Below are 164,733 nucleotides of genomic sequence, written 5' to 3' on the forward strand. Positions count from 1 at the left end.
CACCGCAGACCGGACACTCAAAATGCTCTCCCGCGATATAGCCATGTTCCCTGCACACTGAATATGTAGGTGACAATGTATAATATGGAAGCTCATAATTCTCTGCAATCTTGCGGACAAGGGTTGCAGCAGCTTTCCAGTCAGGCAGCTTCTCTCCCAGGAATGCATGGAACACAGTTCCTGAAGTATAAAGAGTCTGAAGCTGGTCCTGGATATCCAGGGCTTCAAAAATATCAGATGTAAATTCTACCGGAAGGTGGGAGCTGTTTGTGTAATACGGAGTATCCCCTTCTTTTCCTGCAGTCCTGATCTTGGGCCAGCGTTTCCTGTCATGCTTTGCCAGGCGGTATGTGGTTGATTCAGCCGGAGTGGCCTCCAGATTGTACAGATCGCCGTATTCCTCCTGATAGATAACAAGGCGTTCCCTCATGTGGTTGAGCACATCTTTTGCAAACTCCTGTGTCTCCTTGTTTGTCAGATCCTTCTCCAGCCATTTTGCATTCAGCCCCACTTCATTCATTCCGATCAGGCCGATCGTTGAAAAGTGGTTTTCAAAGCTGCCAAGATAACGTCTTGTATATGGATAAAGCCCTTCATCCAAAAGCTTGGAGATTACTGTTCGCTTGATCTTCAGGGAGCGCGCTGAAATATCCATCATGTGGTCAAGACGCCTGTAAAACTCTTCCTGAGTGTCTGACAGATATGCAATACGAGGAAGGTTGATAGTGACAACCCCCACACTACCCGTGCTCTCACCGGACCCGAAGAATCCTCCTGTCTTCTTGCGGAGTTCTCTTAAGTCAAGGCGCAGACGGCAACACATACTCCTGACATCGCTTGGCTGCATATCGCTGTTGATATAATTTGAAAAATAAGGTGTGCCGTATTTAGAAGTCATCTCAAAGAGAAGCCTGTTGTTCTCTGTGTCAGACCAGTCAAAATCCTTTGTGATAGAGTAAGTAGGTATAGGATACTGGAATCCGCGTCCGTTGGCATCACCCTCGATCATGATCTCAATAAATGCCTTATTGATCATATCCATTTCCTTCTTACAGTCTTTATAGCAGAAATCCATGGGCTTTCCTCCTACGATCGCAGGAAGCTCTGCCATGTCATCCGGCACTGTCCAGTCCAGAGTAATATTGGAGAACGGAGCCTGTGTTCCCCACCTGCTGGGCGTATTTACACCATAGATAAAGGATTCAACACATTTCTTCACTTCGGGATAAGTCAGTTTATCTGCCTTTGCAAACGGAGCCAGGTATGTGTCAAAGGAGGAGAACGCCTGGGCGCCTGCCCATTCATTCTGCATGATCCCCAGGAAATTGACCATCTGGTTACAGAGCACGGAGAGATGTTTTGCCGGAGCAGATGTGATCTTGCCCTCGATCCCTCCCAGGCCTTCTGTGATCAGCTGCCTTAAGGACCAGCCTGCGCAGTATCCTGTCAGCATAGACAGGTCATGCAGATGGATATCAGCATTCCTGTGTGCTTCGGCTATCTCTTCGTCATAGATCTCTGAGAGCCAGTAATTCGCAGTGACAGCGCCTGAATTGCTTAAGATAAGCCCTCCCACAGAATATGTGACTGTGGAGTTCTCCTTTACACGCCAGTCCTCCACCTTTACGTAGCTGTTTACAATGTCTTTATAGTCAAGGATCGTAGATTTCATATTCCTGATCTTTTCACGCTGCTTGCGGTACAAGATATAAGCTTTAGCCACTTCTGCGTATCCTGTCTGGACAAGTACATTCTCTACGCTGTCCTGGATACTTTCCACATCCACTGTGCCGTCTTTGATCTTTTCCTGGAAGTCCGCAGTCACCCGAAGGCTTAACAGGCTGACAATATCATCGTCGTACTGTTTCTGCACAGCATCAAATGCCTTTTCAATAGCACTGCTGATCTTCTGCAGATTAAACTCCGCAACCTCTCCATCTCTTTTTACAACTTTAAACATCCTAATTCTCCTTCCGAACGAATAAATAATTCCCCTATATCCTGGTAAACGAAGCTCTGCCGCTTATTTCACTCCTTGGGCAGACTCCGGATTTTCCCCCGCACCGGAAAAACCGATTACACCCATTGTAGCAAAGTTTCCCATATGCGTCAAGGCAAAAAAACACCATATCTATGTGCTGTTTTTTGTGCAATAACTAGATATAGTGTTTTTTTATTTTTCTTTTCGCATGTGGTATTCTTTAAAAACCAGCTCAATCGCTCTATTTTTCTACATAAATCCTTGTTTTTCACTCATTTATCCGGCAACAATATCTTGTCTCAAATCATATTCTACACTTCTGTCATTCCATATATTTCCATAGGGATGTATGCCCTGACATAAATCCCCTCAGGACGGTAATCCTCTTCCAGAAGCTGGCCGTATTTCCTGATCAGCTGGATACAGCCCGCCTTATCGTAAGGATATACCCTCTCGATCAGCACATTTCTCGCCTGAAGGATCTCTTCCAGCACACTCTTCAGCTCATCAAGTCCCGTTCCCTGCTTCGCAGAAATATTCAGGGTCTTATCTGCCTTAAAATCTCTCAAGCGCTCTTTTTCCTGTATCTTATCCTGTTTATTGAACAGGGTGATGACTGTCTTGTCTTTTACCCCCAGTTCAGACAGGGTATCGTAGACTACGTGCATCTGTTTCTCCATCTGGGGATTGGAAGCATCCACCACATGAAGGATGATATCTGCATATTTTGCTTCTTCCAGAGTACTGCGGAATGCCTCTATCAGATGATGGGGCAGCTTCCTGATGAACCCTACCGTGTCCGTCAGCAGCACTTCCTGTCCGCTCTCCAGCTTCAGTGTCCTTGTAGTGGGATCAAGCGTTGCAAACAGCTTATCTTCCTCCAGCACCCCGGCATCTGTCAGGGTATTTAAAAGCGTAGACTTTCCCGCATTCGTGTAGCCCACAATGGCAGCCACAGGCACATTGTTCCTGCTCCGCCTGCTCCTGATGACCTCCCTGTGGCGTTTTACTTCAGCCAGCTCTTTATTCAGCTGGGATATCCTGTCCTTTATCAGACGCCTGTCCATCTCCAGCTTTTTCTCTCCCGGCCCTCTTGTTCCTATACCGCCTCCAAGTCTGGAAAGCGAGCTGCGCAGGCCCACCAGCCTGGCCAGCCTGTACTTCAGCTGGGCCAGCTCCACCTGGATCTTTCCTTCACTGGTGGAAGCCCTGGCTGCAAATATATCCAGGATGATCAGGGTCCTGTCCATGACCTTCATATCCAGTTCCTGTTCCAGGTTGCGCAGCTGGGCAGGAGAAAGCTCATCATCACAGATGACTCCTGTGGCGTCCATAAGCTGCGCCAGCTCCTTCAGCTCAGCTATTTTTCCTTTTCCTATATATGTTCCCGGATGTATCTGCTCCCTGTTCTGGATCAGCTTTGCCACTGTCACAGCGCCTGCCGTGTCCGCCAGGTCCTTCAGCTCGTCCAGGGACTCCTCTGTGTCATCCTCATCCTGCATGCTGACGCCTACCAGGATGACACGTTCCTGCAGTTCGTCATTTTCATATAATTCTGCCATAAATTCCTCTTATTCTCCGATCCTTATATCTCTATCTTGTGGACAGGAAGTCATATTCCTTCTTCCCCTGCTCATCTCCGGGATACATCTGCACATAAGCCTCAGCCTTTACCTTAGCTGTGGAAAAGTCCTTCTTGTTCTCATATGCCACGATTTCGTTGAAATACAGCTCCTGTTTGCCCTTTTCTTCATCCAGGCCCAGTCCCTTGGCTATATCTGCCAGCGCTGCGTCATAATTCCCGTCACTCATTTCTGCCAGCGCCAGACCATTATATGCCTCCGGTGTCTCTCCATATGCATCAATGTACTGCTGGTACATTACTTTGGAGTGTGCCGTGTCACTCAGGGCCATATAGACCTTGCCCATGAGCAGCAGCGATGCAGCGTCCTTTTCCTCCACAGGCTTTACCAGCTCTCTCTGTGCCGCTTCGTAGTCCTCCAGATAATAGTATATCCTTCCTCTGTTATAATAATCCTTCGTCTCCGTCCCCTGGATGGCCAGGGCTTTCTGAAGGTATTCATCCCCATTGGCGGAGAGCTTCTGCTCCTCATAGCACATATAGATATTCAGAAAAAGGTCATAATCTTTAGGCGCAAGGGCGGCAGCTGCATCAAAATCAATCTTCGCTTTGTCCTGCTCCTGATTTGCCAGATAACTTGCCCCTCTTAAATAATAGGCGTCAGCCTCCCCTTTTATGCCCAGTATCTCATTGCAGGAAGCAGCGGCAGCCTCATAATCCCCCATCTTATACTGGGCGGTTGCCTTATAGTAGAGGATATCCTTTTTCGTATCCGGCATCTTGTCCGTAGTCCTCTTTAATGCCTCCTCAAATGACGCTGCAGCCATATCATACTGCCCCAGCCCCATATAAGCCATGCCGGCCCCGCGGTAGGCCATGAGCTTCTCATCCTCATCATCTTCTGAGAGGGCAGCCTGGAAATTCTCCAGCGCTTTGTCATAATACTGGTTTTCTATCTCTGACATTCCTGTTTCCACTCTGGTGGGCCCTTCATCCTTCTTCTGACAGCCGCCAAGGGCAAGACAGAGGGCAAGGAATAAAATAATGCTTTTTTTCTTCATCATATACCTCCATAGATCAAAATCGCCTGAAATACCCCTGCTGCGGGCATTCCAGGCATAGTATAACAGATTATGGGAGCAAAATACAGCTTTTTCAAATAGAATTATAAATCATAGTATTGCAAAAACTCGGCCGGATGAGGGATTTCCGCTATCCGCCGGGCCTCTTCCCTCTTCCTGCTGATCCAGATATGGATCAGCCTCTCCGGGAATACCTGGCCTTTCAGAAGATACTCATGGTCTTCCTCTAATGCATCCAGGGCCTCATCAAGAGTCTTGGGCAGTGATCTTATCTGCTGCCTCTGCTCTTTTGGCAGGTCATAGAGATTAAAATCATACGGCCCCCACCCGTTTGCCTGAGGATCTGTATCATTCTCGATCCCGTCAAGTCCTGCCATCAGGATAGCCGCATAAGCATAATATGGATTTGCAGTTGCATCCGGGCAGCGCAGCTCGAATCTCTTTGCCTCAGGCGCCTTCGCATATGCCGGTATCCTGATCACCGCACTTCTGTTGGAGGTAGCATATCCGATAGTCACAGGAGCCTCGAATCCCGGTACAAGACGTTTAAAGGAATTTGTCGAGGGGTTTGTGAATGCACACAGGGATGCTGCATGCTTCAGCAGACCTCCGATAAAATACAGCGCTGTGCGGCTCAGGCCTGAATAACCGTTTTCATCATAAAAAACAGGCTTTCCGTCCTTTTTCAGCAGCATATGTACATGCATCCCATTACCGGCCTCCTTATAGACCGGCTTGGGCATAAAGGTGGCAGTCTTTCCTGCCCGGGCAGCCATATTCTTCACTACATACTTGGTGATCATGGTCTTATCCGCCATATCAACCATTTCTCCCAGTTCCACCTCTATCTCCATCTGCCCTGCACCGCCTACCTCATGGTGGTGGTATTTTACCTTTACTCCCCACTCTTCCAGGGTCATGCACATCCTGCTGCGGAGATTATAATGAATATCCCCCGGGGCAGCGATATGGTAGCCTCCCTTTGAGGGGATCTGGTACCCTGTATTATAGCCGTCATCCCGTCCGCTGTTCCACTGGGCCTGTCTTGTCTCAACAGAATAAAAGCCTGCTTTTGGCTCAACCTGGAATCTGACCTCATCGAGTATATGGAACTCAAATTCCGGCCCTATCACCATCTCGTCCGCTATCCCTGTCTGCCTCATATATTCTGCGGCCCGCAGGCTCACATTCCTGGGGTACTGGTCAAATGGCCTGTTTTCCTTCTCCCCGATCATGCACACATCCCCTGTCATAGACAAGGTTGGGATCTCCACAAAGGGATCTATGAATGCAGTAGCCGGGTCCGGTATAAACACCATGTCGCTCTTCTCAACAGGCGCATACCCATAATTGGACCCGTCAAATCCAATCCCATACGTGAATATCTCCTCACTGAACCTGGCGGCCGGTATAGTAATATGACGCCATCTACCGTCCAGGTCGGTCATCTTAAAATCAATCATCTCAATTCCCTTGTCTCTGCACATCTGTAAAATTTCCCCGCTCTTGCCCATACTTTCCTCCGTATTCATATCCCATCCGCCCTGTCTGCCAGAATGCGGTGCGATGCTTTGTTAATCCAGTATAGCATACTGGCGGGAATTTTCATAGTAACTACTAAGGTTACTATTCACACGTCACAGTCCGAAAGGAAACAATTCCTTGCGCAGAAGAAATACAGCACAAATGAGATCATGCTAAGTCCTGCACATCTGGCAAACAGCAGAATGTCTGCGGCCTGCTCATAACTCTTTCCTGCCTGGAGCAGAAAGAGGAAGGCCTCTCTTTTTTCCTTAAACCACGCAGACCAGAAACCAAAGTCTGACCACTTTGTAGGGATAATGTCAGAAGGTATATGAAGTACTTTTGATATTGTAATAAACAAGACTGCCGCCACAATGATAAGCAGCAGTGCCCACACTGCCGGAAGCAGCCTTTTTCTCATTCTTATATTCATCAGCAGGCCTCTTACAAGCACAGCTGCAAGGCAGCCCGCCGTAACCACCGGCAGAATGATCACAAATATCTGAGCAATCTCAGCCAGAAGGGAGAGCTCCAGTATCCTGCCGCTCAGGCTGTGCCGCACCATAAACTCTTTAAGGCTGTCTTTTGCCCCCAGTGTGAGCATCTCTGCGCTCTCTGCCGTATCTTTGCCGGACCCCGGCGCATCACCGTATGCAGCGCCCTTCTCCTGACCGCCATTAAAGCCTCTCACCGCCAGGACAGGGGCATCTGCCTTTAAGATTCCCCTGACTGTATATTCTCTGTCCCGGCAGACCACTGTTTTTCCGGCTGCGTCAGAGCTTCCAAAGAGGGCTTCCGCAGCCTTCTCCGACAGCAGGCATCCCGACATGTCATCCTCATCTAATACACTGCCTGTTCCAAATATGAGCTGCAGGCTGCCCTGGGCCTTTATGAGGTTCAAACCAGTGCTGCGGATGCCTTCCTGCCCGGCCGCCGTCACATTGTGCTCTTCCTTCCACGCTGCAAAAAGTACAGTTTTATCCTGTTCCTGCTCTGTTTTTATGATCTCCCTTATTCTCTCTCCCGTAATTCCGTTATCCAGGATTGCCGTCACTGTATCTTTTGTATTTTTTCTCAGCTCTATGTAACTTCCTACCGCCATCCCATAGCAGAGAATCAGTACGATAAGCATGGCCATAGAAATAACGAGATATATCTTACTTCGCTCCCGTATCATTCAGCCTCACCCTGCTTCCTTCTGAGAGATTCTTGTCAGATCCTGTTATGATCTTCTGGTCACTGCTGATGCTTCCTTCCTCCAGCGCTGCATAAGACTCATTTTTATCCAGGATTTTAACTGCTACCTTTCTTACTGTCAGTTCAGTCCCCAGCACTGAATCAGTCTCCTGCAGGACATAGACAAATTTTTCTTTACTGTCCTCGTTGACAGCACTGATCGGCACACACAGAGGATATGCTTTAGAAATCTTCTCCACTTTGAATTCCGCAGCCTCACCGATCTCCAGGGCATCCGCCGGAAGGTTTACAGTCACATCCAGCATATCTTCCGATGCTTCACTCATACTCACCGACTCAACTTTCAGACCCGTTATGGGCTGTTTTCCCGCTCCTGACGGCTTCAGTGTCACCTCGTCATTGCGGGCAATATATTTTTCCTGTCCCGCAGGTATCTGGGCCGTAAATTTATTTCCTGCTGATGTATCCGCCATCAGCACTGCCATTCCATCTGGTGTCTTATCTCCTGTAGTCAGTGAAAGCTTTGTAATGATTCCGGCTATAGGCGCTTTTATCTGTCCGTTTTCTTTTTCCAGCCTCTCCAGCTTCGTGATCTCAAGCTCCAGAGCCTCCTGCTCCAGTGCGCTGATCTCTGCGCTGCTGTCACTGCCGTCCGGTGCACCCGCGCTCTCCAGGGAATGTGCTGCAGACGTGACGCTCTGTTTCTTTGAGAGGACAGCGGCGTCATATGCCTGCTGGCTGGACTGGACAGCTTCTATGAGCTGCTGCTCTTCCTGCCCTGCATTTGCCGCTTCCTGTTCCAGCTTCTCTTTTTCGTAAGCCGAAAGCGCTGCCTCTGCATTTTCCAGTGCTGTCCGGGCATCTGACACCTTTTGCTCTGCCGCATCCAGATCTGCCTGGTATGAATTTCTGACATCCTGTTCCGCCTGGGCGGGATCTGCTGCCGTGGTCTGTGAACTGCCTACCATGCTCAATGATGGTTTCCACAGCTTTGCCTGCGCCGACGTATTGTCCGGCTCCAGTGACGGCTGTTCTCCTGTCTCATATGACTGTTCCCGGGGCAGCGCATCTGCTGCTCTCTGAGCTTCGGCCTGGCGCTGCTGTTCTTCCTCCGCTGCCCTCTGGGCCTCAGACTGGCGCCGCTGTTCTTCCTCTGCCGCCTTCTGGGATTCGGACTGGCGCCGCTGCTCTTCCTCCGCTGCCTTCTGGGCCTCAGACTGGCGCCGCTGTTCTTCCTCCGCCGCCTTCTGGGCCTCGGACTGGCGGCGCTGTTCTTCCTCCGCTGCCTTCTGGGATTCGGACTGGCGCCGCTGTTCTTCCTCCGCTGCCTTTTGGGATTCGGACTGGCGCTGCTGCTCTTCCTCCGCCGCTTTCTGGGATTCGGACTGGCGCTGCTGTTCTTCCTCCGCCGCCTTCTGGGATTCGGACTGGCGCTGCTGTTCTTCCTCCGCCGCCTTCTGGGATTCGGACTGGCGCTGCTGTTCCTCCAGCGCCGCCTTCTCTGATTCTTCTTTTTTCTTCTGCTCCTCCGCCTCACTCATGTTTGCATTATTCTGGGCCTCTACTGCCTGCTTTACTTCCTGTTCTATCTCTTCCCTCAGTGCCATAAGTTCATCCTGGGCTGACTTGAGGGCTGCCGTCTTCTCCGCCACTGCCGTCTCCAGCTGTTTTCTTACAGTATCATCCGCCCCTGTATCTTTCCCCTGGCTCTTTCTGTATTCCTCCAGCTTCTGCTTTGCCGTCTCCAGGTTCTGGGCCGCCGCGTTAATATCCTGATTTCCCCGCTCTTCTGCCAATCCCAGATCCTGGGCTGCCTGGTTCTGTGAAATAGCTTTCTTCTGGGCGTCAGCTGCATTTCTGCTCTGGGTATCCTTAGCCTGCAGCTGCATCTTCTTCAGCTCCTGTTTCTTTTTTAGCAGCTGTTCCCGAATGTCTTCCATATTCAGATCAAACAGCGCTGCATTGGCCTCCACCTGACTCCCCACACTCACATAGATCGTATCCACTTTTATATCCGGCAAAGTGCTCACCGCCTCTTCTCTGCTCTGGACTACTTTTCCGCTGCCCGAAACACTGTGGTCCAGGGATATATTCTTAGGTATCTCTGCCTGTACATTTGCGATCCCCGCACTGTCAGCAGCCCTTGACAATATGGTAAATAACAGCATACAGGCCAGAAATCCCGCCAATATACTGACTAATTTTTTTCTGCTCATCTGTCATCCTCCTGTATCATTCCTTTACTGCCGCCGCTACGATTCCCTGTTCCAGATAGTCCTGCCCTGCCAGAAATACCAGCATGGCCGGCAGAAGTACCACTACCGAAGTGGTAAATGCTATTCCGGCCTCATTCAGCCCGATATTGGGCAGAAAAAGTGATAAAGGCCAGAGCGATTTTGTTTTTAAAAAGGTAAGGGGCTGCTCAATCAGGTTCCAGTATTCCAAAAATCCCAGTACCATTGCTGAGATGATCCCTGCTGAGCCTAAGGGGATACCCAGATAAAAGAAAATCTGAAAATTCCCGGCCCCGTCGATCCTGGCCGACTCAATGACTGCATCTGGCACGCTTTCAAAAAAACGGTACATGATAAAAACCGGAAATGTGGAAAATACCGCCGGAAGAATGATCCCCAGATGCGTATCGATCAAATGGAGCTTATCCAGGACAAGATAATTAGAAAGCATCATCACCTGAAACGGCATCATCATTAGCAGGATATACACCATAAAAAGGGCCTTTTTGAAGGGAAACCTGAATTTTGCAAATCCCCAGGCTGCAGGCACGCCCACCAGAAGCTGACCGGCCAGGATAGCTCCTGTCAGCTTTATGGAATTCCAGAACATTACAAAAAACTCCGGCGAGTCTATCAGCAGGTTTACATAGGCCTTTAACGTGGGATAGACAGGCAGCAGACGCCAGCTGACATAGCCGCCTGCTCCGCCCAATGCAGGGCCCAGGCGGTCTGTCAGTTCCACCGCCCCCATCAGTGAACCAGTCAAAAGGAACAGCACCGGATAACACGCTGTAAATCCAAGAATTCCGAGAAAAGATATAATGATGAAATGGATTATTTTTTTGCTTTTTCTCACACCCTCATCCTTCCTTTTCCCATGCTTTTTTCAAAAGTAAGATCAGTACAAAAATGACAAGCCCGTTTATCACAGATGCCGCGGCCATCTTATCCATGGACAGTTCCCTAAACCAGTTACTGAGCAGGTGCTGCAGCATATACATACTTTCATCGGGATAATCCCCGGCCACCAGATATGCTTCTCTGAATACCTTAAAGGAATTCAGCAATGACAGCACCGCTATTGTAAACATAGACGGCAGCAGATTTGGCAGTGTTATTTTCCAGAAACATTTCCACTCTCCAGCCCCGTCTACCCTCGCCGCCTCATAGATACTCTCAGATATCCCTGAGAGGCCTGCCATCCACAGCACCACATCATAACCCAAATTTCTCCAGATATAGCTGAAGACCAGGACCCAGAAGGCTGTTCCTCCGTTCATCCAGTCGCTGCCCGCCATTCCCAGCCTCTGAAGCATTCCGTTTAATATTCCCTGGTTGTCAAACAGGACCCTCCAAAGCAGGACTACAGATGCAACGGGAATAGCCATAGGCACAAGGAACGCGCTTTTGAGCAGGCTTCCTGCCTTTCCCTGCCTCTGCAGGAAAATAGCCAGCAGCAGCGATAACATGATCAGAAGAGGGATACATACAGCTGTAAAACGTGCCGTATTAGATGCCGCCAGCCTGAAAGCGGGAGTGGCAAATACTGCTCTGTAATTTTCTAAACCTGACCATTTCCCGCTGATGGACTCTGTGAACGACCTCCTCACCACATCTGCAAACGGGATCAGTACAAAGATTCCCGTCCCTATGAAACTGGGCAGGATAAATAATATCCCTGCCCACTCCTTTTTGCCGCCGTGTCCCTGTCTCTTTAAAACAGGAAAACAGCCTTTTATTTTCTTCATAGGCGTATCCGGCCGCTTCCTACTCAGAGAGGTAGAGGTTGACCTTCTGAACCACATTTTTTGCGGCATCCTTCGGGCTTATCCCCTCTTCAAGACATCTCTGTGCCTGTTCCAGTACCGCCTCTTTTACTACAGTGTCAGTGACTGCAGGTATTTTCAGTGATTCAGCCCATGTTTTCAGCGCCTGCCTCTTTTCTTCAGAAGGCAGCTCTATGCTGAGATTCAGATCCATTCCATCATCGCTCGAGATAGTTATCCCCTCACTTTTACCTTCCGGCGGCTCTTCAGCCAGGATCTTGTCAAAGGCCGCTCTGTTGACAGGAAAACCTTCTCCCTGAGAAACACTCTGTCCCTCTGTTCCCAGCATATATTCCAGAAGCCCCACGGCTTCTTCCCTGTGTGTGCTCTTACTGCTGACGCCGGCTACTGAAAGAGGTATAAATACATCGGCAGCCTGGCCGTTCATCTTGTTCTCAGACGTATTTCCGGCAGACGTATCCACTGATGTGAGATATGAATAATCATGAAGCCCATACAACATGCCAGGATTCAGCAGGGCTGACTTGGTCAGGAGTACCAGCGATTCAAGGCTGTTGGCAGTATCTGATGCCGTCCCCTGCATATTAGTTCCATATATGTTTCCGGAATTTATTTCTCTGTAATCCTTGTCCAGAGCATACATCTGTGAAAGTCCTTCAAAAAATTCCTGAAGCAATGCCTCGTCAAGGGTTCCGTCTTCTTTCTGCCAGGCTGGTGAACATACCCCCATAAGCCTCGCTGCCATTGACCTTGCATCCATAGTTCCCATCACGCTTGCTGCATCAGGATATTTCTCCTTAACCGCTGCCGCTGTCTCTATCAGACTTTTAAAGTCACTGATCTTGTCAACAGATTCTGTATATCCCTGTATCACAGGAATTGCAAACCTTGTGGGCACAGCATAGTAAGTACCATCCCCCGCAAACGCCCCCGCAATCTGTTCAAACATGCCGTCTTTTTCCTTTGCTTTTTCCACCACTTCACTGATGTCTGAAAGCAGCCCTTTTTCAATATAGGAATCTACCGGCATACCATCCAGGATCAGCACGTCCGGCCCTTTCCCGGCCAATATATCTGTAGCCAGCGTCCTCAGCGCATCCGAAGCTGTGACAGCATCTTCTCCCGTCATGCCCAGCTGGAGTGTCGCCAGAATGTTCGGATTATCCTTCTGGAATTTAGAGAGGATCTGCCTTAATTCATTGCTGTCTCTCAGACTGTAGATCTTCAGCTCAGTCTCCGGTACAGAAGGAGTGTCCGCAGAATATACATAATGCAGCAGCTTTGGATTCCCGTTTCCATCCTCACTTGCCAGCATAAAGCTGTCGTCATCCATGGCTGCCAGGCTGATCAGTCCCAGGCTGGGATCGGAGAGCGTTGTAAGAGCGCCGTTCACTACCTGGTCGCAGACATTGCCTCCCTGCTGCCAGCTGTAGATTCCATCTGAATCTGCATAAAAATGATATCCGTCTTTTCCCTGCTCAAATAAAATATTCCCGGCGCCGCCAAAGCCGCTCCCCGCAAAAGAATTATTCAGCAGGGCTTCCTTCAGCTTCTCATCCGTCTCTTTTGTCTTGCCGCTCTCTATCTCCACTGTCAGAACATCTGACTTTGTCTGCAGAAGCAGTTCTTCCCCCAGACAGGCCATTGAATAAACATGTTCTGCGCTGTCATAATTTTGTTTTACTTCTCCTGTGCCTGTGTCGAACAGATATACCTTGCCCGCATAGTCCAGTCCGGCAAGATCACCTGAACTTGTGTATACAAATTCATAAAGGGAATTTGACATTCCCTGCATAGCATCCTCTTCAAGTGTTTTACTCAGTGCGAGTGATATCTCCGATGCCTTTCCTTCTTTATCCAGTTTCCAGTAATGGTACTCCAGATCTTCTCCTGCTGAAATACCTGTCTGGCAAAACATTTCACCGTCAGGCGCTATAGCTATCTGCAGCACGCTTCCCTTTTCCAGTACTTCCATGGGCAAATCATAAACTTTCTCCCAGCTGCCGCCTGCGTCTTTTGTCTTCCAGGCAGACAGATTTGTTTCTGTCCGGACTGCTGTCCATATTCCTCCGTCTTCCGTCTTTTTCATATCATATATGCGGTTTGTACCTTCCGGAAGGCTTACCTCTTCTTCCAGATACCTTCCCATACTCCCGCTGCCTCCCGCGCTGCTCTTCCCGTCACCGGAGGTTTTTTCACTTTCCTGCTGTTTTGTATCGCTCTCACTGCCGCCGCTGCACCCTGCCAGGCCCGAGAGCGCCAGCGCTGCCGCCGCAGTCAGGCAAACAGTTCTGCTGATCAGGTTTTTGACAAATTTTCTCATAATAATTTCACCTCATTTTATTCTGCTCTTATTCCGCCAGGTAAATTGATATCTGGCTTTTAATTCTTTCTGCCGCTTCGTCCAGACCTGTCTCTTCTTTTAGGTACGCTGTTCTGCCTGGCGCAGCACAGGGTCATCATACAGTGAGTAGACCGTCAGTTCCTTCCCCTGGACAGTGTCAGCGCTCTCCGAGTAAACATAATTCTTCAGCAGGGGCTTCCCGTTTCCATCCATATACGAGACCAGGACGGATCCATCTTCTTTTGCAGCCATCCCTGTGAAATACAATTTCGGACTCCCTATTGACGTCATACTGCCGTCAATCAATTGTTCCGCTGTGGTACCGCCAAGCCTGTAGCTGTACAGCCCCTTCCTGCTGCAGTAAAATAATCCTTTCCCATCAGGTTGGGAGGCTATCAAAGAATTTCTGGCCCCTGATATTCCAGGCTGCTGCTTATTCTCTTTGACAAGACTGATAAGGACCTCATCTGTCTGAAGGCTGCTGCCCTTCTTATCATATAATTGGGCGCTGTTAACACTCTGCACCAGGATCTGCTCCCCAATACATGCAATCCCTGTCCTCTGTCCGTCATCCGCCGGAATAATATTTACTGACGTGTCTGCTGCCATATCTACCATCATAATGTTCTCTTCTACATCAACGGCCGCCACGTCCTTCTCTCCCGAAAACATAACAGATGTAATTACAGCCTGCCCCACTTCAACCGGGCCGCTTTCCCTGTCACCTGTCAGGATCTCCACATTTGCATTCTGTCCGTCCATGTATGCAGCGGCGATATCGCCCGTACTGCTCACAGCGGCGCAGGATATGCCGCCAGTGATTTTCCTGGCCTTTTCCTCACTTATTTCAGAACATGCCTGCCATGACCTTCCTCCATCGGCTGAATCATATACGCCGGTATCCGCTACCATTCTCACATTCTGCCCGCCTGTACCGGCCAGATCCATAATTCTTCCTATTTCATCAGGCAGGCTGCACTCTTCTTCCACATACCTCCCTTTTGTGGTTTCTGCTTCATTCGAGTCTTTATTATTCTGTCCCTCACCCCCACTGCATCCAGTCATTATACCAACGGCTGCCGCAAGCAGCCCGGCCAGCACCCATTTTTCTTTCATAGTCTTCCTCCCGCAACGGCTTCATCCTCACCCAGTTCCTGCATACATCAATCCGGCACATACTCAAGTCCGGGCACTGCTCTCTGATCATGGCTGTGAATATTTTCAAACCATTGTCATCATCTTATCACCCTTTCCTCTAAGTTTTCTCTAAAATCAAAAATTTCGGGCCAAAAAATAAATTTCAGAGATTTATCCAAATTCACACTTCATAAGATTCCTTATTTCTATGAACTTTTCCCCTATCCTGCGGACCGGAAAATCATGTATAATAGCTGCATTAGCTGTGAATCAAAAACCCCGCCGCAGGAAATGGGGCATCAAATCTGCAGCGACGCAGGCAATGGGCATCAAATTTGCAGCGCTGCAGGCAGCGGGGGCATCTAGGAGGAGGGTATTATGAGGGTACTGATTATTGAGGATGATGAAAAGCTCTGTGAGTCTTTAAGCTTTCAGTTAGAAAAAGAAAAGATAAATGTTGACGTCTGCCATGACGGCGAGGATGGCCTTCACTTCATTCGTGAACAGGCCCACGATGTGATACTTTTAGACAGGATGATACCTCTGATAGACGGGCTGCGGGTCCTGGGGACTATGAGGGCGGAACATATCAACACTCCCGTGATCCTGGTAACTGCCCTGGGAGAATTAAATGACAGGATAACGGGACTGGACTGCGGGGCTGACGACTATATCGTAAAACCATTCGCATTCCAGGAGCTGATGGCAAGGATCCGCAGCATCTGCCGCCGCCCCCGCACCTGGGAGAGCAGCAGCCAGCTGACTTTCGGGGATATCCTTTATGACGCCGCCAGCAATCAGCTCTTCAGATCTGGAAACTGCATATGCACGCTGTCTAAAAGGGAAGGGACTCTCCTGGAACTCTTTCTTCGCAATCCCGGCCAGATACTTCCCAGGAATACAATACTCACAAAGGTGTGGGGGCCTGATGCCGGAGTGGAGGATGGCAATCTTGACAATTATATACATTTTATAAGAAGACGCTTAAAACAGGCAGGAAGCACCCTGAGCCTGAAGACTGTCCGGGGCGTTGGCTACTGCCTGGAGGAAGGGGATGTTTAAAAAACTTCACAGGCAGATGACATTTTTCTGCACCCTTATCACCAGCCTGATCCTCATTTCCATGACATGTCTCTGCCTTCTGATCGCAGAGCGTAATACGAAGGAGAGGAGCTATATATCCTTTTCAGATAATCTGACTTCTATCTTCTCATATTTTGAAGAACAGAATGTGATCTCCCATCAGTGGCTTCTGCAGATGGAAAGCACATATCATCTGAAAATGCATATCCTGGACAATGGTAATCCTCTCTTTTCCCAGCGCCTGGGCAGCAGTGACGAGTATCCCCCAGAACTTTTTGAACAGGCCAGAGACATAGCTTACAGGAAATACGGGATCGACAGCAGTGACCTGTCCTACAGAGAGCTGTCCTATAACCATGCTGAATTCAAGATGCACGGAGAAGATTCCGGTGAATACTACGCCTCCGTTGCCCTCATACCAAAGAAAAACGGAGTCCTGAATGTCACAGCCCTCTATTCTCTGGACGCCCAGGAAAAAGAGCTGCGGCACCAGCGCCTGCTGTTTGCCTCCATAGACGTATTGGCCGTTCTGCTGCTGTTCCTCTTTTCCTGGCACTTCACCAAGAGGATGATAAAACCTATAAGAGAGAGCCGGGAAAGGCAGTCTCAGTTCATCGCCGCTGCTTCCCATGAGCTGCGCTCTCCGCTGACAGTCATCCTCTCCAGCCTCTCCGCTATGAAGATGGCTGATAAAGAGCAGGCCGAGGCCTTTTCTGACACAATACAGGCTGAGGGACAGCGTATGTCACGCCTGATCGGGGATATGTTAAGCCTTGCCAATGCTGACAACCGCAGCTGGAGCATACATGCTTCCAACGTGGAACCTGACACCCTGCTGCTGCAGACATATGAGAAATTCGAGAGCCTGGCCAGCCAAAAAGGGCTCAGGCTGTCTGTAAATATCCCGGATGAGGACTGCCCTGCATGTTCTATGGACGGGGAGCGTATTGCCCAGGTCCTCTCCATCCTTATAGATAATGCAATGAGCTATACTCCAAAAGGCGGGCAGATCACTCTCAGCCTGGCCCGCTCATGTTCAAAGCTCAGCTATACTGTGGCCGACAACGGACCCGGTATTCCAGATGACCAGAAGGAGGCTGTATTTGAGCGTTTCTACAGGACAGATAAGTCCCATAAAAGTAAATCTCATTTTGGACTTGGCCTATGTATTGCCCAGGAGATCGTCAAACTGCACAAGGGCAGGATACAGGTAAAGGACACGCCGGGCGGCGGCGCCACCTTCACAGTCGTACTGCCTGTTCAAAATACTTTCACAAATTGTTCAAGCACATAACACACTCTTGTCACAATTCTGCTTTATAGTATATATTGTACGAAAGGTACAAAGCAAGCAACACTGATAATATACTTTTTCATAATCCGCCAGCATCCTGCGAGGGTGCTGGCTCTCCCTCCGTTTAGGGGGTTTTTTTATACCATATCCAGAAAATCCGCCACATGTTTTTCCTTCGCCCTTTTTTCCAGGGCCATCACATAGCTTTTGATCTCAGGAGCTTCGAAATCCAGAAGCGGTATCTCTAAAAGCTTTCCCCCGTCCAGATATTCTTTTACAAAGCTTCGCGGCAGAAAGGTGTAGCCGATGCCGTCCAGCAGATACGGGAGCAGCTTTGTGCTCTTGTCTATCTCAAAGGGAAACGGATAGTTCTTCGGAAAAATCTCCCTGATAGATACGGCGCCCTCCTGGATCACAAAATCACAGTACAGATAATAGATGCCGCAGAGCTCTTCCCTTCTGATCCCCTTCTCAAACTCCCTGTTAGCCGCGCCGGTCACCAGCACCAGCTCATCCGTTTTAAAGAGCCTGCTGACGCACCCCTTTTTCTTTGATCCGAGAAAAGTAAAAATCACATCCAGAGTCCCGTCCTGCAGCATCCTGTAGAGCACATTTGAATGGTCCACGATCACTTTGACTGCTATCTGGGAATGGCTCTTCAGATATTCTGAAAGAACAGGCAGCATATGGCAGTCATAGACAGTATTCACTGACCCGATACGCAGGCTGCACGAATAATCCGGAAAATGCTGCAGCCCTGATACGGCGGAATTCTCCAGTTCCACTATACGCCGGGCATAAGACAGGAAATATTTCCCCTCCTCAGTCAGCTCCACCCCTCTTTTCTTTCTCACAAAAAGGACTTTTCCTATCTCCTTCTCCAGTTCCATGATCCTGTTAGTCACAGTAGACTGTGCCACAAAGCACTGGTCCGCAGTCTGCGTAAAATTTTTCAGCTCTGCCAGTACCAGAAATGTTTTCAGATTCTCAGTATCCATCTGTATTCTCCTTTTATCTCAGCCCCGCATCATTATTATATGACAATTTAAATTTTCGATTATATCAATCATTAATATTCATTATACAAATTATAAATTCGGTTCTATAATAAGTCAAGACAGACTGCCGCAGTCAAATTTTCGTAACAGTTCAGCCTTCCACTGTTCCGCGAGGTGTTTTCGTGCAAAATGCACGAAAATCCCAAGAGCTGCAGCGCCAAAATGCTGTTTACAGCATTTTGTGTGCATCGCGGAGCGTTGTTATAGGTCAGACGGCTGCCGAATGGCAGATGGCTGAACTGTAACAAATTTTCTGCCGGCGGAAAGTCCGGGATATGAATACCAAGGAGGCATTTTCATGCAGAAAATATATACAAAGGTAACTGATGAAATGAATTTTTATGAGGGAAACGATCCGACAGCCCTTGCAAAGGAGTACGGCACCCCTCTTTATGTCTATAATGAAAGGATTTTGCGCACCAGATGCCGGGAACTGAAGAATCTGGTGACTTACCCAAATTTCGTGGCTGATTTTTCAGCCAAGGCAAACAGCAATCTGGCTTTCCTGCAGATCGTAAGATCTGAAGGACTGGAAGTGGATGCCATGTCACCCGGTGAGATCTATATTGAAAAAGCTGCCGGCTTTAAATCTGATGAGATTTTCTATATCTGTAATAATGTATCAGAGGAGGAGATGCAGTACGCTGTCTCAGAAGGAGTACTTGTAAGTGTCGATTCCATAAGCCAGCTGGAACAGTACGGACGCCTGGCCCCAAATACCAGGGTAGCTGTCCGTTTTAACCCCGGAGTCGGAGCAGGCCATCATGACAAGGTAGTCACAGCGGGGAAAAAGACGAAGTTCGGCGTGGATCCGTCCTGTATTCCTCTTGTAAAAGAAATACTGAAAAAATATAACCTGACACTGGCAGGAATCAACCAGCATATCGGCTCCCTCTTTATGACAGGTGAGGCATTCCTCTCCAGCATCCACTCCCTGTTTGACATCGCTAGGCAGTTCCCTGATCTGGAGTTCATCGACCTGGGCGGCGGATTCGGCATCCCTTACCACAAAGAGACAGATGAAGCCCGTCTTGACCTGAAATCCCTGGGAACAGAGCTTGACAAGGAGCTCTATGCTTTTGCAGAAGAATATGGACGTCAGGTCAAGTTCCGCATAGAGCCGGGCCGCTATATCAGCGCCGAGTGCTGTGTACTTCTGGGCCAGGTCCATTCTGTCAAAGAAAACAGCGGGATCACTTATGCAGGATGTGACGTAGGCTTCAATGTCCTGGCAAGGCCTGTAATGTATGATTCTTACCACGGAATAGAGATCTACCGCAGTAACGATGCTGCTGCACAGAACGGGGCTGACAAGACTCACAGCACAGGGGACGGACATGATAACAACCTGCAGCCTGTGACAGTCGTGGGAAATATCTGCGAGAGTGGTGACATCCTGGCAAAAGACAGGATGCTGCCCCCCGTCATGGAAAAGGATATCCTGGGGATCCTTGATGCAGGCGCATACGGATTTACAATGAGCTCCAATTACAACAACCGCCTCCGCCCGGCAGAGGTACTCATCAGAGAAAGTGGTGAGGCAGTGCTCATAAGGGAGCGTGATACCTTAGAGGATTTGAAGAGGCATATGATTTCTATATAAATATAAAAAACACCATACCAAGGGATACCTCACATTTCCCGGTATGGTGTTTTTTGTAGCAGTAATATGAACCTCCTGAAAGACCGGAGGCTGGACGCAGAAGACCTGATCAGCCCGAGGTAAGAGAGGTGCTTTAAGAATGCCCCCGGTGCTCCCGATTTCACAATCTCTTCAAGAGTCCATCACATTTTTTTCACATTTTAAAGTTATATTATAAGTGTACCAAGGGTACAGCAAACATTAATAAATTTCTTTTCATAATCCGCCAGCACCGAAAGGTGCTGGCTCTCCCTCATTTATGAGGGCTTTTTTATTCTAAAATAAATTCAAGCTGGCAGTCAAATGGCTCCATCTCCACATGTTCCCTGCTGTATTCCTCAGCTTCCACACAGCCCATAGCCTTATAAAAGGCCTGGGTCTCCACCGCCGAATGTCCTGATATATACAGGCTCCGTGCGCCGTGTTCCTTCGCCCAGGCAGCTGCCAGACGAAACAGCTCCTTCCCGGCGCCCCTTCCTCTCATATCCTCTGACACATGGAGGCTGGGCAGATCCAGATACTGCCCCCTGGAACCCATAGGAGTACATTCCACAGCTGCAAAACCTTTGAGTTCTCGATCCAAAAAGGCTCCAAACATTATGCCGCCCGCTTCCACCGTCTCTCTCAGGCACTTCACCAATACAAGATAATCTTCCTCACTCCATTCATCAATGAACGGGCAATTTCTGATCACCCACTCTCCCTTCTCTTTCCTCCAGCAATCCGTTACGGCCTGCCGGCGTCTAAAATTTCTGAAAAGTTCTCTGTCTATCTCATTTATTTCTACTTTTCTGTAGTCCACGCTTACTCCTCCTGCTGTTTTTGACTGGGACAACTATCTCCATATACAAGAATACCCCGGATAATCTGTTTCTTCAAGCAGATTATCCGGGGTATTTCTTTTATTTTGTATGATCTGTTACTGGTCACGGAGTGAGCATTAACTATGATCTGTATTCCCCAGCGGTTTGATTTCTTTTCTGTAAATGTGCCTCAGGAATATGGTACATAATATCAGTGAAGCTACCTCCGCAATTGGGAAGGACCACCATACCGCGTGAAGCCCCCCTACTTTGGACAGGATATATGCTGACGGCAGAAGCACACAGAGCTGGCGGATCAGGGATACAAGCAGGCTCAGGAAGCCATGGCCCAGCGCCTGGCATACAGACGAAGTAATAATGCAAAACCCTGCAAACAGGAAGCTGATACAAATAATGCGAAGAGCAGGAACACCTATCTCAAGCATTGTATCTGAAGCGTTAAATATCTTCAATAAAAGGTCCGGTATTGTCATAAAGACTATACATCCCACAATCATAATGGACACCGCATATATGATACTCAGCTTCATAGTCTGCGTTATCCTCTTTTCCTTTCTGGCGCCGTAATTATACGCAATGATAGGAACCATCCCATTGTTCAATCCAAATACCGGCATGAAAATAAAGCTCTGAAGCTTAAAGTATACGCCAAATACTGCTGTGGCAGTGGAAGTAAATGCAATCAGTATCTTATTCATGCCAAAGGTCATGACAGAACCGATGGATGCCATAATGATAGACGGCACACCCACTCCGTATATCCTCCTGATAATATTTCCTGAAGGACGGAATCCCTTCAGATTGACTGAGATCTCATGATTCTTTTTAACATTGAAATAAACTGCAAGACAGGCCGCTATGATCTGCCCGATAATTGTAGCTGTTGCCGCTCCCGCGACTCCCATCTTCGGCATACCGAAAAGCCCGAAAATAAGGATAGGGTCCAGAATAATATTGATAATAGCCCCCAGTCCCTGAGTCAGCATTGTATAAAAGGTCTTTCCTGTAGACTGGAGAAGCTTCTCAAATATCAGCTGAGAATACAGTCCAAAGGAAAAGACACAGCAGATAGTCATATATTCTGTTCCATAATCTACAATTTCCTGGATATCTGTCTGCCAGGTAAAGAAAGTCCTGGACATCGTAAGTCCCAGCACAAGAAACAGCAGAAAACTCATCAGCGCCAGAAAAATACCATTCTTTGCCGTATCATCCGCCCTCTTATACTCTCTCTCACCCAGGCTCTTAGAGAGCAGCGCATTAATACCTACTCCAGTACCTGTCCCAACCGCGATCATCAGGTTCTGGACAGGAAACGCCAGAGACACTGCCGTCAGGGCATTTTCACTGATCTGTGCCACAAACATACTGTCCACAATATTGTACAGGGCCTGCACTAGCATAGAAATCATCATAGGCAGGGACATACTCAGCAGCAGCTTATTAACAGGCATAACGCCCATTTTATTTTCCTGTCTTACTGTGTTTTGTTCACTCATTTTTCCTTTTCCTCCTCTTCTTAAAAATACAAAGGAGTTTTAACCTCCCCGTCTTTCTTCCAAACATACTTTGATATAAAAGTCATATTTAGTTGGCATTACAACCATAACATTACTATTCTATAAGATAACATTTTAATTGTCAATTCTTAATTTTTCAATCCCGCTCTGGTTTATATCTTCTTGACTTTTCTGCTTTAAACCCCTATATTAGTAAATGTCAGCCGCCTGCTTCCTAATCACGCAGGCATAACGTTGCAATGCCAACTTTTATAATAATCAGCATTTATATAAAAAATATATAATAGGAGCATATCATTATGAACCAGTCCTGCCAGTCTGAAGTGATCAAGATGGTTTCTACGCTTCAAAGAAAAACTCAGATGTATCTGAATGAACAGACAAGGCACCTGGGCCTCACAGGCAGCCAGGCACCTTTTATTTTAATCACATGTGAAAATGGAGAGATGATCCAGAATAAATTCTGCGAATTGCTGGAAATGGACAAGAGCACTGTAGCCAAAATGCTGTCCAAGTTAGAGGCCGAGGGCTACATTACCCGGAAACCGGATACTGCCGACAGCCGGGCCATGATTGTCTATCCTACCCGGAAATCTTATGATATCTGCGCAGCACTGGAAGGCTTCGGCAATAACTGGGTAAATTATCTTACCAGTGACATGAGTGATATTGAATTTGCCGCATTTTTCAGCATGCTGGAAAAGATATCCGATAAGGCGGTGGATTTTTTCTCTGATGCCCCCATCTGAACCGGCTTTTTACCTGGAGCGTATTTAGAAAACGCTTTCCGTGAGACGGCACAGTTCAGTATCCAGTGTATCTAGTGAAGCTTATGCGTTACTGTTCATACGTCACCGTCCCGCGAGGTGTTTTCGTGCGCATTTTGCACGAAAATCCCGAGGGCTGCAGCGCGAAACGGCGCTTTTCGCCGTTTCTGTGCATCGCGAAGCGTGTTACTGGTCACGGAGTGAACAGTAACGCTTATGCTCCTTTATGATATGCTCCAGCAGGGCCTGGCAGCCTTCCAGTATATCATTATAAGTTTTATCAAAATCTCCCGTATACCAGGGATCGGCAATATCCCTGGGGGAATCTGAAAAGTCAAGAAGACGGTGTATTTTCTTCTTTGGGTCACTTCCCGCTATACGCCTCATATTTCTCAGATTCCACTCTTCCATACCTAACAGGTAGTCATATTTTTCATAATCTGCCTTTGTCATGCGGACGGCCCGCTTCCCCTCTGTGCTGATCCCATATTCAGCCAATTTTTTTCTTGTGCCATAGTGCACTGGATTGCCTGTTTCTTCCGAACTGGTGGCGGCAGAGGCTATCAGGAAATGCTTGGTAAGCCCTCTTTTATTTACCAGGTCGCGGAAGACGAATTCTGCCATGGGGGAACGGCAGATGTTGCCCAGACAGATAAATAGTACCTTAATCATAATTTTATATCCCTTCATAAGCCTTCAAAAGCCTGTAATTACTGGCCTTTCGACGTTTTCATAAATTTGTTTAAAAGCTTGATTAGTATCACTAAGCAAGCTTTTAAACATCACCATGACTATCTAATCCAATATCTATTTCTCTACTCCCCATTCTCCTGTAAAACTGGATGCTGCATAGAAAAAATTTCTTTTTGTCTTTCAATTTCTGCTTTCAACTGCTCTTTCGTAGGCAAATAAGTCAGATATTTTGACATAAACAATCGGTCGTTATCATGAAGCACAGAATATCTGGCAATATCCTCATCAGTTTCTGAACACAAGAGAATCCCAATGGTGAGATTATCTCCCTGCCCTCGCTTTAAATCATCATACATGCGCACATACATATCAATCTGTCCCACATCCTGATGCGTAATCTTCCCCATCTTTAAATCGATAAGTACGTAATACGAGCCACAAACGCAAATCCTCTACCCAATTCCATCAGAAAATCTCTAATATGTGAAATAATAGCAAATTCTAAATCTCCTTCTAAGTAAGTATCCTCATTTTTGAAGCCAAGGAACTCTGCAATCACTGGACTTTTGAATTCAAATTGACTTTTTTGAAATTCCGCCGTTTTCCGCCTCATTTCTTCAATTACAGCATTCTTTTTCAGGTTTTGAAGAAGTCCCTGATAATATTGCGTACTGATATTGCGATCTAAGGTTCTTGAACTCCAGTTCTCATCAACTGCCTCTTTCGTATACCAATATCGTGCATTTTCATCCGGGACACGAAGAAGACTCCGAATATGCGTCCAGTTAAGATTATGAACGCATGCGTTCACAATCTGCATCTGCCAATGCAGAAATTAAACCTTTACCGTACTCTGCACGTTCACTGCCGCCCAATTCCTGCTCTACAATTCGTTTTCCAATATTCCAATAAGTAAGCAGCATTGCCTTACTGGAGGCACTATAGGCTGCTTCTTGTCCAGAAGAAATAATACTTTTAATTTCTGTAATAACTGATTGGTATGGTGTCAAAAGTTTTTCCATCATATCACCTCGATTTTCCATAATAATTATATCTTAACTTGCTTTTCCTATCATATCAAGGCTCTTTCAAAAATGGTGCAGTAGTGGTGTAGTAAACGCCTTTCTTCTTCGTGGAACTATTGATTTTACTGGCTTTTTCGGGACTTTTCAAGATACTGCCGTGGCAGACGAACAGTATTTTGATCATTTTGTAAAATGCTCCTTAAATGCTTATATTTGCCCTGCTTTGCTCCAGCGGACCGATTATACACCTCCGTGCATTCCGTATTTCAGCTCCTTCGGATGGGCATGCATATATCAATTCTTCAGTTCATATCCCTTGTCAAATCCCTCACCCATTTATATTTCCTGTAATGAGCCAGAACCCATGGGATCTTCCCCACCTCATCCAGGCATGTACAGGCGTACACCACAAGCACCGGCCAGTCAAACAAAAATGTGCCTGCTGCCGCCAAGGGGACGGCGATGCCCCACATGGTGACCGCCAGGCTGTACAAATCAAACATGGTATCGCCGCCCGATGCGAAGATTCCATTGATCACAATAGTGTTGATGGCCCGCCCAATCATATACACCGCCATAATCACCATCATTCCGATCAGGTATTTCCGGGCCCCTTCTGTAAACCTGACAAAGTTCAGGACGACCGGAGTCACTGTCAGCATAACCAGAGTAGAAACCGCCCCGCAGAGAATTGCGAGCTTCAGCAGACGGTCGCCGTACTTCTTTCCCCTTTTCAGGTTACCGGCTCCCAGCTCATTTCCCACCAGGATCCCGCCGCCGCTGCCAAGGCCATTGCACAGGCAGCAGATCAGATCCCGCACCACCGCTGCTACGGAATTTGCCGCCGTTGCATCCGTTCCCAGATGCCCCATAAATGCAGAGTAGGAGGTGAAGCCAACGCCCCAGAACAGGCTGGCTCCCAGCAGCGGATACAGACATTTCCAAAAATCCGCGGCCAGCAGCTTGTTTCTTCGAAAAAGACGTCTCAGGTCCGGACGTATGTATCCCTTCCTGAAGGAACAGCGCATGCACCAGACCAGCTCAACAATCCGGGCAAGCAGCGTCGCCAGGGCGGCGCCCTGCACGCCCATTGCCGGAAGCCCAAACAGTCCAAAGATAAACACCGCGTTCAGGACAATATTGAGAATTACCGTGACAATGCTGACTCTTGCTGCCTGAGCCGCATGCCCGCTGATCTTCATCACCGCCAGATAGCACTGTGAGATGCCTGTCAGAAGATAAGACCATCCGGCTACCTTTAGATAATGTATGCCTGTCTCAATCAATTCCGCCTCATTATTTGTAAAAATCAGCATCAGATACCTCGGAAAAAATATGCAGCCAATAAAAAACAATATGGAAGCCACGCCGCAGTAACGGAGGCTGGTGCAGAAAATATCGCTGATGGTTCCTGTATCGCGCCTGCCCCAATACTGCGCTCCCAAAATTATGGCAGTTGATACGACCGAGGTCAGTACCATGTTCTGTATAAACTGGATCTGCGTTGCCAGAGATACCGCAGACATGGCATTTTGCGCAACGCTTCCCAGCATAATGGCGTCTGCTGCCGCCACGGAGGCAAGCATCAGATTTTGCAGTGCTATAGGCACCGTGAGCTGCAGCAGCTTCCTGTAAAATACCTTATCGGAAAATAATCTCTCTTTCATCCCCTACCTTCTCCTTGTTACATTTCCTCCCATTTTACCGCACCGGCGCCGTTCTGTCTACCCTAACACACTCAAATCCAGTTCGCGAAGCTGCTCCATTACCCCGTTCTTCCAGCTCTTAAGCTCTTCTTCCTGTATCCCGGCTGCATTACCGCAGAGCATGTCCAGAACCTTTCCTATCTCACGGTGCGGAAAGTAATACAAGCAGTCTGCAAGTTCTCCCTCCATATCATATTTTTTCAATGCGCTTTCCAGGATTTCTCTTGCCCTTCCGTCCTCATATAGAGTTGCCAGCATTGTCGTCTCGTTGTAGTTGTAGGCGGTGACTCCCACCGCAAGGAATTCCTGCCGCTCCACGATGTTATCTGAACTGTTTCCAACCAGCACCTGATACTTTCCCGCCTCGGCTACCCACTGCTGCAGCCTGGGGTCATAGCTTTCCAGATCATGCCTGGTGATGGTAAACCTGATCTCTGTCTCCTCTCCTGCCTTCAAAAATACCTTTTTAAAATTCTTTAATTCCTTTTCCGGCTTCAGCAGTGTGGATTTTGGGTCGCGGATATATAGCTGGACAACCTCTTTACCGTCAATCCTGGAGATATTTTTTACTCTCACAAAAGCCTGAAGCTCTTCGTCTCTGTCCATGTCCATGCGGTCTGAGGTAAGCTTTAGATCTGAAATGCTGAAAGTCGAATAGCTTAACCCAAAACCAAAGGAAAACAGCGGTTTTACTTTCTTTTTTTCATAATATCTGTAACCCACCAGAATTCCTTCCCCGTAGCAGACCTCCGCCGCACATCCGGGGAAATTTCCGAATGTGGGGCAGTCCCTGTAGTGCCTTGGAAATGTAAGGGGCAGCTTGCCCGAAGGATTTATATCCCCAAACAAAATTTGAGAGGCGACATTTCCTCCCTCCTGCCCCGGCAAAAATACGCAGAGCACAGCGTCTGCATCGTCAATATATTCCGTCATATCTACCGGGCCGCATATGTTCAGTACCACGACCACCTTTTTTCTTAATTCTCTGGCTTTGGAAAGCGTTTCCAGCAGAAGCTCCTTATCCTCCGGCTCAATATCCATCTGCGGCCTGTCATTGCCCTCCTGTCCCCAGGCGGAGACTGTTATTACCACCACATCCGACTCGGGGGCAATCCTCCCTATAGTCACATGGCTGTCCCCGATCCGTTCTCTTGTTACTGCCGCCATGCCGGTGGACTGATCTGTGTAAACCATGGCACTGCCCCCGCCGGATTCCAGAAATCTCTCGCTTCTTTCGCCTATAAAGCTGATATTCACACTATCCGCCAGAGGAAGTAAGCCATTGTTTTTCAGAAGAACGCACCCTTCTGCTGCCCCCTGGTATGCGGCCCTGCGGGAATATTCTCTGTTGATGCAGGTATTTCTTCTCCCTTTCATAACAGGCATATCCAGAAGCATTTCCAATATTTTAGTCACTGCCCGGTCAAGAGCCTCCACCGGTAATCTGCCGCTCTCTACCGCCTCCAGGATCGGCTGTGTGCTGCGCGGCCCCGGCATATCCAGATCATTTCCTGCGGCTATTCCCTCCGCCTGCTCATACACCGCGCCCCAGTCGGATATCACCAGGCCTTCATATCCCCACTCGTCCCGGAGAACATCCGTCAAAAGCCAGGAATTCATGGCACATGCTTTTCCGTTTATTTTATTGTATGCGTCCATCAGGCTTTTCACATTTGCATCCTGCACACAGGCTTTGAATCCCGGAAAATAAATTTCATATAAAGCGCGCACAGGAATTAACTCGTTGATATTCTGTCTGTGGGTTTCCTGATTATTTGCTGCAAAATGCTTTACATTTGCCGTCAGCCCCTCGTCCTGTATACCACGCACGAAGTTCGGCGCAAGCTTTGCCGTCAGGCAGGGGTCCTCTGAATATCCCTCAAAAATACGGCCGTTCAGAGGATCCCTGTGTATATTTACATTGGGGCTTCCCAGAACCATATCCACCTGGTATGCGTCCATCTCCTTAGCCACGGCGTTTCCGCACAGATATACGGTTTCCGGATCCCATGTAGCACCCAGCAATATCCCCGGGGGAAAACATCCCGGAAGCTGTCCTGAGGGGGTGATCTCTTTCATTTTTTCATCAATAATATGCCTTACCGTTTTCTCCCTCTCATCCAGCACGGCGCCCTTTTCCTCTTTTTCCAGGAGTTTCATGATCATCACGGAATTCGCGACGCCCCCCAGTGACTCCCGCATAGTCTCATCCTCCTCCCAGCTCGCCCGCTGGATAACATCGCCGTAATATTGAAAAAGATTGACGCCTGTTCCCCCGTCCAGCACTCTGCACGAGGGGATTCCGTATTTTTCAAGCGCCTGTGTGGTAAAGGAACTTCTGCCCGTTACAAGCACCGCCTTTTCCTCCGTGGTCATCTCTTTTAGCAGCGCTGGAATACTCTCCCTGTTTATAAGTTTTGCACTCATCTCTATCCTCCTTTTTAATATGAAAAGCCATTGCATCACATACCTCCATGTTCTGCAATGGCCTTCTTAAATCAGTTCTCAGGCTTTAATTTTAGCTAATATTTCTGCACTCTTTTTCTTATCTGCAAAGTATTTTGACACTGCATCCTTATTAGAAGATATTCCTATGAATACCAGAAGGAATAGTCCCTGTGCCACAGACTGCAGATTAGAATCCAGCCCCATTGCGATCAGTCCTGCGCTGACCATCTTCATCGTAAAGGTACCGATCACGATACCTACGACAAGATTACAGTTATTCACAAGATTCAGACCAATGAACACGCCCATAATTGCGTCAAACCCCAGCGACAGCGTGGACATATTCAGCGTGGGCGCAATACTCCCTCTCTGGCTGCTGGAAATAACCGCCGCCAGCCCCAGAAAAATCCCTTCAATGATGAAGTTCTTCAGCCTCGTCTTAGTCAGGCTTACGCCTATGCTCATGGCAATATCCTGCCCGTACCCCAGAGACCTTGTATTTGCTCCATTCTTGGTAAAGTTGAAAAGAATATAAAGTATTATGCCTGCAACCGCCAGCACCACGTAGCAGTAGGGCGACTTTGCCAGCAATGTGATATCCTTCGTCAGCTTCACGCCTGTTCCGCCAAACAGCTGCGTTGTCAGCATTTCATAGATCAATACCATACCCAGACCGCAGATCATAGACGGGATCTTCAAAAAATGGAATACAAAAAACGTAAGCAGGCACAGGGTCACAGCGCTCAGGATGCAGAATACAACCAGCCCGGCAACTCCCGTATTTGTGCTGAGGGCAATGTTTCCGCCAATAATCCCCGCCAGGGCAACAACTGCTCCCGGCGTGAAATCCCACACTCCCATAAGCTGGTTATGCATCAATGCCCATCCTACCAGGCAGTACAGTACAAACTGTCTTCCGATCGCCAGCATTCCCGGCAGGCTTCCGAACCTGCCCTTTGAAAAAACAAAGAATATCACATATACAGCAATGGGCAGGATGAGGCATTTTACAATATTTGAAAGCTTTTTACTCATTTATCTTTTCCACCCTTTCGATGGTGCGCTATTTCGCATGTCTTGTCTCTACGTCATCAAGGCTATAGGAATTCCACAGATCATACAGCTCCTGGTAGCTTGTATCCGGGTTGAATGATGTGGAAACCGCCTTGAGTTCCTCAATATAATACGGGAAATCGTCCATTATATATTTTTTGAATTCCTCGTATCCATCCGTTCCGACAATATTGATAAACTGTCCGACCAGGGAAACCTCTTCGCCGCCCATATCCAGACTGCCTCTTATAATGTCTGCCATCAAGATTGCAAGGAATATAACCTCAGGATGCTGTCCTCCGCCAATAAACAGCAGGGAGCCTTCCTCAAGATATGTGTCTGTCCCCTCCTGCACGTCCAGTGTGGCAAGCTTAACAGTCCCCGTCATCCCAACGGTGTCCAGGGCCGAGAGCACTGCGTCCAGATTGCCGCTGGAAGCGCCTGTCATGGCAATAGAGTCCATTTCCGGGTACATAGCCACAAAATTCTGGACCTGGTCAGAGTATTCCTGTGCCGCCGCAGTTCCGCCCCTGTATTCACCGATAACTGTCATATCGTCATATTCGGCCGCTTTATCCATAATGCCGTTCCAGCGAAGGTCATGGCACGGGTTTCCGGCTGCCACGCCCAAAACCACCATATTCCTGCATCCGTCCTCGTATAATGCCTCCACCATATTCTGGCCTGACTTATAATCGTCTACAGAGGAGGTTCCAAGCCAGTAGTCGCTTCCGTCAAGATTTGCCTGAATGTCCTCGTCGGTGATGGGAGAACCAAACTGCATCAGATATACCCCAGCCTCGTCGCAAAGCTTCATCATGGGAGAAGTGACCTGATACGCCAGAATCCCGTCCACACCAGCCTCTATCAGATCCTCCGCCAGGGAAATATGCTCTTCCTGGGTCGTGCCCGCAACCAGCGTTACGTTCATGCCAAATTCTTCTGCTATATAGTCAAAATATTCCTTATAGGCCGCTCCCAGCGTATCTGTGTATCCCCATCCGATGAACCCGATGCTGACCTGCTTTACATCCGCCGTGTCCTCCTTAGCCTGGGCAACAGAGGTTACACTGAATAACATTGCAAAACATAATAGTACCGCCATTAATTTTTTCATTTTTTTACTCATATTTTTCTCCTTTGCTTTTTAGTTAACTACCTGCCCCTTTCTGCGGGCAATCGTTACAAAAACAGTTGCGATAAAAATAATCCCCTTGATGCCGTCCACCAGATTCGGATCCGCCCCCAAAAGCACAAATCCGTTTTCAATTACCACGATGAGCAGAGCGCCGATGATCCCGCATCTGACGCGGGCCGCAGCTCCTCCCGTAAGCGGCATGCCGCCCAGGACTACCGCAATTAACACGTCCATTTCATAAGCCGCTCCTGCCTGGGGATTCACTCCCCCGGCGCGCACCATGGCGAACAGCCCGGCAATTCCCACCCCGATTCCGAGTATCACATACGCAAGCACAGAATATTTTTTTGCATTTACACCGCACAGGGTCGTCGCCGTTGCGTTTCCGCCGATTGCTTTTTCGTATCGTCCAATCTTTGTATATTTAAAAAGATATCCCACAACGGCTGCCGCGGCCACCAGAACAACGGCCTTCACTCCCCAGCTGTCCAGCCACGTATACTGGTTGGGCACTGTTATCAGTGCCTTGGAGGTTGCAACCTTCAAAATTCCACGGTAAATATACTGCAGGCTCAGGCCTGTGATAAATACCGGAATATTTCCATATACGGAAATACCACCGATCAGAATACCGCTGACAATCCCTGTTAAAATGACAAGAATCAGCGCCGGGACAAATCCTATGTTCCTCATGGACACCACGGCGATCAGCATACATATGCCCTCTAAACCGCCGATAGACAGGTCTATTCCGCCATGGGCATACACAAAGGTCGCGCAAATACCTGCAAGCATGATAAAAAAAGACTGGTTAAAAATGCTCTGCAGATTCGATGATGTCAGGTTTCTTCCTCCCGAAAGCACAGCAAAAGCTATAAATACAATCAGCAGTCCTGCCAGAGGAAGAAAATTCCTTACTTTTTCTGTCTTCATATCCTTCCTCCTCTAAAGCATACACTCAATAACCGAGTGCTCGTTTAATGTGTCGCTTCTTTCAAGAATGCCGGAAAGCTTTCCGTCACGGATAACTATAATGCGGTCGCTCATACCGATTAATTCGGGTATCTCCTCCGAGATCATAATGATCGATCTGCCCTCCTGCTTCAGCCGGTACATCAGCTTATACATAGCTACCTTTGTGCCGATGTCTATACCCCTGGTAGGACAGTCAAGAATTAAAATTTCCGCTTTATTTCCGATCCACTTTCCAAATACCACCTTCTGTTTATTGCCTCCGGAAAGGTTATCCACCGTCTGGGCCCCGTTCTCACATTTGATGCTCATCTCCTTAATCTGCTCATTGGTGAGCGCTTCCTCGTCCTTTGCTGACAAATAGACGCCTTTTTGCAGCTTATTCAGGGAGGGCAATGCGACGTTACTAGTAATAGAGCTGCTCAGGATCAGCGATTCAATGTCTCTGTTTTTAGATACATAGCCCATTTTCTTTGAAACGGCTGCCGCCGGACTTTTTATTTCTGTCCCGTCCTTGTAAATCACCTTTCCGGTCAGCAGCTTCACTGCGCCGTACACCGCCTTTCCCAGATCATGCATACCGCAGTCGCTCAATCCGCCGATTCCGAGGATTTCTCCTCTATGGAGTTCAAAGGAAAAGTCCTCGAGTATTTCCCCTGCCGACAGATGCTCCGCCTTCAAAACCACCTCCTCGCCAAAGCTGCCGTCCAGATCCGTGCGGTAGTATTCATCGCTGATTTCGCGTCCTATCATCAGGGAGCGCATCTTCGGTATACTCATCTCATCTTCGTTCAGGGTGGCGATCAGACGGCCATCCCGCAACACGGTGATGGCATTACAGTTGTCCATCAGCTCGTCCATGTCATGAGAGATAAACAATACTGCCCTGTTCTCCTTTGCCTGCTTTTTCATGAGTCTGTAAAGAACCTCGCGCCCCTTATGCGGCAGCGCTGTTGTGGTTTCGTCCACGATCAGCAGCTCCGGTTTTTCATAGAGCGCTCTGGCGATCTCCACAAGCTTTCTGTCCTCAAAGTTATAGCGCATGATCGAGTCGTCTGCCCTGATATGGGAGGCTCCTATTTCATCCAATATCTGCTGGGCCTCTTTTTTCATCGCCTTCTTGTCCAGAAACAGGCCTCTGCTGAAACGCTCCTCCTTACCTACAAATATATTAGCCATAACCGTAAGGTTCTGGATCGTCCCCGCCTCCTGCACCACCATGCTTATTCCGGCCTGTTGTGCTTCCAGCATGTCCGCTGGTTTGTGGGGCTTGCCAAGAAATTCGATATTTCCGGAATCATAAGGCAAAACTCCGGCTACGATAGAAGAAATCGTGGATTTTCCGGAGCCGTTTTCTCCTATCAGGCCGCGTATCTCTCCTCTGTTTACCACCAGGTCTACGTCAACAAGGGCTTTTGTTGGGCCAAAGCTTTTGCACATCTTTGTACATTTCAAGATTACTTCTTTTTCCATTTTTTCACCCTGTTCTTACTCTTATTAAACGACAAAAGCGTTCATTGCATTTAACAGACTCTCATAAAGCTTTTTCTTTTCTTCCTCCGGCAGATCCAACAGGCTTTCAACGGCCGCCTTCCAGTAGCCCTCCAGTGAATCTGTATCCTGGAACAGTACCTGAAGCTCTACCATCTCCCGCGTCAGGATGCCGTCCGGGATAAATTCCAGCATCTTATCAAGGGCGCCTGGTGTTGCAGCGATCACGCCCAACGGTGTATCTGCGCTGATGCCAAACGCATTCCAGCCTTCTGCCTGTATCTTCAGCTCAGCGGCAATATCCCTGGAGGAGGTTCCAATGTAAAGTGTATATTCGTCGGGCTGCACCACCCATTTTCCGGCTGCATCATCATAGCTTGCAAGTTCGGCTGCTGTTACCACAAACACCACCTGCCTTACCTCACCCGGCGCCACCTCAACCTTCCTGAAATCCTTCAGCTCCTTCGGAGGCTTCACAAGTGCGGGATTCTTTTCACCTATGTACAGCTGGACCACTTCCTTACCCGTCATATTTCCCGTGTTTTTAACATTGACCGTCACAGTGATCTTGTCGTCATCCCTGTCCTTGTTAAGAATATTTTTATCGGTTTTGGCACCCTCAATTTCAAATGTAGTGTAAGATAATCCGTAGCCGAAGGGATAACGGGGCTCTATGCCGCGGTAGTCGTAATATCTGTAGCCCACAAAGATTCCCTCTCCATACCAGACCTCCTTGTTTCTTCCGGGAAAATTACTGCAGCTGGGAACGTCGCGATAATGTTTTGGGAACGTAACCGGAAGCTTTCCGGATGGGCTGAACTCACCCAGCAGTGCGTCTGCAACAGCATGGCCGCCTTCCATACCGGGAATAAAAATGCAGAGCATGGCATCCACATCGTCCACATAATCGGATACATCAACCGGCCCGCACACATTGAGGATCACCACAGTTTTTTTATTCTTTGCCTTCGCTTCCCCCAGCGCCCTTTTGAGCATTATCCTGTCGCTGGCCGTAACATTCATCTCGGCGCGGTCGAAGCCTTCCTGCCCCACAATCCCAACCGTTATCACAACGGTATCCGTATTGTCCGTGATTTCTTCAAAGGACACCCTGTCACATCCGAGCTTCTGTACCATCGTTTCATAGAGGCTGGTGCTCTCGGAGGTTACCACATTCGCGCTTCCGCTTCCGGATTCCAGAAACTGTCTGCTTTTTTCACCGAAGAAGCAGACTCCCTTTTCCCTGTCAAGGGGGAGAGTTCCGCCCTCGTTTTTCAGAAGTACGATCGCCTCTTTTATGCTGTTATACGCAGCCCTTGCAGAACCTGCCCTGTCGATATGATTATACCGGCGTCCCTTCATGACAGGCATTTCCAATATAATATTCAGATACCTCCTGACAGAATCGTTTACCTTTTCTTCATCAAGCTCTCCTCTCTCTGCCGCCTCAAGAACGCCTTTTATCGAGCGCGGTCCCGGCATATCCATATCATTTCCGGCATTCCACGCCTTCACCTGATCGTATGCCGCCGTCCAGTCGCTGACAACAAAGCCGTCAAAGTCCCATTCCTTCTTAAGGACGTCAGTCAAAAGCCATTTATTCAGTGCACAATACTCGCCGTTAATGGCATTATAGGCGCTCATAACAGTCTTGCAGCCGCCCTCCTGTACACATGCCTTAAATCCCGGGAAATAAATTTCCTGCAGCGCTCTTTCCGGTATGTGCTCATTGACCGTGCGCCTGTCTGTCTCCTGATTATTGGCGGCAAAATGCTTCACATTGGCTATTATTCCTTCGTCCTGGATTCCCTTCACAAAGGCCGGAGCCAGCTTTGATACCAGACACGGATCCTCAGAGTACCCCTCAAACATACGGCCCCCCAGCGGATCTCTGTGAATATTTACATTAGGAGTACCCAGGAGAACATCTATGTTAAAATAATGTGCCTCTTTCCCCAGCGCTCGTCCGCTCTCATAAATGTTTTCCGGATCCCAGGTAGCGCCGAATACAACTCCCGGAGGAAAGCACCCCGGCAGTTCTCCGCCAGGTATGTACTCCTCCATCATCTTTCTCATTTCTGCAATATCCTCCAGCAGCTGCGGATTCTTTACATCCTTCTCTTTTTCCGGATTCAGCAGACAGTCGATGATGGTGGGCACCGGGGCAAAGATATTTCCAAATATTGCTTCGCCTCCGTCCGTGATATTCTTCAGCCTCCCATAAGCGTCCAGAACCATTTGCATGTAATTGGCCCCTGTTCCCCCGTCAAGATAGTACACTGAAGGGATTCCATACTTTTCAAGAGCCGGTCCCTTAAATTCCGATTCTCCTGTGAGCAGGGTCAGCTTTTCCTCAAGTGACATCTCATTGATGATTGTCTCAATAGAGCTTTTATCAGCCAGTCTCATAGTTTTCTCCTTTCTGTCTTATATTTGTTATAAGAATTATTTTATATTTTTTACCCGTAATAAGCACTGTTTATTTCCATGTGCCTCATAGGTAAATATGTTGTTTTCTATAATGACTAAAATACAAAAATGGGAAGATTTGGTTATATCTTCCCGTTTTCCCCTAATGCCAAAAAACACTCTATGCTTTTTTCATTCGATTCCCATGTGAAGATCCGCCTTCAGCTTTAGGCTGTCCAGCGTCTTTTTACAGCCGCACACAGATTAATTCGCCGTTATATAAATATCCCCTGCGTTTCCGCTATTTTTAATAATTTCAGGCTCTCCTCCCTTGAATAAAACTCCTGCATGTTTTCCAGATCTGTCGCCTTTTTTTCGATGTATCCGTCCGTCACAGCATGTGAATTTCTGTACTCGATGGGCGTATATCCAAGCTGCTTTTTATAGATATTATTCAAATATCTGTAATCAGAAAAGCCGCATTCCATGCATATGGTTGTAATACTCATAGATGTATGCTCTACCAGCCTCCTGGCCCGGTCAAAGCGGAGCAGCGCCACATACTGCTGGAATGACATGCCTATCATATCCTTAAAAAAATGGGAGAGATAGTTCAGGGAGAGATGCTCCTCCTCCGCAATATCAGTCAGGAGTATTTTATCCGTAAAATGCGCGTCAATATATGCCATAATGTGCTCCAGCCGGTTGCTCTTGTTATACCGCTCCGCCTTTTCCTTCTCCGTAATTATATGCCAGGGATAGTAATTGATCAAAATTCCCCAAAGTTCAAAAAGACTGCTCATACAAAAAAAATTATATCCCGGCGCGTTCAGAAAATAAAATTTGGCAAGATTTAAGATCGAGCCGCATAGCCTGGCCTTCTGCTCCCTCCCGTATTTATCCAGCGTCAGAATATTTTCTTCAAACTCCAGCAGTCTTATATCCGGATATATCTTGCGGCAGAAATTTCCGGATATCTGGATAGACAGCAGCACTGTATTTTCCGTTAAGCTGTGCAGCTCATGGGCCTGTCTCGGGTTAAACAGCACGATATCTCCCCTCCCCAGCGAGATATAGCCCTGACGCTCATATACTTTAAGGCTGCCGGCCAGAACCATACATATCTCAAATTCCTTATGCACATGCAGCCTTCGATACGTCATATTTACCAAGAAAATATTCAGATCCTCCAGCTGCAGATGCTTTACAATCTCATATTCCTGCTCCATGTTAGTCCCCTCCAAACGAATTCACTGTACCTGCCGTTCCATTTTGCACCTTATCATATCCACTCTTTTTTCGATAAATTATAACATCTATAGATTTTATTTTCAATCTCTATAGATGTAAGCATCTATGTATAATTTTGTTATTATATGGAAAGAAGTAAGGAGAAAATATATGAAAATAGGAGAACAAATTAAAAGCTTCCGCTTAAACAAGGGATACTCCGTAAACAGGCTGGCAAATGAGGCCGGTCTGTCCCAAAGCTATCTCCGGGACGTAGAGCTGTGCAAAAAAAATCCAACCGTTGAAACCCTTTCTTATATCTGTGACGCTTTAGAGATATCACTTGCCGATTTTTTCAACGAATACTGCCGTCAGGAGCCGACCGTCAGCTCTCTCGTGGAGGCAATTTACCGTCTTACCCCCACGCAGCGTCAGCTTCTGGAAGCATTTCTGCACTCAATTCTCACACCTGAATCCCCAAAAGAAATACATAAAAGGCAGGATATCCTGTGAACTGAGCAGCACACTACACAAAAAAGCACCAGCCGTTTCCGGCTGATGCTTTAAAGTAATTCAAAAACCACAATACGTTCTCTGGGGTTTTCCCCTGGAAAAAGGTCTATGCAGTCTATCTCATCCAAAAACATTAACTCTTCCACTGTCATCAGATAAGATATATATTCATCCTGAGGATAGTAAAAAAACAGCAGAAGTTCTCTCTGCTTTTCATAGTAGGATTCTCTTATTCTTCCCAGCACCTTTTTCAATATCTCAACAGAAAATGGATTGAAGAAATAAAACCTGTCGGCTTCCGCAGGAACTTTAAATGATACAGCATCTGCTTTTTCTAAGGATACCAAACCTGCGGACACCCCAGAAGTTTGATTTTCTGCAGCCCTTTCATAGATTCTTTCATCATACTCGACTCCAATAGATCTGCATCTGGTCTGATAGGATAAATAGAAATCCACTCTCCCCTTCCCACAGCCGTAATCAATAAGTACGTTGTTCTTCCCAATATAGCCGCTGTTTGAGAAGCGTTCCAGCACACAATAGGGTGTTGGCTCATATGGATAACGATACTGATCTGAAGCAGAATCATCTCTCCCCTGGGTTTTAATCTTCAGAAGCCTGTCCCATTCTTTTTCACTTTGATTCATTTTTATAAAATTCCCCTTCTGCTTTTTCCTTGCTCAGTGTATCTGATTCAATATGCGCTTATATTTCTGCACAAAGTTGTAACTGTGAAGGTACTGAACAGTTATATGCAAATATTTATTAAAATCGCCTTTGGCTATGATTGCGATTCAGGATTTGACCACCGTGCTTGGTATAATTTTGAACTTAAAAAGGATTATGGTTCAGACATAATCCTTTTAACACTATTTAATATAAACTAAACCCCGTCCACTCATTGTAATAATCTTTTCTTATTTTGATACTCATTAAAGGCATTCTGTATCTCTTGCTGTGCTTCCTTTCCCTTGCGAATTATCTCTTCTTTGTCATCTTTATTACGGCATCCTGTAATACAACCCAATGCCAATATCATAGCAGCAAGAAAAACATACATTTTATTTTTAATCTTCATAACCAATCCCTTCTTTCTCAACACTTTTTCCACTAATCTTATCGCCTCCAATAAGACCGCCCTGCGGCTGTTTTTCCTACACTGACCTTTTTCTCTCATCTACTGATTTCCAATTACCTTTTACTCCACAATCAGGTGCTTTCCGGAGCTTACCTCCTTCCATATTTCTCTAAAGTATAATGTGTTTACATCATAATTATAAGTTTCTTTTTATCGTTTCGTCAACCAGATCTATATTTTCTCATCCCTTATCCAAAAACTACAATATCGACTAGGCTCCAAGCCCCCTCCTCCGGATGAATGGATGCCATCCATGTTTCATAGCCGGTGAACTCCTCATGAGAATTAAACTGTGAAAAGAACATTCCCCAGCTTCACCGGAGTTTTCAGCTCGTCAAAAACATCAGGTTTCTTCACTTCTATACTATGTAAGTCTTCATAATAGTAAGTCTCCTCTACACCAACTGTTCAAAAGAAAGCTCTTCCGTCCCGCATTCTGCCCGGACGACCACATCGCAGGGAATTCCCTCTTTCCTTTCCGGAAGGATCACCCTGAAACGGTATTCGTTCCGCGCTATCTCATAACTCTGGTAAAAGGTCAGCTCCTCACCTGTCTCCAAAAGCGTTACCTTTTTTACCCGCTGCTGCAGATTGCACAGAAGAATTTCATAAGGGAAATCAGGGTAACGGAATACATGCAGATACAGGCAGTTTCCCCTGACCGTAATCTTTCCCCATCTGTTCTCATAGGGGAACCTGGGGGCGCACACTGTGGAATATATACTCTCCCCATTTTTCTCAAGCCAGGCGCCAATCTCGTCCAGAACGGCAATACTGCCCTCCGGTACGTTTCCCAGGCCATCCGGGCCAATGTTGAGAAGCAGGTTTCCACCTTTTTCCACCACGCTCACCAGCTTTTCAATAATCTCATCCGGTTTTTTCCAATGCTCATCCACTCGGGAATACCCCCAGGTATTATTCAGCGTCACAGGCGTCTCCCATGGCTTATTATATGGCAGCACCGGAATCTCATTGTCTGCCATCTCCCGGTAATCCCCCAGATCATAACCGATCCTCCCATTTATCAGGCAGTCCGGCTGCAGAGAGTTTACAACATCCCGGAGTTTTTCACACAGTTCAATTGGCATGGTATACGGGGTGTCAAACCACATCAGGCCCACTTTCCCATAATTTGTAAGAAGCTCTTTCACCTGCGGTATTGCCTTCTCATAAAAATATTTTGGAAAATCTTTTTCCTCATTTTTCTTAAAATCTAATTCATTTCCCCAGCCGTTCTCATCCTCCCAGTCCTGGTTTTGGGAATAATAAATGCCCAGCATAAGCCCCTGTTTTTCACACTCGGCTGCCAGATCTGCCAACGGGTCACGGTGATACGGCGTGTTCATAATATTGTATGGTGATACCTTTGACGCATACATGGCGAAACCATCCACATGCTTTGCTGTAAAAACAATATATTTCATTCCCCATTTTTTCGCGCGGCTGACGATATCCGCCGCGTCAAAATGGACCGGATTGAAGCGGTCTGCAAGCTTCCTGTACTCTTCCACCGGGATCCCTGCATTTTTCTGTATCCATTCGGCGCCGTATGGGATTTCTTTCCCCTCATGTACACCCTCCATCAAAGAGTAAAGGCCCCAATGAATAAACAGGCCATAATGCGCATCTAAAAACCATTTCATATCCTTCATCTTCTTCATATTCTTCTCCTTCTATTTCCCAACGGGATCATGTTCAATCATAAATGAAAAATAAATATCCTTATCCCCATAAAGCCGGTATGGCGGTTCCACATCAGATCCCCAGGCATCGATGCCGCCTATGCCCCGCACTCCTCCATAAATTGTCAGCACTGTCCTCACGGCGGGAGGCAGCTCCTCCTGATGATCTGCAAATTCCATCTGTTCCGGTGTGTAGGGCAGACAAGAAAACGCAAAAGGGGTTTTATCCGCCCAAAAACGAATGCTGAATTCATCCTTGTCCCCATCGTTGTATCTCAGTGTCCTGCTGCGCACAATCTCTACCCAATCCGTCTCCATATGCATGCCGCAGTCCTGCGGGGTGAGATATGGTGTCACGGGAAGCCCTATTATCTCGCAGATACCTTTTTTGCCCCCGCTCATCCTGTCCGGATATGTCTCTCCGGTCAGTCCCTGGTAAGTATATCTCACAGCCGGTGTTGGGAAGACAAAACGAACTCCGAAAACCGGCAGCTGAGGCAGGCCTTCTCTTCCGTGATACAGGCCCTCCACCCGGATCCTTCCGTCCGGAAATACTGTATACCGTATTTCCGCCTCTGTCTCCGGCATGGTAAGTGTATCATATACATAGGTTACGGTGACGGTTTCTGCCTCCTCACTGCCATTATATTGATTATTAAGGGGAGCCTTAAAGTCTGTCACGGGTTTTCCATCTGCGTCAATACTCATACCTTTACAGACAAGGAAGCTGTCCGCAAGAAGCCACATACCGGACTTTTTGTAAAATCCCCCTCCTCTGTCATTATCCGTCATAGCGCGCCAGAATGCGGGACGCGGCACATGGTAAAGCCATTCCCTCTCCCTGATCTTTAAAGATTCCATACCGCCCGCCTGATAAGAAAAAATATAGTCGAAATCCGTTCCCTGTACCCCAATGGACACATCTCCGAAAATGAGTTTAAGCTTCGTATTTTTCATAAAAATAGCACACCTCCTGCATTGCCGGCTTTTCCGTACCGTCCGCAAACATGATCCCGTCGGCTGAGAAGCTGTAATCTGACGGCCGGTCATCAAACTCTCCGCCGCACCGGATCACTTCCCTGCCGGTGACATTGTCCTTTATGATCAGAGCCTTGTCCATAAAGCTCCAGATAAATCCCCCTGCAAATGTATCAAAACGGTCAAAAAGTTCCATATATTCCTTCATCCCGCCTCCGGAATTTCCGATTCCATAAAGGTACTCACACAGAATAAAAGGTTTTGCCGGATTTTCTTCCATATATTTAGCTGCTGCTTCGGGAGAAGCGTACATGCGGCTTTCCAGGTCTGATATCTCTGTCTCATAGGCGCGGTTCCTGGTCACTCCCTCGTAATGGGTAAGCCTCCCGTCTTTCTTTTCCTTATAGTACCGGTCCATAGCTGCCAGAGCAGTCCCCGCGTATGCCTCATTTCCCAGGGACCAGAAGAGGATGGAGGGATGGTTTTTGAGAAGTTCATAATTATTCGCAGCTCGATCCAGCACTGCCTTCTCCCAAACTCTGCTGCAGCCGGGGATATTCCAGGATGGTTCTGTTTCCCCCAGCTTCTGCCAGCTTCCATGGCTCTCCAGATTTGTTTCTGCCATCACATAAATACCGTTTTCATCGCACATAGAATACCACTTCACCTGATTCGGATAATGGCTGGTACGCACCGCATTGATATGGTTTCTCTTTAAAACCTGCATATCCCTCTTCATATCCTCTTCGCAAATACATCTCCCGGTACGTCCGCTCCATTCATGTCGGTTCACCCCGCAGATTCTCAGGCGTTTTCCATTCAGAAGTAACTTTTTTCCCACTATATTAATCCTGCGAAATCCCAGCTTGCTGACCGCAAACTCTACAACTTCCCCATTCACGTCTGTTACTATCACCTGCAGCTCATACAGAACCGGTGTAAAGTGGCTCCAGGGACGTAATCCTGCGAGTTTTTCAAAAAAGACCTCTGTTTTTGATGATAAAGTACTCACTGCTTCTGCTAAAGTGTGATTCTCCGGATCCTTCAGCCTTATCTGCGTAAGAGCGCCTTGCAATTCACCCGAAGCCCTCAGACCGACACGCAGTGTACCGGTGGAGCCGTCCTCAAAAAGTACGGGCCGAAGCTCCATATCCTCCACATGTACGGACGGCTGTGCCAGAAGCCGGACACTGCGGAAAATACCAAAAAAGCGGAAATAATCCTGCCCCTCCAAAAAAGCAGCCGTTGACCATTTATATACCTCCACACAGAGGAGGTTGCCCTTGCCCCGGACATAAGGCGTCAGGTCAAACTCCGCCGGCGTATAGCTGTCTTCGGAGTACCCGATAAATTTTCCGTTCAACCAGACGTACATAGCCTGCTCAACTCCGTCAAACCGGAGAATAATCCGTTTTCCTCGCATACGTTCAGGCAGATCAAAGGTCTTTCGGTAAGACCCCACCGGATTATAGTCCGTCTCCACAAAAGAGCCGCAGCCCAGAGGCATATCTTCCAAAACATCCGCGGGCCGCCGGAAGCTGATGCCCTCCCATGGATACATCTTATTCATATAATGCACATGGTCATACCCTTCCAGCTCGATGTGAGCCGGCACTGGAATCGTCCCAAAGCTTTCCGCATCAAAATCTTCTCTGTAAAAGTCCACTGGCCGGAGCTTTGGCGCCCTGGAATAACAAAACTGCCATGATCCGTCCAGGGACTCTGCAAAAGATGAGTTCCCTTCCTCTGCCTCCGCCTCATCCAGAAAGCAGAGATGGTCACTGTGTGCCGGAAGTTTTCCCACCCGGAACACCTCTGCCTCATCCAGCCATTTTATGTCTGCTACTATTCCGCAGATTCCTGCCAGCCAGTAGAGCACGTAAGAATCAAAGCCATGATTACAGCTTGCCGTAGGCTTTTTATGCTCCCACAGCGTCCCTGTTTCCCTGGCCATGGGCAGGAAATAGCTTTTGATATTCTTAATCACTTCATCATAACAGTGGTTCTGGTACAAAAGCTCAATTCGCAGATACTGCCCGATAAATGTATTGGTAAATGCAATCTCCGGGTATGTATTATGCACTGCCCGTTCCGGGCCAAACTCACTTAAAAGTATCTGCCATAAAGCCTTATCTCTTTTTGTATCCGCAACACCTGTGAAAAAGGCATAATACTGGCAGACCTCCGTACATACATTACTGTTTACCAGTGTTTTTCCGTCACAGCGCATATTGTCGGTATAAAACCTGCCGTTAAAAGAATACTTCCGAATCACATTCCTGAGCTGCTCTGCCTTATTCCTAAGCTCTGATTTATGATAAAGCCTTCCGGCTGCCTGCAGCATTCTGGCATACAGCATATTTGTAGGAAAATTCACTCCGGTAACCAGATCCTTGTCATTTGCCCCGGACCACTCTACAAATACCCAGCCCTCCAGGTTTTCCAAAAGCCCCAGTTCATTTTCAAAACCGGAAAAATAATCCAACAGTGCATAAATCCTCTTTTCCGCCTGCTGTATAAGCTCTGCGTCCCCAGTCCGCTCCCAGTATTTTTCCAGTTCCAGCACATACCACATCGCCCAGTTGGGAATAAAATTTCCATCATTGTGATCCGCCGGATAACACATGGGAAGCATTCCCTTCGGAAGGTGAGCAAATGTGTCATTCACAACAAAGTTCTCTAAAAACACACGTTCGAGAATATTTTCTCCTGTCAGCACATGCTCCACGCTGGAAGTGAAGTAGCTGTCACAGAGCCATCCTCCCCGCTCTCTCGATGGGCAGTCCATAAATGTATCCAGAGAACAGGAACGGAAGCTTTCCAGGGCTGCCCTGCAGATAATTTCCAGCTCCCCATCCTCTGTCTTTATCTTGTTTTTCACAGGAGGATGCTTATATTCTATAAAGCTGCCCCTGCCTGCTACCGCAGCGCCCTCTGCCTTAATTTTTATGTATTTCATGGTATACGGCGCAAAGCTTGTCAGCAGGTAACGCCCCGGCTCTATATTATATGTAAAACAGTTGAAACTTCTCATCCTCTGAAAATCCAGTTTCCCGTCCACCAGGATCTCATCAAACTGTACCTCAATCCGGCTATTTCCAGAAGCCGTCACTTCAATCTGGAAAAATCCAGTGGCATTATACGGCAGCGCATACATACAGGTGCCTTCTCCCTCCTGAACTTCTTCAGGAAGTGTCTCGGCCTCCAGTCTTTCAAATAAAGGCATCCTCACCTCCCGGTATATATAAGTCTTGTCCGGCTGCACCTCTATTTTTTCTCTTTGGAATTCTTCCTCGTCCCTTACATAAAAGTGCCCCTTGATTCTGCTCAAAGTATAGGCCTCCGCAAAAGCCCTCTGGAAACTGTAGCGGGGTGCATCCTGCACACGCTGGCGCAGATCATAAACCGGAATTCCATCCTCACCGGTCCAGGCCTGCGCCTGCTCCCCCAATCTGATTTCCGCTGTCAGGAAAGAGGGCTGATCCAACGTATCATAGGTGTTTACGTTATAACCCACCACCTCAATCACAATCACATTTTCCTCTTTGCTAAGAAACCCTTCCAACGAATACTCATCCACCCGGTAATGGCCGTGGGGCGCTCTGGCCGGGCCAGCCGCCGTAAATACTCCGTTCACCCAAATCCGGTATATACTGGACGCCGCAAGAAAGAGTTTATAGCCCCCCCTGGGAAGGACTGTCCTGAATGCCAGCTCACAGTTCTTTTCCATGGCCCTGTCCTGCGCCCATACCGGCCGGGCCTTTTTAAACTGAAATATCCTCATCTTCTGATCACTTCCGTTTCTTCCTTATCATTCGTATATTTTTCCTGCCTCATCAAACAATGCATGAATATTTTCCGGAGGCACGTCCGCCATAACAGCCTCATGGCTCGGGGAAATCACAAGCCCTGTGGGGAAAATTCTCCGAAGCTCCCGTACTTTGGCGCGAACCTCTTCAGACGTGCCATTAACAAGCAGATCCTGGGTATCCACCCCCGCTTCGATGAGATCCGGTATGATATCCACAATAGAACCGCAGGAATGGTAGATTACTTTAAGCCCATAGCTGTGCGCCTGCTCCACCAGCTTTTTACATCCCGGAATCACAAAATTGCGCACCATCTCAGGAGATAACATCGGCCCCCTCTGGCTTCCCATATCGTTTCCAATGAGGACCGCATCCAGCTGTCCTTTGGTGGCTTCATAGAATATTTCATTCGCTTTCAGATAAAACTCTACGATTTTATTATCCACTGCCCTATAGACTTCCGGGTTGAGGATCATATTCATGAGAGCCGTCTCCATTCCAAAAGAAGCACAGGCATCCTGAAAATGGGCGGACCAGAGCATCCCTAACCGGGTCTTGTCTTTTGGGGCAGTCGCAGCACGGCGTCTGCATTCCTCCACATCAATGTATTTCTCCGGATTTGGCCACTCAAAGAAAGCCAGATCCTCAACTTCCTGTGCATCCTTGAAGCATCCGTCCGCAGTCAGCGTCCTGTCCCGGGCATCCACATTGCCGTCCATATACCAGTCAAAGGCAGCAAAGATAGCAGTTGCCGCAGGAGACTGATAGGGAACCTCAATGGCATAAAAATCATCCCCCACCGCAATCTTGAGCTCATGCATATTTATCACTCCATAGTATTCAAATAGAGCAGGCTGTGCATGTATATCCGGCATCCCGAGCCAAGCTGCCGGCCGGTCCACTTTCTCCCTGTTAACAGTTGCAAAAAAACGTTCTCGGCTGTTCATAATATTCCTCCTTAAATTTTTAATTATGAAACTGTTTTTAACTATAAGAGCATGATAGAGTTACAACTCCTTTATATTTCCAGTTTATACAGAAGATTTATCCCAGGGTCAATATATTATAAAGAATAGAGCTTCTTTAAATTTTTAGACACCCCATTATATTAAAAATAAACCGTTGACTTAAAAATTATCGCATATCATTTCCTAAAATTGGAATGTTCTCTGAAGAATCAATTCTTGCGCACTCCTGCTTTCTGTTGTTATGATTGACATAGCTTCTCAGTGATAACGAAACTACTAAAGAACAGGAGGTATGTTATGGATAACCGGCAAAAAAAATCTTCGGTCGTCATCCGCATCCGGAAAGAATTGAAAAAGAACTGGCAGCTATATGTGATCATTGGGCTTCCCCTTCTTTATCTGATTACTTTCCAGTTTGTCCCTTTGCTGGGAAATGTAATGGCATTCAAGAACTATCGTATTAAGGAGGGAATCTGGGGCAGCCCCTGGGCAGGATTTAAATACTTTGAACAGTTTTTTAACTCTCCCCAATTTAAGAGTATCCTTTCAAACACCCTGCTGCTCAGCTTTGGCCAGCTTATTCTGGGATTTCCGCTCCCGATTATTCTGGCCCTTGCCCTCAACGAAGCACTTAGCCCTAAATTTAAAAAGGTTGTCCAAACAGTCTCCTTCGCACCATATTTTATTTCTGTTGTTGTAATGGTGTCTCTGGTAAACCTGCTGCTGGATCCCCATGTAGGGCTGCTGGCGCACTGGCTTTCCAAAATAGGAATCGAAGGCAATCTCCTGGGAATGCCCAGCGCATTCCGTCCCATTTACATATTGTCCGGAATCTGGCAGACAACCGGATACAGCGCGATCATTTACATCGCCGCACTGTCCTCCATTGACCCCAGTCTGTATGAGGCAGCCTCGGTGGATGGCGCGACCCGCTTCCAGAGGATCCTGCATATCAATATCCCGGGAATCCTCCCTACAATAGTTGTTATGCTTATTCTGGAATCCGGAAAAATCATGAATATCGGTTTTGAAAAAGTATTTTTACTGCAAAACGACATGAATATGATAAGTTCAGAAATTATATCTACTTATGTATATAAAATCGGCATGGTGAAAGCTCAATACAGCTTTTCCACAGCAATCGGACTATTCAACTCGGCAATCAATGCCACCATCGTAGTTATAGTCAATAAGATTGCCAGAAAAGTTGGGGAAGGAGGTCTGTGGTAATATGCATATGACAGCTGCTGAAAACAAAAAGAAAAAAAGACGAAGGATTCATATAGGTATGCGCGACAAAGTATTTCTGACCGCTGTCCACATCTATCTGCTTGTGACCCTGCTCGTTATCCTTTACCCGCTGGTTTATGTGATAAGCGCCTCCCTCTCCTCTCCCCACGCGGTCATCTCAGGACAGGTCTGGCTGTTCCCTGTAGATTTTTCGCTGGAAGGGTATATCAGAGTATTCCAGAACAAGACCTTTTTGTCAGGACTGAAGAATTCCTTTATCCTGTTATTCTTTGGAACATTGGTCAATATTGTTATGACAGTCCTTGCCGCCTATCCGCTTTCCAGAAAAACCTTTGCGGCAAGAAGGCCGCTGATGTTTATATTTGTGTTCTTTATGATTTTTACCCCCGGCATCGTACCTCTGTATATAGTTGTAAAGGATTTAAATCTGATCAACTCTTACGGGGCATTAATCCTGCCAACAGCACTCAGCGCTTACTATGTGATCATTACCAGGACATTCTTTGAGAGCTCCATTCCGACAGCACTCTATGAGTCAGCCCACCTGGACGGAGCCTCAGAGTTCAAAATTCTGATAAAGATTGTTCTGCCGCTTTCAAAGCCAATCATTGCGGTATTGGCTTTGATGTATGGTGTCACACATTGGAACAGCTACTTTAATGCACTGCTCTTCATCGATAAGCAGGAAAACTTTCCACTGGCGCTGGTTCTTCGCCAGATCCTGATTCAGAACACTGTAGACATTACTTCCGTTGCAGACATGAAAACCATGCTGGAAATGGAAGGTATGAGAGATTTGCTGAAGTATTCCATGATTGTAATTTCCAGTATTCCTATTCTTATACTCTATCCGTTCGTACAGAAGTATTTTGTACAAGGTATGATGCTCGGAGCTGTGAAAGAATAGACTGAGAAATATTAAAACCCGGCCGGCTCACTTTTTGTATAAAACTGCTGCCAAATAGTTACTGGTCACGGAGTAAACAGTAATACCAGATATCCGCCCGGGTATTATATACAGCAAAGGAGGTGTCTTTACAATTATTGTCAGGCAGCTATTCACAAACATCACCATAATATTAACATTATTTACTAACAGGAGGACTCATATGAAGAGAAAAATTGCACTCATGCTTACAACAACGCTTGTAGCTACATCTTTTACCGGCCTTACTGCATTCGCCAACGAAGGAAGCAGTTCTATAGTTACAGAGGCAGGTACTTTTCCAATCGTGACAGAACCTACCACCATAAAGGTGTTCCTGGTTCAGCCAGCCAATGTTTCCAGTCTTGACGACAATGAGGTGACAAAGGCCATTGAAGAAAAAACAGGTATTGACCTGGAAATCATCACTGCAACACAAGACAATGCAAAGGAGAAAATGTCCATCCTTCTGGCCAGCGGTGATTATCCGGATATGTTCCTCGCCACTGGCGTTTCCCATCAGTTCACAAATGAAGAACTGATGCTTTACGGAAAAGAACAGGGGATTTTTATTCCTCTGAATGACTTGATTGATAAATACGGGGACAGCATCAAAAATGTAATCGAAACAGACCCTGACTATGCATCCGAAATCGTTGCTCCGGACGGAAATATTTACGGACTACCCTCCTGGGAGCTTGCCTACCACTGTACCTTCCCTTCTAAGTTATGGATCAACCAGCAGTGGCTCGATAATCTTGGGCTGGAGGCACCAAAGACCACAGATGAATTTTATGAAGTACTGAAAGCCTTCAAGGAACAGGACCCAAATGGAAACGGTATCGCAGACGAAATCCCGCTTACAGGCCTGAATTCCCATGTTTTCCTGATGAACCCGTTTATTTATACAAACAACTTGACTTATTTCTTTATCAATGAGGAAGGAAAAGTTGATTATGCCCCTATCCAGGACGAATGGAGGGAAGGTCTCCGTTTTATGAAAAAGCTCTATGATGAAGAACTTCTGGATTCCGGTGCATTTACCTCTTCCAGGGAGCAGATCACAACTCTCGGAACCAATCCGGACGCCGCGCTTCTAGGCGCAGTCACAGCCCTGCACCCCGGCCACTTTGTATCTATAAGTGACGATAAGCCCCGCCATACGGAATACACCGCGCTGGAACCCCTCACCGGACCAGAAGGCAAAAACTATGCTATGTATGACCTCACCGCATACGCAGGCGCAAGCTGTGTCATCACGGATGCCTGTGAAAACCCGGAAGCAGCATTCAGACTTGCTGATTACTTGGCAAGCGAAGAAGGCACCCTATTAACAACCACCGGCCTGGAGGGTGTTGGCTGGAGAAAGGCAGAAGACGGAGAGCTGAATATCCTTGGAGAGCCTGCAGACTACACACGTCTTGAGTATACACACGTCAGCGGAGAAGCTCATAACAAGAACTGGGGAAATGAAAACTTTCACTTCACAGGTTCCGAACTTAACGGCCTGCGGGGAAAATGGACATATGACCAGGATATCTATACCCTGAACGGATATGAAAGACGTCTGTTCCAGGAAACACAGAATAAGTATGAGGGACATCAGAATGAGCAGAAATCTTTCAGCGTATTTTTAGATCCGGAAGTTACCGACACTGCCTATCAGCTGAAGGTCAACCTGGAAGACTATGTAAACCAGAGCCTTGTGCGCTTTGTCACAGGGGATCTGGATATCGAAAAAGACTGGGATTCCTACATCCAGCAGATGAAGGATCTTCAGGTAGAAGAATATCTGGAAATTTATAACACAGCATATGAAGCAAAGTATGGCGGCTGATTCAAAATACCCCTGCGTTTTTGCTACAGAATATTAGTAACAAAACTTCCTATAGTAAATGTGGACCTGCTCACTATAGAGCAGGTCCACTCACATTCCTCTTTCCAAGTTTACTCTTTTTTCATATCATTCCTGAACTGATTTGGACTGGCGCCGTATCTTCTCTTCAAGGCATTGCGGAACACTGAGGAACTGTTATATCCGATAAGTTCCGCAATCTCATTGATGGTTTTTCCTGTTGTCCTTAAATATTCGATCCCCTTTTCCAGTCTCAGGTCTTCGATATAAGCAGAAAAATTGATTCCCATCTGTTTACTGAAAAACTGGGACAGATATGGTTCACTCAGTCCAAATGTATCTGCTGTCATTTTCAGCGATATGGACGAATCTGTATAGTTTTCCTGCAGCCAGGCCGCAATTTTCTGTGCCAGCGTGTTGGCAGATTCCTGCTTTTTCACTTTTACACTATCGCTTATCATTTCTGTACACTTCAAAATTGCCGCATAACGCTGTGATGTGGTAGAAAGCCTGTCTATGGCGATCACCTCGTCCCGGAACTTTTTGTCCGGATCCGCCTCCGGGGCGATCCTGCTGGCCGCTTCAAACAAAAGGCTCCTGAAATTATCCAGAAGATACTTTAAATGCGGCCGGGAAACATTCGTCTGGCTGACTGTTTTTTCCCACAACGTACTGACCCACTCTAAAGCTTCCTCCGTATTTCCCTGAAGTATCAGACCGATCAGCCTGCTTGCCTTTTCATAAGAAATCACTGAAACTTCATTGCTGATATTCAGCTCCCGATACCTGATATAATTCTGATCCGGCTCAAGGATTCCATATCGCAAGGCCTCCTGCGCCTGCTTATACGACCTACCGATATCCTCAATCTTCCCTGCAATAGTTCCCCCTGCTGCCTGTACTAAAAGATCTGTCCTGTCATTAAATTCCTGCAGGGCAGGCTTTATCCATACATCTATCTGGTCATACAGTTCCGGGCCGTTATCGGGAAGATTCCATATGATTTCAAGCCGGTTTAATGAGCTTTCATAAAACAGCACATGCTGTTTTATGCTCAGAATTGCCTGTTTGATGGCTGTTTTGCTCTGCTCTATTTCATAGAAATCCATCTCTTTTGTGACACTCTCAATATTAAAGATCATCACATAAAAATACGGATATTCAAAACTGATCCCCACCTGTTTACCAAGTTCCATGACAGGTTTTTTCATACCATTTCCCTGAAGCAGGCTGTTAATATAATCACGTTTCAAATAAGGAAGTGAATCTTCCAGCCGTTTGTTCTTATCCTGCTCCGCCGTGATCAGCTTCTTTGTCTGTTCAAACAGACTTGTCAGATTCATGGGCCTGTCGTATTCGCCCAGGCTTTCCTTCATCCGATTAAGTGAGTCCGTGATTGGCCTTCCGTATCTCAGTGAAAACCTGACTGAGAATCCAAGACCCATCAATATTGCCAATGCTCCTGCCAAAATGTAGATACTTTTGAGATTATCGACCTTTAGAAACACTTCCTTCTGCGGAAGGGCCACTATGTATTTCCACCCATTGTACCCTGACTGCTCCACAAAGGCAAACACCTTTTCCTCCCCTATGGTAAACTCATTACTCCCCTGAGAGATCTCCTCAATAGGAAAATTATATTTCCAGTCAGTAGCTGCCAGCAGAGAATTGTCTCTATTTAAAATTGCTGCAAATCCGCTCTCTGATTCTGAAAGAGGTATCAGCATGTCCATCAGCTTCTTTTCCCGGATAAGCATCATCGCAGACACATTGCTGCCATCTGATTTATAGGGGAAAACATTCCGGATACAAACAATCTTTCTCTCTTTTTCCTCATCGTTTTTGTCTGTCCCCCCGCCGATGAGCATTGTCCTGTAATAACCTGCATATGACACATTTTCCAGCATATCCAGCCACACGCCGTAGTCCATGCCTTCTATGCTGAAAAACCCCCTGTAAAAGAAATTGGAATCTGTATACACATCATCTGCACAGGCAATGATATCACTCCTGCCGAAATAAAAATAGATCTGATCGATCAGCTCATTTCTATATCTGTAGGCAGATAAAAAGTCTTTAAAATCACTGATGCTGCTGACACTGCTCCTGTCAGTCTTCAGACTTTCCACCATGCTCATTTTTTTGACTTCCGTCTGAAGCTGCAGCGTATTAAAAAAACTGTCGCTCTCCCGCAGATATGCGTCCACCGTCTTGCATGCCGACTGGAGCAGCGCCCTATTTTTATCCTCCAGCTCTCCATACACCAGATTTGACGCATAGAAATATGAATAGATAAAAATCACTGTGGGAATTAGCAATACAACAAAAAAGGATACAAAAAACTGCAGTAAAATACCATATTTTTTTATCATGTTTCCCTTCTCTTCTTTTTTACGTTCAAACTTCGGCTTCCTTTGTTAATATTAAGTATATTCCAATTTTAACCTATCCTCAAGGTATTTTGCGGTTATATATCGCAAAACACATGACATATTTTATAATTTTATAAAGAGTTTTCTTAAAAAAGAAAAAGGCACCAACCATTTCCGGTAAGTGCCTGCAGAGACTTAGAATCCGCTGTTTATATATAAATTTAAAATAATAAATACATTTCCGATTTATCAGTCTCCCGTCTTATAATGCGCCGACTATATTGTGTGGTGTGTATTCTTCCTCCAGATATGTAATTTCCGGCTGAGTCAGTTTTACATCTAAGCTGCCTGCTGCATCGTCAAAATATTCCGCCTTTGTGGCACCAATAATAGGCGCTGCAACACCTTTTGCAAACTGCCAGGCAAGTGCTGTCTGCGTCATCGTGACACCTTTTTTCTGTGCGAGTTCAGATACCCGCCTCACAATTTCCATATCTTTTTCCTGTGTCTTATCATATTTTCCTTTTGCTGTCACATCTGTCCTGCTCCTTGCCGTATCAGCAGACCAGCCGGGACGTGACAGCCTCCCGGCAGCCAGCGGACTGTACGGTGTTCTTGCCACATTCTGCTCATTGCAGATGGGGATCAGCTCGCGCTCGTCCTCACGGTAAAGCAGATTATAATGATTCTGCATTGATACAAACTTTGTCCAGCCATTTCGTTCTGCTGCGTACTGCATATTCATAAACTGATATCCATACATGGCAGAGGCGCCTAACGCGCGGACCTTGCCTGACTGGACAACCTTATGCAGTGCTTCCATGGTTTCCTCAATAGGTGTGCTGTAATCAAAACGGTGAATGATGAGCAGATCAATATAATCTGTGCCAAGGCGCTTCAATGAGCCATCCACCTCTTTCGGGATTGCCTCCTTTGAAAGTTTTCCTTCATTAAAATATACTTTTGTCGCAAGAACCACTTTGTCCCTGGATACATTCTTCTTAATAGCTCTACCCAGATATTCTTCACTTGTTCCCGCCGAATAGCAGTTTGCGGTGTCAAAGAAATTAATTCCCAGCTCCAGCGCATGTCTGATGATAACCTCACTCTCCTGCGGGTCCAGTGTCCATGCGTGCATCTTGCTGGCAGGGTCTCCAAAACTCATACATCCCACACACAGGCGGGATACCTCAATGTCTGTATTTCCTAACTTTGTAAATTCCATTTACAGCCACCTTTCAATCTCTTTTTCCGACCTCTGTACATTACCCCCGCGGATTGCCAGTCCTGCTTCCACTTTGGCTTTGGGGCAGAGCCTCCTGATATCCTTCTCACTGCTGCCCATACCGCTGCCTTCATGGGTACAGAACGGCCTGATCGTCTTCCCTGCAAAATCAAAGTGCTCCAGAAATGTAAACACACACATTGGCATTGTTCCCCAGTAATTGGGAAATCCCAGATATATGACATCATACTTGTCAATACTCTCCGGCCAGGTCCTGAGCTTTGGACGGGCATCACTCCTCTGGTCTGCCTGTGCCTGTGCGATACACTCATTATAATCCTTTGCGTAAGCCTGTTCAGGCTCTATCTTAAATAGATCAGCCCCTGTTAACCGCCCAATCATGCCTGCCGCCACCTCAGTATTTCCAATCTCAAGGTTTTTAATCTCTCCGTTCACATAGTTCTCATCTCCCCTTGAGAAGTACGCAATTAATTCTGCCATTTTAATTACCTCCTGCTGTTTTCCTTATTATTTTATATTTTATCTCCTGTTTCCTTGATTTGGAATCTCCCAGATGTTATGATAGTATTAACTTTAAGTTCAAGCGAAAGGAGGCAGCCCATGTATAACCATATGCTGGATACTTTTATAGCAGTCGCTGATTACGGCAGCTTTACAAAAGCCGCTGAATACCTGTATATCTCCCCTACTGCTGTTATGAAACAGATGAATGCCCTGGAAAACCATCTGGACATAAAATTGCTGGAACGCACCTCATCTGGTGTCCGTCTGACTGCGGCAGGTTCTCTCATTTACCAGGATGCCAAATTCATGATTGACTATTCCAAAAAATCCCTTGCAAGCGCCAAAGCCGCCATTCATGCAAATGACACGACCTTCTGCATTGGCACCTCCCTTTTGAATCCCGCAAAGCCCTTTATGGATCTGTGGTACCGTGTAAATAAAGATTTCCCGGAACATAAACTCCACCTTGTTCCTTTTGAGGATAACCATGAGGGGATTCTAAGCGAGATTGAACAATTAGGGGAAAAATTTGATTTTTTAATCGGTGTTTGCGATTCCAAAGAATGGCTCTCCCGCTGCAATTTTCTTGCTCTGGGAAGATACCGGAAAATGATCGCCGTATCCAGGGAACACCGCCTGGCCGGGAAAGAACGTGTTGAGATAGAAGATTTATATGGTGAGACATTGATGATGGTTGAGCGCGGAGATTCTGGCGTTAACGATTTTTTGAGGAATGATTTAGAACTGCATCATCCTCAGATTGTAATTGAGGACACTCCTAAATTCTATGACCTGTCTGTATTTAACCGATGTGCCGAAACAGGAAATGTTCTGCTTACCATAGAGTGCTGGCAGGAAGTCCATCCGGGGCTTGTGTCCATTCCTGTAAACTGGGACTATAGTATCCCCTATGGTCTACTGTACAGCTTTGATGCCCCGGAGGATGTCTGCAGGTTTGCTGAAACTGTAAGAAATATCATATAGCAGTTGCCAGAAAAGGGGCTAACGCGGGCAGCAGCTTTTACGGCTGTTCAAATTATCCTAAATGCCGTTTTGTGCTTGCTGCAGATTCCAGCTGCCAAACCCCATTTCCTGAGCAGCATGATATACGGGATAAATGACCTCCTCCAGACGGTTTGCGAACAGTTCTTTTGAAAGATCCTTACTATAAAGCTTTACCTGAATATCTAAATTGTTCACATGCTCTTTTAAACATTTTTCAAATTCTTTGTGCACCTGTTCATATTGCCAGGACAGACAATATCCCAGGTATTCAATCTTGCACAGTTTTGGAAAATAGGCATTCCATTCAGGAAGGTTATTGCTCTTGCTGCTGTTTATGCTCCTTGTGGTTGGGTGGAGATTCCATAACTCATCATGCGCCACATATGACCACGGTACAAAGTGGTCAATAGAGAGATTATGCTGTGTCAGCTCCGTATCTCCATATATATCGTGCAGAGGACTGACAGCAGCAATTGCCTTCCAGTATTTCTTTACCCGCTCTATTTTACGCTCCTGTGGGGGATACAGTTTACTTGCAATTCCTGGCACACTGGGATTTCTCTTCTGCAAATACAGAATCAGATTAAATTGTATCCACCCTTTAATGATTTCTTGATTTTTTGTGATATAATTGATCCACTCTGGCTGTACACGTATTTCACTCTGCATCCCCTGAATAGTGAGGAAATAATAGATCAGCCTCTTTTCCTGATTAATCCGGGCTGCCAGCTTTGGCTTTGGCAGCGCCCATGCCCTGCCTTTCATGGAGGGCATAAACGGAGCCTGCAGCCGGTACGGTACATTATAAGAAATAACATTTTTCTTATTTTTAAATTCTCCGTCTTCCAACTGTCCCAGATAAGCCAGAATCTTCTCTGGTTTTTCATTTGACTTTAAACCACTGGTTTTATATATGTAATTGACTAAGCCCTCCAAGGTGTCGCTGGGTCCCATATTCAGATGGTATTCAGAAACCATATACCAGGCCGAGACGATCATTCGGTTCAGCAGTTCATCATATGACATCCTGTCTTTACCAGCCAGAACCAACTCTACAATAGCCTGGAACCAAAAAATTTTATAGCTCTCGCTCATATTATCAAAAAGACGGGAAAAATGATTTATATCTAAATACTCCGATTCCGGTAATCTCATTGAAGTGTTCATAGACGCTCCTCCACATTGACATCAACATCGATTTACGCCATAATTCTATCATAAGACTATCTTAAAAACAATCTTGGTAAATGTACTTATCAATAACCTCATCTCTTCCCGCCCTAATCACCAATACCGCACCCAGTTCCTTTTTAGCCTCGTAAGCCCCTCCATATAGAAATAGTCCCCCCACAGTGTATATTCGTCAACACCGCTGTCGGACACTCCATTCTCTGGGGAACTCTTTGCATAAGTTCCATGCTGAAGGATCCCGCTTCCGGCATTTCCTTCCCTGTTCAGACAGGTGTCCGTGAGAGCTTTTAAAAGCTTTGACCCCATCTCCCGGTATTTATCTGCCTCTTTGTCTGGCAGATAAGCTGCCATCTCCAGCATACCGCAGGCAGCGATAGCGCCGCTTGAGGAATCTCTCGGCTCACTGCTTCCCTCCCTGAAATCAAAGTCCCAGTAAGGCACCAGATCTTCAGGAAGATGCTCAAGAAAGCAGTCTGTCACCTTCCTGAAAATATCCAGATACTCCTCTTTTCTTAAAACTCCGTAGCTTAAGGCTGACCCGTAGATTCCCCAGGCCTGCCCTCTTGCCCAGATGGAATCATTTCTGTTTCCCTGCTGGGTAGCTCCTCTTAATGCCTCGCCTGTTTCCGGGTCAAAATAGTAGGTATGATAAGTTGAATAGTCCTCCCGAAGCAGATATTTCATGGAAGTCTCAATATGTATAACCGCCTTCTCCCTGTATTTCTCCTCACCTGTCACCTGGGTTGCCCAGAAAAGAAGCGGTACATTTAAAAGGCAGTCTACAATAAGGCGGTAGTTCTCTGCTGCCCCAAGAAGCCCCCACGCCTGGAAAAATCCCCCTTTATCCTGGAATCTTCCCAGCAGGTTATCCGCAGCCATGAGGGCGGCCTCCTTACCCGTTTCATATTCCGCAAGCTTATAAGCCGCCACACAGGAAGGACTGTATAAAAAACCCATATCATGGTGGTCAACAACAATCCTTTTTTGGATCCTCTCCAGAAAATCATCTGCCTGTCTGAGCGCCTCTTGTTTAAAGACCACTTCCCCTGTTTCCTCATAAGATAACCAGAGCATTCCTGTATAGAACCCATTTGTCCAGTCATCATTTGCTGTTCTTGTATACAGGCCGTCCCGGCTGCATGCCCCGGGAAATCCCCCGTTGAAAAAGGGGAGATTCCTCCTGACCTGTGAAACTGCCAGCTCCAGCGCTTCCTGTATCTCTTCTGCCTCCATTGGACGGACAGCAGATAAACCATTTATTAATTCTTCTTGCTTCATCATTCTCTCCTGATTTTCCGGAAAATTATCCTTTCACGCCGCTGCTTGCCACACCCTCTATAAAGAATCTCTGACAGAACAGGAATGCTACCAGCACCGGGAGAAGCACAACAGTGGCCGCTGCCATCTGGGAGCCATAATCCTGGATCAGCCCTGATGCAAACAGCTTTACTCCCACAGAAAGCATCTGTTTATCCATGGTGGAGATATACAGGTACGGTCCCATGTAATCATTCCATGCCCATGTAAATGAAAACAGCGCCATAGTTGCAATAGCCGGCTTTGACAACGGGAAGATCACCTGCCAGTAAATCCTCAAATGTCCGCAGCCGTCAATCCTGGCCGCCTCACTGATAGACTCCGGTACGGAGATAAATGACTGCCGCAGAAGGAAGACAAAGTACACATCCACACAGCTTGGCAGAATAAGTGCCCACATAGTATCTAAGATGTGAAGATTTTTAAATATGATGTACCTTGGGAGGATCATGATATCGCTTGGGATCATCATCGCTGACAGCAGGATCAGAAAGATAGTGTCTCTTCCCTTGAAATTAATTTTTGAAAATCCATATGCTGTAAAGCTGACAAAAAATATCTTTATTAAAATGCACAGCCCTGTCATCACCACCGTGTTAACATACCATTTCTGAAAATTGTACATGCCGTTCTGAAACAGCCCGATAAAATTGTCAAAAGTAAAATGTTCCGGAATCAGGTGAAATGGGAACTGCATGACTTCTCCACTGACCTTAAAGGACGAAGAAATCATAAAAATGAACGGAAAGATACAGATCAGGCCGACCAGCAGCATAACAATGGTCAGTATCCACTTTCCTGCTTTACCTTTTTTTTCCATTCTTATCTCCTCCTTTAATAATTTACCCACTTCTTCTGCCCTCTCCATTGGATCAGGGTAATAATCATAACAATTATAAACATTACCATAGCCATGGCGCTTGCCAGGCTGGTATCATATTTCATGAATGCAGTGCGGACAATATTGACTGACATTACCGTGGTAGCCTGCCCCGGGCCTCCCTCTGTCAGCGCCTGGATAATTGTAAAGTTCTGCAGTGAGCCGATGATTGAGCTGATCAGCAGAAAGAAGGTAGTTGGCGATACAAGCGGAATGACCACATTCCTGACCCTCTGCCATTTAGTGGCGCCGTCAATCTGGGCCGCCTCCATCAGTTCCGTTGGTACTCCCTGCAGTGCACCCAGGTACACGACCATATTTAACCCAACGCCCTTCCAGACAGCTACCGTTGCCACAGTGGGGAGGGCCAGCTTTAAATCCATCAGCAGCAGCGGCGGATCAAAGCCCATAGACTTAAGCCCCTGGATAATCGGGCTGTTGCTTCCAAGAAGCACTTTAAAAATAACAGCCACTGCTACGATATTAGACACGTATGGCATAAATGCCATGGACCGGAGTGCATTTTTTGCAAAAACTCCCCTGTTCAAAATCATCGCCAGTGCAAATCCCACGATCATGATCAGCGGCACATACACAAGTGCATATTCAAATGTCCTGAAAAGGGAATCTACAATTTCCTTGCTCTGGAACATCTTGATAAAGTTATTCAGCCCTACAAATTTTAAATCATCCAGCCTGGTTATGTACTTAACATTTAAAAAGGACAGTCCTATAGCCATCAGGAACGGGATTCCTGTAAACACTATAAAGAAGATTAAGTATGGCATGATAAAAAGATAACCTGCACGGTTTTCTTTTTTCTGGGCTTTTGAAGTTTTCATTTTAACTTTTTTCTGACTCTTCATAGTAACCTCCATCTGTTTTTATGGAAATTTGGGTAAAAAACGGGAGTGTTACAACTCCTGCAACACTCCCCGTAAGTCCCTTCTTATTCAGCCTGTGCCTCTGCAATTGCATCGTCCGATCTGCTCTTGATAGATGCCATAGTATCTTCCAGGCTCTTTCCGCCCTGGCCGTACAACAGACATTCTTCTGTGATAATCTGGCTGATTACCGTGTCAGCAGTTCCTGTTATCTTTTCACTGATGTAATTGCGGTTGCTGTCGAACCAGCCTGCCATGAATTCATCAGCTGTGATCCCGTCATGCTCAAACATAGGAACGAGGGTTTCTTCAACGTAAGCTCTGGCTTCCTCTTCTGTCAGTTTCTTTGCTGGAACACGTCCATAGCCAAGTGTGTATTTGTTCTCTGCGATACATTTGATTGCTTCAAAAGCTGCTTCCTTATTGGAGCTGGTGCTCGGTACTGCGTAACACATATCAATGACCAGTGAAGAAGGTTCGCTTCCTTCCGGATAAGGCATCGGGAGGATTCCAGCCTGCCAGTCCCTGGGGTATTTTTCCAGTGTTGTCAGTGTGCTTGCAACCCATCCGCCGCATACGAACATTCCAATGTTATCATTAATCATAAATGCATTATATGGATAAGTACCTGAAGCTACTTCCACAGAGCTTGGCTGGATCTTCAGGTCATTTCCAAGAGAGAAGAACCACTTCATGCTTTCTGCATATGCAGGATCATCCAGGTTTGAAGTGCCGTCCTCTTTATATGCAGGCACTCCGGACTGGTTTGCATACATATAGCTATGTACTGCATCATTCCCGATAAAGGAACCCCAGATACCTTTATCTGTATCTGTGAGCTGCTGTGCTGTCTCCACATATTTTTCCCATGTCCATCCTTCTGCTTCCGGATAAGGTATTCCTGCATCATCGAAAACTTTCTTGTTGTAATATGTCAGCCAGATATCTCTCTCTGTAGGCAGCCCATAAGTCTTTCCATCATCATACTTCAGAGCGCTTCCGTCATAGACGGTTTCCATGTCGTAATCTACATTGGCAGCCAGTTCATCAAGCGGCTCCAGCACTCCTGCCCTGTAGAACTCCTCCAGCTGGATAGGCGTCCTGCCGATAATATCAATGTCATCTCCTGCCATCAGGCTTACAAGCACTTTGTCGATCTCGCCAGGTGCTGCTGTTGGGGAAATGAAAAATTCTACATTGATCCCTGTCTTCTCTTTGATCAGCTCCACCATAGCTTTTGTCTCTTCCCCTGAAGCAGCGTTGTCTGTCAGGGCCCATTTCAGGGTAACTCCGTCAAATGGCTTATCATCGCTGGCCTCTGCCTTCATACCTGCCATGGGGATTCCTGCAACCATAGCTGCAGCCATGATAACCGCCGTACTTTTTTTCATGCACTCTTTTACTTTCATTTTTGATCTCCCTTCGTATCTTTCATTTGATGTCTTTATTATAACTTTGCTTCCATAAATTTCCTATAGGCTGGATTTTGCCTTTATTGGTTATTTTATAACTGCGAAATCAGCTGCCGGGCATTTACGGCTTTTTCAGTTCCCCGTCCTCCCCCACCATGTCCCCGGTGAGTCTTGGCATCCTGATAACTGTAATGGTTCCCATACCTTTCTTGCTGTAGATTTTTATGGGATTCTGTATGCCAAAATACAGAGTAAGCCTGGCGGCTACACTGTTCAGGCCGATCCCTGTACTGCGCCGGTTCTTTTCGTCTTCCTGCTGGTGCTTCCGTCCATTGCGGATCTGGTCGCGGACCTGTGCCAGGCGTTCTCTGCCCATCCCCACTCCATTATCAATGACCCGGATCTCTATTTCCTCTCCCCGTTCTCTCATACAGAGGCGGATGATGAGCTTCCGCTCCAGCCCTTCTGCAGCATATAGAAATGAATTTTCCACCACCGGCTGCAGCAGTATCTTGAGAGAGTAGAGCTGTCTGGCTTTTGCCGCGTCAATTCTCAGATCAAACTCAAAATTTTCACCATGGCGGTCTTTCTGTATTTTTATATATGCCATCAGATGTTCTATTTCATGCTGCATAGGCACTATCACCTTGCCGCCGCTGATAGAGAGCCTGTACATCCTTCCAAGGGATGCTGCCAGACGCCCAATATCAGGCCGTCCGGCTTCGTTGGATTTCCACACGATATTTTCCAGCGTATTATAAAGGAAGTGAGGGTTGATCTGGCTCATCAAAACCTCCAGCTCCAGTTCCTTTTTATTTCTGTCAGCCTCCAGTTTTTCTACCACATGTACATTAATGCTTTTTAACATATCATTGTAGTAACGCATCATGTCTCCGATCTCATTTCTGGCTGTCACTTTGACATAGGCATTCAGATTTCCGCCGTAAACCTCAGTCATAGCCGTGCTCAGTTCATTGACCGGCCCGATAAGGCTGCGGTACAGATAGAGTATCATTGCACAGCACAGTGCCATGCAGGCGCCCAGCGCTAAAAAGATCCTGAGATACAGTGTATCTATCTCCTGCGTCATCACTTTTTCCGGTATCACGGCCACAGTCAGCCAATTATTGACCTCAGACTGGCGTACACAGACCTGATTGTTGTTCCACCGGAATTCATCAGCTTCCCTGCTCCTGATCATAGACCTGAGTTCCGGGTCAATCTGCTCCTTCCCCAGAGCCTCCGTGTCACTTGATGAAAGAAGCTCCCCCTCCCCCATCAGCACAAATATGTCCCCCTTTACCGAAGGAATATCGTCTTTATAGAGATTGTAAAGCTCCTCCTCACGCAGGCTGAATATATGGGTGCAGACATAGAAGCCCTTCCACACAGAATATACATTCCTGACCCCCATGACAATTTTGTCTTTCCTTATATCTCCGTAAGCATCGGAAGCAAAAAAATTGTCCTGAAGAGGATACCAGTAAAAACGCATCAGATGCTCTTTTTTGTTGACCCCCATCTCCTCCAGCTTGTCAATCACTTCCTGACCGTCATTGTTAACGTCGATAAAATTAAACAGGATACCCTTGTAAGTATAGATAGCTCCCAGCTTCTGGCGCTCCTGCAGCATATCATAGACAGAAAAAATCTGTTTGTAGAGCTTCAGTGTATCTGCCTTTTTAATGGCCCAGTCCTCCGGTTTGTATACCTTGTCTATGTAGCTCTCCAGCTGGTCATTAAAGGCGAAATTGTCCGACACATTATAAACATCACGTATAAGGGCATCGATATCATTTCCGATCCCCTCTACACGCGCCTTTAGCATCGCCCTGTATTCTTCTTTTAAGGTATTTCTGGTGTGGAGAAATAATACAGTGATTATGACAAATACCCCACCAAGGACCGCCAGGAAACCAACAAGCATCCTTTTCTTCAAATTCCATCTGTTATCTCTCATATTGTCCTCTTTTATATCAATTATACTTGGCGGTTTGGCAGCAGCCTCCTGTACTCATCAGGGCTCACTCCATATTTCTTCTTGAACACCTTTATATAATTTGACACGTCCGCCCAGCCTATATCCTGGGATATCTCATAGACCTTCCTGGACGGGTCCTGCAACAGTTCCAGACTGTGATTCAGCCTTTTTTCAGTTATATAGGTGCTGAAATTACATTCAAATTCATTTTTAAAGATTTTAGAGATATAAGCAGTGCTCTTTCTGACCTTTTCAGCCACATAATCCAGGGATATCCCATTTACCATATATTCCCGGTCCACGATCCCTCTGATACTCTCAGCCAGGTCCCTGGTCTTAGTGCTGCTGCTGTACTGGGCCTGGCATTCTTCCATAAACATGTCAAATACAAACAGCAAAAATGCCTCTTTTTCTTCCAGCTTCTCCCTTTCGAAGACATCTGTATATGTACATCCGTGCTCTTTCATGAGTTTTTCTGCCCGGACATTATACTTAAGCAGCTTCCGCGACACATAGAAAAGTATCTCAAGACTCATCTGGTTGATATAATCATAATTTTCCACCATATGGTTGCGAAAATAACTGAAAGTATTCTGTATCTCCAAAGCGAGATTTCCCCTCTCCTGATTCAGGATATATTTCAGTATTTTCTCCTCGTCAAATGCAAACTGATAGTAGTCAAACTCCGATTCCTGTATCTGCCTGTAAAATATCACTCTCTGCTTCTCTTCCAGAAAAATTCTCTGATAAGCGCTGCATTTAGCCTGTTCATAGCACTGGGGCAGCATCCTGAAATCCGGGTAAAAGCTGCTGATCCCGCAATTCAGTTCAAATCCTGTGCTATCCTGCACCTTGTCCGCCAGTCTTCTGGCGAAATCACGGATGGAGTCCTCCCCGCAGTCCTCGTCTATACGCAGTATTCCTGTTATCTTCTCTTCATAATTTAAAATAAACTGCCCGAAAATAGCTTCTTCTCCTTTCAGACGGTTCAGTTCCTCCAGGGCAGCCATCTGACCCTTATGGTATTTCTTCTTTTCCCTTATGTCCTCCCCCGAGAGATTTATGACCATTACCCCAATGAGGTCTGCCTGAGCCTGATAAAATTCCTGCTCCTCCGCCTCCTCATCATAACCGTACCCCCGGAGCAGTGAATTACACCTTCTTGTGAATTCTGCTTTTTCTTTCATTTCCCGTTCCTGATCCCGTTGGTCAAGGGCTTGTTTCACCTTCTGAAAGAGCTCTGCAAATTCATCCACATCTGTAGGTTTTAAAAGATACTCTGTCACACCGCTCCTTATAGCAGTCTGCAGATACTCAAAATCATTATAGCCGCTCAGGATAATGATCTTGATCTCCGGATGGTAGCGGTTTAGATGCTGCATCAATGCCACTCCATCCATCTTTGGCATCCTGATATCTGACAGCACCAGGTCTACCGGATGCTCTTTTATAAACTCCACTGCCTCTTCCCCGTTGTAACAGACACCTGCCACCTCAAATCCCCACTCATGCCATGGATTGCTGTTTGCTATCCCCTGGGCGATCGCTTTTTCATCTTCCACAATGATTAACTGGTACATTTTTTCTCCTCCCCTTAATTCGTATTTTCACTTTAAAATGAGACAGTTCTCCCATCTGGCCCGCACACCAGCAGCCTGCCAATTCCCATACACGGACCGGATTTCAAAAGCACCACATCGCCGCCTATATCCTGTTTTCTCATAATCACGTTGTAGCTTCTCGTTCCTTTTTGGATCCTCCATCCTTCTGCCTGTTCTATATTCAGCTGCTTCTGCGGTATGGGGGCTTCCACCCGGCATTCCAGGACCTGCAGCGTTTCCTCTCCTTTTGAAAATACAGCTCCCATGACAGTCATACCCTTGCCGGATGTCTCTGCCCTCAGACATTCATTGCTCTTATACTCATTATAATGTTTTGAGAGCCTGCTTTCAATTTTTTTCACACAAGATTTTCCATCGAACCAAATACGTCCGGCAGACTTTCTCCCCGTATACCTGAAAACTGTATCCTCTCTTTCAGCTCTGCCATCTTCCCCAAAATGAAAATACCTCTGATATGCGTGTTCCTCAGAAGACAGGGCTGTATCAATAAGAAAAATCAGCCCTTCCTCCAGTACCAGGATCTTACGGTTCATATAAATATTTTTTCCTCTCTGAAAATACCCCATATGGCCGCCTTCCAGAAGAGTATAGCCGTTCCTTTCTTTTGGGTTTATGCGGATTCCTTCCAGTACAGCGCCTGTCCCCCAGGAATCCAGAAATTCAATACTGCTCTCATCGTCTGCCAGAATCGTATTGTGGGCTCCTGCACTCTTAAACCAAACTCTGTCCTCTCCAAAGACATAATTATACCTCCCGGCATCTGTCAGAACATTTTCCCCGTTCCAGCAGAGGTCCAGATGCAGCCTGTCCTCATGTCCATGTCCGCCTCCCAGCGGACCATTTGAAAAATGAAGGTAATCACTCAATGGACCGCATCCACTGCGCAGAATATCATGTCCGCTTTCTTCTAAAGAATACAAATGCTGCTCTGATCTTTCTGTTCCTATCCGGGCATACTCGGCCACACCCTTCATGCCGAATTCCCAGCCCCCCTCATAATCCATCTGTTCAAAGGCTCCTGATTTGATAAGGCCAGCGCTTTTCTCCCTTCCGGCTTTATAAAGCAGATAGGAGGCATGTGTCATGATGTCCCTCATATCTGTATCGTCGCTGTCTCCGCTTTGCGGCTGGGTATAATCCGGCTTTTGCCAGGCCAGATCTGCCATGGCCATCTTTTCTACCGCATCAGCTATCTCTGCTGCATCCTTTATCTCCCCTGCTGCATCTCCCATCTCTTCCCCCGGCGCTTCTTCTGCCTTTTCCATCTCCCACAGTATATCCAGGTAACAGCTCAGGACTTCATTGTGGTACATGGGTGACTGCTCCCACTGTACCCCGTCAGGCAGGATCTGGCTTACTGCTTCCAGCTTCAGTCTCCTTAACGCCTCTTTACAGTAATCATGATTTCCCAGGGCCTTTCCAATCATATACAGCCCCTGGCTTTCTATCACCCCCCAGTTGCTGGTGATTTTAAATGGTGTAAATGAGTCCAGAAGATATTTTCCGTGCTCCTTAAGACTGTCTGTGTAAGCAGCCATGACTTCTTTTGTTATACTGGGGCTTCCCTGGAAATATCTCATGGCTTTAGTCCAGCAGTTTCCCCTTATGCCTGCTTCAAGAGTTCTCCATGTACTCGCCGCAGCCTCATGTGTTAACGGCGCATTCCTGATCCAGTCCAGGAGAAGCCGCACAAAACAGTCCGCATATTTCTCATCCCCCGTCATATGATATGCCTGGCCAAGACAGATAAAATACCGGTGCCGGTTCATCTGGTATATGAATTCCGGATCATTTCCCGGCATATACTCCCAGTCAACATCACTTTCGAAAGTCACCGGAGCATGAGTCTGCTCCATATCCCAGGGCAGATCAAACAAAAATGTATTTCTGCAGAGCTTATTTGCTGTCTCTATGATATGTGCCGACTCCAACGGCCAGTTCTTCAGCGCCCAGCTGCCGATGGAGCTAAATTCAGTCCGGACATTTACTTGATCAGTACAAATATTTTTTTCATTATGCTTCTTCATCTACTCTGCCTCCAAAAAGTAAGCATTTGAATTTGCATACTTTCCATTCACATCCTGGATCTGCACCCTTATGTAGCCCTCTGTTCCGCTTAACGCAAACCTGGCACAGCTGATTTCTTCTCCCGACAGCGCTGTCTTCTGCGGACAGTTCCTCCCGGCTGTTATGACATATATCCTCTTCACCGGAGAGGTTTCCACGATCAGTTCATCCTTCTCAATATAAAGCCTGTATATCTCCGGTCCCATGGTACTGTAAAAGTTTCCTTTTATTAAAGCCTCCATGATTGCCCCATGAGTCAGTTCCCGTGCTTTCACCATTATACAGCCCCCAAAAGAATCACAGAGAGGATCTCCAAACGGATACTGGTTATGATTGTCATCCGTGGCAAGGCACCTTAGCCCCATACCGCAGCGCAGCATTTCATCATAAGCCTGAGGATGATATCCATACATGCCATCCAGCTCACACCCATGATTATATATCTCCATTCCCCAAAGATGACGCAGGTCTTTATAATCCTCATAAGTCTGCATAGACCAGTATGGATGGTTATAGCACGCCAAAAAACCGGAATCCTTCATTCTTTCCAGATAGGCATTTATTCCCTCTTTGTCCTGATAACACACCTTGGGAAGCAGATTTTCAAGCTCATCTTCTGTGCGGCACTGGGGGCGGGTATCATAGAAGTTGATGTGGTACGTCTTATCTTCCGGCAGCAGCCTGTCTTTACTGCGCTCATTCAGGCTTACTTCCAGAGCCGGAAGCGTGATAAATTCCCCGTCATCCAGTTCCTGATGATTTCTGTATATTTCGTGGTCTGTAAATGCCAGAATCTGATATCCTCTCTCTTTATATGCTCTTTTACTCTGCTCCGGTGTCATTATACCGTCCGATACTATTGTGTGGCTGTGAAGATTTCCTTTGTAAAACTTCCCTGCTTCAGGCAATAACTCTTTATCTCTCATTTTCTTCTCTCCTTTTGTATGTAATGCAAAGATTTCCTTGTAAGAATTCCATAGCTGTTACAGTATAAGACAATATTCCTGAAATGCCTCAAGCTGTACTTCCCGCTCCGAACCATTGGCATGAACCATCAGACGTCTGCTCTTTTTCGGAAAGAATTCTATCCTTTTCACCTGTCCCTGTTCCCAGTTAAAATTTATAGAAAGCCTTCCCTTCAGGCACAGCCCGCTTACGGCTCCCTGATGCCACTGTATTGGAAGTGCAGGAAGCATATACAGCATTTCACCCTCTTCTATTACTAATGCCTCCATAAGCGCTGCGCAAAAACCAAAGTTTCCGTCGATCTGAAAAGGCGGATGCATATCCCAGAGATTATCTGCCACACTTTTCTTTAGAAAAAGCCTGAGATGCTCCCCGAATGCTTCCCCGTCAAACAGCCTTGCATAAAAACACATGATCCATATTCTGCTCCATCCTGTATGCCCCCCTCCGTGCTCCAGCCGGTATTCCAGGGTCTTTCTGGCCCCCTCCGATAACTCCTGATTCCCGGGGCTTATTTCATGTCCGGGATACAGACCGTAGAGCTGGGAAATATGGCGGTGGCCCGGTTCTGTCTCTTCATACTCCTCTTCCCATTCCAGTATCCTGCCGTCCCTTCCAAAACGGATTCCAGGCACATGCTCCAGGATCCCGGCAGCCTTGCAGGCCGCATCCTGCTCTCTCTCTGTTATTTTCTCCGTAGTCAGCTTACGTTTTACTGCCTCCAGATAATCGCCTGCAGCCTCCCGGAGGATCTGACAGTCCATGGAAGGCCCCATGGTGACTGCAGCTTCCTGCCCATCAGCCGTCCTGTAAGTATTTTCAGGAGACACAGAAGGGCCTGTCAGCCATCTTCCATCCTCACGTCTTTCAAGATAGTCATAGAAAAATTCTACTGTCTCCATCAGCATAGGAAGAACTGTCTTCTCTAATAATTCCTCTTCCTCATTATACAAATAAATATCATAAAGCTGTGCCGCCAGCCATGCTCCGCCCATTGGCCAGATACATGCAGAAGACCACAGTCCGTCAATGGCCGTATCTCCCCAGAGATTCGTATTATGATGGGCCACAAAACCACGGCAGCCATAGAGCAGCTTAGCTGTCCTTCTCCCATTTGAAAGCATTTTCTCTGCCAGGTTCACCAGCGGAGAGATACATTCCGATAAGCCTGCCCTGGCTGCCATCCAATAATTCATCTGCAGATTAATGTTTATAGTATAGGCACATTCCCAGGGAGGTATAAAGCTTCCGTTCCAGATTCCCTGCAGGTTCGCCGGAAGGGCACAATAATAAGAACTGGACAGGAGCAGATACCTTCCATAGGCAAACAGAAGCTCTGAAAGTTCAGCCGTGCTTCCATTTCGTAAAAGTTCATCCGCCGGAAGCTCCTGCCTTTTTTCATCCATGTTTAAAGAAAGTGACATTTTATTATATAAGGAGCGGTACTCTTTTTCATGCTTCAGTTTCTTTTCCTCATAAGTAAGAGATCCGGCCCTTTTCAGATTATCCTTACATTTTTCCATAGGATCACCGCCCTCATAATCTGTGGCGGCGGTGACATAAATAACTGCACTGGAAGCTCCATCCACTGCTGCAATATCTCCTGCCTCAGAAACTTTTCCATCCGTCTCCCCGATCTGTGCAGCCAGCACATAGCGTATACCCGTGCCGCCCGCCAAATACAATATCCCTTCCTCTGTTCTTCCTCCCCTTTCTTCAAAAGGCCGGCGGTTCAGATTCATCTGGAATGACAGCTCCTGCCGGCTGCAGGACAAATGGATGCATATAGTATTTGAAAAAAGATCCGCAAAACACTCTCTTCTAAAAAATGTCTCCCCTGCAAAATACTCCACACTTGACAGAGCTTTATCCAGATCCAGGTCCCTGCGGTAACAGCTGACTTTCCCTTTTTTCCGCCCATACCAGAAAGCCAGCCGCACCTCGCCTGCCGGCTGATAGGGATTAATATATTTAGGAATTCCTGTGAGGCTCATCCTTGCCAGACGCTGTGCCTCCTCTGCAGCTCCCTCCCTCAAAAGTCTCCTTATCTCTCCAAGCGCCTCACTCCCCTGAGGATTTTCCCTTCCTCTCCATTCTCCGTACCAGAGGGATTCCTCATTTATCAGCAGATTCTCCTCGTCTATTCCTCCCTGCTGTGTCATCCCCAGCCTTCCATTTCCCACCGGAAATCCCATCTGCCAATCCGCTGCCGGTTTCGTAAGATAAAAATGATGCCCCATATCATTCTCCTTTGCATCTTTCCCGTTTTCTTTTTACTTCCAGTGTATCATGTGGAGGTGGCTCAGGGTATCTTCAATTTTTTATTTTTAATGGGGATTTTTGTACTAATTCTAATAAAAAAGCATCATCTTAGACATTAAGTAAAAAACGCCCAAAATGATGCCCACTGCCTTTTTATCAAAGCCTTATACTATGTGACTACTGTAATATTTAACGGAATAGCCGCATATCCGTTTATTCATTATACTTTTCATTCATTCCTTTTGATGTTTCAACAGGATATTTTTTATCGTTTTTTATAATCTTGTCCTCCAGTATTTCTTTTAGATCAAGTCCATACATCTGGGCAAACCTGAGGAGAAAAAACAATACATCAGCCAGTTCTTCCCCCACATGTTCTCTCTTGGCCGGAGAGTCAAAGATAGCCCGCATCTGCTCATCAGACTTGAATCTGAAAATATCCAGGAGTTCATTAGCTTCCGTAGATATGCCTATAGCCAGATCTTTAGGATTATGATACTGATCCCAGTCACGAGCCTCACAAAAATCTCTTACCATTTTCATCAATTCCTGTACTGTATAATTTTCCATTATTTTATCCTCTCTCTCAAATAATCGGCCAGTTTCTGATCAACACAATATATATAGCATCCTCTCATTCCTCTTGTCATCAGAGTTCTATACGTGTTTTTTATTATCTCATCTGACAGCTGCTTTGCTTTTTCCGGATCTTCTTTATATAGTTTTTTTATTCCTTTCAGGGATTGATCTGAACGGGCTCGTTTTGTGTAATCTGTTATAATCCTGCCGTTCTCATATCTCATATCCTCGCCAATAATAACACCTACATAATCAAACTCCAGTCCCTGGGAAGTATGTATGCAGCCTGCTTCTGAAACAGAACCTTCATCAATTGCAAATGTTGTAGTATTTTCCAAATTCCAGCTAATCTCAAAATCTCCGATCTTAATATCATGTTCCTCTGTTTTATTCCTGTTAGCCTTCACCCATTCCCAACAGTAACCTGCCAGTATCCTGGCCCGGTTTGATATTCTGTTCTTTTCTATAATGATCTGGCGCATCTCTTCCGGAGAGTCTAAAATTTTTATATCGTAGTCAATTCCTTCCAAGTCGTAATTGGCTGTTTCCTGGATTTCCAGCACGTCATCCAGCCAAGCTAAATAACCATCCGACCCATTACACCTGAATTGTAAAACAAGTTTTTGTTCGTAGATCTGTGCCCCTTCTTCCCTGGCCCATTTTCGGATTTCCTCAACGCTTCCGATATCGCTTAGAGTAACACGCTGGTTTTCATCTATAAAAAATACGCTGCACTTAGCTGCACGAATAATTTCTTTAATCTGGTTCTCACCCTTATTATGAAACATTCCTGATTTTTGATTCAATCGGTGCGCCTCATCTACCAAGAGAGTATCCACAGTATTTTCCCGGGCGTCTACATACACACCCGAACCCTTAAACAAATTATCCACACTTGCCTTCTTTACAGATCCCTTTAATTTTTTCTGGTAGACGTTTCTGGGAGCACTGTTTTTAGAAACATACTGGCAATACTGGCTTTCACAAGTCAATTGGGCCAGCAGATTAACAGCCACTACCGTTTTTCCTGTTCCCGGTCCTCCCTTTACGATCATCACACGCTTCTTCCCGTCATGCTGTGACTGCTTGGATATATACAGGATCTCTTCGTAAACTACTTTCTGGTCATCAAGCATTACAAATTCTCGGTTTCCTTTCAGCATCTTTGCTATGGAATCCTGAAGACTTTTTGATGGCCTGATTTTCCCCTGGTCAATATCGTAAATCAACTGCCTGTCATCGCCTCTGACAATATCTTTCTTTATAAATCCCCGTAAATCCTTTACCTGACCGCGTGTAAATGCAGGGGCATCATCCAGATACTCTTTATATTGTAAAGCATCAATGACATCAGGTTCATGACGCCTGTAATTATGTAAATACGAACAAGGGTGCAGACAAATATTGTGAAGCTGAACCGACTGATTATAGTCCTGGATCATTGTTGCATAAGACCAGGCCTGGTATGAAGGATGAACTACATTCCTCATTGCATTTCCAGTATATGTCCTGACAAGAGCATCCCGGCTTTCTACAGCTTCCAGATGATCCCACTGTTTTAACTCAATGATGATAACATTTCCCTGGTTCTGCCTGTCATATCCTGAAATCAAAAAATCCACTCTCTTTGAGGTCTGAGGAATGTTGTATTCAATAGCCACACCAGCATCGGAGGGTATCTCCATGTCATTCAAAACCTTATACATGTATTCTAATGAATTTTCCCATGCACGGAACTCATTTATTGCTGTACGGCGGTTCATTTTTTTATATATATTTTCCTCAATTTCAACGGCAATCGTATCTTCTTCCACACTCTTTAAAAAGTCTGTCTTTATTCCATCGTATATAATCATTTTTCTGTCCAGTCTTTAAATTTATATCATATTTTATAGTTATTCATTTTTATGATAATACAGTTTTCTATATCTTACCACAGAATTACTTATTCCATCAAGTATACTAAAATGCAGCTGTCAGGTTAATTGCCTCCATACAGCCACCCTTTTAATCGCAATAAATTAATACTGGCACCATCCCAGGTATTTTGCAGTAAAATACCCGAAATGATGCCTATTTATCAATACTATTTAAAAACTGTTCAGTATCTGGCCAGTTACTCTATTTAACACTTTTTCTGTCCGCTATACTATTCCATGTAAACAATCTCTGCCTCTTCTTTTAACTGCGCAAGGCGTTCCTCCATCTTTACATTTGCCTGTTCTCCGTAAATGTCCTCCCTGAGTGCAGCTGCCAGTGCATCTGAAAGCTCCACAGGGCCGTCCGGTACATCCTTCAGATAATAGAGGATATGTACATGATCTCCAAATACATGAGGCTGGCTGTAATCTCCGCTCTTCTGCATATCATCCCCAAAGGCAGCCTCCACAAAAGCTTCCTCCCAGAAAACAGAGTCCTTATGTACCTGATATCCCGTCTCAAGAAAGCTTTCGTCATTAAATGAACTGTCCTCACCATAATCGGCAATCAGGGTTTCAAAAGATTCTCCCTCCTCTAATCGGGCATAGATTTCATCTGTTTTCTCTTTTACCGACTCCAGTTTTGCCTTCTCGTCATCCCCGTCTGCCGTTATCATGATCTGGAGAATGGCCCTGTATCCTGCCGGACGGTACCAGACCTCCTGCCCATTGGCCATTGCTGTCTCAAAGGACTCAACATCATTTTCATATGCCGTTTTACTTTCCTCAACACGCTGTTTATACGCTTCCTGCACTTCTTCATCAGTGATTTCCGGTTCATCCTTCATCAGCCACTGCTCGTATTTTTCTGAGGCCAGCGCATTGCGGTAATAATTCTGCATGTATTCCAGCGTATAGCCGTTTTCCTTCAGATAATTCTGCGCCCGCTCAGAAGCTGTCAGTTCTGTATCTTCCTGATCCCCGCCCGGCTGTGTATCGTAATTTTCATACTGTTCTGACAGATTCTCCCATGAAGCCTGTGCAGCCGCTTCAATAGCTGATTCTTCCTCATCCGATGTGTCATAGCAGCCTTGTGTTGTCATATCCTGTGTCAGCAGACAATCATCCACCAGCTCCTGCAGCGCTGAAGACCTTATGATCTCTGTGGTACTCTCATCAGAGGCTTCAATTCCATACAGAGCCATCCGGCTGCTGAGTGTACTGACCATATTTTCCAGTTCCGTCTGAAGTATCTCCTCGCCGTTCACTGTTGCCGCAGCTCTGTTCTCTTCAGCCGCTGTCTCAAATGCAGGGACAAGCAGCATAGCCAGTGTCAATATACAGCCAAGCATTTTTTTCATCATGTTCACTCCTGTTCCCTATAAAGCCGGATACCCGGCAGAAGGCACTATGCCGCACTGCCGGGTATCTGCTATACTCTTAATTAACCTGTTATTCTGTAATAGTAATTGTGCCTGTCTGGTCACCTACTTCGATAGTATACTCGCCTGCATCCAGAGTGAGTTCCATCTGTACTACGCGCCAGCTTCCGCCTTCAACTGTCATGATCTTTTCTGCAACTACTTCTCCGTTGGCTTTAGCCTGTACAGTAGTAAGACCATCTGCACCGTTATTGCGCAGCAGAGCGTATACGGAGAACGGTTCTCCTGCCTTTGTCTCATTGACAAGTGTAGTCTGAGTAGTCGTAGAAGAACCACTCTCAACTTCTTCTGTAAGCTGTACTGTTGGCAGAATCAGACAAGAATACTTGAAATCAGGATCCTGGCCATAGCTCATGCCAAACTGATAAGTTACAAGCGGGTCACCCCAGTTATTAGGTGATGCATGGTTCTCGTCATCTTCCATTGTAGCCTGTACCATCAGACGGACATAAGGAGATGCACCCTGGTCGCCGGCCAGATCCTTCCACTGGTCGTTGTCGCTTACTTCATCACGTGCAATTTCTTTTGTGATGATTCCGCCCGGTTCTTTTTCACCGAACAGCATATCAACGTAGATCCATGGAGATGTTCCGGTTACAAAACCGCCTTCTGTAGATCCATGGTCAGCTGCCTGGCTGTAGCTGAGATACAGAACAGCGTCTGCATTCTCCAGCGCATAAGCATTAGGTTTAGTAGTATTCATTGTAAGTACGATCGGTTTTCCGATATCCTGTGCGTCCTCAATGAAGAGCTCAGTAGCGTCATCAATCTTTCCATAATCACCAACGATTACGTCTGCTTCTTCCATACTGTCTACTACAGTAGCTCCCATGTCTGCGATATATTTCTTATATCCCTCAAGAGCTGTGGTGCTAGAACCGTCGATGTAGATCTTTGCATCTTTGCTCAGTGGCAGAATGTTATTGTCATTCTTCACTAATACAGCTGATTCTGTCTGAAGCCTCTCTGTCAGCTCCACTTCATAAGGATTGCGGGCTGCGCGCAGTTCTTCGTCATTTGTGATTTCTGTGGGATTTGCTGCCCATTCAGGGCTGGCACAAAGTTCAACAGCTGCATCAACGTCACAATAAGGATTCTCAAACAGACCCTTGTTAAACTTGAACCGAAGGATGCGGGTTGCTGCCTGGTCTACATTAGCTTTCTCCACTTCTCCGCTTTCCAGACCGTCAATGATAGCGCCCGGATAGTTGCCTGAAGGTGAAGACTCCCAATCAGAATAGTCATAGCTTATACTGCCTGAGCCAAACATATCAGTTCCGTTAGCCAGAGCTTCATTATACAGCCAGCCGATAGTCTGCTCACCCAGATCTACGCCCTCTGCTGTGATACCGCTCATACGTCCCGGGTTGTTCGGGCCTCCGCCCAATCCCCACCAGTCAGTGACTACAACGCCGTCAAAGCCAAGTGTATCACGGAGATAACTCATTGTCTCCTTGTCCCATTTTACATCAACAGTATTGGCAATACCAGTACCGCCGCAGTTTGTCATAACCCATTCAGATCCGGCAGACAATGCAGCTTCCCAGCCAACCATCCAGTTGTCGAAGTTCTGAGCTACAGAACGTGCTTTTCCAAAAGAAGAATCTCCGCCACGTCCGATCCAGTGCTTTGTACAGGAAGCCAGGCCGTTCTCTTCCAGGCCGCGGATCTCCTCGTGTACGATGCTGGCGATATGTTCAGGATTCTCTCCGTACTGTGCCCCGATTTCATTTGCATATGGCTCGAATGTAACATGAATGCCTACTGCTCTCATGGCCTTGCCATAATAGGAAGCCAGTTCATAAGCTAATTCCGGGTCATTGGCAGTTCCAAAACCTTCGTGTGATTTGTCAATGTATCCGCCAAACGCATTGTACTCACGGTCAGAGGTAAATACCATCGGCACGCCAAGACGCTCAGCCTCAGCACTTGCCTGCAGATTGTTCAGGGTATTTGTAATAGTGATAGGCGTCCCGTTCAGATTGAACAGCTGGCAGGTCAGATTATATTCCTGCACCATATGACGCGCATCCACCAACTGTGTGTTTACACAGAAAAGCAGACCCACTTCTTCTTCAGCATTCATCTGGCTGATCAGATCCGCAACACGCGTGTCGGTATCCTGGCGATAGTCTTCATAGACGTCCAGCTCACCGTTCTTATTCATGTCCTTAAATTTCAAGCCGTCTGCCTCAATGATCGGTGTAACTCCTTCCATATAAGTCAATTTGGCCTGACCTGTAGATTCATCAGCTTCAATTACTGAAAATTCGCAATTTCCCTGCAGGAATTCTTCCTCAGCTGCTGCTGCTTCAGATTCAGCTTCAGACTGGGCTGCCGATTCGGCCTGAGCCGCCTCATCCATAGTCTCTGCTGTCTCCGCAGCTGGCTGTTCTTCTGCCGCGTAAACGCCTGTCACACAGGTAAACGGCATCATAAGTGCTAATGCAGTGGATAATACTTTTTTCTTCATGTAAATCCCCTTTCCCTCTTTTAGATTTTTTGTAACTGTTCAGTAAATGCACAGACCTTCTGAATAGTTACGATTTTTTGGATTAATTACAACATTATATTGTGCTTTCCACACAGAAACCTCCTCTCTTATAAATTGTATTCGTCATATAAGCGTATTCACAGCTGCTTTCCAGCTGTATCAAGCATACCACAAAGCCAATGTTAATAAATTGTAAATTTAGACACCGAAGTCATGAACAATACGTCAATGGCGTATGCGTTTGTAAAATAGTACACCAATATATAGAAAATCACGTACTTTAATACATAAAGACACAGCAGAATGACTAAAATTTACCATTTTTTCAGAGAACCGGTAACAGCCAAAACGGAGCGCAGACCTGCTTTGGGGAGTTAGCTTATGGCAGAAACAAAACCCGGCAGGCAATACCTGACGGGTTTTGTATTTGATTTTTACAGAAAGCCTGGCTTATTCCGCCAGAGTCACTGAACCCCACTCGCTGGGATCTGTATTAATATTCTGTGTACCGCTCCAAGCCAGCTGAGGAATATATTCTGTACCCGGACACGGATAGCTGATGTCAGTAATAGCAAAGTTACAGGAAAGCGTATCGCCTGCCTTTGGAGCATATACTTCTATCTTGTCATTTGAAAAACAGCTCCAGGGAATCACTGCTTCCCAGATAAAGCCTGTAGCTGTCATACTTACTGCACACTCATATCCTTCCAGCACGCTCTCTCCGCCGTCCATACCCATGCTGACAAAACGCTGGCGGGCTTCCTTCGGTACCATAGAGCGGTCAATAGCTGTATCCCAGAATCCCTCATCCATTATAAAGTATACCAGGAAATCGTTTGTACCATACTCTGTACGCTCAGGATCTGCTGTCGGATCAGTGGATATGTAAAGCTTCAGGTTATCCTCCCCGTCGATGGGCAGCATCTCAATAGCACCCAGAGGGGTATCCTCAGTCACATCGGCTGCCATATAGAGGTTTTCTTCATCCCAGGCCAGGTAGTATTTTGCTGAACAGTCATTCTCTCCCTGCCAGAACACTGCATCCCTGATAATCTGCTCGGGATCCTTTACTACAGCAGGCGATTCCAGATTCCATTCATCCAGCTTGCCGTCAATAGTTACTTCTTCCGCCTTATAAGCTGTGATTTCAGGGCGGGATGCTTCCTCCGCCTGTACGGGGAGTGCAAATGTCAGTGCTGCCAGTGCACTGACGGACAGAGTTAATATCTTCTTCATAATGTTATACTCCTTTCATCAGCAGAGCATTATTCTGCCTGTTGTCTTGTTGTTATTATATTATCATAAAAAGCTCAATAAATATCAAGATAATCTTGCACATGAGTCTGGAAAATCCAACACGGCGTTACTATATGGAGCAATGGCTGCGAACAGTAATAGCCCGTCATCACTCCACATAGTTAAAGTCTATACCCTCTTCAGCCGTCATAGGCACATCCAGTGTATTTGCAGTCCACAGGCTCCCGTTCATTGTACCCAGCGCCTCTGCACTGTCGACGCCGCTGCCGGTAATCGTGTTCCCGATAAATCTGCTGCCTGCTATATCCCGAAGATAAAGCCCGCATGCCTCGTTGTCCTCAAAGGTGTTATCCAGGATTTCGAATGCCACATCGCCATAGCACATGACGCCCACCCAGTTTTTCCTCACCTGATTTCCGGAAAGAACCGTCGGTGTCCAGTCCAGGCGGATGCCGCATACAGTACAGCCCTCAGCTATACAGCCCGTCATCGCCACATCATTTTCCTTCTGCAGGTTATAGCCGTTCTCACAGTCCAGGGCCACACAATTCCACAATGCGTTTCGGCTTCCTCCCGCCATGAAATAGCCCTGCCCCGTTCCGCTGACTGTACATCCGGTCATTACACTGTCCTCCACATGGGAGAAGAAGAGTCCCTGGTCACAGTCTTTAGCTTCACAGTCAATAAGTGCGAAATTCCTGCAGGCCCGGATATCCAATCCATGATTGGTGCCCTCTGTACTGCAGGCGCGCAGCGTACCGCCCTCACACTTTGCCACATAAATGCCAAACACACCGCAGCGGTCCGCCTTACAATTTTCTATGGTGACGCTGTCATTGTAGGTCAGCACCATCCCCATGCTGCCATCTGAGACATCGGCATTTTTCACAATGACTTCCTTGCAGCCGCAGCAGATAACCTCTCCTGCATCCTCGGGCACATTCACCGTATCCTGGGATACTGCATAAAATAACGGTTTACCGTTGACCGTACAATTTTCTATGGTATGACTGGTAAAATAAGCCTCATCCTCTCCCACCTCAAACAGGCCGGTCAGTACCGGCAGCTCCCGGCTGCGCTCCGACAGAGGAGGTCCGGCAAGCGAAATGCCGCAGCCTTCAAAGGTACAGTTTAAAACCTTCATCCGGTAAATACCTCCGCACCACATGCCGCAGGAAGATGTACGCCACTCTTCATCTGCCAGGCTGATCCGGCAGTCCGTAAGCGTCATATCATCACCTATGGCATAGATCCCGGTCCGGCGCATCCTGATATCCAGTCCCTGCAGATTAACACCTGCAGCCTCCACCCGTATCGCCGCCTGAAATGCCGGGGCATCTATGACAGGGTGCGCTCCATCCGCCGGGCAGATCGTCACTGTCTTTGTCACCGTCACAGGAAAAACTTCCTCAGGTTCGGCGTAAACGCCGTCTGAAAGCTCGATCACATCGCCGTCAGAGCACTGTGCCAGCGCTTCCGTCAGGCTTAGTCCATCCGGAGACACTGTAATTGTTTCCGCTGAGGCTGGCAATACCCAAATATTAAAAAAGAGAAAAAATAAAAGTATAAGCGTCTTTTTCATGTCATATTTCTCCCATAAATCTCCCGGACAGGATACTTTCCTCCGAGAAAAAAGGAGGCGGGCAATCCCCGCCTCCTGCAAGCCAATCAGTTACAAATGCTGCTAAAATCATTCCACAACAATCGTCTCGCTCATGTCACCTACCGTAATTGTATGCTCTCCGGCTTCAAGTGTAACATCCATAGTAACAACACGGAACTGACCTTCAGCCAGGCCGATAACCTTTTCAGCCGCGACTGTTTCTCCGTCCATCACCTGAACGGTAATCAGCCCTGAACCACCCTTATTCTCTGCCACAAAGCTGATTTCAAAAGGTTCTCCGGCTTTTGGAGATACATTTACAGCAGAAACCTGTGTGCTGGTAGAACCCTCAGAAACCTCTACATCTACAGATTGTGCCATTTTCGGTACTGTCAAAAGGCTAAGCTGGATATCAGCAGGATTGGAATAGCTGATTCCGTAATCAGTAGTCACAATAACATCTCCCAGGTTGTTAGGCATATCAATAGAAGGATTCTGCTTAGCCATCATAGCCATATACAGACGGGTTGCATTGTCCACACCGATGTCATCCTGCAGCTCCCCCCATGAAATAGTCTTGGCGTCACTGTCATAGCCCAGTTCAAATAATGTCTTTCCGGCAGGCTCTTTCTCACCATAAAGCATTTCAACAGTAACAGAAGGTGTCACATAACGGTAGAAGGAACCAACAGAGGAACCATGGTCAGGTGTATTATTATAAGTCTGCATCAGCAGGGCGTTGGCATCCATAAACTGCTGTAATTCAGGCTCAGAAGAATTAGTGCCTTCAAATACAAGCACTACAGGCACGCCTGCATCCTGTGCATCCTCAATCATCAGCTCATATGTATCGTTAAAGCTGCTGACTTCAACAACACATACATCTGCTTCGCCCAGACTTTCCACAACAGCAGCTTTCTCTGCAAAAGCAGCCGTCAGCTTTTCCTTGCCGAGTTCTGAAGTAGAGTCAACAAATACCTTCTGATCTGCACTGAGCGGCAGGATTCCGTCATTTTTAAGAAGAATCGAAGATTCAACCATCAGCTGCTCTTCCATCTCGGTAATCTCCGGACGGCGGAGAGCATTAATATCCTCGTTGTTCATAGGAAGTGTATCTACAGAACCAGCTGCTGCATCTCCTAATACAACAAGAGCCTCTTCCCAATCCCTGTATGGATTTTCGAAAATACCAAGATCAAATTTATTTTTCAGGACACGTGCCACATGTACATCAAGATCTTCTTCCGCATATTTACCGGCTTCAATCTCAGCGATAATGGCATCCGGATGGTAACAGTTAGTCACTGCCTCATCTACATCGTTAATTTCAACTCCTGGAGTCATGCTGTAGCAGCTGAACATATCAATGCCGACGTCCAGAATCAAAGTATATCTTTCTCCAAGAGATAAAGTAGAGATATCTATTCCGTCTGTTGTCACTCCTGTCAGATTCATCACAGAGGAAGCAGACAGCGGCCAGTCAAGGCAGATAATGCCTTTATAACCCAAATCCTCACGCAGAAGTTTATAAGTCTCTTTGTCTGTATAACCCTGCAGGCCCGGTGTACGTCCTTCCGCATTATTTGTCATAACCCACTGAGTACCTGCATCAACAACAGCCTTCCAGCCTATCATCCAGCTGTCTATCAGGTCAGCGGGGGATTTTGCTTTAGCATAGCTGTTACGGCCGCCGCGGGCGATAAAGTGCTTGGAATGGCTGTTAAAACCATTGTCCTCATAGGCTTTTGTTTCCAGGGCTGACATCTTTGCGATATACTCCGGATCGTCGCCATAGAAGGAGCCAATCTCATTTCCATATCCGTGGAACACCTGATGATACCCCAGCGCCACTGACTCTTTGGCATACTCGCTGTACAGATTGTAGAGCAGATCTTCGTCACGGGCTACGCCGAAAGAGTAATGCGCAGCATCAATCATACCGCCCCAGGTATTATATGTACGGTCTCCGGAGAATACTACCGGGATTCCCAGTTCGGTGTCTTCTGCAATGGACTGGATCTTATTCAGCACATCCAGCTGGTCTTTTGGCATTCCAGTCATGGCGGCAATCATAGTAGTCTCATACATATTTTTGATCTGGTACGCCACAGGCGCATATACCACACCGTCTACAGTAATGTAGCTATCCGTGTCGTTATTCATCTGCTCACTGTCCGGCTTGATAAATGAAACCCCCGTCTGTCCGGTAGACAGATCATCAGATGAGAAGTCCGTCACGGTAATGCCGTTCTTGCCTCCAATACCTCCGAATGATAAAGTACCTGTCTTTTGCTGGAGACTCATCTTAGTCAGCAGATCGGCTGTACGTTCCTCTGAGTTCAGACGCCAGTCTTCGTAAGCATCCAGTTCACCATTTCCATTCATGTCTTTGAACCATTCTCCATCCACCTCAATAAACTTATCGGCGGACGCAGCGCTCAGACGCGGACGCTCATTCTCAGCTTCAATGTAAAAAAAGCCGGATGCGCTCTCCTTGATTGCCGAATCCTCGGCAAAGGCAGTCTGCCCCACCCCAGTCATTAATAAAGCGGGTACGAGCATCAAAGATAATTTAGGTCTTCTTTTCATATCCATTACTCCTTCCTTACTGCAGAAATCAAACTTTCTACATTAATAAATATACTTACATTGTACAAAAATAAAAACATAAGAAATATAAAAATCAAATGCTCAGTTCATGATTTTTGGAACCAATCAGCTATACCATAGAAATATCCGGCACAATTGACAAGAAAAATAAGTACTATGCTGAATTTTCTCATTTTCTATGCTATACTAATAAAAAATATGAAAAGGAGTGTGTACTCATGTATCGCGTACTGATTGTAGACGATGAATTCCCTGCCCTGCGGTTTGTAAGCTCCATAATTGAGCATTTTTCCCAGGCTTTCAAGGTTGTGGGGACGGTATCCAGCGGAGAACTGGCACTTAATTTTTTAAAAAAGCAGGCGGTAGATCTGCTGGTGACAGATATCAGTATGCACGGTATGAATGGCATTGAGCTTGCACAGACTGCACGTAAAATGCAGCCAAATATACATATTGTCATCATAAGCGGCTACGGTGAATTCGAGTACGCCCAGGGCGCAATCCAGGCCGGAGTAGACGAATATCTGCTCAAACCAATCAGCGTAACAAAAATGGCCGCCATACTGCAGTCTATCCAGGAAAAGCTCGAGACTGAAAACATGGATCTCTCAGCCTCCATTCTTCCGGCCCTTGCCTGCGGACAGCCCTGCAGCAAAGAGAATGTAGAGCGCCTCTATGGCAGAAACAGCTATCGCTTTGCCTATATACGCTGGGGAAATCTGGATATGGCACTGCCTAAGTCGTTAAGAGCAACTTCTCTGATTCTGCCTGCTAACGAAAATTTCTACGTGCTGCGTGGCCGGGATGACGATGAACGCATCCTGATTGCAGAAGACAGGGGCGTTGACGAATTCCTCTCTCAGCTGAGCGTATATATGACTATGTATGGCAATCTTTCCACCTGGTCCGCCGTGTATACACCTGTTCTCCGTCCAATAGAAGAACTCACAAGTTTTATAACTCCTGCTATCAATATGATCTATCAGAGGACGATTATAGGCAAACATCAGATCATGCAGTTCACCGGAGGGTCCACCCCAAAAATAATTAAACTGCCAGCCTCTGACCTTAAGCAGCTCACCTATTTTATATCTTTCGACAAAACACGTATGATCAAGGATTACTTCTCCTCACTGGCCCTCACCTGGGAACACGCAAATACACCACAGCGGCAGGTCTGGCATATGGGACATCAAATCATACACCAGATAGCTGCCGTATACCAGCCGGTCTGCAACCGTCTGGATGAAATTCTTCACGATTTCGACAATCTGATCCACTGCACCAATTCCTATGAAGATCTGATGGATGGAACTTATTCAATCCTGTTTGAAGACGGCGGAGCGCGTGACAGAAAAATGTCAACACAAGAGCTTTACGATTATGCCATATCATACATCCGGGAAAACTATGTACAGCCTCTGAGCATGCAAAGTGTCTGCGATGAAATCGGCATTTCCCAGACCTACTTAAGCCGCCTCTTCCGCAAGTACAGCAACACTACTTTCAATGCATTTCTGACTAAATGCCGCATGGAGGCCGCCATGCAGCTGCTTTTAGAAAAACCTGACCTGCTCCTGCGGGACGTGGCCGCCTGTGTAGGCTATGAAGATTCTTCCTATTTTACCAAGGTCTTCCGCCAATATACAGGAAAAACACCGTCTCAATGGACAACAGGAGAGTAAGAGCTGCAGTTTGGCCTTATACTGTTATTCATGCACTTCCATCATAGCCGTCAATGCGGCCCGGTCAAGCTTCAGACTGGCCGTATGCGGCATTTCATCCAGATGGACAAAAACATCCGGCAGCATATATCTGGCCAAACGAGTCTTCAGACCCTGTTTCAGCTGCTGATCTCTTAATTCTCCGGTAAAAAAGCACCAGATTTTTCCGGTTGGCTTATGAAAGAGCACGCAGCCATCCCGCCAGCCAGGTATACGGCGAAGCGCCGCCTCCACCTCTCCCAGTTCCATTCGGTAGCCCATGTGCTTAATCTGTGTGTCACGCCTTCCTGTGACCACCAGCTGGCCATCCTTCCTGAAATAACCAAGATCTCCTGCCCTGAAAAAGCGTTCATGCCATCCCCTGTCCATTGGGTCATCGATCCACGCCTCCTGTGTCCGTCCTGCATCCCGGTGATAGCCTGCAGCAATCCAGGGGCTTGAAACCAGCATCTCTCCGGGCACTCCATTATCAACCTCATTTCCCTTTTCATCCACAAACAAAATATGTACCTGTGAAAAGGGCCTGCCCACTGCCAAAGGCTCTCCCTGCCTTGGCTCTCCTTCTACTTTGCCAACCGCCACAGAAAACATCTCTGTAGAGCCATAAAAATGCCACCAATCCGCACCTGAAGCAGCCTGCATCCACACCTTGAGCGGCTCCCACGGCATGGATTCGCCCGACATGATGCCATAGCGCAATTCCGGCAGACAGTTCTTATCCAGAACACCCGCATTTGCTACCCCCACAAAACTGGATGGAGTCATTGTCAGTTCCGTTACATGGTGGCTGTTCAGGCATTCGATGAACTTTTTCGGAAAAGTCAGCACGCCTGAGGGCAGCAGATAAACGGTAGCTCCCAGGGCGATCGGCGGAAAAATGTCAATGATAGAATTTGCATAGAAAAATGGAGACTGATTGCCAAATACCACATTCTCATCCAGGCCATAGACCTCAATTGTTGCCTCTGTCCAGTGCAGATAGCTGAAATGTGTCTGGACAGAACCTTTGGGCACTCCCGTAGAACCGCTTGTATACAGTATGGACATGGCATCATAGACACTGGTACTTTTACGTATCTGTTTCAGCAGCTCATGGTCTGTTTCCGTCCGGACTGCATTGTCATAGCTCAGTACAGGAATTTCCACCTGTCCCAGCGCCTCCAGAGCCTTCTCCCCCTTTTCATCTGCCAGGATCATCTTAGGCTCCAGAAGGCCCAGCAGCTGGGCCAGGCGTTTTGGCGGCATGCTGATGTCCAGAGGCGCATAGGCGCCTCCTGCACAGAGCACCCCATACATGGCCGGAATATTGTTTATACTGCGGCTGTCCATTAAAAGCGCCACAGGAGAACACGGAAGCACTGACAGTGCAAGGGCTGTCCCTATCCGCCCGGCCTTATCTTCCAGCTCTGCGAATGTCATAGACTCCTGGTCGTCATAAAAAGCCACCCGGTCCGGCACACGCTTTACCGTTAATTCCAAATATTCTAACATATTAGATAACATATTCATCACATTCCTTTCATCCCTGATGATTTAAAATCAGGATACTTGTCGTACCAGTCTTTTGCACAGTTTTCATAGGATACATAGGCTGCATCACCGCGCCTGTCAGGCAGATCGTACCGTTCTTTCAGATCCTCCCCCAGTTTTCGTGAAAAAGTCATGCTGCCCTTTACGTTCAGATGCTGCCAGTCGGCAAAATCGGAAGAAAACCTCAGACCAAAACGCTCATCCAGAGTGTTATAATTAATCCCGCCAATCCCATATTCATCGGCAATGCTCCACAGTGCATTATAATACATATGGTCAACCGCATAATCAGGGTTCGGTATGCCAATCAGCATCAGCTCAATTTCCTCGTCCCGGCACATTTCAAAAATTTTCCGGGCGTATTCTTCTTCCCTGTCGTTCATGTTCCGCCGGACACTGTTTAAAACCAGAGAAGGACGCTGATGATGCTCAATCTCGTCCATCTCAATGTACCCTTTCCAGTCCACGCCGCGCCCGCCGTTATCCGGGGGAAATACAAAATCATTCAACTTTACCCGCTCATAATTGCTGTGTACCTCAGGAAGCCCCAGGATATAACCCATTGCCGCATCTTTTTCTACACAGGCCATAATGGCTCCCATACGGTTTTCCAGACCCCGGATACCGTAGGTAGAAAGGATCGTCCTCCCCCTCTTAGTATAATCCCTTTCATAGATAGAAGGTTTTGCATCCAGCAGGATCACTCTGGGATGCTGGGTCTTTAAAACCTCTTTGATGGTATAGTAGCTGACCCAGAAGGGCTGTTCCGCGCTGCAGAGATTGTAGGAAGCAATGCCAAATTCCGACCACAGCACATTTGTATTGATCCCTGCATAAGTAAGGCTGGTCCCCACCGCCAGCACATCCACGCTGTCCTCAGGCTGGCGGTACATGTTAATCATACTGCATATTCCAAAATCACTCTTCGGTGTCAGCACATAAGTAGCATAGCTCAGCATCAGGGCCGCTATCACCGCAAACCCTGCCAGCCGCAGCCAGAAAAAAACCAATACTCTGCGCCGGCTTTCTGTTTTTTCCTCCATAATGCCTTCTCCCTTCATTATGAAACTTTCTTGCCTCAATTATGATGCTGTCTCTCTCAAAACTGTGTATACATAAAGGCCGTGCTGTCATATCCCACACCATACATGCCAAATATGAGTATTGCCATCAAAAGCAAAAGAAGCACCGGCCAGCGCACCCAGATATGCGCCTTAGCGAGCCTGCCGCACAGGTCAATCCCCCGTTCACATAAGATATCCGTCAACAGTAATACAGCCATGGCAATACCGGCGATCACCCATTCCCGCACTGACATAATTGCCGTCATCTGTTCTGCAAAATGGGAGAAATCCCAGTTAACAAAGCTCTGCTTTAACAGAGACAGCCCTTGCCGGGGGCTGGACGTGAACGCAAAAAACTGCGCTGCCAGCACCAGCACCCAGGTACGAGCCATGCAAAACGCTTTTACGCCTGCTTTTTCTCCCTGGAGGTGAAAAGCACTGTTCATTTTTTTCCAAAGAGGCTGAAGCAGGATTGACGCAGCCATTACCAGGCCGAAATATGCCCCATAAACCAAAGCGTTCCAGTTGGCGCTGTGCCACATTCCAATCAGCACAAATATCAGAAGCGTTGCCAAAGCTGTAGGGATCACACGTCCGGTTTTCTTTCCAAATACCTTAGACGCCCTGCGTCCCAGGGCAATCCCGGCATGGGAGGTAGTCAGTGGATACATCAGATATGAACGGAACCATGCCCCCAATGTAATATGCCAGCGGCGCCAGTACTCTGCCACACTCTTTGAAAAAAACGGACGCCTGAAATTTTCAGGAAGCTCTATACCCAGCATTCTCGATATGCCGCGCGCTACATCCATGCCTCCGGAAAAGTCAGCATATAAGCGCAGCATGTAGAGAACTACGCCGCCCAAAACCATCCATCCCGGCATGGAACCTGTCTCTCCCAGAAGGGCTGCAGTGGTGGGGGCAAGCCGGTCTGCGATAACCATCTTCTTGAAATATCCCCACAGCATCAGCTGAAACCCTGATACGAACTGTACCGGTTCCAGCCGGTGTCCCGTCAGCAGCTGTTCCCCCAGCTCCTTCCAGGTGGAGATAGGTCCCTGGGCCAGTTGGGGGAAATAGCCCACGAACAGCCAGGCCTTCAGAGGATTCCGCTGAGCCTGGGCTTTTCCCCGGTAGATATCAATCAGCCAGCCGGCTGACTGGAATGTAAAATAGCTCAGCCCCAGCGGCACTGCCAGCTCCCACACGGGGATCATCTGTTTCCCCTTCGTCAGCCCGTTCATCCAGGCTGCCACGGCCGGTTCATACTTTATGAATACCATGGCGCCGATATCGATTATGAGAACGAATGCCAACAGCAATTTCTGCCGGGTTACACAGGCAGAAGCACGCTCCCCGGAGCCTTCATCACCACCCTTGCGCAGCTGCTTTTCACGCTGCTTCAGGGCAGACAGCGCAAGTCCGCCCAGCCAGGCGCAAAGCGCAATCACCGTCATATGCGCAGCACCTGCCCAGCCGGACATTGAAACAAAAACAGCGCTGCCTGCCAGCAGCGCCAGCCAGCGTAATTTTAACGGCAGCACATAATAGACTATCAATACCGCCATTATGAAAACCAGGAATTCAAATGACAGAATATTCATCTTCAACCTCCCGTCTGACCTGCAGGCGGTCTATTTTTCCGCTTCCTGTTCTGGGCAGGAATTCCCGCCTATGCCATTCATCCGGAATCATATACTTTGGCAGAATCTTTTTTATCTCCAGCCTTACTGTTTTTTCATCTGCACTGCCTGTATAGACTCCTACAATCCGTTCCCGTGATGCATCGTAATAGCAGCAGCCCAGCAAAACACCGGATAAGGAATTCAGCGCACACTCTACCTCGCCCAGCTCAATACGGTATCCGCTTCGTTTGATCTGCATATCACGCCGCCCAAGAAACATTAACTCTCCTCTTTCGTTTAATTCCCCCATATCGCCGGTCCTGTAGATTATCTCCGGAATCTGTGGCCGGAGCGGATTCTGCACAAAAGCCTCCGCCGTCTTTTCCGGTGCATTATAATAACCGGGAGACAAGCATGTTCCTCCAACACAGATTTCTCCGTCGATCAAAAGTATCCTGGTGTTGGCGCACGGGCGGCCCACAGGCAGATTATCTGTATCTGCAAAATCCCGGTCTACCCTGTACCAGGTACACACATCCGTAATTTCCGTAGGCCCGTACATATTCACATAATCCGCCTCAGGAAGAACCTTTTTCCACATATTCAGCGTGCGGCAGGGCATAACTTCACCACAGAAGAACACCCGGCAAAGCTGCGGCAGACATCCCGGCGTAAGCACACCGGAATTGGCAAGTGCAGTCAGAGCTGACGGAACCCAAAACACCGTATCGATTTTCTCCTGTTCCAGTGTTTTGATAAGCTTCTTAGGAAATAAAAAATCAACCCTGGGAGTCAGGTAAAGACTGCCCTTCATCCGCATAGTGGCATATATATCCAGTACCGAATTATCAAAGTAAAACGGAGCCTGACTGGCAAACCGGCAGCCAGAAGGCAGGCACAAAGCCTCACAGGCCCATTCTATGTAGTCAATCACACTGCGGTGGGTGATGGCCACACCCTTTGGAACACCTGTGGAGCCACTTGTAAACAACACATACAGCAGATCATTGTCAATATGCTCCTCAGACCTCTTAACAAGTACAGGCATATCAATCTGATGAGGAATATCATCTGTCACACAGACGGTGTTTTCCGGCATAAGCCTGAGTCCAGTTTCTTTAAAACGGCCGCCGCACAGTACCATGCCAGGCTGAAGAACAGAAACGATCATCTGCATTCTCGCTTCAGGAATAGATGAGTCCACAGGCGTATAGAAACAGTTTGCATATACAGCGCCCAGCATAGCCGCAATGCACAGAGGACTTTTTTCCATCAGAATAAGAACAGGTGACTGTGCCGGAAGGCGCCCGGCGATAAACGAACCTATCTCCCGCGCCCTCTTCTGAAATTCCCCCCAGGTTATCCCCATATCCGGCTGGTCAAAAGCTGCTGACTGCGGCGCCTCTTTAGCAGCTGCATCCAGCCAATCCAATACATTTCTCATTATCTCTCCATATGACAGCTGTGAATCAGTTCCAGCATAGCATCCACACTGTTAAAGTTCTCCGGCTCTATATCTCCGGTGGTAATATGTACGTCAAAGGTTTCATCAAGCGCGGCTATAATCTGCGTCAAATCAATTGAATCAATTATCCCGCCGCTTACCAGCTCTGTCTCGTCCTCAAAATCCACATCCTCCCGGATTTCGGACAATACTTCCAGCAATTCTTTCCTTTCATCCATATGGCTTCCTCCCACTATCTAACAAATTTTTTTAAATTTCCCGGTAGCCAGAAACCCCGCAGCTTGCTAGCCTGCTGCGGGGTATCTGATCTGCGCGCTGCTCGGGTCCGTGCTAAACGCGCGCCGCGGGTATATTTATTTATTTATTAATACGTTCCTGTGTCTTAGGATTGAACAGGTGCAGCTTTGCCATATTTGGCACGAGCAGCAGTTCCTTTTCCTTGGGAGCATTCTCTCCCGTATACTTAAACACGATCACCTTTTCGCCCACATGTACATAAATCAGATAGGCATCACCCAGCGGTTCAATGGAATCCACATGGGCCGGTATGGCATTTGCGCCATCCTTTGCCAGTTCAAAATCTGAAGGGCGGATGCCCAAATCGATTTTCTTTCCTTTATATGGCGCCAGGCATTCTTTAAAGCACTCTGGGATCTTCAGCCGGAATGCGCCCCCATCCAGTATCCCTTCATTGACATCGCATGGAAAAATATTGATCTGGGGTGTTCCCAAAAAGCCTGCGACAAACTCATTGACAGGATGATCGTACAGTTCGTTGGGCGTACCCTGCTGCATGATATGGCCGTCCTTCATCAGCACGATGTGATCCGCCATAGTCATAGCCTCAGTCTGGTCGTGAGTTACATAGATAGTTGTGATACCCAGCTGCTCCTGAATCTTTTTAAGTTCATAACGCACCTGGTCCCGCAGCTTCGCGTCCAGATTGCCTAAAGGCTCATCCAGCAGGAAAACCTGGGGATCACGCACCAGAGCGCGTCCCAGCGCCACCCTCTGGCGCTGTCCTCCTGATAACTCTGCCGGACGGCGGTCCAGCAGGTTTTCAATGGAGAGCATCTTTGCCATGTAATCAACACGTTTATCAATCTCCTCCTTAGCCGCTTTCTTTGTTTTAAGGGCAAAGGACATGTTCCCCCGCACGGTCATATTTGGATAAAGCGCATACTCCTGAAATACCATAGCAATATTGCGCTCCTGAGGCGGAACAAAAGTCTTATCTTTTTTCTTGCCGTTGACAGAAGTCATTACTTCATCACCAAAGCGTATCTCGCCGTTGGCCGGATGTAAAAGGCCTGCTATGCAGTGCATGGCTGTAGATTTACCGCAGCCGGAGGGGCCAAGAAATACACAAAATTCACCATCCTTTATGTCCAGGTTCAACCTGTCCAACACATAGGATTTTCCTTTATTGTAGGATACACTCATATCCTTAATCGTAATGGAAGCCATATGGTCACCTTTCCTCTCTTATTGAGTTTTTCTGGCTGCCCTCCACAGAACTGCGTTTTTGCAGAACTGTGAATGGCAGCGATTCCTGCGGTTATGCACCGAAGGATTCCACATCAATACCGAAACCGTACTCATATAGCGGTTCATCGATGTCTTTTGGCAGATCTTCCCTCTGCTCCAGCACCTGTTCCATTGTCTTAGGAATCTGGAACGGCAGCTTGCCGGTAATGGAAGTCTCTCCATAGAGTGCGTCCGCAACAGCCTCAGCCCCGCAGGTTACACCCGGACGGTAAACTAACAGCACACTGTCCGCTGCCTCTGCAACAGGTGTCATCACATAAGCGCGGTTCATAACAACTACAGCCACCACGTTTGCGCCTGCGGCTTTCAGGGCATTGACCAGGTCTGTCTGTTCCTTTGGAAACTCCAGTGTATCAGCTCCCCATTCAGGATCGTGTGTGCCGCTCTTTTCACCAACTACCGCCAGGGCAGTCACACCCGTCAGGTCCGCAGGTACATCTGCTGCTGTTTCAATATATGTCACATTGTCAGCTCCGGCCTTTTCCTGGATAGCATCTAAAATAGTTGTTCCCTGGATCTCAATCGGCTCTTTTGCCGTCCAGCCGCTGTTCAGCGCACGGATATCCTGAGCCAGGCTGCCGGCAACTACAACCTTCTGGCCTGCAAGTGCCTGGGCATTTTCATATTTCAGCATAGTAAAGGATCTTGAAGCAGCTTCCTTTGCTACCGCTTTGTGTTCATCGCTTCCCAGGACTTCTGCTGCCTTGTCTTCATCCACGTAAGGATTCTCAAAAATCCCCAGCTGGAATTTTGCAATGAGGATCCGGCGGCAGGCATCTGTCAGCCTCTCTTCGTCTACCTCTTCCACCAGCTGTTTGGTAGAGCGCACTCCTGCGCCTCCCAGAATGTCTGCACCTGCATTTGCTGCGCCTGTAAAGTTGAGGCCCCAGTCTGTCTGGATAATGCCTGTATAGCCTAATTCGCCTCTCAGCAGGTCTGTCATGACTGCTGAAGACTGGTCAGCTGAATTTTCAACTGCATCGCCCCCAAGATAGGGAACTGTAGAATAACCATAGGGCATCACTGCGGCAGCGCCTGCCTCTATAGCAGCCTTAAATCCTGCCAGGTGCAGTTCTTCTGAATCCTCCTGGATAGTCAGGGGAGTCCCGTCCACACCATCAGTCTGTGCGCCGGCACCCGGGAAATGCTTCACAGTAGCCATGACAGATTCGCCCGTCAGCTCACTTCCTCCCTGCAGACCAGTGACAGCAGCTGTGATCAAACTCTGTACCACCTCGCTGTCCTCGGAGTAGCACTCCTGGTTGCGGCCCCAGCGGGGATCCGTGATCAGATCAGCATCCGGTGAAAGCGCCATACGTACACCTACAGCCATCAGCTCTTCCTTTAATACAGTATTTAGTTTTGTTACCAGTTCAGGGTCATTTACAGCTCCCTGATTAATCTCATCCGGCAGGAAAGTCGCATCGCTTACAAAAGCCGCTCCGGCCTCGGTATCCATAGAAAAGATGATCGGAATACCCAGAGGGCTGGACTCAGACAGCTCCTGAATCTCATTGGTGCGCTTCGCAGCCTCGGCAGCATTGTCAAATATGTACTCATAAACCAGCGCAAACCCCACATTATTCTCGGTAAACCAGCTTTCTTTGCTGCTTACCAGGGTCAGATGCACCATCTGGGCTGCTTTCTGTGTTGCATCCATCTTGCTGAGAAGATCGTCGGCGCGCTCCTCAGCCGGCAGTCTCCAGTCCTCATAAGGATCTAACTGGCCGTTATCGTTCAAATCCTTAAACTGAAGTCCGTCTGCTTCAATAATGTTCTTTACACGCGCAGCCAATTCGGGCTGTGCGGCCGACTCCTCTGCCTGTACAGCAGGCATAGAGGATAATCCAAGCCCTGCGGCCATTGTCAGAGCAGTTACTATTTTAATAGAATGTTTCATTATTATACCCTCCGCAATTTTTCATCAGGATGCCGTCACAGCGCCGCTCATCTGTCCGGAAATCAGATATTTTCCCATAAAGATGTAGAGCACAAGCACCGGTAAGGCAAGGATCAGGGAACCCGCCATCTGCACATTAAACTCGGCTGCCATAGTACCTGCCAGCTCATTCAGCGCAATAGTAGCCGGCTTGGAATCGTAGCCTCCCAGCACCAGTGCAAAGAGCATCTCATTCCAGATAGATGTACACTGGAATACGAACACCGTAATAGTGGCAATCATGGTGTTAGGCAGCACAATCTTCCGGTAAATCTGCCACATCCCGTTGCCGTCAATCATTGCCTGGCGAATCAATGCATCAGGCACATCGGCGTAATAACTTCGCATCATAACCGTACACATGGGCATTCCGAATACCGTGTGTACCAGCACCAGCCCCCAAATATTATCGTAAAGATCCAGTGAATTAATTGTCTGCAGCAGCGGAATCAGGATTGCCTGGAAAGGCAGGTAAGTAGCTGCTACTAATGCGACAAAGAACACATTGTTAAGTTTGAATTTCCATTTGCTCAGTGCATAGGCACAGATAGAGCCTAAGAACACTGAACCCGCCGCTCCGAACAGTGTAACCATAAGGGAGGTGAGAAGCGGCTGCCCCAGTTCCTCCATAGCACTTGCGTACCCCTCCAGCGTCCATACAGAAGGTGGTGTAATAGGCGTGGAAGTCATTACCTCACTATTTGTCTTAAAGGAGGTCATTACAGTGCCCCAAAACGGCAGCATGTAGAATATCAGAAATCCAATCATAATAAGGTAATAAACAACATGCAGCGCCGTCATGTGCCATTTTGGCTTCACACGCACAGTCTGCGCCTCCTGGCCGGCTTTCGAGCGCTCAATACTCATATTACTCTGCATATCTTATTTCCTCCTGTTCGTCCAATAGGTCAGCGGCAGAATCAACACCAGCACCAATGCCAGTAAGAAACAGCTGATTGCCGCAGAATAGGCAAAGTTGTTGTTCTGAAATGCCTCGTTGTACATCCAGACAGGCAGCGTCCAGGCTGAAGATGTGGTATAACCCACCAGTGAGACGATGAAGTCGAAGGAACGCAGTGCATACATTGCAAGAATAGTTATGCAGCTTCCCATCGCACCTTTAAGCTGTGGGATGATAAGTTTCAAATAAATACTGGGCATATACGCGCCGTCCAGTTTGGCGGCGTTGATGATATTCGTGGGCACATTCTTGATAGCAGCCAGAAAGATAACAGCCACATAGCCGGAGAATTGCCACACCATCGCAATAATGATGGAGACCATTATCGTCGAATTTGACGAGGCCCACATCAGATTACCGTTTTTCATCGCACCTGCCACATCTACCCCGATTATACTTAAGAAGGAGTTCAGAACCCCGCCTGTGGGCCGGTACATGTATGCCCATACAGTACCGGTTACCACAAATGAAAGGGCAAATGGCAGCAAAATCAGTGTCCTGAATACGGATGTACCGCGCAGCCCCTGGTCCATCAGCAGGGCCAATCCCAGCCCTAACAGCAGACAGAGCGGAATCAGGCTGAACAGCAGCAGTGTATTCCTCAGGGACGGCCAGAAATCAGCACTGGCAAACATCTTGGCATAATTGCCGAATCCCCCCCAGCCGTAGCTGGCTTCCAGTGCGCCGTTTTCCCAGTCGGACACAGACACCCAAAGGTTCCAGCCGAGAGAGACATATACAAAGTAGATCAGCAGCGCCGCTGGAATACAGATCCAGATTAACGGATGCCGGGTAAGGAATTTACTGACGGGTGCTACCGTCTTTGGTGCAAACCGCTTCAGCAGCTGGTAACATATAATGACGGCCGCCAGCACGGCGCAAATTATCCAAAAACGCCCGTCAGAAAAAGTCATATACTTAAAATTCTCAAAAAATTCCAAGATCTGTTCCATAGGTGGAGCCTCCTATCGTTTACTCTTCGTAGCTCAGCCCCCAGCCATAATCATAGAGCGGGTTCTCCAGATCGAAGGAAACATCGCCCTCCTGACTGTTGACAGACTCCATGTCACGCGGAAACTGTATTGGTGTCTTACCAGTTGGATTGTTCAGGCCGTACAGAGTCTCCGCAATGGCGATACCGCCCTGGGCTCCCGGATAATAGGCCTCAAGAATCGCATTCGTGTTTTCATCACACCATGTTAAAATATAGGGACGGCCGCCTGTAACCACTGTAACGATTGGTTTTCCGCTGGCCTTTGCAGCTTCAAGTATCTCCTGCTGGCTTTCAACGATCTCCAGGGTATCGTATCCCCATGGCGGATCATGCTGGTAACTTGGTTCACCCACTGACACCACGATAACATCCGCGTCCTTAGCGAGTTCTGTAATCTTTTCTACATCCTCCGCCTCATAGATAACTTTCGTATTCTCTCCGGCGTAAGCTTCCAGCGCACCTGCAATAGTCAGCCCTTCCTGTGAGGAAGACCAGCCGCCTACAAGTGAATCCATATCGCCGGCACGCGGTCCACAGACAAGGATAGTCTGTTCAGCATCAGCATCCAGCGGGAGAATACCGTCATTTTTCAGCAGAGTCATAGCCTTTTCGGCTGCTTCTAAGTTTACCTTCTGGCTTTCTTCATTGCCTACAAAGGAAACTGCATAATCTACGTCACAGTAAGGATTTTCAAATACACCCATCTCAAATTTAGCCTTGACGATGCGTTTTGCAGCGGCTGTCAGGATTTCCTCATCAATCTTACCGTCGTTTGTAAACTCTTCCATCTGGTCAATAAGGCGGATAGATTCGCCGCCGATACCATCCACACGGCTCTGGGTAACACCAATCAGGATAGCCTCTTCATCAGAAACTTCTTCTCCTGTCATTGTGCCCAGTGCTTCCTGGATAGCCCAGATCATGCCCCAGTCAGTCTGGATAATGCCCTCAAATCCCATCTCATCTCTCAGCAGGTCCTGCAGAGTAGCAGCGGAACCGATTGCTGAATTTTCCATATCCAATGCCAGCGGTACGGAATAGTACGGCATAATAGAGGCCACGTTAACCTCCAGAGCGGCATAATAAGGTTTTAAATGAGTCTTCAGTGTCTCTTCGCTGGAGATGATCGGGGATGTGTCTTTTCCGTCCATCTGCGGGCCAGCGCCCGGGAAATGTTTCATACAAGCCACGATCGATCCGCTGTTCAGACCGTCAGAACCATTCTGGAAGGCAACTACCTGAGCTGTCACCATCTCAGTCACAAGGTCAGGATCCTCGCCGAATGTCTCCATTACACGTCCCCAGCGCGGTTCAGAAGCAATATCCGCTTCCGGTGAAAGGGTCATGCGCACGCCGATTGCAATATGCTCATCGCGGGAAATCTCAGACAACTTTGTCACCAGCTCTTTATCACGTGTGGCTGCAAGAGCCAGATTATGGCCTGTTACAGTAGCGCCCGACACATAGGACAGGCCGTGTACAGAGTCCATAGATACAAGTACCGGCACTCCCAGCCGGGAGCCTTCTGCATATTCCTGGATCATATTCATATTTGTTGCCGCAGATTCCACGCTGCTCAGCTCACGGATCAGCAGCATTCCAATGCCTTCCTGATTGCACCACTCTTCAAGATACGACGGAACCTTACCGTCCGAGCGGGGCAGATATGTAGGATGCTGCATCTGGGCAATTTTTTCACGGACTGTCATCTGGCTTACCAGATCCTCTGTACGTGTTTCGGCATCCTGGCGCCAGTCTTCATACACGTCCAGCTCTCCGTTACCGTTCAGGTCAATAAATTGGTAGCCGTCGGCCTCGATAATAGATTTTACATGAGGGTCAAGCACAGGCTGTTCGTAGCTCTCACCTTCAGCGAAGGCTGTGCCTGCCAGCAGGCTGCTTGTCATAGCGGCTGTTCCCAAAAGGGACAGGCCGCGTTTTATTAAACGATTAGTCAACAAGATTCCACTCTCCTTTCACACCAGCTTCTTTAAGTATATTTACAATTTTATTAGCGAAATACTCTGCATCGTAATCAGAAGAAGTCGCAAATTCCTGAATCTGAGTCTGCAGGCTTGTAGCCGCGCTCCATGGCAGTGCCGTGCCGTGGGTAAAGCTTGGGAATACCTTTGTATCTTCTGCCGTCAGTTCATTCTTAAATTTCAGAGTCAGTTCACCGTAGGTTTCATCAGGAGTGTCATTGTAAGGTGATATAGATTCCTTAAGCCCTGAAAATGATTTCTGCACCTCATTGGTAGATACGTTATAAGCCCAGCGCAGACCGCCCTCAACATCCGCGGAATCATTGCTGACTACAAAGCCGTCTACACACATACCAAACCAGCCGTCCGTCCCCGGGAATGTAAAGACGCCATAGTCCTCACCGTAAACCTGGCCCATAGAAGTCATCAGCGGCTGCATCCATGCTCCCATAATCTGCATTGCATATGTACCGGCAACCACCTGTCCTGAAGTCTCATACCAGTCACGGCTGGAATGGTCAGGAGCCACATAATTCATCATTTTTGCATAGGTAGAAAGTACATTCGTCACGTCTTCTACATTATAGTTTCCGTTGATGAAGTCTTCATAAATCTGCGGGTCTGTTCCCAGCATGATATCTTCAAAAACCTGGCAGGCCGGCCAGCCCTTGCGGTCGCCCAGATCCAGCGGATATTCCCCGTCCGGCATAGCAGCGGCAAGCTGGTCACAGATAGACCAGAATTCATCCCAGGTTATGTTCTCATGATCCGGTATTTCAATACCATATTTCTCAAACACATGAATATTGTAAAAAATAACATTTGATTTGTGGATACCGATCGGCACAATATATTTATTGCCGTCTGAAGCCGTACACAAGTCTTCCAGTCCCGGCAGCGCCCGCTCAGCGAGGTTTGCGTAATCCCACACCTGATTGAGATTCAGCAGCAAGTCTGAATTCAGATATGGTTCAATCTCCTGTCCGGGATGTGCCTGGAAGGTCTCCGGGCTCTTTCCTGCCTGCTGCAGAACCTTAACCTTCATTACCATTGCGCCTCCGGCGCCTCCGGGAATCGCATTTGATTTTGCCTTTATCTCACCGTAAGCATCCGAGAAGCCCTGGACAACGCTCTCAATTGCGTCCTTTTCTCCTCCTGCTGTCCACCAGTGGTATACATTGACCGTACCGTCTTCCTCGGTATTTTCCAATATCGCCGGGATATCCATATCATCGGCATTTAATTTTTCCCCTTTTGCTTCCACGCTGTTCATAGGGAAAGCGCTCAATGCCAGCATGCCTGTCAACGCCAGAGCGCAGAGTTTTCTAAGTCTCATTCACAGTCTCCTCCTAATTTTTTTTGCAGATAACTGTTCAGTACCTTCACAGTTACATTTGTAGTTCCCTTATTCTGTAAATGTCATACTTCCCCAAAGGCTGGGATTATTGTCCACATCATACATTTCCGGCTTGCGGTCCTTGCCTGTCAGGTCTGCTGATGACTGCATGCGCAGACTGTGAATTCCAGGGCAGGGCAGGTCAACATCCAGAATAGAAAAATCAAAGCCAACAGTCATACCTGCTTCAGGTTTCAGCTGTGCGATCTTATCATTGGAAAGGTTATGCAGAGGAATCTTGCTCTCCAGGATCCAACCGCCAATTTCCTTATCAGCCACGGCTACAGCTTCATAATCATCAAAAACAAGCTCATCGCCATATTCACCCTGTGTCTCGTAGCCCTGATTATCTGCAATCATGTCTCTGTCCACATAGTTAAAGAAATCATACTTGTCAGTACTCTGAACAATACGCCAGTCTGTTGCGCTGTACTCTGTTCGTTCCGGATCCGCCTCCGGGTCTGTGCTCAAAAACAAAATAATGGCATCCAGCTCGTCCAGCGGAAATCCCTCACGATAGACAAACGGATCTTTGTCATAGATAGTTGCCGCGATGTAGAGATTTTCTTCATCCCACATAGCGTAGATATCCATGGAACAGTCTTCCACACCGTCCCAGTGCTCAATCTGATCAATGATCTGGTTCTCAGAATCGATACGTAAAAACTTACTCGTATCCCATTCGCTTAAATCTCCGTCGATGACTACATCGGATGCCTTAGGTGCTTCCAGATTCTTATCAGAGTACGCGAGTGAGGTACTGCCTGCCCCCAGGGCCAAGGTTAACGCCATTAACAGGGAAATGCTTTTCTTCATAGTAATTTCTCCTCCTTTAATTATATAGGGCCTGATTACTCCCCTTTTGTTATTTTTATTATAGCGCAGTATGCCAAAGAGAACACGAAAAGATTTTACACATTTATTTGCATAAATCCAGCATGCCGCCGTAAAACATAAATATCCGGCACACCAAGCAGGAATATCAGACACAGTGCCATATTTATATCTCCCTCCCCTTATCACCGGACAGCTGCTGTGCTATAATGTGATAATAAAAAACACGATATGACAGGATGGTGAATGATATGAAGCTGAGTCTCAAAATGACACTTTTATTTTCCGTAATTATGGCAGCTGCGATTCTGATGCTTTCAGCCTACACTACACAAATCTCGCTGGACGGCGCCAGGAGTTATACACAGTCACGCTTCATGAATATGAGCGCTACCATCTCCAGGGATCTGGAACAGGAGATCCGCATGATGTCTCTCACATTGAACGAACTCACCGGCAACACATCGTTCATGGCTGCCCTCAACCAATTTGTGCGTGATGACAGCAAAGATCAGAAAGTGGGAAACGCAGCCCGCATGGCAGCCCTTCAGCAGCTCTATCAGTCGCCTCTGGTTGAGCGTTTTTACCGTGTCAGCTTTATTTCCCCAAATGGTTTGTACATCACCAGTCTGATTGATAAAGACCAGGAGCACTCCAGTACTTCCGAAAAACTATACCGTCTTTACAACTCATTGGGTGAGATACCTCCAGCGGGCACAGACATCCCTTATTACATATTGTCTCCCCAGTCAGACGAATTAAGTACCCGCCAGGATATGCTGGTATACGGAATCGTTCAGCAGGTTTATTACCGTGGAAATATGCTGGGCTATATCTCTATCTTAAATGAACAAAGCACTTTAAGCCACATTATGAATTTTGTTGACAACGTGGATGAGGTAGAAGTACAGGCCGTCTTTGATGACGGCTCTCTCCTGTTTTCCAGCACAGGCCAGGTATACCCTCTTCCTATGGATATGCAGACCGGAAGTATGCAGGAATGGACAGACCCTGAAAATAATACACAGCTGGAAGTGCTTCATACCAGAATAGAGTCACTCGGGTTAAACCTCTATATTATCCAGGACAGCCACTATGCTGCTCTGCGAAATAAAGATCTCCGAACTTCAATCATGCGGCGTGCCCTGTTAATTATGCTGCCTGCTATCGCACTTATCACCCTGATCGCCTTTGGTCTGACACGCTCCATCCGCCGTCTGACAAAAAAAGTCCGCCAGATGCCTGCTGAGAGTGTACTGCCGGGAAATCCGTCCACAACGCAGGCGCTTATGAATGTTGTTACTTCCTCCGGCGATTATGAGATCCACATATTGGAACAGACATATAACAGCATGATGCTCCGCCTGCGTGACAATACACTGCGTGAGCTGGCGCTGCGTGAGGGCGCCCTGCAGGCACAGCTCAGCGCCCTTCAGGCACAGATCAACCCACATTTTATATACAATACGCTCAATATCATATCTGCCAAATCCATGGAGAGCGGAAATTTTGATGTCATTGAGATCTGCGACCAGTTTGCCTCTATGCTCCGCTATGCCATGGATACACGCTCCCGCACGGCCACAATGCAGGATGAAATCGAAAATGTCCGCAATTACCTGACATTGGCTAAGGCACGCTACGAACAAAACCTGGAATACACGATTGACGTACCGGATGACCTGCAGGATATCAAAGTACCCAAGCTGACACTGCAGCCCATCGTAGAAAATGCACTGACTCATGGCTATGACGGCATAAATGTACTGCGTGTACTTACCATTACAGGAAAAATTTCGGGAGAAAACCTGCTTCTGGAAGTCCATGATAATGGCACAGGTTTTTCAGAAGAAATACTTCAGAATCTCCGCCAGCGTATAGATGATATAAATGCCGGCAAGGTCTCCACAGAGGAATCCAACGGGCACATAGGCCTGCTGAACACCTGTCTGCGGTTGTACTACTACAGTAAAGGTTCCATACAGATGTCCATCCGCAATGACAACGGTGCTGTAATTACGTTTTCATTGCCTGTTTCCCTGTAATCATATCTGTTATTTAACTGTTCAGTACCTTTACAGTACAGGAAACGAAGTTTCCTATGAAAGAACATTCAAACACCCAGAGGAAATAAAAACAGCAGGAACAGGACTGACTATCCGATCCCGTTCCTGCTGTTTCTATTTTTAATATCAGTTAGTGATAAACTCACCCTGGGGCCAGTTCAGCCACATCCATTCACTGACTGTATCACCCGCATCTTCCGTTGTCAGATGGATAAGATCACATTCCTGATCACTTATCTCAATATAAAATTCATTCGGGTGCTCCAGGTCATATCCTACAATATGCCAGCCAGACTGCATGAGCATATCTTTCGCCTCCTGATATGAGAGTCCGCAGTAGATCCCAAGCATGGCAACACTGTCATTTCCAACGCAGTTAACTGTGATTGGCACCCTGGGATTAGTCTCTGTAGCAGGCTTCCACTCTACAGACATTCCGCCCCCTTCACAACGTTTCGCATACATCCCCAGCTGCTGGGCCTCTGTCTCCTGAAGCTCCAGTATCTCTGTAAGAGACTGCAGTCCTTCTTCATACATATAATCGCTTAATTCCATTCTGTATATTTGATCCTCCGGCTCTTCATACACTTCCTCTGCCGTCTCAGGCCCGGTCTGTACTGCCTCTGTCTGTGCTGCTTCTGTCTGTACTGCCTCTGTCTGTACTGCCTCTGTCTGTTCAGGCGCTGCCGTCTCCGGCACATATGTCTCAGGTACCGGCTGCTCTGTGACGGGAGCTGCAGTCTCTGCCGTCTCCGGCACACTTGTTTCGGCAGTTTTCTGTGCTGATTCTTCAGTTTCCTTTAGTACAGTTTTTCCGGTTATCTTTGCTGCAGTACTCTCTGTTTCCCTGGAAACTGTTTCTTTCTCAGCTGCCTTTGAGCCCGCTCCCTGACATCCTGTAAATACAGATGACATAGATAACACAGCAGAAAAAACGACTGCAGCTAAAACCCCTGATTTTGTATTCCTCTTCTTCATAATCTCTCCCTCACCTTTCCTTTTTAATACATGTCCAATACACTTCTAACATGCTTTATAGCTACTCTATACCTTATCGTGCGCAGCACGCCTCAAAATCCTCTATTTACAGCAGTATATCACAATTCTGCCTGTAAAATAAACAGGCAAAAAATACTTAATGTTACAGTTCAGCCGTCTGCCATTCGGCAGCCGTCTGAACTATAACAACGCTCCGCGATGCACACAAAATGCTGTTTACAGCATTTTGGCGCTGCAACTCTCGGGATTTTCGTGCAAAATACGCACGAAAACACCTCGCGGAATGGTGGCGTGTGAACAGTAACTACTTAATTTCTCTGTAACGTCTTTTTTACTTTTTATATTTGACTTCCTGTCTGAATGAAAGTATAATATATTTTATTACATTTGTAAGATTTATCTCTTTTAATCACTTAAGCTGGCTTTATAAAAAAGCGGAGGAATAAATGACTGAAAAAAGACTGAAACATCCCTCTAAAAAAATGAATCTGGGAATAAAGATCTTTCTTATCATTACCGTTGTTATGGTTCTCTGCACCGTGTGTACAGCGTTTGTATGGTCACAATATAAGGCGCCTCAAATTATGGGGGCGGAAGTTCCGGCGGATGCATCAGATAATACCATTGAAAGTATAACAAGGAAATGGTTTGAAGAATGGTCGGATGGACATGAAGGCTGGAAAGTACCGCCGTCTTACCGCCTGAAGGACACGGAGATCATAAATCTGGATAGTCTGGAAGACGGCTATATTGAGGTCCACTACAGGGCCAGGATATCATGGTGGAGCCAAAAAGCCGTACAGAATCTGGAATTGATCAGTACAGACAGCAGGAATGTGTATGAAGGACAGTGGGTGCTGAAATGGCAGGAAGAAGACGGACTCTGGAAAATAACAGAAGTGCTGAGCCCGGTCCAATATCAGATACAGTCCCCTGAATTTCAGGAAGAAATAAATAAGCCTCAGACAGACCACTTTTCATACGATTCAAGCAAAAAGGAAGCTCCTTTTGTCAAAGATGGAGTTCTGTACGTGACTTATGACGGCGGCATGAATTTTATTGAGGTACCGGACGGATATGAACAGGTGCTTAAAACACCAAATGGAACGTATAACGAGTACCTGCCGGACGGTAGCTGCCTTGTGACCAGCTCTCTGACTGCTTTTGCAGGCTTTTCCGGTGGTAAAACAAAGCTTATTTACAGTACGGATGAAGGAAAAAGCTGGCAGGAAAGCATAATATATGAGGGCGGTTATTATGCAAATACATTTCTGTCAAAAACAGATAATTTCTGCTATGTTACCTTTGCAGTTGACAGGACAGGGGGCAGTGACTATTATGGGTCATTCCGTTCTTCTGATCTGACCGGGTGGGAATCCGTATCACTGCCTGACCCGCTTTTTTCTAATGCTTCCTGTGTCTGCTGGACAGATGATAATACAGGATACTATGCAGGCAGTTCCGACAGCTATTATATGACAAAGGACGCCGGAAAATCATACGAAATGTACAGCCTTCCCCATGACAATGACATTATCGCAAGCCTTGGCTATAATCCATATGACTGCATGGAAAGCATATATCAGGAGGAAGGGATAACATATATGGTCGTGGGACAGGGTGACGACGGCGACTACGCCAGAAATGGAACCCTCCTGAAAGCGCTCTTTAAATCTGAGGACGGCATCCATTTCTCATTTGTAAACGAAATAGAAGACAAAACTTCAGAGGCGGGATAAGAGGGAAGCCTGCTTCCCCCTACCTCTCCACCGCCTGCCACACCGCTGCGCTTCGAGGCTGCATCCGCATATTCTCCCATATGCCGCCCGGCTGCTCCTCCCCTGTGCAGGCATACAGCTGCCAGCCCCAGCCCTCTAAGAGCCCGGGCAGCACGATCTCCTGCTCCTCCCAGTAGACGTTAACAGCAAAATATACTATATCATCTTTTCCTTTTTCTCCATCATATCCCGCATACATCACACAAAGTACCTTTGTATCACTGCTGATATCACTCTTCCAGGGTTTCTGCGTGTGCACGCTTATCCGCGGGAATCCACATTTCGCAGGCTCAAGGTCACGTCTTACTGCCGGATGGGCCTTTCGGAAATAGATCATTCTCTTAAAGAACTCAAATAATTCCCTGTTTTTGTCTATAAAACCCCAGTCCAGCCAGGAGATTTCATTGTCCTGACAATAGGCATTATTATTTCCATACTGTGTATTTCCAAACTCGTCTCCCGCTAAAAACATAGGGGTCCCTCTGCTACACATAAGAACAGCGCAGGCATTTTTCATCAGCCGCAGCCTTAATCTGTTGATTTCCCCGTTTTCTGTCTCCCCCTCCGCGCCGCAGTTCCAGCTCAGGTTATTGTCCGAGCCGTCTGTATTGTTCCATCCATTATCCAGGTTATGCTTCTCACTATAGGCATAGAGGTCATAGAGCGTAAAACCGTCATGGCACGTCAGAAAATTTACAGAGGAATTATAGCCCTCATACCCTTCTCTGTACAGATCCGGCGAACCAGTTATCCTCTTTGCCGCCTCAGGGGCCATCCAGTAATCACCCTTCAGAAAACTCCTCATGTCATCCCTGTATCTGCCGTTCCACTCAGCCCACCTGTTCCATGCCGGAAAGTTACCTACCTGGTACAAGCCGCCTGCATCCCAGGCTTCCGCAATCAGCTTCACATTTCCAAGAATAGGGTCAAAAGCAAGGCGCTGAAGCAGCGGAGGATCCTTCATTGGGGAACCGTCCTCATTTCTGCCCAGGATACTGGCAAGATCAAACCTGAAGCCGTCCACCCTGTAAGCAGTTGTCCAATAGCGCAGGCACTCTACTATCATTTCCTGGACTACAGGATGATTACAGTTCATGGTGTTGCCGCAGCCGCTGAAATTATAGTAATGTCCATCAGGCGAAAGCATGTAATAAATGTTATTGTCAAAACCCTTGAAGGATATAAACGGTCCTTCCTCATTTCCCTCCGCTGTATGGTTAAATACTACATCCAGTATCACCTCTATCCCATTTGCATTGAGCTGTCTGATAAGGGTCTTCAGTTCCGTACCTTCGTGGTTATATTCTTCTGCAGCCGTATAGCTGGTATTTGGCGCAAAAAAGCTTACTGTATTATATCCCCAGTAATCCAGCAGATGCTTCCCATCCACATGGCGCTCTCCCATAGTCTCATCAAATTCAAAAATAGGCATCAGCTCTACTGCAGTAATTCCAAGCTCCTTCAGATAAGGAATCTTTTCCATCAGCCCCGAAAATGTTCCGGGATGCTTCACCCCGGATGACTCATGCCTGGTAAAGCCTCTCACATGAAGCTCATATATGATCAGATCACTTGCCGGCAGCAGTGGCTGGACTGTGTTTCCCCAGTCAAAATTATTTTTTACTACTCTGGCATGGTAGTTCTTATCTGCCCTCTTCTTTTCTCCCCATACACTCTGCCCTGTCACTGCTTTGGCATACATATCCAGAAGTGTATGATTTTTGTCAAATAAAAGCCCCTTTGGGGGATCCCAGGGCCCGTCAAGGCGGTAAGCATACTCAAACTCTGTGATATCCAGCCCGAACACGATCATAGAATATACATTTCCGATTTTATAATGTTCAGGAAATTTAAGCACTGCATAAGGTTCTTCCTCTTCCCTCCGGTACAAAAGCAGTTCACAGGCAGAGGCATACTTAGAATGCACAGTAAAATTAACTGCCCCGTTAAGTGCAGTGGCTCCATTTACATCATACATACCAGGACGCACTGGAAATCCCTCCACCACGTCAAGCGGTATCATCTGTTCATACGTATCCATTGTGACAAGCTCGCCTTTCTGTCCTGGCTGCTGCGTCTGGTCCATCTGCTTTATCTTCCTCATCTGCTGCATCCTCCTTCCCCTATCGCTTTTCATGATATCATATATCTTATCATGAAATCATATGCAAAACAAATAGCATCACGCTTAAATGCCGCTCCCACAACTCCGGCTTGCGGCCGGATATTTGGACAGCGGCATTTCCAGTATTCATCTTAATTTTATTATTTAGTAACTGTTCGGGGCTTTGACTTACATCTGCATTGTGTATTCATATCTGTAAGTGCCTGATCCTGTCTCCACAGTCTCCCCTCCTGGCAGTTTGATCCTGGCGGAAGTATTTGCAGGAATAACAGTCTCCACGCACATATTCTGTCCATTTCTCTTCCAGCTGACTGCGATTTTTCCATAGACAGACTGGTATACCGTTTCCGCAGAATCTATTCTTTCGTCCGGTACAGGTGCGATCAGGATTTTTTTATAGCCAGGTTCTAATTTGTCCAGTCCTCCTATTTTTCTATACATCCAGTCGCCCACGCAGCCAAAAGCATAGTGATTATAGGAAACTGAAGTATTTGTCCCATCGGGCAGAACAGCCTGCCATGCCTCCCACATTGTGGTGGCTCCCATCTTCACCTCATACAGCCAGGAAGGGCATTCCTCCTGAAACAACAGGTCGTAAGCAGCTTTTTCATATCCATTGTCACAAAGCACATCCAGAAGAAAGGGTACAGACAGAAATCCTGTATCCAGCTTACCTCCGTTTTCCTTTATCATTTCATCCAGCCTGGATGCAGCATTCCCCTTCAGCTGATCTGGTATAAGCCCCATCTGCAGCGCCAGCACATAGATTCCCTGCAGGTTCGTCTGGATGTATCCGTTTTCATCCACATATTCTTCTGTAAAAGCCGTTTTGACCTTCTCATTTAAAGTGCGGTAGTAGGCCTGATCCTCCTTTTTTCCCAGCGCTTCTGCGATTTTTATCATTAGTCCTGTGGAGTATACGTAGAAAATGGTGGGTACAATATCCATTGTCTTGAAGGCACTCTGTATCATATCCACATCCCCGGTTTCAAAGTTAAAGCTCACACTTGGAGTAAGCCAGTCTCCGAAATGGAAGTTTGTGTTCCACAGGTATTTCTGCCGCTCTCTTTCTTCTTCCGTCAGTTTCCCTTCCTTAAGCTTATTTTCCAGCTCTTCGGGAAGCTCATTTTCTGCTGTAAATCGGATATATTCCACCCACTTCTTCATCATATCATAATTCTCTTCCAGCACACTTTTATCCCCATAATTCTCATACAGCCTCCACGGGATAATGACAGCTGCATCTCCCCAGCCGGCAGAGCAATGTGTGTTTGAAGGCATTACGCCGTTGGGATGATAGGCCTTCAGATATGGAATAATATTGGGGATCTGTCCGTCCTCCCTCTGCTCTATCCTCATGTTGGCCAGCCAGCGTTTTAAGAATGCAATGACATCCATATTAAAGCAGGCAGTGGGGGCAAAAATCTGGGCGTCTCCTGTCCAGCCCGCCTTCTCCCTCTGAGGGCAGTCAGTGGGTATGGAAAGCATATTCCCCCTCTGGCTCCAATAGATATTGTGGGCCAGCTGGTTCAGGCGGCTGTCAGAACATGTAAATCGGCCTGTCCTCTCCATATCTGAATTGATTACAAGAATATCAAAATCATCCTCTGTCATTTCGCCCGGATAACCAGACACCCGGATATACCGGAATCCGTGAAAGGTGAATTCAGGCTCAAATACTTCTTCCCCTTCCCCCTTTAAAATATAGACATCCTGCTGGAGAATCAGTTTTCCTATAATGTTGCACTGGTAATTTCCTTCTCTGTCAATCGTTTCTGTATGGTCCAGTACAACCTTTGTCCCGGCAGCTCCTTTTACACGCATACGCACATGTCCGCAGACTACCTGTCCCACATCCAGCATTATCTCGCCTTTTGGTGAAGTCCATATTTTGACCGGCTTTAATACATCGCAGACCCTTACCGGGTCCCCGTACTGTGCCCGCAGATTCTCATAACCATATTCTGCAGCTGTGACATTCTTCCAGCCATCCGCCCCGAATCCCGGCATGCTAAAGTCTTTTTGCTCTTTTCCTGCGTCATGGCACTCTCCCACATAGATATCAGCATACTGGATATGTCCGGCAGATGCAGTACACTCTTCATCTGATACTACAACGGCCTTACTTCCATCCTCATATGTGATCTCCAGCTGAAACAATCCCCCTAGCATATCACCATACTGGCAGCTCTGTCCTGCAATCCCCACCTTGCCCACATACCACCCGTCTCCGATCACCATGCCCACTGCATTGCTGCCTGGCTGAAGAAGGGAAGAAATATCATAAGTCTGGTACTCCAGATAATCTCCATATGCAGTATTTCCCGGAGCTAATTGAATATCTGACACTCTCTGCCCATTGACCAGCATATAATAGACTCCATGGGCTGTGGCATATGCCCTGGCTGATCTGACCTGCTTTTCCAGTATAAACTCTTTTCTTACCATCTGAGCTGGCTGCATTTTTATATCCTTTGCCTCAATACTGCAAAATCCCATATCCATGGATGTCTGAGGCGGTTCATGATAGGCGGGTGTCTGGACCGGCTCTATCCATTTTGCCTTCCAGTCCTCCTTATTCATGAAGGCTGTCTCAAATTCCGCCTGTGCCGCTGCCATATTACCATGATTGTCCCAAACTGTAAGTTCCCAGACACAGACCGTCCCGGACTTTAAATTCTCCCCCTCATACCTGATAAATGCAGACCGCCCGCACTCACATCTTCCCGTATCCCAAAGGATGTGCCCGCCTGATTTTACGGTTATCTGATAAGCGCTCTGCAGTACATTTTTCTCATCGCTTTGCAGCTCCCAGCTAAAAAGCGGATTTTTGCTGTCTATTCCCAGCGGATTTTTCCGATGGTCACATTTCAAATTATTTACTATTAATCCCATATTACCTTCCTCTCTGCGGCATCCGGATGATGCCGCACCTGCTTGCGTGCGGATTCTGTATTATACCGTCCCTGCTTCCCTGCGGACTGCCCTCTTTCTTCTGTATTCCGCGATATTGCCTGCATTTCCCGAGATCCCCAGAACAGCCAGGAGGAATACTCCCAATACGATATTCTGCAGATTATCAGTCAGCCCTAATGCGATAAATCCGTTAAAAATGATGGATATCGTAAGCTCCCCTATAAAGATCATCAGCGGCATATTGTCCACCAGCTTTAACAGCTGCATTCCGATCAGTACACCCATCATAGGCTTGAACACCATGGACATACTCACCATGCCGATAGCTACTGTCACCTGGCCTGAATAGCAGCTCTGTACTACCGCGCCAAAGGCACAGAAAATACCACTGAGCGCAAATGCCGTAAACTTTAATTTGCCAGTATTCACACCCATATTCTTCAGCATCACTTCGTCGTTCCCGCAGGCCATGATCCTGCATCCTGTACTTGTCTTATACTGGATAAAATAATAGATAAGAGAAGCAATGATTATAATGATCAGATTTTTTGGCCATTCTCCAAATGCTGCTATCTCATTGCTGATCTTCACCGCACCTGTCAGTCCGCCGATCTCCGCCAGCTTATATGAGACTACTTCCATGACAAGTACCACGCCCATAGACACCACCATGGAAGGGATACGAAGGAGCCTGTATAAAAATGCAATGATGATCCCGCCCACAAACGCGCCTGCAATACAGCCAATAAGGAAACCCGCAAGGCCAAACCACTGAGCCATCAGCGCGCCGACTGCAGAACCCAGGATCACCCGCGCCCCTGCGCTGAAGTCCATGAGACCGCAAAGCATCACCAGAGCCATTGCAAGTCCCAGTATGGTCGGGATAATACTCTGGCTTATGACAATCTGGAGCGTATGTATTCCGAACCCTTCACATATCAGGGAAAAGAATAAAAACAACAAAACCGGGAGGGCAAATATTCCCACACTGCTGATTGCTTTTTTCTTCATAATATTTCCTTTCCGCCCGGGACATTACTGTCCCGGGCCTGTTTTTATAATTCGTAGTTGTCCAGTACAGACTGGAGCCCGCTTTCATCCAATTGGGGATTGTTCCACCTTAACAGGTCTTTAATTTCCTTCTCATCAAAAAATGTGTATTCATTATTGCTGCTGGCCTCTTCATATACTTTGGCCTCCTCTGCATTTGACACTACTGCCATTGCAATGAAATTGCTGCTCTTCCCTTCTTTTTCTCCGCTGATGGGGTATCCCTGGATCGCATTTACCATTTTGATCGCACAGATGTAAGTATCCAGAGCAAAGCTTGGTGTTCCTATAGAGTAGGTCAGCGTACCTGATTCAAACAGATCCGTGATCCCGTCAGGATGATCCACACACACTACCTGTACACCTTTACGCCCAGAGTCCTGTACTGCTTTTACTGTAATCTCCTGCACACCTGTCACTGTAGTTCCCACGCAGAAAACTGCATCCAGTTCAGCATTTGCAGACAGGAAGCTTTCCACGGCATTTGTCACATCTGATGCCTGTGTCAGCCCTCTCGCCTCGCCCACGATCTCAATCCCATACTCTTCACACGCTTTTGCAAGCCCTGCCTCCCTGGCCTCACCTGTGGTGTCACCCTTAATTGTGGTAATGATGGCTATCTTTTTAGCTCCCTGCTTACCAAGATATTCACCCACAAGACGCCCTGTCTCTTCTTCATCCTCGTAACAGTTTCCCACATAATATGGTGAATTTTCACACATTTCTCTTATCTCTTCATCCTCAATTGTCCTCATAGAAATGGCCCAGTACACCTCAGCTTCCTCACAGAGGGAGCAGACAGTAGGAAGTACAGAGTCTGAAGGCGGCACGAACATAAGCCCGTCAACACCTGCAGCGATCTCGCTCTCTACAAAATTCATGGTCCCGTCCGCATCAAAGGTTGATTGATTGTAGACAAAAGTAGCATTCCCGGCAGGGCCTAAGATGTTGTTCATATTATAAGACATCTGATTCTGAAAGGTCATTCCTGTATCTGCCATAGGGATAGCGATCGTGATCTCCTTTAAATCCACATCTGCCGCTGGTTCATCTGCCTTGGCCCCATCTCCTGCATCCGCTGTCTTTTCTGTCTCAGCGCTGTCTTTCGTATCTGCTGCCTTTTCTGCCTCACTGGCCTCCGTACCGCCTTCTGCGACAGACTCTGAGTTTTCCTTTGCTGCCTTTTCTGTGGTTTTCTCTGTCTTTGACTGGCTCCCGGAACTGCATCCGGCCAGCTGGCTTACAGCCACTGCCCCTGCTAATAATACTGCTGTTAACCTTTTCATTTTCAAATCCTCCTTTTATTTAATAACCTTCATGTTTTTACGGTCGAATGAAATAGATATGGCTATGAGGAAGATCAAGCCCTTCACTAACTGCTGTGTGTTTACATTGTACCCCATGATCGTCATCCCTGACGTCAAAAATGCCATAGTCAGGCTTCCAATGATGACTCCGCGGAATTTTGTGGTAGGGCCGCCTGACATGGGCAGTCCTCCAAGAAGGGCTGCATTTAATACATTCATCATCAATGTACTCCCTGTCTGGCTGCTGGCCGTCCCGGTCCTGATCAGGCTGATAAATCCCAGCAGGCCCGCAATAGCCCCCATTGTAAGGAAACCGCACATCTTGTATCTGCCTACATTTATCCCGGTCTGTCTGGCCGCCTCCTCACAGGAGCCGATCAGCTTGCAGGTCTTGCCGTACACGCAGTGTTCAAATGCCATATAGCCCACTGCCAGTCCTCCTGCCAGTATCACCAGCTTCAGAGGAAGGGTGAACCACTTCAGCATGGAAAGCGGCGCCTGCTGTATGCTGTTATTGAGTACGATCAGTACAAGACCGTTGAAAATAAACTGGCCTGCAAGAGTTGTAATAAAAGCATCCACATGGGCTTTTACATGTATCAGCCCAAGCACTCCTGATAATATCATTCCGGTAAGTATAGCAGCCGGTATCGCCAGGAGTGGATTGATCTTTGCAGCCAGGCAGGCCGCTGCACAGCTTACCGCCATATTGGCGCCTATTGAAAAATCCAGAATACCCATGGCAAACATAAAAGCGTACCCTGTAGCCCCGATAATAATGTACAGGCCGTCATTTAAGACTGCCTTCAGGTTCTTCCCGGTAAAAAGGCGTCCCCCTGTTGATACTTCAAAGAAAATCAGAACAGCTATCAGACCCAGAAATGGAAAAATGGTCTGGAAATCTGTTTTTTTAAGTTTCTGCAATATTTTAGACAATTTTCCCGCCTCCTACACCATATAATCTATCAGTAAGGTTTCTGTCAGCCCATCTTCCCGCTTAAATTCACCGCTGATACGTCCGTCTTTAAGTATGATAGTCCTGTCGCTCATCCCTATGACCTCAGGCAGTTCCTCTGAGATCAGGATAATACTTTTGCCCTGGCTCCGGAGTTCTTCCATCAGGGCATAGATATTTGACTTGACGCCAATATCGATACCTCTTGTGGGGCAGTCCAGAATAAAAATATCAGCTCCGAAGCCCAGCCACTTTGCAAGCGCCACCTTCTGTTTATTTCCGCCTGACAGTTCCATAACATACTGATACAGCCCCTGCATCTTTATTTCCAGTTCGCCGGCCCATCTGTCCACAAACGCATCCTGTGCTTTTGGCCATAGAAACGGACCCTGGCTCAATTTATTGTAAGAAGCGCAGCAGATATTGTCCCGGATACTGGAAGCCACCATAAGCGACTCCTGATCCCTGTTCTTAGAAATATAAGCAATCTTCCTTCCCATAGCATCTCTTGGGCTGGCGATGATACTGCCGTCCCCCGCCAGCACCCGGCCCAGGTCCGGTTCTATATTGCCGAATGCCACACTGCCCAGGATATGCATTCCACAGTCCGCCAGCCCGCCGAAGCCAAGTATTTCACCTTTGTGGAGTTCAAATGTAATATCCTTAAGTTCCCTGGCACTGACATGATCCATAGAGAGTACGACCTCTTTATTCTTGCTCGATTCGCAGTCGCTGCGGTAATAATTTTCTGCCACTTCTCTGCCTACCATCAGCTTTCTGATCATGCCGGCGTCAAACTTTTCTTTTTCAAGGGTATCTATGTATACTCCATCCCTGAGTATGGTCAGTGTGTCGCATATTTCCATCAGCTCATCGATATCATGTGAAATAAAAATAACAGATTTCCCTTCCTTTTTCATCTTTTTCATGATCTCATACAGGATATCTCTGCCATTTCTGCTGAGTGCTGTCGTTGTCTCGTCTACGATCAGGATCTTAGGCTTCATGTACATGGCCCTGGCTACTTCCACTAATTTCCTGTCCTCAAAATTCAGCGCCCCCAGCGGCATTGAGGCCCTGATATAATCTGCGCCTACCGCGTCCAATGCCTCCTGTGCCGCCCTGTTCATAGCCCGGTTATCCAGAATCCCTTTTTTACAGAAAAGGTTCTCCTTCCCCACAAATATGTTTTTGGCTACTGTAAGCGCGTCAAAGGTCCCTTTTTCCTGTAATATCATGCAGATGCCTTTTTCATTAGCCTCCATGGTATCAGACGGTTCATAAGGCTGACCCTCCAGATACATCTTTCCCGAATCTGCCGGCTGTATGGCTGCGACAATAGAAGTCAGAGTCGATTTCCCTGAACCATTCTCCCCGATCAGACCCAGAATCTGGCCCCTTCTCAGTTCAATGCCGACACCCTTCAGCGCTTTTGTTATGCCAAAGCTTTTATACATTTCTTCTGTCTTTAATAAAAGCCCCTGCTCTCCCAAATATATTCCTCCTTTCCTGTAGCTCCCATCATTGTTTTGCTCTTGTCTCAGATTCTAACAAAACATTTTTTTAAATCCTATACAGCAATTCCTCTATTTTGTTAGAAATCCCAATGTCTTTCTGTAGGAGCGTTGATTTTTCAGATAATGTTTACTATACTTTCTTTAATACGATAAGGGAGGAATATGGATGGAACCTATATCCGTGATAATTGCAGATGATGACAGGCTTGTGCTGCAGGACTTAAAGCAGCTGGTAGATTGGAAACAGCTTGGATTCTGTATTGCCGCCACCGCTAAAAATGGGGAGCAGGCTCTTAAATACGTTAAAAAATACCAGCCCGGCCTTCTGATTACAGATATCATTATGCCCGGCATGTCCGGCCTGGAACTGATCCTGAAAGTCCGCGAGGCCTCACCTGATATACAGATCATGATCATTTCTTCCTATGATGAATTCGATTATGCAAAAAAAGCTATCAAGCTCGGGGTTTCCGACTACATCTTGAAAAATGAAATCACCGCTGCTTCTTTTACTGAAAAGCTCATTGCTCTGGCTGCCTCCATACGCGAATCTTCAAAAATCAATGGGGCTGTCCTGTCCCAGGAGCTGAATGCATATTTTGCAGGTTCTGCTGAATCGGAGCTTAACAGTACGGGATTCGATGCAGTATCTGCTGCTGCACCCGATACTGCATTTGATGCTGCATCCGGAAATTTGAAATACCTTGAAAAGGAGAGGTATTATTTCTTTATACTGGGACAGTCCACGCCCTTTTTGCTGGATGTAACACGCTCCAATGAATTGTTTACTTCATCTGTAAACTATCTGATATCACTGACACGGCAGATTGACAGCTTTCCCATCTCTCTTGTCTTTACGAATGAAAAATTTGTACTTTTAGGTATCCGTATAGAAAGCTCCAGCACAGAGCGCAGTTTTTTGCTGTCATCTATAAGCCGCCGCATCTTCACCCTGATAAACGGTCGCAGCCCCAGGCCATGTATGCTGGTGTATACAGGATGCCGCCAGACGATCCGGGAATTCAGGAAACTGTATACACAGGTTCTTCCCATACTCCGGTTTTATTCTATGTTCTGTCCGGGACAGCCCGTTCCCATAGAAGAACTGAAACAGAAACACTGTATACAGGCGGGCAGGCAGTTTCCTTTTCAGCATTTAGATTCCTCCCCTGACAATCTGGAGAAAAATATTATGGAAATAAAGACATTTCTGGTCTCCTGCAATGATGCTCTTGACCTGCCTTCTATTATGAACTTTTATATTGGTTTCTGCAGACACATGGAAACTTTAAGGGAATGCAGTCTTGATTTTCTAGATCCGAATTATTTTATTTCATTTGAAGATATGCTCAAGTGGATTTTTAATACTTATGAGAAATGCCTGGTTGCTTTACGTGACGGTAAGTCCGCCCGTTATTCGCTCCCTGTAAAAAATTCTATAGATTATATGGAAAAGAACTATTCAGATTACACATTGAACGCAGAAATGATCTCAGAACATGCTGCCCTCAGCTCCGGCAGGCTAGGCGTCCTCTTCAAGCAAGAGACTCAACAGACGATCAATGAATACCTGACACATCTGAGGATCAGCCACGCTATCTGGCTCCTGGCCAACACAAACCTCAAGATATATGAAATATCTGAAAAATGCGGCTACAGGTCTTCCCAGTATTTCAGCCAGGTCTTTTACCAGCATACAGGCAGAAGGCCCATCGATTACCGCAAACTGCCGTCAAAGTAGTATATGAAAGGAGACGCCCGGCTATGCAGCACCCCCCTTCCCTCTTACGTTCTAAAATTGCAGCCCGCATCAGCAGGAAACTGGCATTCATCTATACTGCCATTTACCTTCTTCTGCTGCTTTCTCTTCTCGCTGTCCTGACTCCAATCCTTTACCGGGACGCAGTTAAGCGGGAAACACAGCTGCACTCTATTTTCACAGAAGAGTATGCCGCCTTACAGACACAGCTCTCAGAAAGTATGAACAGTTTAAGCAACGATTTCTTTCTGCTTCTGGATACATATGTAAAACTGCCTGACGATGCAAGCCGTGCCTTAATTGTACAGGCCCTTTCAAGCTACGCAGCTTCCTACCATAATTACGCAGCTGTTGGGGTAAGTCTTCCCTCCGGAGAGTATATTTCCTCTTTCTATTATACCAATATCCAGCAGAGAGAACTGCTTGACGGCAACGTCCATTACCAGAACCTTCTGTCTACCCACAGCAACAGCTATTATTCGCCTATTTATACCAGCAGGATCTACACGGAAAAAACCACCTATATGGATGCCAATTATGACGACCTGATATATTTTTCAAAAAATTATTCTTACGGCGTGAATACCTACACGCTGACTGTTTTTTATAAAATATCCGAGACCTTACAGAAAAACAATACATTGAACGCCTCCTCTTTCAATAGCTACCTTATTCTGGATAAGTATGATGATGTGATCTATACGACTGACACTGCACTTTCAGAACCGCTCAGGAACTATCTCCTGGAGGATTCCTTTAAGTTCTCATCTTCTGTAGGCAGTTTCCGTTTTCAGAAAGGTCTTTGCTTTTATAAAAGCATTCCCGCCACCGGCTGGCGTGTCTTTTCGTATGTAAGTTTTACACGTATGCTGCAGGACCTTCTGCTCATCCTTGGACTTGTCACCGCCCTGTATCTGATCTCTCCGATCCTGTATAATATCTTTCTCGTCTCTGTTACAAAAAAACAGCTGGCGCCTCTTAAAAACCTGGCCGATACAATGGCCGCCTTTCACGCCGGGGAGGATATCCGTTCAGAAATAAATACGCGGGATGAAATAGAAGATCTAAGCAATGTATTTAATAAGATGGTTGTAGAGATCAACGCACAGGTCAAAGATATAGGCCTGAAAGAACATGAAAACTCTGTAGTCAACTATAAGCTGCTGGCAACCCAGATAGATCCCCACTTTATCTATAATACCATGAACATCATCAATATCATGGCCCGCCAGGGCAATACGTCTGCAATTGTAGAAATCAATACTGCCCTTGTCCGGATACTCAGGGAGCGCCTAAACAGCAAGCTCTCTATCCATGATACGGTTAAAAATGAATATGATACTATGATCCAGTATGAGGTCATTATGAATTACCGCTACCAGCACCAGGTAGAAATCCACTATGATATCGATGATGCCCTTATGGACATGGAAATACCAAAGAACATCCTTCAGCCTCTGGTTGAAAATGCTTTTTATCATGGTTTCGGTGATATGGACATTGTTCTGCATGGCCATATCGATATTATGATCTATGCCATCGAAGAAAATCTGATCATCGAGGTCAGTGACGACGGAAAGGGAATCTCCCCTGAACGCCTTTCCCAGGTCATGGAGCAGGATTACAGCATTTATAAGGATAAAAAGCCCCACATAGGAGTTAATAATATCCGCCAGCGTCTTAACTATATTTATCAGGGTAATTACCAGATGGAGATCCACAGTACAGAAGGCCTTGGGACCACGGTTATTATAACGATCCCAAAGCAAATGCCGGCGGAATTTACTTCCGCCTGACACCACTGTTCAAAATTCCGAGCTGAAATCCACATACCAGCGTTTCCTGTGGAAGTGTTCTCCCTCGTATTTGCGCAGGCCTAAACTGAATTTGAAGCTTTCTGTCCTTCTCAAAAGCTTGAGTACAATTTCATTTTTTCCTTTTAGCAAACGGTGATGGATATTCCTTTCTTCTGCAGAACCTCCAGCCACAAAAGCTGTAAATCTAAATCATCATTCGGCAGATCTGTCCGGATCACCTCACTGTAATGCTCATACGGAATCAGTTTTTTTATCCCTTCGACCGGCGCCCCCGCTGCCCCGCCCAGACATTTTCCTATCCAACCTCCAAGAACCTTGTCAAAATACTCCTGATATATCAGATTCATAGTTAGCTCTCCTTCTTAATCGATTATGCACAGGTATTTGATACCTGATTTTACATGACACGCGCCTTACGTTCCGCCATAATCAGTGCCATATTTTCCCGAAAAATAATTCATAAGCGCAATTGCCGATTTTGTAATAGGCTTGTGAATTCTGGATTTACTTCCCTCCATGCCTTTGCAGTAAATCTAAAAATTCTTTACTGCATCCGCAGATATAAAAACAAAGAATCATCAGAACCAGCAATTTACTGGAACTGGTGATTCTTAATTAAGAAGTTTTTTTACAGCCTCTCTTCATCAATGACTATTTGTTTTTTTAGCGTTCCCATTCCTCTTCCGGTTGCACGGCTTCCTGCTCCATCATGCGGTGCATTTCAATAGTATTGTTGCAGAACTTCAATAGCATCGGAATATCCTCCACCGCCGTTTCCCAAACACGATCAATGTCCATTGCACCATAATTGTGTGCAAACAAGTTACGCATCCCCTTAATCGCTGGCCAATAAATGGTTGCTTTCGTCGCTTCCCGGAAGTCCTCCGGCAAGTGTCCTGTCAGCTCACCTATCTGGAGAAGACTCATACAAATGGAGTTACGGAAATCTTTATCCATTTCAAAAACTGCTTTGTCTTTTCCGAACCGTTCAAGTGTTTCCTGCACATCAATACAGTAATGACGAATATGTTCTAAAATATCAGCTGTTTTTTTCTTCATATATCAGCTTCTCGTCCTCCCTGATATGTTTTTTAAAATTTTCTGTATGTTCTGCGTTGGCACGGTGATTCAGCGCCTCCGTGGTAACTAAGTCCACCGGCTTATGCAACGCCTCCGTTAAATCGCTGTACAATCCACCGAGCCCGAACATACTCCGTATCCGCCCGCCGTCAATACGCAAATCAATATCACTCTCAGGCAGTGCGTCACCACGGGCATAAGAGCCAAACAGATAGGCTCTGCTGACACCATATTTTTCAAGAATCGGCGCAATAATCCTGCTAATCTCGCTTACCGCATAAATCCTATCCATTCTCTCACTCCTCTCCGGTAAAACTCAATGCTATATTTATATTATAGCATTGGCAGTTTTCTATTGCAATAACCGCATTTCGTGGATTTTCACTGAAAATCCCGAGTTTTGCCAAACTCCTTAAACTGCAGCTTCAGCTCAGCCTTTTACGCTTCCCATAACAAGCCCGGCCGTAAAATACTTCTGCAGGAACGGATAAATGATCAGCAGCGGGATCATGGAAATAAACAGCTGTGCGGCTCTTAGATTCTGTCCGCTCACGGCCATTCGTTCAATAATGCTCTGCATGTTATTGCTGTTTAGAAGTACCTGGTCTGATGACTGCAGGACATTCTGCAGATAAGTCTGAAGCGGATAATTGCTTGTACTGTTCATATAGATCCGCCCGTCCATCCAGGAATTCCAGTGCCCCATAAATGTAAACAAAGTAATGGTGGCAATGGAGGGCTTTGCCAATGGCAGATAGAGCTTCCACAGTATAGTGTGCTGCTTTGCGCCGTCCACAAGTGCAGACTCTTCGATCTCCCGCGGGATTCCTCTGAAGAAATTCATCATCAGCACAATATTGAATACATTCACACCCATGGGCAGCACCAGCGCCCAGATGGTATCCATCATTTTTAAGTCCTTGATCAGCAGATAGGTGGGCACCAGGCCTGCATTAAAGATCATTACAAACATAAACAGCCACATATATATCTTTCTGGCCGGAAAATACTGCTCCTCCTTAGAAAGGGGGTAGGCAGCCAGGATAGTCAGGAGCAGCCCCAGGGGTACGCCAACAGCCAGCCTTGTGATGGTAACACCAAAAGCTCTCCAGAACATGCTATTTTGCATTACATATTTATACGCAGCCAGTGTAAAACCCTTCGGGATCAGCGTGACCATGTTTGAATCCGTATAGGAGGCCCCGCTGAAGGACAGCGCCAAAATATGTATGAGAGGGACAAGACATGACAGCATCATGAATATTATGATTATGTAGTTAATTATATTGAAGACCAACCTGCCTTTTGATTTATATTCTTTCATCCCCATCCCCCTTAGAATACCCTGTAGCCTGCAAATTTGTCTGCCAGTTTATTGGAACCTGCAATCAATATGATAGATACCACGGATTTGAACAGACCTACAGCTGTGCTGAAGGAATACTGCTGCTGCTGTATACCCAGCCTGTAAACTAAGGTATCTATAATGTCTCCGCTCTCATAGACAGACACATTGTAGAGGTTAAATACCTGGTCAAATCCTGCGTTTAATATATTTCCAATGGAGAGGATAGTCATCAGCACGATAAACATGGATATCCCCGGAAGAGTAATATGCAGTGTCTGTTTCCACCGGCCAGCGCCGTCGATGGCTGCCGCCTCGTACAGCGCCGGATCTATATTTGTCAGGGCTGCCAGATAGACTATTGTATTGTAGCCAAAATTTTTCCATACATCACTGACTGTCAGTGTCCACCTGAATGTGTCGTTGCTTCCTAAAAAGAAAACAGGTTCATGTCCAAAAGCTTCTATTATCCTGTTTACCAGCCCTCCGTCTGTCCTGAGTATATTCGTCAATATGCCTGCCAGGATGATCCATGAGAGGAAATAGGGCAGATATGTGATAGTCTGAGTCATCTTTTTAAACCATTTTACCCTTATCTCATTGAGCATCAGGGCAAAGGTGATGGGCACCGCCAGATTGCCGATTATTTTCATAAATGCGATAATCAGTGTGTTCCTCAGCGCTCTGAGTGTATCATCGGTAATAAACATTTTTTCAAAGTGCTTCAGGCCCACCCAGGGCGAGTCTGCTATCCCCAGCCCTGGTTTATAGTCTTTAAAGGCAATGCTGAATCCTGTTATCATGGGAATATAATTAAAAATAATAATACACAGAAGAGGGATCCAGACCATCAGATGAAACATCATCTGATCCGATGTCATTTTTTTCTTTTTTCTCATTTTCTTATCGCCTCTCGTATCTGACTATATTTAATTGCCCTTTGATGCCTGGTACCAGGCATCCGCCTCCTCTGTGATCTCTGCTCCGCCCAGGGCGCTCCATTGTTCAAGGAATTCATCATAGTAATCCACGCTCTTGTTCCCTGTAATGATATCCACCATTGTTTCCTTTGCAAGTGTGATCAGGCTTGTTGTACACTCATTCATCTTTTCTGTAGCCGTAGTGTCATACGCGGAATACAAATAATTATCCATGTCATCCATCTCATGAAGTGTCTGGTAGGCACAATGCTCATTTCCCCACACGGACCAGTAGAGGATTCCTGCCTCATAAGCCGCCAGCTCTTCTTCGTTAAGCTCATCTCTCCTGTCCCTATTGTCGTAATACTGCATCATCGCCTTGTAATCCCGGAGGTTCTCAGCGCTGAGTCCTGTTGTCTCCCCTGTTTTAAACGCATTCTGAAGCAGATCATACGCTTTCATATTTTTAGACGCAACTGACATTCCTCCCACACACAGGGTATATCCCGTATATTTTCCCGGAAGTCCATTGTACATCTCATACTCCTCCTGAGTGAGTTTGTCAGGACGGCCGCAGTAATGTGTTCCCAGATTCATCAACTTAAAGAAGGTCTCCATATCATCATACTTGCTGCTCATAACATTAAAAGAATTCGTTGCCGCGGTATAGAAAGCCTGCCCTCTTAATTCCTCAGTCAGTCCCGGGATCGCCGCTGACACAAAATTTGCATCCGGCTGTGTCGCCACTGCATTCTTCCACGGCATTTCAGCCCCATAGAAAATACTGAAGGCCATTCCTACTCTTCCGGCTGACATATCCTGTATGATCTGGTCCTGTCCTGCTGTCACAAAATCCTTTGAGATAATCCCTTCCTCATACATCTTCTGCAGCAGCGTAAGACCCTGCTTCATTTCTTCTGTCTTTGAACCTCCGTATACTGCCTTTCCATCTACATCTATAAATGGGACAATATTTGAAAAATGTCCCGGCTGGGCCCCGAACATTTCAAAAAATGTACCCAGATCTCCAAACTGCTGGAATACATCTTTCCCGTTAACTGCAAGCCCATATGTATCATCTTTTCCGTTCTGGTCCGGGTCATTTTCCTTAAACGCCTTTGCAACTGCATAAAACTCATCTACAGTCCTGGGGATTTCCAGGCCCAGATTATCCAGCCAATCCTGACGTATCCACAAGATAGGCATGCTGTCATTGGGGGATGCAGCCGTTGGCAGCCCGTAAAGCTTTCCGTCTATGGTGGCCGCCTGCAGCGCCCTCCGTCCCGCCTCTGTGTCATAATATTCCTTTATTTCATCGGACGCATACTTTTCAAATCCTTCAGTCAGATCTGCAAAGACTCCCTGTTCAGCCCATTCCTTAAACTGCTTGGAATCCACACTGAACACATCCGGGTAATCACCTGACATGACACACTGTGAAAGCTTCTCTGTATTCTGTGACAGGTCCACCTCATACATTACATCCAGCTTTATTCCATTCTCACGGTACAGGTTCACCCATGTATTATTGTCGGCTGTCTCATCCCCCTGGAACTTAAAAGATGTATCACGTGCCACGCCGATTTTTACTGATCTGAGCTCATCCTCTCCCTTTTCACCTGTATCTGCTGTACCTTCTTCCGCTGCCTCTTCTGATGTCTCCTTCTTTGAAGAACTGTCCTCATCCTTTCCCGGTTTCGTCACCGCACAGGCACACATTGATACTGCCATGCTGCCACATAACAAAACGGCACACACTTTTCTCATTCTTTCTTTCATTTTCCATTCTCCTTCGTCACATTCACTATTTTTTTAATTCTGATAAGATTATTCTAGTCATTATGACCATTCAAAACCATGTGCATTTTTTGTCATATGGTGCATTTTTATAACAGTTGTAACTGTTCATTATGTCTCCGTCATCTTTCTTCCTGCATATTCCCGCCTGTATTCCTGGGGCGTTATACCCAGCTCTCTCCTGAAGGCCCTTGCAAACGCCTGGGGTGAGAGGTAGCCTGATTCCTGGGATATTTCCTGTATGGATTTATCAGTCTCAAGAAGCATCTTTTTTGCACCCTGAAGCTTCTGTTCCATGATATATGCAGACAGCTTCTCTTTTCCGTACTGCCTGAATATCTTCGAAAGATAGGCTGGAGAATAGTGAAACTTTTCCGCAATCAAGGCTGCCGTCAAATCTTCTTTGCTGTGCTCCTTAATATACCCTTTGATCCTCCTGATCAGCTCCTGGTCATGCTGCGGCCCTTCCCCCTCATAACTGATCATCTGTCTGGCCTTTTCTTCAGAAAAGATCTGCTTTACCTACTCAATCTGTTTTTTTGCTGTCTCCACTGATTCTCTTCCGGATCTTTTCTCTTCCAGTACTTCTGCTGCTGACCGGATTGCGCTCTTGATCATATCTTCCTGCTCTGTTTTAACAATGTACCGGCACCTTTTGATCTTGTTTGCCCTGTAAATATAGGAAAACTCCTCATAGGCGGTCAGCAGTATTACTTCTGTGTCAGGCAAATTTTCAGCCGCATATTCAAGCAGTTCAAAGCCATCTGTGACTGGCATCACTATATCAGTCATCAGCAGATCCGGAGCCTGCTGTGCCAGCCTTTTCTTTGCACGTGTCCCTGAGTAAAATACTTCTACCTCACCCATATCTCCCAGTGTTTCCCTCACCAGATCCCCCACATAATCTGCTATTTCCGCTTCATCGTCCACCACCATGATTTTCCACCTGTTCATATACCTTTCCTCCGTCCAGTTCCGCTATCGCCTGCAATGCCCCCTGCTCTGTCCTCACATACAAAAGCTTGTATTCTTCCCCGTAAAATAACTTGATCCTCCTGTTGGTATTGACAGTTGATGTGATTTCCCCATCTTCCGGAGGATTTTGTATTCTCTCATTCATTTCAGCAACTTCCTCACAGGTGATATCAATCCCTGTCTCTTCAACAACCACACTTACTTTTGACTCATTCCGCAGGAAAAACATTCTCACTTTCCCATTTTCTTCTATCTTTTCCATCCCGTATTTAACCGCATTTTCTACAAGGGGCTGAAGAAGCAGCCGGGGTACGGGAAGATTTCTGATATCCTCAGGGCATGGTTCCAGTTCAAATTCAAATCTGTTTGAAAAGCGTTCACTTTGTATATTCATATATGTACTGATACAGCCGCATTCTTCCTCCAGCGGGATCACATCCCTCTTATTCCTGTTCATGAACCTGAAATAATCACTTAAAAGCCCTGCCATCTTCTCCGCGCCGGCCTGGTCACCTCTCCTGATCCTGATCTTTATAAGGAGCAGAGTGTTATACAGAAAATGTGGGTTGATCTGAGCCTGCAGCTGTTTTAGCTGCTCCCTCTGCAAGTCGATCTTCATCAGATAATTATCCCGGATATTTTTATTGAGACGCATACTCATTTCATTAAAGCCTGTATACAGAACATCAAACTCATCCTGAGAATGGGCCCTGATCAATACCTCCTCCTGGCCGTCCTTCATAGTGCGGAAGGCATTCGTCAGCAGCAGGACAGGCTTCTTGATATACTTCCTCACATATAAAAAGAAGCAAAAAAGCACCAGGGCATTGACCAGGATCATTACAGGTATGAGATGATAGCTCTCCCTTGTCTTTTCAAATACATCATCATAGGACCGGCAGGTTATCACATCTATCCTGTGATTGTAATCCCCTGCCCGGGAACAGAAAAACTTCTCCCTGCCTACAGTGATTTCGAAAGTATCGCTCCCGCTGTCCTCTTTAGATGCCTGGTATGTCTCAAGTAATTTCTCCAGTTTTTCTTCATTGTCGATATTGTTAAGAAGCACCCTGCCTTCTATCAATATGATAGCCTGTGCCGCCCCGTCATCACACAGCTTGTCCAAAAGCTCCTGAAATTTATATCCTGAGATAGTCATTCTGCTGACAGAGCGAATATGGCTCCTGACCGTCCCCTGGGAGAGATCTCCTATATACATCTGCACATTTCCGTGGTCCACTATCAGTTTATTAGGGTTCGCAAAATAATCGTCAACAGAATCAAAATCCTCCTGATTCATATCCGCCCAATAATTACTGTGGATGCACACATCCCTCTGTGTGAGATATATGCGCAGGTCTGAAACAAACCATTCCATAAAGCGGTACCACTGCATCCTGTCCTGGATCTTTACTATTTTTTCTGATCTCTCATATGAATCATAATAGTCCCACATATCTGAGAGCAACGAAAGATTCGTGGTGCTGAACATCTCAAGCACATTGTATTCCACTTCCTCTATTTTGCCGTAAAAACTGTCAAAGATCTGGGAATCTCTTGTATATGCAGCCTCTGACAAACTCTGAATTGTCTCCTTCTGAAATGTCCTGTACAGATGACCAAACAAAAGTACAGTGGGAAGCAGTGTAAAAAGAGAGATACACATAAGCTTAAACACAATACTCCGATACCAGGGACACTTTTTATTTTCTGGTATTTCTCTTCCCTCCATAAATCCCCTCCTGATATTTCTATAATGCCAAAAAACACACAGAAGATAATGTATTTTCTGTGTGCTTTTCCATTTTTACAGAGCCTGGTCCGGCTCATTAAGTTTCTGCAGCCACTCTGCGATAAGTGCGTCCGTTACAGTACTGTCAGTCCTTTTTATAGTCTGCATAGTGTTCAAAGCCCCAAAGGCCTGCGTTGTTGGATTTTCATCCCTGCAGAGCTCCAGCAGCAGTTTCGTATGGGGATGGCCTTCAAACAGCCTGGCCAGCTGTTCTTCTTTTCCATATAGTGTCATCATGTCTTTCAGAGTTGTCTCGTCTGTGATCCTGTCAGCCATTCCCTCTGCCTTGCGCAGTATCTCTCCCTGCAGTCGGATATCCCTGGAAGAGCTTCCGATCTCTATGGCATATGCTCCGCCCTCAGTCACCCAGCCACCTTTCCCGGGATCGTACACCTGATATGCATCCTGTTCCAGCCAGAAATCCACCTGCCTGCTCTCCCCCGGACAAAGACTTATCTTCTGGAATTGACAGAGTTCCCGGACAGGACAGCTAAACAGACTGCCGGGTTTCCTTATGTACAGCTGCACGACTTCTTTTCCCTCTCGTTTTCCAGTATTCTCTACCTTAAGGGATATCTTGTCTTTTCCGCCATCCCGGGTGATCTGAAGATCATCATAGGAGAATGTAGTATAAGACAGACCATATCCAAAAGGGAACGCCACCTCCATCTCCCTCTTATCATAATAGCGGTATCCCACATAAATACCTTCAGCGTAGACCACTTCCTTCTGCCCGCCTGGAAAATTCAGATAACATGGGGTATCCTGCAGCTTCACCGGCATAGTCTCAGCCAGCTTTCCGCTGGGGTTTACTCTCCCGAACAGCACATCTGCTGCCGCAGCCCCGCCAGCCTCACCTGGCAGATACGCATCCAGTATGCCCTTCACGTCTTTTCTCCAGGGCATCTCTACAGGGGCACCATGGAATATAACCACAACAGTGTTGGGATTTATCCGCACTATCATGTCCAGCAGCTCTTCCTGGCATTTGGGCAGCTTCATATGCACCCTGTCATAGCCCTCAGACTCATAAGATTCCGGAAGCCCCAGACAGAGCAGGACTTTACTGCACTCTGCCGCTGTCCGGACAGCCTCTTCCATCCATTCAGGTTCTGAATAATCTTCCTCATAGCCTTTGACGTACACTGCTTTTGGGCACAGCTCTTTCACTGACTCGTATACTTCATCCAGCCTGTATTCTTCCACATGGGCGCTTCCGCCGCCCTGGAATCTGAGTTTCCCAGCCATGCCGCCGATAACTGCCACGGATTCTCCTCTGTCCAGCGGAAGTATATTATCTTCGTTTTTAAGAAGCACCATACTTTCTTCAGCTGCTTTTTTTGCAAACAGGTGATGCTCCTCCGGGTCAAAACGTTCTTTTCTGGAATTATTCTCACACATGAGGCAGAGCTGTATTGTATTTCTCACCGCCCTGTCCAGATCCTTCTCCGTCATCTTTCCTGCAGCGATCAGATCTTTTACCTCTTCTGCAAGGCGTTCAGCACTCTGTCCATTCAGCAGGAGGTTTAAGCCGTTTTTAACTGACTTTTCCAAATGCAGGGCAGCATCGCAGTCTGTGACCACATTCCCCTGATAATTCCAATCCTCCCTGAGCACATGCTTTAATGTCACTTCATTCTCAGCGCCGTATTCCCCATTGATTTTATTATAAGCTGTCATGACCATATATGGTTTTCCAGCCCGTACAGGTTTTTCAAATGCTTTCAGGTAAATCTCATGGAGGGCACGGATATCTATCTTTTCGTCAATTGACATCCTCCTGGTCTCCTGATTGTTGGCAGCATAATGCTTCACACATGCTCCCACCCCTTCAGCCTGGAGCCCTGCCACATATTCAGCAGCCAGCTCCCCAGTCAGAACCGGGTCCTCCGAATAATACTCGAAATTCCTGCCGCACAGCGGGCTTCGTTTAATATTACAGCCCGGTCCAAACAATACATCAATTCCTTCTGTCTGCGCCTCCACTCCCAGATAATGCCCAAGCTCCCTCATCAGTTCCCTGTCCCAGGAGCATGCATATGTGCTGGCAGACGGATAACATATCAGAGGAATGCTCTGCTCATCTGCCTCTTTCCTCCGCCTTATTCCCGAAGGTCCATCTGCCACCCAGAAACTTCTCAGGCCATATTCCTCCATATCCCGCTGCTCAATCAGCCCCTGGGACAATAACGCCGCTTTCTCTTCCAGTGTCAGACTGGAAAGTATTTTTTCTGCTTCACCCATAACATCTCTCACTGCTTTTCCTCCTTGGCTGCCCTTTTTCTGTATTGTAGCCTTTTAAGGAATCAAAATCCATGAGCAGTTTTTGTTACATGGTGCAGTTTTTGTGTACTATTTCCAGCCACTCCTTTTCTTTGAATCCCGTCAGTACAAAATCATCTCCCACAAGCACAGGACGTTTTACCAGCATTCCGTCAGATGCCAGCAGTTCAAGCTGCTCATCTTCACTCATAGCCGGAAGCTTTTCCTTTAAGTTCATCTCTTTATACTTCCTGCCGCTGGTGTTAAAAAACTTTTTCAGCGGCAGTGAACCCTTTTTAATCCACTCTTCCAGCTCCTCCCTTGTGGGATTCTGCTCTACAATATATCTTTTTTCAAATTCTGCACCACTGCTCTCCAGCCATTTTCTGGCCTTCTGGCATGTGCTGCACTTTGGATATTCAATAAACAGCATTCTTTTTTCCTTTCTCTTCTAACATAAAAGCAGAGGAACCGGTGCAGATCATAATCCGCCCCTGGCATCCTCTGCCCTTACATGCTTGTTTTATTAAACCGGGCTCAATTCCCCGAATAAAGTCATATGGAATGTCTCATATACTGAACAGATCTTGTCTGCCATACATACGATCACGGTTTCCCTGTAACGCGGCGGTATCAGTGTCAGCGGAAACATATGCTTCCTTATGACATCCTTCTCGATATCCGTCAGATTAAAATCCTCACACGCATTGATCAGCGCTTTGCCTGGATGAGTAAATCCATGCAGGCTGTGACCGGCATCCTTTTCATGCCAGTCATATAAGAAATAGTCATGGAGCAGCGCCCCTCTGATCAGCTCTTCTAAATGTACCTTCAGGTCATATTTCAATACCATCCAGTAGCTTAAGTATGCCACTGCCAGGCTATGCTGATAAACAGTTGTGTCTCCATGCTGAATATATTCTTCTAACTGTGAATATCTCCCTTTTCCGACCACTTCCTTCACAAGTTCAAAAAATCTTTCTTCATCTTCTGGCTTCATTTTTCTTTCAACTGCCACTTTTTTTGAATTCCCCCTCTCGGAATAATCTCTGATATTTGCCTCAAAATGCTCCGGCTCCCCTTCAGCCGGCCTGTCTATACAGCCTGCGGCATCTCTCTGGTCACTTTTAGTATATCACGGGAAACGGGAAATGCAATCATTGTCTTATATTTAACAAAAATTACTAACTTTTCAGTACTCCGCAATTACATTTCCTGCCAGGCAAACTGTGAATTATACAGCTGCTTATAATAACCGTTTTCGGACATCAGTTCTTCGTGGGTTCCCACTTCTTCTATATTTCCTTCTCTGAGTACCATGATCTTATCTGCATTCTTAATTGTAGACAGTCTATGGGCAATGACGAAGCTGGTCCTGCCTTCCATCACTTTGTGCATGGCATTCTGGAGCATCTTTTCCAGCCTTGTATCCACTGACGAAGTAGCTTCGTCCAGTATGAGTATCTTCGGATCCTTCAGGATTGCCCTGGCTATTGTCAGCAGCTGTTTTTCTCCCTGTGAGATATTGTTGCCTTCCTCATTGATCATCATGTTATAGCCGCCCGGCAGGGTTCTGATAAAATGATGGACATTTGCCATCCTGGCCGCATCGATAACCTCATCTTTTCTTGCCCCCAGCCTGCCATACCTGATGTTTTCATAGATAGTTCCTGAAAACAGCCATGTGTCCTGCAGTACCATCCCAAACATGGAACGCAGCTCTTCTCTCTTCATATCCCTGATGTCCACACCGTCCACCAGTATCCTGCCGCTGTCTACATCGTAGAAGCGCAGGAGCAGATTGATGATTGTTGTCTTTCCCGCTCCCGTGGGACCTACAATGGCTACCATCTGCCCTGAACTTACATGCATATCCAGATTTTTAATGACTGCCCTGTCTGTATATCCAAATGAGACATCCTCAAATTCCACATTTCCTTTTACATTCCATATATGTCTGGGCGATTCCGCCTCAGCCACCTCTTCTTCGGCATCCAGTATCTCAATGATACGCTTCAGGGCCGCAAATGCTGCCTGTATCTGCGTGGACAGCTGTGATACCTGAGAGAGCGGGTCGTTGACCTGCCAGATGTAGCGGATAAAAGCCTGCAGGTTCCCGACTGTTATAGTCCCGCTGATAACAAAGAAACACCCCATCACAGCTGCCGCCCCGATGCAGAGGTATGTGACAAGAGATATAAGCGGGCTCATAATAGATGACATGAACTGTGCCTTAAATGCATGCTTCTGAAGCGCTCCGTTAATTCCCTTAAACTGTTTTTCCGCCTCTTCCTGCCTGCCGTAGAGCAGCAGTTCATTATACCCGCTGTACAGCTCTGTTATGGTGCCGTTAAGCTCCCCAAGCGCATCCTGCTGGGCCTTGAACTGTCCCTGGCTCTTCTTTACCACTCCCTGGCTGATCAGTATGCTCAAGGGGATGATCGCCACGCCCAGCCATGCCATCACAGGCTGGATGGCAAACATCATGACAAGAGCCAGGATGATTGTCATAATTCCTCTTATCACCTCTGTAAAACTCTGCTGAAGTGCATTAGACACAGCTTCAATATCATTCGTCAGACGGCTCAGTGTATCTCCGAAGCTGTGTGTATCGAAATATTTCACCGGCAGCCTTCTTATCTTATCCTGTACTGCATTCCTCATGTCGTGCATGGCATTCTGGATAGAGTCAGTCAGGAAAAAGCTGGCAAATACCTGGGATAATGTCTTGATCAGATAAATGATCAAAAGTACTATTAAAATTCGTATGACAATATCAAAATGCACTCCTGCGCCTTCTGCCTTTGCCGCCATTTCCCCTGCATCCTTTGCAAGCTGAGTGGTGATCATACCTTCCACGCTGGGAGCAATTGTCATTGCAGCCACACTGACCACCACCATCAGGACTGCTCCAAAAAATTTTCCTTTATATGGTGCGATAAATGGCGATAATTTTTTTATCATTTTTATAAAATCTGCAATTTTCCTACGCATGGGCAAGTTCCTCCTCACTCAGCTGTGAAGCCGCGATTTCACGGTATATAGGACAGCTCTTTAGAAGCTCCCTGTGGGTTCCGGTTCCCACTACACTGCCCTCATCGAGAACAAGGATCTTATCTGCGTCCATTATGCTGGAGACTCTCTGGGCCACTATCATTACCACAGCCTCCCCTGTCTCCTTTCGAAGGGCACGCCTCACAGCTGCATCCGTCTTAAAATCAAGAGCAGAAAAAGAATCGTCAAAGATATATACATCCGGTTTTCTCACCAGCGCCCTGGCTATAGACAGCCTCTGGCGCTGTCCTCCTGATACGTTTGTGGCATTCTCAGTTATCTGTTCCTCAAAGCCTCCCTTTTCCATGATAAAATCATAGGCCTGGGCCGTCTTTGCCGCATGTATGATCTCTTCCATAGAGGCATCCTTTTTCCCGATCCTGATATTATCTGCAATAGAGCCCATAAAAAGCATGGCCTTCTGGGGAATGAAGCCGATAGCGCTTCTTAATCCCTGCAGTTCATAATCCCGGATATCTTCCCCGTTGATCGTGATCTTTCCTGCACTCACATCATATGACCTGGGGATCAGATTGATCAATGTACTCTTGCCTGAGCCTGTACTTCCGATAAAAGCAACTGTCTCCCCTTTAGATGCAGTAAAGGAAATATTCTTTAAGACAGCCTCCTCCCCGTCAGGATATGCAAAATCCACATGGTCAAAACAGATCTCTTCAATGGGCCTTAAAAGCTTTTTTCCGCTTCCGTCATTTTTGATCACTGCTTCTGTTTTCAGGACATCTGTGATCCTCCTGGCGCTCACCTGTGCTTTAGGATACATCATGAACACCATACAGAACAGCATAATGGAAAACATCACGTGGAACAGGTAATCCATAAATGCCACCAATTCTCCTATCTGCAGGCTTCCCTTATTGATCATCACACTTGATATCCAGTAGATTATCATACCTGCAATATTCATCAGCAGGAAAAAGGCAGGCTGTGTCACTGACATCAGCTTAAACAGCTTTTTTGAGTGGCTCATGTAGGACTGGTTTGCCTCATCAAACCGCTTCTTCTCATGGCTGTCATTCGTAAAAGCCCGGATAACCCTGATTCCGCTCAGGTTCTCCCTGGATATCCTGTTGATCCATTCCAAAGATGACTGCTGCCCCTCACTGATTGGCTCTGAACATCTTGCCACAATGACAACACCTGCAATAATGACAGGTATGGTACACAGAATAACCACTGACAGCTCCAGGGAAGCTTTCAGTACAAGGAAAATACTTCCCACCATCATGACCGGGGTCATAAGCGCTGTCCTCAACAGGATGTTTACAAACATCTGTATCTGGAACGCGTCGTTATTAGTTCTGGTGATCAGGGATGATGTTCCGAATTTATTGTACTCGCTGTGTGAAAATCCCTGCGTCTTTTTAAAAATATCGTTTCTCAGATCCCGTGTGATAGATGTGGACAGCCAGGCGCAGCAGTATCCCAGCAGGATAGTTCCGGCCACTCCCAGCAGTGATATAGCCAGGATGACTCCTCCCATCTTCCATATGTAGGCTCCGTCCTGCGCTGCCACACCATTGTCGATCATGACCGCCACAATAGTTGGAATTCCCAGCTCTACCAGTGCAAATCCAAAAACGGATATCACATTCACAAGAAACATTTTCTTGTATCTTTTCAAATATTTTAAGATCAGTCTCATTTCTTCCTCCTCTGCCTTGACAAATTGCCGCGGTTATTCTAGTGTAAGGTATAAGGTAACCTTATAGTCAAGAGGAGATTTTATAAAATGCAGAATAAATATTTTACAACAGGAGAATTTGCAAAGCTCTGCCACATAGAAAAACATGTGCTTTTCCATTACGATGAGATCGGCCTGTTCAGCCCTGCCATAACAGGAGATAATGGATACCGCTATTATTCCTGCTACCAGTATGATACTTTTGCAGTCATACGGGCCATGCAGAGTATCGGCATGTCACTGAAGGATATCAAGGTCTACTTAGACCAGAGGAATCCAGAGCTTTTTCTGAAGCTCATAGATGAGAAAAATAAAGATATTGATGAAGAGATAAAACGCCTGAAAGATATTAAACAAATGATAAAACGTCTGAAAGACTATACGAAAGAGGCCATGGATTCCGGCGAAGATATATGCCTCAAATCCCTGCCCGCGGCCCGGCTCCTCTTATCCGAAAATATGGAAAACAAGACAAATGATGACCTGGCTATCTTTATGGATGCATATATGAGATTCTGCGGTTCACACCATGCAGTCTCGCCTGAATTTGTCGGCAATATGATTACTGTAGAAAATCTTCAGAAAGAAAACTATCTGAATTATTCTTATTTATATATGCCTACTGACACCAGAAATAAGTCAGCAGATTTCGCACGAAAGCAAGGCATCTACCTGTACGCCTGCCACCATGGTTATTATGACACTATCCATCAGACTTACAAAAAGATGCTGAAATACGCTGAAGATAACAAAATCCTCCTTGGAAAATTTGCCTATGAAGAATATCTCTTAGCAGATGTCGCCCAGAAGGATATGACCGGTTATGTCACTAAAATTTTGATTGAAACGCGGGAAGATGTGGGCAATGCCCAGTATAACCCAAAGTAAATAACGTAATGTTTCGCTGGGAGTTATACTAGATTTAACCTTTGTATTTTTGAACTATTTCCACATCTGTATCTTCTGGATTGGATCTGATAAGGCTGCAGACTTTCTCAACATAGTCTGCTTTCTGCTCCAGAAGGTCCGCAATCACTGCTGCTTCATAGCCTTTATACAGCATATTCCGCATACACCGGACTAAAGTGTACTCCATGCCTTTCTCAATACCCTTCTCAACGCCCTTCTCAACACCTTCATCAAAAATAAGCTGCGCCACCTTTGTCATCATAATCGCTCCTTTCACATAATCCGCATATTCTTTGTCTATAACTTTATACGCAAACGTAATGATCCCGAGATTCTTATGTTTTAAGGCCTCCGTAAGGAATTTTAATGTAACATCCTTATTCTGATATGCAATCTCACTCATATTGCTATCCTCCTTATATTATAACGTTCACCCTGATTTATTACAACAAAAACTATACACCCTGCATAGGCATCACCCGATTCATGTTTGATTTTAATGGGAAATAAAAGAAAAATAATTGATAAAATATTAAATAAGAGTATTTACATAAAAAGCAGAATGCCTTTCATGAATAGAATATATACAGACTAACAGAATGTGAACGGCCTGTCAAGTATTACTGGTCATGAAACAGCCCTGGCTAAATGCACAGTCCTGTTGAAAGCCGCAGGCCTGCATGATATAATCGTTAGAAAATGATATAAACCATAAGGAGGCTCATATGCAGCAATATCAATTTGAAAAAATATACTCACAAATGCAAAAGGAATTTGGCAGAATAAAGCCAGGGCAGGAAGATGATCATTCTTTCATGCTGATGCCATTAGAAACCAATGCGCTGAAGATAAACCGCAAATACCCCTCTTCAAACAGCCGAAGGCTTAAAGAGGCAACAGCACTCGTTTTATTTGACATAAAAGAACGTTGTACCGGCGAGAAGTATGACCTGTCTTCCTTCAGAAATGAAGACAACCAGCGTCTCGAACAGGCTTTACTTATGGCTTTTGACCCCTTCACAAACGAAGAAGTCATGGCTTCCCTTAAAAGTACAGCCAGCATAGATTTAGAAAACACTGACGACCTGCATAACTTTTACCAGGAACCCGTTATCTGTATCCTCAGAATAAAAGAGTCCATAGATACCTGGGAAAAGAATTTAGGAGCAAATGGTTATTTTGAATTTATAGAAAAATTCATGGGAAATAAAATAACCGACGATAAAATGAACTTTTCTTTTGCAGTTCCCGGTGAAAATTTGTCATAAAAAAAGTGCGTACAACTGCGAAAATTCTGTTATAGGCCAGATGGCTGCTAAGCATGGCCGGCACTTAGCAGCGCTGAAGCTTTCTCCTATTTCTCGTCACAAACCTGAAAAATATAGAATTTCAGATAATACGACTCATCTGCATTCCAGAGTATTGGATGGTCAGACGCCTGCGTGCGGTATTCCACCTGCCGCAGATTTTTATGAGCATTTTTTGCTGCTTCCCTGATTGTCTTTGTAAAAAGCTCAGGATCCATAAAATGTGAGCAGGAACAGGTGGCCAGATATCCTCCGTCCCTGACCAGCTTCATGCCGCGCAGGTTGATCTCCCTGTACCCTTTTACAGCATTTTTGACAGAACTGCGGGATTTTGTGAATGCGGGAGGGTCCAGGATGACCACATCAAACTTTTCTCCCTTTTTCTCAAGCTCCGGAAGGAGTTCAAATACATCTCTGCATATGAATTCCACCCTGTCCTCCAAACCATTGAGCCTGGCGTTTTCCCTGGCCTGACATATACCAAGCTCGGAGGCATCAACGCCCAGCACCCTGGCTGCTCCCGCAATCCCGGCATTTAATGCGAAGGATCCTGTATGTGTGAAACAGTCCAGTACTTTCTTATCCCTGCACAGGCGCTGGATTGCCAGCCGGTTGTATTTCTGGTCCAGGAAAAATCCCGTCTTCTGGCCTTCTTCCACATCCACGATATATTTCACGCCATTTTCTGTGATCTCCACCTTCGTATCAAAGGGTTCAGTGAGGAATCCCTTTGTCCTCTCCATCCCCTCCTTCATCCGCACCTTGGCATCACTTCTCTCATAGATGCCGCGCACATGTATGCCATCTTCCCCAAGCACTTCACAGACAATGTCCAGGATCTGCATCTTCATCCTGTCAATTCCCAGAGCTGTAGATTCCACCACCAACACATCTGAGAATTTATCCACCACCAGACCGGGCAGATAATCTGCCTCTGCAAATATCAAACGGCAGCTGGATGTATCCACAGTAGCCTTGCGGTATTCCCAGGCATCTTTTACTCTCATCCTCAGAAATGCTTCATCAATCACTGCTGCTTTCTTCCTGGACATGATCCTGACCACTATCCTGGATTTTGTATTAATAAAACCATGTCCAAGGAAATAGCCGTCGAAATCTTCTACAGCCACCATATCTCCATCTTCAAATTCTCCTTCTATCCTGTCGATCTCATTGTCAAAGACCCACATTCCGCCTGATTTGAGCAGGCGTCCTTCACCTTTTTTCAGTTTTACTATTGTATTTTCCATATTTCTCCTGTCTTCCATGTTATCTTTTTACATAATTCCCGTCGCACTTTGCGAAGTATAATCCCCTCTATAATGACAGGCGTTCAAATTCCGCCAGCAGGGCCTCAGCCTCGTCCATTGTATTATGCCACCCATATTTCTTTAAGTCTACACACATATCCTGCACACAAATCCCCTCTTTTTTCAGAAGCTTCTGCTGAAGACCGGGATATTCAAAAGCACCAGCACCTGAAAGGATTCCCCTGCTGTTTACGATCCTGTGTGCCGGGATGTCTTCCGCCAACAGGCGGTGGCTGAGCGCGAATCCCACCTGCCTTGCATTCTTTGGTTTTCCGCACAGAAGAGCTATCTGTCCATAAGTGCATACCCTTCCATATGGAATAGAATGGCATACTATCTCCATCCGTTTATAAAAGTCCATCCGTACTCACCTCTGTTCTGCCGTTATTTTAATTAAAGGGATTACCAGGAATTGGCGCTCCCTGAGGACATGTTATATTCTATCATAACTTCTGCAGTTTTTGATATAATTTTATTGCAACTGTTGCAGTAAATGCACAAAACTGCTGAATAGTTACGTTTTATTCTGCTTGACATATGCTCCATATATGATTATAATGAACACTGTTCATATTCATTGTGATATGCAGTCAGCTGCGTTTTGTAATCATATATATGGAGGTGCTCATGAATAAAAACGTAACTTCTAAAGAAGAATTAATTGCCGCCGCCTTAAAGATAGCTGCAAATGAGGGCATACATAAAGTCAGTATTCGCAATATTGCAAATGAATGCTCTATTTCCACAGGAGTCATTTACAATTATTTTCCTACTAAGGCTGATTTGATTTTCTCTATTGTCAGCAGCTTCTGGGATGGCGTAGCCTGTGAACTGTCCGACCTGTCAGCTTCCGGGGGCAGTTTCATTGAATTTACGTCAGCATATTATAATATAATCTACAAAAAAATATCTGCTTTTGAACAGGGCTGGCTGACACAGATGGAAAATCTGCCGGATGATGATAAACGCAGAGGACGGGCATTAGAGACACAGTGTTTCTGTTACCTGAAATCATTGCTGGCTGACGCACTTAAATTGGATACATCTGTTTCCCGGGATATCTGGTCAGAGGATTATCCCATGGAGGAATTTATTGATTTCTTATTCTGGCATATTATGAGTATGCTGCGGGGCAGACAGGAGGATTGCAGCTTTTTCCTTAAAACTATAAAAAGGATCCTGTACAAATAAAATTATTCAAAAAGGAGGATTTGAATTGAAAGTTCAAAGAAATATTTTACTGCTGATTGCAGGCTTTATCTGGTTCATAGCCGGATTCAACATTATGAGGATCGGCATCATAGCCTCTTCAGGCATCTGGCTGTGGTGGATGCTGTGCATAAGCATTGTTGTTTTTCTGCTTTTCCACAACATGGTATTCCGGAAAATGGTGAGGAAACACACAAAACGTATCTTAGACTACCAGGAAGAGCGTCTTCCCTTTTACCGTTTTTTTGACAGACAGGCCTACTGTATCATGATATTTATGATGACCTTTGGTATTGGCCTGAGGGTTTCCGGTCTTGCACCGGATATCTTTATTGCGGTGTTCTACAGCGGGCTTGGGTTTTCTCTGATTATAGCAGGTGTGGGATTTGCACTGCAGTTTTTAAGGTCACGCCGCGCTCCGGAACCTGTTTCATCCCAGCAGAGCCGCTGGATCTGATCAACAGGACAGCAAAATGACTGCTGTTCTAAACACTTACGAAATGAGGTCTTACTATGAGAATTGGAGAAACTATATTTGATGTTCTTTACCTTATAACAGTCATCACCCTCGGCATAAAAATGATAAAATCATCCGCACCCAGAAGCCAGTACTGGCTGTTCGGGCTTATGGCGGTTATCCTCGGCTGCGGAGATGCCTTCCATCTTATCCCCAGAGTCTGGGCTATGTGGGGTCCCGGACTTGACAGTAACTCTGCCGCCGCACCGCTGGGATTTGGCCAGGCTGTCACATCCGTGACCATGACTGCCTTCTATGTCATACTGTTCCATGTCTGGGAGATGAGATACAAAGTAAACAGAAATACAAAACTGCGTGCTGCAGTTTATGGTCTGGCAGTCATCCGCATTGTCCTCTGCCTCTTCCCGCAGAACGACTGGATGAGTACTGATGCACCGCTCAGCTGGGGAATATACCGCAACATTCCATTTGCACTTCTTGGACTTTTAGTCATTCTCCTGTTTTACAGGAAAGCCAAGGAATGTAAGGACGTACATTTCCGTTTTATGTGGCTGGCTGTTGTCCTAAGCTTTGCATGTTACATACCTGTTGTCCTGTTTGCCGGCACTGTTCCTGCTGTAGGCGCTCTCATGCTGCCGAAGACATGCGCCTACGTATGGGTCGTATGGATGGGCTTTTCTGCAATGAAAAAAGGAGACTAAAATCTAATGAAAAAAATGATAAATATAAGTTTTATATACGCACTTGCAGCAATGGCAGGCGGAGTCTTTTACAGAGAATTCACGAAATTTCAGTCCTACACCGGAGTCACAGCGCTTGGAAAAGTACACACCCACCTGTTCATGCTGGGAACTTTTGTATTTCTGGCCGCTGCTCTATTCTACGATAAATGCAGCCTGGAAAACTCTAAAAAATTCAGGATATTCCTGTTCCTTTATAACATCGGCGTGTCCCTCACAGCCATTATGCTGGCTGTCCGCGGCATTACACAAGTACTTGGGACATCCCTGTCTGCGGGAGCCAATGCATCCATCAGCGGTGTGGCTGGCATCGGGCATATCCTGACTGGTGTTGGGTTTATTATGTTCTTTCTGGCGCTGAAGGAAGGGGCAGAGTCCGGTAAATAAATTTTACGAGGTGATCCAATGATTTTATATCACGGAAGCAATACTTCCGGGCTTGGATGTTCTCCCATTAAAAAAAATCCCCTGCGCAAAACTCGGCACAGCGCCTATGTCGGTTATTGACTGTATCACAATACCTGATTGTTACCAGTGGCTGATGGAACAGGAAAAATCCGGGGCTTTTATACTTAAGAAATATAAAGATAAAACGCCTGAACAGTTCAAATTTTTACAGAGACAACTTTTGGATTATCTTTCTGAGAAAAATATGAAAGAAAATCCAACATGCTCCTATGCTAAATTTGTCCAGGCTAAATTTCCTGCAATTTGGGAGGAATATATAAAGCGGGGATAATAAAAAGTGCTGCCGTATTAACCACTTTATATAGTTGTTAATACGGAACAGCACTTTTCTTTTTAATACAATCCCCTAAAACCGGGTTATTTTTTCATGGCCTCAGCCTTCATCTTCTTAAGCCTCTTCATGACATCGTTCCCCCCGCGTCCGAAGTAGTCGTGAAGGAGTTTGAATTCTTCGTACAGCTTCTTGTAAGCCTCTACATTCTCCGGGATCGGTTTATATGTCTTCTCCTCTACTTTGCCCATCACATTGGCAGCATCAAAGATAGAATCATACCCGCCTTTGGCAGCCCCTGCTGCCACGGCGCCAAACATAGCTGCTCCCAGTGCAGGGCTCTGATCAGATGCACCGATAAAGATTTCCTTATTTGTCACATCTGCATAGATCTGCATCATCATCGGGTTCTTTTTAGATATGCCGCCGCATGCATAGAGCTGGTCTACAGGAACACCTGACTCTTCAAATGTCTGGATGATCATGTTCTTGCCATATGCAGTCGCCTCTATCAGAGCGCGGTACATTTCTTCAGGCTTAGTCGTCAGGGTCATGCCCAGCATCATTCCTGTCAGATCCACATCTACCAGGCAGGAGCGGTTGCCGTTCCACCAGTCCAGAGCAAGAAGCCCGCTCTCTCCGATTTTCAGTCTGGAAGCTTTTTCCGTCAACAGCTGGTGGATACTGATTCCACGCTCTTCTGCCTCTTTATAGTAGCTTTCAGGCACACAGTTTTTAACAAACCATTCAAAATGATCTCCTACACAGGACTGGCCGGCCTCATAGCCAAAATATCCCGGAAGTACTCCGTCTTCTACCACTCCGCACATTCCCGGCACGATCTGTTCTTTTTCACTGCACATAATATCACATGTGGAAGTTCCGATGATCATGAGCATCTTATTAGGCTCAGTGATACCTACAGCAGGAACTGCCACATGGGCATCTACATTCCCCACAGCTACGGCTGTTCCCGGGCAGAGTCCCGTTCTGGCAGCCATAGCTTCAGTCAATTCCCCTGCTTTGGCTCCCTGCGGAAGGATGTTCGGTGTAAATTTATCTTCTATGACATTCTCAAGCCTTGGGTCCAGGGCTTTGAAGAATTCCTTTGAAGGATAGCCTTTTCTCTTGTTCCAAAGTCCTTTATAACCTGCTGTACAGCTGTTCCTCACATCAACGCCTGTGAGCTGCATGGTCACCCAGTCTGCCGCCTCAATAAACCTGTCAGTCATGTCATAAATCTCAGGTGCTTCATCCAGGATCTGCATAATTTTAGGAATCATCCATTCTGAAGATATCTTGCCGCCATACCTGGCCAGGAAATCTTCCCCCATCTCTTCAGCAATCTTGTTCAGCTTTGTTGCCTCATACTGTGCAGCATGGTGTTTCCAGAGCTTCAGCCATGCGTGCGGGACACTCTTTAAATCTTCATGGAAGCTTAAAGGAAGGCCATCCTTGTCGATCGGGAGCATTGTGCAGGCTGTAAAGTCTATGGACATTCCGATGACATCCTCAGCTGGTATCACTGATTCCTTTAATACTGCGGGAATTGTCTCCTCCAGCACTTCCAGATAGTCCGCGGGATCTTCCAGCGCCCAGTCCGGTCCCAGCCTTGTCCCGTCAGGAAGATATTCTTCCATGACTCCATGTGTGTACATCTTTGTTGCCTGTGACACAACCTCACCATTTGATACATCCACGAGGACTGCTCTGCCTGACTGTGTTCCAAAATCAAGCCCTAATGAATACTTTTTTCCCATTTTCATCCTTCTCCTTTTTTCATTATATTTTAATTTACAGATTCCAAGAATACTCTGCTTTAACGCAAACATATTTCTATTCCGTCCTGAACTGCCGCATGCTTCTTGAATTCCTCCGGATCTCTGTCTTCCAAAATTATATCATACTTTGCGTAATATTCCTCTAATAAATTATCAATTTCGGCCTTAGAAACTACATTTACATATTCTGCCATCTCATTTACAGTCTACAACTTGTACGCACATCTCAACAAGTTGTATTTTACTGACAGAGAGATCAAAACAACCAAGATACCTGCGCCGCACAATATCCTCTGAACCTGGATCATATCTGCCAAGGGCCCGAACACAGCCATTCCAAATGGCAATGCACATGAACCTGCGATCTGCATAAAACTGAATATCCTTCCCTGCATCTTTGGCGGAACATTCTCCTGGATTGTTACGGTAATTGGTGCATTATAGCAGGGGGATGTGATACCGATCATTGTGTTGCAGATAAGGTAGAAGAGAAATACCGGGGCGATTCCCAACCCTATCATCAGCAGCCCATAAGCAGCTCCCGCAAACAATGTCGTATTCATTTTTTTCTTAAAACCGCCCCAGGAGGCGATTACAATCCCTCCAAGTACCATCCCCAGGCTGTATGTCATCTCACTTGCTGTCAGCCTCCACACTTCTTCACCAAAAGTGCGGCTCACCATGAGAGGTGTCAAAAATGCGGATGGACTGATCAGAAACAGGATAGTGATCTGATAAATAAGCAGCCTTTTTATAAATCTGTTTTCTTTTAAATATCTAAATCCGCTCCTGATATCTTCCAGGCTGGAATTTTTGATCTTACCTTCTGTTTTTTCATTTTTCTCTGCTGCTTTTTGTTCATAGGGCTTTACATAAATAGTGGCTGTGATGCACACACCAATGACAGCTGTCACTACATCGATCAGCAGAGTAGTTTCCAATGGCGCAACTGTCAGGATCGCACCGCTGAGTGCAGGAGACAGAAACATCATCAGGGAGGAGAGTGTGCTGTTAATGCCATTTATCTTCATCAGATATTCCTGCGGAACAAGCTGAGGAATGATCGCATTAACTGCTGGAGTCTGGATTCCAGTTCCCGCAGAGCGGACGGCTAGCACTGCAAACAGCAGCCAGTAGCTCCTGTGCCCCGTAAAAAACGCAGCTGCCAGCAGCAGTGTGGCTGCCGCAATCACTGAATCTGAAAGCATTATCATTTTCTTCCTGTCATATCTGTCAATCCATACTCCGGCGAAGAGAGAAATCATGATCTGGGGCAAAAAGCCGCATAACGTTGAGATTGTCAGCATCTTCCCCGATGAAGTAGAAAGTGTAATATACCAGATAATAGCATACTGGACAAGAGACGATCCCAGCAGTGAGATAGTCTGTGCAGTTAAAAAGCGTGCTATAGAACTTTTCCAATTTGGTTTTTTCATAAATATTTTCCTTTCTGTTTTAAGACATAAAAATAGAAGGCTGCGGGAAAACACTGCCCGCAGCCCTCTATGCATAAAATGCCCCTTAACCGGAAAATAGGTACAAAAAACAAACGCACTAATGAGTGCGCAGATATACCTGCTTTTCCGGTGAGTTCAAAAGCACTTACGCTTCCAGTTTAAGCTCCGTACAATGTTTCACCGGTACCATTTGCACAGAGCTGATTCGTCTTTTCAATTCATCTATCACGATTCTATTCATAATAATCACCATTTTTATAATAACATACCGATCCAGCAGAATCAATCCACAATATCCCTCTATATATCCAGCCGTTTTTCCATCCTGCCCGCGCTTATGAAAAACGGCACACAGATCAGAGTCCTTATGACTATCCTCCATATCATATCTATACCTGCAAAATGAAACATATTAAACAATAAGGCTGCAATGACCCAGGCCAGCACACCATGCCTGTTCCCATTCCTCTGATACAGCACCAGATAGGCCCATATATACAGGACCGGAAACAGTACGCTCACTGCAAGTATCATCTCCGGTGCAGGCAGATCCAACTGCATTCTAAAATAGGAGTGAGTCTCGCCGGCAAATTTTGTCATGACATTCTCACCTATTTTAACTAATACGAATAATACCCCGGTAACTGCAAGGTTTACAGCCAGTTTTGCAGCATGTCTCTGCCAGACCGGAACTCCTGTCAGCCTTTCCATATCCCTGTAAAACTCCCCATAGCCGCTTACTAAAGACAGAGTTGGATAGAACATCATGACCAGGGCCGACAGCGAGTAAAAAAGGCTTAGAAGCATGACTGCCGGAAAAAATGTATCATCTGCATATCTGCACCAGCTCTCAGGCATAATCCACAGGAGCAGATTGGCACATATCAGGGCCAGGAAGAGAAAGCGGAGTCTTTCGTATTTCGTCCTGCCTTCCCAGTACAGGCAGCTTTTAAACTTTTTCACAGCGAACCACCTCCATATAGTAATCTTCCACAGACTGATGGTACTTTTCCCTTATTTCCTCCGTCTCCATCTGACGGATCCCATATCCTGTCACAAACAAAACCTCATCAAAGAGATATTCCAGTTCCTTTAAAAGATGTGTGGCCATCACAACAGATGCATCCTCAGGCAGATTAGCCAGAAGGAATTTTTTAAAGTCCTTCTTAAATGGAGGATCGATTCCATTTAAAGGCTCATCCATCAGATACAGGCGGCTGTTTCTGGCCAGGGCCAGGATAAGGCAGAGACGTTCCTGCTGCCCCGTTGACAGAAGCCTTATCTTCCTGTCCGGCTCCAGTGCAGATTCCCCAATCAGCTGCTGTGCTCTGTTTATATCAAAGTCATCATAAAAATCTCTGTAATATTTCAGGGCGTCCATTACCCTCATCCACGGATAAAAGCTCCTGCCCGAAAGGACAAAAGAGATTTCCTTTGTATACCGTACTATTTCTCCGCTGTCCTGTTCCATCAGACCTGCCATCATCTTAAGAAGCACTGTCTTTCCATATCCGTTATCGCCCACCACTCCTATGATCCTGCCCTTTTTAATAGTCAGGTCTGCCATATTGATTATTTTTCTGCCATCCAGCCACTTATTTGCCTGCCGCATTGTAAGCAGCGTCCCCCGATCCTGTAATATGTCATCTGCCGCTGTCATCTCTCAAAACCTCCTCTCCCGAGTTTTTCATTTCTTTTAATATACGTCCTATTATATCCTCATCTGACAGTCCGCATTTTCGAAGATGTACTATAAAGCCATGGATCTGCTCATCCAGCATACTGCCTTCCAGGCCGTCCATGACGTCAGCCTTTATGAAATTTCCGACCCCTTTCTGGGAATATATTATACCTTCACTTTCCAGATACTGCATAGCGCGCTGGACCGTCAGCGGCGAGACTTCATATAGAACTGAGTACTCACGTACAGAGCGCAGCTTTTCTCCCGGCGCCAGCTTCCTGCTCACGATCTGCTCTTTGATATCCATACCTATCTGCAGATAGATTGGCTGTTCTGTATTAAATCCCAAGTCAGTGCCCTCCATGTGTTATACTGTTATATATTAGTATAACACTTGTTTCTGTTGATTACAAGCCCCATCTGTCATCAGAAATAAATTATCTTCCCATTGACAAACTGCAATAACCGTCATATACTTTTATTATATTCTTTTAAAAGTTTATAACAAAAGTATTGGAGGAAATATATATGAGAATATCAAATAGCAGACCGTTTTTCCTGAAGCATCCGGATCCCGGCAAAAGACCTCTCAACTGCTTTCTGGCCCAGGCTTGTCTTGGAACTTCATTTACTTATCTGACAAGCGGAGCTTTCCTCAGCGGGCTGGCTATCCTGATGGGGGCCGGGGATGTACTTGTCAGTTATCTGAGTGTTATTATCAATATCTGCGGTGTCCTGATCCTGGCATTTTCCACATTTTTAGAACGCATCCGCAGCCGGAAGCGCCTTGCAATCATACTGACCGCACTCTCCAAAATTTTCACTCTTTGCATTGTAATTATTCCTGCTGCCGCGCCTGCTGGAAAGGAGCTTGCCCTGTTCATCCCATCGGTCATCATAGCCTTCACCCTGCAGGCACAGGCCTCTGTTGTGCTGAATCAATGGATGCTGGGCTTTGTAGATGAGAAAAAAAGCGGCCGCTACATCTCTCTGCGCCAGACACTTACCCTGGCTGTCACAGTCGTTCTATCCATGACAGGCGGCAGATGGATGGACTATATGGGCGGAAGATATATGGGCTTCGTCATCATCTTTGCAGCAGCCGGCCTGATGGGTCTCTTTGAAATCATTATACTGGCACGAACCCCGGACAGCACAGTATACCAGCCTCAGACAGTGAAATGCAGGCCGTGGGATATTATCAGGCTGCCTCTTAAAGACAGGCGCTATCTTGGCTTTGTGGCATATATCTCATTATTTTATCTGCTGCTCAATATTTCAGACAGTTTTACCATGGTCTACATGATGAAGTATCTGGCCCTGCCCTATCAGACTGTAACCATGCTGTCTATGATCATCTCACTGCCTCAGCTTTTCCTTCTTACCATCTGGGGCAGGATCAGCGACCGGCGGGGACACCAGTTTGTTCTGAATGCCTCAGTCTGGCTCTTTGCCGCTGAAACTCTGTTTCTCTCCTTTGCATCGCCCAAAAGCTGGTCTTTATTCATTCCTCTGGCTTTTTCAGCGGCCTCTGTGGGTAATGCGGGATTTGTCACAGCAGTTTTTAACCGGCGCTATGAATTGATGCCCCGGCAGAACCGCATCGTCTACGACAACTTTTATACTGCCGCTGTAGGCCTGGGATTTATCCTGGGGCCTATGACGGGAGGCCTGCTGCGGGGATGGGCAGAATCCAGTCCGGTTCTCACGGACAGTATTCCTTTTGCAGGCATCCGGCTGCTCTACCTCATTTCAACTGTGGGGATACTGCTCCTGCAGGTCTTATACTTATATGGCTTTGCACGATCCCCGTACAATCAATTCAGGTTCAATAAGTGTCTGAACATGGCTCTCCGTCTCCGGCACACCGTGTATCTGCTCAAGGAGAAGCTCCGCTGCCATTTCCCCTAACTTCTCCTGAGGGTGGGCAATGGTGGTCAGGTTAAACGCCTCTTCCCGCGACATGGACGAATTGTCATATCCTGTCACAGAAATGTCCCCCGGCACCTGTATCCCCCTTTTCTTTAAAGTATGTATCATCTTCACTGCAGTCTGGTCATTATAGCAGACTATCCCGTCAACAGGCACATGCCTGTCCAGGAGCTTCACTGTCATGAGGAAGGGTTTGCTCCCCCTGTCTTCTGTGTGGAACCAGATGACTCTGTCAGGATCATAGAGTATCCCTGTCTCCTGCAGCGCCTTAACATAACCCTTGTGGCGTTCACGCCCCTGCCTGTCATCTGCCTTGAAGATGCCCAGCAGGCTCCGGTGCCCCAGGGAAAGCAGGTACTTTGTCACAAGGTAGCCCCCCTGGCAGTCATCCATAAGGATATGGGGCCGTTCTGCCATCTGTTCATAAACTCCCTGTATAAATACATAGGGAATCCCAAAGGAATCCATTTTCTCATAGAGGCTGGTGTGCTTGCAGAGCAGCTCACTTTTGCTTGGCTCAATGATAAGCCCGTCAATATCCTTCTTCAGAATGTCCTCCAGACAGATTCTCTCCATTTGTCTGCTGTTTCCCGTATTTTTCAGTATGATGCTGTAACCGTTTGCAGAGAACACCTTGTCCATGCCCTGTATCAGCCACGGAAAAATGTAGTCAGATATATAAGTAGTGATAACACCTATATTGTGGGACTGCCTCATATGTCCCATGCGCTCTGAGCAGAATGTCCCCTTCCCATGGACGGCATTGATATACCCCTCCTGATTCAGGATATCCAGAGCCTTCCGGACCGTATGCCTGCTGATATGATGTTCAGCCGCCAGCTCATTTTCCGACGGCAGCTTTTCCCCCGGCTTTATCCTGCCGCTCAGGATCTCATCCCTCAGCATCTCCATCAGGGCAAAATATTTTGTTTTTCCGCTCTCTTCTGCCATAGCTGCCTCCCTGGATACGATTCTCCGGTTACTCTTTAAACATGATGCGGAGTTTTTTCATTACGTAGAAATACGCAGGGATCAGAAAAAGGTCAGCTGCTATCCAGGCACAGCCATTTGCCAGACAGGCCGCCGTGTAACCGAATGCAGGTACAAGCGCAAATGCCACAAATGACCTGGCTGCCATCTCGCATACGCCTGCCAGGATCGCAAACATGCTGTAGCCCATCCCCTGTATCAGGAACCTTACAATATTAACAATGGAAAGCAGCAGATAGCAGACTACATTCAGAAGCAGATATGTATATATCTGACTGATGATCTGTGTTTCTTCCCTGCCCACAAATAAAACCGGAAGGCTTTTTCCAAATACAAGTATCAGCACCAGGGCCACAGCAGAATATGCAGCCCCCAGGATCACACAGCTTTTTAAGCCCTTTCCTATGCGGTCCAGCTTCCTGGCTCCCACATTCTGCCCTCCGTATGTAGCCATAGTAGCCCCCATCGCATCAAAAGGACAGCAGAAAAATGCCCCTATCTTGGATCCTGCCGCTATAGAAGCCACCGCAGCAGCCCCCAGGGAATTTACCGCAGTCTGCAGGATTACGCTTCCCACAGCTGTTATAGAATATTGCAGTCCCATGGGAATTCCCATTTTACACAATACAGATACATACTGCCTGCCGATTTCCCAATCCTCTTTTTTCAGTCTCAGTACAGGGAAATGCTTTATCATAAAGAAAAAGCAGAGTATGCCCGAAACAGCCTGGGATACAACAGTTGCCCATGCCGCCCCTGACACGCCCATCTTAAATACTATTATAAATAAAAGATCCAGGACTATGTTTAGCAGGGCAGATAATGTCAGAAATACCACCGGCGTTTTAGCATCGCCCAGGGAACGGATATATCCTGAAAGCAGATTATAAAGGAACGTGGCCGGAATCCCCGCGAAGATCACGATGATGTACTTATACGCCTCTTCCAGTATATCATCCGGAGTATTCATCATTATGAGAATCTTTTTGCAGAGCAGGACAAATACGGCTGTCATGACTACCGCAAACCCCGCTGCCAGAATGGCGCTGTTTCCCACAAAGCGGCGCAGCCCGTTCTCATCTCTGGCCCCGAATTTCTGCGCTACCGGTATGGCAAATCCATTACATATCCCCATACAAAACCCGATCACAAAAAAATTCACTGATCCTGTGGACCCCACTGCCGCCAGCGCATTAACACCCAGGAAACGCCCCACGATCAGTGTATCCGCCATACTGTAAAACTGCTGAAACAAAAAACCAAATACCATAGGCAGGGTAAATCCCAATATCAGCTTCATGGGAGAACCCTGCGTCATATCTCTCACTCTTGTCTTCTCGGACGACTTTGCCATATCCTTTGCTCCTTAATGATTCTTTGAACCATCTCATATCAATTTTCTTTTTTCCGGAAATCACTATATACTCTTTGGAGCTAAGTTGCAAGCAAAATATGTAAAAATCAACAGATTCGTTTATAACTGTTTTTTCAGTCTGTCCGGAATATGACCGGAGTTTTAAGTATCCCCATCCTTTTCAGCTGATATTCATAGGCGTACCGTTCATCCTGTGTTCTCCACTCGTTTGGTCCGGATGACCACTCTACGATCTCATCACAGCTGTGCACAGTGCCAAAGGCGTTGATACGGTTACCAAATGAAATTATTTCCAGCCTGTGTGTTCCGGCAGCAAGGTGCCCCAGGGATATTTCATAAGGGGCATATGCAACAGGCTGCCATTTGCCGCCATCCACGGATACCTTCAAAAGCGGCGCGCTGAATTTGCTGATCTGGACAGCATAGGAACCTTCTTCTGTCTCAAATGCCAGTTCATATTTCAGATTTCCTGCATAAAACGGCAGTCCCTGGACCGTATAGTCTCCAAACAGAAGTTTGTCCGGCATAGCTGTCAGATATGCCTCCCGGCCTGCTGTACGCACACCGAATTTACCAAGCATATAAGACCATTCCAGATTTGTCTTTTTCCCAAAAGGACGTGTGATACACAGTTCATTCCTGCCCTTTTGAACACCTCCCAGTTCGATCTTCTTCAGACATTCATCCACATACCAGCCGCAGACTTTCTTTTCTGCAGCCTCTCCGTTCCAGGTGATCTCTGCCTCCCCTGGCTGTTCCAGGGCCAGATAAATCATATCCTCTTTGGTTTCCGACAATACCGTATAGCGCAGGGTGACTGTATGCTCCAGCTCTTTCTCCGCAGCAGTTACCCAGGGCTGAGGCCATGCTTCCATCCTCTTGGGATAGCCGAGACGCTCCCGGAGTATATTATCTATCCGAAGGATCTCCTCTGTTTCCTGCCAGCTCTCCTGGTCAAACCGGTATTCGCACTGGTCCAGAAGCAGCACATTAGGTTCCTCAAGATAAAATGCCTGCGGCTGGGGCAGTAATTTTTCTTCCCTGTGTTTATCCGGCCTCACAAACTGTCCCGCAGCAGCATCATCCGCAGTCTGTATCCCCATGTACTCTCCCTGAACAGGATGCAGGTGCAGAAGGAGGCTGTCATGAAGATCCAGGACCTGCTTAAACTCTGTCCAGCCACCTTTTACAGTGGCAGGGCATTTTCTCACTATACCTATCTGCGTGTCGCAGATATCCACTCTCCACTTTCCTGCCAAACGTATATGGTATTGTATTTCCTGGGTCATATCCTGTGTCTTTGGCTTTGTTCCATTAGCAATAAATATCCACCGGCACTCCCCATCCTGCCGCATCTGATAAAGAAAATGTCCGGCTGCTCTTCCGTCCGGCATGTGTATCTCTATTTCCCGGTAAGGCTCCAGAGCTTTGAGCAGTTCTATTTTATCCATGGGAATACGTACACACTGCTCTGCCAGTTTCCTACCTGCAGGATTTTTTCTGGCATCCACATATTCAGGCGCCTTGCCCGCAAAGATCACTGTCCCCTCTGCCTTCCTGAAGCTTTCCAGATATGCCAGCGTCGTGCTTCTGAGAGTCTCACACCCGGGAACCAGAATTACATCATACTGCATCTCACCTACTGCAATGGTTCCTTTTCCAATATTCACAGGCTGCACGGCCAACAGGGACTCTGCCAGAAAATCAAAATCTGTCAGACCAAACAGCAGCCATTCGGTAATACTTTTAAACTGCTGTTCTAAAAGATCCCTGATCTGAGCTGTCTGTTCCTTGGGCCCAAAGTGCAGCCAGTAGCTCTCCACCGGATGTATCACGGCTACACGCACACGTGGTGTTCCCCGCATCATGGCAGTATTTACCCGTGCAAAGTGGTCTTCCACCATCTTATATTCTTTATACCAGGGGGACTGATAGAAAATAGAAGCCGGATAGTCTCGTTTGGCCTCCCCCTCCATACTTACCCATGAGAGATGATGCACCCTTCTGGTAACACCAAGAGCTGCCTGCCAATCTCCCTGAAGCTTATGCCCCCTGAAATCAAAATCCCAGTTTGTCACCCCGTAGAGCTCACTGAGCACACCTTCACGGCCATATTGATGGGCAGCGCTCTGTGCCTGTTTCGCTGTAGTATATTCTCTCCAGTCACACAGCATATCGATCCCCGGCAGCCCAAAGCTCCTGTAAGAACGCATGGCCTCTCCCAGGGCTGAAGTCTGGCTGAGCAGTGTAGGTTCTTCCATCATATGGCCTGTAAGCATAAGGCCGTGTCCGGTGCACCAGCTGCCCACCGTATCTGCAAAAGAAGATGCAAACAGCTCTGCCAGCCCTTCGTGGTACTGGTAGCGCGCAGCCGAAACACCGCCTTCGGGAAGCTCCCAGATGACCTCCGGAAAATGCTCCAGAAAACTCTCCCCAAAACGCTGCTGGTAGAAATCCTCAAAGCTGTCTGTGTATGGAATCACAAGCGCCTTTTTTTCTCCTGCAAAATCCAGCGTCTCTTTCCGTACAAACTGAGGCTCATCAGTAAAGATGGATGGCACTGCCTCCCCGAATTCTTCTCCGAAACGCCGTGCATAGGCTTCATGAGTCACCTGTATAAATTTCTCGATTGCCTTCCCATTCAGAGTGTCCACATAAGTCTGGTTATTATGCCAGGGTGTCGGTTCTGCAATTTCCAGATAAAGCCTCCATATATCACCTCCGCCCTCTTCCACGGGCGCTTCTGTTTTCTGCCAGGACTTCAGGCATCCATTCTCCAGCTCTATCCTGTAAATACCCAGCAGCCTGCAGTCCTGGCTCTCTTTCTTATCCATTCCCTCAGGCACAAAGAGCAGGTGCCTGCTGCGGTATTCTCTCTGCTTTGTCACAATACCGCCTGCCGCTCCTGATGGCCAGCGGTCCTCATCATACAGGTATGTGTACAGTCCCTCTTTCTTACCTTCCTCAATGCACGCTGACACACAGTCCATAAATTCCTCACCCAGATAAGGTGTATCCAGCCCCACACGGCAGTGGATATGATAACCACCCATCCCCATCTCTTTAAAGTAATGGATCTGCCTGGTCAGCTGTTCTGCATCCAGTTTATTGTTCCATGCCCAGAAGGGCGCTCCCCGAAAAAATGCCGGAGGATTTTTAAATTCCTCTTCTGTCCACTGATCTCTCATATTCTTTATTCTCCATCATTCCTGCTGCTGTTTTTTAAATTCGTCAAACTGTCTTTGCGCTTCGGAAAGGACCTCATCTATACCGGCCTGCTTCAGCTTGTCAATGGCTCCGGCGATATTCTCATCATAGTCCTGAAACCCCAGTGCGATGGGCAGCAGATATTCTGCCTCTATTGCCTGAAGCTGTGCATATTCCATATTCACTGGCCCTGTATTGAAAATAAAGTGACGGGTCTTCTTCGGGATGCTGCCCTCTGAACTTGCATAATAAGTCTCTATCTGTTCGTCCGTCACATAGTCCGGGAATCTGCGGAAGACAGGATTTACTGTCATCCAGCTGTTGATCAGCCCATCGGAGCAAAGACGCTTTACCCGCCCCTGCGGAGTCAGAGTATAATCTGTCCCTTCTATTCCATATGTCCACAGGTCCACCCACTCCTGATTTTTCTGAAACAGATTGATCACCTTCACATAGGCGGCAAGCTCTTCCTCATCCTTCACTCCCGCGCTGACCGCAAAGGCTGTCACATAAGTCCCTCCCCAGTCTATAAGAGGCTTTTCATTTACATCCCCAAGGTAAATATTCTCAAACACTGCATCCGGAACTGACAGGCGCACCTTCTCCATCATCTCAAAGATCCTGTCGCAGGAACTGACCGCAAACATGGAATGTCCTACATCGGATTCATTTTCTGACTGTATAGCATTGTACAGAAGATATTCCGGGATGATCCCCATCTCTTTCCACCTGCTTGTGATCTCACACACCTGCTTAAACTCCGGGGATTCGTAATAACTGTACAACGCCGTATCCTCCGGATGGTTTGCATCAGTCATAATAAAGTTATTAATAAACTCCATATTTTTATCAGAGGCAATAACGCCGTTTAAAATTCTGGGATTCATCTTGCCTCCCAGCCCGATGTAGTCCGGATGGAGTTCTTTACATGTGCTGTAGAATCTCTCCAGTTCCTCCAGCGTACTGATCCCGGAAAATCCGGCCTCCTCCATGAGATCCCTGCGTACCATAATGAGATAATCTTCCCCGGCATTTTCTTTATAACCCACCGGCACTGCATACACCCGCCCATCAATCACAAAAGCTCTTACTGCATTTGCTTCATCACAGTATTCATACAGCTGCGGTGCATTTTCCTCAAGCACATCCGTCACATCCGCATAGTATCCCTTGCCTGCCATTTGGGCTGTGATCTCTGTGTTTGTATAGCACATAAATTTTTCTCCCGTGGAAAACATCATTTCCGACTTGCCGGTTCCGTATTCTGACCATGGCAGGTAAGAGATCTGCAGGTCCACATTGATCTCATCCAGCACCCTCTGATGTATCTCATCCTCCATCAATTCCTGCATCCTCGCGGATTCTTCCCCGAACATGAGCAGATTTACAGTTACCGGAGGCTCTTTTGCAGATACAGTATCAGAGCCGAACCCTGCCAGCACAAATAAAGCTGCTGCTCCTGCTGTCCATTTTTTCCAATTATTTTTTCTATCCTTCATAAACTTTGTCTGCTCCTGTTCTTATGAAATAACGTCCAGTTATCCTTTGACTGAACCGGCCACCATGCCGTCCACTATTCTCTTATTAAAAATAATAAATAAGATCAGCATTGGTATTGTAATGATTATAACATCTGCAAATAATAAATTATATGAACTTTGATACTGCCCCATAAAATTATAAAGGGTAAGCTGGACTGTAGCATTTTTTCTCCCCGGGAAGAAATACAGAGGATTTGTAAAATCATTAAATACGCTGACTGCATTCAGTATAATAACTGTTGCCGTGACTGGCTTTAAAAGAGGAAAGATGATTTTGCAGAACATTCCCAGCCGCTCACATCCATCTATGTAGCCCGCCTCCTCAAGCTCTATGGGTATCGTTCCCACGAATCCCCTGTAAAGCATGATATCAAAAGGAATCTGAAGAGCAATCTCTATCATGACCATACTGAACATAGTGCCGTCTATATGAAGCCCCTGGGTGATCCAGATAGTCGGCAGGATAGCCGGCGGCACCATCAGGCCCATCATGGTCACAAAATTAGCCGCCTTTGTCAGCCCGTCTTTTCTCCTCTGCAGGATATAACCGGCCATGGAGCAGACAATGATCAGACCTCCCACTGAAAATACTGTCAACAGAATACTGTTTTTAAAAGCAGTGAGCAGTATATAATTGTTCGCCGTAAATACTTCTGAATAATTTTTCCAGACAAAGGTCTCCGGCAGAGCCAGTTGAAGAAGGTTTGCTTCCCGTCTGTCTTTTAAGCTGTTGCTGAGTATGAAGATAAATGGAACCACAAAAATCAGAAAAGCTGCTGCCATCCCAATGATATCCCCAAGCAGCCTGAACCTCTTATTTTTTTTCATCTCATTCTACCTCCTTGCTCAGCAAAAACTTTTGCAGCGGAAAGGCCAGCAGGCCGATCAATATCAGCATAATCACATTCCCGGCTGTTGACAGGCCATAAAATCCAGCTGCATACTGCTTGTATACCACGGAAGCCAGTACATCAGATGCAAAACCCGGACCTCCCCCTGTCATAGACCAGATTAAGTCAAAGCTTCTGAGTCCTCCGATAAAAGATAAGATAATTACTGAATTCATAGCCGGGCGGCAGAGAGGAATAGTTATGTTTTTAAGCTTCTGCCAGCCATTTGCCCCGTCTATTGCCGCCGCTTCGTAATAATTTTTGTCAATAGAGACGATACCGGCTATATAGATCACTGTGGCAACAGAAACACCCTTCCACACATCAGTTAATATGACAGAGTATAAAGCCATGTCCACATTTCCCAGCCAGTCCGGGCCATGTCCACCGAAAAATGCAATGATCTGGTTAAACAATCCCTTCGTTGGATGCATCAAAGCCTTGAAAGCCATGCCTACTGCTACTGTACTAACCAGATTTGGAAAAAAGACAATAGAGCGGATCAGATTTTTTGTCCTGATCCCGCTTGTTAAGAATACTGCAATAAAAAATGCAAGGATTACTTTTAACCCGGAAGTGCCAATCGCATAGATCATCGTATTCACAACACTGTGGCTCAGAGAACGCTCTGAAAAGAACAGAGCAAAATTGTCCAGACCGCAAAAAGTAAAACCTGAAAAATCCCAGACTGTCATACTGAAAAAGAATGAAACAGCCATCGGTATTATAAAGAAAACAAGGAAAACACTCATTGCCGGAAGCAAAAACCATGCCGGATATATTCTCTTCCTATTCATAATCTCTCCTTTCTAAAAAGGGGCTGCATATGTTATATGGCAGCCCCTTTTGCTCAGCATAATTTTTTACTTCCAGTCAAGACCAAGCTGTACAGCCATCTTGAGGCAGTCCTCATCGTAGGCTTTTGCAGCCTCCTCTGCTGTTGTCTGTCCGGTCACAAGCTCTGTACAAATGGCATCACAGTTTGCTCCCTTAACCGGGGTCAGGAACTCAAGGGCGGGTGCAGTTTTACCAGCCTCAAAATATACCATCTGGTCCTTAACACCTTTGAATACAGTATCCGGAAGCTTATACCCATTGTGGAACGGACCGCTCGGCCTGCTGTTTTCCACCAGCACATCAAGAGCCTCATCAGATGTCCAGAACTCCATAACAGCTTTTACAGCATCTACATTCTCACTGTTTTTATTTCCATAAAGCCCGCCTGACGTCCATACAGTCAGACCTGTCTCTTCTTCTGTGTCCCCGGGAACAGGAAATACTCCTATACGGTTTACTACATCCTCACCATACAATGTATAGATATTCTGCAGAATACCACAGGTCATGATGTAATGAGCGCCTTCACCATTTGCCAGCATGTCACAGCCCATGTCATAAGTAGTAGCCATATAGTCTTCATTATAATAAGGCTGAGTCGCCTCCAGCTTCTCCCAGCTGCGGAAGGCAGCTTCAGATGTGGCAAACTTCTTCTCACCTGAGGTAAATCCTTCTGCAAAGGCAGGGTCATTATGCATCACCTGATAATTATCTGCTAAAAATGGTACCTGTGCTGTCCAGGCATCTGCAAAAGTTCCAATCAGCGGAGTTACCTCACCTGCTTCTTTGATAACATCCAGATTTGCGATAAACTCATCCCATGTCTTTGGAACCTCAAGGCCGTATTTCTCATAGATATCCATGTTATACATTACGCCGCCGCCTGAAGCAGAGCCTGCGGGCACTGCGTAAAGACCGCCCTCAAAGCTTGCTGCCTGTGTAAAGGAATCATCAAAGGTCGCTGCCAGGTCTGTGCCTGCCATATCAATAAAGTAATCCTGAGGATTCAGTGCAGACAGTAAAGATCCTACATTATAGATCATGAGATCTGTCATATTTCCGGATAACAGACGGGTCTTTATAAGATTAGTTCCCTCTGAACCTGCCGGCTTAAATTCCACCTCAACAGTGATACCCATTTTTTCTTTAATAAGATCGAGGATCGGCTGATAGCTTGACTCATCAGTACCATTCTCTATCATGATACTTAAATTTACTCCATCATAAGGCTTTTCATCCGCAGCCATGCAAGTGAACGCACTTGCCATGCTCCCTGTGACCATTGCTGCCGTGAGCAGCATCCCCATCATTTTCTTTCTCTTCATCTCTTTTGCTACCTCCTTGTTTTTTGATTGATTCATTCAAAAGCAAGGCTATCTTATGTCATTTTTATGCACTACGCAATAACAAAAACATGTTTTTACTTTAAAAAATATCTTATTTTGCATATTTATATCAATTTTGGGCCGTATATTTTGTGCATGTTGTACACTTTCTAATTCTTTTTTATCTGGCTTGGTGTTACGCCATAATATTTCCGGAAAGCCGCAGAAAAATAGGAGGAACTGTTAAATCCCACTTCTTTTGCAATATCAGAGATAGACCTGTCCGGATCTTCCAACAATATTTTTCTGGCTTTTTCCAGCCGGAGCTGTTTCATGTAATCCGGGAACGTCTTTCCGGTGTACTGATTAAACAGCTTACTAAAATAAGACACACTGACTCCGAAATGTTCAGACACCAGTTCAACAGAAAGACAGCATTCCTGACAATGCTCTTCTATGTAAACAACTGCCTCATCCATCAGGCTGGATGCAGAAGGCTGCTTCCAGGCTTTAAGCTGTGCCTTTACCTGCAAAAACAGCTGGCACAGCCACGTCTCAATATCCTCCTGCCCGATAAATATCTCATATGTAAGAAAGTCTTCCAGATAAATCTCATATTCTGTGTTTTTTTCACCGCTGATCCTCTCAGACAGCCGTATGACATCAGCAGTAAGCATTTTCAGGTAATTCTTTGCCGCCTTAATATGATAAGCAGTCAGATTATCCAGCAGACTTCGGATACACTCTTCCATATCATCTTCTTTATTCTCTTTAATACAGCGCATGATCCGCTCTTTTTCCGGCTCCTGCACAGGACCGTCCATCTTTTCGCCAAGAAGCTTTTCCGGTATAACCTGGATCTTTTTTGACAAAATATAGTATCCTGTAAGCATATTGGCCCGGTGGTAAGCATCCGGCAGCTGCTCTGTCCCTTCACAGCCTGAAATGCCGATACAGCCCTGAAGCCCATAAATATCTTCCAGCTCAGAGAGTAATTCACCAGCCGCCGCTTCCCCTCCGTCATCCGCCTCTTCGTTTGTGCCCCTGCAGATGAGCATGATGATCTCGGAACGTGAGACTTGATAACACTGCAGTTCATCCGTGCCTGCAAGGCTCTTGTTTTCACGGATGAAAGCAGCTATCTCATCATTTTTGTTCCAGTCATCCAGACAGTAACGCATGACCATGACTAAAAACGACTTCGGAGTTTTCCCGCCGAATCCAAAGACCTGCTCATCCATCTGCTCCTGGCCTTCCTGCCGTAGATATCTTACAAACACATTGCTGCGGATCTGATCTCTCAGAAGCGCCATACTCTGGTTCACATCCTCTAAAGATCCGCCGCCCAGTCTGCTGTTTCCAGCAGTACGGTCCTCCCTGCTTCCGGCCAGTTCAAAAATATTGCGAAAAAGCATACCCAGAGGACGGTACATCCAGCCTGACAAAATCCACACGATCACAGCCATGATGGCCATCCCCGCCACAGTGGCAGCCAGTATCATCTGGAGTGCCTGTCTGATGCGCTCCTGGTTGGGAGACATTTCCTGCAGCCAAATAGCTGAAAAACGTCCTTCTCCCGGCGCCGCAAAAGAAATCTTATACTGTTTGCCGTCAATCGTTTCATACAAAACACCTTCCTTCTGATCTGACATTTGGACTGTATGAAATAATTCTCTTCTTTTTTCCTCATAAGCATCCTTTTTCCAGACCACTGCTTCCCCATCCTGATAGAAAATGCAGGGAGGATTTTCTCTGTTCTGATCCAGCAGCGCCGTTTTTTGCTGCAAAACGTCCAACTGCACTACCAGTGCAACTCCGTAGCTGCTGGGACCATATAAGTACTCTCTGGCACTCCAGAATACTACCATCTGCCGTTTTATCTGTCTGCTGTCAGCGCTGATAAAAAACAGCTCTTTGTCTGAAACTGTCTCATGGATTCTTTCTACAAGCTCCTCCTTTGTATTCTGCAGTATCATACCGGTATCATAGCTGGCCAGGACCCTTTCCCCATGAAACAGCACCACTGAAGTGATTCCCTGAGTATTGCCTGCCAGCGCTTTCATGGATTCATAGATAGACTTCAGATATAGGTCCTCACTGCCATCTGATAAAAGGTATGCCTTCACATCCAGGTTTCTGAACAGAAGCTCCGCCTTCTCCTGATACTGGGTGATCTGGCTCTCATAGGAGCTGGTTACATTCTTTAAAAAATCCAGTGTCTCTTTCTCGGACTCCTCCCGGATCTGCGCAGAAAGGCTCCGGAATACTACGATATCCACAAAACCAATAGCCAGGACTGCCACTGCAAAAAATGCCATAAGCATACGCAGCCTGTATTTAGGCTTCCGAATATTTTTTAATTGTTCCTTCAGCTTTCCCATACAGATCCCCCTCTCCATTTCCCGTTTACTCTATACTCTCAGCAGAATACATTATACACAGGCACGCCCGCAGCCTGCCTTGCGCTCATTGATCTCCCGGATAACTTCCGGTTCTATCTTAAAATTCCTCTCGATATCCATCAGACCATTTATTTCCTGCTGCACATCTGTCACCTGGGTGTAACAGTAACCGCAGACATAGGGCAGTTCCTTCACAGCAGTAGTGATCGCGTCAAATCTTCTGATAAATTCTTCACCTGTACCAACTTTATTCCCATAGCCCCATCCCAAGCTGCCGTTTTCAAATGCAATCCCTCCAAATTCACTAATGATCACTGGCTGTCCCTGGTAGGAGCAGCCTTTTGCAAAAGCTCTCTTAAAGTGGTTATGAGAAAGGCCGGATGCCAATATTTCCTCTTTGAAATCCATATAACGCTGTTTAAAAATTTTACCGTCCTCCTCATAATCGTGAAGCGTAAGGATATCGGATACTGTATGCTCCCACCCGTCATTTACGATTACCGGACGGTAAGGGTCCACACTTTTCGTCAGATGGTAGATTGCTTCCGTAAAATGCTGTTCAGTCCGTTTCGTATCTATTTTGCTGATTCCCCACGATTCATTAAAGGGTGTCCATGTGATAATGCAGGGATGATTATAATTTTGCCTGACGATTTCCATCCACTCCTTTGTGAATTCCTCCACAGCATCATCTGAAAACTGGTAGGCAGAAGGCATCTCGCTCCACACCAGCATCCCCTTCACATCACACCAGTACAAAAAGCGCTCATCCTCTGTCTTCTGGTGCTTTCTCAGGCCGTTATAACCCAGCGCATGGATTTTATCTATATCCTCTATAAGTGCTTCCTCATCAGGAGGTGTCAGATGTGATTCCTTCCAGTATCCCTGATCCAGGATAAGCCTCTGATACAGCGGGCTGCCATTTAGCAGAATATTACTCCCCTCGATACGTATCTCGCGCATTGCGAAATAAGAACCCACTTCATCTACTACATGTCCCTGCCTGCTCAGCCTGAACCGGATATCGTACAGATCAGGATTTTCCGGTGACCAGGTGCGCACACCCCATTCCATATCCTGAACATTTCTGGCAAACACATCCAGCGTAACGCTCATCTGCCTGTCTGTAAGCATGCACTTTGTACGATTGATCACCTTTCCCTCAAAGCTGATTATAGCTTCCACATCCAGCCCCTCTTCTATAACCTGGCGGGATGCATCTGCATGATATTCCACCTCCAGTGCGTATTCTTCCAGCTTTGGAGTCATTTTCACTGAGGAGAGGCTTACCTCCGGCACATATTCACTCCACACCGTTTTCCAGATTCCCGTAGTCTGCACATACCAGCATCCAAAGCTCTGGGGCAACCAGCGCTGTTTGCCTCTTGGCTGCTGCATATCAAAGGAATCCTCTGCCTTCACCACAATGCGGTTTGTACCGTCATTCACAAGACGTGTAATGTCAAAGGAAAAGCGGGCATATCCTCCGCAGTGGCTCCCGGCATATTCCCCATTCACCCATAATTTTGTACAAAAATCACTCCCTTCAAAATGAAGCAAATATCTGTGATCTTTCAATTTCTCTCTGTCGATCTCTATATCTCTCTCGTACCACAGAAAATCATGGCGTTCTGTCTCTCCTATCCCGCTCAATTCTGTCTCATATGTAAAGGGGACCCGGATTTTACGGCTTTCCTCAAGGCCGCTAAACCAGCGCTCTTTTTCACCGCAGTTCTCATCATCAAAACGAAACTTCCATTCTCCGTTTAAGTTCGTCCAATTCTCACGGACAAATTGGGGCCTTGGATAATCTTTTTTATAACACTTCATTATTTGTCTTCTCCTTCTCTTATTTAAACAATATTTTTGTTATATAATAGCATATCAGGCGGTAATATTCAATTTATTTTTGATTATATCAACAGTTTTGTTGTTTTAATTTATAAAAATAAGGTAGTGGTTTTCGCAGTGACAATTTATCAATCGTTACTGCGAAAACCACTACCTTATTGTGAGTGCTGCTGCCAGCCATGGATCATGCCTTGGTACTTGTTGGCATAAGTTCCCCTGGCTTTGGCAGATAGAGCAGTACCGAGGCGGTGAAGGTGTCCGGGGTATAGTCAAAGGCCGTCAGGCCGCTGTAACGCCGTGCCATCGAGCGGATGCTGGCAATCCCCACGCCTTCGGCTCTGTTCCTGCCAGGTTTGGAAGACAAAAACCGCTCACCTTCCTGGCATATTACCCCATCGTAGCCGTTCTCCATACGGATCAGGATCTGTTCCTCCCGGGTCTGTATCCGCAGCCGGATAAAGCGGTGCGTTTCCTTTGCATCCAGTGCGGCTGCCACGGCATTTTCCCACAAGTTTCCAAGGATGACTGCAAGATCACTGCCGGAAATCCCCGGTTCTTTTGGAAGAGAAATGTTCATCGTCACCGTGATATCCGATTGCTTTGCCAGTGTTTCATAACGGCGGCAGAGCGTGTCAGCCACAAAGTTCTCACAGAGGGGCGGCTGGATAGCGCCAGCCATGCTGTCCTCATAGTCATCCAGATAAGTAAGAGCCTCTTGGACCTTCCCCTTTTCCAACAAGCCCCGCAGGACCTGCACATGCTGCCTGCGGTCGTGGCGGATGCGCTTCATCTCCTCAGCATGGCTTTCCAGATCGTCCACCCGCGCCCGCTGCAGATCAAGCTGGTGGGCAAGCTGGGTATGGATCTCTGTTTCTCTCGCCGCCATCGCCGCATGAGAGATGGCTGAAACCATCTGGGAATAGGTTACAAAAGCGCATAAGCCGATCAAAAGGCGAAAGCCATTTGTAAGGGTAAAATTCCCAAGCGGATAGATATTGGTCTGCAGGATATAAAGGATCACAAAAAAGAGTGGGATAAGCCACAGCCGAAGATATCCCCGCAGATCGATCCCACGCAGTTTCTGGTAGAGCCTGCGGCAGAAGACCGCCAGCAGAAACGTCAGTACAACCGATGGAATGCCAAACCCCGGGATATCCGCCCAGCAGTATGGACCGTCTGTCATATGAGGCAAAAAGAGGCCATAGAAAAAGTAAGTGGTACTCCGGCATAAATGTAATACCTGTACCGATAAAAGCAGGATGAACAGAAGTCCGCCTGCCCGCTCGTGAGTCGCCCGGCGCAGGCTGAAATAGCCAACGGCAAACCAGAGCGGCAGGGAGACTGTACTGGTATCCATCGAGAAGGGCAGACAGGCACTCAGCCATGCCGACAGCGCCATGCTGGCAGCACTGCCGGCCACGGCCAGAAGCGCTGCCACAGGCGCCAGAATCCGCATTGGCACCTGCAGCAGGCCCCTGGTCACATAGAGGCAGAAAAACATGGTCATAGCTGCCTCGATCACACAGGTGATGTATTCTGCAGTAATCGTCTCCATCTTATCATTCCTCCATCCGGCCGAATACATAGGCCATATACCGGTTTTTGAGGGCAGTGCGTCCATCCCGTGAGAGGGGGATCTCCCGGCCATCCTTCATTAAGAAGCAGTCTTCGTTTAAGCGCTTCACAAAATCCATGTTGACAATAAAGTAGCGGTAACACCGCAAAAACGGGTCACCGCCCAGGCGTTCCTCCAGCGCGGAAAGAGACTGGTTCACTGCCACCTCACCCCGCAGAGTGTGCAGTACCGTTTTATGCCCGTAGACCTCCACATACCAAATACCAGAAATATCCACATCCAGTTCATTCCGTCCGGCAGTCACACGCACCTTCCGGGCGGAAACACCCATCCGGTCATGGGTACGCCGCATGGCCTCACAGAAGGCTTCCCAGCTTATCGGTTTGATCAAGTAATGGGAGGCTTCCACGTCGAAGCCATCCGCATAGTGCTCCCGGCTGGTAGTAGTAAAGACCAGCGCTCCCCGAAAGCCCTTCCCCCGCAGGATACGGGCCGCGTCAACTCCCAGGGCGCCTTCCATATAAATATCCATAAATATCACGTCAGCGCTCCGGGCCTCCCGGCTCTGCAGCAGCGCTCCGGCGTTTTCAAAGCTCAGCGCAGCAACGGGCAGATGATTATTTTTTGCATATCGGGCACAAAAATCCAACAGGATGTCCCGGTCCTTTGCAAGATCATCGCAGATCACAGCAAGCATCTCTATCCCTCCTTTCCCAAAAGGCAGAAAAGTATAATTTTCAAGATCATTATAGCATGAAGCGGAGCGGATTTACAGCAGGTTCCCTCCGGCTTAGGCTCTGTAGGAACGGCTTACGCTTTTTTTCTTGATTTCGAGAGATGAATCTGTAACAATGAGTAAAAACATATACGGTTTCTGGACAGCGGGATTTACTGTCATGACCCTGACGGTGAACGCACCACCAGAAGCCCCGGCTTTTACCAGTGCGGACAGTGTCTGTCTAATCATTACATTAAGGCTATGTTTTCCGCCTTGTGAACGACTATGGAAAAGGAGAGGAAAAGAAATGACAAATAAGAAAAAACAAAGTGCCGTTGTCGTGGCTGCCACGGTAATGAGTATCACATTCGTGCTTTCACCTGTTGCCGCTGTTTACGCAGCAGATGCAGAGACAGCAATCGTACAGCAGACAAGATCAACAGAGATCAGGGAAAATGCCCTGCCGGTCACACTGCCGCAGGAACTGTCAGGGAATGCAGGACAGGTTTTGCAGGACATTGCTTTACCGGATGGATGGAGCTGGACAGATGGAAACACCATCATCAGCAGGGAAAAACCAGAATACCCTGCCAGAACCGCAGTGGACGATAAGACGTATGATTACAGCGCAGTAGAGGGCTACAATGCGGAAGAACATTTCGTAGAGAAAAATATCCCTGTTACTGTCCTGGTGCCGGAAACGGAAGAAAGCACAGCTCTTTCCGCAAAGGAACAGGTTCAGGCACCACAAACAGACAGCATATCCAGTAATACGGGGGAAATTGAGATCAATCCCACATCAACAGAGGCCAGGGAAAATGCCCCGCTGATCACACTGCCGCAGGAATTGTCAGGGAATGACGGACAAGCTTTGCAGGACATTGCTTTACCGGATGGATGGAGCTGGACGGATGGAAACACCATCATCAGTAAGGAAAAACCAGAATACCCTGCCAGGATCGCAGTGGACGATAAGACGTATGATTACAGCGCAGTAGAGGGCTACAATGCGGAAGAACATTTTGTAGAGAAAAATATCCCTGTTACTGTTCTGGTGCCGGAAACGGAAGAAAGCACAGCTCTTTTTGCAAAGGAACAAGTTCAGGCACCGCAAGCAAACAGCATATCCAGTAATACGGGGAAAGTTGAGATCAATTCCACTGATTTTCCGGATGAAAAGTTTAGGGAGTATTTGTTGGATAAATTCAACGGTGATGGTGAGAACAAAATAGCGATAGCGGATGTTACTCTTATTGATGTTAAAGACAGAACAGATATAACGGATTTAAAGGGGATTGAAAAGTTCGCTGATCTGAAATATTTGATTTGCTCCTACACAGGAATCCAAGCCTTGGATGTCAGCAAAAATTCCAATCTGGAAACCTTGTCTTGCACCGACACAGAAATCCAAGACTTGGATGTCAGTAAAAATTCCAATCTGAAACGATTGTACTGCTCCAACACAGAAATCCAAGCCTTGAATGTCAGTAAAAATACCGCTTTGACATACTTGTTTTGTCCCAGAACAAAAATCCAAGCCTTGGATGTCAGCAATTGTCCTGATTTGGAGTTTTTAGATACAAGGTATATGAATCTGGCTTATCTTGATTGGGGAACGGCTGATCTGAGTACGTGGAGTAAGACTTTATCAACGATTGATCTAACTGTAACTGGTGATACCTTCGATATTACAAAGAAATTTGCTGGTATTGACATCAGCAAGTTGACCGTTATCAGTGGCGGAAGATTGGATGGCAACAATATCACAGACTATAAAGTTGGAACGCCAATCCAATATACCTATGCCTGTGGGAACGTGAATGGATCATCTGATACATTGACTGTCACCTTGAATTTATCCAAGTCAGTCAGCAAGATTGAAATAACAAGCAATCCTGATATGACTTATACCGGAAACCCTGTTAAAAATCCATCTGTTGATTCGGAAGGAAGTACAGGGGATGTTAACTATACTTATGAAATTTGGAATGGCAGAATTTGGGATAAATATACTGGCATTCCAACCAATGCCGGGAAGTACCGTGTAACTGCAAAGCTGGCAGAGGACGACTTCTACAAAGGTGCAGAAGATACAAAGGAATTTACAATATCACAGGCAGCTAACGGCTGGACAGAGGACCTTGCTATGACAGACTGGACTTATGGAGATAAGGCAGTATCTCCAACAGCCAAGGCAATTTTCGGTGATGTGATTTTTACTTACAGTGATTCAGAGAAAGAAGCCTA

The 164,733-nt window shown here is 46.6% G+C and carries 122 protein-coding genes and 3 pseudogenes (1 of these 125 cut by a window edge); 23 read left to right on the forward strand and 102 right to left on the reverse strand.

Going from position 1 to position 164,733, the window contains the following annotated elements:
• From NSB28_RS12105 to NSB28_RS12150, 10 genes are all read right to left on the reverse strand, one after another.
• Positions 1 to 1,960 carry the 5' portion of a ribonucleoside triphosphate reductase gene (locus tag NSB28_RS12105; RefSeq protein WP_109626764.1) on the reverse strand. The gene continues 422 nt to the left of window position 1, outside the view, so the window shows 1,960 of its 2,382 coding nt (coding positions 1-1,960); its start codon is at positions 1,958 to 1,960; its stop codon lies beyond the left edge, outside the window.
• A 332-nt stretch (positions 1,961 to 2,292) separates the two neighbouring features.
• Complete coding sequence (gene hflX, locus NSB28_RS12110) at positions 2,293 to 3,543, reverse strand: GTPase HflX (protein ID WP_109626766.1); 1,251 nt, start codon at positions 3,541 to 3,543, stop codon at positions 2,293 to 2,295.
• A 31-nt stretch (positions 3,544 to 3,574) separates the two neighbouring features.
• The gene (locus NSB28_RS12115; RefSeq protein ID WP_109626769.1) at positions 3,575 to 4,627 is read right to left on the reverse strand and encodes a tetratricopeptide repeat protein; all 1,053 of its coding nucleotides are present in this window, start codon (positions 4,625 to 4,627) and stop codon (positions 3,575 to 3,577) included.
• A 101-nt stretch (positions 4,628 to 4,728) separates the two neighbouring features.
• Positions 4,729 to 6,159 (reverse strand): type I glutamate--ammonia ligase, encoded by a 1,431-nt coding sequence (glnA, locus tag NSB28_RS12120; RefSeq protein WP_109627126.1) that lies wholly within the window; start codon positions 6,157 to 6,159, stop codon positions 4,729 to 4,731.
• A 116-nt stretch (positions 6,160 to 6,275) separates the two neighbouring features.
• A complete protein-coding gene (locus tag NSB28_RS12125; protein WP_109626771.1) occupies positions 6,276 to 7,346 on the reverse strand; it encodes an ABC transporter permease in 1,071 nt (356 codons plus the stop codon).
• Positions 7,327 to 9,582, reverse strand: a complete 2,256-nt coding sequence (locus NSB28_RS12130; RefSeq protein ID WP_109626773.1) for an efflux RND transporter periplasmic adaptor subunit — start codon at positions 9,580 to 9,582, stop codon at positions 7,327 to 7,329. The genes NSB28_RS12125 and NSB28_RS12130 overlap by 20 nt, the downstream gene beginning before the upstream one ends.
• A gap of 16 nt (positions 9,583 to 9,598) precedes the next feature.
• Entirely contained in the window at positions 9,599 to 10,456 is an 858-nt protein-coding gene (locus NSB28_RS12135) for a carbohydrate ABC transporter permease (RefSeq protein WP_257497694.1), read from the reverse strand.
• Positions 10,457 to 10,460: 4 nt separating this feature from the next.
• Positions 10,461 to 11,348 (reverse strand): carbohydrate ABC transporter permease, encoded by an 888-nt coding sequence (locus NSB28_RS12140; RefSeq protein WP_109626775.1) that lies wholly within the window; start codon positions 11,346 to 11,348, stop codon positions 10,461 to 10,463.
• A 19-nt stretch (positions 11,349 to 11,367) separates the two neighbouring features.
• Positions 11,368 to 13,710: an extracellular solute-binding protein gene (locus tag NSB28_RS12145; protein ID WP_109626777.1), complete on the reverse strand. Its 2,343-nt coding sequence runs from the start codon at positions 13,708 to 13,710 to the stop codon at positions 11,368 to 11,370.
• Between the two features lie 99 nt (positions 13,711 to 13,809).
• Entirely contained in the window at positions 13,810 to 14,847 is a 1,038-nt protein-coding gene (locus NSB28_RS12150) for a hypothetical protein (protein WP_109626779.1), read from the reverse strand.
• Between the two features lie 399 nt (positions 14,848 to 15,246).
• Between NSB28_RS12150 and NSB28_RS12155 the strand changes: the two genes are divergently transcribed.
• On the forward strand, positions 15,247 to 15,930 hold the full coding sequence (locus NSB28_RS12155; RefSeq protein ID WP_109626781.1) for a response regulator transcription factor: 684 nt from the start codon (positions 15,247 to 15,249) through the stop codon (positions 15,928 to 15,930).
• Positions 15,923 to 17,245 carry a sensor histidine kinase gene (locus NSB28_RS12160; RefSeq protein WP_109626783.1) on the forward strand — a complete coding sequence of 441 codons (1,323 nt, stop codon included), beginning with the start codon at positions 15,923 to 15,925 and terminating at the stop codon, positions 17,243 to 17,245. The genes NSB28_RS12155 and NSB28_RS12160 overlap by 8 nt, the downstream gene beginning before the upstream one ends.
• 137 nt (positions 17,246 to 17,382) lie before the next feature.
• On the opposite strand, the gene NSB28_RS12165 is transcribed toward NSB28_RS12160, so the two are convergent.
• On the reverse strand, positions 17,383 to 18,243 hold the full coding sequence (locus NSB28_RS12165; RefSeq protein ID WP_109626786.1) for a LysR family transcriptional regulator: 861 nt from the start codon (positions 18,241 to 18,243) through the stop codon (positions 17,383 to 17,385).
• Positions 18,244 to 18,601: 358 nt separating this feature from the next.
• On the opposite strand from NSB28_RS12165, the gene lysA reads away from it, so the two are divergent.
• Complete coding sequence (gene lysA / locus NSB28_RS12170; RefSeq protein WP_109626788.1) at positions 18,602 to 19,906, forward strand: diaminopimelate decarboxylase; 1,305 nt, start codon at positions 18,602 to 18,604, stop codon at positions 19,904 to 19,906.
• A gap of 310 nt (positions 19,907 to 20,216) precedes the next feature.
• On the opposite strand, the gene NSB28_RS12175 is transcribed toward lysA, so the two are convergent.
• Together NSB28_RS12175 and NSB28_RS12180 are read right to left on the reverse strand one after the other, a co-directional pair.
• Positions 20,217 to 20,747, reverse strand: coding sequence for a GNAT family N-acetyltransferase (locus NSB28_RS12175; protein ID WP_109626790.1), 531 nt, complete (start codon positions 20,745 to 20,747; stop codon positions 20,217 to 20,219).
• A gap of 138 nt (positions 20,748 to 20,885) precedes the next feature.
• The gene (locus NSB28_RS12180; protein WP_109626792.1) at positions 20,886 to 22,268 is read right to left on the reverse strand and encodes an MATE family efflux transporter; all 1,383 of its coding nucleotides are present in this window, start codon (positions 22,266 to 22,268) and stop codon (positions 20,886 to 20,888) included.
• Between the two features lie 320 nt (positions 22,269 to 22,588).
• Between NSB28_RS12180 and NSB28_RS12185 the strand changes: the two genes are divergently transcribed.
• Positions 22,589 to 23,038: a MarR family winged helix-turn-helix transcriptional regulator gene (locus tag NSB28_RS12185; RefSeq protein ID WP_109626794.1), complete on the forward strand. Its 450-nt coding sequence runs from the start codon at positions 22,589 to 22,591 to the stop codon at positions 23,036 to 23,038.
• A 204-nt stretch (positions 23,039 to 23,242) separates the two neighbouring features.
• On the opposite strand, the gene NSB28_RS12190 is transcribed toward NSB28_RS12185, so the two are convergent.
• The 10 genes and pseudogenes from NSB28_RS12190 to NSB28_RS12235 form a co-directional block, all read right to left on the reverse strand.
• Positions 23,243 to 23,728, reverse strand: coding sequence for a low molecular weight protein-tyrosine-phosphatase (locus NSB28_RS12190; RefSeq protein ID WP_109627131.1), 486 nt, complete (start codon positions 23,726 to 23,728; stop codon positions 23,243 to 23,245).
• A gap of 143 nt (positions 23,729 to 23,871) precedes the next feature.
• A pseudogene (locus tag NSB28_RS12195) lies at positions 23,872 to 24,792 on the reverse strand (PDDEXK nuclease domain-containing protein).
• A gap of 284 nt (positions 24,793 to 25,076) precedes the next feature.
• Positions 25,077 to 26,441 (reverse strand): MATE family efflux transporter, encoded by a 1,365-nt coding sequence (locus tag NSB28_RS12200; RefSeq protein WP_109626796.1) that lies wholly within the window; start codon positions 26,439 to 26,441, stop codon positions 25,077 to 25,079.
• 57 nt (positions 26,442 to 26,498) lie between these two features.
• Entirely contained in the window at positions 26,499 to 28,907 is a 2,409-nt protein-coding gene (locus NSB28_RS12205; RefSeq protein ID WP_257497696.1) for a glycoside hydrolase family 3 N-terminal domain-containing protein, read from the reverse strand.
• Positions 28,908 to 28,985: 78 nt separating this feature from the next.
• Positions 28,986 to 29,963 carry an ABC transporter permease gene (locus NSB28_RS12210; protein ID WP_109626800.1) on the reverse strand — a complete coding sequence of 326 codons (978 nt, stop codon included), beginning with the start codon at positions 29,961 to 29,963 and terminating at the stop codon, positions 28,986 to 28,988.
• Positions 29,964 to 29,991: 28 nt separating this feature from the next.
• Entirely contained in the window at positions 29,992 to 31,110 is a 1,119-nt protein-coding gene (locus NSB28_RS12215) for a sugar ABC transporter substrate-binding protein (protein WP_109626803.1), read from the reverse strand.
• Between the two features lie 18 nt (positions 31,111 to 31,128).
• Entirely contained in the window at positions 31,129 to 32,052 is a 924-nt protein-coding gene (locus NSB28_RS12220; protein ID WP_109626805.1) for an ABC transporter permease, read from the reverse strand.
• A gap of 12 nt (positions 32,053 to 32,064) precedes the next feature.
• Positions 32,065 to 33,564, reverse strand: a complete 1,500-nt coding sequence (locus tag NSB28_RS12225; protein WP_109626807.1) for a sugar ABC transporter ATP-binding protein — start codon at positions 33,562 to 33,564, stop codon at positions 32,065 to 32,067.
• A 24-nt stretch (positions 33,565 to 33,588) separates the two neighbouring features.
• Positions 33,589 to 35,991: a beta-glucosidase gene (locus NSB28_RS12230; RefSeq protein WP_109626809.1), complete on the reverse strand. Its 2,403-nt coding sequence runs from the start codon at positions 35,989 to 35,991 to the stop codon at positions 33,589 to 33,591.
• Between the two features lie 275 nt (positions 35,992 to 36,266).
• Positions 36,267 to 37,220 carry an AraC family transcriptional regulator gene (locus NSB28_RS12235; protein WP_109626812.1) on the reverse strand — a complete coding sequence of 318 codons (954 nt, stop codon included), beginning with the start codon at positions 37,218 to 37,220 and terminating at the stop codon, positions 36,267 to 36,269.
• Positions 37,221 to 37,392: 172 nt separating this feature from the next.
• Here NSB28_RS12235 and NSB28_RS12240 point away from each other — a divergent pair, with 172 nt between their 5' ends.
• The gene (locus NSB28_RS12240) at positions 37,393 to 37,734 is read left to right on the forward strand and encodes a helix-turn-helix domain-containing protein (RefSeq protein ID WP_257497697.1); all 342 of its coding nucleotides are present in this window, start codon (positions 37,393 to 37,395) and stop codon (positions 37,732 to 37,734) included.
• Between the two features lie 50 nt (positions 37,735 to 37,784).
• Here the strand turns inward: NSB28_RS12240 and NSB28_RS12245 are convergent, their stop codons facing one another.
• The 6 genes from NSB28_RS12245 to NSB28_RS12275 all read right to left on the reverse strand — a co-directional run bounded on the left by NSB28_RS12245 (position 37,785) and on the right by NSB28_RS12275 (position 46,288).
• The gene (locus NSB28_RS12245) at positions 37,785 to 38,381 is read right to left on the reverse strand and encodes a class I SAM-dependent methyltransferase (protein ID WP_109626816.1); all 597 of its coding nucleotides are present in this window, start codon (positions 38,379 to 38,381) and stop codon (positions 37,785 to 37,787) included.
• A 251-nt stretch (positions 38,382 to 38,632) separates the two neighbouring features.
• A complete protein-coding gene (locus NSB28_RS12250) occupies positions 38,633 to 38,911 on the reverse strand; it encodes a hypothetical protein (protein ID WP_109626818.1) in 279 nt (92 codons plus the stop codon).
• A 356-nt stretch (positions 38,912 to 39,267) separates the two neighbouring features.
• Entirely contained in the window at positions 39,268 to 40,533 is a 1,266-nt protein-coding gene (locus NSB28_RS12255) for an alpha-L-fucosidase (RefSeq protein ID WP_109626820.1), read from the reverse strand.
• Positions 40,534 to 40,545: 12 nt separating this feature from the next.
• Positions 40,546 to 41,511 (reverse strand): beta-galactosidase small subunit, encoded by a 966-nt coding sequence (locus NSB28_RS12260; RefSeq protein WP_109626822.1) that lies wholly within the window; start codon positions 41,509 to 41,511, stop codon positions 40,546 to 40,548.
• The gene (locus tag NSB28_RS25235) at positions 41,492 to 45,316 is read right to left on the reverse strand and encodes a glycoside hydrolase family 2 TIM barrel-domain containing protein (RefSeq protein WP_109626824.1); all 3,825 of its coding nucleotides are present in this window, start codon (positions 45,314 to 45,316) and stop codon (positions 41,492 to 41,494) included. Before NSB28_RS25235 ends, NSB28_RS12260 begins: the two co-directional genes overlap by 20 nt.
• 27 nt (positions 45,317 to 45,343) lie before the next feature.
• Positions 45,344 to 46,288 carry a uroporphyrinogen decarboxylase family protein gene (locus tag NSB28_RS12275; protein ID WP_109626826.1) on the reverse strand — a complete coding sequence of 315 codons (945 nt, stop codon included), beginning with the start codon at positions 46,286 to 46,288 and terminating at the stop codon, positions 45,344 to 45,346.
• A gap of 318 nt (positions 46,289 to 46,606) precedes the next feature.
• Here NSB28_RS12275 and NSB28_RS12280 point away from each other — a divergent pair, with 318 nt between their 5' ends.
• From NSB28_RS12280 to NSB28_RS12290, 3 genes are all read left to right on the forward strand, one after another.
• On the forward strand, positions 46,607 to 47,539 hold the full coding sequence (locus NSB28_RS12280) for an ABC transporter permease (protein WP_109626829.1): 933 nt from the start codon (positions 46,607 to 46,609) through the stop codon (positions 47,537 to 47,539).
• Between the two features lies 1 nt (position 47,540).
• Positions 47,541 to 48,467 carry a carbohydrate ABC transporter permease gene (locus NSB28_RS12285; RefSeq protein ID WP_257497698.1) on the forward strand — a complete coding sequence of 309 codons (927 nt, stop codon included), beginning with the start codon at positions 47,541 to 47,543 and terminating at the stop codon, positions 48,465 to 48,467.
• Between the two features lie 202 nt (positions 48,468 to 48,669).
• Positions 48,670 to 50,322 (forward strand): extracellular solute-binding protein, encoded by a 1,653-nt coding sequence (locus NSB28_RS12290; protein WP_109626831.1) that lies wholly within the window; start codon positions 48,670 to 48,672, stop codon positions 50,320 to 50,322.
• Positions 50,323 to 50,432: 110 nt separating this feature from the next.
• On the opposite strand, the gene NSB28_RS12295 is transcribed toward NSB28_RS12290, so the two are convergent.
• The 3 genes from NSB28_RS12295 to NSB28_RS12305 form a co-directional block, all read right to left on the reverse strand.
• Complete coding sequence (locus tag NSB28_RS12295; RefSeq protein ID WP_109626834.1) at positions 50,433 to 52,712, reverse strand: helix-turn-helix domain-containing protein; 2,280 nt, start codon at positions 52,710 to 52,712, stop codon at positions 50,433 to 50,435.
• A 262-nt stretch (positions 52,713 to 52,974) separates the two neighbouring features.
• A complete protein-coding gene (locus NSB28_RS12300; RefSeq protein WP_109626836.1) occupies positions 52,975 to 53,937 on the reverse strand; it encodes an aldo/keto reductase in 963 nt (320 codons plus the stop codon).
• Complete coding sequence (locus NSB28_RS12305) at positions 53,938 to 54,438, reverse strand: flavodoxin (RefSeq protein WP_109626839.1); 501 nt, start codon at positions 54,436 to 54,438, stop codon at positions 53,938 to 53,940.
• Positions 54,439 to 54,558: 120 nt separating this feature from the next.
• Here NSB28_RS12305 and NSB28_RS12310 point away from each other — a divergent pair, with 120 nt between their 5' ends.
• Positions 54,559 to 55,446, forward strand: coding sequence for a LysR family transcriptional regulator (locus NSB28_RS12310; protein WP_109626841.1), 888 nt, complete (start codon positions 54,559 to 54,561; stop codon positions 55,444 to 55,446).
• A pseudogene (locus NSB28_RS25130) lies at positions 55,443 to 55,496 on the forward strand (hypothetical protein); the annotation flags it as partial. The gene NSB28_RS12310 and the pseudogene NSB28_RS25130, both read left to right, overlap by 4 nt.
• 7 nt (positions 55,497 to 55,503) lie before the next feature.
• On the opposite strand, the gene NSB28_RS12315 reads toward NSB28_RS25130, so the two are convergent.
• From NSB28_RS12315 to NSB28_RS12395, 17 genes are all read right to left on the reverse strand, one after another.
• Positions 55,504 to 56,634 carry an HNH endonuclease domain-containing protein gene (locus NSB28_RS12315; protein WP_257497699.1) on the reverse strand — a complete coding sequence of 377 codons (1,131 nt, stop codon included), beginning with the start codon at positions 56,632 to 56,634 and terminating at the stop codon, positions 55,504 to 55,506.
• A gap of 117 nt (positions 56,635 to 56,751) precedes the next feature.
• Positions 56,752 to 57,939 (reverse strand): glycoside hydrolase family 88 protein, encoded by a 1,188-nt coding sequence (locus NSB28_RS12320; protein WP_330665375.1) that lies wholly within the window; start codon positions 57,937 to 57,939, stop codon positions 56,752 to 56,754.
• Positions 57,940 to 57,961: 22 nt separating this feature from the next.
• On the reverse strand, positions 57,962 to 58,795 hold the full coding sequence (locus NSB28_RS12325) for a carbohydrate ABC transporter permease (protein ID WP_109626843.1): 834 nt from the start codon (positions 58,793 to 58,795) through the stop codon (positions 57,962 to 57,964).
• A 14-nt stretch (positions 58,796 to 58,809) separates the two neighbouring features.
• Positions 58,810 to 59,721: a carbohydrate ABC transporter permease gene (locus NSB28_RS12330; RefSeq protein WP_109626845.1), complete on the reverse strand. Its 912-nt coding sequence runs from the start codon at positions 59,719 to 59,721 to the stop codon at positions 58,810 to 58,812.
• An 83-nt stretch (positions 59,722 to 59,804) separates the two neighbouring features.
• Positions 59,805 to 61,148, reverse strand: a complete 1,344-nt coding sequence (locus NSB28_RS12335; protein WP_109626847.1) for an extracellular solute-binding protein — start codon at positions 61,146 to 61,148, stop codon at positions 59,805 to 59,807.
• 124 nt (positions 61,149 to 61,272) lie between these two features.
• The gene (locus tag NSB28_RS12340; protein WP_257497700.1) at positions 61,273 to 63,111 is read right to left on the reverse strand and encodes a sensor histidine kinase; all 1,839 of its coding nucleotides are present in this window, start codon (positions 63,109 to 63,111) and stop codon (positions 61,273 to 61,275) included.
• A gap of 20 nt (positions 63,112 to 63,131) precedes the next feature.
• Complete coding sequence (locus NSB28_RS12345) at positions 63,132 to 64,712, reverse strand: response regulator transcription factor (RefSeq protein ID WP_109626849.1); 1,581 nt, start codon at positions 64,710 to 64,712, stop codon at positions 63,132 to 63,134.
• Positions 64,713 to 64,744: 32 nt separating this feature from the next.
• Complete coding sequence (locus tag NSB28_RS12350; protein WP_109626851.1) at positions 64,745 to 66,781, reverse strand: alginate lyase family protein; 2,037 nt, start codon at positions 66,779 to 66,781, stop codon at positions 64,745 to 64,747.
• Positions 66,782 to 67,747 (reverse strand): PHP domain-containing protein, encoded by a 966-nt coding sequence (locus NSB28_RS12355; RefSeq protein WP_109626854.1) that lies wholly within the window; start codon positions 67,745 to 67,747, stop codon positions 66,782 to 66,784. It lies immediately after the preceding gene.
• 57 nt (positions 67,748 to 67,804) lie between these two features.
• Entirely contained in the window at positions 67,805 to 70,027 is a 2,223-nt protein-coding gene (locus tag NSB28_RS12360; protein WP_109626856.1) for a glycoside hydrolase family 95 protein, read from the reverse strand.
• Between the two features lie 235 nt (positions 70,028 to 70,262).
• Complete coding sequence (locus NSB28_RS12365; RefSeq protein WP_109626858.1) at positions 70,263 to 70,619, reverse strand: nucleotide pyrophosphohydrolase; 357 nt, start codon at positions 70,617 to 70,619, stop codon at positions 70,263 to 70,265.
• Positions 70,619 to 72,484, reverse strand: a complete 1,866-nt coding sequence (locus tag NSB28_RS12370) for a DUF2075 domain-containing protein (protein ID WP_109626860.1) — start codon at positions 72,482 to 72,484, stop codon at positions 70,619 to 70,621. Before NSB28_RS12370 ends, NSB28_RS12365 begins: the two co-directional genes overlap by 1 nt.
• Before the next feature lie 293 nt (positions 72,485 to 72,777).
• Complete coding sequence (locus NSB28_RS12375) at positions 72,778 to 73,911, reverse strand: peptidylprolyl isomerase (RefSeq protein ID WP_109626862.1); 1,134 nt, start codon at positions 73,909 to 73,911, stop codon at positions 72,778 to 72,780.
• Positions 73,912 to 73,999: 88 nt separating this feature from the next.
• The gene (locus tag NSB28_RS12380; RefSeq protein WP_109626864.1) at positions 74,000 to 76,462 is read right to left on the reverse strand and encodes a glycoside hydrolase family 3 N-terminal domain-containing protein; all 2,463 of its coding nucleotides are present in this window, start codon (positions 76,460 to 76,462) and stop codon (positions 74,000 to 74,002) included.
• A gap of 471 nt (positions 76,463 to 76,933) precedes the next feature.
• Complete coding sequence (locus NSB28_RS12385; RefSeq protein ID WP_109626866.1) at positions 76,934 to 77,719, reverse strand: sugar-binding protein; 786 nt, start codon at positions 77,717 to 77,719, stop codon at positions 76,934 to 76,936.
• Positions 77,720 to 77,888: 169 nt separating this feature from the next.
• Entirely contained in the window at positions 77,889 to 79,322 is a 1,434-nt protein-coding gene (locus tag NSB28_RS12390) for a right-handed parallel beta-helix repeat-containing protein (RefSeq protein ID WP_109626868.1), read from the reverse strand.
• A gap of 108 nt (positions 79,323 to 79,430) precedes the next feature.
• On the reverse strand, positions 79,431 to 81,932 hold the full coding sequence (locus tag NSB28_RS12395) for a glycoside hydrolase family 3 N-terminal domain-containing protein (RefSeq protein ID WP_257497701.1): 2,502 nt from the start codon (positions 81,930 to 81,932) through the stop codon (positions 79,431 to 79,433).
• A gap of 239 nt (positions 81,933 to 82,171) precedes the next feature.
• Between NSB28_RS12395 and NSB28_RS12400 the strand changes: the two genes are divergently transcribed.
• Positions 82,172 to 83,638, forward strand: coding sequence for a response regulator transcription factor (locus NSB28_RS12400; protein ID WP_109626872.1), 1,467 nt, complete (start codon positions 82,172 to 82,174; stop codon positions 83,636 to 83,638).
• Positions 83,639 to 83,662: 24 nt separating this feature from the next.
• On the opposite strand, the gene NSB28_RS12405 is transcribed toward NSB28_RS12400, so the two are convergent.
• The 12 genes from NSB28_RS12405 to NSB28_RS12460 form a co-directional block, all read right to left on the reverse strand.
• On the reverse strand, positions 83,663 to 85,180 hold the full coding sequence (locus NSB28_RS12405; RefSeq protein ID WP_257517592.1) for an AMP-binding protein: 1,518 nt from the start codon (positions 85,178 to 85,180) through the stop codon (positions 83,663 to 83,665).
• Positions 85,181 to 85,185: 5 nt separating this feature from the next.
• On the reverse strand, positions 85,186 to 86,250 hold the full coding sequence (locus tag NSB28_RS12410) for a hypothetical protein (RefSeq protein WP_257497702.1): 1,065 nt from the start codon (positions 86,248 to 86,250) through the stop codon (positions 85,186 to 85,188).
• Between the two features lie 56 nt (positions 86,251 to 86,306).
• Complete coding sequence (locus tag NSB28_RS12415; protein ID WP_109626879.1) at positions 86,307 to 87,875, reverse strand: MBOAT family O-acyltransferase; 1,569 nt, start codon at positions 87,873 to 87,875, stop codon at positions 86,307 to 86,309.
• On the reverse strand, positions 87,856 to 89,340 hold the full coding sequence (locus tag NSB28_RS12420) for an AMP-binding protein (protein WP_109626882.1): 1,485 nt from the start codon (positions 89,338 to 89,340) through the stop codon (positions 87,856 to 87,858). The genes NSB28_RS12415 and NSB28_RS12420 overlap by 20 nt, the downstream gene beginning before the upstream one ends.
• A complete protein-coding gene (locus tag NSB28_RS12425; RefSeq protein WP_109626884.1) occupies positions 89,340 to 89,579 on the reverse strand; it encodes a phosphopantetheine-binding protein in 240 nt (79 codons plus the stop codon). Before NSB28_RS12425 ends, NSB28_RS12420 begins: the two co-directional genes overlap by 1 nt.
• Before the next feature lie 139 nt (positions 89,580 to 89,718).
• A complete protein-coding gene (locus tag NSB28_RS12430) occupies positions 89,719 to 90,828 on the reverse strand; it encodes an ABC transporter ATP-binding protein (RefSeq protein WP_109626885.1) in 1,110 nt (369 codons plus the stop codon).
• Positions 90,829 to 90,919: 91 nt separating this feature from the next.
• Entirely contained in the window at positions 90,920 to 92,809 is a 1,890-nt protein-coding gene (locus tag NSB28_RS12435; RefSeq protein ID WP_109626888.1) for a glycoside hydrolase family 3 protein, read from the reverse strand.
• A gap of 24 nt (positions 92,810 to 92,833) precedes the next feature.
• Entirely contained in the window at positions 92,834 to 93,727 is an 894-nt protein-coding gene (locus NSB28_RS12440) for a carbohydrate ABC transporter permease (protein ID WP_109626889.1), read from the reverse strand.
• A gap of 3 nt (positions 93,728 to 93,730) precedes the next feature.
• Complete coding sequence (locus tag NSB28_RS12445) at positions 93,731 to 94,762, reverse strand: carbohydrate ABC transporter permease (protein ID WP_109626892.1); 1,032 nt, start codon at positions 94,760 to 94,762, stop codon at positions 93,731 to 93,733.
• 19 nt (positions 94,763 to 94,781) lie between these two features.
• Positions 94,782 to 96,761 carry a glycoside hydrolase family 3 protein gene (locus tag NSB28_RS12450; RefSeq protein ID WP_148410276.1) on the reverse strand — a complete coding sequence of 660 codons (1,980 nt, stop codon included), beginning with the start codon at positions 96,759 to 96,761 and terminating at the stop codon, positions 94,782 to 94,784.
• On the reverse strand, positions 96,754 to 98,121 hold the full coding sequence (locus NSB28_RS12455) for an ABC transporter substrate-binding protein (RefSeq protein WP_109626896.1): 1,368 nt from the start codon (positions 98,119 to 98,121) through the stop codon (positions 96,754 to 96,756). The genes NSB28_RS12450 and NSB28_RS12455 overlap by 8 nt, the downstream gene beginning before the upstream one ends.
• A 69-nt stretch (positions 98,122 to 98,190) precedes the next feature.
• On the reverse strand, positions 98,191 to 98,997 hold the full coding sequence (locus tag NSB28_RS12460; RefSeq protein ID WP_257497703.1) for a sugar-binding protein: 807 nt from the start codon (positions 98,995 to 98,997) through the stop codon (positions 98,191 to 98,193).
• 269 nt (positions 98,998 to 99,266) lie between these two features.
• On the opposite strand from NSB28_RS12460, the gene NSB28_RS12465 reads away from it, so the two are divergent.
• Entirely contained in the window at positions 99,267 to 101,060 is a 1,794-nt protein-coding gene (locus tag NSB28_RS12465; RefSeq protein ID WP_257497704.1) for a sensor histidine kinase, read from the forward strand.
• Between the two features lie 147 nt (positions 101,061 to 101,207).
• Here NSB28_RS12465 and NSB28_RS12470 read toward each other — a convergent pair whose 3' ends face one another.
• The gene (locus NSB28_RS12470) at positions 101,208 to 102,059 is read right to left on the reverse strand and encodes a hypothetical protein (protein WP_109626902.1); all 852 of its coding nucleotides are present in this window, start codon (positions 102,057 to 102,059) and stop codon (positions 101,208 to 101,210) included.
• Positions 102,060 to 102,526: 467 nt separating this feature from the next.
• Here NSB28_RS12470 and NSB28_RS12475 point away from each other — a divergent pair, with 467 nt between their 5' ends.
• Positions 102,527 to 103,819, forward strand: a complete 1,293-nt coding sequence (locus NSB28_RS12475; protein WP_109626904.1) for a WD40/YVTN/BNR-like repeat-containing protein — start codon at positions 102,527 to 102,529, stop codon at positions 103,817 to 103,819.
• Between the two features lie 19 nt (positions 103,820 to 103,838).
• Here the strand turns inward: NSB28_RS12475 and NSB28_RS12480 are convergent, their stop codons facing one another.
• From NSB28_RS12480 to NSB28_RS12505, 6 genes are all read right to left on the reverse strand, one after another.
• Positions 103,839 to 105,899 carry a glycogen debranching protein gene (locus NSB28_RS12480; RefSeq protein ID WP_257497724.1) on the reverse strand — a complete coding sequence of 687 codons (2,061 nt, stop codon included), beginning with the start codon at positions 105,897 to 105,899 and terminating at the stop codon, positions 103,839 to 103,841.
• 252 nt (positions 105,900 to 106,151) lie between these two features.
• Positions 106,152 to 108,878 (reverse strand): family 78 glycoside hydrolase catalytic domain, encoded by a 2,727-nt coding sequence (locus tag NSB28_RS12485; protein WP_109626908.1) that lies wholly within the window; start codon positions 108,876 to 108,878, stop codon positions 106,152 to 106,154.
• A 60-nt stretch (positions 108,879 to 108,938) separates the two neighbouring features.
• Entirely contained in the window at positions 108,939 to 109,910 is a 972-nt protein-coding gene (locus tag NSB28_RS12490) for an ABC transporter permease (protein ID WP_109626910.1), read from the reverse strand.
• Between the two features lie 44 nt (positions 109,911 to 109,954).
• Positions 109,955 to 111,235 (reverse strand): sugar ABC transporter substrate-binding protein, encoded by a 1,281-nt coding sequence (locus NSB28_RS12495; protein WP_109626912.1) that lies wholly within the window; start codon positions 111,233 to 111,235, stop codon positions 109,955 to 109,957.
• Positions 111,236 to 111,250: 15 nt separating this feature from the next.
• The gene (locus NSB28_RS12500) at positions 111,251 to 112,192 is read right to left on the reverse strand and encodes an ABC transporter permease (protein WP_109626914.1); all 942 of its coding nucleotides are present in this window, start codon (positions 112,190 to 112,192) and stop codon (positions 111,251 to 111,253) included.
• Positions 112,193 to 112,204: 12 nt separating this feature from the next.
• A complete protein-coding gene (locus NSB28_RS12505; protein WP_306812183.1) occupies positions 112,205 to 113,704 on the reverse strand; it encodes a sugar ABC transporter ATP-binding protein in 1,500 nt (499 codons plus the stop codon).
• Positions 113,705 to 113,894: 190 nt separating this feature from the next.
• Between NSB28_RS12505 and NSB28_RS12510 the strand changes: the two genes are divergently transcribed.
• Positions 113,895 to 115,469 carry a response regulator gene (locus NSB28_RS12510; protein WP_109626916.1) on the forward strand — a complete coding sequence of 525 codons (1,575 nt, stop codon included), beginning with the start codon at positions 113,895 to 113,897 and terminating at the stop codon, positions 115,467 to 115,469.
• Between the two features lie 23 nt (positions 115,470 to 115,492).
• On the forward strand, positions 115,493 to 117,283 hold the full coding sequence (locus tag NSB28_RS12515) for a sensor histidine kinase (protein ID WP_257497705.1): 1,791 nt from the start codon (positions 115,493 to 115,495) through the stop codon (positions 117,281 to 117,283).
• A gap of 143 nt (positions 117,284 to 117,426) precedes the next feature.
• Here NSB28_RS12515 and NSB28_RS12520 read toward each other — a convergent pair whose 3' ends face one another.
• The 14 genes from NSB28_RS12520 to NSB28_RS12585 form a co-directional block, all read right to left on the reverse strand.
• Entirely contained in the window at positions 117,427 to 117,651 is a 225-nt protein-coding gene (locus NSB28_RS12520) for a hypothetical protein (protein WP_243134827.1), read from the reverse strand.
• A 316-nt stretch (positions 117,652 to 117,967) separates the two neighbouring features.
• Entirely contained in the window at positions 117,968 to 118,363 is a 396-nt protein-coding gene (locus NSB28_RS12525) for a HepT-like ribonuclease domain-containing protein (RefSeq protein WP_109626920.1), read from the reverse strand.
• Complete coding sequence (locus tag NSB28_RS12530) at positions 118,344 to 118,676, reverse strand: nucleotidyltransferase family protein (RefSeq protein WP_109626922.1); 333 nt, start codon at positions 118,674 to 118,676, stop codon at positions 118,344 to 118,346. Before NSB28_RS12530 ends, NSB28_RS12525 begins: the two co-directional genes overlap by 20 nt.
• 138 nt (positions 118,677 to 118,814) lie before the next feature.
• Positions 118,815 to 119,708 carry a carbohydrate ABC transporter permease gene (locus tag NSB28_RS12535; RefSeq protein WP_109626924.1) on the reverse strand — a complete coding sequence of 298 codons (894 nt, stop codon included), beginning with the start codon at positions 119,706 to 119,708 and terminating at the stop codon, positions 118,815 to 118,817.
• 11 nt (positions 119,709 to 119,719) lie between these two features.
• Entirely contained in the window at positions 119,720 to 120,628 is a 909-nt protein-coding gene (locus NSB28_RS12540) for an ABC transporter permease (RefSeq protein WP_109626926.1), read from the reverse strand.
• 30 nt (positions 120,629 to 120,658) lie between these two features.
• The gene (locus NSB28_RS12545) at positions 120,659 to 122,428 is read right to left on the reverse strand and encodes an extracellular solute-binding protein (RefSeq protein ID WP_109626929.1); all 1,770 of its coding nucleotides are present in this window, start codon (positions 122,426 to 122,428) and stop codon (positions 120,659 to 120,661) included.
• A 129-nt stretch (positions 122,429 to 122,557) separates the two neighbouring features.
• Entirely contained in the window at positions 122,558 to 122,932 is a 375-nt protein-coding gene (locus NSB28_RS12550) for a helix-turn-helix transcriptional regulator (RefSeq protein ID WP_109626931.1), read from the reverse strand.
• 36 nt (positions 122,933 to 122,968) lie between these two features.
• Positions 122,969 to 123,400: a response regulator gene (locus NSB28_RS12555; RefSeq protein WP_109626933.1), complete on the reverse strand. Its 432-nt coding sequence runs from the start codon at positions 123,398 to 123,400 to the stop codon at positions 122,969 to 122,971.
• Positions 123,366 to 125,153 carry a sensor histidine kinase gene (locus tag NSB28_RS12560; RefSeq protein ID WP_109626935.1) on the reverse strand — a complete coding sequence of 596 codons (1,788 nt, stop codon included), beginning with the start codon at positions 125,151 to 125,153 and terminating at the stop codon, positions 123,366 to 123,368. The genes NSB28_RS12555 and NSB28_RS12560 overlap by 35 nt, the downstream gene beginning before the upstream one ends.
• A gap of 75 nt (positions 125,154 to 125,228) precedes the next feature.
• Entirely contained in the window at positions 125,229 to 127,469 is a 2,241-nt protein-coding gene (locus tag NSB28_RS12565) for a beta-glucosidase (RefSeq protein WP_109626937.1), read from the reverse strand.
• Between the two features lie 73 nt (positions 127,470 to 127,542).
• Complete coding sequence (locus NSB28_RS12570) at positions 127,543 to 127,908, reverse strand: arsenate reductase family protein (protein WP_109626939.1); 366 nt, start codon at positions 127,906 to 127,908, stop codon at positions 127,543 to 127,545.
• A 93-nt stretch (positions 127,909 to 128,001) separates the two neighbouring features.
• Complete coding sequence (locus NSB28_RS12575; RefSeq protein WP_243134829.1) at positions 128,002 to 128,493, reverse strand: HD domain-containing protein; 492 nt, start codon at positions 128,491 to 128,493, stop codon at positions 128,002 to 128,004.
• 188 nt (positions 128,494 to 128,681) lie between these two features.
• Complete coding sequence (locus NSB28_RS12580) at positions 128,682 to 130,469, reverse strand: ABC transporter ATP-binding protein (protein ID WP_109626941.1); 1,788 nt, start codon at positions 130,467 to 130,469, stop codon at positions 128,682 to 128,684.
• Entirely contained in the window at positions 130,462 to 132,192 is a 1,731-nt protein-coding gene (locus NSB28_RS12585) for an ABC transporter ATP-binding protein (RefSeq protein ID WP_109626944.1), read from the reverse strand. Before NSB28_RS12585 ends, NSB28_RS12580 begins: the two co-directional genes overlap by 8 nt.
• 87 nt (positions 132,193 to 132,279) lie before the next feature.
• On the opposite strand from NSB28_RS12585, the gene NSB28_RS12590 reads away from it, so the two are divergent.
• Positions 132,280 to 133,119, forward strand: coding sequence for a MerR family transcriptional regulator (locus tag NSB28_RS12590; protein ID WP_109626945.1), 840 nt, complete (start codon positions 132,280 to 132,282; stop codon positions 133,117 to 133,119).
• A gap of 34 nt (positions 133,120 to 133,153) precedes the next feature.
• Here the strand turns inward: NSB28_RS12590 and NSB28_RS12595 are convergent, their stop codons facing one another.
• Positions 133,154 to 133,543, reverse strand: a complete 390-nt coding sequence (locus NSB28_RS12595) for a hypothetical protein (RefSeq protein ID WP_109626947.1) — start codon at positions 133,541 to 133,543, stop codon at positions 133,154 to 133,156.
• A 322-nt stretch (positions 133,544 to 133,865) separates the two neighbouring features.
• Between NSB28_RS12595 and NSB28_RS12600 the strand changes: the two genes are divergently transcribed.
• The gene (locus NSB28_RS12600; protein WP_109626949.1) at positions 133,866 to 134,408 is read left to right on the forward strand and encodes a hypothetical protein; all 543 of its coding nucleotides are present in this window, start codon (positions 133,866 to 133,868) and stop codon (positions 134,406 to 134,408) included.
• Between the two features lie 86 nt (positions 134,409 to 134,494).
• Here the strand turns inward: NSB28_RS12600 and NSB28_RS12605 are convergent, their stop codons facing one another.
• Together NSB28_RS12605 and NSB28_RS12610 are read right to left on the reverse strand one after the other, a co-directional pair.
• Complete coding sequence (locus NSB28_RS12605; RefSeq protein WP_109626951.1) at positions 134,495 to 135,697, reverse strand: class I SAM-dependent rRNA methyltransferase; 1,203 nt, start codon at positions 135,695 to 135,697, stop codon at positions 134,495 to 134,497.
• A 67-nt stretch (positions 135,698 to 135,764) separates the two neighbouring features.
• A complete protein-coding gene (locus tag NSB28_RS12610; RefSeq protein ID WP_109626953.1) occupies positions 135,765 to 136,118 on the reverse strand; it encodes an MGMT family protein in 354 nt (117 codons plus the stop codon).
• Positions 136,119 to 136,384: 266 nt separating this feature from the next.
• Here NSB28_RS12610 and NSB28_RS12615 point away from each other — a divergent pair, with 266 nt between their 5' ends.
• From NSB28_RS12615 to NSB28_RS12630, 4 genes are read left to right on the forward strand one after another with little or no spacing between them, the layout of a single operon-like run.
• Positions 136,385 to 136,948 carry a TetR/AcrR family transcriptional regulator gene (locus NSB28_RS12615; RefSeq protein ID WP_257497706.1) on the forward strand — a complete coding sequence of 188 codons (564 nt, stop codon included), beginning with the start codon at positions 136,385 to 136,387 and terminating at the stop codon, positions 136,946 to 136,948.
• A gap of 25 nt (positions 136,949 to 136,973) precedes the next feature.
• Entirely contained in the window at positions 136,974 to 137,423 is a 450-nt protein-coding gene (locus NSB28_RS12620; protein ID WP_109626957.1) for a hypothetical protein, read from the forward strand.
• A gap of 56 nt (positions 137,424 to 137,479) precedes the next feature.
• Complete coding sequence (locus NSB28_RS12625) at positions 137,480 to 138,145, forward strand: hypothetical protein (protein ID WP_109626959.1); 666 nt, start codon at positions 137,480 to 137,482, stop codon at positions 138,143 to 138,145.
• Between the two features lie 6 nt (positions 138,146 to 138,151).
• Complete coding sequence (locus tag NSB28_RS12630; protein ID WP_109626961.1) at positions 138,152 to 138,571, forward strand: DUF2871 domain-containing protein; 420 nt, start codon at positions 138,152 to 138,154, stop codon at positions 138,569 to 138,571.
• 438 nt (positions 138,572 to 139,009) lie between these two features.
• Here the strand turns inward: NSB28_RS12630 and NSB28_RS12635 are convergent, their stop codons facing one another.
• The 6 genes from NSB28_RS12635 to NSB28_RS12660 all read right to left on the reverse strand — a co-directional run bounded on the left by NSB28_RS12635 (position 139,010) and on the right by NSB28_RS12660 (position 144,191).
• A complete protein-coding gene (locus tag NSB28_RS12635; RefSeq protein WP_257497707.1) occupies positions 139,010 to 140,683 on the reverse strand; it encodes a ribulokinase in 1,674 nt (557 codons plus the stop codon).
• Positions 140,684 to 140,742: 59 nt separating this feature from the next.
• Positions 140,743 to 140,898 carry an L-arabinose isomerase family protein gene (locus NSB28_RS12640; RefSeq protein WP_330665378.1) on the reverse strand — a complete coding sequence of 52 codons (156 nt, stop codon included), beginning with the start codon at positions 140,896 to 140,898 and terminating at the stop codon, positions 140,743 to 140,745.
• Between the two features lie 12 nt (positions 140,899 to 140,910).
• The gene (locus NSB28_RS12645) at positions 140,911 to 142,140 is read right to left on the reverse strand and encodes an MFS transporter (protein ID WP_109627151.1); all 1,230 of its coding nucleotides are present in this window, start codon (positions 142,138 to 142,140) and stop codon (positions 140,911 to 140,913) included.
• Between the two features lie 321 nt (positions 142,141 to 142,461).
• Positions 142,462 to 143,124, reverse strand: coding sequence for a hypothetical protein (locus NSB28_RS12650; RefSeq protein WP_109626966.1), 663 nt, complete (start codon positions 143,122 to 143,124; stop codon positions 142,462 to 142,464).
• The gene (locus tag NSB28_RS12655; protein ID WP_109626968.1) at positions 143,111 to 143,821 is read right to left on the reverse strand and encodes an ATP-binding cassette domain-containing protein; all 711 of its coding nucleotides are present in this window, start codon (positions 143,819 to 143,821) and stop codon (positions 143,111 to 143,113) included. The genes NSB28_RS12650 and NSB28_RS12655 overlap by 14 nt, the downstream gene beginning before the upstream one ends.
• On the reverse strand, positions 143,805 to 144,191 hold the full coding sequence (locus NSB28_RS12660; RefSeq protein WP_257497708.1) for a GntR family transcriptional regulator: 387 nt from the start codon (positions 144,189 to 144,191) through the stop codon (positions 143,805 to 143,807). Before NSB28_RS12660 ends, NSB28_RS12655 begins: the two co-directional genes overlap by 17 nt.
• Before the next feature lie 944 nt (positions 144,192 to 145,135).
• Here NSB28_RS12660 and NSB28_RS12665 point away from each other — a divergent pair.
• Positions 145,136 to 145,615, forward strand: a pseudogene (locus NSB28_RS12665) (MFS transporter); the annotation flags it as partial.
• A gap of 15 nt (positions 145,616 to 145,630) precedes the next feature.
• Here NSB28_RS12665 and NSB28_RS12670 read toward each other — a convergent pair.
• From NSB28_RS12670 to NSB28_RS12720, 11 genes are all read right to left on the reverse strand, one after another.
• On the reverse strand, positions 145,631 to 146,725 hold the full coding sequence (locus NSB28_RS12670; protein WP_109626972.1) for a GntR family transcriptional regulator: 1,095 nt from the start codon (positions 146,723 to 146,725) through the stop codon (positions 145,631 to 145,633).
• Positions 146,726 to 146,753: 28 nt separating this feature from the next.
• Positions 146,754 to 148,118: an MATE family efflux transporter gene (locus tag NSB28_RS12675; RefSeq protein ID WP_109626975.1), complete on the reverse strand. Its 1,365-nt coding sequence runs from the start codon at positions 148,116 to 148,118 to the stop codon at positions 146,754 to 146,756.
• A 134-nt stretch (positions 148,119 to 148,252) separates the two neighbouring features.
• Positions 148,253 to 151,327 (reverse strand): hypothetical protein, encoded by a 3,075-nt coding sequence (locus NSB28_RS12680; RefSeq protein WP_109626977.1) that lies wholly within the window; start codon positions 151,325 to 151,327, stop codon positions 148,253 to 148,255.
• Between the two features lie 15 nt (positions 151,328 to 151,342).
• Positions 151,343 to 152,845 carry an ABC transporter substrate-binding protein gene (locus NSB28_RS12685; protein ID WP_109626979.1) on the reverse strand — a complete coding sequence of 501 codons (1,503 nt, stop codon included), beginning with the start codon at positions 152,843 to 152,845 and terminating at the stop codon, positions 151,343 to 151,345.
• A 39-nt stretch (positions 152,846 to 152,884) separates the two neighbouring features.
• Positions 152,885 to 153,715, reverse strand: coding sequence for a carbohydrate ABC transporter permease (locus NSB28_RS12690; RefSeq protein ID WP_109626981.1), 831 nt, complete (start codon positions 153,713 to 153,715; stop codon positions 152,885 to 152,887).
• Position 153,716: 1 nt separating this feature from the next.
• A complete protein-coding gene (locus tag NSB28_RS12695) occupies positions 153,717 to 154,574 on the reverse strand; it encodes a carbohydrate ABC transporter permease (RefSeq protein WP_109626983.1) in 858 nt (285 codons plus the stop codon).
• 66 nt (positions 154,575 to 154,640) lie between these two features.
• Positions 154,641 to 155,939 carry an ABC transporter substrate-binding protein gene (locus tag NSB28_RS12700; RefSeq protein WP_109626985.1) on the reverse strand — a complete coding sequence of 433 codons (1,299 nt, stop codon included), beginning with the start codon at positions 155,937 to 155,939 and terminating at the stop codon, positions 154,641 to 154,643.
• Positions 155,940 to 156,109: 170 nt separating this feature from the next.
• Positions 156,110 to 158,320, reverse strand: coding sequence for a helix-turn-helix transcriptional regulator (locus tag NSB28_RS12705; RefSeq protein WP_257497709.1), 2,211 nt, complete (start codon positions 158,318 to 158,320; stop codon positions 156,110 to 156,112).
• Between the two features lie 51 nt (positions 158,321 to 158,371).
• Positions 158,372 to 160,171 carry a glycoside hydrolase family 2 protein gene (locus tag NSB28_RS12710; protein WP_109626990.1) on the reverse strand — a complete coding sequence of 600 codons (1,800 nt, stop codon included), beginning with the start codon at positions 160,169 to 160,171 and terminating at the stop codon, positions 158,372 to 158,374.
• A gap of 205 nt (positions 160,172 to 160,376) precedes the next feature.
• On the reverse strand, positions 160,377 to 161,747 hold the full coding sequence (locus NSB28_RS12715; RefSeq protein ID WP_257497710.1) for a sensor histidine kinase: 1,371 nt from the start codon (positions 161,745 to 161,747) through the stop codon (positions 160,377 to 160,379).
• A gap of 4 nt (positions 161,748 to 161,751) precedes the next feature.
• Positions 161,752 to 162,465 (reverse strand): LytR/AlgR family response regulator transcription factor, encoded by a 714-nt coding sequence (locus NSB28_RS12720; protein WP_109626994.1) that lies wholly within the window; start codon positions 162,463 to 162,465, stop codon positions 161,752 to 161,754.
• A gap of 529 nt (positions 162,466 to 162,994) precedes the next feature.
• Between NSB28_RS12720 and NSB28_RS12725 the strand changes: the two genes are divergently transcribed.
• Positions 162,995 to 164,733, forward strand: a 1,739-nt coding sequence (locus tag NSB28_RS12725; protein ID WP_330665379.1) for a leucine-rich repeat domain-containing protein, incomplete at its 3' end; no start/stop codon positions are given.

Origin of the sequence: Murimonas intestini (assembly GCF_024622195.1) — a bacterium.
Lineage (GTDB): Bacteria > Bacillota > Clostridia > Lachnospirales > Lachnospiraceae > Murimonas > Murimonas intestini.

Bases quoted from the DNA above. Each gene is read 5' to 3' on its own strand.
- NSB28_RS12670 (WP_109626972.1), bottom strand. From the start codon at position 146,725: ATGGCAGAAGAGAGCGGAAAAACAAAATATTTTGCCCTGATGGAGATG.
- NSB28_RS12115 (WP_109626769.1), bottom strand. From the start codon at position 4,627: ATGATGAAGAAAAAAAGCATTATTTTATTCCTTGCCCTCTGTCTTGCC.
- NSB28_RS12520 (WP_243134827.1), bottom strand. From the start codon at position 117,651: ATGAATCTGATATATCAGGAGTATTTTGACAAGGTTCTTGGAGGTTGG.
- NSB28_RS12210 (WP_109626800.1), bottom strand. From the start codon at position 29,963: ATGAGTAAAAAGCTTTCAAATATTGTAAAATGCCTCATCCTGCCCATT.
- NSB28_RS12545 (WP_109626929.1), bottom strand. From the start codon at position 122,428: ATGAAAGAAAGAATGAGAAAAGTGTGTGCCGTTTTGTTATGTGGCAGC.
- NSB28_RS12475 (WP_109626904.1), top strand. From the start codon at position 102,527: ATGACTGAAAAAAGACTGAAACATCCCTCTAAAAAAATGAATCTGGGA.
- NSB28_RS12570 (WP_109626939.1), bottom strand. From the start codon at position 127,908: ATGCTGTTTATTGAATATCCAAAGTGCAGCACATGCCAGAAGGCCAGA.
- hflX (WP_109626766.1), bottom strand. From the start codon at position 3,543: ATGGCAGAATTATATGAAAATGACGAACTGCAGGAACGTGTCATCCTG.
- NSB28_RS12130 (WP_109626773.1), bottom strand. From the start codon at position 9,582: ATGAGCAGAAAAAAATTAGTCAGTATATTGGCGGGATTTCTGGCCTGT.
- NSB28_RS12680 (WP_109626977.1), bottom strand. From the start codon at position 151,327: ATGAGAGATCAGTGGACAGAAGAGGAATTTAAAAATCCTCCGGCATTT.
- NSB28_RS12345 (WP_109626849.1), bottom strand. From the start codon at position 64,712: ATGTACCAGTTAATCATTGTGGAAGATGAAAAAGCGATCGCCCAGGGG.
- NSB28_RS12610 (WP_109626953.1), bottom strand. From the start codon at position 136,118: ATGGACTTTTATAAACGGATGGAGATAGTATGCCATTCTATTCCATAT.
- NSB28_RS12540 (WP_109626926.1), bottom strand. From the start codon at position 120,628: ATGAGAAAAAAGAAAAAAATGACATCGGATCAGATGATGTTTCATCTG.
- NSB28_RS12480 (WP_257497724.1), bottom strand. From the start codon at position 105,899: ATGGATACGTATGAACAGATGATACCGCTTGACGTGGTGGAGGGATTT.
- NSB28_RS12220 (WP_109626805.1), bottom strand. From the start codon at position 32,052: ATGAAGACAGAAAAAGTAAGGAATTTTCTTCCTCTGGCAGGACTGCTG.
- NSB28_RS12330 (WP_109626845.1), bottom strand. From the start codon at position 59,721: ATGAAGAGTCAGAAAAAAGTTAAAATGAAAACTTCAAAAGCCCAGAAA.
- NSB28_RS12585 (WP_109626944.1), bottom strand. From the start codon at position 132,192: ATGAGACTGATCTTAAAATATTTGAAAAGATACAAGAAAATGTTTCTT.
- NSB28_RS12320 (WP_330665375.1), bottom strand. From the start codon at position 57,939: ATGATGAAGCAAGAAGAATTAATAAATGGTTTATCTGCTGTCCGTCCA.
- NSB28_RS12255 (WP_109626820.1), bottom strand. From the start codon at position 40,533: ATGAAGAAGATGAAGGATATGAAATGGTTTTTAGATGCGCATTATGGC.
- NSB28_RS12205 (WP_257497696.1), bottom strand. From the start codon at position 28,907: ATGAGTGCAAAACTTATAAACAGGGAGAGTATTCCAGCGCTGCTAAAA.
- NSB28_RS12640 (WP_330665378.1), bottom strand. From the start codon at position 140,898: ATGGCAGAATATGTAAATGTAGTTTCTAAGGCCGAAATTGATAATTTA.
- NSB28_RS12550 (WP_109626931.1), bottom strand. From the start codon at position 122,932: ATGATCAGTTATGAGGGGGAAGGGCCGCAGCATGACCAGGAGCTGATC.
- NSB28_RS12490 (WP_109626910.1), bottom strand. From the start codon at position 109,910: ATGAAGAAAAAAGCAATCAGCAGTGTGGGAATATTTGCCCTCCCGGTT.
- glnA (WP_109627126.1), bottom strand. From the start codon at position 6,159: ATGGGCAAGAGCGGGGAAATTTTACAGATGTGCAGAGACAAGGGAATT.
- NSB28_RS12615 (WP_257497706.1), top strand. From the start codon at position 136,385: ATGAATAAAAACGTAACTTCTAAAGAAGAATTAATTGCCGCCGCCTTA.
- NSB28_RS12645 (WP_109627151.1), bottom strand. From the start codon at position 142,140: ATGAAAAAACCAAATTGGAAAAGTTCTATAGCACGCTTTTTAACTGCA.
- NSB28_RS12405 (WP_257517592.1), bottom strand. From the start codon at position 85,180: ATGTTATCTAATATGTTAGAATATTTGGAATTAACGGTAAAGCGTGTG.
- NSB28_RS12635 (WP_257497707.1), bottom strand. From the start codon at position 140,683: ATGGGAAAAAAGTATTCATTAGGGCTTGATTTTGGAACACAGTCAGGC.
- NSB28_RS12200 (WP_109626796.1), bottom strand. From the start codon at position 26,441: ATGAAAGAGAGATTATTTTCCGATAAGGTATTTTACAGGAAGCTGCTG.
- NSB28_RS12715 (WP_257497710.1), bottom strand. From the start codon at position 161,747: ATGGAGACGATTACTGCAGAATACATCACCTGTGTGATCGAGGCAGCT.
- NSB28_RS12485 (WP_109626908.1), bottom strand. From the start codon at position 108,878: ATGGGATTAATAGTAAATAATTTGAAATGTGACCATCGGAAAAATCCG.
- NSB28_RS12280 (WP_109626829.1), top strand. From the start codon at position 46,607: ATGGATAACCGGCAAAAAAAATCTTCGGTCGTCATCCGCATCCGGAAA.
- NSB28_RS12315 (WP_257497699.1), bottom strand. From the start codon at position 56,634: ATGAACACTTCAATGAGATTACCGGAATCGGAGTATTTAGATATAAAT.
- NSB28_RS12310 (WP_109626841.1), top strand. From the start codon at position 54,559: ATGTATAACCATATGCTGGATACTTTTATAGCAGTCGCTGATTACGGC.
- NSB28_RS12230 (WP_109626809.1), bottom strand. From the start codon at position 35,991: ATGAGACTGGCTGATAAAAGCTCTATTGAGACAATCATCAATGAGATG.
- NSB28_RS12605 (WP_109626951.1), bottom strand. From the start codon at position 135,697: ATGGAAAATACAATAGTAAAACTGAAAAAAGGTGAAGGACGCCTGCTC.
- NSB28_RS12225 (WP_109626807.1), bottom strand. From the start codon at position 33,564: ATGGAAAAAGAAGTAATCTTGAAATGTACAAAGATGTGCAAAAGCTTT.
- NSB28_RS12400 (WP_109626872.1), top strand. From the start codon at position 82,172: ATGTATCGCGTACTGATTGTAGACGATGAATTCCCTGCCCTGCGGTTT.
- NSB28_RS12155 (WP_109626781.1), top strand. From the start codon at position 15,247: ATGAGGGTACTGATTATTGAGGATGATGAAAAGCTCTGTGAGTCTTTA.
- NSB28_RS12465 (WP_257497704.1), top strand. From the start codon at position 99,267: ATGAAGCTGAGTCTCAAAATGACACTTTTATTTTCCGTAATTATGGCA.
- NSB28_RS12690 (WP_109626981.1), bottom strand. From the start codon at position 153,715: ATGAAAAAAAATAAGAGGTTCAGGCTGCTTGGGGATATCATTGGGATG.
- NSB28_RS12395 (WP_257497701.1), bottom strand. From the start codon at position 81,932: ATGAAAAGAAGACCTAAATTATCTTTGATGCTCGTACCCGCTTTATTA.
- NSB28_RS12190 (WP_109627131.1), bottom strand. From the start codon at position 23,728: ATGATTAAGGTACTATTTATCTGTCTGGGCAACATCTGCCGTTCCCCC.
- NSB28_RS12165 (WP_109626786.1), bottom strand. From the start codon at position 18,243: ATGGATACTGAGAATCTGAAAACATTTCTGGTACTGGCAGAGCTGAAA.
- NSB28_RS12390 (WP_109626868.1), bottom strand. From the start codon at position 79,322: ATGAAAAAGACGCTTATACTTTTATTTTTTCTCTTTTTTAATATTTGG.
- NSB28_RS12470 (WP_109626902.1), bottom strand. From the start codon at position 102,059: ATGAAGAAGAGGAATACAAAATCAGGGGTTTTAGCTGCAGTCGTTTTT.
- NSB28_RS12290 (WP_109626831.1), top strand. From the start codon at position 48,670: ATGAAGAGAAAAATTGCACTCATGCTTACAACAACGCTTGTAGCTACA.
- NSB28_RS12355 (WP_109626854.1), bottom strand. From the start codon at position 67,747: ATGAGAGATAAAGAGTTATTGCCTGAAGCAGGGAAGTTTTACAAAGGA.
- NSB28_RS12695 (WP_109626983.1), bottom strand. From the start codon at position 154,574: ATGAATAGGAAGAGAATATATCCGGCATGGTTTTTGCTTCCGGCAATG.
- NSB28_RS12600 (WP_109626949.1), top strand. From the start codon at position 133,866: ATGCAGCAATATCAATTTGAAAAAATATACTCACAAATGCAAAAGGAA.
- NSB28_RS12420 (WP_109626882.1), bottom strand. From the start codon at position 89,340: ATGAGAAATGTATTGGATTGGCTGGATGCAGCTGCTAAAGAGGCGCCG.
- NSB28_RS12535 (WP_109626924.1), bottom strand. From the start codon at position 119,708: ATGAAAGAATATAAATCAAAAGGCAGGTTGGTCTTCAATATAATTAAC.
- NSB28_RS12430 (WP_109626885.1), bottom strand. From the start codon at position 90,828: ATGGCTTCCATTACGATTAAGGATATGAGTGTATCCTACAATAAAGGA.
- NSB28_RS12440 (WP_109626889.1), bottom strand. From the start codon at position 93,727: ATGCAGAGTAATATGAGTATTGAGCGCTCGAAAGCCGGCCAGGAGGCG.
- NSB28_RS12350 (WP_109626851.1), bottom strand. From the start codon at position 66,781: ATGAAGAAGCATAATGAAAAAAATATTTGTACTGATCAAGTAAATGTC.
- NSB28_RS12455 (WP_109626896.1), bottom strand. From the start codon at position 98,121: ATGAGACTTAGAAAACTCTGCGCTCTGGCGTTGACAGGCATGCTGGCA.
- NSB28_RS12370 (WP_109626860.1), bottom strand. From the start codon at position 72,484: ATGATTATATACGATGGAATAAAGACAGACTTTTTAAAGAGTGTGGAA.
- NSB28_RS12445 (WP_109626892.1), bottom strand. From the start codon at position 94,762: ATGGAACAGATCTTGGAATTTTTTGAGAATTTTAAGTATATGACTTTT.
- NSB28_RS12685 (WP_109626979.1), bottom strand. From the start codon at position 152,845: ATGAAGGATAGAAAAAATAATTGGAAAAAATGGACAGCAGGAGCAGCA.
- NSB28_RS12305 (WP_109626839.1), bottom strand. From the start codon at position 54,438: ATGGCAGAATTAATTGCGTACTTCTCAAGGGGAGATGAGAACTATGTG.
- NSB28_RS12245 (WP_109626816.1), bottom strand. From the start codon at position 38,381: ATGAATCAAAGTGAAAAAGAATGGGACAGGCTTCTGAAGATTAAAACC.
- NSB28_RS12375 (WP_109626862.1), bottom strand. From the start codon at position 73,911: ATGATGAAAAAAATGCTTGGCTGTATATTGACACTGGCTATGCTGCTT.
- NSB28_RS12530 (WP_109626922.1), bottom strand. From the start codon at position 118,676: ATGGATAGGATTTATGCGGTAAGCGAGATTAGCAGGATTATTGCGCCG.
- NSB28_RS12140 (WP_109626775.1), bottom strand. From the start codon at position 11,348: ATGAAGAAAATAAAAGGCTGTTTTCCTGTTTTAAAGAGACAGGGACAC.
- NSB28_RS12300 (WP_109626836.1), bottom strand. From the start codon at position 53,937: ATGGAATTTACAAAGTTAGGAAATACAGACATTGAGGTATCCCGCCTG.
- NSB28_RS25235 (WP_109626824.1), bottom strand. From the start codon at position 45,316: ATGAGGATATTTCAGTTTAAAAAGGCCCGGCCGGTATGGGCGCAGGAC.
- NSB28_RS12675 (WP_109626975.1), bottom strand. From the start codon at position 148,118: ATGGCAAAGTCGTCCGAGAAGACAAGAGTGAGAGATATGACGCAGGGT.
- NSB28_RS12460 (WP_257497703.1), bottom strand. From the start codon at position 98,997: ATGAAGAAAAGCATTTCCCTGTTAATGGCGTTAACCTTGGCCCTGGGG.
- NSB28_RS12180 (WP_109626792.1), bottom strand. From the start codon at position 22,268: ATGAGTGAACAAAACACAGTAAGACAGGAAAATAAAATGGGCGTTATG.
- NSB28_RS12125 (WP_109626771.1), bottom strand. From the start codon at position 7,346: ATGATACGGGAGCGAAGTAAGATATATCTCGTTATTTCTATGGCCATG.
- NSB28_RS12700 (WP_109626985.1), bottom strand. From the start codon at position 155,939: ATGAAGAGAAAGAAAATGATGGGGATGCTGCTCACGGCAGCAATGGTC.
- NSB28_RS12515 (WP_257497705.1), top strand. From the start codon at position 115,493: ATGCAGCACCCCCCTTCCCTCTTACGTTCTAAAATTGCAGCCCGCATC.
- NSB28_RS12360 (WP_109626856.1), bottom strand. From the start codon at position 70,027: ATGGGGCATCATTTTTATCTTACGAAACCGGCAGCGGATTGGCAGATG.
- NSB28_RS12260 (WP_109626822.1), bottom strand. From the start codon at position 41,511: ATGAAAAATACGAAGCTTAAACTCATTTTCGGAGATGTGTCCATTGGG.
- NSB28_RS12285 (WP_257497698.1), top strand. From the start codon at position 47,541: ATGCATATGACAGCTGCTGAAAACAAAAAGAAAAAAAGACGAAGGATT.
- NSB28_RS12655 (WP_109626968.1), bottom strand. From the start codon at position 143,821: ATGACAGCGGCAGATGACATATTACAGGATCGGGGGACGCTGCTTACA.
- NSB28_RS12160 (WP_109626783.1), top strand. From the start codon at position 15,923: ATGTTTAAAAAACTTCACAGGCAGATGACATTTTTCTGCACCCTTATC.
- NSB28_RS12435 (WP_109626888.1), bottom strand. From the start codon at position 92,809: ATGAAACATTCTATTAAAATAGTAACTGCTCTGACAATGGCCGCAGGG.
- NSB28_RS12510 (WP_109626916.1), top strand. From the start codon at position 113,895: ATGGAACCTATATCCGTGATAATTGCAGATGATGACAGGCTTGTGCTG.
- NSB28_RS12705 (WP_257497709.1), bottom strand. From the start codon at position 158,320: ATGGGAAAGCTGAAGGAACAATTAAAAAATATTCGGAAGCCTAAATAC.
- lysA (WP_109626788.1), top strand. From the start codon at position 18,602: ATGCAGAAAATATATACAAAGGTAACTGATGAAATGAATTTTTATGAG.
- NSB28_RS12385 (WP_109626866.1), bottom strand. From the start codon at position 77,719: ATGAAGAAGATATTAACTCTGTCCGTCAGTGCACTGGCAGCACTGACA.
- NSB28_RS12295 (WP_109626834.1), bottom strand. From the start codon at position 52,712: ATGATAAAAAAATATGGTATTTTACTGCAGTTTTTTGTATCCTTTTTT.
- NSB28_RS12580 (WP_109626941.1), bottom strand. From the start codon at position 130,469: ATGCGTAGGAAAATTGCAGATTTTATAAAAATGATAAAAAAATTATCG.
- NSB28_RS12630 (WP_109626961.1), top strand. From the start codon at position 138,152: ATGAAAAAAATGATAAATATAAGTTTTATATACGCACTTGCAGCAATG.
- NSB28_RS12240 (WP_257497697.1), top strand. From the start codon at position 37,393: ATGAAAATAGGAGAACAAATTAAAAGCTTCCGCTTAAACAAGGGATAC.
- NSB28_RS12275 (WP_109626826.1), bottom strand. From the start codon at position 46,288: ATGAACAGCCGAGAACGTTTTTTTGCAACTGTTAACAGGGAGAAAGTG.
- NSB28_RS12365 (WP_109626858.1), bottom strand. From the start codon at position 70,619: ATGGAAAATTATACAGTACAGGAATTGATGAAAATGGTAAGAGATTTT.
- NSB28_RS12340 (WP_257497700.1), bottom strand. From the start codon at position 63,111: ATGAGAGATAACAGATGGAATTTGAAGAAAAGGATGCTTGTTGGTTTC.
- NSB28_RS12525 (WP_109626920.1), bottom strand. From the start codon at position 118,363: ATGAAGAAAAAAACAGCTGATATTTTAGAACATATTCGTCATTACTGT.
- NSB28_RS12560 (WP_109626935.1), bottom strand. From the start codon at position 125,153: ATGGAGGGAAGAGAAATACCAGAAAATAAAAAGTGTCCCTGGTATCGG.
- NSB28_RS12720 (WP_109626994.1), bottom strand. From the start codon at position 162,465: ATGCTTGCTGTGATCTGCGATGATCTTGCAAAGGACCGGGACATCCTG.
- NSB28_RS12325 (WP_109626843.1), bottom strand. From the start codon at position 58,795: ATGGAAAAAAAAGGTAAAGCAGGAAAGTGGATACTGACCATTGTTATG.
- NSB28_RS12555 (WP_109626933.1), bottom strand. From the start codon at position 123,400: ATGAACAGGTGGAAAATCATGGTGGTGGACGATGAAGCGGAAATAGCA.
- NSB28_RS12235 (WP_109626812.1), bottom strand. From the start codon at position 37,220: ATGGAGCAGGAATATGAGATTGTAAAGCATCTGCAGCTGGAGGATCTG.
- NSB28_RS12495 (WP_109626912.1), bottom strand. From the start codon at position 111,235: ATGAAAAGGTTAACAGCAGTATTATTAGCAGGGGCAGTGGCTGTAAGC.
- NSB28_RS12250 (WP_109626818.1), bottom strand. From the start codon at position 38,911: ATGAGAGAAAAAGGTCAGTGTAGGAAAAACAGCCGCAGGGCGGTCTTA.
- NSB28_RS12625 (WP_109626959.1), top strand. From the start codon at position 137,480: ATGAGAATTGGAGAAACTATATTTGATGTTCTTTACCTTATAACAGTC.
- NSB28_RS12595 (WP_109626947.1), bottom strand. From the start codon at position 133,543: ATGAGTGAGATTGCATATCAGAATAAGGATGTTACATTAAAATTCCTT.
- NSB28_RS12415 (WP_109626879.1), bottom strand. From the start codon at position 87,875: ATGAATATTCTGTCATTTGAATTCCTGGTTTTCATAATGGCGGTATTG.
- NSB28_RS12215 (WP_109626803.1), bottom strand. From the start codon at position 31,110: ATGAGTAAAAAAATGAAAAAATTAATGGCGGTACTATTATGTTTTGCA.
- NSB28_RS12335 (WP_109626847.1), bottom strand. From the start codon at position 61,148: ATGAAAGTAAAAGAGTGCATGAAAAAAAGTACGGCGGTTATCATGGCT.
- NSB28_RS12710 (WP_109626990.1), bottom strand. From the start codon at position 160,171: ATGAAGTGTTATAAAAAAGATTATCCAAGGCCCCAATTTGTCCGTGAG.
- NSB28_RS12145 (WP_109626777.1), bottom strand. From the start codon at position 13,710: ATGAGAAAATTTGTCAAAAACCTGATCAGCAGAACTGTTTGCCTGACT.
- NSB28_RS12425 (WP_109626884.1), bottom strand. From the start codon at position 89,579: ATGGATGAAAGGAAAGAATTGCTGGAAGTATTGTCCGAAATCCGGGAG.
- NSB28_RS12380 (WP_109626864.1), bottom strand. From the start codon at position 76,462: ATGAAGAAAAAAGTATTATCCACTGCATTAGCACTTATGATGCCGTTT.
- NSB28_RS12185 (WP_109626794.1), top strand. From the start codon at position 22,589: ATGAACCAGTCCTGCCAGTCTGAAGTGATCAAGATGGTTTCTACGCTT.
- NSB28_RS12150 (WP_109626779.1), bottom strand. From the start codon at position 14,847: ATGAAAGAAAAATGGGTGCTGGCCGGGCTGCTTGCGGCAGCCGTTGGT.
- NSB28_RS12410 (WP_257497702.1), bottom strand. From the start codon at position 86,250: ATGGAGGAAAAAACAGAAAGCCGGCGCAGAGTATTGGTTTTTTTCTGG.
- NSB28_RS12590 (WP_109626945.1), top strand. From the start codon at position 132,280: ATGCAGAATAAATATTTTACAACAGGAGAATTTGCAAAGCTCTGCCAC.